202 protein-coding genes, 2 tRNA genes, 4 pseudogenes and 1 riboswitch (2 of these 209 running past the window's edge) are annotated in these 230,686 nt (G+C 61.1%); of the genes and pseudogenes, 119 read left to right on the top strand and 89 right to left on the bottom strand.

The features are described from left to right. A protein-coding gene (locus tag DCY11_RS04510) for a cell wall hydrolase (protein ID WP_108681405.1) crosses the window boundary here: on the top strand, positions 1-412 show its 3' portion. The gene continues 734 nt to the left of window position 1, outside the view; 412 of the gene's 1,146 nt are visible here — the last part of the coding sequence; its start codon lies off the left edge, out of view; the stop codon is at positions 410-412. On the opposite strand, the gene nadC is transcribed toward DCY11_RS04510, so the two are convergent. From nadC to nadA, 3 genes are read right to left on the bottom strand one after another with little or no spacing between them, the layout of a single operon-like run. After that, positions 363-1,226, bottom strand: coding sequence for a carboxylating nicotinate-nucleotide diphosphorylase (gene nadC / locus DCY11_RS04505; RefSeq protein WP_108681403.1), 864 nt, complete (start codon positions 1,224-1,226; stop codon positions 363-365). The two genes, DCY11_RS04510 and nadC, sit on opposite strands and share 50 nt — an antisense overlap. Positions 1,227-1,270: 44 nt before the next feature. Continuing rightward, positions 1,271-2,893, bottom strand: a complete 1,623-nt coding sequence (locus tag DCY11_RS04500) for an L-aspartate oxidase (RefSeq protein ID WP_108681401.1) — start codon at positions 2,891-2,893, stop codon at positions 1,271-1,273. A 33-nt stretch (positions 2,894-2,926) separates the two neighbouring features. Further along, positions 2,927-3,994, bottom strand: a complete 1,068-nt coding sequence (gene nadA / locus DCY11_RS04495) for a quinolinate synthase NadA (protein ID WP_108681399.1) — start codon at positions 3,992-3,994, stop codon at positions 2,927-2,929. Positions 3,995-4,379: 385 nt separating this feature from the next. Between nadA and DCY11_RS04490 the strand changes: the two genes are divergently transcribed. Further along, positions 4,380-5,873, top strand: coding sequence for a L,D-transpeptidase family protein (locus tag DCY11_RS04490; RefSeq protein WP_159079798.1), 1,494 nt, complete (start codon positions 4,380-4,382; stop codon positions 5,871-5,873). On the opposite strand, the gene DCY11_RS04485 is transcribed toward DCY11_RS04490, so the two are convergent. The 8 genes from DCY11_RS04485 to DCY11_RS04450 all read right to left on the bottom strand — a co-directional run bounded on the left by DCY11_RS04485 (position 5,870) and on the right by DCY11_RS04450 (position 13,092). Further along, entirely contained in the window at positions 5,870-7,261 is a 1,392-nt protein-coding gene (locus DCY11_RS04485; RefSeq protein WP_108681395.1) for an APC family permease, read from the bottom strand. The two genes, DCY11_RS04490 and DCY11_RS04485, sit on opposite strands and share 4 nt — an antisense overlap. A 118-nt stretch (positions 7,262-7,379) precedes the next feature. After that, a complete protein-coding gene (locus DCY11_RS04480) occupies positions 7,380-8,141 on the bottom strand; it encodes an ABC transporter permease (RefSeq protein ID WP_108681394.1) in 762 nt (253 codons plus the stop codon). Further along, complete coding sequence (locus DCY11_RS04475; RefSeq protein ID WP_108681392.1) at positions 8,138-9,064, bottom strand: ABC transporter ATP-binding protein; 927 nt, start codon at positions 9,062-9,064, stop codon at positions 8,138-8,140. The genes DCY11_RS04480 and DCY11_RS04475 overlap by 4 nt, the downstream gene beginning before the upstream one ends. 85 nt (positions 9,065-9,149) lie before the next feature. Continuing rightward, positions 9,150-9,554, bottom strand: a complete 405-nt coding sequence (locus tag DCY11_RS04470) for a hypothetical protein (protein ID WP_108681390.1) — start codon at positions 9,552-9,554, stop codon at positions 9,150-9,152. Beyond that, positions 9,551-10,732, bottom strand: coding sequence for a PQQ-dependent sugar dehydrogenase (locus DCY11_RS04465; RefSeq protein WP_108681388.1), 1,182 nt, complete (start codon positions 10,730-10,732; stop codon positions 9,551-9,553). The genes DCY11_RS04470 and DCY11_RS04465 overlap by 4 nt, the downstream gene beginning before the upstream one ends. A gap of 97 nt (positions 10,733-10,829) precedes the next feature. After that, positions 10,830-11,855, bottom strand: coding sequence for an NAD regulator (locus DCY11_RS04460; RefSeq protein WP_371515032.1), 1,026 nt, complete (start codon positions 11,853-11,855; stop codon positions 10,830-10,832). 3 nt (positions 11,856-11,858) lie between these two features. Next, positions 11,859-12,434 carry a tyrosine phosphatase family protein gene (locus DCY11_RS04455; protein ID WP_245409444.1) on the bottom strand — a complete coding sequence of 192 codons (576 nt, stop codon included), beginning with the start codon at positions 12,432-12,434 and terminating at the stop codon, positions 11,859-11,861. Positions 12,435-12,477: 43 nt separating this feature from the next. Next, a complete protein-coding gene (locus tag DCY11_RS04450; RefSeq protein WP_371515031.1) occupies positions 12,478-13,092 on the bottom strand; it encodes an HD domain-containing protein in 615 nt (204 codons plus the stop codon). Between the two features lie 192 nt (positions 13,093-13,284). Here DCY11_RS04450 and DCY11_RS04445 point away from each other — a divergent pair, with 192 nt between their 5' ends. Beyond that, positions 13,285-13,524 carry a DUF2188 domain-containing protein gene (locus tag DCY11_RS04445; protein ID WP_045365262.1) on the top strand — a complete coding sequence of 80 codons (240 nt, stop codon included), beginning with the start codon at positions 13,285-13,287 and terminating at the stop codon, positions 13,522-13,524. A gap of 13 nt (positions 13,525-13,537) precedes the next feature. On the opposite strand, the gene DCY11_RS04440 is transcribed toward DCY11_RS04445, so the two are convergent. Beyond that, on the bottom strand, positions 13,538-14,119 hold the full coding sequence (locus DCY11_RS04440; RefSeq protein WP_108681384.1) for a DNA-3-methyladenine glycosylase I: 582 nt from the start codon (positions 14,117-14,119) through the stop codon (positions 13,538-13,540). Continuing rightward, positions 14,116-15,000 (bottom strand): folate-binding protein YgfZ, encoded by an 885-nt coding sequence (locus DCY11_RS04435; protein WP_108681382.1) that lies wholly within the window; start codon positions 14,998-15,000, stop codon positions 14,116-14,118. Before DCY11_RS04435 ends, DCY11_RS04440 begins: the two co-directional genes overlap by 4 nt. 76 nt (positions 15,001-15,076) lie before the next feature. Here DCY11_RS04435 and DCY11_RS04430 point away from each other — a divergent pair, with 76 nt between their 5' ends. Next, on the top strand, positions 15,077-16,420 hold the full coding sequence (locus tag DCY11_RS04430; RefSeq protein ID WP_108681380.1) for a dihydroorotase: 1,344 nt from the start codon (positions 15,077-15,079) through the stop codon (positions 16,418-16,420). A gap of 15 nt (positions 16,421-16,435) precedes the next feature. Here DCY11_RS04430 and DCY11_RS04425 read toward each other — a convergent pair whose 3' ends face one another. Beyond that, the gene (locus DCY11_RS04425; protein WP_108681378.1) at positions 16,436-17,035 is read right to left on the bottom strand and encodes a hypothetical protein; all 600 of its coding nucleotides are present in this window, start codon (positions 17,033-17,035) and stop codon (positions 16,436-16,438) included. 150 nt (positions 17,036-17,185) lie between these two features. Between DCY11_RS04425 and DCY11_RS04420 the strand changes: the two genes are divergently transcribed. Further along, entirely contained in the window at positions 17,186-17,833 is a 648-nt protein-coding gene (locus DCY11_RS04420) for a LysE family translocator (RefSeq protein ID WP_141702012.1), read from the top strand. 11 nt (positions 17,834-17,844) lie between these two features. On the opposite strand, the gene DCY11_RS04415 is transcribed toward DCY11_RS04420, so the two are convergent. From DCY11_RS04415 to DCY11_RS04405, 3 genes are all read right to left on the bottom strand, one after another. Continuing rightward, a complete protein-coding gene (locus DCY11_RS04415) occupies positions 17,845-18,105 on the bottom strand; it encodes a hypothetical protein (protein WP_108681376.1) in 261 nt (86 codons plus the stop codon). Between the two features lie 89 nt (positions 18,106-18,194). After that, positions 18,195-18,761, bottom strand: coding sequence for a TIGR02301 family protein (locus DCY11_RS04410; RefSeq protein ID WP_245409443.1), 567 nt, complete (start codon positions 18,759-18,761; stop codon positions 18,195-18,197). 97 nt (positions 18,762-18,858) lie between these two features. Then, a complete protein-coding gene (locus DCY11_RS04405) occupies positions 18,859-19,425 on the bottom strand; it encodes a hypothetical protein (RefSeq protein ID WP_108681372.1) in 567 nt (188 codons plus the stop codon). 109 nt (positions 19,426-19,534) lie between these two features. On the opposite strand from DCY11_RS04405, the gene DCY11_RS04400 reads away from it, so the two are divergent. After that, complete coding sequence (locus tag DCY11_RS04400) at positions 19,535-20,233, top strand: SOS response-associated peptidase (protein WP_159079797.1); 699 nt, start codon at positions 19,535-19,537, stop codon at positions 20,231-20,233. Positions 20,234-20,260: 27 nt separating this feature from the next. Then, on the top strand, positions 20,261-21,145 hold the full coding sequence (locus tag DCY11_RS04395; RefSeq protein ID WP_108681370.1) for a polyphosphate kinase 2 family protein: 885 nt from the start codon (positions 20,261-20,263) through the stop codon (positions 21,143-21,145). A gap of 3 nt (positions 21,146-21,148) precedes the next feature. On the opposite strand, the gene DCY11_RS04390 is transcribed toward DCY11_RS04395, so the two are convergent. From DCY11_RS04390 to DCY11_RS04380, 3 genes are read right to left on the bottom strand one after another with little or no spacing between them, the layout of a single operon-like run. Further along, on the bottom strand, positions 21,149-21,868 hold the full coding sequence (locus tag DCY11_RS04390) for an O-methyltransferase (protein ID WP_245409442.1): 720 nt from the start codon (positions 21,866-21,868) through the stop codon (positions 21,149-21,151). Beyond that, on the bottom strand, positions 21,865-23,316 hold the full coding sequence (locus DCY11_RS04385) for an FAD-binding oxidoreductase (RefSeq protein WP_108681369.1): 1,452 nt from the start codon (positions 23,314-23,316) through the stop codon (positions 21,865-21,867). Before DCY11_RS04385 ends, DCY11_RS04390 begins: the two co-directional genes overlap by 4 nt. Before the next feature lie 9 nt (positions 23,317-23,325). Beyond that, the gene (locus DCY11_RS04380) at positions 23,326-24,276 is read right to left on the bottom strand and encodes an L-threonylcarbamoyladenylate synthase (protein WP_108681368.1); all 951 of its coding nucleotides are present in this window, start codon (positions 24,274-24,276) and stop codon (positions 23,326-23,328) included. Positions 24,277-24,401: 125 nt separating this feature from the next. Here DCY11_RS04380 and DCY11_RS04375 point away from each other — a divergent pair, with 125 nt between their 5' ends. From DCY11_RS04375 to dxs, 3 genes and pseudogenes are all read left to right on the top strand, one after another. Beyond that, positions 24,402-25,328 carry a histone deacetylase family protein gene (locus tag DCY11_RS04375; protein WP_108683664.1) on the top strand — a complete coding sequence of 309 codons (927 nt, stop codon included), beginning with the start codon at positions 24,402-24,404 and terminating at the stop codon, positions 25,326-25,328. A 31-nt stretch (positions 25,329-25,359) separates the two neighbouring features. After that, a complete protein-coding gene (locus DCY11_RS04370) occupies positions 25,360-25,617 on the top strand; it encodes an exodeoxyribonuclease VII small subunit (RefSeq protein WP_069444264.1) in 258 nt (85 codons plus the stop codon). 150 nt (positions 25,618-25,767) lie between these two features. Then, positions 25,768-27,710 (top strand): annotated as a pseudogene (gene dxs, locus DCY11_RS04365) (1-deoxy-D-xylulose-5-phosphate synthase). A 14-nt stretch (positions 27,711-27,724) separates the two neighbouring features. On the opposite strand, the gene DCY11_RS04360 reads toward dxs, so the two are convergent. The 3 genes from DCY11_RS04360 to DCY11_RS04350 all read right to left on the bottom strand — a co-directional run bounded on the left by DCY11_RS04360 (position 27,725) and on the right by DCY11_RS04350 (position 29,239). Next, entirely contained in the window at positions 27,725-28,213 is a 489-nt protein-coding gene (locus DCY11_RS04360) for a hypothetical protein (RefSeq protein ID WP_159079796.1), read from the bottom strand. Between the two features lie 113 nt (positions 28,214-28,326). After that, positions 28,327-28,755 carry an SET domain-containing protein gene (locus tag DCY11_RS04355; RefSeq protein ID WP_108681366.1) on the bottom strand — a complete coding sequence of 143 codons (429 nt, stop codon included), beginning with the start codon at positions 28,753-28,755 and terminating at the stop codon, positions 28,327-28,329. Positions 28,756-28,765: 10 nt separating this feature from the next. Beyond that, positions 28,766-29,239, bottom strand: a complete 474-nt coding sequence (locus tag DCY11_RS04350; protein ID WP_245409441.1) for an SET domain-containing protein — start codon at positions 29,237-29,239, stop codon at positions 28,766-28,768. Between the two features lie 257 nt (positions 29,240-29,496). On the opposite strand from DCY11_RS04350, the gene DCY11_RS04345 reads away from it, so the two are divergent. Both DCY11_RS04345 and DCY11_RS04340 read left to right on the top strand, forming a co-directional pair. Further along, on the top strand, positions 29,497-30,192 hold the full coding sequence (locus tag DCY11_RS04345; protein ID WP_108683662.1) for a TlyA family RNA methyltransferase: 696 nt from the start codon (positions 29,497-29,499) through the stop codon (positions 30,190-30,192). Further along, positions 30,182-31,408, top strand: a complete 1,227-nt coding sequence (locus tag DCY11_RS04340; protein ID WP_108681365.1) for a class I SAM-dependent RNA methyltransferase — start codon at positions 30,182-30,184, stop codon at positions 31,406-31,408. Before DCY11_RS04345 ends, DCY11_RS04340 begins: the two co-directional genes overlap by 11 nt. 18 nt (positions 31,409-31,426) lie before the next feature. Here DCY11_RS04340 and DCY11_RS04335 read toward each other — a convergent pair whose 3' ends face one another. Both DCY11_RS04335 and aroC read right to left on the bottom strand, forming a co-directional pair. Beyond that, a complete protein-coding gene (locus DCY11_RS04335) occupies positions 31,427-32,134 on the bottom strand; it encodes an NAD-dependent deacylase (RefSeq protein ID WP_108681364.1) in 708 nt (235 codons plus the stop codon). Further along, entirely contained in the window at positions 32,107-33,252 is a 1,146-nt protein-coding gene (gene aroC / locus DCY11_RS04330; protein WP_108683661.1) for a chorismate synthase, read from the bottom strand. The genes DCY11_RS04335 and aroC overlap by 28 nt, the downstream gene beginning before the upstream one ends. Positions 33,253-33,454: 202 nt before the next feature. On the opposite strand from aroC, the gene DCY11_RS15855 reads away from it, so the two are divergent. After that, a complete protein-coding gene (locus DCY11_RS15855) occupies positions 33,455-33,898 on the top strand; it encodes a hypothetical protein (RefSeq protein ID WP_245409440.1) in 444 nt (147 codons plus the stop codon). A 42-nt stretch (positions 33,899-33,940) separates the two neighbouring features. Here DCY11_RS15855 and fabI read toward each other — a convergent pair whose 3' ends face one another. The 3 genes from fabI to DCY11_RS04310 form a co-directional block, all read right to left on the bottom strand. Further along, a complete protein-coding gene (gene fabI / locus DCY11_RS04320) occupies positions 33,941-34,759 on the bottom strand; it encodes an enoyl-ACP reductase FabI (RefSeq protein ID WP_108681363.1) in 819 nt (272 codons plus the stop codon). Positions 34,760-34,876: 117 nt separating this feature from the next. Next, the gene (locus DCY11_RS04315; protein ID WP_108681362.1) at positions 34,877-35,065 is read right to left on the bottom strand and encodes a hypothetical protein; all 189 of its coding nucleotides are present in this window, start codon (positions 35,063-35,065) and stop codon (positions 34,877-34,879) included. 8 nt (positions 35,066-35,073) lie between these two features. After that, entirely contained in the window at positions 35,074-35,520 is a 447-nt protein-coding gene (locus tag DCY11_RS04310; protein WP_108681361.1) for an RT0821/Lpp0805 family surface protein, read from the bottom strand. Between the two features lie 158 nt (positions 35,521-35,678). Between DCY11_RS04310 and pdxH the strand changes: the two genes are divergently transcribed. Further along, positions 35,679-36,287: a pyridoxamine 5'-phosphate oxidase gene (gene pdxH, locus DCY11_RS04305; protein WP_108681360.1), complete on the top strand. Its 609-nt coding sequence runs from the start codon at positions 35,679-35,681 to the stop codon at positions 36,285-36,287. 50 nt (positions 36,288-36,337) lie between these two features. Continuing rightward, positions 36,338-37,255, top strand: coding sequence for a DUF1499 domain-containing protein (locus tag DCY11_RS04300; protein WP_108681359.1), 918 nt, complete (start codon positions 36,338-36,340; stop codon positions 37,253-37,255). Here DCY11_RS04300 and DCY11_RS04295 read toward each other — a convergent pair. Together DCY11_RS04295 and DCY11_RS04290 are read right to left on the bottom strand one after the other, a co-directional pair. Beyond that, positions 37,203-38,138 carry an MBL fold metallo-hydrolase gene (locus tag DCY11_RS04295; RefSeq protein ID WP_108681358.1) on the bottom strand — a complete coding sequence of 312 codons (936 nt, stop codon included), beginning with the start codon at positions 38,136-38,138 and terminating at the stop codon, positions 37,203-37,205. The genes DCY11_RS04300 and DCY11_RS04295 overlap by 53 nt on opposite strands. 234 nt (positions 38,139-38,372) lie before the next feature. Then, positions 38,373-40,460 (bottom strand): TonB-dependent receptor, encoded by a 2,088-nt coding sequence (locus DCY11_RS04290; RefSeq protein ID WP_159079794.1) that lies wholly within the window; start codon positions 40,458-40,460, stop codon positions 38,373-38,375. Here DCY11_RS04290 and DCY11_RS15430 point away from each other — a divergent pair. Then, entirely contained in the window at positions 40,459-40,860 is a 402-nt protein-coding gene (locus DCY11_RS15430; protein WP_159079793.1) for a hypothetical protein, read from the top strand. The genes DCY11_RS04290 and DCY11_RS15430 overlap by 2 nt on opposite strands. A gap of 72 nt (positions 40,861-40,932) precedes the next feature. On the opposite strand, the gene DCY11_RS16120 is transcribed toward DCY11_RS15430, so the two are convergent. Further along, positions 40,933-41,307, bottom strand: a complete 375-nt coding sequence (locus DCY11_RS16120; protein WP_371515030.1) for a DUF2946 family protein — start codon at positions 41,305-41,307, stop codon at positions 40,933-40,935. A 344-nt stretch (positions 41,308-41,651) separates the two neighbouring features. On the opposite strand from DCY11_RS16120, the gene DCY11_RS04280 reads away from it, so the two are divergent. From DCY11_RS04280 to DCY11_RS04240, 9 genes are all read left to right on the top strand, one after another. Next, the gene (locus tag DCY11_RS04280) at positions 41,652-42,458 is read left to right on the top strand and encodes a hypothetical protein (RefSeq protein WP_208430506.1); all 807 of its coding nucleotides are present in this window, start codon (positions 41,652-41,654) and stop codon (positions 42,456-42,458) included. A 45-nt stretch (positions 42,459-42,503) separates the two neighbouring features. Then, on the top strand, positions 42,504-44,438 hold the full coding sequence (locus tag DCY11_RS04275) for a DUF3604 domain-containing protein (RefSeq protein WP_108681355.1): 1,935 nt from the start codon (positions 42,504-42,506) through the stop codon (positions 44,436-44,438). Positions 44,439-44,453: 15 nt separating this feature from the next. Next, the gene (locus DCY11_RS04270) at positions 44,454-46,394 is read left to right on the top strand and encodes a DUF3604 domain-containing protein (protein ID WP_108681354.1); all 1,941 of its coding nucleotides are present in this window, start codon (positions 44,454-44,456) and stop codon (positions 46,392-46,394) included. A 4-nt stretch (positions 46,395-46,398) separates the two neighbouring features. Further along, positions 46,399-47,013 (top strand): hypothetical protein, encoded by a 615-nt coding sequence (locus DCY11_RS04265; RefSeq protein ID WP_108681353.1) that lies wholly within the window; start codon positions 46,399-46,401, stop codon positions 47,011-47,013. Between the two features lie 4 nt (positions 47,014-47,017). Then, positions 47,018-47,941, top strand: coding sequence for a peptidyl-prolyl cis-trans isomerase (locus tag DCY11_RS04260; protein ID WP_159079792.1), 924 nt, complete (start codon positions 47,018-47,020; stop codon positions 47,939-47,941). Then, on the top strand, positions 47,938-48,924 hold the full coding sequence (locus DCY11_RS04255; RefSeq protein WP_108681351.1) for a HupE/UreJ family protein: 987 nt from the start codon (positions 47,938-47,940) through the stop codon (positions 48,922-48,924). The genes DCY11_RS04260 and DCY11_RS04255 overlap by 4 nt, the downstream gene beginning before the upstream one ends. Before the next feature lie 125 nt (positions 48,925-49,049). Continuing rightward, positions 49,050-50,720: a DUF3300 domain-containing protein gene (locus DCY11_RS04250; RefSeq protein WP_108681350.1), complete on the top strand. Its 1,671-nt coding sequence runs from the start codon at positions 49,050-49,052 to the stop codon at positions 50,718-50,720. 56 nt (positions 50,721-50,776) lie between these two features. Continuing rightward, a complete protein-coding gene (locus tag DCY11_RS04245; RefSeq protein ID WP_108683658.1) occupies positions 50,777-51,697 on the top strand; it encodes a DUF2950 domain-containing protein in 921 nt (306 codons plus the stop codon). Positions 51,698-52,042: 345 nt separating this feature from the next. Continuing rightward, positions 52,043-52,225, top strand: a complete 183-nt coding sequence (locus DCY11_RS04240; RefSeq protein WP_108681349.1) for a hypothetical protein — start codon at positions 52,043-52,045, stop codon at positions 52,223-52,225. Here the strand turns inward: DCY11_RS04240 and DCY11_RS16115 are convergent. Next, positions 52,222-52,734: a recombinase family protein gene (locus DCY11_RS16115; RefSeq protein WP_159079791.1), complete on the bottom strand. Its 513-nt coding sequence runs from the start codon at positions 52,732-52,734 to the stop codon at positions 52,222-52,224. The two genes, DCY11_RS04240 and DCY11_RS16115, sit on opposite strands and share 4 nt — an antisense overlap. 603 nt (positions 52,735-53,337) lie before the next feature. On the opposite strand from DCY11_RS16115, the gene DCY11_RS04230 reads away from it, so the two are divergent. Continuing rightward, positions 53,338-55,740 carry a hypothetical protein gene (locus DCY11_RS04230; protein WP_159079790.1) on the top strand — a complete coding sequence of 801 codons (2,403 nt, stop codon included), beginning with the start codon at positions 53,338-53,340 and terminating at the stop codon, positions 55,738-55,740. A 200-nt stretch (positions 55,741-55,940) separates the two neighbouring features. Then, complete coding sequence (locus tag DCY11_RS04225; RefSeq protein ID WP_159079789.1) at positions 55,941-56,681, top strand: hypothetical protein; 741 nt, start codon at positions 55,941-55,943, stop codon at positions 56,679-56,681. A gap of 164 nt (positions 56,682-56,845) precedes the next feature. Here the strand turns inward: DCY11_RS04225 and DCY11_RS04220 are convergent. Further along, a tRNA-Pro gene (locus DCY11_RS04220) sits at positions 56,846-56,922 on the bottom strand. Positions 56,923-57,149: 227 nt separating this feature from the next. Here DCY11_RS04220 and DCY11_RS04215 point away from each other — a divergent pair. After that, positions 57,150-57,223: transfer RNA gene (locus tag DCY11_RS04215), tRNA-Gln, on the top strand. Between the two features lie 116 nt (positions 57,224-57,339). On the opposite strand, the gene DCY11_RS04210 is transcribed toward DCY11_RS04215, so the two are convergent. The 9 genes from DCY11_RS04210 to DCY11_RS04170 form a co-directional block, all read right to left on the bottom strand. Next, complete coding sequence (locus tag DCY11_RS04210; RefSeq protein WP_108681345.1) at positions 57,340-57,999, bottom strand: ImmA/IrrE family metallo-endopeptidase; 660 nt, start codon at positions 57,997-57,999, stop codon at positions 57,340-57,342. 35 nt (positions 58,000-58,034) lie between these two features. Beyond that, a complete protein-coding gene (locus DCY11_RS04205) occupies positions 58,035-58,373 on the bottom strand; it encodes a helix-turn-helix domain-containing protein (RefSeq protein WP_045365598.1) in 339 nt (112 codons plus the stop codon). 65 nt (positions 58,374-58,438) lie between these two features. Further along, positions 58,439-60,235, bottom strand: a complete 1,797-nt coding sequence (locus tag DCY11_RS04200) for a recombinase family protein (RefSeq protein WP_045365601.1) — start codon at positions 60,233-60,235, stop codon at positions 58,439-58,441. Then, a complete protein-coding gene (locus tag DCY11_RS04195) occupies positions 60,228-60,734 on the bottom strand; it encodes a DUF2924 domain-containing protein (protein WP_082025507.1) in 507 nt (168 codons plus the stop codon). The genes DCY11_RS04200 and DCY11_RS04195 overlap by 8 nt, the downstream gene beginning before the upstream one ends. Positions 60,735-60,737: 3 nt before the next feature. Then, positions 60,738-61,364, bottom strand: a complete 627-nt coding sequence (locus tag DCY11_RS15850) for a DUF3489 domain-containing protein (protein ID WP_045369583.1) — start codon at positions 61,362-61,364, stop codon at positions 60,738-60,740. Between the two features lie 208 nt (positions 61,365-61,572). Next, the gene (gene terL / locus DCY11_RS04185; RefSeq protein ID WP_045365606.1) at positions 61,573-62,985 is read right to left on the bottom strand and encodes a phage terminase large subunit; all 1,413 of its coding nucleotides are present in this window, start codon (positions 62,983-62,985) and stop codon (positions 61,573-61,575) included. Between the two features lie 4 nt (positions 62,986-62,989). Beyond that, on the bottom strand, positions 62,990-63,412 hold the full coding sequence (locus DCY11_RS04180; RefSeq protein WP_045365608.1) for a DUF5681 domain-containing protein: 423 nt from the start codon (positions 63,410-63,412) through the stop codon (positions 62,990-62,992). Then, positions 63,409-64,752, bottom strand: a complete 1,344-nt coding sequence (locus tag DCY11_RS04175; protein WP_244462691.1) for a DNA methyltransferase — start codon at positions 64,750-64,752, stop codon at positions 63,409-63,411. The genes DCY11_RS04180 and DCY11_RS04175 overlap by 4 nt, the downstream gene beginning before the upstream one ends. A 162-nt stretch (positions 64,753-64,914) precedes the next feature. After that, positions 64,915-65,553, bottom strand: coding sequence for a hypothetical protein (locus DCY11_RS04170; protein ID WP_108681344.1), 639 nt, complete (start codon positions 65,551-65,553; stop codon positions 64,915-64,917). A gap of 136 nt (positions 65,554-65,689) precedes the next feature. Between DCY11_RS04170 and mddA the strand changes: the two genes are divergently transcribed. The 3 genes from mddA (at position 65,690) to DCY11_RS04155 (ending at position 69,024) form a co-directional block, all read left to right on the top strand. Continuing rightward, on the top strand, positions 65,690-66,415 hold the full coding sequence (gene mddA, locus DCY11_RS04165) for a methanethiol S-methyltransferase (protein ID WP_045365614.1): 726 nt from the start codon (positions 65,690-65,692) through the stop codon (positions 66,413-66,415). A 193-nt stretch (positions 66,416-66,608) separates the two neighbouring features. After that, a complete protein-coding gene (locus DCY11_RS04160; protein ID WP_045365617.1) occupies positions 66,609-67,376 on the top strand; it encodes a hypothetical protein in 768 nt (255 codons plus the stop codon). A gap of 388 nt (positions 67,377-67,764) precedes the next feature. Next, on the top strand, positions 67,765-69,024 hold the full coding sequence (locus DCY11_RS04155) for a hypothetical protein (RefSeq protein WP_045365620.1): 1,260 nt from the start codon (positions 67,765-67,767) through the stop codon (positions 69,022-69,024). A 236-nt stretch (positions 69,025-69,260) separates the two neighbouring features. On the opposite strand, the gene DCY11_RS04150 is transcribed toward DCY11_RS04155, so the two are convergent. After that, positions 69,261-69,464, bottom strand: a complete 204-nt coding sequence (locus tag DCY11_RS04150; RefSeq protein ID WP_159079788.1) for an SHOCT domain-containing protein — start codon at positions 69,462-69,464, stop codon at positions 69,261-69,263. Positions 69,465-69,952: 488 nt separating this feature from the next. Here DCY11_RS04150 and DCY11_RS04140 point away from each other — a divergent pair, with 488 nt between their 5' ends. The 5 genes from DCY11_RS04140 (at position 69,953) to DCY11_RS04120 (ending at position 73,214) form a co-directional block, all read left to right on the top strand. Further along, the gene (locus tag DCY11_RS04140) at positions 69,953-70,876 is read left to right on the top strand and encodes a cation diffusion facilitator family transporter (protein WP_045365629.1); all 924 of its coding nucleotides are present in this window, start codon (positions 69,953-69,955) and stop codon (positions 70,874-70,876) included. A 2-nt stretch (positions 70,877-70,878) separates the two neighbouring features. Continuing rightward, complete coding sequence (locus DCY11_RS04135) at positions 70,879-71,514, top strand: ion channel (protein ID WP_082025508.1); 636 nt, start codon at positions 70,879-70,881, stop codon at positions 71,512-71,514. Further along, positions 71,447-72,115, top strand: a complete 669-nt coding sequence (locus DCY11_RS04130; RefSeq protein ID WP_159079787.1) for a CBS domain-containing protein — start codon at positions 71,447-71,449, stop codon at positions 72,113-72,115. The genes DCY11_RS04135 and DCY11_RS04130 overlap by 68 nt, the downstream gene beginning before the upstream one ends. A gap of 139 nt (positions 72,116-72,254) precedes the next feature. Next, positions 72,255-72,707, top strand: coding sequence for a DUF305 domain-containing protein (locus DCY11_RS04125; protein ID WP_197539063.1), 453 nt, complete (start codon positions 72,255-72,257; stop codon positions 72,705-72,707). Positions 72,708-72,710: 3 nt separating this feature from the next. Next, a complete protein-coding gene (locus DCY11_RS04120) occupies positions 72,711-73,214 on the top strand; it encodes a DUF6692 family protein (RefSeq protein ID WP_052464168.1) in 504 nt (167 codons plus the stop codon). Positions 73,215-73,254: 40 nt separating this feature from the next. Here DCY11_RS04120 and DCY11_RS04115 read toward each other — a convergent pair whose 3' ends face one another. Further along, on the bottom strand, positions 73,255-76,389 hold the full coding sequence (locus tag DCY11_RS04115; RefSeq protein WP_045365635.1) for an efflux RND transporter permease subunit: 3,135 nt from the start codon (positions 76,387-76,389) through the stop codon (positions 73,255-73,257). A 13-nt stretch (positions 76,390-76,402) separates the two neighbouring features. Beyond that, positions 76,403-77,434 carry an efflux RND transporter periplasmic adaptor subunit gene (locus tag DCY11_RS04110; protein WP_052464169.1) on the bottom strand — a complete coding sequence of 344 codons (1,032 nt, stop codon included), beginning with the start codon at positions 77,432-77,434 and terminating at the stop codon, positions 76,403-76,405. On the opposite strand from DCY11_RS04110, the gene DCY11_RS16080 reads away from it, so the two are divergent. Then, complete coding sequence (locus DCY11_RS16080) at positions 77,420-77,827, top strand: hypothetical protein (protein WP_156137408.1); 408 nt, start codon at positions 77,420-77,422, stop codon at positions 77,825-77,827. The two genes, DCY11_RS04110 and DCY11_RS16080, sit on opposite strands and share 15 nt — an antisense overlap. 86 nt (positions 77,828-77,913) lie before the next feature. On the opposite strand, the gene DCY11_RS04105 is transcribed toward DCY11_RS16080, so the two are convergent. The 5 genes from DCY11_RS04105 to DCY11_RS04085 form a co-directional block, all read right to left on the bottom strand. Further along, positions 77,914-78,708 (bottom strand): tetratricopeptide repeat protein, encoded by a 795-nt coding sequence (locus DCY11_RS04105; RefSeq protein WP_045365641.1) that lies wholly within the window; start codon positions 78,706-78,708, stop codon positions 77,914-77,916. Between the two features lie 670 nt (positions 78,709-79,378). Then, positions 79,379-80,647 carry an efflux RND transporter periplasmic adaptor subunit gene (locus tag DCY11_RS04100; protein ID WP_082025511.1) on the bottom strand — a complete coding sequence of 423 codons (1,269 nt, stop codon included), beginning with the start codon at positions 80,645-80,647 and terminating at the stop codon, positions 79,379-79,381. Between the two features lie 113 nt (positions 80,648-80,760). Further along, positions 80,761-81,120 carry a hypothetical protein gene (locus DCY11_RS15420; protein WP_159079786.1) on the bottom strand — a complete coding sequence of 120 codons (360 nt, stop codon included), beginning with the start codon at positions 81,118-81,120 and terminating at the stop codon, positions 80,761-80,763. 187 nt (positions 81,121-81,307) lie between these two features. Further along, positions 81,308-81,748 carry a DUF411 domain-containing protein gene (locus tag DCY11_RS04090; RefSeq protein ID WP_045365647.1) on the bottom strand — a complete coding sequence of 147 codons (441 nt, stop codon included), beginning with the start codon at positions 81,746-81,748 and terminating at the stop codon, positions 81,308-81,310. 1,179 nt (positions 81,749-82,927) lie between these two features. Beyond that, positions 82,928-83,248: a MerR family DNA-binding protein gene (locus DCY11_RS04085; protein WP_244462692.1), complete on the bottom strand. Its 321-nt coding sequence runs from the start codon at positions 83,246-83,248 to the stop codon at positions 82,928-82,930. 434 nt (positions 83,249-83,682) lie between these two features. Continuing rightward, positions 83,683-83,885: riboswitch (cobalamin riboswitch) on the top strand. 104 nt (positions 83,886-83,989) lie between these two features. On the opposite strand from DCY11_RS04085, the gene DCY11_RS16030 reads away from it, so the two are divergent. The 8 genes from DCY11_RS16030 to DCY11_RS04035 all read left to right on the top strand — a co-directional run bounded on the left by DCY11_RS16030 (position 83,990) and on the right by DCY11_RS04035 (position 95,907). Continuing rightward, positions 83,990-84,664 carry a carbohydrate porin gene (locus DCY11_RS16030; RefSeq protein ID WP_159079785.1) on the top strand — a complete coding sequence of 225 codons (675 nt, stop codon included), beginning with the start codon at positions 83,990-83,992 and terminating at the stop codon, positions 84,662-84,664. Then, positions 84,648-85,385: a carbohydrate porin gene (locus tag DCY11_RS04075; protein WP_159079784.1), complete on the top strand. Its 738-nt coding sequence runs from the start codon at positions 84,648-84,650 to the stop codon at positions 85,383-85,385. Before DCY11_RS16030 ends, DCY11_RS04075 begins: the two co-directional genes overlap by 17 nt. A gap of 517 nt (positions 85,386-85,902) precedes the next feature. Next, positions 85,903-88,359, top strand: a complete 2,457-nt coding sequence (locus DCY11_RS04060; protein ID WP_082025513.1) for a TonB-dependent siderophore receptor — start codon at positions 85,903-85,905, stop codon at positions 88,357-88,359. A gap of 646 nt (positions 88,360-89,005) precedes the next feature. Next, complete coding sequence (locus tag DCY11_RS04055; protein ID WP_159079783.1) at positions 89,006-90,385, top strand: TolC family protein; 1,380 nt, start codon at positions 89,006-89,008, stop codon at positions 90,383-90,385. Further along, positions 90,375-91,763 (top strand): efflux RND transporter periplasmic adaptor subunit, encoded by a 1,389-nt coding sequence (locus tag DCY11_RS04050; RefSeq protein ID WP_052464175.1) that lies wholly within the window; start codon positions 90,375-90,377, stop codon positions 91,761-91,763. Before DCY11_RS04055 ends, DCY11_RS04050 begins: the two co-directional genes overlap by 11 nt. A 7-nt stretch (positions 91,764-91,770) precedes the next feature. Next, positions 91,771-94,905, top strand: coding sequence for an efflux RND transporter permease subunit (locus DCY11_RS04045; RefSeq protein ID WP_045365656.1), 3,135 nt, complete (start codon positions 91,771-91,773; stop codon positions 94,903-94,905). A gap of 278 nt (positions 94,906-95,183) precedes the next feature. Continuing rightward, positions 95,184-95,729, top strand: a complete 546-nt coding sequence (locus DCY11_RS04040; protein ID WP_159079782.1) for an efflux RND transporter periplasmic adaptor subunit — start codon at positions 95,184-95,186, stop codon at positions 95,727-95,729. Continuing rightward, entirely contained in the window at positions 95,668-95,907 is a 240-nt protein-coding gene (locus tag DCY11_RS04035; protein WP_052464177.1) for a hypothetical protein, read from the top strand. Before DCY11_RS04040 ends, DCY11_RS04035 begins: the two co-directional genes overlap by 62 nt. 118 nt (positions 95,908-96,025) lie before the next feature. On the opposite strand, the gene DCY11_RS04030 is transcribed toward DCY11_RS04035, so the two are convergent. Further along, positions 96,026-96,652 carry a cation transporter gene (locus DCY11_RS04030; protein WP_045369599.1) on the bottom strand — a complete coding sequence of 209 codons (627 nt, stop codon included), beginning with the start codon at positions 96,650-96,652 and terminating at the stop codon, positions 96,026-96,028. Positions 96,653-97,684: 1,032 nt separating this feature from the next. Here DCY11_RS04030 and DCY11_RS04025 point away from each other — a divergent pair. Genes DCY11_RS04025 through DCY11_RS04005 form a run of 6 tightly spaced genes read left to right on the top strand, consistent with a single transcriptional unit; the run spans position 97,685 to position 107,686 of the window. Then, a complete protein-coding gene (locus DCY11_RS04025; RefSeq protein WP_256385635.1) occupies positions 97,685-99,934 on the top strand; it encodes a TerB N-terminal domain-containing protein in 2,250 nt (749 codons plus the stop codon). After that, positions 99,931-101,250, top strand: a complete 1,320-nt coding sequence (locus tag DCY11_RS04020; protein WP_108681341.1) for an ATP-binding protein — start codon at positions 99,931-99,933, stop codon at positions 101,248-101,250. The genes DCY11_RS04025 and DCY11_RS04020 overlap by 4 nt, the downstream gene beginning before the upstream one ends. Next, positions 101,222-103,471: a DEAD/DEAH box helicase gene (locus DCY11_RS04015; RefSeq protein WP_108681340.1), complete on the top strand. Its 2,250-nt coding sequence runs from the start codon at positions 101,222-101,224 to the stop codon at positions 103,469-103,471. Before DCY11_RS04020 ends, DCY11_RS04015 begins: the two co-directional genes overlap by 29 nt. Further along, the gene (locus tag DCY11_RS15835) at positions 103,468-103,683 is read left to right on the top strand and encodes a metallophosphoesterase (protein ID WP_245409439.1); all 216 of its coding nucleotides are present in this window, start codon (positions 103,468-103,470) and stop codon (positions 103,681-103,683) included. The genes DCY11_RS04015 and DCY11_RS15835 overlap by 4 nt, the downstream gene beginning before the upstream one ends. 26 nt (positions 103,684-103,709) lie before the next feature. Then, complete coding sequence (locus DCY11_RS04010; RefSeq protein ID WP_245409438.1) at positions 103,710-104,615, top strand: exonuclease SbcCD subunit D C-terminal domain-containing protein; 906 nt, start codon at positions 103,710-103,712, stop codon at positions 104,613-104,615. After that, complete coding sequence (locus DCY11_RS04005) at positions 104,612-107,686, top strand: AAA family ATPase (RefSeq protein ID WP_108681339.1); 3,075 nt, start codon at positions 104,612-104,614, stop codon at positions 107,684-107,686. The genes DCY11_RS04010 and DCY11_RS04005 overlap by 4 nt, the downstream gene beginning before the upstream one ends. A gap of 209 nt (positions 107,687-107,895) precedes the next feature. On the opposite strand, the gene DCY11_RS04000 is transcribed toward DCY11_RS04005, so the two are convergent. From DCY11_RS04000 to DCY11_RS03990, 3 genes are read right to left on the bottom strand one after another with little or no spacing between them, the layout of a single operon-like run. Then, positions 107,896-109,659, bottom strand: a complete 1,764-nt coding sequence (locus DCY11_RS04000) for a recombinase family protein (RefSeq protein ID WP_108681338.1) — start codon at positions 109,657-109,659, stop codon at positions 107,896-107,898. Continuing rightward, the gene (locus DCY11_RS03995) at positions 109,652-110,158 is read right to left on the bottom strand and encodes a DUF2924 domain-containing protein (RefSeq protein ID WP_108681337.1); all 507 of its coding nucleotides are present in this window, start codon (positions 110,156-110,158) and stop codon (positions 109,652-109,654) included. Before DCY11_RS03995 ends, DCY11_RS04000 begins: the two co-directional genes overlap by 8 nt. 4 nt (positions 110,159-110,162) lie before the next feature. Further along, positions 110,163-110,783: a DUF3489 domain-containing protein gene (locus tag DCY11_RS03990; RefSeq protein WP_045365350.1), complete on the bottom strand. Its 621-nt coding sequence runs from the start codon at positions 110,781-110,783 to the stop codon at positions 110,163-110,165. 510 nt (positions 110,784-111,293) lie between these two features. On the opposite strand from DCY11_RS03990, the gene DCY11_RS03985 reads away from it, so the two are divergent. From DCY11_RS03985 to DCY11_RS16110, 11 genes are all read left to right on the top strand, one after another. Continuing rightward, positions 111,294-112,619 (top strand): site-specific DNA-methyltransferase, encoded by a 1,326-nt coding sequence (locus DCY11_RS03985; protein WP_371515041.1) that lies wholly within the window; start codon positions 111,294-111,296, stop codon positions 112,617-112,619. Then, positions 112,603-113,091 (top strand): DUF5681 domain-containing protein, encoded by a 489-nt coding sequence (locus DCY11_RS03980; RefSeq protein ID WP_108681336.1) that lies wholly within the window; start codon positions 112,603-112,605, stop codon positions 113,089-113,091. Before DCY11_RS03985 ends, DCY11_RS03980 begins: the two co-directional genes overlap by 17 nt. Further along, positions 113,084-114,526, top strand: a complete 1,443-nt coding sequence (gene terL / locus DCY11_RS03975; RefSeq protein ID WP_108681335.1) for a phage terminase large subunit — start codon at positions 113,084-113,086, stop codon at positions 114,524-114,526. The genes DCY11_RS03980 and terL (DCY11_RS03975) overlap by 8 nt, the downstream gene beginning before the upstream one ends. Positions 114,527-114,970: 444 nt before the next feature. Beyond that, entirely contained in the window at positions 114,971-118,723 is a 3,753-nt protein-coding gene (locus DCY11_RS03970) for a nitrate reductase subunit alpha (RefSeq protein WP_108681334.1), read from the top strand. Next, positions 118,720-120,240: a nitrate reductase subunit beta gene (narH, locus tag DCY11_RS03965; RefSeq protein WP_108681333.1), complete on the top strand. Its 1,521-nt coding sequence runs from the start codon at positions 118,720-118,722 to the stop codon at positions 120,238-120,240. The genes DCY11_RS03970 and narH overlap by 4 nt, the downstream gene beginning before the upstream one ends. Then, positions 120,240-120,950, top strand: coding sequence for a nitrate reductase molybdenum cofactor assembly chaperone (gene narJ, locus DCY11_RS03960; RefSeq protein ID WP_045365364.1), 711 nt, complete (start codon positions 120,240-120,242; stop codon positions 120,948-120,950). The genes narH and narJ overlap by 1 nt, the downstream gene beginning before the upstream one ends. Next, positions 120,947-121,693, top strand: a complete 747-nt coding sequence (gene narI, locus DCY11_RS03955) for a respiratory nitrate reductase subunit gamma (protein ID WP_045365366.1) — start codon at positions 120,947-120,949, stop codon at positions 121,691-121,693. Before narJ ends, narI begins: the two co-directional genes overlap by 4 nt. 5 nt (positions 121,694-121,698) lie before the next feature. After that, positions 121,699-122,532, top strand: a complete 834-nt coding sequence (locus tag DCY11_RS03950) for a peptidylprolyl isomerase (protein WP_045365368.1) — start codon at positions 121,699-121,701, stop codon at positions 122,530-122,532. Between the two features lie 120 nt (positions 122,533-122,652). After that, a complete protein-coding gene (locus DCY11_RS03945; RefSeq protein WP_045365371.1) occupies positions 122,653-123,360 on the top strand; it encodes a Crp/Fnr family transcriptional regulator in 708 nt (235 codons plus the stop codon). Between the two features lie 109 nt (positions 123,361-123,469). Continuing rightward, positions 123,470-124,657: an NnrS family protein gene (locus DCY11_RS03940; RefSeq protein WP_052464153.1), complete on the top strand. Its 1,188-nt coding sequence runs from the start codon at positions 123,470-123,472 to the stop codon at positions 124,655-124,657. A 117-nt stretch (positions 124,658-124,774) separates the two neighbouring features. Next, on the top strand, positions 124,775-125,047 hold the full coding sequence (locus DCY11_RS16110) for a DUF6455 family protein (protein WP_045365375.1): 273 nt from the start codon (positions 124,775-124,777) through the stop codon (positions 125,045-125,047). A gap of 18 nt (positions 125,048-125,065) precedes the next feature. Here DCY11_RS16110 and DCY11_RS03930 read toward each other — a convergent pair whose 3' ends face one another. From DCY11_RS03930 to DCY11_RS03920, 3 genes are all read right to left on the bottom strand, one after another. Then, positions 125,066-126,211 carry a hypothetical protein gene (locus DCY11_RS03930; protein WP_208430505.1) on the bottom strand — a complete coding sequence of 382 codons (1,146 nt, stop codon included), beginning with the start codon at positions 126,209-126,211 and terminating at the stop codon, positions 125,066-125,068. Positions 126,212-126,375: 164 nt separating this feature from the next. After that, positions 126,376-129,159 carry an MFS transporter gene (locus tag DCY11_RS03925; RefSeq protein WP_108681332.1) on the bottom strand — a complete coding sequence of 928 codons (2,784 nt, stop codon included), beginning with the start codon at positions 129,157-129,159 and terminating at the stop codon, positions 126,376-126,378. 533 nt (positions 129,160-129,692) lie between these two features. Beyond that, positions 129,693-131,144 (bottom strand): PLP-dependent aminotransferase family protein, encoded by a 1,452-nt coding sequence (locus DCY11_RS03920; protein ID WP_108681331.1) that lies wholly within the window; start codon positions 131,142-131,144, stop codon positions 129,693-129,695. A 270-nt stretch (positions 131,145-131,414) separates the two neighbouring features. Here DCY11_RS03920 and DCY11_RS03915 point away from each other — a divergent pair, with 270 nt between their 5' ends. The 3 genes and pseudogenes from DCY11_RS03915 to DCY11_RS03905 all read left to right on the top strand — a co-directional run bounded on the left by DCY11_RS03915 (position 131,415) and on the right by DCY11_RS03905 (position 135,166). Next, positions 131,415-133,298, top strand: coding sequence for a PQQ-dependent dehydrogenase, methanol/ethanol family (locus DCY11_RS03915; protein WP_245409436.1), 1,884 nt, complete (start codon positions 131,415-131,417; stop codon positions 133,296-133,298). 413 nt (positions 133,299-133,711) lie between these two features. After that, positions 133,712-134,290 (top strand): annotated as a pseudogene (locus DCY11_RS03910) (VWA domain-containing protein); the annotation flags it as partial. Between the two features lie 51 nt (positions 134,291-134,341). Next, positions 134,342-135,166: a 2OG-Fe dioxygenase family protein gene (locus tag DCY11_RS03905; protein ID WP_244462687.1), complete on the top strand. Its 825-nt coding sequence runs from the start codon at positions 134,342-134,344 to the stop codon at positions 135,164-135,166. Positions 135,167-135,266: 100 nt separating this feature from the next. Here DCY11_RS03905 and DCY11_RS03900 read toward each other — a convergent pair whose 3' ends face one another. After that, a complete protein-coding gene (locus tag DCY11_RS03900; protein ID WP_108681329.1) occupies positions 135,267-135,776 on the bottom strand; it encodes a cytochrome P460 family protein in 510 nt (169 codons plus the stop codon). A gap of 150 nt (positions 135,777-135,926) precedes the next feature. Between DCY11_RS03900 and DCY11_RS03895 the strand changes: the two genes are divergently transcribed. Together DCY11_RS03895 and DCY11_RS03890 are read left to right on the top strand one after the other, a co-directional pair. Next, the gene (locus DCY11_RS03895; protein WP_045365387.1) at positions 135,927-136,376 is read left to right on the top strand and encodes an Rrf2 family transcriptional regulator; all 450 of its coding nucleotides are present in this window, start codon (positions 135,927-135,929) and stop codon (positions 136,374-136,376) included. Between the two features lie 139 nt (positions 136,377-136,515). Continuing rightward, positions 136,516-136,935 (top strand): PAS domain S-box protein, encoded by a 420-nt coding sequence (locus DCY11_RS03890; RefSeq protein WP_244462688.1) that lies wholly within the window; start codon positions 136,516-136,518, stop codon positions 136,933-136,935. A gap of 353 nt (positions 136,936-137,288) precedes the next feature. Here DCY11_RS03890 and DCY11_RS03885 read toward each other — a convergent pair whose 3' ends face one another. Next, positions 137,289-138,134, bottom strand: coding sequence for a LysR family transcriptional regulator (locus DCY11_RS03885; RefSeq protein ID WP_045365397.1), 846 nt, complete (start codon positions 138,132-138,134; stop codon positions 137,289-137,291). A gap of 172 nt (positions 138,135-138,306) precedes the next feature. On the opposite strand from DCY11_RS03885, the gene DCY11_RS03880 reads away from it, so the two are divergent. The 6 genes from DCY11_RS03880 (at position 138,307) to DCY11_RS03855 (ending at position 145,260) form a co-directional block, all read left to right on the top strand. Further along, the gene (locus DCY11_RS03880) at positions 138,307-138,912 is read left to right on the top strand and encodes a 5-formyltetrahydrofolate cyclo-ligase (RefSeq protein WP_045365400.1); all 606 of its coding nucleotides are present in this window, start codon (positions 138,307-138,309) and stop codon (positions 138,910-138,912) included. Positions 138,913-139,083: 171 nt separating this feature from the next. Next, on the top strand, positions 139,084-140,919 hold the full coding sequence (locus DCY11_RS03875) for an assimilatory sulfite reductase (NADPH) flavoprotein subunit (protein WP_108681328.1): 1,836 nt from the start codon (positions 139,084-139,086) through the stop codon (positions 140,917-140,919). Further along, a complete protein-coding gene (locus DCY11_RS03870) occupies positions 140,909-142,678 on the top strand; it encodes an NADPH-dependent assimilatory sulfite reductase hemoprotein subunit (protein WP_045365404.1) in 1,770 nt (589 codons plus the stop codon). Before DCY11_RS03875 ends, DCY11_RS03870 begins: the two co-directional genes overlap by 11 nt. Further along, entirely contained in the window at positions 142,678-143,310 is a 633-nt protein-coding gene (locus tag DCY11_RS03865; RefSeq protein WP_108681327.1) for a peroxiredoxin, read from the top strand. Before DCY11_RS03870 ends, DCY11_RS03865 begins: the two co-directional genes overlap by 1 nt. Positions 143,311-143,328: 18 nt before the next feature. Beyond that, a complete protein-coding gene (gene metB / locus DCY11_RS03860; protein WP_045365408.1) occupies positions 143,329-144,504 on the top strand; it encodes a cystathionine gamma-synthase in 1,176 nt (391 codons plus the stop codon). Between the two features lie 21 nt (positions 144,505-144,525). Next, positions 144,526-145,260, top strand: a complete 735-nt coding sequence (locus tag DCY11_RS03855; RefSeq protein WP_108681326.1) for a hypothetical protein — start codon at positions 144,526-144,528, stop codon at positions 145,258-145,260. Positions 145,261-145,481: 221 nt separating this feature from the next. Here the strand turns inward: DCY11_RS03855 and DCY11_RS16105 are convergent, their stop codons facing one another. The 5 genes and pseudogenes from DCY11_RS16105 to DCY11_RS03830 all read right to left on the bottom strand — a co-directional run bounded on the left by DCY11_RS16105 (position 145,482) and on the right by DCY11_RS03830 (position 148,963). Further along, positions 145,482-145,769, bottom strand: a complete 288-nt coding sequence (locus DCY11_RS16105) for an NnrS family protein (RefSeq protein ID WP_082025494.1) — start codon at positions 145,767-145,769, stop codon at positions 145,482-145,484. A 253-nt stretch (positions 145,770-146,022) separates the two neighbouring features. Then, the gene (locus DCY11_RS03845; protein ID WP_045369558.1) at positions 146,023-146,391 is read right to left on the bottom strand and encodes a DUF488 domain-containing protein; all 369 of its coding nucleotides are present in this window, start codon (positions 146,389-146,391) and stop codon (positions 146,023-146,025) included. Between the two features lie 23 nt (positions 146,392-146,414). Next, positions 146,415-148,016 carry a cytochrome c oxidase subunit I gene (gene ctaD / locus DCY11_RS03840; protein WP_045365414.1) on the bottom strand — a complete coding sequence of 534 codons (1,602 nt, stop codon included), beginning with the start codon at positions 148,014-148,016 and terminating at the stop codon, positions 146,415-146,417. Positions 148,017-148,205: 189 nt separating this feature from the next. After that, positions 148,206-148,541, bottom strand: a pseudogene (gene fdxA, locus DCY11_RS03835) (ferredoxin FdxA); the annotation flags it as partial. After that, on the bottom strand, positions 148,538-148,963 hold the full coding sequence (locus DCY11_RS03830) for a group III truncated hemoglobin (protein ID WP_108681325.1): 426 nt from the start codon (positions 148,961-148,963) through the stop codon (positions 148,538-148,540). The pseudogene fdxA and the gene DCY11_RS03830, both read right to left, overlap by 4 nt. Positions 148,964-149,067: 104 nt before the next feature. On the opposite strand from DCY11_RS03830, the gene DCY11_RS03825 reads away from it, so the two are divergent. Then, positions 149,068-149,523 (top strand): Rrf2 family transcriptional regulator, encoded by a 456-nt coding sequence (locus DCY11_RS03825; RefSeq protein ID WP_069444309.1) that lies wholly within the window; start codon positions 149,068-149,070, stop codon positions 149,521-149,523. A 521-nt stretch (positions 149,524-150,044) separates the two neighbouring features. Continuing rightward, positions 150,045-150,980 carry a hypothetical protein gene (locus DCY11_RS03815; RefSeq protein ID WP_156137403.1) on the top strand — a complete coding sequence of 312 codons (936 nt, stop codon included), beginning with the start codon at positions 150,045-150,047 and terminating at the stop codon, positions 150,978-150,980. Between the two features lie 554 nt (positions 150,981-151,534). On the opposite strand, the gene DCY11_RS03810 is transcribed toward DCY11_RS03815, so the two are convergent. Beyond that, complete coding sequence (locus DCY11_RS03810) at positions 151,535-152,032, bottom strand: hypothetical protein (protein ID WP_156137404.1); 498 nt, start codon at positions 152,030-152,032, stop codon at positions 151,535-151,537. A gap of 187 nt (positions 152,033-152,219) precedes the next feature. Here DCY11_RS03810 and DCY11_RS03805 point away from each other — a divergent pair, with 187 nt between their 5' ends. Beyond that, positions 152,220-152,807: a hypothetical protein gene (locus DCY11_RS03805; RefSeq protein ID WP_159079779.1), complete on the top strand. Its 588-nt coding sequence runs from the start codon at positions 152,220-152,222 to the stop codon at positions 152,805-152,807. Here the strand turns inward: DCY11_RS03805 and DCY11_RS03800 are convergent. Together DCY11_RS03800 and DCY11_RS03790 are read right to left on the bottom strand one after the other, a co-directional pair. Next, the gene (locus DCY11_RS03800; RefSeq protein ID WP_159079778.1) at positions 152,775-153,548 is read right to left on the bottom strand and encodes a hypothetical protein; all 774 of its coding nucleotides are present in this window, start codon (positions 153,546-153,548) and stop codon (positions 152,775-152,777) included. The two genes, DCY11_RS03805 and DCY11_RS03800, sit on opposite strands and share 33 nt — an antisense overlap. Before the next feature lie 602 nt (positions 153,549-154,150). Then, complete coding sequence (locus DCY11_RS03790) at positions 154,151-154,453, bottom strand: hypothetical protein (RefSeq protein ID WP_045365440.1); 303 nt, start codon at positions 154,451-154,453, stop codon at positions 154,151-154,153. 330 nt (positions 154,454-154,783) lie between these two features. Here DCY11_RS03790 and DCY11_RS03785 point away from each other — a divergent pair, with 330 nt between their 5' ends. Further along, entirely contained in the window at positions 154,784-155,407 is a 624-nt protein-coding gene (locus DCY11_RS03785) for a response regulator transcription factor (protein WP_045365443.1), read from the top strand. Here DCY11_RS03785 and DCY11_RS03780 read toward each other — a convergent pair. Further along, positions 155,323-157,197, bottom strand: coding sequence for a hybrid sensor histidine kinase/response regulator (locus DCY11_RS03780; RefSeq protein ID WP_108681321.1), 1,875 nt, complete (start codon positions 157,195-157,197; stop codon positions 155,323-155,325). The two genes, DCY11_RS03785 and DCY11_RS03780, sit on opposite strands and share 85 nt — an antisense overlap. A 666-nt stretch (positions 157,198-157,863) precedes the next feature. Here DCY11_RS03780 and DCY11_RS03775 point away from each other — a divergent pair. From DCY11_RS03775 to DCY11_RS03750, 5 genes are all read left to right on the top strand, one after another. After that, on the top strand, positions 157,864-158,259 hold the full coding sequence (locus tag DCY11_RS03775) for a hypothetical protein (RefSeq protein WP_045365446.1): 396 nt from the start codon (positions 157,864-157,866) through the stop codon (positions 158,257-158,259). A 543-nt stretch (positions 158,260-158,802) separates the two neighbouring features. Continuing rightward, positions 158,803-159,285: a (2Fe-2S)-binding protein gene (locus tag DCY11_RS03765; protein WP_045365452.1), complete on the top strand. Its 483-nt coding sequence runs from the start codon at positions 158,803-158,805 to the stop codon at positions 159,283-159,285. A 2-nt stretch (positions 159,286-159,287) separates the two neighbouring features. After that, the gene (locus DCY11_RS03760; protein ID WP_045365455.1) at positions 159,288-161,471 is read left to right on the top strand and encodes a xanthine dehydrogenase family protein molybdopterin-binding subunit; all 2,184 of its coding nucleotides are present in this window, start codon (positions 159,288-159,290) and stop codon (positions 161,469-161,471) included. A 95-nt stretch (positions 161,472-161,566) separates the two neighbouring features. Then, positions 161,567-162,580: an XdhC family protein gene (locus tag DCY11_RS03755; RefSeq protein WP_108681319.1), complete on the top strand. Its 1,014-nt coding sequence runs from the start codon at positions 161,567-161,569 to the stop codon at positions 162,578-162,580. Further along, on the top strand, positions 162,580-163,200 hold the full coding sequence (locus DCY11_RS03750) for an NTP transferase domain-containing protein (RefSeq protein ID WP_045365461.1): 621 nt from the start codon (positions 162,580-162,582) through the stop codon (positions 163,198-163,200). Before DCY11_RS03755 ends, DCY11_RS03750 begins: the two co-directional genes overlap by 1 nt. 812 nt (positions 163,201-164,012) lie before the next feature. Here the strand turns inward: DCY11_RS03750 and DCY11_RS15415 are convergent. Further along, positions 164,013-164,321: a hypothetical protein gene (locus tag DCY11_RS15415; protein ID WP_159079777.1), complete on the bottom strand. Its 309-nt coding sequence runs from the start codon at positions 164,319-164,321 to the stop codon at positions 164,013-164,015. A gap of 45 nt (positions 164,322-164,366) precedes the next feature. Here DCY11_RS15415 and DCY11_RS15410 point away from each other — a divergent pair, with 45 nt between their 5' ends. After that, positions 164,367-164,573, top strand: a complete 207-nt coding sequence (locus DCY11_RS15410) for a hypothetical protein (RefSeq protein WP_159079776.1) — start codon at positions 164,367-164,369, stop codon at positions 164,571-164,573. Positions 164,574-165,305: 732 nt separating this feature from the next. Here DCY11_RS15410 and DCY11_RS03730 read toward each other — a convergent pair. Beyond that, positions 165,306-166,199 (bottom strand): LysR family transcriptional regulator, encoded by an 894-nt coding sequence (locus DCY11_RS03730; RefSeq protein ID WP_108681316.1) that lies wholly within the window; start codon positions 166,197-166,199, stop codon positions 165,306-165,308. A gap of 135 nt (positions 166,200-166,334) precedes the next feature. Between DCY11_RS03730 and DCY11_RS03725 the strand changes: the two genes are divergently transcribed. The 3 genes from DCY11_RS03725 (at position 166,335) to DCY11_RS03715 (ending at position 169,953) form a co-directional block, all read left to right on the top strand. After that, positions 166,335-167,210 carry an SMP-30/gluconolactonase/LRE family protein gene (locus DCY11_RS03725; RefSeq protein WP_108681315.1) on the top strand — a complete coding sequence of 292 codons (876 nt, stop codon included), beginning with the start codon at positions 166,335-166,337 and terminating at the stop codon, positions 167,208-167,210. Between the two features lie 194 nt (positions 167,211-167,404). Beyond that, positions 167,405-168,964, top strand: coding sequence for a PQQ-dependent sugar dehydrogenase (locus DCY11_RS03720; RefSeq protein ID WP_371515029.1), 1,560 nt, complete (start codon positions 167,405-167,407; stop codon positions 168,962-168,964). 305 nt (positions 168,965-169,269) lie between these two features. Continuing rightward, entirely contained in the window at positions 169,270-169,953 is a 684-nt protein-coding gene (locus tag DCY11_RS03715) for a cytochrome c (RefSeq protein WP_108681313.1), read from the top strand. A gap of 46 nt (positions 169,954-169,999) precedes the next feature. On the opposite strand, the gene DCY11_RS03710 is transcribed toward DCY11_RS03715, so the two are convergent. The 3 genes from DCY11_RS03710 to DCY11_RS03700 all read right to left on the bottom strand — a co-directional run bounded on the left by DCY11_RS03710 (position 170,000) and on the right by DCY11_RS03700 (position 173,359). Continuing rightward, complete coding sequence (locus DCY11_RS03710; RefSeq protein ID WP_159079774.1) at positions 170,000-170,398, bottom strand: hypothetical protein; 399 nt, start codon at positions 170,396-170,398, stop codon at positions 170,000-170,002. Positions 170,399-170,555: 157 nt separating this feature from the next. After that, entirely contained in the window at positions 170,556-170,954 is a 399-nt protein-coding gene (locus DCY11_RS03705; RefSeq protein ID WP_108681311.1) for a hypothetical protein, read from the bottom strand. After that, positions 170,951-173,359: an RND family transporter gene (locus DCY11_RS03700; RefSeq protein ID WP_159079773.1), complete on the bottom strand. Its 2,409-nt coding sequence runs from the start codon at positions 173,357-173,359 to the stop codon at positions 170,951-170,953. The genes DCY11_RS03705 and DCY11_RS03700 overlap by 4 nt, the downstream gene beginning before the upstream one ends. A gap of 430 nt (positions 173,360-173,789) precedes the next feature. On the opposite strand from DCY11_RS03700, the gene DCY11_RS03695 reads away from it, so the two are divergent. Then, on the top strand, positions 173,790-175,709 hold the full coding sequence (locus tag DCY11_RS03695; protein WP_108681309.1) for a patatin-like phospholipase family protein: 1,920 nt from the start codon (positions 173,790-173,792) through the stop codon (positions 175,707-175,709). Then, positions 175,694-176,464 carry a hypothetical protein gene (locus DCY11_RS03690; RefSeq protein ID WP_108681308.1) on the top strand — a complete coding sequence of 257 codons (771 nt, stop codon included), beginning with the start codon at positions 175,694-175,696 and terminating at the stop codon, positions 176,462-176,464. Before DCY11_RS03695 ends, DCY11_RS03690 begins: the two co-directional genes overlap by 16 nt. Here DCY11_RS03690 and DCY11_RS03685 read toward each other — a convergent pair. From DCY11_RS03685 to DCY11_RS03645, 10 genes are all read right to left on the bottom strand, one after another. Further along, positions 176,452-177,954, bottom strand: coding sequence for a carboxypeptidase M32 (locus DCY11_RS03685; RefSeq protein ID WP_371515028.1), 1,503 nt, complete (start codon positions 177,952-177,954; stop codon positions 176,452-176,454). The two genes, DCY11_RS03690 and DCY11_RS03685, sit on opposite strands and share 13 nt — an antisense overlap. A 554-nt stretch (positions 177,955-178,508) precedes the next feature. Then, complete coding sequence (locus DCY11_RS03680; RefSeq protein ID WP_108681306.1) at positions 178,509-179,561, bottom strand: efflux RND transporter periplasmic adaptor subunit; 1,053 nt, start codon at positions 179,559-179,561, stop codon at positions 178,509-178,511. Continuing rightward, complete coding sequence (locus DCY11_RS03675; protein WP_208430504.1) at positions 179,558-182,944, bottom strand: efflux RND transporter permease subunit; 3,387 nt, start codon at positions 182,942-182,944, stop codon at positions 179,558-179,560. The genes DCY11_RS03680 and DCY11_RS03675 overlap by 4 nt, the downstream gene beginning before the upstream one ends. Positions 182,945-183,776: 832 nt before the next feature. Then, positions 183,777-184,103 (bottom strand): hypothetical protein, encoded by a 327-nt coding sequence (locus tag DCY11_RS03670; protein ID WP_245409435.1) that lies wholly within the window; start codon positions 184,101-184,103, stop codon positions 183,777-183,779. Beyond that, on the bottom strand, positions 184,087-184,776 hold the full coding sequence (locus tag DCY11_RS03665; protein ID WP_108681304.1) for a hypothetical protein: 690 nt from the start codon (positions 184,774-184,776) through the stop codon (positions 184,087-184,089). Before DCY11_RS03665 ends, DCY11_RS03670 begins: the two co-directional genes overlap by 17 nt. A gap of 6 nt (positions 184,777-184,782) precedes the next feature. After that, complete coding sequence (locus tag DCY11_RS03660; RefSeq protein ID WP_108681303.1) at positions 184,783-185,214, bottom strand: universal stress protein; 432 nt, start codon at positions 185,212-185,214, stop codon at positions 184,783-184,785. A gap of 9 nt (positions 185,215-185,223) precedes the next feature. Beyond that, positions 185,224-186,618, bottom strand: a complete 1,395-nt coding sequence (locus tag DCY11_RS03655; RefSeq protein WP_108681302.1) for an APC family permease — start codon at positions 186,616-186,618, stop codon at positions 185,224-185,226. Between the two features lie 26 nt (positions 186,619-186,644). After that, positions 186,645-186,815 (bottom strand): hypothetical protein, encoded by a 171-nt coding sequence (locus DCY11_RS15655; RefSeq protein ID WP_162273589.1) that lies wholly within the window; start codon positions 186,813-186,815, stop codon positions 186,645-186,647. Positions 186,816-186,824: 9 nt separating this feature from the next. After that, a complete protein-coding gene (locus tag DCY11_RS03650; RefSeq protein ID WP_108681301.1) occupies positions 186,825-187,211 on the bottom strand; it encodes a hypothetical protein in 387 nt (128 codons plus the stop codon). Positions 187,212-187,224: 13 nt separating this feature from the next. Further along, the gene (locus DCY11_RS03645) at positions 187,225-187,542 is read right to left on the bottom strand and encodes a hypothetical protein (RefSeq protein ID WP_108683653.1); all 318 of its coding nucleotides are present in this window, start codon (positions 187,540-187,542) and stop codon (positions 187,225-187,227) included. A gap of 259 nt (positions 187,543-187,801) precedes the next feature. On the opposite strand from DCY11_RS03645, the gene DCY11_RS03640 reads away from it, so the two are divergent. Then, positions 187,802-188,479 (top strand): response regulator transcription factor, encoded by a 678-nt coding sequence (locus tag DCY11_RS03640; protein WP_108681300.1) that lies wholly within the window; start codon positions 187,802-187,804, stop codon positions 188,477-188,479. Positions 188,480-188,486: 7 nt separating this feature from the next. Here the strand turns inward: DCY11_RS03640 and DCY11_RS03635 are convergent, their stop codons facing one another. Continuing rightward, positions 188,487-190,001 (bottom strand): ATP-binding protein, encoded by a 1,515-nt coding sequence (locus DCY11_RS03635; protein ID WP_108681299.1) that lies wholly within the window; start codon positions 189,999-190,001, stop codon positions 188,487-188,489. A 222-nt stretch (positions 190,002-190,223) separates the two neighbouring features. Between DCY11_RS03635 and DCY11_RS03630 the strand changes: the two genes are divergently transcribed. The 9 genes from DCY11_RS03630 (at position 190,224) to DCY11_RS03590 (ending at position 202,797) form a co-directional block, all read left to right on the top strand. Further along, positions 190,224-191,825, top strand: coding sequence for an APC family permease (locus DCY11_RS03630; protein WP_108681298.1), 1,602 nt, complete (start codon positions 190,224-190,226; stop codon positions 191,823-191,825). 453 nt (positions 191,826-192,278) lie between these two features. Beyond that, positions 192,279-193,178 (top strand): DUF1028 domain-containing protein, encoded by a 900-nt coding sequence (locus tag DCY11_RS03625; protein ID WP_108681297.1) that lies wholly within the window; start codon positions 192,279-192,281, stop codon positions 193,176-193,178. A 138-nt stretch (positions 193,179-193,316) separates the two neighbouring features. Then, positions 193,317-195,428, top strand: coding sequence for an adenylate/guanylate cyclase domain-containing protein (locus DCY11_RS03620; protein WP_159079772.1), 2,112 nt, complete (start codon positions 193,317-193,319; stop codon positions 195,426-195,428). Between the two features lie 786 nt (positions 195,429-196,214). After that, complete coding sequence (locus DCY11_RS03615) at positions 196,215-196,997, top strand: transporter (protein WP_245409434.1); 783 nt, start codon at positions 196,215-196,217, stop codon at positions 196,995-196,997. A 711-nt stretch (positions 196,998-197,708) separates the two neighbouring features. Further along, positions 197,709-198,302, top strand: coding sequence for a peroxiredoxin (locus DCY11_RS03610; RefSeq protein WP_245409496.1), 594 nt, complete (start codon positions 197,709-197,711; stop codon positions 198,300-198,302). A 5-nt stretch (positions 198,303-198,307) separates the two neighbouring features. Continuing rightward, entirely contained in the window at positions 198,308-198,679 is a 372-nt protein-coding gene (locus tag DCY11_RS03605; RefSeq protein ID WP_108681293.1) for a helix-turn-helix transcriptional regulator, read from the top strand. A 900-nt stretch (positions 198,680-199,579) separates the two neighbouring features. Further along, a complete protein-coding gene (locus tag DCY11_RS03600; RefSeq protein ID WP_108681292.1) occupies positions 199,580-200,905 on the top strand; it encodes a selenium-binding protein SBP56-related protein in 1,326 nt (441 codons plus the stop codon). Positions 200,906-201,050: 145 nt separating this feature from the next. Continuing rightward, a complete protein-coding gene (locus tag DCY11_RS03595; protein WP_159079771.1) occupies positions 201,051-201,638 on the top strand; it encodes an SCO family protein in 588 nt (195 codons plus the stop codon). A 130-nt stretch (positions 201,639-201,768) separates the two neighbouring features. Continuing rightward, entirely contained in the window at positions 201,769-202,797 is a 1,029-nt protein-coding gene (locus tag DCY11_RS03590; protein ID WP_245409495.1) for a cytochrome-c peroxidase, read from the top strand. A gap of 6 nt (positions 202,798-202,803) precedes the next feature. On the opposite strand, the gene gcvH is transcribed toward DCY11_RS03590, so the two are convergent. Further along, a complete protein-coding gene (gcvH, locus tag DCY11_RS03585; protein ID WP_108681289.1) occupies positions 202,804-203,187 on the bottom strand; it encodes a glycine cleavage system protein GcvH in 384 nt (127 codons plus the stop codon). 37 nt (positions 203,188-203,224) lie between these two features. Further along, positions 203,225-204,604, bottom strand: coding sequence for a dihydrolipoyl dehydrogenase (lpdA, locus tag DCY11_RS03580; protein ID WP_108681288.1), 1,380 nt, complete (start codon positions 204,602-204,604; stop codon positions 203,225-203,227). Between the two features lie 577 nt (positions 204,605-205,181). Here lpdA and DCY11_RS03570 point away from each other — a divergent pair. The 3 genes and pseudogenes from DCY11_RS03570 to DCY11_RS03560 all read left to right on the top strand — a co-directional run bounded on the left by DCY11_RS03570 (position 205,182) and on the right by DCY11_RS03560 (position 209,638). Beyond that, positions 205,182-206,064: pseudogene (locus DCY11_RS03570) on the top strand (MBL fold metallo-hydrolase). A 14-nt stretch (positions 206,065-206,078) separates the two neighbouring features. After that, positions 206,079-207,761 (top strand): bifunctional protein tyrosine phosphatase family protein/NAD(P)/FAD-dependent oxidoreductase, encoded by a 1,683-nt coding sequence (locus tag DCY11_RS03565; RefSeq protein ID WP_108681286.1) that lies wholly within the window; start codon positions 206,079-206,081, stop codon positions 207,759-207,761. A 119-nt stretch (positions 207,762-207,880) separates the two neighbouring features. Further along, a complete protein-coding gene (locus DCY11_RS03560) occupies positions 207,881-209,638 on the top strand; it encodes a SulP family inorganic anion transporter (protein WP_208430503.1) in 1,758 nt (585 codons plus the stop codon). A gap of 46 nt (positions 209,639-209,684) precedes the next feature. On the opposite strand, the gene DCY11_RS03555 is transcribed toward DCY11_RS03560, so the two are convergent. Both DCY11_RS03555 and DCY11_RS03550 read right to left on the bottom strand, forming a co-directional pair. Beyond that, positions 209,685-210,122 carry a DsrE family protein gene (locus DCY11_RS03555; RefSeq protein WP_108681285.1) on the bottom strand — a complete coding sequence of 146 codons (438 nt, stop codon included), beginning with the start codon at positions 210,120-210,122 and terminating at the stop codon, positions 209,685-209,687. A gap of 205 nt (positions 210,123-210,327) precedes the next feature. Beyond that, a complete protein-coding gene (locus DCY11_RS03550; RefSeq protein ID WP_108683651.1) occupies positions 210,328-210,873 on the bottom strand; it encodes an OsmC family protein in 546 nt (181 codons plus the stop codon). Positions 210,874-211,398: 525 nt separating this feature from the next. On the opposite strand from DCY11_RS03550, the gene DCY11_RS03545 reads away from it, so the two are divergent. From DCY11_RS03545 to DCY11_RS03500, 10 genes are all read left to right on the top strand, one after another. Further along, on the top strand, positions 211,399-211,638 hold the full coding sequence (locus tag DCY11_RS03545; protein ID WP_159079770.1) for a hypothetical protein: 240 nt from the start codon (positions 211,399-211,401) through the stop codon (positions 211,636-211,638). A gap of 77 nt (positions 211,639-211,715) precedes the next feature. Beyond that, the gene (locus DCY11_RS03540) at positions 211,716-214,166 is read left to right on the top strand and encodes a PAS domain-containing protein (RefSeq protein ID WP_108681283.1); all 2,451 of its coding nucleotides are present in this window, start codon (positions 211,716-211,718) and stop codon (positions 214,164-214,166) included. 9 nt (positions 214,167-214,175) lie between these two features. Continuing rightward, positions 214,176-214,745, top strand: a complete 570-nt coding sequence (locus tag DCY11_RS03535; RefSeq protein WP_108681282.1) for a SiaB family protein kinase — start codon at positions 214,176-214,178, stop codon at positions 214,743-214,745. Continuing rightward, on the top strand, positions 214,742-215,146 hold the full coding sequence (locus DCY11_RS03530) for a DUF1987 domain-containing protein (protein WP_208430502.1): 405 nt from the start codon (positions 214,742-214,744) through the stop codon (positions 215,144-215,146). Before DCY11_RS03535 ends, DCY11_RS03530 begins: the two co-directional genes overlap by 4 nt. After that, entirely contained in the window at positions 215,146-216,189 is a 1,044-nt protein-coding gene (locus DCY11_RS03525) for an adenylate/guanylate cyclase domain-containing protein (protein ID WP_108681280.1), read from the top strand. The genes DCY11_RS03530 and DCY11_RS03525 overlap by 1 nt, the downstream gene beginning before the upstream one ends. A gap of 108 nt (positions 216,190-216,297) precedes the next feature. After that, entirely contained in the window at positions 216,298-216,963 is a 666-nt protein-coding gene (locus DCY11_RS03520) for a Crp/Fnr family transcriptional regulator (protein ID WP_108681279.1), read from the top strand. 100 nt (positions 216,964-217,063) lie between these two features. Then, the gene (locus tag DCY11_RS03515; protein ID WP_108681278.1) at positions 217,064-217,273 is read left to right on the top strand and encodes a DUF2892 domain-containing protein; all 210 of its coding nucleotides are present in this window, start codon (positions 217,064-217,066) and stop codon (positions 217,271-217,273) included. Positions 217,274-217,400: 127 nt separating this feature from the next. After that, the gene (locus DCY11_RS03510) at positions 217,401-218,264 is read left to right on the top strand and encodes an MBL fold metallo-hydrolase (RefSeq protein ID WP_208430527.1); all 864 of its coding nucleotides are present in this window, start codon (positions 217,401-217,403) and stop codon (positions 218,262-218,264) included. A 19-nt stretch (positions 218,265-218,283) separates the two neighbouring features. Beyond that, entirely contained in the window at positions 218,284-219,963 is a 1,680-nt protein-coding gene (locus tag DCY11_RS03505) for a bifunctional protein tyrosine phosphatase family protein/NAD(P)/FAD-dependent oxidoreductase (RefSeq protein WP_108681276.1), read from the top strand. Positions 219,964-219,973: 10 nt separating this feature from the next. Beyond that, positions 219,974-221,731, top strand: coding sequence for a SulP family inorganic anion transporter (locus DCY11_RS03500; RefSeq protein ID WP_208430501.1), 1,758 nt, complete (start codon positions 219,974-219,976; stop codon positions 221,729-221,731). A gap of 9 nt (positions 221,732-221,740) precedes the next feature. On the opposite strand, the gene DCY11_RS03495 is transcribed toward DCY11_RS03500, so the two are convergent. Then, positions 221,741-223,744, bottom strand: a complete 2,004-nt coding sequence (locus DCY11_RS03495; RefSeq protein WP_159079769.1) for a sensor histidine kinase — start codon at positions 223,742-223,744, stop codon at positions 221,741-221,743. 87 nt (positions 223,745-223,831) lie between these two features. Here DCY11_RS03495 and DCY11_RS03490 point away from each other — a divergent pair, with 87 nt between their 5' ends. The 8 genes from DCY11_RS03490 to nifA form a co-directional block, all read left to right on the top strand. Beyond that, entirely contained in the window at positions 223,832-224,485 is a 654-nt protein-coding gene (locus tag DCY11_RS03490) for a response regulator transcription factor (RefSeq protein WP_069444340.1), read from the top strand. A 270-nt stretch (positions 224,486-224,755) separates the two neighbouring features. After that, complete coding sequence (locus tag DCY11_RS03485; RefSeq protein WP_245409433.1) at positions 224,756-226,015, top strand: nitrate/nitrite transporter; 1,260 nt, start codon at positions 224,756-224,758, stop codon at positions 226,013-226,015. A gap of 112 nt (positions 226,016-226,127) precedes the next feature. Further along, complete coding sequence (locus DCY11_RS03480; RefSeq protein ID WP_108681274.1) at positions 226,128-226,418, top strand: hypothetical protein; 291 nt, start codon at positions 226,128-226,130, stop codon at positions 226,416-226,418. Between the two features lie 293 nt (positions 226,419-226,711). After that, positions 226,712-227,038 (top strand): DUF6156 family protein, encoded by a 327-nt coding sequence (locus DCY11_RS03475; RefSeq protein WP_108681273.1) that lies wholly within the window; start codon positions 226,712-226,714, stop codon positions 227,036-227,038. Further along, entirely contained in the window at positions 227,035-227,199 is a 165-nt protein-coding gene (locus DCY11_RS15650; RefSeq protein ID WP_174202131.1) for a hypothetical protein, read from the top strand. The genes DCY11_RS03475 and DCY11_RS15650 overlap by 4 nt, the downstream gene beginning before the upstream one ends. A gap of 194 nt (positions 227,200-227,393) precedes the next feature. Continuing rightward, positions 227,394-227,765, top strand: a complete 372-nt coding sequence (locus DCY11_RS03470; RefSeq protein WP_245409432.1) for a group II truncated hemoglobin — start codon at positions 227,394-227,396, stop codon at positions 227,763-227,765. A gap of 12 nt (positions 227,766-227,777) precedes the next feature. Then, on the top strand, positions 227,778-228,647 hold the full coding sequence (modD, locus tag DCY11_RS03465) for a ModD protein (protein WP_108681272.1): 870 nt from the start codon (positions 227,778-227,780) through the stop codon (positions 228,645-228,647). A gap of 377 nt (positions 228,648-229,024) precedes the next feature. Further along, a protein-coding gene (gene nifA, locus DCY11_RS03460; RefSeq protein ID WP_371515027.1) for a nif-specific transcriptional activator NifA crosses the window boundary here: on the top strand, positions 229,025-230,686 show its 5' portion. 33 nt of this gene lie beyond the right edge of the window; the window shows 1,662 of its 1,695 coding nt (coding positions 1-1,662); the start codon lies at positions 229,025-229,027; its stop codon lies beyond the right edge, outside the window.

Below are 230,686 nucleotides of genomic sequence, written 5' to 3'. Positions count from 1 at the left end.
CTTTACCTGTGACGGCAATTCCGACAATCCGCGTGACAAGGCCCTTTGGGCGCGCGCGCAAGAGCTCTCCAAGAGCTTCATGGCGGGCGAGCATTGGCTGCCCGAAGTCGGCTACTCGACCTTCTACCATGCGGACTATGTGCGGCCGCGCTGGTCGTACCGCATGAACAAGATCGATAAGATCGGTCGGCACATCTTCTACAAGAAGCGCGGCGAGCAGCCCTATCTGGTCGAGGCCTCCCTTACCGACGAATCGGGGACAGAAGGCGACGCCGAGGGTAGCGACGACTTGCCGACGACGTCCCTTGCCTGGGCCGTGCAAGCCGTAACCGGGTCCGTCGATGCCGTTACTGGAACGAGCGCTACCGCTCCCACTCAAGTGATGAGTCTAGGTTACGGGGCGAGTGAGTAAGGGCTCCGACTGAGATCAGGTCGACGCCCGTCCGCGCGATTTCCGCGACACTCTCCAACGTCACGCCGCCCGACGCTTCGGTCACCACCTGACCGTCTGCAATTGTCACGGCCTCTTTGAGGGTCGCCGGATCCATATTGTCCAGCAAGACTGCGTCGATCGGGTGGGCGAGCGCCTCGCGCAGCTGGTCGAGCGTATCCACTTCCACTTCGATCTTGACCATGTGACCGCCGCGCGCGCGCAAGTGTGAGAGCGCCGCGCCGATCCCGCCGGCCGCGGCGATGTGGTTGTCCTTGACCAGCACCGCGTCATAGAGGCCAAAACGGTGGTTCACGCCGCCGCCGCAGCGCACCGCGTATTTCTCCAGCCCCCGCAAACCGGGCGTCGTCTTGCGGGTATCGGCGATCCGCGCGCCGGTGCCGTCGACCGCCGCGACATAGGCGGCCGTCAGCGTCGCGATTCCGCAGAGGCGCCCGAGGAAGTTCAGCGCCGTGCGCTCCCCGGTCAGCAGCGCGCGCGTCAATCCTTCCACCCGGCCGATGGCCGTGCCTGCTTCGGCCGTGCCGCCGTCCTCAACCAGCCGCTCGAAATTCACATCCGCATCGAGCGCACGGAATGCGGCCTCCGCGAGATCGAGGCCCGCAATGCAGGCCGGTTCACGGACGACAATCGAGGCGGCACCGCGCGCATCGGCGGGAATAATGGGATCCGTGGTGATGTCGCCCACGAGGCCAAGGTCCTCTTCGAGAGCCGTGCGCACGGCCGTTTCCACGAGGCGCCGTGGCAGCGGGGTGAGCAGTTCCGGGGTATTCATGAGACGCCCTTCAAGGTGCGATGTCCGCTCACGCGAAGCAGGGACTACGCCTGGCTGACGACGCGCAGACGCGGCGGACTGGCGATGCCGGCGGCCTCGCGGGCAAACTCGTCAGCCTGATCCAGGGTCAGGAAGCTACGTCTGGCCTGAGCCTCTTCGGGCGCAGGATAGTCGCTGCGGAAATTCGCCCCGCGGCTTTCGGTCCGGGCAAAGGCAGCCGTGGCCACGAACTTGGCCGTCGTCAGCATGTTCGCAAGCTGCGGATCGCCTTCGTTCTCGCGCTCGAGAGCGATGATTGTCCCGAGGGCCTCCGACAGCCCGTCAGCATCGCGGACAACGCCCACATTGGCCGACATGGTCTCGCGGAGCGTCCGCTCCGCCTGGCTGTTGCGGTAGATCCCGCCGCTGGCGCGCGCGACCGCGTGCAGATCCTGAGGCGGCAGCGGGGGCAGGCCAGCGGTGATGTCCTCTGCGACACGGGCGCCGAATACGACGGCTTCGAGAAGCGAGTTCGAGGCAAGACGGTTCGCGCCGTGCGCGCCCGTCGAGGTTACCTCGCCGCAGGCCCACAAGCCGTCGACGGTGCTGCGTCCTTGTACGTCGACCAGAACGCCACCCATGTGATAATGCGCCGCCGGCGCCACCGGGATGGGCTCCTGCGCCGGGTCGATCCCAGCCGAACGGCAGGTCGACGCGACCGTGGGAAACTTCTCTGCGATACCGGGGCCGATCGGACGGCAATCGAGAAACGCGCCGCGCCCGCTCACGACCTCGCGATGGACGGCGCGCGCGACCACGTCGCGCGGGCCGAGCTCGGCATCCTGGTGAACGGCGCGCATGAAGCGCTCGCCCTTGCGGTTAATGAGCAGTGCCCCCGCGCCCCGAAGCGCTTCGGTGGCGAGCGGCGCCGGATCGCGGCCGATATCGATCGCGGTGGGATGGAATTGCACGAATTCAGCGTCGGCGATCACTGCGCCGGCGCGCGCGGCGATGGCGACACCTTCGCCACGCGCCTCGACCGGATTGGTGGTGACCGAGTAAAGGTGACCGGCGCCGCCGGTCGCGAGCACCACCGCCCGCGCGGGCAGGACAAAGGTGTCCGTTTGAGATTCCTCTGTGGTAGGCGCAAGGACGATGCCCCGGACGCGTCCCTTGTGGACGACCAAATCGCGCGCGGCCACGCCCTCGAGCACGGTGATCGACGGCGTCTTGCGCACCGCGGCGATGATGGCGCTCATGATGGAACGGCCGGCCGTGTCGCCTTTGACATGCAGAATGCGGTTGGTGCGGTGAGCGGCTTCGTGGCCGAAGGTCAGCTTGCCTTCGAGGTCCTTGTCGAAGGGCACGCCGTAACGCAGCAAATCCTCGATCCGGGCCCGGGCCTCTCGTGCCATCAGAAGCGCCACGGCTTCATCCACGATCCCGGCCCCGGCGCGCACGGTATCGGCCGCATGGTCCTCGGGCGTGTCGCCTTCGGACAGCGCCGCCGCGATACCGGCTTGCGCCCAAACGCTGGACGCACCTTCGCCGATCGGCGCGGGCGAGATGACGGTGACGTTCAGCGGCGCAAGCTTGAGGGCCGTAAAGAGACCCGCAAGGCCGGCGCCGACAACTACCACGCTGTCAGCGGCGTTTCTCGGCACAAAGGATGGACTGCCGTTCGTCATCGCTGTCCTTTCGACGTCGTACTGACGCACACGCTAGTGGTTGAGATTGATCATCCGCTCGACGGCGGCGCGGGCGGGCTCCACCACGGCCGGATCGACGGTCACCTCTTCCTTCATGAAGATGAGGCTATCGAGGATCTTCGGCAGCGTGATGCGCTTCATATGCGGGCAGAGGTTACAGGGCCGCACGAACTGGGTGTTCGGCGCTTCGACCGCGACGTTGTCGCTCATTGAGCACTCGGTCACGAGCAGCACCTTGGAAGGCTGATTATCCTCGACCCATTTGATCATGCCGGAGGTCGAACCCGTGAAGTCGGACTCGTTGATCACCTCGGGCGGACACTCGGGGTGCGCGATAATCTTCACGCCCGGATCACTCTCCCGATAGACGCGAAGCTCCTCGGCGGTGAAGCGCTCATGCACTTCGCAGTGACCCTTCCAGGTGATGATCTCGACATCCGTCTGGGTTTGAACCCATTTGGCGAGAAATTCGTCGGGGATCATGATTACCCGTTTCGCGCCGAGAGACTCAACCACGCGCACGGCATTCGACGACGTGCAGCAAATGTCGGACTCGGCTTTCACATCGGCTGACGTGTTCACGTACGTGACCACGGGAACACCGGGATAGGCCTCGCGCAACGCGCGGACATCCTCACCCGTGATCGATTCCGCCAGCGAACAGCCGGCGCGGCTATCGGGGATCAGAACTTTCTTGTCGGGATTGAGCAGCTTCGACGTCTCCGCCATGAAGTGTACGCCGCACTGGACGATCACCTCGGCGTCGGCCTTCGCGGCCTCGCGCGCAAGCTGCAAGGAGTCGCCGACCACGTCGGCCACGCAATTGTAGATCTCCGGCGTCATATAGTTATGCGCCAGGACAACCGCGTTGCGGACCTGCTTCAGATCGTTGATGGCCTTCACGTAAGGCGCGAATTGGGGCCATTCGACAGGCGGAATCACGCGCGCGACACGCTCATACAGATGCGCGGTCTCGCGGGCCACTTCGGGCGTATACGTGAGATCGGGAACGAGCTCGGAAGGCAGCACGGCCTGTGCCTTGGCCTCCCAGGCCTCACTCCCAATTTGAACGGATTCCATCTCTATCGGCCTCCTGATGATATACTCAATATGAGTATATATAGGGTGTAAAAAGGTCCGGCTCAAGGCCGGCGCGTTTCCTCGACCGCGCACATCAGCGCTATTCTCATACTGAGTATAGCATTTTATCCTTATTCTTCAAGGCGTCGCTGCTTTGCACAATTTTCATGGGGCCTATCAAGACGTTACTCCGAGACCCCGAAAAACCGGTTCGGGCGAGGGTTGGGCGGGTAGACCAGTTGTGGTTGGCAGATAGGGGCATCCCGGATTACCCTGAAGGCGGTAAGCGGGGACTTGTAGGATGCGTGGGCATGCTTCATTCGCGATCCTTAAACGGCTGGGGCCATGCGCCCTCGCGCTCCCACTCGGCCTCCTGACAGTTTCCTTGCCGCAATCCTCTCGCGCGGACGACACCGTCATTCTCGAAATACCCGATCATCCGGGCACCGGCACGGTTGACGTGCAGGTCGAGGAAGAAGACGCCGAGCCGCCGGCGGAAGAATTGATGATCGCGGATGCGATCAAGGTGCAGCTCAACAAGCCCAGCTTGGAAAAAGGACAGCATGCGGACGATGTTGCGGCGCTCACCGAATTCTATCGGACGCGAACCGGCCCGGCATTGTGGCTGACGACCGTTGGATTCTCGGAGCGCGGCGCGGCGCTGCTGGAGTTCATCGGAAAAGCGGATAGCTGGGGGCTCGACCCAACCGCTTTCCCCGTGCCGCCGAAAGACTACAAGCCGGGGACGGCGGAGGACCAGGCAGCCACGGAATTGGCGATCAGCCTCGCTGCATTGAAATATGCGCGCGCGGCCCGTGGTGGTCTCGCCGAACCGAAGAGCATCAATGCTATTTATAGCCACGAGCCCATCATTCGCCCGCCGGCCGAGGTGCTGAAGGCACTCTCGACCGCCTCTGCACCGGATGAGGTACTTGTGGAGCTTCATCCGAAACACGAGCAGTTCGTCCGGCTGCGCAAAGCGCTCGCCAATGCCAAGTCCGAGAACGAGGACCTGCTTCTGCGGCGGAACATGGATCGCTGGCGCTGGATGCCAGAAGACCTCGGCGCGACCTACGTTTGGCTGAACATTCCCGAGTTCATGGTGTACGCCGTCGAAGACGGCAAGACGGTCGAGTCCGAAAAGGCCATCGTCGGCGCCACGGGATCGCCGACCCCGGTGCTTTCGGCGGCTATGACGGAGATCGTGTTCAATCCGGAACGTATCGTGCCATCCGCCGTGATCCGCCGGGACGTGCTGCCCAAGCTGCGTGGCAGCGGGTCGTTCTTCGGCGGCACCGCCAACACGGCCGTTCTGGATCAATACGGCATCACGGTGAAGAAGGGCGGCAAGACCGTCGACCCCAAGACGATTGACTGGAGGAAGACCAACCTGTCCGGTCTCACCTTCGTGCAGAAGCCCGGCCGGACGAACATCATGGGCAACGTGCAGTTCCTCTTTCCGAACGACCGGAAGGTCTTCATGCGGGCCACGACGTTTGGCGGCAAGTTCGCCCGTGACAACCGCGCCGATGGCGCCAAGGACCCCCGTGTCGACAACGCGGAAGACCTTGCCGCGCGTATCTTGGCGGCCAGCAATGACACCAGCAGCGCGACCGTCCGTCAGCAAATCGCAAGCGGCAGGACGAGCCGGGTCAGCCTCAAGAAGCCGATCCCGGTGCACATGACCTATTTCACGGCCGTGGTCGGTGATGACGGCACGGTAAAGACGTTCGGGGACGTCTACGAACTGGACAATCTTCCGGCGGCAGCCCCGGCCGAAGACGCCTCGTCGGCTCCAGCGGCGGGTGCGCCGTCCACCGAGGCGCCCGAGTCCGCGCGCAAGCCGATCAACGGCAGCCTTGCGACCACGAGCCCTTAAGCGCTTTTGGTAGATGCTTCCGCGTCGGCCGCGTCCTCGCCAATTTCGCTGATGGCGTCAGGATCGAGCCACCGCATCAGCAGGTAAATCAGGAAAGAGGCGAGCAGGAGCCCGCCGGCGATGGCCGGCGCTTCCCAATCGCCGCTCGACACGCGCACGACGATCAACCCGAGGCACACGAGGAACCCCAGCGCCGGGATGATGCGCGGGATTTCGAAGCGGCCCGGCGGCTCGCCTTTGCGCCCCTTTAAGATGAACAGCGAACCGTTCACCACCGCGAACACGGTGAGCAGCAGCAGCACCGTGGCGGCGGCAAGCTCGGCGATCGTGCCCACAAGGGCCAAGGGGACCAGGATCAAGAACAAGACCAGGATGGCGATATGGGGTGTGCGGCGCTGGCGGTGCACCTTGCCCAGGTGATCGGGCAAGAGGTTCTGCCGCGCCATGCCGTAGAGCAGGCGTGAGGACGTGACGAAATTCACCAACCCTGTGTTGGCGACGGCGAAGATGGTGATGGCCGTAAACAGGATGGGTGGAACAATCGGCGCCGCGCGCGCCATGACCTCGGTGATGGGGCCGGGCGCCGCGGCCAGCTCGTCCCAGGGCACCACCGACACGGCCGTGATCGCCACGGCAATGTAAACGACAGCGGCGATCACCATGGCCGATATCAGCCCGAATGGGATCGTCTTCTCCGGCTCGCGCACTTCTTCGGCGACGTTGTACATGTCCTCGAAGCCGATAAAGGCGAAGAAGGCCAGCACGGCGCCTTGAATGACGATGAGGAACGTCAAGTCGCCATCCGCCACGGGCGGCGTTTCGAAATAGTCGACCGAGCCCCAATAGGGCAGTCCCACCGCCACCACGAGAAGCAGGCCGGCGACCGACACCACGGTGCACAGCACGTTCACCCACATGGCTTCCTGGATGCCGCGGAAGATGATCGCGGTCGTCCCGAACAGATAGCACAGGGCGATGGCGGCGACGGGCAGGCCGTTCAGGCCGAAAAGCTCAAGGAAGTTCGCGCCGAACACCCGGGATTGTGTGGCGATCGACGTCAGTCCCGAACAGACCAGCGCCAGTCCGACCATGAAGCTCAGAAGCGGAAAGCCGTAAGCCCGTTGCGCCACGTAGACGGCGCCCGCCGCGCGCGGGTAGCGTGAGCCTAGCGAAGCATAGGACAGGGCCGTCAGCAGGGCAGCGATGAGTGCGACGACGAAGGCGAGCCAAACGGCGTTGCCGACTTCGCCCGCGGCCTTGCCGATCAGGCCGTAGATGCCTGCGCCCAGCATGCTGCCGAGCCCATAAAGTGCCATCTGAACCGGTCCGATCGACCGATTCAGTGTCGGGTCACCGTCTTGGTCCGTTTCGGGCTGAAGGTCCGCCATGGTTCGTTCAGTACCATGGCCACGACCCATCGCCTATGGCGGCGGGTGCGCTGGGTTGCGTGATGCGTCGCGCTCCACAGGATTCACCGGTAGACGGCCAGGAGCACATGTTGCCCGGCTAGCTCTTGAGACGGTAGCCGGTCTTGAACACCCACCAGACCGCAGCGAGGCACAGGGCCAGGAACAGGCCGATCATGGCAAGGCTCACCTCAACGCGGACATCCGAAGTGCTGTAGAAACTCCAGCGGAATGCGCTGACGAGATAGACGACCGGGTTGAGCAGCGAGATTTTCTGCCAAACCGGGGGCAGCACGTCGAGCGAGTAAAAGGTTCCGCCAAGAAACGTCAGTGGCGTGATCACAAGGAGTGGAACGAGCTGAAGCTGCTCGAAACCTTCGGCCCAAAGCCCGATCACGAAGCCCAGTAGGCTGAAGGTGATAGCGGTCAGCACGAGGAAGAACACCATCCATGCGGGATGGTCGATCCTGATATCGACGAACAGGGTTGCCGTCGCGAGAATGATGAGCCCGAGAATGATAGATTTCGTCGCGGCCGCCCCCACATAGCCGGAGACGATCTCGACCGGCGACAATGGCGCCGACAGCTGCTCGTAGATCGTCCCCGTGAAGCGCGGGAAATAGATGCCGAAGGAGGCGTTGGCCACGCTCTGGGTCAGCAGGTTCAGCATGATGAGGCCCGGCACGATGAACGCGCCATAGGGAACACCGTCGATCTCGCTGATGCGGCTGCCGATCGCCGCGCCGAACACCACGAAGTAGAGCGAGGTGGCGATAACGGGCGAGACCAGGCTCTGCAGCAGCGTGCGGACCCAGCGCGCCATTTCGAATTTGTAGATCGCGACGATGGCGGGAAGGTTCATTGGTCGCGCCTCACCAGGTCGACGAAGATTTCTTCGAGCGAGCTCTGCGACGTGTCGAGATCCTTGAAGCGGATGCCGGCGTCGGAGAGGTCCGTCAGCAGATGGGTGATACCGGTGCGCTCGCCCTGGCTGTCATAGGTGTAGATCAGTTCGTGCCCGTCCTTCGCGAGCACGAGTTGATGCTGTTTCAGCGCGGCGGGAACAGTGTCGATTGCCTCGTGCAGCTGGAGCGTCAGTTGCTTCTGGCCGAGCTTGTGCATCAGCTCATTCTTGTTCTCGACGAGAACGAGTTCGCCTTTGTTGATCACGCCGATCCTGTCGGCCATGTCCTCGGCCTCCTGGATGTAGTGCGTCGTCAGGATGATGGTCACACCCGAGTCCCGCAGCTGCTTGACGAGCGCCCACATCTCGTTGCGCAGTTCCACATCCACGCCGGCCGTCGGCTCGTCCAGGAACAGGATTTGCGGTTCATGGGAGAGCGCCTTTGCGATCAGGACTCGGCGCTTCATGCCGCCCGAGAGCGTGATCAGCCTCGAATCCTTCTTGTCCCAGAGAGTGAGATCCTTGAGCACCTTTTCGATGTGGGCGGGATTCGGCCATTTTCCGAACAGACCGCGGCTGTGGGATACCGTGGCCCAGACGGTTTCGAACATGTCGGCCGTGAGTTCCTGCGGAACCAGGCCGATCATGGACCGCGTGGCGCGATAGTCCGTGATGATGTCGTGTCCGTCGACCGCGACCGTGCCGGCACTCGGGGTGACGATGCCGCAGATGATGCTGATGAGCGTGGTCTTGCCCGCCCCATTCGGTCCAAGCAGCGCGAATATCTCGCCCTTCTCGATCTCGAGATCGATGCTCTTGAGCGCGTGAAAGCCCGACTTGTAGGTCTTCGACAGGCCTTGAATAGAGATGATCTGCGACATGGTTGGAGGCAGGTGTGCGTTGAGGGTGGGAGCGTGCAGAGCGAAACTGCGTGCTGTGGTGTCTAGGGCTGGGCGTCGGGCCGACTCACCCGGAATCGGCTTCCAACCTATAGCGTTCGATGACGCTCGGCTGGATCACATTTGCATGAAGAGCCAAGAGGATAAGCTTTGCGTCGGAACTCGTATCATCGTCGAGCGCCAGGTCAATCCGCTTCTCGACTGACTGCGTGAGATGCACGCCGTTGGCGGTGGCGAAGGGCTCGTCCCCCACCATGCAGTAGGCGAGGAGTTCGGCCGCCGCCCGGCTGTCCTTGTCCGACAGGCTCATGCCATCCGTCTTCGCCATCAGGATGCGCAGGGCGGCGAGTTTGACGGCTTCGGGCACCAGCTTCGGATGCAGGTCGAGCGCGCGCAAATCCGCATCGAATGTCCGCAATGCCGGCGAACGGCCAAAAAGACCCATAAAGCCGATCGAAAGAGGCGGGATCATTGATCCTCTGTCGTAAGGCGCAGGATCTTCCCGTCATCTTCGTCGGTGAGAGCATAGACGGCGCCATCAGGCCCTTGCACCACGTTGCGAATGCGGATGCCGAGCGGAATCCGTTCCTCGCCGGTGACCTTGTCGCCATCGATGCTGAGCCGGACGATGCTCTCGGAGGACAGCCCGCCGACCAGCAGATCGCCTGCCCAGGCGGCAATGGCTTCCGAGGTCCAACCGGGAACGGGCTCGGCCGTATAGAACGTCGCGCCGGACGGCGAGATCACGGGCGTCCACTGGCGGACGGCATCGGCGAATTCCGGCCGCGTCGGCGGATTGGGAATGTCCTTCCCGTCGTAATGCGTACCCCAGCTGACCAGCGGCCAGCCGTAATTCTCGCCCGGAGCGGGGCGGTTCAACTCGTCGCCCCCTTTGGGACCAAACTCCAGTGTCCAAAGCTTGCCCGTCTGCGGGTCGATCGACGCGCTCTCCACGTTGCGGTGACCGAGGGACCAGATCTCGGGCTGTGCGTCCTTCTGCCCGATGAAGGGATTGTCCTGCGGCACCGACCCATCCGGGTTGATCCGGACGACTTTTCCAAGGTGGCTGGAAAGATCCTGCGCGGGTTCGAACTTGAAGCGGTCGCCGAGCGTGATGAAGAGCGTGCCGTCGGGAGCGAACGCCAGGCGGCCCCCGAAATGATTGGGGCCCTTCACCTTCGGAGTCTGCTGAAAAATCACCTTGAGGTCCGTCAGCCCGCCGTCTTCGAGCCGGCCTCGGGCAACGGTCGTGCCGACTCCATCGTCTCCAGCTTCCGCATAGGACAGATAAATGAGCTTGTTGGTCATAAACGTGGGATCGAGCGCCACGTCGAGCAGGCCGCCCTGGCCCTGGGCCACGACCTCGGGCACGCCGGACAGGGGTTCGGACAGGGTCCCGTCAGCATCGACCAAACGCAGCGTTCCCGGCCGTTCGGTCACCAGCATGCGGCCGTCCGGCAAGAATGCCATGCCCCAGGGGTGTTTCAGCCCCTCCGCCACGGTCTCGACCCTGATCGGGCCGGCTTCAGTGTCGATTGTATGCTGCTGGGCAGCGGCAGGTCCCAAGTCGAGGGCCAGGACGGCGATCAGTCCGGCAAGGGCGTAGTGCGCAGCGGTCTTGCGGAGGCCTGTGAGGCGAGGCGGTGTCATCGGTGGCCAATACTCGAAAAAGGGGCTCGGAACGTCTCGTTTGCAATGTCGCTGTTCCAGGCCCCCCGTTCAAGGGGGCCAAGGTGCGGCCTCAGGGCTAGCTCCGGCCCGCGCTCACGCGCAGCCCGGGAGCGGGACGCTCCAGGACGACCTCGCGGCGAAAGCGGTAAAGCTTGGCCGGGCGTCCGCCCGTCTCGGTCGAGACATTCCCGGTCGGCTCGACGAGCCCGCCTTTTTCGACGAGCCGCCGGAAGTTCTGCTTGTGCAGCAGCCTGCCGGAGATCGACTCCACCGTTTTTTGCAGGTCGTAAAGGGTAAACTCCGGCGGGAGCAGTTCGAACACCACAGGCCGGTATTTCAGCTTGCCGCGGACGCGGCCCATGGCGGTTGCGAGAATGCGCCTGTGGTCGAGCGCCATGGAGCGGCCGAGTTCGGGCAGATCGCCCCAGCGGTTCGCCGCCGATCGGCCGTCACGCCGGGCTTCCTCCACGAGGCCCGCTTCGTAGAGCAGCTCGTAGCGTTCCAGAACCTTCTCTTCGTCCCAGCCGCCGCCGATGCCGAAGCCGATCTTGAGGCGCTCGGGACGGCGCAAGGGCCGGTCCGGCTCGCCGGGGGAAGGGGGCCGTTCGGCCCAGGCCTTCAGGCGCGGTTCGATCTCCTCGGTGAGTATTTGAGGCTTCCCCTCGCGCCAATCTTCCCACGGGAAATAGGTGTACCAGGGAGACCAGTGCGCGCCGCGCATGTCTGCGGACGTTCCGCGGGTTAGGGCCAGATACCCGACCGAAAGCGTGTGGGCACCGCCCGGCTCCGCATGCCGGCCGCGGTCGCCGAATGTGTAGAGCTGTTCGACGTAGCCGAGCTCGATGCCCGTCTGCCACTCGACCCATTCACGCAGCCCGATTTCAAGCGTGCGATGGGCGCGCGGCGCAAAAGGACCGAAGGGAAGGGCGTCCCGGCGATCCGCGCCCGCTATGCCCGGCCGCACCACCAGAATATGCGGCTGCTGGTCCTGGACCATGACGATCGCCGCGTTGAGGCCGAGTTCGATCTGCGGATTGGTCGCGGACGGGTTGCCGTCCGAATGGGTCTCGGCAGCCGCGTTATGGCGCCGCCCGCTCGCCATGGGCTAGACCGCGTGTCTGGCGGGTAGTGAAAACACTTTGCCTTCTTCGGCCAATAGGCCGCGCCCGATATGTTCCACTGCGGCGTTCATGCGGCCGCCGCGGCTAAGAACCTCGTCGGCGATCGCGACGATCCGCCGGTTGGGATAGGCGGTAGGGGAGGCGCGGCGCAGGGCGCGCGCCAGGGAATGCTCATCCGCATGCGGATTGAGAGCGCAGAGAACGACGAAGGCGCCGGCGGTGGAGCGGCTGATGCCGGCCCAGCAGTGAATGAGCAGCGGCGCCTTTTGATCCCAGTCGCCGGCAAACTCGATGAGCTTGGCGACATGGTCCTCGCTCGGGACCACGAGGCCATCGCGCGGTTCGGCGATATCGTTCATGGCCAGGCGCAAATGCCGCTCGTGGACGATGGTTTCGGGCGTGTCGATCAGGGTCTCCCCATTGATCAGCGTCACCAAATGGCTCACGCGCGCTGTCGCGACGGTCGCCTGAACATGGCTCAAGGGGCACACAAGGACGGTATCCGGGGACATCGTCTCCGGCTCCACCTGGTGATCACTGTCGAACGTCAGAGTATCCATGAGCCTCTCTACTGTAGCGATTCGCCTACCGTCTGTACGCTATTCATCTGGCAAGCTCGTGAAACCGTTTCAAGAACCTCTCCTCACCTTCTGACGCCGGAACTGGGCGCAACCCGGTCAGAGTCGTGACAAGACCAGGGCTTAGGCCCTTTGGCTGGCCGAAAAATTTCCGGGCTTCGGCCTGGGAGAAGCCCGCAAGTCCAACCGCCTCGTAATAGGCGGCGATCCTATCGGCGCGCTTGATGAGCTGGCCGGCCTCGTCGGGAAGCTCGGTCGGAAGCCCGAAACGGACATGGATCGCCGTGAGGAGCCGCGATTCGAAGACGCGGTAGTCCAGCGACAAGGCCGCCTTGAAGGGGCTGATCAGGTCGCCGATGACATATTCGGGTGCATCGTGAAGCAGCGCGGCGAGCTGATGCGCGGCGGGCTCAGACGGTGAGAGGTCCCGCACGATCGCCTCCACGAGAAGGCTGTGCTCGGCCACCGAGAACGTGTGGTCGCCCCGGGTCTGGCCGTTCCAGCGCGCGACGCGCGCGAGCCCATGCGCGATGTCCTCGATCTCGATGTCGAGCGGAGAGGGATCGAGAAGATCCAGCCGCCGTCCGCTCAGCATGCGCTGCCAAGCGCGGGGCAGTGGAGTGTTGGACGCGGCGTTCAATGCTCTCTCTTCGTTGTTCGGCGCGAACTGATCGCAACGCGGCGCACAAGTCAAACAGGTCCTGCCGAACGATCGCCGCTACTGGACGAGGGCCGACCAAAAAAGACATGGACGATGCAACGCATGGATGCCAATCATAACGGCCTCGCGAATATTTAGAGGAACGACCAAGCACGATTGGGAGAACGCGACATGGCGAAGTTGCCGAGATTCTCGCTCAGCTACAACGACAAGAACAAGAAGTGGGAGCTGAAGCGTGAGGGTTCTGGAGAAGTCGTAAAACGATTCAAGACCAAGGCCGACGCGACCAAGGGCGGCGTGTTGGAGCGGGCCGTCAAGAAGATGGGCTCGGTACGGATCAGAAAACGCGACGGCAAGATTCAAGAAGAGCGTACCTACCCGCGCAGCATGGACCCGCGCGGACGCGGCTAGTCCTCAGGGCAATTTAAAGGGCGGCGCATTCCTTGTGCCGGTGGCAACTCGTCAAGTGATCGTTGACGAGCCCGGTCGCTTGCATGAACGCATAGACGATGGTGGGGCCGCAGAACTTGAAGCCCCGCGCTTTCAGTTCCTTCGACATCGCGCGCGACAAGGGCGTTTCGGCGGGGACGTCGCGCATTGACTTGAAGCGGTTGATTACCGGCTTTCCGTCCACGAAGTCCCAGAGGAAGGCCGAGAAGCCGGGGCCGTTCTCCATCATGTCGAGCCAGACTTGCGCGGACTTGATGGCGCCTTCGATCTTGAGGCGGTTGCGGACAATGCCCGCGTCGCTCATCAGCGCTTCCACCTTCTTGGTGTTGTAGCGCGCGATCTTTTCCGGCGCGAAGCCGTCGAAGGCTTCCCGGAAGGCGTCGCGCTTGCGCAAGATCGTGATCCAGGCGAGGCCCGCCTGGAACCCATCGAGGATCAGTTTCTCGTAGAGCGCCCGGTCATCGTACTCGGGCACGCCCCATTCCTCGTCGTGATAGGCCACGTAGAGCGGATCGGTCCCGGGCCAAGGACAGCGGGAGGGAACGCCGGTGCTCATGCGCTCTCGGCCACCGGCAACTCGAATGTCGCGAAAGCGGGAAGGCGGACGGTGATCGTCGTGCTTCCGGCCTGCGGGGTCGTGCCCTTCGCCTTGGCCGAAGCCAGCCGGTCGAGCCGGAGCAAGGCGAGCCCATGGGATCCGTGCGCGGAACCGATGGTGCCCAATTGCACCGCGCCGGCCACCACCTCGGCGCCCGGCTCCAAGGGAGCATCGCCGTCGACGGGGACCACGCGTTTTCGCGCGGTGCTGCGATGCTGCATGCGGGAGACGACCTCCTGGCCCACATAGCAGCCCTTCTTGAAGTCGACGCCTTCCAGCTGATCGTAGAGAGCCTCGTGCGGAAAGGTATCGCCATAGGCGTAATCCGGGCCGCCTTCGGGAACGCCGAGCGCGATGCGGTGGGCGTGGTAGTCGGCTTCGCTCGCGGGCGAGCAGGCCGCTTCGTCCAGGGCAACGCCGTCGGGCAGAAGGAGACGCAGGCCAAGCTCCGGCAGCCGGGGGTCTGCGAAGGCGAGGGCGCCATCGGGCAGGGTGGGCGTGCCGCCCCAGGCCGCCGCGACGGTCCAGGCAGGCTCTGCTTCGACCGTGACGGCCGAGCGCAACTTGTAGAATGACAGGCGTTTCGCGAGGGCTTCGAGACTTTCCGTGGGCGCCTCGAGCAGAAAACCTTCCCCGTCCGGCACAACGAAGAAATCGAACAGGATTTTTCCTTGCGGCGACAAGAACCCCGCGAAGATGGCGCCGCCGTCATCGGTCTTGTTCAAGTCGTTGGTGACCAAGCCCTGCAGGAATGTCTTGGCGTCGGCGCCGGAAACGCGCAACACCCCGCGATCGGTCAGGGAGGTTGTGTGGCAGATTTCTTGTTCGCGATGACTCATGGGGTGCCCTTCTGCTACCAAAGCGATGACTATCTAGGTGCCGGGCGGTTGCCCCACAAGGAGAAGCCGAAACGCAATGGCTGAGACGTTCGACATCCTTTTCAAGGGCGGAACAGTAGTAAACCACACTGGCGAAGCGCCTGTCGATATCGGTGTGCGCGATGGGCGAATTCGCGCGATCGGCGAGATCGACGCAAGTCGCGCGGACCAGACGGTCGACGCGCATGGCCTCCATATTCTGCCGGGCGTCATCGATACCCAGGTCCATTTCCGCGAGCCGGGCATGGAGCACAAGGAGGATCTGGAAACGGGAAGCCGCGCCGCGGTTCTGGGCGGTGTCACGGCTGTTTTCGAGATGCCGAACACGAGCCCACCCACCACGAGCGCCGAGGCTCTGGCAGCAAAGGTCGCCGCGGGCACCAATCGCATGTGTTGCGACTTTGCGTTTTTCGTCGGTGCGACGCGCGAGAACGCCGCCGATCTCGCGGAACTCGAGCGGCTTCCGGGCGCGGCCGGCATCAAGATCTTCGCGGGTTCCTCCACGGGCGACCTTCTGGTCGAGGACGACGAAACCCTCACACAGGTGTTCTCCACCATTCGCCGCCGCTGTTCGATTCATTCGGAGCTCGAGTCCCGCTTGCGGGAAAGGCTCCCGATCCGCCGCGTGGGCGACCCGACCAGTCATTACGAGTGGCGGGACGAAGTGGCTGCCCTCGAGTCGACGCAGCGACTTATTCGGCTGGCCCAGGCGACGGGCGCGCGAATCCATATCCTGCACGTGTCGACAGGCGCCGAGATGGAGCTGTTGTCGCACCACAAGGACGTGGCGACGGTGGAGGTCACGCCGCAACATCTGACGCTCGCCGGCCCGGAGGACTATGAGCGCCTCGGGACCAAGGTTCAGCAGAACCCGCCGATCCGGGACCGGGCACATCAGGACCTGTTGTGGTGGGGACTGGAGCAGGGCGTCGTCGATATCCTGGGATCGGACCACGCCCCGCATACGCTCGAAGAGAAGGCGGCCACCTATCCCGCGACACCGTCCGGCATGCCCGGCGTGCAGACGCTGGTGCCGATCATGCTCGATCACGTCAACGCAGGCCGCCTCAGCCTTGCCCGCTTTGTCGACCTCACCAGTGCCGGGGCGCAGCGCCTGTTCGGAACCACGTGCAAGGGCCGCATCGCCGTCGGGTACGATGCCGACTTCACGGTCGTTGATTTGAAGGCCGAACGCGTCATCGAGGATGCGTGGATCGGCAGCAAGGCCGGCTGGACGCCCTTCGCGGGCCGAAAGGTGCAAGGCTGGCCGATCGGCACCGTGATCCGGGGGCATCTGGCCATGTGGGAAGGCGAACTCGGCGCGGCACGCGGTCAGGCCGTGCGCTTCGACGAGGGATTCCCGCAAGGCGGGACGAACTAGCGTCAGGCGGCGCGCTTATTTCATGAAGTAGTGCCAAATGCCGTTCGGCGCGACCCCGAGGCGGTAGCCGGTGTACTTGCCCGACGCCATCATGGCTTTGGCCTGCTTGGGTGGGACCAGCCGGTAGAGCTCCACCTGTTCCTTCGGCGTGAGCGTGGTGAGATCGATCTCGGCGAAATACGGCCAGACATACATTCCGGTATCGCCTTTGCCCGTCAGGACGAAGCCGGTGCTCAGCATGTCCAGCATGTTTGCGAGAACATCGCGCCCGGTCCCGTCCACGGACTGCGCCTTCCAATAGGCGATCGGGTCGTCGACATGCTTGGCCGCGACCATCGGCTTCAATTCGTTCGATTCGAGCACGGCCCGCATCTCCTCGATGTCGCCGGTCTCGGCCGCAAGGACGATCATTTTGAGGATGCGCCGGACCAGTTTCGGGGTGGCGGTGGTGTCGTACAGCACCTCGGGTCCGGTGCGGGCCTGGGCCGCTTCGGCCTCGGGGTCGGGCAGTTTGTCGCTCGCGGCCACCGTGTTCCCCGAGCCGTAGACAAGCAACGCGCCGCCCGTTACCAATGCCGCGAGGGCGACCATGACCACGTTTTTCCGCACGTTCATGCCAGACTCCATACAATTGGGGTCAATCTCGCAGAACCGCGGTCAGTTGCAAGTTCGGGTCGCTGAGAATCAGGTGCGGGATCGTGGCGATCGAGCCCGATCGATAGTCAGCGAATAGGTCCTTGGACTTTGGAAGCAGGCGCGCAAATTGTGCTGTCCGCCATCCAGCTCGTGCTTGCCGGGCTGGGAATAGGCTTGTTGATGGCGGCGCCGATCGGGCCCGTGAATGTCCTTGTGATCCAGCGGGCCGTGGCCAACGGCTTTTGGGGTGGTCTCGCAGCAGGCATCGGCGCTGTTCTTGGCGATGGCCTCCTCGCGGCTGCGGGCGCGTTCAGTATCGCGGCGATCTCGGATGTGATCCTCGCCTACGGCGATACGATTCAATTGATCGGTGGCGTGCTTCTCGTGGCGTTCGGCGTCGCGCTCCTTGTGACGCGGCCGGTGATGACAACCCCGCCCCACGAGCGCTCCCACATCCTCGAGCACATGGGCATCATCCCCCAGACGTTCATCCTGACCGTCACAAATCCCGGCGCGGTGTTGGGCATGGCGGCCATGATCGGCGGTCTGGGATCGCTCATCGGCGGCCTCAACACCAATCTGGAGGCGCTGATTCTCGTCGCGGCGGTGATGGGCGGCAGCTTGTTGTGGTGGCTCGGCCTGTCCGAACTGATCGCCACGATCCGCCACAAGCTGACGGACAACCGCTTGAAACTGATAAATCGGATCGCCGGTCTTGTTCTGCTCGGTTTCGGGGTCGCTCTGATCGTCGAGATCGGCGTCCGGTATTTCCGCTAGAGCGTGGCGGGCTATTGCGCCGTGCGCCGCAAGGTGAACTCGCCGTGGTGAATGCGGCGCGGGAGCCGGGACGTCATCTCGGCGACGGCGTTCTCGCCGTAGACGTCGATCAGATCCGTTAGAGCAGCGAACAGAGCCGCATTGGCCAGCATCTCGGGCTCGATGCCATCATGGAGCGCGTCCTCCCAAGCATCGAGGATATAGCGCAGAGCCGCTTGCTTGTGGACCTCTCCGTCTTCTCCGTGCTGTTCGATGCCGAATTCAGTGCTCAAGCGCGGGACTCCCTCGAAAGGCGAAACCATTTCGCCCGACACACTTACAACGCGTGCCGCCCGTCCTTTCGAGGAGAGTAAACTAACGGTTAATTTCTGGCCGCGTTCGGGCCGTCGTCAGACTGCGTGGCCTGAACCCGCGGCTGAGAAGCGCTCGCAAACACGGATGTCTGCGACAACGCAGTCGCGAGTTCGGCGCCTTCCGTCGAGAAACGGCTCGCGGCCCGCGTGGCCGACTCGGTGCAGGTCCGGTAGGTTCGGCGGTAGCCCCGGTAGCCGTCGTTGAACTTGTTGACCAGCTTGGCGCGGCGGACGGCGGTCGTCCCTTCGTTCCGCAGGATCTCGTTCATCTGATCGCGCCAGAGTTGTCCCTCGCCGGCGCCGCAGAGTTCGCGCAGGTAGTGAACCGCGCCGAGAATTTCTGCCAAACGCATCAGATTTTCGTCATAGGGCCGATCGTCGGGCGGCGGCGGGGCCAGCACTTCTTCCGCCGGCGGCGTCACTTTCGGGAGGTCGTAACCGCGGCGCGGTGCGGCACGGCGCTGCTTCTTCGGCTTTTGCTTGTCGAAGAACCAGAAAAACTGAGCATTTGCAGGCGGAACATAGGCCAGCGTGCCCGTACCGGCCCAAAAGAGCCCGCACAGAAGCAGTGCCAAAGGTTTCGCCAGCCGTCCCATAAGGTCTGACTAACGCCAATTCATGGTGAAATCTAGCCACGCCGTGCGGCGCGGCCCGCCCTGAAGGCGGCGGACCCTAGCGCTTGCGCAGCCGGAACAGCGTATCGATCGTGATCTGGCCGCGTTTCGCGCCCTGGCCGCCATCGCCGTCCGAGACATAGCCGTTGGCGATGGCATTGGCGTCGTCGATGAGAACCCGCAGGCGCGATGCCGCTCCCGAGCAGGTCATTGTGAGGTCGTTCTGGTTGTCGAGCGTCTGACCGACCGCGGCCACGACCCTCAGCGCCTCGGCCTGGAGGCGCGCGACCGCGGAATCGAACTGTTCGCGCACCTTTTCCGGCGCCCGGCGATAGGCTGCAATCGCAAGGTCCTTGTTGTCGAGCGCGGAGCGGTTGAAATGCTCCTCGTAGTCCACCGCCTGCCAGCGGTGCAGGTCCGGTCCGAACGCGGACGGGTCGACCGGGAGCGCTTCCAACAGCATCACCAGTTCGTGGAATTGATTGAGGTAGTCCGAGGCCAGAAAGGTCTGTTCGTTGATGTTCGTGCCGGGGACATGGGAGCGCAGGTGGCTGGCCATGGCGTTCTGAAATGCGGCGGCGATCGCGTCGCGGCTCACGTCTTCCTGGATTTCCGGGCGGGTCACGTTAGGCTCTCTTTTCCTTGGCAAAATCATGTGTCGCTCCTCGATCTAGAGTTGCGGCATTATGGTTTCCATCTGGTTAACAACGGTTGGGACTCATCGGCGCGTCACCATGTGCTCTCGTTACGATCTGACCACGCCACCGGAGGCCGTCCGCGCCTTTTTCGGCTATCGCGACAAGCCGAACTTTCCGCCGCGCGACAACATCCGGCCGACTGAACCGATCGCCGTCGTGCTTCTGGATGCGGAAGGCGAGCGGCGCTTTCGTTTGATGCGCTGGGGATTGCTGCCGCACTTCGTCAAGGATCCGAAGACGTTCCCGACACTGTTCAATGCCAGGTCCGAGGAGCTTCTCTCCAAGCCGTCGTTTCGCAATGCCGCGCGCCGTCGCCGTTGCTTGATCCCCGCCGACGGCTTTTACGAATGGACCGGCCCCAAGGGACAGCGCCGTCCGTACTATCTGCGGCCGGAGCCGCCGCATCTGTTCGCCTTTGCCGGGCTGTACGAAAGTTGGAGCGAACCGGAAGGCGGCGTGATCGATACGGCGACGATCCTCACCTGCGAACCGAATGCGACGGTTGCCTCGCTGCACAACCGGATGCCCGTCATTCTCGCGCCCGACTGCTACGATGCGTGGCTCGACACGAAGGATGTCAGCGCCGAGGAAGCCCTTGCCATGACGGGCCCGGCACCCGACGATCTGCTGGAGGCGATTCCCTTGCATGGAAAAGTCGGCGCAAAGCCGAAGTCTGGAACGAAGGGATCGGGAAAAGACGACAAGAAGAAGTCGTCACAGCCGCCGTTGCTTTAGGCGGTTACGCGATAAGGGGGGAAGAAAATGCTGCCAGACAAGATTCTCGATCGGTACCGCGTCACCAAGGGCGACAGTTTCAAGCTTAAGGACTACGACCCCGACGATTCGGGCAATGTCGACTTCAGCAAGAAGGACGGCGAGGAACTGCTCGAGCTCGGCGTCAAACGTTTGTCTCGACTCCAGCAGCGCCTTTACGCGGAAGGCCGCTGGGCGGTGCTTATGGTGCTGCAGGGGATCGATACGGCCGGCAAGGACGGCATCATCAAACACGTGCTCACGGGCGTGAATCCGCAAGGGGTCACGGTGCATTCCTTCAAGCAGCCGAGTCACTTGGAGTTGGCGCATGATTATCTGTGGCGCGCCTATCGCGCGTTGCCCCAGCGCGGCCATATCGGCATCTTCAATCGGTCCTACTACGAAGACGTGCTCGTCGTGCGCGTGCATCCGGATCTGCTTCAGAACCAGAACCTGCCCCCCGAACTCGTCACGAAGGACATTTGGAAAGAGCGCTATCAGGACATCAACGATTTCGAGCGGCACTTGTCGCGAAACGGAACGCTGCCGATCAAGTTCTTCCTGAACATCTCAAGGAAGGAGCAGCGGGAGCGCCTGCTCGCGCGCTTGGAGGATCCCGACAAGATCTGGAAGTTTTCAGCCGCCGACGTCGCCGAGCGCCGGCTGTGGGATAAGTACCAGAGCGTCTATGAGGACATGATCCGCAGCACGGCGACGGAGCACTCTCCCTGGTACGTGGTGCCCTGTAACAAGAAGTGGTTTGCCCGGCTTGTCGTCGCGGGGGTGCTGTCCGAACACATCAAGGCGCTCGATCCCAGCTTCCCGAAGATGTCCAGCGAGGACGCGGCGGAGATTGATGCCGCGCACAAGGAACTGTTGGACGAGGAGAAGTAGCCCTTAGTCCGAGGGGGCCTCTATCACCTGCACGATCGCGAGGCCGTCATGGCCTTTGTGTCCGACGGTTTGAAACGCGGTCGCGGTCACGTGTGGATTGGCTGCCGCACGCGCATAGAACGCACGTAAACCTTTGACGTGCTTGTTGTCGCTTTGCGCAGCGAGGATCGCACCTTCGCGCACCACATTGTCCACCACGATGAACGACCCGGGCCGGGCGAGCTTCACCGCCCAGTCGAAATAGTCCGGCGTACTCGGCTTGTCGGCGTCGATGAAGATGAGATCGAACGGCCCGGCACCTTCCGTGTGCAACGCGGCCATGGAATCGAGCGCGGGGCCGACGCGGACGGTGATCTTGTCGCCGAGGCCGGCGTTCTCGAAATTGCCTTCGGCGATTTCGGCATGGCGCGGATCCAGTTCGAGCGTCGTCACGTGGCCGTCTTCCGCAAGGCCGCGCGCGAGCCAGATCGTGCTGTAGCCGCCGAGCGTTCCCACTTCCAGGATCTTGCGTGCGTTAAGAGCCCTCGCGAGCATCATCATCAGCTTGCCTTGGAGCGGCGCGACCTGAATCGGCGGCAGACCCGCCGCGTCGCAGGCAGCTTGCGCCGCCTCGAGGACCGGGTCGGCCTCCAGGAAGTTCTCGACGATGTAGTCGTCGATCGCGAGCCACTTGTCGTCCTGGGTCATGTAGGGCGGTTTCTCGGGCGGCGCGGATTGAGTCATAGAAGTTTCCCTGGATTGAGGATGCCGTTTGGATCGAAGCTGGCCTTGATCGATTTCATCAGGTCGATCGCGACGGCGCCTTTCGCGTGGGGAAGGAGGTCGCGCTTCATGCGCCCGATCCCGTGTTCGGCACTGATCGAGCCGCCGAGATCGAGAACGATCTCGTGGACTGCAGCGTTGAGCGCCTCCCAATTCGCGAGATACACATCCTTGTCCATGCCGACGGGCTGGCTGACATTGTAGTGGATGTTGCCGTCGCCGAGGTGGCCGAAGGGAACGGGCCGTGCGCCGGGGATCATCAACTCAACGATATCGTTGGCCCGGACGATGAACTCCGGCACATGCGCGATGGGAACCGACACGTCGTGCTTGATGCTGCCGCCTTCGTATTTCTGAACTTCGCTCATGACCTCGCGCAGCTTCCACAGCTCGCCCGTCTGCCGGTCGGACGTCGTCAGGACGGCGTCTTCGATCACCCCGGTTTCGATGGCGCCGGCGAGTTGCGTCTGCACGAGGTCATGGACCGTTTCGCCGGCGAGGGGGCTCGAAACCTCGAGGAGCACGTACCAGGCGTGGGGCGCTCTGAGCGGATCATGAAGGCCCGTACCGTGCTTGATCGCGAAGTCGAGGCCGATGCGCGGCAGGATCTCGAAAGCGGTGAGCATGGGGCCGGCCGCGTCGCGCATCCGGGCCAGAAGCTCGGTTGCGCTTTCAAGGTCGCGCAAACCCGCCATACAGGTGACCCTCTCGGCGGGACGGGGAAACAGGCGCAAGACCACCGCCGTGATCACGCCGAGCGTTCCCTCCGCGCCGATGAAGAGATTCTTTAGGTCGTAGCCCGTGTTGTCTTTGCGCAAGGCTTTGAGGCCGTGCCACACGCGCCCGTCCGCGAGAACGACTTCGAGCCCAAGCGCGAGATCCCGCGCGTTTCCATAGGCAAGCACGGCCAGACCGCCGGCGTTGGTCGAAAGGACGCCGCCGATTTGGCAGCTGCCCTCGGAGGCAAGGCTCAAGGGAAACAAGCGCCCGACCGTTTCGGCCCGTTGCTGGGCATCGGCCAGCGTCAGTCCGGCTTCAACCGTCATCGTATTGCTGGCCAGATCCACGTCGCGAATATGCGTGAGACGCTCCAGCGAGAGCACGATCTGGCTCCCGCTCTCATCAGGGATCTGCGCGCCCACGAGGCCCGTATTGCCGCCTTGCGGCACGACGGCGGCCCGCGCCTCGTTGGCGCATTTCAGTACCGCCGCGACCTCGTCCGTCGAGCCGGGCTTGACGACGATTGCCGCCTTGCCGCGATACCTGTCGCGCCACTCGGTGAGGTAGGGCGCCATGTCTTTGGGATCGCGTAGGGCATGTTCTTCGCCGACAATGGTCTCAAGCGCGGTCAGCGTCTCCGCCGAAGGCGGCTGAAGCTTCGTCGTCGAGGGGCGTGCGTCAGGGCTCATGGCACAGGGCTACCGCGCCTTGGCGGCCCGCCGCAAGCGGTCGTTGATCGCTTCCCCAAGTCCTTCTTCGGGAATGGGCATCACGGCGATGGCGCGCGCCCCGCTTTCGTCGAGTGTGCGCATCGCCGCGAAGAGGCGCGTCGCGGCCTCGGTGAGGTCGCCCGCGGGGCTGAGATTGATCGTTGTATCCGCGCCGTCCGGAATATCGGGACCGAAGGCAAGCAGCGCCTCGCCGGGCGCGATGGTCGTTGCATTGAGCCGTACGGGCGTTTGCGGCGCGTAGTGGCGTTCGAGCTGACCGGGTGAGGCGATCGGCGCGTCTTGCGCCGCAAGGTCGATGGTGTGACCCAAGACCGCCTCGATCTCGGCCCGCGGCACCGCGCCGAGGCGGAGCAAAGTCGGGGTATCCCCCACCACTCTCACGACGGTCGATTCAAGGCCGCGCGCGCAAGGACCGCCATCCAGGATGATGTCCGGAACCTCGCCGAGCTCCGCCGCCACATGGCCGGCTTCCGTCGGGCTGATGCGTCCCGAACGGTTGGCGCTGGGCGCGGCAATCGGCAGGCGCGCCTTCTCGAGTAGCGCGCGCGCGACAGGGTGGGCGGGAACCCGCAACGCGACCGTGCCGAGCCCCGCCGTGACCAAATCGGCAATCCCACCTTCGGGCCGTTTCGGCGCCACGATCGTCAATGGCCCGGGCCAGAAGGCGGCGGCAAGCGCCCGTGCCTCGGTGCCGAACTCGGCCAAGCTCTCGGCCGTTTCCAGATCCGGCACATGCACGATCAGCGGGTTGAATTGAGGCCGTTCCTTCGCGGCGAAGATCTTGCCAACGGCGCTCGCCTCCCGGGCGTCGGCGCCGAGGCCATAGACGGTCTCGGTGGGGAAGGCGACGAGGCCGCCGGCGGCGAGCGCTTGAGCCGCGCTGGCGATGGTTTCGTCTGTGGCGGGAAGAACAGGCATGGTGCGTCCGATTTCTCTGGCTCCATGTCGCGTGTCCGTCCGGTGAGGTCAAGCGAGCGTGTGCGGTCGCACTGGCCCGGCGCTTCAAACGGGGTATCATGGGGGCGGGAGACACCAAGGACCGCATGACGACGCTGCTTCTCACGCACCCGGCCTGCCTTGAGCACGACACGGGCTACGGCCATCCGGAGCAGGCCGACCGCTTGCGCGCCATCGAGCGAGCCCTTAGCGCCGAGGACTTCGCGGATCTGAAGCGGGAAGAGGCCCCGCTAGCCGAGCTTTCTGCGATCGAACGCCTGCACCCCAAGGCCTATGTCACCGACGTTCGTGCCGCGATTCCCAAACAACTCCATAGCTGGCTGGACCCGGACACGGTGGTGTCGCCGGGGAGCTGGGAGGCGGCCCTGCGGGCCACGGGGGCGGTGCTCCACGGAGTGGACCAGGTGGTGGCCGGCAAGGCGGACAATGCTTTCTGTGCCGTGCGCCCGCCGGGTCACCATGCCGAGCCGTCCCGCGCCATGGGCTTCTGCCTCTTCAATTCCGTCGCCGTCGCGGCGCTGCATGCACGCGAGGCCCACGGCGCCGAGCGCGTGGCCGTGATCGACTTCGACGTCCATCATGGCAACGGCACCCAGGCCGCGTTCTGGACCGACGAGGACCTTTTCTACGGCTCGACCCATCAGATGCCCTTGTTTCCGGGGACAGGGGCCAAGGACGAGACGGGGGTCGGCAATATCTGGAATGCGCCACTCGCCCCTGGAGACGACGGCGAGGACTTCCGGGCGGCCTACTCGACGCAGATTGCCCCGGCGCTCGACGCCTTTGCCCCTGACTTCGTGCTTGTCTCGGCCGGTTTCGATGCCCATCTGAGGGACCCGTTGGCCCAACTCCGCCTGCAGGAGGAGGATTTTGCTTGGATCACGGAGCAGTTGCTGGAGGTCGCGGCGAAACATTCGGGCGGCAAACTCGTTTCTACTCTGGAGGGCGGTTACGATCTCGATGCCCTGGCCTCGTCCGCCGCTGTCCACGTCAAGACTCTGATGGGCGCTTGAGGCAGAGAAGGGAAACCGCTAATTCAAAACTATGGCTAAATCGTCCGGCACTGCTGATATCTCCACATTGAGCTTCGAAGACGCGCTGAAAGAGCTCGAGACCATCGTCGACCGCCTCGAAAAGGGCGATGTCGAACTCGAAGCGTCGATTTCGATCTACGAGCGGGGCGAGGCCCTGCGCGCTCATTGCGATAAATTGCTCCGCAGCGCCGAGGCGCGCGTGGAAAAAATCACCCTCAATCAGGACGGCACGCCAAACGGCGTCGAGCCGCTCGATGTGGAGGACTGACCGGCAAACTTGGGCAGGGCCGGTTTTGAGGTAAGGTTGTAGACGTTGCCAGCGTGAGGTCGGCCCGGTAAGCTTGCTGTAACGCATTGATACGACGAGAAATTTCAAGACTAAAACCGTCGCGGAGAAAGTCCTCCGACAGGAAAGCGAATGAGCGCCGAGAACGCCACGCCACTACTAGACCGAATTCACACGCCGAAGGATTTGCGTCAGCTCACCGATGACGAGCTCAAGCGCCTCGCGGACGAACTTCGCCAAGAGACGATCAGCGCCGTTTCGGTGACCGGCGGTCACCTGGGTGCCGGCCTTGGCGTGGTCGAACTGACGGTGGCGCTCCATCACGTCTTCGACACGCCGGACGACCGGCTGATCTGGGATGTCGGCCACCAGTGCTATCCCCATAAGATTCTCACGGGTCGCCGCGATCGCATCCGTACCTTGCGTGCGCCTGGCGGCCTGTCCGGCTTCTGCAAGCGCGCGGAGAGTGAATACGACCCGTTCGGCGCGGGCCATTCGTCGACCTCGATCTCGGCGGGACTCGGCATGGCCGTGGCCCGGGATCTGTCGGGCGGCGCGAACAATGTGGTCGCCGTGATCGGCGACGGCGCCATGAGCGCGGGCATGGCCTATGAGGCCATGAACAACGCGGGCGCGATGGACTCGCGGCTGATCGTGATTCTCAACGACAACGACATGTCGATCGCGCCGCCCGTGGGTGCCATGAGCGCGCATCTGGCGCGGATTATTTCAGGCGGCACCTATCGCCGTTTCCGCCGCTGGATGAAGGAAGCGGCGCACAAGCTGCTGCCGGGGCGCTGGCAGCGCCAGGCGGCCCGTGTGGAGGAGTTCGGCCGTGGTTTCTGGACCGGCGGGACATTGTTCGAGGAGCTCGGCTTCTACTATGTGGGGCCGATCGACGGACACAATCTCGATCATCTCCTGCCCGTGCTGCGCAATGTGAAGAAGATGCAGAACGGACCGATCCTCGTCCATGTGGTGACCCAGAAGGGCAAGGGCTATGCGCCGGCGGAGGAATCTGCCGACAAATATCACGGCGTCAGCCGCTTCAACGTCGTCACCGGCACCCAGGAGAAGGCGGCGCCGGGTGGCCCGCCCAGCTACACCAAGGTATTCGCCAACGCTCTCATCGAGGAGGCGAAGGCCGACGACAAGGTCGTCGCCATCACGGCTGCGATGCCGTCCGGAACCGGGCTCGACAAGTTCGGCGAAGCCTTTCCCGATCGCTGCTTCGACGTCGGCATTGCCGAGCAGCACGCGGTGACCTTCGCGGCGGGCCTCGCGTCCGAAGGCTACAAGCCGTTCGCCGCGATCTACTCGACCTTCCTGCAGCGCGCCTACGATCAGGTCGTGCACGACGTGGCGGTGCAGAAACTGCCCGTGCGCTTCGCGATCGACCGGGCCGGTCTCGTCGGTGCGGACGGTCCCACCCACGCGGGTTCGTTCGACACGGCGTTTCTGACCTGCCTGCCGAACATGATCGTGATGGCGGCCGGCGACGAAGCCGAGCTCATGCACATGACGGCGACCGCTGCCGCGATCGACGACAGGCCGACGGCGTTCCGCTATCCGCGCGGCGAAGGGCTTGGCGTGGATCTGCCGAGCGCGGCATACCGCTCGAGATCGGCAAGGGCCGCATCGTCCGCGAAGGTTCTGCCGTTGCGCTCCTATCGTTTGGAGCGCGGCTCGGCGAGTGCCTGGCTGCCGCCGACGAATTGTCCGGGTTCGGCCTGTCGACGACCGTGGCCGATGCCCGCTTCGCGAAGCCGCTGGACGTGGATCTCATCCGCGACCTCGCCAGGAACCACGAAGTCCTTCTCACTGTCGAGGAAGGCTCGACCGGCGGTTTCGGCGGCCATGTGCTCCACCAGCTTGCGTCGGACGGATTGCTCGACGGCACGCTAAAGGTTCGGACGCTCGTTTTGCCCGATCGCTATATCGATCAAGGCAAGCCCGCCGCGATGTACGCGGCGGCGGGCCTCGATGCGGACGGGATCGTGAAGGCGGTCTTCACCGCGCTCGGCAAGAACGATATCGGCAAAAATGCGAAGGCGGGCTCGGCGCAGCGCGCCTAATCCAGCGAACAGTATTAGTCGAGCGAACAGTTCTTGGCGAACTCCGCGACGGTCTCGGCCCGGCCCGCGTCCGACAACTCGACCGCATTCGCGCCTGACTTCATGGTGACCGGTCCCTTCTCTTCGAGAACCTTGAGAATGGGCGTCACGGCAATGTCGCCGGCCTCTCCGTAAATGATACCCGTACCGTCCTCGGCGGCCGTCTCTCCGGCCACCGGCGCCGTCTTGTCGCCGGCGCTGAATTCGATGGTGAGCGCTTCTCCCGTCTCCTCCTGCGGAAAGTCCATATGGACCGACAGGACCGCGATCCCGATGCCGTTCAGGCAGGACAGAAGAAAGGGCGCATTCTCCCGCTCGTCGAGGGGGCCGTAGCGGAGCGTGATGAAGCTGCCGTTCGTCTTTGCCTGCCAAATGTTGGCGGCATGGGCGGACGTCACCGGAAGAGCGACCGCGCCTGCGAGAAGCGCGAGGGACAGAAAAATCGGCAGGGATCTGAACGGCATGGAAGGCTCCAGCACGAGATTGGGTGGCACTGGCTTAGTCGAGCCGGGAAGATTTGGCAATGTCGTCCTCCCGGCGCGCCGATGGGTTGTCGTCCCTTTGGTGCCCTGCGATCCTAGAGCGCGGGCGGCCCGAGCGCCGGCAATTCCGGGGGGTCCGCGAACGCCACCGTCCCGAAATCCACGAAGGCAGGATCGAACTCACGATAGTTGCAGGTGATCTCGTCGCCCCGTGCGATGTCCGTCAACGCGATGCCCCGGTCGAACAGGCGGAAGTCCGTATTCGGGTTAAGGCTGTGGTTCATGTACTTGCCGTTGTCGACGTCGATCACACGGAAGCTGGGCCTGTCGAGGTGCGGATAGCCATACCGGGCGATGTGGCTCTGCATGGGCGGCGGCAGTGCACCGAGTTCGGTGTCGTCGACCAGAACGTCGAATTTCGGATTGTACTGCCAGATGATCGTGCCGCGCGGCACGAATTCATCCGCGAAGACCCCAAGCCCCTCGATTGAACTCGGAGCCACAAAGGTGCTGATGAGCAGCATGGCGTGTGTCCTAGACCAATTCGGCCTTTGCGCATTTCAGCGCATCGATCCGCCGCTGGAGATATGGAGAAAAGTGTCCCGAATAGCGCTCCCACAGCGCGGGGTTGCGCCAGTCGTTTCCGGTCACGCGGCCACGGCACGTCGCCGCGCCGCAGGCGCATGGAAACTCGTCGTAGGGCGAGCCGTCGCACATGGCATAGTCGATCGTCACCTCTTCGCCGGGGAGGATGCACCGCAACGCCACCAGGGTGATCTGGCCGCTCAGTCCCGCATTCGGGTCGCACGAATGATTGATGAAGTCGGGCGGATCGTCCGGGAGGAGAGAGACCAGGAAAAGGTCATCCTCGACCTGAACCGTATGGCTCCGGACCTCGGCCGGCAGGCCGTCGAGTTCCTCGGTGCCGACAATGCGGCCGCTCCAGATGCCGATCAGCTCGCCCATCTCGATCACGGACTTGGCGTAGACGCCGAACCCGCCGGTCACGTCTCGATTTCGAACTTCACATTTTTCAGTTAGGTAGGCCGTCTTTTCTCGGCTGAGAGAATCTTGGCTCAATCAGGTCTTGCCTCACGAAGCATCCGCGTCTCAAACCTAATGTGGCGCGGGCGAAATGCGATGCGGCTGCCGTTTCACGGGCCCAGCCGCGCGCGAGGACTCTCGTCGCGACGCAGAGCATATGAGAATGCAAATTGGCCAGCTACAGAAAAAAACGCATCGACCAGCGCTTGGTGGAGGAGGGGATGGCGCCCTCGCGCGCCCAGGCCGCTGACCTCGTCCGGCGGGGCTGTGTCCTGGTCGACGGCGCGATCGCGGCCAAGCCCGGAGCGACCGTTGCGGACGACGCGGCACTGGCGCTGGTTCCCGGCACCGACGCTCACGTCTCCCGTGGGGCGCTGAAGCTCGCGGCGGCGCTGGAGGCCTTCGGCCTGTCGCCGGAGGGGTGTGTGGCGCTCGATGTCGGGGCGTCCACGGGCGGCTTCACTGAAGTCCTGCTCGCCCGCGGCGCGGCGCGGGTCTACGCGGTCGATGTGGGCCGCGATCAACTCCATGCAAGCCTGCGAGCCGACCCGCGCGTGCTCTCTCTCGAAGCCACCGATGCGCGCACGATCGACGAGGCGCTGATTCCCGAGGCGGTCGCGGCGATCACAGCTGATGTCAGCTTCATCAGTCTCACCCAGGCGCTGCCTGCCGCGCTTCGGCGCGCCGCGCCCGGTGCCTGGCTGGCCGCGCTGGTAAAGCCGCAATTCGAGGCGGGCCGCGACGCGGTCGGGAAGGGCGGTCTAGTGCGCGACGATGCGGACCGGCAGCGTGCGATCGTGCGCGTGCAGGATTTCCTCACGGCGGAGGGCTGGCATGTGCTCGGTGTGATCCCATCGCCTATCGCCGGCGGCAGCGGCAACGTGGAGTATTTGATCGGTGCACGGAATGACCGTTGACCTGACCATCGACCGCCTTGGCGCCCAGGGCGACGGCATTGCCGAAACAGCGGACGGGCCGGTCTTCGTGCCGTTCACGCTCCCCGGCGAGCGCGTCCAGGCGGAGATGGCGCCGGACGGAAAGCACGCCGACTGTATCGACGTTCTCGATCCCAGCCCCGACCGTATCGAGCCGGTCTGCCCGCATTTCGGCCTATGTGGCGGCTGCGCCCTGCAGCACCTCGATACGCCAAGCTATCTGGCCTGGAAGAGGGAACTTGTGGTCACCGCCTTGCAGTCGCGCGGGCTCGACGTGGCGGTCGAGCCAACGCGCGCCGTCCCGCTCGGAAGCCGTCGCCGGGCCACCTTCAGTCTGGAGCGGCGGGGCAAAAATGTCGTGCTCGGCTATCGCCGCGCCCGGTCGCACGACACGATCGAGATCGACACCTGCCCGATCCTGTCGCCGAGGGTCCTCTCGGTCCTCCCGGCTCTCAAGGCGCTGTTGGCGCCATTGCTGGGCGGCGCGCATGAGGCCCGCATCGCCGTCACCGAAACCGACACGGGGCTCGACGTGGCGATTGACGGCGTGCAGCCGCCGGAGACGGCGCTCGGAAAGCTGGCAGGCGCGGCGGAAGCGCAAGGCATCGCGCGGCTGACCGCGGGCTCCGAGATCGTCATGCTTACCCCGCCGATGCTGCAGCTTGGCCGCGCGCAAGTGCGCCTGCCAGCAGGCAGCTTTCTACAAGCCTCACCTGCGGCCGAAGCGGAGATGGTTGCGCTGGTCCGCGATGGCGTCGGCAAGGCGAAACGCGTGGCGGATCTGTTTTGCGGACTGGGGACGTTCTCGTTCGCACTCGCCGAGCGTGCGACGGTCGACGGCTACGAGTCGAACGTCGAGGCGCTCGCCGCCCTTGGTGATGCCGCCCGGCATACGCCCAAACTCAAGCCGATACACGGCCACAGACGCGATCTGTTTCGCGATCCGTTGGGCTGGCAGGAGCTGAAGCCGTACGACGCGGTCGTCTTCGATCCGCCGCGCGCGGGTGCGTCCGCCCAGGCCGAGCAGTTGGCGAAGTCGAAGGTGAAGCGTCTCGTCGCCGTGTCGTGCAATCCCGGCACCTTGGCGCGAGACCTACGGCTCCTTGTGGATGGCGGCTACAAGATCATCCGCGTGGTGCCGATCGATCAGTTCCTCTATTCAAGCCACGTGGAGGTGGTCGCGCATCTGGAACGATAGGTGTTCGCGCCCGGCGGGTTACGTGTCGTCTTGCAAAAGAGTGTCGACGTAGGCTGGCACGATCTCCGTCGCCGGGCCGTAATGGGTTTCCGCGAAGAGGCTCGCGCCTTCGGACGGCTCGAGATTGAGTTCGACCGTATGCGCGCCTGCGCGATGGGCCTCGGCCACGAATCCTGCCGCTGGATAGACCGTGCCGCTGGTCCCGATGGAGACGAACAGATCGCATGCGCCGAGCGCCGCATAGATGCGCTCCATATCGCGGGGCATCTCGCCGAACCACACCACGTCCGGTCGCATATAGCCGGACTCGCCGCAGGCAGGGCAGTCGGTCGCGAGCGAGAGGTCCTCGGTCCAGGCGCGGCTCGCGCCGCAAGCCGCGCACAGGGCGCGGGCCAGTTCACCATGCATGTGGACCAGCGATGAGCTGCCGGCGTCCTCATGCAGCGGGTCGATGTTCTGCGTGACGGTCAGGACCTCGCCGCCATACTCGCGCTCGAGTTTGGCGAGAGCGAAATGCGCGGCATTGGGGCGGACATCCGCCAGCCAGCCCCGGCGCATGTTGTAGAAGTCGTGGACCTTGGTGGGATTGCGCGCGAAGCCTTCGGGCGTCGCGAGCTCTTCGACATTGTACGTGTCCCACAGCCCGTCCTTGCCGCGGAACGTGCCGAGCCCGCTCTCGGCGGAGAGCCCTGCGCCGGTCAGGATGACGATTCGGTCGGAAGCCATTCCAAATCCGCGTCGATGTCCTGGGCGGCGTCCTGGCCGGTTTGGCCCCGATGACGCAGATAGTGGTCGGCCAACACGATGGCCACCATGGCCTCGCCGATCGGCACGGCGCGAATGCCCACGCACGGATCGTGGCGCCCTTTGGTCACGACCTCGGTGTTGTTGCCCTCTTTGTCGATCGTGTTGCGCGGGGTGAGGATCGACGAGGTGGGCTTGACCGCGAAGCGCGCGACCACCGGCTGGCCCGTAGAGATGCCGCCGAGGATTCCGCCCGCGTGATTGGATAGGAAGGTCGGCCAGCCGGGCGGGCCGTTGCGTATCTCGTCGGCGTTCTCTTCGCCGGACAGAGCCGCCGCCTCAAAGCCGGACCCGATCTCCACGCCCTTCACGGCATTAATGCTCATGAGCCCCGAGCAGATGTCCTGGTCGAGCTTGGCGTAGAGCGGCGCGCCGAGACCGACAGGCACACCGTCGGCCACGATCTCGATGACGGCGCCGGTAGACGACCCGGACTTGCGCACCTCGTCGAGGAAATCGGCCCAAATCTCGGCGGCCTTAGGATCGGGACAGAAGAACGGGTTCTCGCCCACCGCGTCCCAGTTCCAATTGGCGCGATCGATCTTGTGGGGACCTACCTGAACCAGGGCGCCGCGCACACGCAATCCCGGCACGACCTTGCGCGCCACCGCGCCGGCAGCCACACGGGTCGCCGTCTCGCGCGCCGATGCACGCCCGGACCCGCGATAGTCCCGCACACCGTATTTTTCGGCATAGGTGTAGTCCGCGTGGCCGGGACGGAACTTGTCCTTGATGTCCCCGTAGTCCTTCGAGCGGGCATCGACATTCTTGATCTGGAGCGCGATGGGCGTGCCCGTCGTGACCTGCTCGCCGTCGTCGTTCGTGAACACGCCGGAGAGGATCTCGACCGTGTCGGGTTCTTTCCGCTGGGTCGTGTATTTCGATTGGCCCGGCCGGCGCTTGTCCAGATAGGCCTGGATCTCGCCTTCCGTGATCGGAATGCCGGGCGGGCATCCGTCGACCACGCAGCCGATCGCGGGCCCGTGGCTCTCGCCCCAGGTCGTGATGCGGAAAAGATGGCCGAAACTGTTATGCGACATGGCCTTTCTGTACTCGCTTCTCGCCGAAGCGTCCATCGGGCAACGTCGTTCAGGTCACGAAATTGACGCGCACGGGTCACGGCGCGAGCCTGTTTTCGTCTTAATTTTCCTTAGCTTGCACGTCGCGCGGTTTCTCGCGCCGGCCAGTTCGATCCTTCGCTGGCCGCACCCTCCCAAGACACAATAGTAAAAGGAGTCGCCGATGCGTGCGGTGCATGCACGTCTGTTGACGTTGACTGTCGTCTTTCTGTCGAGCGCGATGACGCTCTCGCCTGCCTCTTCCATGCCGTTGAACTTCTCGATGACTGCGTCCGGCAGCGCCCCCTCCAAATCAATCGTGAAGCGGGCCAATGCGGCCACGGCGGCCCGGCACGGCGTGGGACCACGCCCCGCGCGCTGGTGCGGCTGGTACATGCGCACCCAGCTCGGGGGCGGCCCCGAATACAATCTCGCGCGCAATTGGGCCAAACGCGGCCGGCCGCTGAACGGTCCACGCGTCGGCGCCGTGGTCGTGTGGTCGCATCATGTGGGCCTGATCACGGGCAAGACCAAAGACGGCCAATGGATCGTCCGGTCCGGCAATGACGGGGGCCGCGTGCGCGAACGTCCGCGCTCAGTCGCCGGCGCCGTCTTCCGAAAGATTTAGGTGGGCAAAATCTGAATGGGGAAGGGCGGGATACGTCCCGCCCTATTCCTTCGCCACCGAAATGTCCGGGGCGTCCTCATTCTTCATGCCGACCACGTGGTAGCCCGCATCGATGTGCAGGACTTCACCTGTGACGCCGGCGGAAAGTTCGGACAGAAGGTACAGGCCGCCGCCGCCCACGTCCTCGATGGTGACGGTCCGGCGCAGCGGCGAGTTGTACTCGTTCCACTTCAGAATATAGCGGAAGTCGGAAATGCCCGACGCAGCCAGCGTCTTGATCGGCCCGGCCGAGATCGCGTTCACGCGGATATTGTTCTTGCCGAGATCGGCGGCGAGATACTGCACGCTCGTTTCCAGCGCAGCCTTCGCAACGCCCATCACGTTGTAATGGGGCATGACCTTCTCGGCGCCGTAATAGGTGAGAGTGACGATCGAGCCGCCATTTTTCATCAGCGGTTCGGCCCGCTTCGCCATGGCCGTCAGCGAGAAGCAGGAGATATTCATCGTCTTGGCGAAGTTTTCTTCGGTCGTGTCGACGTAGCGGCCGTCGAGCTGATCCTTGTCCGAAAAGGCGACGGCGTGGACGATGAAGTCGAGGCTGCCCCATTCCTTCTCGACAGCCGCGAAGACGGCGTCCATCGAGGCCGTGTCGGTGACGTCGCAGGGGAGAACCAGCTTCGCGCCAACCTCGGCGGCGAGCGGCTCGACGCGCTTCTTCAAGGCATCGCCCTGGTAGGTCAGCGCGACTTCGGCACCCTGGCCGGCGACTGCCTTGGTGATGCCCCAAGCGATCGAGCGATTGTTGGCGACACCGAAAACGATGCCACGCTTGCCCGCCATGAGATTTCCGCCGTCCGCCATAAGCCCTCCTTCAGACTAATCTGGGGGCCTCTTATACACCGGGCTGGCCTCGCCGAAAGGGCTTTCGCCGATTCGGCAGGACCAGCCCGGTGCTGACGGGCGGGGGGGGGCGAAGTCTTAGGTGTGGTCGCGCCTTACCGGCACGAGCGGGGAAAGCGTCTCTCCGGCATCCGCGGGAACGTCGCGGTCCCGCACGACGATTGCGGACCGCAGCGGGGTGAAGCGAGCGCCCGCTTTTGGTTTTTCCGTGACCGCTTCGGCGCGAAGCGGCGTGGTGGTTTCGGTAACGACGTAACTCTCGGACATAAAACCCTCTATCCGGCGATGGCCCAGTGACCGTCTGGCGACCGGCAGGCAACGCCTTCGATCTCGTTTTCCTTGCCGCTGCGGCTCAACGAATAGAGAACCGTGCGGCACAAGCGGCCGTGCTCGTCCCGGAACACGGAGAGGGGCTTGATCCGGCCCGCGAGTTTGGTGGCTTGCCGCCGCCATACGAGGGTCGCCCCGTCGCCAAGCTCCGTCAGGGCCATTTGCAGGGCCCGAAGCGCGACTTCCCTATCTGAACGATCAAGAGTGGTTTTAAGTTCCGTGAGCGGGCTGTTCGGCTCCGTCACGGTTTTCGGCGTCACGGTCTTGAAGACCGGCACCACGACATGTGCCCCGCGATCCTCTGCCTTGAGAGGAATGAGGGCGGGGAGCAATACACACAACACGAGAGCCCCCGCCCCCTTGATAGGGGCGTTCCAATGGAACGTACGCATAACAAACCGTCCCCAAATACTGACGCGGATACTGAAATCCCCCCGCGCCCACTATCAACACGACCGATCCTGGCCTATCAGGGTGAGGAAAACGTAAATGCCCGTATCGTGCTGGGAAGTTTTTCGGCGGCGCGGCCGGGCGGAGTGACTGGCAAAATATGATGGACAATCAAGACTTCACGGTCGCAAACGACCCTTTCGCCCTGTTCCAGACCTGGCTCACGGAGGCAGAAAAAACCGAACCTGCCGATCCGGAGGCGATGGCAGTGGCCACGGCAGACGCGGACGGGCTTCCGAATGTTCGGATGATTCTCTTGAAGGGCGCCGACGAGCGCGGCTTCGTGTTCTACACGAACTGCGGCAGCGCCAAGGGCGGCGAACTTGCCGTCAACCCGAAGGCAGCGCTGCTTTTCTACTGGAAGAGCCTCGGCCGGCAGATCCGCGTGCGCGGGCCCGTCGAGCCTACGACAGAGGCCGAAGCGGACGCCTATTTCGCGACCCGTCATCCGCAGAGCCGTGTCGGCGCCTGGGCATCTCAGCAATCGCGACCCCTGGAGAGCCGCGCGGCGTTGGAAGAAGCGGTGGCGCGCTATACGGACGAATTTGACGGACGCGAGGTGACGCGGCCAGAGTATTGGCGCGGCTACCGAGTGCGCCCGGTGGAGATCGAGTTCTGGCAGAACGGGGAGTACCGGCTGCACGACCGGATCGTGTTCCGCCGGGACACGCTGGACGGCGCCTGGACAAAAACGCGCCTCAATCCGTGAGCCGAATTGTGTTATCGCAGCAAGCCGGATGCGCATGAGGACGACATAACGTGACCGCGGAAGACACAATCGAACGCTTTGCCACCGCGCGCTACGTGGTGAAGGAAGCGCACGAGGCCCGCTGGGCGCGCCGGATCGCCGTGTTCTTCCTGCAGCTCCTGATTCTCACGGCCATTCTGCATCGCTTTTTCGAACTGAGCACGCCGGCGGCCATCAATCTGATCGCCGTGTGCATCGTTGGCCTCGGGCTGGCGGTTTTGATCGCGGTCGTCTCATTGATCCGCATCTGGTTTGGCGGACAGACCGGTGCGACCAACGACTTCGCGGCGATCATCGTCGGCCTGATCGGACTGGCGCTGCCGGCCTATTTCCTGTCGCAGGCGTTTCTCCTGCCGGAACTTACCGACATCCAGACATCGCCGGAGGATCCGCTGCAGTACACGGTGCTTCTGGAACAGCGGCCGCGCGACGCCAACCCCCTTGGGAACCCATCGGCCGAGCAGGTGCAGCTTCAGGCGGAGGCGTACGAGGATATCGGTCCGATCATCGTGGACCGGCCCGCGGGCGCCGTCTTTACCGTCGTGAACGAAGCGGTGAAGCAGCTCGGCTGGACCGTCGTCGTCAACGAGGCGCCGGGGGAGAGCGGCGTCGGCCGCATCGAGGCGACCGACACGTCGCTGATCATGGGCTTCACCGACGATCTGGTGGTGCGGGTCAAGGGCGACGACACGTCGGCGGTCGTCGATATCCGCTCCGCCTCGCGCTACGGCCGCAGCGACCTCGGCGCCAACGCGGAGCGCATCAGGGCCTTCGAGGACGAGGTCAACACCGCGCTGGAGAAGGGCGAGACGACGGTTCTCGAACAGACCGCGGCAGAGCCCGAGGAAGAGCCCGTCGCGGCGCCGGCGAAACAGGTCAAGAAGAAGAAGCGTCGGAGCCGGAAGCGGCGCGTATATAGAAGGCGCTAAGCCCTTCGGTCGCGCCCTCGGCCGTGACGATGCCACGCTCCTTCAAGAATTCCAGATGCGCCAGAACCGACAGCGCGGCGGCAACCTTCAGGTTCGCATCGAGCCCGCCATACAGCCGCGCCACGATGCGGGGGATCGTGTTCACGCCCTCATCGACGCAGGCGAGGATCGTCTGCTCACGCCACAGCCTGTGAGTCATGTACGCCCGCACGACCCGGCGCGGGGTTTCGATGCGTCCGCCGTGCCCCGGGAAGAAGACCTTGTCGTGCCGTTGCGCTAGGCGCTGAAGCGACCCGAGGAAGTCCGCCATGCTGCCTTCGGGCGGCGCGATGACCGTCGTGTTCCACCCCATCACATGATCGCCGGTAAAGACGGTGCGCTCACCGATCAGGGCGAAGCACAAATGGTCGGGCGCGTGTCCGGGCATATGCAGCACGTCCAGGGCGAAGCCGCGGCCCTTGATCGTGTCGCCGTCCGCGACGGGCGTGTCCGGTTTGAAGGCGGCGTCGACGAAGCCGTCGCCAAGTCCCGGCGCGACCGCACCGCGCGTGGTCCCGGTCGGGCCGTAAGCGACGATCTCGCCACCGAGCCGCTGCTGCAACGGCAGGGCGCCATCGCAGTGGTCCCGGTGACTGTGTGTAATGAGGATGTGGCTGACGCGCTGGCCGCGTGTGGCGCGCGCGATGGCGTCGAGATGGGCCTCGTCCGTGGGGCCTGGATCAATGACCGCGACCTCGTCGGTGCCGACGAGATAGGTGTTCGTGCCGAGAAACGTGTAGGGGCCGGGATTGTTGGCCACAATGCGCCGAACGCCCGGGGCGACGTCTTCGGCCACGCCATAGTCGACATCGGCGTTTCGATTGAATGCGAGCTCGGCTGACATGAATTGGGTACTGATTGATGTTTCGGTGCGAACCAGCGGGGGCAACCGCAGGGGAGCCGGAAGATAGCAGAACGGCCAACGGGCCGCGCCCCCTTATGGGGCGGCCAAGCTCACACCGGTTCTTGCGCAAAATATGACTGAATTCCGGCGCTTTGCCGCAGTCTGGCCGTGATGAGAAGCGCCCGCGGCGGGTGTCCGACGCGGGCGCCTTCGAGGCTTCTCTCGGACTCTTGCCTAGAACTTCATGTTGGCCGCGACGTAGAACGACCGGCCCTGGCCCGGGAGCGCGATGCCCCACGGAACGCCATCGGCCGACATGGTTGCCCCCTGTCCGAGATAGAGCCCGCCGAGCGGCAGGTCGTAGAACTCGTCAAAGAGGTTCTCGACGCCGACATCGACACGGAAGTTGTTCCACGCGTAGGAGCTACGGATGTTCCAGAGCGTATAGGCTCCGGTCTCCACCTCGTTGTGGACCTGCGAGACTTTCGTTTTTGCCCCGACCATTTCCGCTTCGATCGTGTTGGTCCAGCGGCCGAGTGTCTGCTCGAGCGCCACCGTCCCGTTGATCGGCATGATGTGGTAGAGGTCGTCGTCGGTCACGGTGTTCACGCCGTCGACATAGGCGGCAAGTCCACGCACCGTGAACGAGCCGAACGGCGTGTTCTCCGCCAGGAGCATGTGTCCGGAGACATTGACGCCGTACATGTGCGCATCCTGGTTGACGAACTGAAGGTAGACGAAGCCCTCCGTCGCCGTCAGGCTGTCGATGACCGCCTGCGAGGCGCCGCAGACAGACGTCGGACAGCGGCGTACGTCGATGTAGTTCGAGATGTACGTGTAGTACGGCGTAACGGCCAGGCGGTTCTTGCCGTTGGCATCGTGCCAGTCGGCGGTGGCGCTGAACGTATGCGCATCCTCCGGGTCGAGGTCGAGATTGCCGATATAGTAGTTGCCGTCACCGAACCACCCGATCATTTCCATGGCCATCGTGACGTTCGACCAAGAGTAACGCTCGTAGAGATTGGGCGAGCGGCTCTTCTTCGAATAGCCGAACGAATAGGTCTTGGTTTCGTCCGGCGTATAGATGGCCTCCGCCGTCACGTCCCAGTTCTGGTCGGTGCGTTCGCGGTCGGCGTCGTTGAACGTGGTCGCAGGGAACAGGGGCGCGGCGTTGTACATGGCGTTGTAGCCTTGCACTCGGCCGGTATCCGTCTGAACCGTGTCGCTGCGCACGCCGAGCTCGGTGGTCCATTGCGGGTTCCACCGCGCTTCCCACTCGGCAAAGACGTCGTAGCGGTCACGCCGTCCGTCGTTGATGCTGTAGAACGTGTCCGGTGCCATCATGGCCATCGTCATGGGCGGAAGGTTACGCGGTGAGGCTGGCCACTTATCGCTGTAGTCGAAGTTCTGATACTCGGCGCCGATACGCAGCGTGTCCCGCTCGTTCATCTCGATGCTGGCTTTGAGCTTGACGCCGGTGTCCTGCGCTTCGGTGTTCATCGGCATGCCCGGCGCAACGATCCCCGTCATCATGTTCTGATAGTAGAACTGTTTGTCGTCGCCGAAGTTCATCTCGTGGCGAACGTCCTGGTGATAGACCTGCGCCTCGAACACACCCCAGTCATAGTCGCCGGTATAGCGAAGGTTGCCGATGATGCTTTCGTTCTCGGTCATGTCCATCCGCTGGTTCGGGTAGTTCTGGTACGGGATGTTCTGGATGCCGAGATCGAATTGCAGCAGGTGGTTCTCATTGCGCGCAGCGACGGCAATGTTGTGGTTCTGCGCCTCGTAAGCGGTCGAACCGACTTCATCGGCCGCGAGCCAGGGCGCTTTGACTGGATGCTTCGGTACCGACATGAAGGCGGGACCGGCGTCTTTGAAGTTGCCGCCGGCCGAGTAGTTGCCGGACTTCTCGTAGGATCCGGTATAGCTGATCGCCAAATTCTGTACGGCTGCGCTGGCCGCGGCATTACCGCCGAAGGCGTCGCCATTGCTGCGGTAATAGGCGCCGACCTCGGCGTTTGTGATCACCCCTTGTCCAGGCGCGGCGAAGACGGGCGGGGCCCGCTCCACCAGGATGGCGCCGCCGATGCTGTCGCCGCCGACGCTGACGGGCACCACGTTGGAGTACACGTCGATGCTGCCGATCTGGGACGGCGAGATGTAGGAGAGCGGCGGGTTCATCTGATTGGCGCACGCCGCGATCAGGCTCATACCGTCGATCTGCGAGTTCAGCCGGTCCGCGGCCAGCCCGTTCAGCACGGGGAGGCCCGAGACGCCTCCTGCGCTGTAGATGTCACCGCCTGGCAGGCGGCTCATCATGGAGGCGGTGTCGCTGGTCACCGGCCAAGCGGTCGAGACGCTCGGCACGCTGGACGAGATGGCGGCGGGACGGCTGATCGCCGTCGCCTCCTCAAAGCTCGGGCGTGACGGCGCGGCCATCACGGGCACGGCCGGGGCGCGCGACGGAGTACGCGTTGGCGTGGACGCAGGCTTGCGCGCCGTCGCGGTCCCCCGGGTAGACGCCGGCGCGGGCCGGTTGGATGTCGACGTAGGGCGTGCCGGCGTGGCCGGCGCCTCGGGCGCTTGGATCACTTCCACCGTGGGGAGAGAGTCAGGTTCCCCGGTGCCCGATGTTTCAGATGTGGTCGTTTCCTGCGCGAGAGCAGGTGCTGCGGTGCAGCCGATTAGGTACGCGCATAGGAGCGCGGCACGGCAATGAGCCGACATGATGATGTCTCCATTCAAACAAGGTGGGTCGCGCCGGCGCACCGGCACGAAGAAACACGCGATGTCAGATGGAGAGTTGAGGAGGGCCGCGGCTTTGCGGCGTCAGCGCAGCGCGTCGCAGACGGAAAGCGTCTTGAACCGGTGCGACACGTTCGGCCACGCGAGGTGGCACGACGAAAGCGACCGCGACGGTGGGCGCGGCGGCCATGAAGCTGGCGTAGCCGTGACAGAACGGACAGTTCTTGTCTTTGTTGGTTTGGTCCGTGGGTTCCCCGCCGCCGCGATGGCAGAACGGGACAACGCCTAGTTCCGCTTGGACCAGGACGGTGAGAGTCTGCGAAACGAGGTGGCCAGGGATGAGGCTGGCATAAACAAGTACGCCCAGAAGCCCTAAAGCTCCGGCGACGCGACGCCAGTTCCCTTTTCTAAATCCCCCCATAGTTCGTTAAGATTGCAGTGTTGCTTAAGTCTGCAACAATGAGACGTTTTGACACAGGGCGTTGTTTTCTCTGACCTAAGTCGGTTCTTGGCAGCCTGCCTGCCACGTATCGACCGTGCCGTTACATAACGATCTCAGGACTCGTGCCAAGTCGCTCGGGCTCCCCCACCGCCGCTAAAGGTAGGCCTGGGCTGGGGTCAGTAACCACCACGTCCCGCCAGTGCCCGCCCGGTCTTGGGACCAACATGCTGCATTTCATCAGCCTGTTCGTGTGCACCTACGCCGGAGTATGGTAGAGTCAAAGGGTTCCCACGGGAGCCAAGTCTAAGAACGTGGAGGCGTCGATGGTGGGGTTCCGTAGCTATGCGGCCATTGCCGCAAGCGTCGTTTTGCTGTCCTTGCCCGCAGCTGCTCAAGATGGCGGCAACCTCGCGCAGCAAGCTCAGAACCCCATCGCCAACCTGATCTCGGTCCCGTTCCAGAACAACACGAATTTCAATGTCGGGCCGTACGACTACGACCAGAACATCCTGAACATCCAGCCGGTGATCCCGTTTGAGCTGAACGAGGACTGGAATCTGGTGACGCGCTGGATCTTGCCGGTGGTGTATCAGCCGGCGGTCTATCAAGGCGACGAAAGCGATTTCGGTCTCGGCAACTTCAATCCGAGCTTCTTCTTCGTCAATCAGGTCAGCCCGACGCTCATGGTCGGCGCCGGTCCAACGTTCCTGCTGCCGACGGCCACGGATAGCAGCCTCGGGCCTGAGAAGTGGGGCGCGGGGCCGACGGCGGCCATCGTTTGGACACCGGGCAAATGGGTGGTCGGCGCGCTCGTCAACAACATCTGGTCGTTCGCCGGCGACTCGAGCGATCCGGACGTGAACGCGTTCCTGTTCCAGTACTTCGTGAACTACAATTTGAAGCACGGCTGGTATCTCACCTCCGCGCCGATCATGACCGCCAATTGGGAGGCGTCAGCGGACAATCAGTGGACGGTGCCGCTCGGCGGCGGCATGGGCCGCGTGTTCAACATCGGCTCCCAGCCCGTGAACATGTCGCTCCAGGCCTACGACAACGTCATCACGCCGGAAGGCGGTCCCGACTGGCAGGCCCGCTTCCAGGTGCAACTGCTGTTTCCCACGGGAGGATAAACGGACCCCCAAAAAATAATCGACCGTACATCTGAGGAGGAGATCATGAAGTCAAATGCATCATTGATCACATCCGGGCTCGCACTGTTCGCAGGATGCTTGTTTGCCGGGGCGACTCTCGCCGAGCCGGAATCGGTCACGCGGGAGGTCATTCAACTCCCGACGAAGGAAGGCGTGGCAGAGATCACGCCGCCTCAATTCTCTCCCTATGCGGGCCGCAACTTTCCCACCAAGGTCTATTGGGGTGACACCCATCTGCACACGGCTGTCTCGGTCGATGCCGGAACCATGAATCGCATCGGCCAGGAGGACGCCTTTCGCTTTGCGCGGGGCGAGGAGGTCACCACGACCCACGGGCTGCGCGCGAAGCTTTCCCGTCCGCTCGACTTCCTCGTGATTGCCGATCACGCGGAGATGTACGGGCTGATGCCGCAATTGCTGAGCGGTGATCAGGAGATCCTGTCCACCGAGATCGGAAAACGGTGGTACGACGCCCTCACGGCGGGTGACAATCAGAAGAAGTTCGACACCGCAATGGAGATTGTTGGGTCGCTATCGGTCGACGAGCCGCCGATCAAGAGCGACGCTGCCGTGAAGAACGCCTGGCAGAACTACACGGCACTGGCCGATAAATACAACGAGCCCGGACGGTTCACCGCGTTGATCGGCTACGAATGGACGGCGATCGGCGGCGACAACCTCCACCGCAACGTGATCTTCCGCGGCGATGCCAGCGCCGCAAACCGCTCCGTCCCGTTCTCGCAGTATGACAGCAAGAATCCGGAAATGCTCTGGAAGCATCTTGCCGCGCTGGAAGAGAAAACGGGAGCGGAGGTGCTCGCCATCCCGCACAACGGCAATCTATCGAACGGCCGCATGTTCACCGTGAAGACCTTCGACGGCAAGCCCCTCACCAAGGAACTCGCGGCCATGCGGGCGCAGTACGAGCCTTTGGTCGAGGTCACGCAGATCAAGGGCGACGGCGAAACGCATCCGTTCCTGTCACCGAACGACGAGTTTGCGGACTACGAAACTTGGGACAAGTCCAACCTCAACGGCACCGAGGCGAAGACCAAGGACATGCTGCAATGGGAGTATGCCCGCGAAGCTCTGAAGACCGGTCTGAAGCTCGAGGATAAGCTCGGCGTCAATCCCTACAAGTTCGGCATGGTCGGCTCCACCGACTCCCACACTTCGTTTGCCGCGGTCGAGGAGGAGAACTTTTTCGGCAAGCATTCCGGCGTCGAGCCCGAGCCCCATCGCTGGGAGCACATCGTGATCGAAGCACCCGATCCCGAGTTCACGATCAAGGGCTGGCAGCAGGCGGCGGGCGGCTATGCCGGCGTCTGGGCGACCGAGAACACGCGCGAGGCGATCTTCGACGCGATGAAGCGGAAGGAGACCTACGCGACCACGGGTCCGCGCATGACCGTCCGGTTCTTCGGCGGCTGGGATTTCGACGAGGCGGACGCCAAGACGCGGCTTCCCGCGGCCGCGGGTTATTCCAAGGGCGTGCCCATGGGCGGCGATCTCAGCGCCGCGCCGCAAGGCAAGGCGCCAACTTTCTTGGTTGCGGCGGCGAAGGATCCCTATAGCGGCAATCTCGACCGCATCCAGATCGTCAAGGGCTGGCTGAACGCGGACGGCGAGGCCGAGGAGAAAGTCTACGACGTCGTGTGGAGCGACGACCGCGAGCCGGGTCCTGACGGCAAGCTGCCGCCCGTCGGCAACACGGTGGATGTGAAGAACGCCACCTGGAGCAATTCCATCGGCGAGCCGGAGATGATCACGGTGTGGACCGACCCGGACTTCGATCCGGACAGAAGCGCCTTCTACTACGCACGCGTCATCGAGATCCCGACGCCGCGCTGGACGGCTTACGAAGCCAAGCGCTTCAACGTCGACATGACCGACGACGTGCCGATGACAACCCAGGAGCGGGCATATACCTCGCCCATCTGGTATGCGCCGCAAGGATAGAGGAAGGAAATTACGATGGCTGTTCGCTTCGCATTGCTTCCAGTTGCTGCAACTGTGGCAACCGTTCTTGTTCTTCCGGCCGCAGCTCAAGAGCCACGAAGCGTGACGACGGACGGTGGAACGATCGACGCTGCCAGCGTCGAGCGATTCTTCAATCAGCCGGGCTACTCGCCGTATGCGGGGCGGAGTTTTCCGAGCCGGCCTCTTTGGGGTGAGATTCATCTGCATACGTCGTGGTCGCCGGATGCGATCGCCGCGGGCACGCGGGTGGGTCCGGACGAGGCGCTGCAATACGCAAAAGGCGGAGAGATCACCTCCAGCACCGGGCAGAAAGTGAGGCTGTCCCGCCCTTATGATTTCATGATGGTCGCGGACCACTCGGATGCGCTCGGCGTCATGAGCGGCGTTCTCGAGGGCGATCCCTCCTTGATGACCGATCCGAAACTAAAGGAGTGGCACAAGGGCATGAATGCCGGCGGCGAGGCGGCCACCGCCGTCGTGATGGAAATGATCACGCTCCAGGGCCAGGGCAAAGTGCCGAAGCCGATGACCGATCCCGATGTCCAGCTCGACTATTGGCATAAGATGACCGACATCGTGGAGGGACATAACGATCCCGGTCGTTTCACCGCGCTCATCGGCTACGAGTGGACCTCGAACTACGGCGGCGGCAACAATCTGCACCGCAACGTCGTCTACCGAGACGGCAAGGCCAAGGCCGATCTGGTCAGGCCGCTGACCACCTTCGACACCGACATCCCGAACGAGCTCTGGGATTGGATGGCGGCCTACGAAGAGAAGACCGGTGGCCGTGTGCTGGCCGTTCCGCATAACGGCAATCTCTCGAACGGGCTGATGTTTGCGACCGAGACGCCGGACGGCAAGCCGATCGACGCGAAGTGGGCCGAAGAGCGCGCACGCTGGGAGCCCCTTTACGAAGTGACGCAAAGCAAGGGCACGTCGGAGCAGCACCCGAAGCTCGCGCCGTCCGACGAATTCGCCAACTTCGAGATCTGGGACAAGTACAACCTTGCCGGCGTCCCCAAGAAGCCTGGCGATATCGAATACGAATATGCGCGCCAAGCGCTGAAGCGCGGCCTGAAACTCGAGGACGAGTTGGGCACCAATCCCTTCAAGTTCGGTCTCCTCGGGTCGACCGACGACCATACCGGTGTCTCCTCGGCCGAGGAGAACAACTTCTTCGGCAAGTTTCCGGCGAGCGAGCCCGGTCCTGAGCGGTCCAACGGCAATGCCTTCGACTTCGACGGCAATACGGTGAAGGACTGGCAGCTCGGCGCCTCGGGCCTCACCGCTGTCTGGGCGCCCGAGAACACGCGGTCCTCCATCTGGGATGCGATGAAGCGCAAGGAGGTCTACGGCACCACCGGCTCGCGGATATTCGTGCGGTTCTTCGGTGGTTGGGAATTCGACAAGGACGACGCGGAGCGCCGCGATCCGGGCACGGTCGGGTACGGCAAAGGCGTACCCATGGGCGGCGACCTGCCTCCGGCGCCTGACGGCAGCGGCGCGCCCACCTTCCTCGTCGCGGCCCTGAAGGACCCGATATCCGGCAATCTCGATCGGATCCAGATCGTCAAGGGCTGGGTCGATGCGAATGGCGAGATGCAGGAGAAGATCTATGACGTCGTCTGGTCCGGGGACCGCGAACCCGGAGAAGACGGCAAGGTGCCGCTGATCGGCAGCACGGTCGATGTCGAGAAGGCGACCTGGACCAATACGATTGGCGCGCCGGAGCTCATCACTGTGTGGCAGGATCCGGACTTCGATCCGTCGCTCAAGGCCTTCTACTATGCCCGCGTCATTGAAATCCCGACGCCGCGTTGGACCGCCTTCGACGCCGCCTATTTCAAGGACGCGAAATTCGACGCCGATACGCCGATGACGGTCACCGAGCGCGCCTACACCTCGCCCATCTGGTACACGCCGAAAGGGTAGCGGGATGAACCGCCGTCGTGCGCACCACAAGGCTGTCATCGGTGTAGCGCTCATGCTCGCGGCAGGCATCTTGTGCGCCGGTGGCACCGCCTTGGCGTGCGGCTACCATAGCCCCAGCGACATCGCGCGCGGCGTGATGAATCTTGTGTATCCGAAGTCGCTCTATGTGCGAACCGCTGTATGGCAGGCGCAGAGCAGCGGCTTGCTCCCTCCGAGACCGAGGCGTGCCGCCAAGGACATGTTTGCCTACCAGCGCACGACGTTGGGCTTGGAAGAGTTGGGGCGCTCTCTTGGCCCGGCGCCCGATCCCGGCTTTGCATTCACGATTATCCTGCTCGACTCGATGCTGTGGACCCGCTACGCGGCGGAGGACGGCGGCTTCGGCGTTTCGGTTCATGCCACAGGTCCCGAGCAGGGGGATGTGGTTCTCGTGACCGAGCGCGCGGTCGTCCGTGCGTTGAACGCAGGTTCCATCAGTTTCGACGTGGCGGAGGCCGAAGGTCTCATTCGCCTCTACGGTCCCGAAAAACGGCAGGAGGCTTTGCGAGATGTAATGCGCGGCGAGCCACGGGATGCGCAGTCTGACTTGCCTGATCGCGCAACGGAGGCGTCAGGCTAGCACGATGCGTCTTCTTTCAAGGCTTGTACGCGAGCCGCTCTTCCATTTCGTACTGATCGGTGCGGCTGTGTTCGCAGCCTACGCTTTCTTTGCAGATGGCGACGAGACCGAGACCCGCGACCGCATCGTCGTGACCGAGGGGCGTGTCCTGCAGCTCGCGCAGGTCTTTGCGAAGACCTGGCAACGGCCGCCGACGCCCGAGGAAATACGGGGGCTCCTGGACGCCTACATCAAGGAAGAGGTCTATTACCGCGAAGCCGTCAAGCGCGGTCTCGATCGGGACGACACACTCATTCGCCGCCGCATGCAGCAGAAGATGGAGTTCTTGTCCGAGCCCAGCGAAGAGGCGCTGGCCGCAGACGATGTGGCGCTGCAGGCCTATCTCGATGACCACAAAGACGCCTATCGCGTGGAGCCCAAACTTGCGTTTGAACAGGTCTTCATCAATCCAAAGCTGTCTGGCGGCGATGCGGATGCACGCGCCGCGAAGATGCTTCAGGCTGTGAAGGCAGGCGCTGATCCCGGCGACCTCGGCGATCCCACGCTGCTGCCGAGGTCGGTGCCGCTTTCCCCGTTGCGCGCGGTGCAACGCGACTTTGGTGATGACTTCGCGAGTGACGTGTTGCGCGCTCCCGAGGGCGAATGGACAGGACCGATCGCCTCGCCGTTCGGCCTACATCTCGTGCAGGTCACCAAGCGCGAGGGGGGATACGATCCAGAACTCGACGAGGTGCGGGATGCGGTGCGCCGTGATTGGCGTAATCTGAAACGCAAGGAGTACCAGGCGGATGCTTACGACAGGCTGCGCGCCAAGTACGAGGTCGTTCTGCCGGAGCTGAAGTCTCCCCAGCCTGAGGCGCCGCTTGAGCCTGAGAGGCCGCCGCAGCCCGAGAAATCTTCTCGGCTGGAGAAGGGCGAGGCGGAATGATCCGGCTCCTCGCAGTGGCATTGCTGCTCGCCGTACTTCACGTCGCCGCGGATGCCCATGAATTGCGGCCCGGCTTCCTGGAGATCCGGCAGACGGGCGCGGCCACCTACGACATCAGGTTCAAAGTGCCGGCGCGCGGCGATATGCGGCTCGGCCTTCACGTGAGGTTGCCAGCCGAATGTGCGGAGATGGCGCCGACGCGAAGCGAACGGTCCGGCGCGGCGCTGGTGGAGCACTCGGCGGTGCGGTGCCCGGATGGGCTCGCGGATCGCGAGGTATCGATTGACGGGCTCTCTGGCACGTTCACGGACGTGGTCGTGCGCGTGGAGTCCGAGGACGGCGCCGTACAAGCCGCGCGCCTGACGCCGGACAGTCCATCCTTCACCGTGGAGGCAGCGCCCACCTGGGTTGAGACGGCCCGAACCTATTTCGTGCTGGGCGTGGAGCACATTCTCTTGGGGATCGATCATCTTCTGTTCGTCCTCGCGCTTCTTCTGCTCGTTCGCGACGTATGGATGCTGGTCAAGGTCATCACCGCTTTCACCGTGGCGCACAGCATCACGCTCGCCGTTGCGGCCCTCGGCTGGGCTCAGATTCCGCAGGCGCCTGTGGAGGCGGTCATCGCGCTCAGCATCATGTTCGTGGCGGCGGAGGTGGTGCGCCAGACCGGGCCGGAGAGCGATCTCACCAAGCGAATGCCGTGGCTGGTCGCCTTTGCATTCGGGCTCTTGCATGGTTTGGGCTTTGGCGGCGCGCTGAAGGAGATCGGCCTGCCGCAATCCGATGTCCCGCTCGCGCTACTCACCTTCAATCTCGGCGTGGAGGCGGGGCAGCTCTTGTTCGTGTTTACGGTGGTCGGTGCCAGCACCCTTGTCCGCCGGGCCCTCTCTCTCGATCGCGCCTGGCTCCGGACGGCGGTCGGCTACGGAATCGGTTCGTTGGCGGCCGTCTGGTTTGTTCAGCGCGTCGCACTCTTCCTGTAGAGAGTGTGCAACCAGTTGGAGCCGCGCCGTGTTTTGGTCATAAACGGTGCGGCTACTGGCCCGCACGCTTTGTCCCGGTGCTTCGGTGTCTGGTCAGAACCGGGAAAAAGGTGAGGACAACGACCATGGGTGAGAAGATGCGGTTTCTGGTGGTCTCAACGGCGTTCACCTCCGCGCTCTGGGTGTACGGAACGGCCCTTGCGCAGGACTCAGACTCGGTTGTGGAGGCTGTCTCGCCGCCGCCGCAGACTGAAGCGCCCGCCGATGCCGGAACGGCCGTAGCGCAGGACTCGGATTCAGTCGTAGAGGCTGTCTCCCCGCCGCCTGAGGCGGAGGCGTCCGACGATGCCGGCGCCGCGCCGTCGAACGGGGCGCAAGACACGCAGCTCAGTCAGGCCGAACTCGAGCAGCTCGTGGCCCCCATCGCGCTCTATCCCGATCCGCTCCTCGCCAATGTTTTGATCGCCTCGACCTATCCGCTGGAAATCGTGCAGGCGGAACGCTGGTATCAGAAGAATAAAGACCTCAAGGGCGACGCCTTGCAGAAGGCGGTGGCCGGGCAGGATTGGGACGACAGCATCAAGGACCTCGTTTCGGTGCCCGACGCCCTCGAGATGTTGAACAAGGATCTCGACTGGACGCAGAAGCTCGGCGATGCGGTTCTCGCGCAGCAGTCGGATGTCATGAACGCGGTTCAGGCCCTGCGGGCGCGCGCGAAGGAGAATGGGACGCTCGAGTCCAACCCGCAGCAGACCGTGACCGTCACGCAGACCGTCGTGCAGAACAACACTGGGTCGTCCAGCGGTGGCGCGGCGTCAACGCAAGCCGCGGCGCCCCAGGAAGTGATCGCCATCCAGCCGACCAACCCCGAGAAGATCTATGTGCCGTATTACGAGCCGTCGGTGGCCTACGGAGCGTGGCCCTATCCCAGCTATCAGCCTTATTACTTCCCGCCGCCGCCGGGCTACGCCTTCGGCAGCGCGCTCGCCACAGGGCTCGTGTGGAGCGCCGGATTTGCCATCGGCAATGCGATCTGGGGCAACGACATCAATTGGGGCCGCAACGACATCAACGTGAACGTCAATCGCAACATCAGCGGCAACACGATCAACCGGAACAACGTCAACGTTCAGAAGTGGGAACACAATTCCGAGCACCGGCGCGGGGTCCAGTACAACAACACCGATGTTCGGAACAAATTCGCGAACAGCGGCAACCGGAACAACATCGGCGACAACGCGGGCAATCGGCGCCCTGGCGGTGCAGACGGCCGTCCCGGCCCCGGCAACCGTCCGGGGAACGGCGGCGGTCGCCCGACGGTCGGCGATCTCGAATCGGATTTGAAAAAGCCGGGCGGCGGCTCAGCCCGCCCAGGTGGCGGCAATGGGCGCCCCGGCAATCTTGCGGGTGACAAGCGTCCCGGTGGGGCCGGCGGTGGCCGTCCTTCCGTTGGCGACATCGAGGCTGGGCTCAAGAAGCCTGGCGGTGGTGGGGGCAACCGGCCTGGAGCCGGCGGTGGTGACCGTCCCAAAGTCGGCGGCGGCGGTGGACCGAAGCCAGGTGCTGGAAACCGTCCGGGTGGCGGCGGCGCCCAAGCCAATTTGAGGGACAGGCCCGCAAGCAAGCCTGCGGCGAGGAAGCCGCAAAGCCGGCCGAGCGGCAATGCGTTCGAAAAGCGGGACGGAGCCGGTGCACGCCAAGCCGCAGCGCGCGGGCGCGCGAGCGCGGGCGGCCGGCATGTGTCGAGAGGCGGTGGCGGCGGACGCCGTGCCGGCGGCGGTGGCCGGCGCCGGTAGACGCCGGCAGGCCAAAGACTAGAAGCAATGAACCAGACTCTAGAGTGGTGGATGACATGCCCTTAGTTCGACAACTGAGCCGCGCGGTGTTCGGCGTTTCGCTTCTCGTCCTCTGCACGCAGGCGCAAGCCGCGCAGCAGTTCGACAGTGCCGATGCGGCGATCGAAGCGCTCGTGAGTGCGGCGCGCGGTGGAGACAAGGAGAAGCTGCTCGAGATTCTCGGCCCGGAGGGCCAGGATGTCGTCAGCTCCGGCGACGAGGTTGCGGACAAGAATGCGCGGGAAGGCTTCATGCAAGCCTACGACAAGGCCCACAAGCTCGAGACGGAAGGGGACGATTTCGCGGTTCTCCTCCTCGGCGAAGACGATTGGCCGTTTCCGATTCCCGTCGTGAAAACCGAGGACGGAAAATGGGAATTCGATACCGAGGGCGGCATGGAGGAGATCCTCATCCGGCGCATCGGCCGCAACGAACTCTCGGCCATCGAGGCGGCGCGCGGCTACATTAAGGCCCAGGAGGACTACCTCGCGCTCAATCCGGACGGGAAGAAGCCGCCGGCCTATGCGCAGCGCATCATGAGCTCGCCCGGTAAGAAAGACGGCCTGTACTGGCCGACGGAGGAGGGCGCCGACGAGAGCCCGCTTTCCAAGAAGTTCGCCGAAATCATCGAGGAGGGCTACACGCCCGACGGGGTCAATCCGATCCCCTATCACGGCTACTACTTCCGCATCCTCAAGAGCCAAGGTGAGGGTGCCGAAGGCGGCGCCCGCGACTATGTCGAGGACGGCCGCATGACGGGCGGCTATGCCTTGATCGCCTTTCCCGCCGAGTACAACAATTCGGGGATCATGACCTTCATCGTCAATCAGGACAGCCACGTCCTGGAGAAAGACCTCGGCGAGGACACGGTGGAGATCGCGGGCAAGATCGATACGTTCGCCCCGGACGACAGCTGGGAGCCCGCCCAGACGCCGTAGCCCGCTCAAGTCCTAAAAATTTTTCGGGAACGCCCAAGGAACAACGCTTAAGGGTTGCCGTACGTCCAGCGGCCGCTACGACTAAAGGAGCATGCGGCAGTCACAAAATTGACATATGATTGATCAGAACCAGTCGCGAAATACTGGGAATATCAGCGTGTAAGTGATCCACGTAGTGGGTTCCTGCCGTATCCCCTTTAATCCGGCTAGATGCATTTTGCGGGGAGGTTCCCGTTTTTGAGCCCCATAGCAGTGGAACTGGATGAAGTGTCTTTCGTTCTATTCGTTGGGGATCGCTAGCCTGAATGCTAATCTCAACGCATCGGTCGATTGGGGGCGTAACGAGTGATTTCTAGAGAAGAATTTGCAAGAGATATCGCTGCGGAGGCAGCAAAGGACGCAGGCGAGTCCGCAGTTTTCATGATTGAAATCGGCGATGGTGTGGACGAAATTTTGATTCAACAAGCCGAAGAAATTTTATTGGATTTGGTTGGAGAGGCGCGTCTCAAATCATTTCGCGTACGCTAGTCTCTCCCTCGGGGTTCGGGACGACTTTGTTCGATATAGCGATACAAGGTGGCTCGAGACACATTTAGTTCTCTAGCTACGTCGTCCATCACACGCCCCTCCTTCAGGAGCCTACGGGCTCGATCGACGTCTTCCTCTGAGAGCGCGCGGGGGCGGCCAACGCGACGCCCGCGGCGCTCCTCTCGATGGCGAGCTTCGACTTGTCGTTCGAATTGCCTAAGCTGCTGAAATGTTGCTCTCAAGACCGACCGATGTTGGCCGTGTGAGTCGAATCCTTCCTTCAGTGATCGAAATTGGATGTTTCGCCCATCGAGTTGCAGAATGAGCTCGACAAGACTAGCCATCGTGTTGGCTACCGAGTCGAGGCTCCAAACGACAAGCCCGTCCCCATCGTCGAGACGGTTGATGACCGCTCTCAACATGTCAGCGCCGGGACCTTCTGAGTACGAACTGTCCAGAACAATCCTCTCGCATCCGGCGTCCTCAAGGGCCGATATCTCGTCGCCCATTTCGTCGCTGGAGACAGCACTTTTTAGGTACCCAACAATCACTGGCTATAACCTGCAAAGTTTGGATTCTGTAGGCTGTATTCTAAGGTCTGACCTGATCTATACTTGACACGTCCAAAGTGTGGCCCAGAGGGCACACTGCGGCGGAAATCTCAAGCTATCCGCCTGGCCTCGCCCTGTAGCTATATCTGTCCTAATTTTCAGCGACTTCTGAGATGAAACCTTCTGGTGATGCCCTCAAGATAGCGGCATTAAGACCACTTGGGTGTAATCCGTACACGTTTCAGTAGTATTAAAAAAGTCTCAAAAGCGAGATAGGTTAACGCTATTTACTGTATCAATACAAATCTCAGAACATTATGAATCAATATTCATAAGTAGACCTCAGTCAGAACCCCCCTATTAACTGCTCTCAGCAGCAACGAGTGCAGGTTACGGGGTGTGCCGTTGCTCGATTACTACTATTCAACGGCCCGTCAAACTGGGGGATGCAACATGAGGCGGATTTCAAGGAATTTGGAGAGTCAAGGCAGCCTAGGGGCTGGCGTGACTCAGCACTCAGAAGGACTTCATAGGGGCGCACGGCGTTTCGCAGCGAAGCTGATGTTCGCTGGGTCAAGCGTGGTGCTTGCGGGACTCATCAACATCGCGGTTTTGCCGGTCGAGGCACAGGCCCAATGTGTTGCCAGCATTGAGGTCCCAGGCGGTCTCAACTGTGTTGGGAACGGTGATGATTTCTTCCCTGGGTTCAACGGTGCCGGTGACTTCTACGTTGGTGCCTTTAATGGGAGCGGCAACGGCAACTCACTCTTTGGTGACGGTCAGACCATTCAGATTGGTGATGTCGGCATCGGCCTCGCCAATGGCAGCGGCAACGCCAACAATCTTTTCGGCGACACGCTCAATCTGTCTGTTTTGAACTGGCAAGTTGGCGTGGCTAACGGTAGCGGCAACGCCAACACGCTTGGCGGGGGCGATTCACTCAATGTGGCTCTCCTGAACTCGGAGGTCGGCGTTCTCAATGGGAGCCTGAATGCCAACGCCCTGGTCACCAACCCAGACCAAGACGACTACATCGAAGTGGTGAACGTCCAGGCACTCAACGATCACGCCGGCATTCTCAATGGAAGCGTGAACGGAAACACCCTATTCGGGAACACACTCGTCGTTTCAGCGGAGAACACGACCAGGGGCGTTGGCAATCTGAGCGCCAACGCCAACCGCGTCGGTTGCTCATCTCCGCTTGCGCCATTCCAAACGGACAATGGAAACTTCTCCGGCGACCCGGGATGTGAGGAGGGTGAAACCGAGGCCATCATGATCAACAACCAGGCCTTCGGGAACCTGAATGGGACGGGCAACGCCAACTCACTCAGCACCGGGGATTCCGAGTTGCTCATGACGAACAACTCATTTTTCGGGAACGCCAACGCGCTCGGCAACGGCAATGGTGCCGCTCTGCAAGGAGATGATCCGGCGGCCTTCGCGAGCATCAACAACAACTTCGTGACCGGCAACTTGAACGCAACCGGCAACGGCAACGGTGCAGTCATTCCAACTGACAGCAACGGAGACGGCAACGTGGACGGTTTCACGGGTGGTACCGGCAGCGCCACGATTAACAACAACTTCGTGGCCGGAACCGGGAACGCACTTGGAAACGGCAATGGCTACGATGGTAACGCTGAGGTCACCTTCAACGAGACCATTGGCGAGGGCAACCTCAGCCTCAACGGTAACGGTGACGTCACTGCTGAAGGCACAGAAGGCAATGCCAATGTCAGCGGCAACTTTGTCGTTGGCGCTCTCTCAGGGAGCGGCAACGGCAATGGTCTGGCAGACGGGGGTTCCGGCAATGCCGAAATCCTCGACAACACCATTCTCGGGAACGGCTCTGGCAGCCTGAACGGCAACGGGCCCGATGGTGAGGCTCACCTCATCCACAACGTGATCATCGGCGATGCGTCCGGTAGCGGAAACGAGAACCACGTCGAAGGCAACAAGATCATCGGTGATGGCTCGGGCAGCGGGAATGGAGACAACTTCAACTACAACACGATCATCGGAAACGGGTCTGGTACAGGTGCTGGTGACAACGTGTCCAACAACACGGTGATCGGCGATTGGTCCGGCAGGGGATATGGCTCCGGCTCGACCAAAAACATTGTTGTGGGTGATGAATCCGGAAACAACGTGGGAAGCAGCCAGAATGTCGTGACCGGAAACAGATCCGGCAATAACGTCAGCGGCAACCGTAACCTCACATACGGTAATCGCGCGGGCAACAACGTCACCGGCTTCGACAACATTGCAATTGGTACCAATGCGGGGAACGGCGTCTCGGCCGACAACACGATTGCTATGGGCACCAACGCAAAGGCGAAGGGACCCTCCGGTGTCGCTATTGGCTACAACGCCTACTCGGCGGGTCCGAATGCTACGGCATTGGGTGCCGGTGCTGCAGCGACTCAAAGGCACAGCACAGCCCTTGGCGCCGGTGCAAGGGCCACGAAGAGGAACCAGTTTGTCATGGGTACCAAGAATGACACCTACAAGACACCTGGCATCACCTCGGGTAAGAGCAAGGCGCGGCAATCGGGTCCCTTGGAGGTCGTCACCTCTGATGGCAAGGGCAACTTGGCAACCGATGGCGGCCAGATCTTCGGCCAGATCGATCAGGCCTTCCGGGACATCAGAAACAACCGGCAGGAAATCGACGGCAACCGTTCGGGTGTGGCTCTTGCGCTCTCAATGGAGAACCCAGATCTGACGGGGAACGAGACCTTCGGTACGGCCATGAACTGGGGTACCTTTGAGGGTGCCAATGCCCTCAGCTGGTCCTTCATTGGCGTCGTCGGCAACGATGTCATCTCCGAAGGTGACCGCTTGGCCCTCTCTGGCGGCTTCGGCGTAGGCTTCCAGGATGGAAGCGGCGACGATGTCTGGGGCGGCCGCGTCGGTGCGCAGTGGACTTGGGGCAATAACAACCCCAGCGTCTATCGGTAGACGAAAAGAAGGGAGGGCCGGCCTACTAGGTTGGCCTTTCCTCCCCCTGCTTTGCCATCGGGAGATGCGCTGAGGAGGCAACAATGAAATCCCGGCAGATGCCCATACGAGTGGGCGAACTGCGGGAAAGCCGCGTCCCTGGATAACTGGCTCCCTCAGCATACACGTTGAGGGGCCACTTTTTGTTGAGGCCGTTCCAATTGCGTAAGAACTGGCTTATCGCGACCGCCCTATGGCTGCTTCTGTGCAGTGTCCCGCTAGGCTCGGCGGTCGCTCAGGAGAAAAATGGGCCGGAGGGAACGCCGACGGACGAGCCTCAATCAGCCTCCTCTATCGCGGTGCCATCGAACGACCAGATCGTTGCCTTGGTTTGTTCGACGCTCATTTCACTCAATCAAGCAAATCTAACGGGCAACTACAGCGTTTTTCGAGAGTTGGGTGCGCCCGGGTTTCAGGTCGTCAACAGCTCGGGGCAACTTGCTGAGACCTTCGCTGAACTCCGGGATCGGAATTTTGATCTATCGCCGATAATCCGTATGCATCCTAAGCTGGTTCAAGCGCCCGCGATCGAACCGAACGGTATGTTGCGTGTAACGGGATTCTTTGCGACGCAGCCGGAGCGTTTGAACTTCGACCTAATTTTTCAGACCGTGAATGATCGTTGGCGGCTATTCGGTCTTGGCGTCAACACCTCGCCAGTCGAAGACGCAGGCCCCGAGCCGCAGATGTCCAAAGCGCCAATTGCAGAAGCGACGGAAAATCAAAGCGCCGTCGCGGCAGTAGCCACAGGCGGAGGCGTCAAGAAGCCAGTGTCTGGCGAGAAGCGAGAGCAGCCTTCTGCTGCTAATGGTTCCGAGCGATTGAAGATTGAGACGGAGGGCGCTGCCTCTGCCTCGCGCGAAGACAAGAACTCGTTCAATCCATTCGCTTGGTTCAGGTGAGGCGTGACTCAGGTGCCTGGGAGTGCTTGGCGTCGACGACTAGCACGTTCGCAAATGAGTGTAGTAGGCAATTGATCTGAATAGAAGATTCAGTCGGCGCAGGAAGTTGTGCACAGAGGCCGGTGCCCATTTCTGGCAGAAGTCACTTCTATTGAGGAAATCAATGGTCGGAGTGGCAGGATTTGAACCTGCGACCCCCTCGTCCCGAACGAGGTGCGCTACCAGGCTGCGCTACACTCCGCCACGACCAGAGATTTGGCTGGAAGAGGACCGTATATAGACGGCGGCGGGCCCGCCCGCAACAAAGAGGTGCGCGGTTTCGCGCAAAGTTTTTTGGCGGCGAATAGGCCGATCCATTGCCGAACGGCCCCGATGCTGGTACGACGGCAGCCCGCTCCGCCCGAAGCCGGGCCGCCGGTTGAGTCGCTTGGCTCGCGCGGTGATGGAGCGGCTTCCGAACAAGCGTGATGGGGCGTGGCCAAGCGGTAAGGCAACGGGTTTTGGTCTCGTGATCCCAGGTTCGAATCCTGGCGCCCCAGCCACCTAGTCGCGTGGTTTCCGGCTCTCTGTTGACCACCGCTAAACAGCCCCGAAGAAGTGCGGAAATGCGCCACTAGTCCGCGATGGTTCTGCCTAGTGAGAGCAGAGAGACGCGCACCTACGCGGAAGGTGGGGACCTTCTGGCGGTTTTTCTCAGTGGGCCGATTTTGGGGGTCACACTTTGCGGAGCGAGGATGGTGAGCACCATCAGCCTAGCATCATGATGTGTGTCGAGCTTCGGGCCGTACAGGTGGTGTGATTCGAGGTAGTCACCGGCAAGCCGGCGCACCCGGCTTGCCGGCATCAGGATGGCACCGCAGACATATCCGGCCTGCCATTCCATCCAGTCATACTGCGCTGCGCCGAGAATTTTGTCGCGCTTGCATATCTGCCGGTTCGCATCCGGATTGCGCCGGAGCAGATCGGCGCCCGGCGGCTGCGTGTCCCACAGATAGGCATGGAAGTGGACGTGCCCATATTCGTGGGCAAGCGTCGTACGCAGCCGGTTCTGGTAGCGCTCGTCCGCAGCGAGCACTTTCGATATCTTTACGCTGGGCTTGGCTCCGGGATGAAATTCCGTGACGCCCTCCACGTCGGTGCCGTACTTCGACAGGTCCGCAAAGAGGTCAAGATCTTCCGCCTCACGCTCGATCACCTGCGTGAGGTCGTTGGTCGAAAGTGGGAACTCGGCTTTGCCGTACTTGCCGGCCAGAAACTTGCTGACCACGTTCTCGCACTCACGGTCCAGCTCTTTCGGCTCATAGTGCGGCCGCTCCAAAAAACGCCCTGTACTATCCCGCACGTACCTGACCACTAGCGACGGCCTCCACGCGCGGGCCCTGTCTTGCGAAAGGCTGTCATCGCCGCAGCGACTTCGTTTGCGGTCATTTTCTTTCGACGCACGTCCTCCGGGAACCGGCCGGCCAGATAGTAAAGCCAGTCCACCTCCAGTCCGAGGGCAACGGCAAACTGCTTCACCATGCGATCCGATGACGGGCTTCGCCGGTCATGTTCAATATCATTCAGGTACTGCACGGATATTGATTCTCCGTTTTCACGCTTGATACGCGATGCTACGTCCTTCAGGCCCAATTCCTTTTCCTTGCGTGCGGTGCTGATAGCGCGCCCAAAAGTTGTTTCACGCTCGCTCATAGACCCTCCCTGGTACAAAGCGATTACGCGGATCAGCGTAAATTCAGGCGGAGTTCTAGTCAAGGTCAGTCCGAATTGTCCGGCGAACCGATTTGCGGTCTCGCTCCATTGTCAGCGGTAACCTGATTACTCCATAGAAGCGGGATCCGGAGCCCAGTCCGGGCTAGACGCTTCGCCGTCATTTCTGTCGGCTGTCGTCCTTCCAATATCGTCTTTGTGATCTCCGGCGAGAGAAAAGCCAAACAGATCACTCGGGTCACATAGGCCCTATCGAGCCGCTCCGCACGCGCAATGGCGCCGATTCCGTCTGCTTCTCCTCGAACGATCTGACCGAACCAATCATGCGCTCGCGCGAGCGCCTTTTCGAGGTTTGGATCGGGCTCGGCGGCAGCGGCCTGCTGGTTTAGGACGACCAGCTTTGCTTCGACGCCCCGCCGCCTAAACCTCACCGGCGCCTCAATCTTAATCGATCCACGGCCCTTCACCACAGATGTGGCGACAACTTCCTGATTGAGTAACCGCGCGGCAATAGCCTTGCGTGCCATCTCAATCGCTACCTTGTCTTGCGCGACCGTGACGCGCCGCACGAGAGCAGCAACGACCTCCGCTTGGCTGGCGGCGGACCTCGCCACGCACGCATCAGCCAATCGTCCTGCTTGCGCGAGCGCGGCCGACACCTGATCTGGCGATCTCTTCTTGGAGGGCAGGGCACCGAGCACCTTGCCGCGGTCTCTGAGAAAGGCGGCCAGTTGACTGAGTACCAACTGCTCGATCTCATGCGCGGGAAGGCGCCAGCCTTTGGCCCGCAACCCAGCTTCGCTTCTGTTGCCCTGACGGTCGACTTCCTGTTTTTCGGCCTTGGGCGCCACCAGTGACCGCTCAACATAATACCGGTACCGCCGCCCGTGGTTGACCGCATGGGACGGCGTGAAGGGAACGCCTTCCGCCGTGAAGAGGAGACCGGCGAGCAGGCTGGGGTGCTTGGAGCTGGTGCGGCCGCGCTGGCGACCGGCGTTGACCTTTAGCTTTGCCTGGACCTTCTCCCAGGTCTCGGCACCGATGATCGCCTCATGCTCCCCGTCGTAGCTGGTCTGGCGGTGGGGAATCCGGCCGATATAGATGGGACTCGAGAGGATGCGATAGAGGTGGCCGCGGCTGAAGGCGCTGCCGCCCGTTCGGCGTCCATCGGTCAAGCCACGTATCTTGGTCTTGAGACCGAGGCGCCGGGTTTCCTCTAGAAGGTTTCGGACGCTGCCGAGTTCGAGATAGAGCGCAAACAGCCGCCTGACCGTCTTGGCCTCCTCGGCATTGATCTTGAGCTTCCGGTCGACGGCGTCATAGCCAAGCGGCACGGCGCCGCCCATCCACATACCCTTCTTCTTTGAGGCCGCGATCTTGTCGCGGATGCGCTCGCTCGTCACCTCGCGCTCGAACTGGGCGAATGAGAGAAGCACGTTGAGGGTGAGCCGACCCATGGAGGTCGTGGTGTTGAAGGCTTGCGTCACCGAGACGAATGAGACGCTATGTGTGTCGAACGCTTCAACGATCTTCGCGAAATCAAACAATGACCGCGTCAGCCGGTCGATCTTGTAGACCACGACGATGTCGACCTTGCCGGCGGCGATGTCGTCGAGAAGGCGTTTGAGGGCAGGGCGGTCCATGGTCCCACCGGAATACCCACCATCGTCATAGTGGGCGGTGAGGGCGTGCCAACCTTCATGGCGTTGACTGGCGATGAAAGCCTCGCAGGCCTCTCGTTGCGCATGGAGTGAGTTGAACTCCTGATCGAGACCTTCGTCGGATGACTTGCGGGTATAGATGGCGCAGCGGGTGCGCTTCGCACGCGCGTTGGTTTTAGTCATCGGCCGGCGCCTCCTTGGTGCGGCGCTTCAGACCGAAGAAGGCCCAACCATTCCAGTTTGTGCCGGTGATGGCGCGGGCGATGGCGCTGAGGCTTGGGTAGGTCTCGCCGCGCCAGGCGAAGTCCTTGTCGAGCACGAGCACCTCGTGCGTCTCTCCGTGCCATTCGCGGAAGAGCTTCGAGCCTTTGCTCAACCTGCGCCGTTGCGGTCTAGATGACTTGCCGTTCGTCTGACCGGCCTTCTTGAGGAGCCGCCGCGTCTCGGAGTCGAGACCGCCGTAGACTTCGGCCTGGAGCCCGTAGGCCACGGCGCGGACCAGGAACGCTCGGCTGGCGTGGTGTGGCACGTGGGGGCTCCACAGCCGTCGCCATTCCGCCTCGAGCTCGGCCCGCGGGCAGTCGGGCAGGGCATTCACCCGTGCGACAAGATCCGCCTCGGCTTGAGCGGAAACTCGCCCGCGCCGCTGTGGGCGCGGGTGAGGGGACTGAGGCCGTGACATGACCTAGGCCTTGGCTGACTTCGTTGGGGCGATGCGGTAGCGGCGCACGCCGTTCTTGCCGACTTCGGAGACAAGCGGCAGCTTGAGCTTCTTCTTGACGAGGCCGGAGAAGAAGCCGCGCACCGAATGCGGCTGCCAGTCGGTCTCGGCAACGATGTCGTCGATGGTAGCGCCCGACGTCCGGCGCAGCATCTTGAGCACAGTCTCCTGCTTGCTTTGCGACGGCGCGGCGCGCTTCTTGGATTTAGGAGCTGAAGCGGTCCGCACCTTGCTGCGCGATCTTGCGTCCGTCTTGCGCTTGCGCGGCATACTCGCTGCCGCCTGCGAGGGTTTTATCTCCTCCGTCTCGTCGATACCGAGGGCGAGCAGCCCGGCCTTGGTAATGAACAGTCCAAGAGGACGGCCCTCTTTGTCACGGCGCCATTCAGGTGCGCCGGTGTTGGCTTGCCTTTCCTCGGCCAGCTTTCGCTTGCACAAGATGTCGACCATGACTCTGTTTTGAGCGGCGCCCTTCGAAGCCAACCTTTCGGGCAACGGGAGAAGTGATCCGTCAGGGCGTTGAGCCGCGGCGCTGAGGATCACGAGCTGCGCGTCGCTGAGCTTGGCGGTTGCGTTTTGGGCTTTTGACATAATTGCCTCCATCGTGGCGCGCCGGCCCGATGCCGGCGCTTTCCACCGCCCACAGCCCGGCCAGGAGGCCAGGGGAGGCGCTGACGGAGGCTTCTGCCCGTCGCTGCGTTGGTAGCATGCACGCTCGCTTCGCCGCTGAAGTCCAGTCGAAAAAAGGGGGCGGCGCCTAGGCGCCGCCCCGACCCTTCTGAAGGGTGAATGCGCAGACTCAGTCGCTCATGGCCGCCATCAAGGCCGAGGTGTAGTCGCTCACTTTGCAGGCGAGCGCCTGGCTGAGGGAGTCGACCTGGTCGTCATGCTTTCCCCTCGGGAACGCGAGCAGCTCGGCTAGTAGATCAGCCATGAAGGGCGCATTTCGTGGGAAGAAGACGTGACCCGCCTCGAACTTTGCAAGCTGGATGAAGAACCTCATCTGCTTGTTGTGCTCGACCTTCACGGCCTCGATGCGAAACCTCCCCTTCGAACGGAGGACCTGCGCGAGCGCGATTCCAACAGACGCATCTTCGACCAACACTTTTGTCGGCTTGAAGCGTTCCGCATGTGCGAGGGCAACCTGCTGAAGGCGAGGAAAATCGAAGCGTCCGCGAAGGACGTCGAGGAGATAGTAGTCTTCGCCGTCGACCAAGATCGTCGTGCAAACAGAGTAGTCATTCTGCTCGCCGTCCTTAGCGGCAGTGTCCCAACTCTGAATGACCTTTGTTCTCGGCTTCCGTGCAGGCGCCACATCGTAATGGCGGATCCATTCGCGCTTGAGCATGGCGCCGCCTTCCGGGATCGGTGCCTGCTGATACTGCGCGCCGAAGTCGTAGGTCCCGAGGTCATTCTGGAGGACACGTAGCATCTGGATCGACTCGTGCTCCGGATGCAGTGCCGTCCCGGCACGCCGATAATGGAACTCGTCGTCGCCGATCGGCACCTGCTCGTCGACCTCGGCGATCGCCGGCAGGCTCAGGACTTCCCAATGACCGGACCCGCCCATGAGATGACCGGAAAGGTCGTCCATGTGAACACGCTGCGTCACGACGATAATGGCGCCCGTCTCCTTATTATCGAGGCGCGACATGAGCGTGTTGGTGAACCACTGGTTCAGGCCGTCGCGCCGGGTCTTAGATAGGGCATCCACCGGCTTTTGTGGGTCATCGAGGATGATCATATTGCCGCCGAGCCCGGTGAGGACACCGCCGACAGACGTGGCCTTGCGGAACCCCTTCAAGGTCGTCGCGGCCTCGTCGTCGAGACTGCGGCTCAGCCGCATCTGCGGAAACGCGCGGGCATACCAAGACGACTCGACGATCGACCGGAAATCCCGGGCATGCTTCAAGGACAGCTCGCTGCCATAGCTGATCGAGAAGATACGCTGACGCGGGTCATGCCCGAGGACAAACGCCGGAAATGCCACCGACACCGTGATCGACTTCAGGTGCCGTGGCGGCATATTGATGATGAGACGATTGATCTCGCCGCGGCGGATGCGCTCGAGCTGATAGGCGATGGCCCGGATATGCCAGTTCGGCAGAAATGGCATGCCCGGGTTCAGCGTGAGCACGCTGTACTTCAAGAAACTCTCGAAATCACTCCGCAAGGCGAAGTCGAACAAATCGCGTTCGCAGATCCCATGCATGGGATTACTCCTTTACAGGTTGGACTTTGGGGGGAAAGCGTTTGGCGAACTCTTCCAGGATCGACTGTTCGTCGTGGCCGAGCGGTTCGCCGTGCTCGGTCTCGTCGCCTTCAATCAGGCGATAGCGATTCAGGAGAAATGCCATCGCCTTGAGGTCGCCCTTCAGGGCTGCCTCGAGGCATCGAAGCAACAGAGCTTCCAGCCTCGAGATCTTGCGCGCTCGACCACCTTCGCGAACCTCCATGCGCTGATGCATGATTTCGCGAAGGATGGTGGCTTCATTCTTCGCCCCCTTCGGTCGTCCCTTGGGATTGCCACTAAGGCCGGGCTTGAACTGGTGCTTCTTGGGCGGTTTGCCGTACCCAACCTCGTAACCACCGCCAGCAGCCTTGGTTTGCGCCTTCTTGGAGTGCTTGGGCTTGGTCATGACCGTCGTCCTCCTTTTGGAGGCTGAGGAGCCTCGCTCGCACCGGCGGCAAGGGCGTCGAAAGTCTGGCCGGTGCCCTCGAGGATCGCGTCGCGCTTGGTGAGCTTCTGCCACCGCCGGATCGCGACGTCGGCGTAGAGAGGGTCGATCTCTAGGCAAAAAGCCCGCCGGCCGGTCTGCTCGGCGGCGATGATCGTCGTCCCGGAGCCGGCGAAGGCGTCGAGGACGATCGACCCGCGGCGCGAACAGTCCCGCATCGCATCGGCGATCATGGCGACCGGCTTCACGGTCGGATGCATCGCCAGCTCGTCCATGCGGCCAGCCCGAAACGTGTTCACGCCGGCGTAGCGCCACACATTCGAGCGGTTGCGACCTCCGCTCCCGAGCCCGAAATTGTTCATGTGCGGTGCCTGGCCGTGCTTGAAGACAAAGACGAGCTCATGCTCGCTTCGGTAAAAGCTGCCCATCCCCGGGGTGCTTTTGACCCAGACGCACATATTTTTGAGCTCATCGAACACCTCGGCGCCGGCGTTCGTGAGGTCGGAGACATGCCGCCAATCCATAAAGACGTAATGGATCGCGCCATCGATCGAGTGATCGGCGCAAAGCCCAAGTGTGTCCTTGAGAAACCCCTCGAACTGGGCCGAGGTCATTTCGCCGGAGGCGCAGGCAAATTCACGGCGCTTGATACGGCCGCGGCCACCGACATTGCCCTGGATCTGGACGTTGTAAGGGGGATCGTGGATGCCCATCTCCGCGACCTCGCCCGTCATGAGCTGCGCGAAGGCGGCGTCATCCCGCGCGTCGCCGATCAGAAGCCGATGTCGGCCGAGTATGAAGAGGGCTCCAGGCCAAGACACGGCCGGTCCCTCTAGAGGCTCAAGCGCTTCATCGGCCGGATCGATCGGATTCTCGGCGAGAGTGTCAAACACGGCATCGATCTCGGCCGGTTCGAAACCGGTGATCGACAAATCAAGGCCAAATGCCGGCAGCGCCAACTCGAGCTCCCCGAGCTCAAGCGAGAGGATCTCGATATCCCAAGCGCTCTTGGTCGCCAGCTGATTGTCGGCGAGCGCGTAAGCCCGAAGTTCTGTCTCCGAAAGGTGCGAGACCCGGATTACTGGGATCCGCTTCAGACCAAGCTTCTTTGCTGCGCGCCACACCACATGGCCCGCCACGATCCGGCTCTGCTCGTCGACCACGACGGGCTTGATCACACCGAAATGCAGCACCGAATTCGCGACGGCTTCTTCTTGCGCCTTGTTATGAGCGCGCGCGTTGCGCTTGGCTGCCTTGAGGGAAGCCGGCGGCAGCATCTCCACCACCCACGGCAGCTTCACCGCAAGTGCGCTATCAGAAACCGCATTCTGGGTTTCAATTGTGCGAGACTGTATCAAGCGTTTTGACATGATCACCTCAATGCAAGCGGTGGAGGAGAGGCGGGAGCGCCAAAGCAGGCCAGCAACTGCACGGCCTATCGCGTTGCGATTTAGAAGTAGAGATCACGCGTTGCCCCTCCCGCGCTTGCTCGGCATCGTTTTCGCCAACGCAGTTTGGAAGTCGTGGGCCAGCCTCGTCAGTTCCATAACAGTTATTGATCGACCGGGTTCACGGGGAAACTGCGGCGTCTTTGCATCCACGACCGCAACCTCTGGAACGTCATTTGTTTTGGCTCCTAGAGGGCGCCCCATACTCGAAACGACCTGAAAGTAAACTGGACGAGTCGATGAGACGGCGAGATCGCCTGGTTTGGCCTTCGCCAAAATCTCTTCCCAGTCAAACAACTCCTGCGGATTCCAGCTCAAAATTTCGAAGTGCTTCGGCTCGAGATGAGGGCGTACCTGACGAAGGATCTTGACGACTGTACGCTGCGTCCATCGATGTAAGAGCTCGACGCCCAGACGCATGGCGAAAGCCTCATAAGCCGAAAACAGAATCTCAACACCACTTCCGGGGGCATCGCTTGAAAAGAATGCATAATTCGCTTGCTCCGGATCGCTGGATCGCGCTTTGCGCTTGAGTTGCCGATCGGTATCCAGCAGCCGCTTCACGGCCGTTTTCAATGTCTTAGAGGGAGTAGATCCCTCGCCGAGCATCATCGAAATTGCTTCCAGAACTTGATTGCGCTTGAAGCTAGCCATTGAAGTAACGATCCGGGTTTCATTCATTCATATAGATCGGGAGTTTCGTCGGCACAAGGTGCAGTCTAAGCTTTGCGAGTACTTGGAAAGGAGATTAGAAGCGGGCCAGTGGCTACCCGGCCCGAGGGAGGCGACAATGGCTGCACTTCTCTACGGTGCGTTCTGTTACATCCTCTTTCTGCTGACGTTCCTCTACGCTATTGGCTTCGTCGGCAACATCTTCGTTCCCAAGACCATCGACAGCGGCGAGCCGGGTCCAGTTATCGAGGCCCTGGTGATCAACGTCGTCTTGCTCGGCCTCTTCGCTGTTCAGCACAGCGTTATGGCGCGTGCGGGCTTCAAGCGCTGGTGGACGCGCATCGTGCCGCCCGCAATCGAGCGCAGCACCTACGTGCTAGCGACGAGCCTGATCTTGATCCTCATTTATTGGCAATGGCGTCCGATGCCAGAGGTGGTCTGGAACGTGACCAACCCAGTCGGCGCAAGCATACTCGTCGCGCTCTTCTGGCTCGGCTGGGCCATCGTGCTGGTCAGTACGTTCCTAATCAATCACTTCGATTTATTTGGCCTGCAGCAGGTCTACGCGCATTGGCGCGGTACTAAGTCCGAGCCGCCCGGCTTCGCCACGCCGTTGCTCTACCGCTATGTACGCCATCCGATCTATTTCGGGTTCCTGCTCGCCTTTTGGGCCACACCGGTGATGACGGTCGGCCATTTACTGTTCGCCATAGCGACGACAGGCTACATCTTCATCGGCATCTGGCTCGAGGAACGCGACCTCGTAAACTTTCACGGTGACGCCTACGCGCAATACCGCCGACGTGTCTCCATGATCGTGCCGATGCCCCCTCGAAAAAGCTGACCAGGAGGTCCGCTAATGGGATGAAGCGGACCACCTAGGTGGCCAGCCCAAAGGCAGCTTTCGACCCAAAGTGGTCGGAGCCAGTCTGGCCCCTTCAGGAATGAATCACTGATGAATTCCACTTGATCTGAATTTCTTTCACTGGTTGCATCTGGCTAATTTCCCTTCAGTGCCGGCAATAAGGGAGAGGCCCATGAGCGGGGATGTGGGGCGCGGCGCCTGTTTGCGCCGTATCGGCTGTTTTTGCTTCGTTTTTGCAGGGGTTCTGATCGCGGCTCAGGCCGCGCAGGCACAGTTCTATGTCCGCTCACCGGACGTGGAGAAGGGCGAGCTCAAACTGGAAGAGCATGGCGCGATCTATTCGGGTCCGGGTGAGGACGAACGCCGCCGCCAGTCTCACGAATTGGAAGTGAAATACGGTTTCACCGATCGGCTAGAGGGCATCGCTGAGCTAACCGGCCGCGAGAACATCGGCGACAGCCTTAAGTGGCAGAGGTTCGAGCTCGGCGGACAGTACGAGCTGATGGAGCGCCACGGCGATGGCTGGGGCCTCGCTTTTCGTTCTCTATACGAGTGGGCGCTACAGGACGGCGATCCCGGCGAGATTCTGTTTGGCCCACTCGCCAAGTACGTTCACGGCCAGGATTCGGCCACGGTGAATGCGTTCTTCATCGGCCAGGTCGGCGATCACCGCGAAATCGACAGCCTGGAGCTCAAATTAAACTGGCGGCTGAAGCACGAGTTCAACGAGACGTGGGGACTGGGCGTCGAAGGCTACAGCGAGATCGAGGACCTCTCACACACCGGGACCTGGGACGAGCAGAAGCATAGGGTAGGGCCGGTCGCTTATTTGGAACTGGAAGGCATGCCTAAGTGGGAGTTCGCTGCAGGCACGCTCTTCGGCGTGTCCGATGCGACGTCAGATATCACCCTAAAGTTCGACATTGAAGCCGAATTCTAGGACAGTGGGTTGTGGAACAGACTAGGCTAAGTCCTGTTTTTGCGGCACTTTGGAGCGTAAAGAGCAGCTCGGGCCTTGCTCGACTTCTGAAGGCCCTTGCTGCTCCCTCCGAGTGTCGAGCGTCGAGCGTTACAGCCGTCTGTGATTGCGCTCCTTTTTCTTTCTGGGATCGTTCGGCTCTCCTGGATTCCAATCCTCGATGAACACGATCGCCGCTGCAGCCACATACGAGCGTCTGATGCACAACTCAGTGCTACGAGGGATCCAAGGCTAAAGCATGTAAGCTTAGGCGAAGCGGTCACTTGGGCCTTCCCGCGATCCGGCAATCCGAGATGATTTCCATTAGACTGTTTGCCCGCTGTCACCCAAGGAATCCAAAAAGGGTATAATGAACAGCACTCCGACATCTGAAGCCGTTCGGCTGAATCACGGTTGCGCTTGCATTACTCTGGATCGTGAGGCTCTCGGCCGCGCGCTCGACGCAGAGGCCGAAGAGTCTGGGTTCAGCCAGCGGCTCATGACTGCGCAGCCCCACGCCTTTTCCGATGTCCCTGTTTTCCTCTCAGGCGACGAGTTCGCAAAAATGGAGCAGGTGGTAGAGGCGATTGAGCAGGTGAGTGGCCTAGAACGGTACAGGCAAGCGGTTTTAGCGTGGGCTCCTGACATCGCTCGCCGAGATTTCGGTCCAGCCGGAGCGCTAATGGGCTACGATTTCCATCTCGGCGAAGACGGCCCAAGCCTTATCGAGATCAACACCAACGCTGGAGGCGCGTTTTTAAATGCGGCGCTGGGCCGAGCGCAGATGGCGTGTTGTGGAAACGCTATTGAATATTCGGGGGAGCATTACAGCTTCGAAGATCTTGCCTTCAACATGTTCCTGGCGGAATGGGGCCGACAGGGCAGAACGGGGAAGCCGAGAACTATCGCGATTGTCGACGACGTTCCCGAACAACAGTTTCTTTTCCCCGAGTTTACTCTGGCGCGCGAAGCGCTAAAGCAGAGGGGGATTCCCAGTGTCATTGCTGATGCGCGGCGTCTTCACTACGGAGGCAAGAGGCTCACCTTTGAAGGAGAAGAGATTGATCTTGTCTACAATCGTCTTACAGACTTCGCGTTGGAGTGGCCTGAGCATCAAGCGCTGAGGCAGGCATATGAAGATGGCGCGGTTACGCTCACTCCAAATCCTCATAACCACGCCCTCTTGGCCGACAAGCGCAATATGTCCGTGCTTTCGGATTCAGATAGGTTGGAGAGCTGGGGAGGCGCTGGGGAAAGGCTTGCTCGGTTGCAGGCTGTGCCGCCCACGGTTCTGGTGACGTCTGAAAATGCTTCCGACCTCTGGGAGCGACGCAAGACATTGTTCTTTAAGCCTAGCAGCGGCCACGGCAGTAAGGCCGTCTATCGCGGTGACAAGCTTACGAAGCGAGTCTGGTCAGAGATCCTAAAGGATCAATACGTGGCGCAGCATCTAGTTCGGCCGAGTGAGCGCCTTGTCATGGTCGATAGAGCACCTGAAGTGCGCAAGATCGATGTGAGACTTTACACGTACCAATCGCGTACGCTGATCGGTGCTGCGCGAGTTTACCAAGGGCAGACTACAAACCTCTCCACTCCTGGAGGAGGATTCGCACCTTTGTTTATTGTTTAGCGGCCAAGATGTCAGCCTTGGCTTCTAGCGGGCTTAGCTGCCCACTCATCGTTGCACCGACACGTTACGACTTTCAGCCCCGCGGAAATCTGCTAGAGTAGAAGTGCCTTCAATGCCCCCAAGGCTGGAAGGCATCAACTGGAGGGCGCCTTTGCTTTAGCAAGGCGCCCTTGCTTCATCAATGTTCTGACTCAAAGCGAACATGGGCAGCCTTCGGCGGCAGCTCGCCCGGTGCTTCAATCGATAATGTCGCGCTTCTGAAGGCATTCCTCGCGGTTGATCTCTCCGCGAGCATAGCGTTCTTCCAGCACCTTAATGGTCGGAGAACGCTGATCTAGCGATCCTTGATTATCAGCAAGTGGTCGAGAGCGGACGAACCACACCGCGACCGCAATGATTACAGCAAGGACTATAAGCCAGAATATGAATCCGAAGCCCATGTCACTGCCATCCATCATCTAGCCGTGGTCATAACCCCAGACTCATTGATCGGTATCAATCAAGAGTTACAGGCGCAGGGTGGTCATATTGGGAATTCCGCTCTTGACCCCAAGTGGACATATATTTACGGCGACCGTTTTCGGTCGAGAACCCTTGGGCCGGTCGCCAAATACGCGTCGACCGCGTTTCGGCTAGAAGGGCGCTTGTTGGCGCCGTGTGTCTAGAGCAAGATCTCCGTCGCGGTGACGAAAGGAGGCAGACTCTCAGTGAGTTCAAGCACGCGTCCCAGGTTCTCGACTACTCTGCAGCGATGCTTGCGCCGGTCTGGCGCATATCTACTTCTCTCAGCTGCCTCTCACGAATCGCGATGTAATCACGTGTGAAGGGAACGGCGTCTAGACGTTTAGCAAGTTGGATCTGGAAGACCATTAGTCCGCCGTGCCTAAACCCACATGTTGCCGACGTATCGGGAATATTGGAGATAACCATGTTTGATCACTCCGCGCATGTGCCCGAAAGGACTGCCGCAAACGAGCGAGCGCTCAAAATTTCGGGTTGGCTTACGGGCGTATACTTCCTGATTGAATTGGGCATAGGGCTGTACACGGGCTCCGTGGCAGTCACCTCCGACGCTTTTCACACGTTCTCTGCCGTCGGCGGTGTGGTGCTGGCCTTCGTAGCCATGAGGATAGCGCGCCGGCCAGTTAGCCTCGATCGGACCTTCGGGAGCTTCCGCGCTGAGATAATCGGTGCCCTATTGAATGGTGTCTTCCTCGCCGGCATGGCTGTGCTGGTGCTCGTCATGGGAGCGATGCGGCTAAGGCATCCAATTGAGCTCCCAACGACACCACTGTTGGTAGCTGCCGGCGGTGGTCTGCTGACAGAGATAATATCGATACGGCTACTCTACAGCGGTCAAAAGGGCGACCTCAATCTTAGGGGCGCGTTCTGGCACGTTATGCAAACCTTCATTGGGAGCATATTGATCCTCATTACCGCTGCCGTGATCTACGTCACCGGGTTCGTCGCCATTGATCCCATTCTGGGCATGGCCTTCGGCCTCGTGTTGCTGGCTGCATCATGGGGCATCATGCGCGATGCGTTGTCGATTCTAATGGAGGGAGCGCCGAGGTCTATTGACCTCAACGAAGTAGCTGTCGCCCTCGGCACGCTCCCGGATGTCCAAACCATCCATCATATGCATGCATGGAGTCTTTCATCCGATAAGAACGTATTCTCAGCGCATATCGGAACCGACAAGTTCGACCAAGCAGACACACTTTTAGAACAGGCGCATCGCGTGTTGCGTGATCAATTTGGCTTCTACTTCTCGACCTTGCAGGTCGAGACGAAGTGTCTGGATGAGGACCATGCAAGGGAGGTAGATATCTCAACCCTTCTAAGAAGATAACCATGCGGGCAGCAACTGGCGTTGGCGCCTTCGCACATGCACAAGGTGGAACAAAGGATCTAACGTTGTCGGGAGGAGGGTGCGATGTTATTGCGGCAATTTTGGCATTATCGCTCGTGGTGGCGACGTTCCTATTGCATTTCTTCGTTCTGCGTTGGCTCTCTGGGAGTATGGCTCGCATTCCAATGACGGCAGGGGTTCGCATCATGGTCATCGTCTTGGTGGCGCTCGCGGCGCATCTTGGCGAGATAAGTTTGTATGCAGGTGCTTATGCACTCGGTGATAGGGTGCTGACCGTAGGTAGCTTGGGCGGCGTAAGGATCGCCGAGCCGCTCGACTATTTCTATTTCTCTATCGTGAGTTACACGTCCCTCGGTATCGGCGATGCATTTCCCAACGACCATCTCCGCTTCATCACTGGTGTCGAAGCCCTGAACGGGCTGTTGCTGATCACCTGGTCCGCTACCTCGCCATGGGACGCCTATGGCCATGGCAGCCTTGCGCTGAGTCCAGTGGTCAAGGGGATCTGTAAGCAACAAAAGGATGAATCACATGCATGCGAGAGACATCATGACGCCAGACGTTGTCACAGTAGATCCGGAAACGGATTTGGCGTCCATTGCAAAGATCCTGATTAGACACCGAATCAGCGCGGTGATCGTTGCGGATGAGCATGATCACGTTTTGGGTATCGTAAGTGAAAGTGATCTTATGCGGAGCGCAAAACGGGATCCTGGGCGTGGTTGGTGGCTTTCTCTCGTTGCAGATCGAGGGGCGAAATTCGTGCACAGAGAGGGGGTCCGCGCAAAGGACATCATGACCCAAGACGTAATCTGTACGACCAAAGACGCGTCTCTGTCAGAGATCGCCCGTCTCCTCGAGTCTAACCACGTAAAACGCGTACCCGTTCTCGAAGGGGGGCAAATTGCGGGCGTCGTTAGCCGGGCAGATGTACTGCAAGGTCTGGCGGCCCTCCGTGGTCGGGAGGAAGAGCCGACGATCGAAGATCTGAACATTCGTATGGGAATCGTGGAGTTGGTGAAGCGGCGGGGGGGCGTGTCAATGCAATCGGTGAATGTAGTTGTACTCAGTGCGGAGGTGTTTCTTTGGGGAATTGTGGAGGACGATGAGGATAGGGTCGCTGTCGGTGATGCGGCCGAGGCGCTTGTAGGAAGCGGTAAAGTGCACAATTTTCTGAGTACGCTTCCCGAAGTGGCGCGGGGACTGCGTAAAATTTGAGGCGTGGCACCCGCAACTGAAATGTAGAGCAATCCAAGTGGAGATGGCGCAACTTTGTGGCATCTCGTGCGTTATGGACCCGTCAACTACGTGAGCACCCCCCCCCCCCCCCCCCCCCCCCATCCGGAGAAATTTGGACATGAGCTACCTACGTTTCGGCGCGATGATCGCCACATCGACGATTATCATGTTTGTCCTGATGTATTTAAACACCTTTGCCTTTGAGCACATATTTTTTAGCGAAACGCGCACCTATATGGCGCTTCTTATGGGAGCGACGATGGCGGTAATCATGCTCGGCTTCATGCTGAGCATGTACGAGAACAAGAGCCTCAATGCAGCGATCTTCGTCGGGGCCGCAATTGCTTTTGTACTTTCTCTCTACCTAGTCCGAAGCCAGGTTACCGTTGATGAGGTGTCTTATATGAGGGCCATGATCCCACATCATTCAATTGCGATCATGACCAGCGAACGCGCGGATCTTAGAGATCCTCGAGCTCGCAAGCTGGCTGACGAAATCATCGAGGCGCAAAGGCGGGAGATCGCCGAAATGCGCTATCTCATTCGTGAACTTGAGAAAAAGGATGACTAAGCCATGATCACACGAGCGTTTCTCACGGGAATGACTGTGGTCGTCCTAGCGCTCTCTGGGTGCGCGGAAAATGAGCACCCCGGGAATGACCGAGGTGCCGATAGGGCCAAAGATAAGCCAGTTGCCGATGTCGTGTCGGCGGAAGAGGCCGTGCGGCTCGCCGATGTTTCCTCGACATATCCGCAGACAATGCCTGAAGAGGAGTACGCTAAAGTGGTAAGCGGACCAACCTGCCGCTTTAGCTATACCCGAGTGGGTGATCCCGTTCTAGTGGTAGAGACTAGTGGTGCGGACACCAGCCAATCACCGGCCGTTATGAAGCTCCACGGAAAGCTTTTTAAGCTGCAAGCCAAACGCAGCACCGGCACTACTCGAGCAAACGGCGAAGGAATTGCGGCCGCGGTGACGCCAGATGGAGAGGGCGAGGAACTGCGCAACGCCGAGCTGCGGTTTCGGATACAAGGCGCTGGGGAGATCGGCTACTGGGGCTATTACGCGTGCAGTTGAGGGCGGCAAAGCTAAGTCCTAACTCACGCGTCTCCCGAGTCTATTCAGTCGGCGCGCTGGTCTTTTGCTCAACTACTGTCGCTGCCAGCGGCTTGGGCACAAACCACTTGTAGACGGCGGGAATCACCAAGAGCGTCAGCACCGTGGAACTCACGAGCCCACCGACCACCACCGTGGCAAGCGGAGCCTGCACCTCGCTTCCGGCGCCTGTGGCGTAGAGTAGGGGGATTAGTCCGAGCGCCGTCGTCAGCGCGGTCATCAGCACCGGCCGCAAGCGCATGCAGGCCCCTTGCACGCTCGCCTCGTCCACGGACTTCCCTTCGGCCACGAGCCAGTTAAGATAGGTGACGAGCACCATGCCGTTCTCCAGCGCGATGCCGAACAGGGCGATGAAGCCGACGGACGCGGGCACGGAGAGGTTGAGATCGGCGAGCCACAGCGCCACCACGCCGCCGACCAGCGCCAGCGGGATGTTGAGCATGATCAGCAGCGAGGCGCGCAGCGAGCCGAAGTTCATGAACAGCAGCAGGAACACGAGCCCCAGCGTGATCGGCACCACGATGGCGAGCCGGCGGTTCGCTTCTTGCTGGAGCTCGAACTGGCCGCCCCACTCCACGAGATAGCCGGACGGCAGGTCGACGGTCTCGGCGATGCGCGCCTGGCCTTCCGCGACGAACGAGCCGATGTCACGGCCGCGCACGTTGGTTTGGACGGTGATGAAGCGCTGGGTGTTCTCCCGCGTGATCTGCCGCGGACCGACGATCTCCGTCACCTCGGCCACTTGGCGCAAGGGGATCAGCAATCCGGGCGGCGTGCGGATGACGAGCTCGCGGATAGCCTCGGGCGTGGTGCGCGCGCCTTCGTCGTAGCGCACGAGGATGTCGAAGCGCCGCACGCCCTCGAAGACCTGTCCGGCCGTCTCGCCGCCGATGGCCGTGCGCACCGCCGATTGAACGTCCTCGATATTGAGGCCGTAGCGGGAGATCTGCCCGCGATCGACGCGGATCTGCAGTTGCGGCGTGCCGGTGACCTGGTCTTTCTGCACGTCCGCGGCGCCCGGAATGTCCCGCACGACCCGCTCGATCTCGCCGGCCTTCGTGAGCAGCACGTCCTGGTCCTCGCCGAACAGCTTGATGGCGAGCTCGGCCTTGGTGCCGGTGAGGAGCTCGTCGACGGCGGCGGCGATCGGCTGCGTGAAGTTGAACTTCGCACCGGGGAAGTCCTCGAAGGCTTCGCTCATCGCCGCGAACAGTTCCTCGGGCGTGCGGTCGCTCGGCCACTCCTCTTGCGGCTTGAGCCCGACGAAGGCTTCCGCGTTGTTCACGGGGTCCGCATGCGCGCCGACCTCGCCGCGCCCGACCCGCGACACCACCCGCTCCACCTCGGGGAACCGGTCCAGCAATTGCTGCTCGAAGCGCGTGACCGTCTCGCGTGCCTCCTCGAGCGCGATGGAAGGCGCCATGGTCACGCGGACCAGGAGATCGCCCTCGTTCAGCCGCGGGACGAACTCGGAGCCGAGCCGCGGAAAAATGACGAGCCCCACCGCGAGAATGCCGACGGCAAGCGCGATGGCGAGCACGCGGGCACGCACGAACAGTTCGATCAGCGGCTGGTAAGCGCCGATCATGCCGTTCACCAGCCGGTCCGCGAGCCGCACCTTGCCGCGCGCCTCGGGGTCCGGGCGCTTCATCAGCATCTCGGACAGGACGGGCGCCACGAAGATGGCGAAGACGAGCGAGCCCAGCATCGCGAGCGAGACGGTGAAGGCGAGCGGCCGGAAGGTCTTGCCTTCATAGCCCTGCAGCGTGAACAGCGGCAGAAAGACCACGATGATGATCACGATGGCGAAGGCAATCGGGCGCACCACCTCTGCGCAAGCCCGCGCCACGATCTGGTGCTTGGAGAGCGCCGTATGCTTCTCCTTGAGATAGCGGTCGACGTTCTCGACGATGACGATGGCGCCATCGACCATGATGCCGATGGCGATGGCGATGCCGCCGAGCGACATCAGGTTGGCCGACAAGTCCGTGACCCGCATGAGGATGAAGGCGACGCAGATGGAGAAGGGGATGGCGAAGGCGACGACCAGGCTCGGTCTCAACCCGCCCATGAAGGCGAGGAGCACGAGAACCACGAGGATGACGCCTTGCGCCAAGGCCCCGTTCACCGTCTCGACGCTGCGCAGCACGAGCTTGGACTGGTCGTAATAGGGCACGACGCGCACGCCTTCGGGGAGCGCCTCGTTGATCTTCTCCAGACGCGCCTTCACGTCGGCGATGACCTTCGACGTGTTCGTGCCGATCAGCTTGAGAACGAGCCCGGCGACGATCTCGCCGTCGCCGTCCTTGGTCGCCAGGCCCTGGCGGACCTCGCCGCCGATCTTCACGGCGCCCACGTCGCGGACCTTCACTGGCACCCCGTCGACCACTTTCAGGATCGTGTCCTCGATATCGGCGATGCCGCCCGCGAGGCCGATCGAGCGCACGAGATACTGCTCGGAATTCTTGACGATGTACTGCGCGCCGGCGTTGCCGTTATTGGCCTTCACCGCGTCGACCACGTCGCCGATGCCGAGCCGGTAGCGGAGCAGGGCCTGCGGATCGACCTGAACCTGGAACTGCTTGACCTCGCCTCCCAGCGACAAGACCTCGGTGACGCCCGGGACGGTCTGCAGGTTGAACTTGATGATCCAGTCCTGGATCTCGCGCATCTCCTCGGGCGTGCGTCCGCCCGTGGTATCCTCGACGTAGTAGAACAGGATCTGCCCGAGGCCGGTGGTGATGGGTCCCATCTCCGGCTCGCCGAAACCGTCGGGGATCTCCTCGCGCGCCGTCTGCAAGCGTTCCCCCACGAGCTGGCGCGCGAAATAGATGTCCGTGGAGTCCTCGAAATAGACGTTCACTACGGACAGGCCGAAATTCGAGACGGAGCGGATGGTCTTCAGTCCGGGAAGACCGTTCATGGCGACTTCGATGGGATAGGTGACGTAGCGTTCGACCTCCTCGGGCGCGAGCCCCTCGGTCTCGGTGAAGACCTGCACGAGCGTCGGCGATACGTCCGGGAAGGCGTCCACGGGAAGATTGCGGTAGCTCTGGAAGCCCGCCACCAGAACGCCCACGGCGAGAATGCAGATCAGCAGGCGCTGTCGCAGGATGGCTTCGAGGAAGGTATGCATCGAACGCGCGGCGCTAGTGGTTGTGACCGTCGTCGAAGCCCGACTTGGCGAGCTGCGACTTGACGACGAAGGCGCCGTCGGTGACGACCGTGTCGCCGGTGCTGAGCCCCGCCAGCACCTCGACATAGTCGTGGTTGCGCCGCCCGAGGGTGACCGATTGCGGCTTCAGCTTCCCGTCCTTGTGTTTGACGAACACGACGTCCTGTCCTTCATGCGTTTGCAGGGCCGAGGCCGGGACGCGCACATTCGCGGGCTCTTCGACGACCGCGATGTCGGCGGTGACGAACATGCCGGGCCGGAGCCGCATCGGCGTGTTTTCGAGAACGACACGGGCATTGGCGGTGCGCGTTTCCTCGGAAACGTTGGGCGTCACGAAGGCGATGGTTCCCTCGGCCTCGAATCCTCCGTCCGTCAGGATGGTCACACTTTGCCCCGCCCGGACCTGTTCAAGATCGTGGGCGTAGATGCTGATATCGACCCAGACGGTGGAAACGTCGGCGATGACGAAGGCCTCACGATCGGTCGGCACGGACTCGCCGCGGGTCAGATGCCGGGTGACCACGGTGCCGCTGAGCGGCGCATGCATGACATATTCCGTGAGGTCCGAGGCGCCTTCCTCGGAAATCTCCTTCAGGCGATCTTCGCCAATGCCGAGAGCGAACAGCTTCTGCCGCGCGTTGCGAAGGTTGATGCGCGCTTCGGCGTATTCGGTCTTGACTTCGAGGTGGATCTTCTCCGAGACGATCCGCTTCTCGATCAGCGCTTCGGCGCGTGAGAAGTTCTCCTTGGTCAGGGCCAGCCGTTCGAGGCTCGCGAGATAGGCCGCCTTGGCGTCGGCCAGCTCCCGGCTTTCCAAGACGGCGAGCGCTTGTCCTTCGGTGACACGGTCGCCTTCCGCGGCGTTGATCGTCTGGGCGATGCCCGGCACGCGCGGCACCACATGCGCGAGCCTGTTCTCGTCATAGACGACTTCGGCAGGACGCTTGATCGTCACCGCGATGGGACCGCCCGCGACGGGAGCCGTGCGGACTTGGAACGTCTCCATTTGGTCGGGGGTCAGATCGACGCCGCCGTGGTCGTCGTGGTCGGAATGCTCTCCTTCGTGGTCGTGACCTTCGTGTCCCTCATCATCCTCGTTACCTTCGTTCTTTTCATGATTCTCGTGATCGTGGCCCTCATGGTCATCGTGATTCTCATGCCCCTCATGATCGTCGGTCGCGGAATCGTCCGGGGCCTCTCGATGGCCTTCTTTGGTCTCCTCGTCGTGGGCATGGTCATGATCGTGGTCATGATCCGCAGCGCCTGCCTCAGCGTCCTCGGCGGGGGCGCGGTCTTTGACCGATCCTGTCTCTTCGACCGGATCGCTCCCCGCTTCGTGATCGTCATGATCGTGATCCGCGTGGTCCTCGCGGGCCGCGGCAGACGAGAGGGAATATGAAGCCCAGATACCAGGGATGACAGTAACACTGGCGATAACTAGAGCAGTACCGCAAAGCCCGCGCGCTAGCTTGCTTGAGCTCCTTTTCATTGGTCGATTTCCTGGTTGCTATTGCTGCGCTGGGAAAGTCGCACAACTCCGGCCTGCGCTTCTTTTGACTCCGGTTGTAAGGCTAGGGCGCTGCGGTAGTCTCTCAGCGCGCTATCAATATCGCCTAGTTTTTCGTAGGCGGTGGCCCGTTGTATCAGAGCCAGGACCGTGGGTTTGAAATTGATGCCGCGCGTGAGGTCGTTGATCGCTGCACGATAGTTGCCGTCCGACAGCGCGATCTCACCTCTACCGTAGTAACAGAGCGGCATGTCAACACGTAGGTCGAGGCCCTTTTCGAAATCAGCCAGGGCTTTCTCAGGTTCCATTTTCCGCAGATAGCTAAGGCCCCGATTGCAATAAGCGTATCCGAGATCAGGTCTTATTTTGATTGCCTCAGTAAGGTCGACGATCGCCTCATCGTATTGGAGTGCCGCCACACGGGCCGAGCCTCTGTTGTACCACCCCTCAAAGCGCTCTGGAGCAAGTGCGATGACGCGGGAGTAGTCACTAAGGCCCGCATCAAATTCACCGAGCCTCACGTAAGTGCTACCGCGGTTGAGATAAGCCTGGGCATGCTCGGGGTCGATCCCAATCAGTTCGCTAAAGTCGGCTATTGCTTGAATGGGCTTTCCCGCCTTGAGGCACGAAAAAGCGCGAGTAGCGAGCTGATCTGCACGCCTCGTTTCTGTCAAAGACGAGTCAATAGGGGCGACGTCGCATTGTGGCGTTGCCAGTGCCGGCAACGGAGCCGTCATACCAATAAGGATCAGTGAAAGGAATCTTTTGCGCATGGTTCAATGCACCTTTGCTGCGGACAAGATATGCAGCAGGACTCGAACTGGAATTGCCGATTCTGGGCGAAAGTCGAGCACCAATAAGGTGCACGACTCACCCAAGATCCCACTGCTGTTTAAGCAGACAGCGTCTGCACGGGGGCAGCCGTTGAATCAGGCGATTGCGCGTGGTGGTTTTAGAAGAGAAAAGGCAACGTAGAGTGCATAACCAGGGGCGGCCGCGAATCCGAACCTACCACTCTTCAGCCCTTGCCGCAGGTCATTCTGAGGCACCGCATGCACGGCGGGCGCGCAGCAATGGGCGTCTAGACAGACACTGAGGCCGTGGCTCGGGCTTTCCCTTTCGGTTTCAAGCCCAGAAGGATCGCTGTGCGTGAACGAGCTAACCAGCCTGACCTCCGCGGGACTGGCGTGCTCATGAGGCACGCCAAAATCGCTCGAAACGGTGTGAACGACTGAATTCGCATGCCCGACCGCGCCTCCGAACATAAGTGCGGTGGCCAAAAAAAGCCGGACCAGTCGTAAAAAAAAGCGGCTCATCGATGAAACCAGCCTCGGCGGGCAAGGAATGTCAAGCCACATTGCCGAAAATGACAGAGAAATCTGGCAATTCGTGACGAGCCCGACCAGGAAGATGTTTCGACCGACCAACTAACGATGCGCGCGATTATTCACGTGCCCCCTGGTTGAAGGCTTCGAGCGCCGCTTTCAGCTTGCTTTCGGCGTCGATGAGGAAGGTGGCGGAGATCACGACCTCCTCGCCTTCCTCCAAGCCGTCGATCACTTCTATAAAGCCGCTGCCGATGCGCCCAATGCTGACCTCGCGCGGCTCGAACCGGTCTTCACCCTTGGCGATGAGAACGATCTTGCGCGTGCCGCTGTCGATGACGGCGTTGGAAGGCACCGCCATGACGTCGGGAGCATCGGCGTCGGGACGGAGCACCACGTCGGCATACATGCCGGGCTTCATCGACCCGTCGGGATTCGGCAGCTCGATGCGGACCGAGACGGTTCGCGTCTCCATCGTTCGCATGTGGGGATAGATGAAGGTCACTTTGCCTTCGTGCGGGTCGTTGGGGAAGGCGCGGAGCGTTACCGTGACGGGCGTGCCGACCTTGACGTCGGCGATGTCAGCCTCGGCCACTTCGGCAATGACCCAAACATGCGAGTTGTCGGCGATGCGGAACAACTCCTCGCCCGCCTCCACAAACTGGCCCTTGAGCACGTTTTTCTCGATTACGTGGCCCGAGGCGGGCGCCGGCCAATCGAGCGTTCTCACATTCTCCTTGGTCTCGATCACCTCGTCGATCCGTTCTTGCGGTACGTCGAGGTTACGCAACTTTTGAATGGCGCCTCTGACGTCCCGGTTGAAGCCGGTGCGGCCTTGCGTGCGCAACGAGACCAGGAGGTCGACTTGGGCCAGCTGAATTTGCGGACTGTAGAACCGGAACATCGGATCGCTCGTCTTTACGTGCGCCCCGGCCTTATTGACAAACAGATCCTCGATGTAGCCGTCGGAGCGAACCGTCACGACCCAAAGTGTCGATTCGTCGTGCTCGACCGTGCCAACGCCGCGTACCTCACGGGATAACGCTTTGAGGCCGACCGTCTCGGTCTTGACGCCGCTTCGTTGAATCTTGGCCAGGCTCACCTTCACGGTGTCACTGTCATCGACCTCGTCGGCGTAGACGGGGATGTAGTCCATGCCCATGGAGTCCTTCTTCGGCACCGGCGAGGTGTCCGGCAGACCCATGGGGTTGCGGTAATAGAGAATCTTCCGTTCGCCGTTCTCGCCTTCGCTCATCTCGTCGTGAGCGGCGGGCTCGGTCGCGGCATGTATCGGCATCGGCTCGTCCCGATGCGCGTACCAATAAGTGCCCGCCGCCCCGGCGACAATGCCGGCGGCCAGCAAGGCCAAACTACTTAGACGCTTCATAGCGCGCGTCTCCAAATCCGAGAGTGACGGGCCTTCGCAGTACAAAGGGCTCGCGCGTGCAGCTCGCCAGGCACGAGCTTGTGCGTGGCGGCGACACGACTTCGTTCAAGGATCTAGACGCGGGGTGGCGGGAGAGCCGGGTGGTCCAGCGTGGACCGGAAGCTCGTAACCAAGTTCGCGAGTTTCGGCGCTGCTTTGGGCGGCGTGGCAAGATCCATCGCCGCGACTTGAGCGGCGGAGAGCACGGTGCATTTAAGGAGGCACGCGCTGGATTCGCCGCAGCCGTTCTTAGGTTGCTTTTCGCAGTGTTTGGACTCGGCACAGCAATTCGTGTGCGCCGCCATATCGGACGCATCGGGCATGCCGGCCGCCACTCCAGCCGCCACGGCTGAGGGCATTGCGACGGCCGAGACCGGCAGGGCGGCCAGCGACAACGCCACGACGGCATCGACTATGATGCGCAAACTCCTCATGCTGCAGTTGGCGTAACCGCCGACCGTATGCTGGTCAAGTGAACTCGCTGTGAGCCCTTGACGCCCGCTTTTGACCCAGAACTGACGCACCGCCTCCCAGTACTCCCAAGTCGTGGTCGCGCTGATTAGCGCAAATCCCCCGGCAGGCGGTCGAGAGCTTCGTACAGGCGAGGCCACTGTTTAATAATTACTGAGTGGCGTAGATCGATGTGGTGCCGTCCTTCTTCACAGCATAAACCTTGATTGGTCCCTCCTTTGGACCTTCCATTCCGGGAACGCCGCTTGGCATGCCGGGAATGCTGAGACCAATGGTGTCCCGTGGCTTTTCAGCCAGAAACCTCTTTATGATTTCGCTGGTCAGGTGCCCCTCAAAAACGTAGCCGTTCAGCTTGATAAGATGGCAACCTTGAAAGCCCTCGGGCACACCGGCATCAAGGCTCATCTCAGCCAAGTTGTTCACTGACGTTATATCCAGCTCGAAGCCGCTTTTGCGCAGGTAGTCTGCGTGGGCCTCACAGCACGTGCACTGCTGTTGCTTGTAGAATGTCCCTTCTAAAGTCTGCGCAAAGGCTGAGTCGGTGACGAAGGCAAACACCAACGCGGCAATTATTCTCATGGCGTGTTTCATCCGGATACTCCTTACAATGCAGATGGCAAAGGCAAGCGTGCCAAGTGTAACCCCATTGAGGGGCGAGACTTCGGTCGCACTCGCCCTGTCCTTCTCAGCGAAAGAACAGGTACTTGACTAAGGCCGCAATAACGAGCACGGCGATGGTACCGATGATCAGCCACCAAATTCCCATACCCCACATCATTCCGTTATTCATCATCTCGCTCATGATTCAATCCTCCTAGGACTGCTGTAGAGGCTGCACTCTTTGATAATTCAGACTAATACACGCGGCGAAGATCCCTGACGCAACGCTGGTGGCCATCATCTTTGCCATATGCCCAAGCGTTCGATTATACCCGGCGCTTGAGCATCGGTCTTTGTGGGATCGGCCAGGCCTATCGGATAAGGCCCGGCCGACCCTTTCTATCGAAGTCTAACGGTTAGAGCTTTTCGTTTGGGTCCCTTGCTTCTGACCCGGACACTCGACCGCGGAACCACACTTTCCCAAGTTGTGATAGGCGTTGTGGTGCGCGGTGGCGACGTCCGACGATAGACTTACAGCGACAAACGCTACTCCAGTCAGGACGACTGCTAGTGATCGATACATTTTTCCACTCCTTTGGGCATCGATGGTTGTTCGACCGCCGCATGAACGACGGAACGCCCCCAAAAGGCGGGGGTCCCATGACTAGGCAGGCCCACTCCAGGGACTGCTCAGACGAAGTGGAAAAAGCGAGGAGGTGGTGTAGGAGCGCGGATCACCGCGCTTCTGAACCGCGAACCTTCAGTTGATTTGAGGGAGGTAGTTTTAGAGGCGGCTTCTTCCGTCCAGGTCAACGGCAAAGCCATGGGCGAGCAGGGACTATTGCAAACGACCGGCACAACACAAGGCTTGCTACAGCCATCGCAATGGTCGCACTCGCCAGCCCCAAGATTGGTAGCCGTGATCAAGTCGACAGCACCGACAATAGGTTGAGCGTGGCTCAAGCCCGCCACTGCGTGCGAACTTACGGTGAGGAAGATGGCGAAAGCGAGCCGACTGACGAACGTGACCATCTCATCAGAATGATCTCTCTGCCAAAAACATCAAGGGTCTCGTGATCAAATATTTGGCACTGGCATCCGACCCCAGTGTCGTCGTCGCTTGCACTTGCTTATGACACTTCAGCGCAGTTGCAGTCGGTAAGCCGCCACTTAACTTTGCCCGGCTAGAGCATCGAAGATGGGGCACGATTTTTGATCGCCGGGCTTACACGCCTCGGCCAGACTTTTTAGTGCTCTCTCCAACCGCTTTAGGTTGGCGATTTTGCCCTGCACCTGATCCACGTGCCGAAGAGTCAACTCCCTTGCAGCGCAATCCTGATTTCGCCCTGAGAGACTGATCAATGTGCAAATGTCGTCCAACGAAAAGCCGAGTTCACGGCTGCGACGAATGAAGGTCAGGCGTCGAGTATGATGCCGGTCGTACATGCGAAGCCCACCCCGAGTGCGGGGCGGAGCATCAAGCAGCCCCACGCGTTCGTAGTATCTAATCGTCTCGATGTTAATGGTCGAACGAAAAAAGGTAGAACTGGGGAGCGATTGCCTTCTTATTGGACACAACGTTGCACGCTGTCGTAAAGGTCATACTCCACCGTGAAGGATGTCATCATCACCCACTAGCCGATCATCACCACTTTGACCGTTCAGCGTTTCGTGTGAGCCGGCCCGAGTGGCTGGTTGCCATTCCTGAACGACCAATAAGCGAGAAGGCGCTTTGCTACCGGAGAGCCAGCCTGATCTATGTACGGCAGTCACATACGAATGCCGTACATCAACGCCCCGCTAGCCCCAACTGGCGGGGCGTCCTTTTGCATGCATTAGCCTGCGCTGAGCAACGGCCTGGCAGTGCCTCGGGACCATCCGCCTGCCAAGCAGGAACTGGCGAATTGACGAAGTTGGAATCTACTGATAATCATTTGCAAGACGGTTCCTCTATGAGGATGAAAAGGGAATGTGGAGAAGTTGGCATAATGCCAGCTAAGTCCGCAGCTGCCCCCGCAACTGTGAGCGGCAAGCCGAGCGCCAACATGTCACTGGGGGAAACCCGGGAAGACGGCGTCTAGGCAGCGACCCGCGAGCCAGGAGACCTGCCGTCACAGGTGCCTGATCGGCGTCGTGCGAGCGGGGTGCTCGCAGGCGAAGAAGGGAAGCGCTAGTTCGCGTTCCATCCGTGAAGGCTTCGCGCCGCAGGCGCACATGGATGGAAATCCTATCGTGAAGTCGATCACGGCCATTTGTCTCGTCACAACTTTATTCGCAAGTCCGTTTCTTATCGCTAACGGTTCATGGGCCGATCAGCAGCATCATCCACATGTCCGTCTTCCAGACGGGATAGGTGAGCTGCCGCCGGGGATCCCGGAGCCCTCGATTGCAACGAGTCTGCCAGGATATGGAGATCCTCGAAGTGTACGCAATGTCCTTGCCCGGCAGGGAGTTTCTTACGGCATCGACTACACCAGCGACGTGCTAGGCAACGTCTCAGGAGGAATGGAGCAAAGCGTACATTACGCAGGACTTCTCGAGGGATACCTCGATGCCGATCTTGAGAACCTCACCGGTGCACGAGGGTTGAGTTTCCATATAGATTTCTATCAAATTCACGGCACCAGCATCACTGCTGAAAACATCGGCAGCATCGTCAGCGTTAGCAACATAGAGGCATTCCCTTCCACGCGTCTGCATGAGCTTTGGCTTGAACAGGCTTTCTATGACGGGCACGCCTCTATCCGTCTCGGCCAGCTGGGTGCCGACAGTGAATTTCTCATTTCGGAGGTGGCTGCGAGATTCATCGCCTCTACCTTTGGCTGGACGACTCTCAGCTCCGACAACCTTCCTTTTTGGCGGTCCCATCTATCCGTTTGCATCACCAGGGGTGCGCGTCGCTGTTGAAGTTCAGGACCTATTCCAACTGAAATTTGGGATTTATGATAGTGATCCAGCCGGTCCCTGCGCCGAGGAACGTGATCCCGGGCAGTGTAACGCGCACGGCTTCGATTTTCGCCTTAACGATCCCCCCTTGTTGCTCTTCGAGGCCGACTATTCCTACGGCAACGGCAGCTGCCCGTCCGGCACGGTCAAACTTGGCGGCTGGTACGATTTTGGCGAGTTCGATGATCCAATACACCCGCTCGCGCAGGGGCTTTCTGCGTCTCGCCATGAAGGAAACCAAGCCGTCTATGTGGTAGTCGATCAGGTGCTCTATCAACCAGAAGGCCAATGCGGCACAGGAGGTGTATCGGCCTTCGCCCGAGCGATCCTTAGCCCGGCTGACCGCAATCAGGTCGACACTTATGCTGATGTTGGCATTGTCTTCGACGGATGGGTGCCCGGGCGCCCTCATGACGGCATCGCTCTAGGCGTCGCGTATTCCGGTATTTCGAACGAAGCCTCCGATCTCGACCGCAAGGCGGGGCTGCATATCATTCGCGATTATGAACTAATCCTCGAGTTGAACTACATTGCAGAGATCGTATCTGGCTGGGCGATACAGCCAGTGGTGCAATACATCCATAATCCCGGAGGCTCGGTGCCCAATCTATTCAACGATACACCCAACCAAAAAGTCGAGAATGCGTTGGTCGTTGGGATGAGGAGCATCATCAATTACTGATCCCAGGAATAGCGTGACGAGTAGAAACTCATGTGAAATCGGGCGGCGATTCAAAATCGCGAAACAGGCTAGAAAAGAGCGCGTCAATGCGGAGAACATGTTCGGCACCGGGTATTAGATCTCCTTGCACAACAACATCTCTTTCGGGGGCGCCGACGTCGGCCTTTGTGACGATGAAGGCCGGGTGGTAGGGCGCCAGGATAAAAAAAAGGGTGACGTGATCCTGCACCAAGGCAAAGTCTGAGCTTATAGCGCGAATTGCCGTCCTCGAGAGACCAACCCAACCAGATGTAGGCACAGGGTAACTAAACCTTCGTGTGCGTGACGCCAGAAATCGGTTGAGGTCCTCTACTGCCTGGTCACTATCCTAAAAATGAATTTTGTTCATATATTAAGTTGAAAACCCTTCATTATGCGCAGCACTCGAACCCTAATATCGTTGCCTGTGGATTTGAGGGGAGCAGTTTCGCGTGAGATGAGGCGCGCCCCAAGGTCGATCAGAGCCGGGGGGCAGTAAATGGAACTCCGTGTCACGGCGGCGCATTCCGCGTCGCGTTCGTCCAGGAAACTCAGCGAAGTTAGAGAGCGGCTGCTCGCCTTGGCGGCCTCTGCGGCGCTCATTGCCCTATCGGGTGAAATAGTTCATGCACAGGAGACCGGGAAAACAACCGGAGAGGGCGGCCTAGAATCGGGCGTGACCGGCAACGGCGCCCCCGCCGCCACGGGCGGCAGCCCCGATCCTGGAGCCGACACCCAGGTCCCTCCGGTGATCGTCGAGCAGGATCCCGACATTGAGGCCGCGCCCGCCGTGGTCGAGGCGGAGCCCGACCCTGAGCCGAGGCCGCGGCCCCGCCCCGCGCCGCGCACCACCGCGAGCGCTCCCGTGAGCGCGCCCGCCGCCACGGCCGACGGCGGCTACGCCTCCCAGGACGCGATCGAGGAGGCGATCTTCGATCTCCCCGTGGACGGCAGCACGCTGAACCGCGGCTCGTCGGGCGTCGACGGCTATTACGCCGCGGGCACCTCGTCCGCGACCAAGACGAATACGCTGATCATGAACATCCCGGGCTCGGTCTCGATCATCCCCGAGGAGCTCGCCGAGGATCAGGCCGCCAACACGCTCGGCCAGGCGCTGCTCTACGTTCCGGGCATCGCCGTGCAGCAGGGCGAGGGGCATCGCGATCAGCTGACCTTCCGCGGCCAGGAAACCACCGCGGACTTTTTCGTCGACGGCGTGCGCGACGACATCGAGACGTTCCGCGATCTCTACAACGTCCAGACCATCGAGGTGCTCAAAGGCCCGAACGCCATGATCTTCGGCCGCGGCGGCGGCGGTGGCGTGATCAACCGCGTCACCAAGCGCGCCGACGGCGTTCCGATCTACGAGGGCACGGTGCAGGTCGGCAGCTGGGGCCGCGCGCGCGGGACGGCAGACGTCGGCCAGGCGATCTCGCCCAACGCCGCGTTCCGCCTGAATGCCATGTACGAGGACTCGGAGACGTTCCGGGAATTCTCGTGGCTCGAGCGCTACGGCATCAATCCGACCATGGGCTTCAAGCTCGGCGAGCGGACCACGCTGCATTTCAGCTACGAGTACAAGACCCACGACCAGAACATCGACCGCGGCGGTCCGTCGATCGACGGCAGGCCGTTTCAGGCTCCCCTCGAGACGTATTTCGGCCAGCCCTTCGCGAGCTTGACCACGTTCGACGGGCACGTGGCCACGGCGACGCTCGAGCACGAGACCACGGGCGGCCTGCAGATCCGCAACCACACCTTCTTCGCGGACTACGACAAGCTCTACCAGAACATTTTCGCATCTTCGGCGGTGAACGCGCCGGGGCCGGGTCTGGTGGAGCTCGACGGCTATCAAAATATCGAAGCCCGCCAGAACTTCGTCAATCAGACGGACTTCTCCTATTCGTTCGCGCACGGGCAGCACCTCCGCCACACGCTGGTGGGCGGCCTGGAGTTCGGCGTGCAAAAGAACGATGCGTTCCGCAATCTGCCGGTCTTCGTGGCGCCGGGTTCCGGCATCTTCACCCTCGACGTGCCGGTGGCCGATCCGACGGTCTTCACCAGGACCCTGTACAACCGGCCGAACCGGCGCCGTTTCACCGACCTCGATACGTCGAGCGCCTTCATCCAGGATCAGTTCGAGATCACGCGCTATTTCGAGCTGATCGGCGGCATCCGCTTCGACCGCTTCGACGTCAGCTTCGAGGATACGCTGAACGGCTTCCAGACCTCGCGCGTCGACGACGAGTGGTCGCCCCGCGTCGGCGGCGTCGTCAAGCCGTGGGAGAGCCTGCATTTCTATGCGAGCTACGCCAAGTCGTTCCTGCCGGCGAATGGCGACAATTTCGGCGAACTCAGCGTCACGGCGTCGGATCTGGAGCCGGAGACGTTCGAGAACTACGAGACGGGCTTCAAGTGGACGATCATGCCGCGCCTGCTGTTGCAGGGCGCGATCTACCGCCTGGACCGCGACAACCAGGCGGTGACCATCGGTCCCGACACCTTCGCGCGCGGCCTGACCCGGACGCGGGGCAAGGAGATCGAGATCAGCGGCTACGTCACCGACAAGTGGCAGGTGTTCGGCGGCTATGCCCACACGGACTCCGAGATCCTCTTCGCCGGCGACGATCTCTCCCTGGTCGGCAACTCGGTGGAGTCCGTCCCGGTCGACACCTTCTCGATGTGGAACAAGTACCAGCTCACCAAGAAATGGGGCGTGGGCCTCGGCGTCATCTACCAGGCGGGCTGGTTCGCCGAGGCGAACAACGCGGTTAAGGTGCCGAGCTACACGCGGTTCGACAGTGCCGTCTATTACGACATCAACGAGCACTGGTCCGCGCAGCTCAATGTCGAGAACATGTTCGACACCGAGTACTGGATCTCCTCGCACAACAACAACAACATCTCCTACGGGGCGCCGACCTCGGCCTTCGTGACCATGAAGGCGAAGTGGTAGGATCTAGAAACCGCTAGAGGTCCACTCTGACCCGTCCGCTCGCTGTGATCAGGAGGGCCGTGGACGCCCCCGCCCATCCTTCGCTGTCGCAGTGGTGAAGTCTTGATTCGGCCTTGAATTCCCTCTAACTTTCGTAGGTTAGTTAGGGGCCTACTTCGTCTATAAATCTCATGCATAGAGCACGCAAGTTCGCCATTTTCGCGTTGGTGGCACTCCTTCTTCCGGCTTCAGCCGTGGGAGCGTCGCTAGTCTGGTGTGTGGGCCTCAACGGGCACAACGCTATCGAAAGCGCGGCGTCCAGCCATCATCATGAGACGTCCAGGTTTTCTTCTCAGGTGCGTGAGCTTTGCGTGGAAGGCGGACGCTGCCTAAATTATGATGTATTGCAGCTCGCTGAAGTTCCAAAGAAATTGGCTTCGCTTGCATCGCCATCGAAGAATCCGACTGCCTCAGCGATCATTTCGCATAATTATTTTGATGGCTCCGAATCTCCCTTGGAAGTGGTCCGCACTTGGACTGGTGTTGTCGCCAGCCAACTCGCCCATCTCCGCACCGTTGTGCTGCTGATCTAACTCTCTCCGATTACAGGCACTGACTTCGCGTGCATCAAGCGCGCAGTCATCTATCGCCGTGTATGGGGGGGGAAATGATCGCAACAAAAATACGACGGTTTATCATCTTGATTCTGACGCTTTCGCTGTCCGCCTGCTACAAGCAGCCGGTTTCCTATCTCGATGGCGGGCCATCCACCTTGGCGGATGGAAGCCGCCTAAACGCCGAGACGGACGTCTCAGCGGTCACGCCAGCCGATAAGACTGTCGTTCGCTACGCGAACGCATCGCGCTATCCGGACTCGCAGGCAACTTATACTGGCACGGTCACGCTGAGCGATGCGGTTCGGCGCGCTCTCCGTTACAGCCCGGCCTTGGAGGCTGCGTCGATCGAGGTTGATGCCAAGCGCGCGGAAACTGTTCAGGCGGGCCTTAGACCAAACCCTGTCATCACGGGAGATGTACAGAATGTCGGACAGGATGTTCAGGAATCTACTTTGGAGCTCTCTCAGGTCATTCTTCTTGGCGGAAAGCGGCTAAAGCGTATCAGGGCCGCCGAGCTCGATGTCGGGGTCGCGGAATGGGATTACGAAGCTGTGCGTCTGCGGACAGCGAGCAACACTGCGGAGGACTTTGTCGACGTTCTGGGAAGCCAACGACGGATTCAGATCCTTGGCGAGCTCGAGGGCGTGGCCAGACAGCTCAAGAAAGCGGTGAACGAACGGGTGGATGCCGGAACGATAAGTGCGGTTGACCTAAAGAGAACCGAGATCGAAGTCATTCGTGCGCAGTCCCAGCTAAGTCAAGAAAAATCGCTCCTTGGCGTTCTACGCCGCCGGCTCGCGAACAACTGGGGTGCGCGCAGCGCAGACTTTGAGTACGTCAAGGGTGACTTGGCGACGGGCACTCGTCTGCCGTCGGCAGACCAACTCAGCGCTTTTTTGTCTTCGAATCCTGACGTTGCACGCTGGACGACCGAGATGATGCAGCGGGAGGCCGTTCTTAGGTTAGAGAAGTCCAAACGGATACCCGACCTGACTGTCGGCGCTGGCGCGCGGAACGTAAGGGACGCTGACGAAACGGGAGCCCTAGTTGGCCTCTCGATTCCGCTACCGGTATTTGATCGCAATCAGGGCAATATCGCTGCCGCACAAACCCGCGTTTTCAAGGCGCGACGCGAGACAATGGCCGCAAGAATCGATGTGAATTCCCAGATGCTGGAGGCCTACGGCGACCTTGTGGTTGCCTCCCGAAAGCTTGAGGCCCTGCAGAAACAGATCCTGCCTACCGCTCAAGAAGTCTACGCAGACACGAACAAGGGCTATGCCGCCGGAGAGTTCGATCTCTTGAGCGTTTTGGATTCTCAGCGAACCCTGTTTGCGACACGCCTGGAGATCGTGAATGCGCAGGCGGACTTCCAAAAGGCAAAGGTGAGAATCGAAGCTTTGATTGGACGCAGCCTCTATGACTTCTGAGAAGAATGGGAATCAACGACGCCCGCTGAACCGGCTGCTCATTGGGACGGCAATTCTTGTCGTCTTGATGGTTATGGCCGCCGTTGCTGTTTGGCTTCCATACTCGAGAGCAACGATTAATTCCCTCGTGACCACCGGTGTCGAGCGTGCAGAGACCAGCATCAACGGTGCTGGAACGGGCCCCGACCGATCGGATCCGCCCCATGCTGAGAATAGTGACGAACAATCAAAAACCGAGACCGAGAAAGACCAAGTTGCAGCAATCGGTGGCCCGGCGGACGACGGCGAATCATCGTCAGGGCAGCACGAGTCTGAAGGGGAAGGGGCGCCGGACCTCGGTGTCGAAAATCTCAAGCGCCTCGGTATCAAAGTCGCTGTCGCTGACGACAGCCCAATGGTGATGGATATCGAGCGTCCCGCAGAAGTGAAATTCGACAACGATCGGGTGGTTCACGTCGTGCCCCGCGTTGCTGGCGTGGTTAGCAGTGTGTCGGTGTCAGAAGGTGAGGTTGTCGAGGAGGACGAGGTCCTCGCGGTCGTTCATAGTCGAGAGCTCGCGGAAATGAAATCAGCGTATCTCGCTGATCTGGAGCGGCGAGACTTGGCATGGGAGAATTTCGACCGAGCGAAGCGGCTTTGGGAGAAAAAGATCTCTTCCGAGAAGGACTATCTGGCACAGAAGACCGCATTGGCTGAGGCGGACATTGCTTTGACCGCCTCGCAGCAGAAGCTTCGCGCGCTTGGTCTATCACAAAGCTACCTCGACAAGCTTAAGGATGGCGCGGTTGAAGACCTTGCGAAATATGAGATACGCGCGCCGATTACCGGAACTGTCATTAAGAAGCACATCAGCCTCGGTGAGGCTGTGTCCGTCGACAGTGACGCATTTATGGTAGCCGACACGTCGACCGTCTGGGTGGACATAACAGTCTATCCCGAGGACCTACGAGAGGTTGGCGCCGGACAAATTGTCCAAATTCAACTTGACGAGAACGACGTCGTTGAAGGGCAGATAGCCTTCGTCACGGCCGATGTACAAGAGGAGACGCGCACCGCCGTCGCGCGGGTCATCAGGGACAATGCAGGAGGCCGATTGAAGCCAGGCATGTTCGTCAAGGCGTGGATTGAACTGAGCCAAGAGACCGGCGGCGTTCGCGTTCCCAAGACTGCAGTGCAAAACTTCAACAACAACACCGTGGTCTTTGTCCAGGAGGGGGAAAGCTTCGAGCCGAGACCCGTCAAGCCTGGCCGCGAAAACTCGAAATACGTCCAAGTTCTATCGGGGCTTACTAAAGGAGAGAGCTACGTTGAAGAGGGGGCGTTCACGCTGAAAGCACTCATCCAGAAGGCACAAATGGGCGAAGGCCACGGTCACTGAGGATGCCATGCTGAACAGGCTCGTCGAGATTTCACTTCAGTACAAATTCCTCGTGATCATTGCGTTTCTTGTCGTGGGCTTTCTCGGCTGGCGGGCGGTGACCAACGTGCCAATCGATGCCTTTCCTGACGTGACGCCAGTCCAGGTGAACATCTACACAGAATCGCCGGGCCTTGCAGCCGAGGACGTAGAGCAACTCCTCACATTTCCCGTTGAATCGGCCATGGCTGGTCTGCCCAACGTCGACGAAATCCGCTCGGTAAGCTTATTTGGCCTATCTTACGTAGCCGTCTATTTCGCGGACGACGTAGACATTTATTTCGCGCGTCGCCTTGTAATGGAGAGGTTGGCTGAAGTGGGCGACCGGATCCCTGAAGGGTATGGCACGCCGGAAATGGGACCGAACGCTTCTGGCCTCGGTCAAGTCTATTGGTACACGCTGGAACGTACCGATGAGAAACTTGCCGAGGACATTTCCGACATGGATTTGCGCACCCTTCAAGATTGGTCAGTTCGATTGATCTTGAGAACCGCTCCCGGCGTCGATGACGTGATGTCCTGGGGCGGTCAGGAGCGGCAATATCAGGTCCAGATCGATCCCCTTAAGCTCATCAAATACAAGCTCGGCTATAGAGATATCATCGAGGCGATTGAGGCGAACAATCGGCAGGTTGGCGGCCAGTACATCGATCAAGGGCCAGAGCAGTTCCTAGTGCGAGGGCTGGGTCTCGTCGCGAATGAGAACAACATCGGCGATATCGTTCTGAAAGTTCACGATGGATCTGCTGTATACCTCCGCGACGTGGCCAAAATCACTCAGGCTCCCGCCTTGCGTTTCGGCGCCGTGACCCGCGACGGTAAAGAGGTGGTTCTTGGAATGTCTTTGGCGCGTATTGGAGAAAACGCCAAAGACGTAGTCGATGCAGTGAAGGGCAAGCTCTCCGTAGCGGAGCAGGCTCTGCCAGAAGGCATCGTTCTGAAGCCCATATATGACCGTACAGAGTTGGTGGAAAAAGCCGTAGGCACCGCGGAACGCGCCCTGATTGAAGGGTCGATCCTCGTTGCCATTGTGCTTTTTTTGTTTCTCGGCGAGTTGCGGTCGGCTTTCGTCGTTATCGCCGCGCTGCCGCTCGCAATGCTTATCGCGTTTATTTTTATGGAGCAGGCAGGACTCTCCGCCAATCTCATGTCTCTAGCCGGCCTCGCCATCGGTATCGGCATGATGGTCGACGGCGCCGTCGTGATGGTCGAAAACTCGTTCCGCATCATGGCGGAACGGAAGTCAGCCGGCGAGGAGGTGAACCGAACGGCAGCGGTTCTCACCGCCGCACGCGAAGTTGCTAACCCAATTGCATTCGCCATTCTGATTATTATCGTTGTCTTTCTGCCTCTCTTTAGCTTGCAAGGCCTGGAAGGCAAGCTGTTTAAGCCGATGGCTTTCAATATCAGCTTCGCCATGGCGGGCTCGCTTCTTCTGACGCTTACAATTATTCCCGTCTTGGCGGCGATCATTCTCAAACCCAAGGAGGAGCGCGACACCCTTATCGTTCGCTGGATCAAGCGGGGGTATCTGCCCCTTCTCGCGTGGTCATTGGCCAACAAGGGAAAAGTGGTTGTTGCTGCTGGGCTACTGCTGGTGCTCAGCCTGGCGCTCTTCCCCCTTTTAGGCAAAGAATTTATGCCGCAGCTACAGGAGGGCTCAATCATGTGGCGGGTGACCTCCATCCCTTCAACGTCTCTCGACGAATCGATCGAGATCTCGAAAAGAATCGAAGCTGCGCTAGCTGAATTCCCTGAGGTCGAAACGACGATCGCGATGATTGGACGGGCCGAGAAGGGTGAGACAGCCGACGTCAACTATATGGAAGTCTATACGGCGCTGAGGCCGCAAGACGAATGGCCATCCCGTCTGTCAATTGAAGATCTCGCCACTGCCATGCGTAAGACGCTGGAAGAAACAGTTCCGACGGCGGTGATCGCCTTTACGCAGCCAATCCAGATGCGTGTTGAAGAGCTGATTTCAGGTGTGCGGGCGACGCTCGCTGCCAAACTCTACGGCCAAGATCTCGCCGAACTTGACCGGTTGAGCCAAGATATCAAAGGGGTTATCGCTGGAGTGCCGGGCGTAGCGGATCTGTCACTTGAGGCAAACCTGGGCAAGCCCCAAATTCGCATTCAGGTCGACCGCGAAGAACTCGCACGTTATGGATTGAATGCAGATGACGTGTTGACGATCGTGCGCACTGGTATCGGCAACCAGCCGGTGTCCACTCTAATAGAAGGGGTGAAGCGCTTCGACATCACTGCACGGCTCCAGGACACATCGAAGCAGTCAGTCGAAGCAATCAAGAATATCCCCTTACGTACGCCTGACGGCGCTATCGTTCTGCTGTCACGGGTGGCCGACGTGTCTGTAGCCGAAGGCTATTCCTTCATCCGCCGGGAACAGCTTCAGCGTTATGCAGTCATCCAAATGGATGTTCGCGGGCGCGACGTGGACAGTTTTGTGCAGGATGCCAATAAAGCGATCGAGCAGAAGGTCAATTTACCTCCTGGATATTGGATCGAATGGGGCGGTGCATTCGAGAACCAGCAGCGCGCCCTTGCGCGCCTCTCCATCATCGTCCCGCTGACGATCTTCTTTATCTTCGTTCTGCTTCAAACCGCCTTCAATTCCGTTCGTCAGGCAGTGCTGATCATTGCCAACGTACCGTTTGCGACAATTGGTGGGCTCATTTTTCTATGGGTCTCGGGTCAATACTTGTCCGTACCGTCCGCGATTGGATTTATCGCCGTTTTCGGCGTGGCTATGCTTAACGGTATCGTGCTCACCTCATTCATCAATGAGTTGCGCGAAAAAGGATTTAAGATCTCAGATGCCGTGCGGCGCGGTGCCGAGCTTAGGCTTCGTCCGGTACTAATGACGGCAAGCGTCGCGATTCTCGGTCTTATACCGATGCTCTTGTCGTCGGGTGTAGGTGCTGAAACGCAGCGACCGCTCGCGACTGTCGTGGTTGGCGGCTTGATCACCTCGACCCTCCTCACACTCGTTCTGCTCCCCGTAATCTACGAGTGGGTTGAAATCAGAGTCGAAGAGCGCCGCAGCTCAGCCGAGCAAAGGCTTAGAGCGCATGAAGCCTAGGATGAAGGAGATTAAGGCGTTCCTGCACCGCAGCCGAGTCGCGGACATCGTACATGCCCTAAGAGCGGCTGAATTCCGAAACATCTCCCTAGTCGACGTCAAACCCGCATGCGGACCAAACCCCCGAATACAAGTGCGGTGGCTAGAAAAATCCCGGTAATTTTGGTACCGGAGAGGCCGCTAGGAGTGACTGCAGTTGTTCGCCCTGAGGGGAGGCGGGTAGGCCGCCCTGTTGTCGACGTGGCGCGCAGCTGGCCCAAGTCGATCTCCTGGTTTCTTTGCGTACGCAAGGCCGCACTAGCGACGTCGACGGAGCTATTCAAAAGTTGCGGAACCTCAACGTGCCGCAAGAGCGGATCGACGAGGTGATCAAGACCAAGGAGAATCTGAGAACGCTCGACTGGCCGGCGTCCGCCTCGGGTCACGTGATCGAAAAGAACGTGATCAAGGGCCAGTTTGTGGAGAAGGGCGATGAGTTGTTCCGCATCGCCGACAACTCTCATGTTTGGGTGATCGCCGAGGTCGCCGAGGCCGACATCGCCGATATCACGGTCGGCACGCCCCTCACGGTGACACTCCGTGCGTTTCCCAGCGACCCGCACGAAGGCAAGGTGACCTTCATCTATCCCCACATGCGAACGATGGAGACGCGAACCGTCTCGGTCCGCATCGAGCTGCCGAATCCCGACGGGTCGATGAAGCCCGGCATGTATGCCGACGTGGTGCTCCGTCCCAACGCCAATGCTCCCGACGTCATGGCGGGTGCCTGCCAACGCCGTCATCGACAGCGGCACGCGCAAGATCGTTCTCGTCGCCAAGGGTAAAGACCGGTTCGAGCCGCGCGAGGTCAGCATTGGGCGCATCGGCAGCGGCTTTATAGAAGTGATCGACAGCTTGGAGGAAGGCGAGGAGGTCGTGACCTCCGCCACCTTCCTCATCGACGCCGAAAGCAAGCTTAAAGCGGAATTGAAGGCGGTTAACGACGCGGCAACGCTGCAATGATTTTTGAAGAAGCGGAATTGGGTCTACTAGTCAAATAGCTTCGGCGAAGCTCGCGAGCCGACCCGAGCGATAAACGCCTTGCTCCAAAGAAGATGGCACGCCTCATTGTAGCAGAAGGTCAGGTGGTCGCTTCGACACTACGCAGCTCGCCCACCGCCTGCCGGAGGATTTGAACCGCGGAGCTGACGAATACGCCTGCCATCAATGCCGCAACAAATAGATCCGGCCACTTTGTGCCCGTGATCCAAACACCCAGCGCCGCGACCATCACCGCCACGTTGCCAATGGCATCATTGCGCGAGCAGAGCCAAACCGACCTGACGTTGGCGTCGCCATCCTTGTAGGGAATGAGGAGGAGAACGCTCGTGGCATTAGCGGCAAGTGCTAGAAAGCCGACGAGACCCATTACTTCTGCCTGGGGAGTGCCGATTACCAGGACATGGTACGCCGTTGCACCAAGGACCCACACTCCCATAAGCGTGAGACTTACGCCTTTGACGAACGCGGCCCAGGCGCGAATCCGCAGAGCGGAGCCGATCACCGCGAGGGTCATGCCGTAGGTCAGCGTGTCGCCCAGGAAGTCGAGCGCATCAGCCTGGAGCGCTCGCGAACCTGCCAACGCACCTGCACCCATCTCTACAAAGAACATAACGGCGTTGATGCCGATGACCGCCCAGAGACGACGCTTATAGGCAGGATCAAGACCCTCGAAACGTACCTCATTTCCGCAGCAACTTGCACTCATGCCCGCAACATAGTGAAGCGGGCGCCACAAACCAAGGTCGTGAGCGGCGGTGTGGCCGTTCTGGATAGGCACCGGCCTGGTTGTTAAGGATGTCTGCTCTGGGTCAAAAGCAGTCAGCGGCGAGCTGCTTCGTAACGTCCATTACCCAGCGGTTGTGAAAATTCATTAAGAGGCGAGGGCGATCCCTGTTGCTGAGGGAACGTTCCCTGTTCGCAGCCAATATTTCCCTGTTCTGCTTAGTAGGGAATTCCACCCGCAATCGCTTGTATAGGCTGGTGCCCTCGTCGCCTGACGACTTGAATCCGACTAGATTCCCTGTATTTTCCCGGGTATCAGGGAATTTGACGGCAGAGACGCGTTCGCTGCAGCCTCCCAGCACAGCCACCTAGTCGCGGGCTCTTCGGCTCTCTCCAGACACTCACCAAACAGCGCCGAAGAAGCGCGGAATTGCGCCACTCCTCGGCGGCGGTTCTGCCTGAAGAGCGCAGAGAGACATAAGTCTCGGTGCTAGAAGGGGCACTTCCCGCGCTTTTTCTCTACAGGCCGATTTCGGGGGTCACACTTTGCGAGGACCTGATGGTCTCACCGTCAGCCTAGCATCATGATGTGTGTCGAACTTCGAATCCGATGCTCTCAGCCACCAAGTCGCGGGCTCTTCGGCTCTCTCCAGACACTCACCAAACAGCGCCGAAGAAGCGCGGAATTGCGCCACTAGTCGGCGGCGGTTCTGCGGAAAGGGTGTAGGGAGACGCAAGCCTTTGCGCGAGCAGGGGTGTTTCTCGCGCTTTTTCTCAACTGGCCACTCTTGGGGTCACACTTGGCGGGACAGTTCGTAAACTACGCAATCTGCTCGTCGACCAAGGCCATTTGCTCCATCTTCTGCGTGCTGTTCAACCTCACACCTGCTGACGCGTCCGCCGAGCATGATCACGGTAACCACGTCACTCGCGTATATTTCCTGACTGCAATCTTACGTATACATTAGCCGCTCGGGAGGGGTATCAGTTGTTCTGGTTGCTCGTCATCGGCGGTGTGGTCTTGTGGCTTGTCTATCGTGGTTCCAAAGGCCCGAAAGCAAGGCTTGGCGCCGCGCACCAAAGAGTCCTCGCCGGCCACGATGCGTCCTCGTCATTAGAGACATCGTGGGGAGCGTCGCCTCAGGCCGGGCGCGTCTCGCGAAGGACGTCGGCTCCGGCCCGCTGGGTCTCCGTTGGACAGACTGCCAATGTTGCAGGCTTCACGATTACTTCTGGAATGTTCTACCTCGGCGGACTACTCCCGGACCAATTCGAAGGGAACTGCGGAAACTGTGTCGTAGACCCGGCCTGCAAGGTCGCTTCGTCGGGAGAGGACCGACTGGGAAGTTCGATGTCCTACTGGCCTTCCTATCAGAGGATGACGCCGGTCGCGCGGAGAACCTATCTTGGCTGGCTGGCGGCCGGGCGTGACGATCCATCCATCGGCATCGGATATGTCTTTCTGTTCTTCTATGGCATCGAACGCCGCTTGCTTGTGGATGGAGCGCATTCGGAAGCGCCGGACCTAATTCGCGAAGTCCGTCGACTCCTCGAGATCTACGGCACGAACAATTCGTTCAAAGGCTACGCGACGAGGTTTCTCGATGCAGCCCGGCTCGTCTCCTCTGCGGACATAGAGCGGCCGCAACTGTCGCCAGATCTTCGTTCCGGCTACGAGATGCCCATGCAAGTCCGTGCGTATCTCGGCCGCAAGCTCGCAGCCCGTGAAAGCCTTGATCATGGCGAAGCGCTTTTGTGGTTGCTGTCGCTTCCGGACACGAATCTGCGGACGCCGGCACGGCGTTGCTTCACCAAATTGCTAGCCCTCTGGCGGCATCGGTTTGCCGAACGGTATCCGAATGGTTTGAAGGTCAGGCCGCCCAAGTCACGGCTGAAACTGGATTATCGCGCGGCGAGTGGCGGCTTCGGTTCCCAGACAGAGATATGTGACGAATCAGGGCCGCTTCCCGACATCGCAGCAATCTCGGCACCTCTCGACAGTCTGCGGGACATCCTGAATGCCTGCAGTGATGAACTCGCCGCCTATAGCAGGCTGCTCGGAAGATCGCCTGAGGCGCGGGGAACCATGGAAGCAGCCCTCCTGCTTCCAACAGAGCTGTTCTCGTCGACATTGGGCACGGCTGTTGCCCAAAGACTGGAACAACTCTTCGCCGGTCGTGACGCGGTGAGTTTGAAGGTCTCGGATCTGGCATCTGCGCTGTCCTTGAAGATTGAAGCAACTGGGAACGTTCCCGCTGGACTTTGCAACAAGATTGGCGCGCTGCTCGACAGGCTCGACATAGCATTCGAGCCAGACCGCCGGTACGGTTCCAGGAACATGCAGGGCGACGGCCGCATGCTGCTGTTCAAAGCGAGGAACGGAGCCAGCATCGATGGCGATGCCCCTGATTTTGTCGCTGCTCGAACCATGATCGACATCTCCAGTCTAGCTGTTGCCGCCGACGGTCGGGTTGCGCCTGAAGAGTTCGAGTCGATCGTGGGCGAGGTACGAGCGCTAAGCAGCATTGGTGAGATCGAAAAGGTCCGGCTCACGGCATACGCAAGCACGTTCCTCGAGGACATGCCTGCTCAGCAGGCCGCGATCCAGAAGTTGAAGGCGCTATCGCCGGCTGCAAGACAAGCTGCAGTCGATTCGGCAACCGCTGCGGTCTTGGCGGACGGCCATGCCAGCCCAGCGGAAGTCAAATTCCTGGAACGGGTCTACAAGACTCTCGGGTTCCCTAAGGAGAACCTCTACGCGGCCCTGCACCGGGGAGCAATCGCGCTGGACGAGCCCGTTCCCGTGTCCGGTGAACATCGGACCCCAGGTGTCCCGATTCCCGGCGATCCGCGGGATTTGCGAACCGCTTCCACTGGGGTCCAGATCGATCTTGCTCGCCTTGAGCGCATTAGGTCCGAAACCTTGGCCGTCTCCAAACTGCTGACGGGCATCTTCGTAGAAGAAGAGTTCGCGCCACCGCCACCACCGGCCGAAACGTCCACACCGACCGCCGCTTCACGCTTCTCAGGGCTCGATGCTGCCCACGCTGCCCTTTTGGAGCACCTCCTCTCCGCTCCTGGTTTGGCGCGGGAACGTTTCGACGATCTGGCGCGGAACCTGAGACTGCTACCGGACGGTGCCATCGAACTGATCAACGATTGGGGCTTCGATCTCTTCGGAGAACCAATCATTGACGACGACGTAGAGCTTTCAATCGCGCACCACATCGAGATCGAACTGAAGGGCATGGAGGCCACTATATGACTGGAACATCACGGATTCGGCCTCGCGAGCGTGACGTAATCCTGCAGGCTCTTGCCGCCGGTGTGGTTCCGCGGGTTGGACTTCAACATGTCCAGGTCGGCCGCGCCGCCGAGGTAGAGGCCTTGGTGCGCGACGTCGAGCGCGTTGTCGCCGGCGGGGCAACGATTAGGTTCGTGATCGGCGAATACGGTGCAGGGAAGACCTTCTTCCTAAATCTTGTTCGACTGATCGCGCTGGAGCGGAAGTGCATTACGCTACATGCTGACCTCGCTCCTGACCGGCGTCTGCACGCCTCCGCCGGGCAGGCACGCGGCCTATATGCGGAAGCCGTTAGAAACATGGCCACGCGCACGAGACCCAATGGCGGTGCGTTGCCAAGCGTCGTCGAGCGTTTCGTGACGGACTGTGTCAACGAGGCGAGCAACAATGCGAGACCTGTCGAGAGGGTCGTTGACGATAGGCTCGCGCATCTACAAGAGTACATTGGCGGCTATGACTATGCGACAGTTCTCAAGGCATATTGGCGCGGCAGCGAAGAGGGCGACGAGAACCTGAAGGACGCCGCCCTTCGTTGGCTTCGGGGTGAATACTCAACCAAGACGGAGGCGCGACAAGCACTCGGCGTGCGCAACATTATCGGTGACAACGATGTCTACGACGCATTGAAGTTGCTTGCCGCCTTCGTGAGGTTGGCGGGCTATGCCGGCCTCTTCATCGTCTTCGACGAGATGGTCAATCTTTACAAGCTTCAAAGCAGTCAAGCACGCAACCAGAACTTCGAACAAATCCTTCGGATCCTGAATGACGTCTTGCAGGGCAATGTCGGGGGAATTGGATTCGCTTTCGGCGGCACGCCCGAGTTTCTTATGGACACCCGGCGGGGCCTCTATAGCTATGCGGCGCTGCAATCGCGTCTCGCGGAGAACAGCTTCGCAAGAGATGGACTCGTCGACCTTTCCGGACCCATCGTGAGGCTGCAGAACCTCACGCCGGAGGACTTGCTGATCCTTCTTGCCAAGATCCGCGCCATTTTTGCCCTGGGAGACCCTTCAAACTATCTCGTGCCGGATGACGCGCTGCCGATGTTCATGCAGCACTGCAATCGGCATGTCGGGGAGGCCTATTTCCGGACGCCGCGCAACACAATCAAGGCCTTCGTCCAGTTCTTGGCGGTTCTCGAACAAAATCCAGAAACCAAGTGGCAGAACCTGATCGGTGACATGGAAGTCGCGCTCGATGCCGAGGCCGCAATGGACCTCGAATTGGGAGACGAAGGCGGCGGTAGCAATGACGACCTCTCCTCTATCCGACTCTGAGTCGGCCTCGAGCTTCGATAGGCTCCATGCAGAGATTCGCCGCTGGATCTGGGAGCAGCAGTGGGCGGAGCTTCGCGATGTCCAAAACCGAACCATTTCAGCGGTGCTTGACGAGAATGCGGACATTCTCATTGCGGCTTCGACCGCGGCAGGAAAGACGGAAGCCGCCTTCCTGCCGATCCTGACGCAGGTCGCCGATCGCATGGAGCGGGGTTTCTCGGTCCTTTACGTGAGCCCCCTCAAGGCTCTCATCAACGATCAGTTTCGGCGTCTCGATCAACTTTGTGAGCGCCTTGGAGTGGAGGTGGTGCGTTGGCACGGCGATGCCCCGCAGGCTGCAAAGCAACGGGCCCGCAGGAACCCCAGAGGGCTAATTCTGATCACGCCTGAATCGATTGAGGCCATGTTAATCCGGCGGCCGAACGACGCGAAGGCCATGTTGGGGTCTTTGTCGTACATCGTTGTCGATGAGCTGCATGCATTCCTCAATGGCCCACGGGGACTACATTTATCCAGCTTGCTTCGGCGCATCGATGCGTTGTCAAGCAATCGCGCGCGGCGGCTCGGTCTGTCGGCAACAATTGGTGACCTCGAACGGGCCGCGGCCTGGCTCAATCCGAACGACCCAAGTCTAGTGTCTATAGTGGAGGCAGCCGGCGATTCCCCGGAGCTACGTCTCCAGATCAGGGCATACACGGACCCGGCGGACGCTGACGATGTGGATGGTATCGAAGATGAGGCAAAGCCTGTCGCCCTTGATCGGATTGCGGATCATCTTTTTGCGACGCTTCGCGGCTCAAACAATCTTGCCTTTGCGGGTTCAAGGCGCCGGGTCGAGGCGGTAGCTGACCGTCTGCGCACTCGATCAGATTTAGCTCATGTTCCCAATGAGTTCTTTCCGCATCATGGCAGCCTGTCGAAGGAGCTGCGTGAGGAGCTGGAACTTCGGTTGAAGCAAGGAGAACTTCCAACCACGGCCGTGGCCACAACGACGCTCGAACTCGGCATCGATATCGGTTCCGTCACCTCGATCGCCCAGGTGGGTGCGCCGCGTTCCATGTCGTCACTTCGTCAGCGACTCGGGAGGAGCGGCCGCAGAAGCGGTGTGCCGGCCATCTTGCGCATCTATGCGAGGGAACAGCTCTTGTCGAAGGATGCAGACCCGATAGATCGCCTAAGGTTGGATGTCGTGCGCTCAGTTGCCGCGGTCCGGTTGCTCGTCGAGAGATTTGTAGAAGCACCGTGCGCCGACGCGGCCGTCGCTACGGTTGTGCTCCACCAGACATTGTCATTGATAACGCAGTTGGGAGGATCCCGCGCGGAGGCCCTCTACGATGCGATCTGTGGCATAGGGCCGATGTCCGTTATGACAAAGCGGGACTACGCGGAGCTGTTGCGCGGCATGGCTTCGCCTGAGCACCGACTGTTGGAACAGGCCCCGGACGGCACGATCATGCTTGGCGAGACTGGCGAGCGGCTTGTGGCATCGCGGGACTTTTACGCCATTTTTTCAACCGACCAGGAGTGGCGGCTCGTGTTCGGTGCCCGTTCCCTGGGGACGATCCCAATCTCCAATGCGGTTGGCATTGGTGTGATCGTAACGTTCGCGGGGCAGCGCTGGAGAATTGTCGATGTGGACGATCGGAGCAAGGTGCTTGAGGTCCAGCGTCACCGCGCGGGCCGGATACCGAGGTTTGAGAGCCTGTTCATCGAGCCAGTCCATGACCGATTGTCGGCCACCATGCGTACCGTATTGGCTTCGCACGATCTTCCCCCCTATCTCGATAAGGATGCGACGGCGCTGCTTGGGGAAGGGCGTGGTGCGTACGCCGAACTGAAGCTCGCTTCAAAGAGCCTGATTGCAAGCGGCAGGGACACGCACGTGCTCACTTGGCGCGGCACCGAGATGAACAGTGTTCTGGGGGTTGCCTTTCTCGCCGCAGGGCTGGACTGCTCGATCTTGGACGTTGGCGTAACAGTGGTGGATACCCATCCGGAGATCGTGTGCGAGATATTGCGCCAGCTTGCGGCGAAGCCGCCGGACATCTCGGATATTGTAGAGTTTGTGGAAAATCTTCAAACGGAGAAGTTTGACGAGATGGTGCCAGAGCCCGTCCTCCGGCGAATGTGGGTGGAGGGGCATAGGCGGGCTGCGGACGGGCTCGCCGAACTAGCGGCAGGTTTGGCCGGTTCCGGCGCGGCGAGAGGGCCCCAGTCGTGAGAGTTCTTCACACTGCCGATCTGCATCTCGGCCGCCAGTTCAACGGCATCTCGCTGGAAGAGGATCACGCTGTGGTTCTCGATCAGATCATTGGCACGATAGTGGAATGTGAGGTGGACGTCCTTGTGATCGCTGGCGATATTTTTGATCGCGCCGCGCCGCGCCGCCTGCGACGGCGGTCCGTCAGTTCAATGCATTCCTGTCGCGAGTAGCCTCGGAGACCAGGGCTGCGGTCGCCATGATTGCCGGCAACCACGATTCTGGCGATCGCATCGCGTCGATGTCTATCATGACGGACACACGTAGAGCGCTTATCCGCGGGGATGTGAGTGCGGACGAGAGGCCATTGGTCCTGGCTGATAAGTACGGCCCCGTCGCCTTTTCTGGTCTTCCATTCGCATATGAGTACACAGCCCGGGAGTGTTTCGCCGATGAAACGCTGCAATCCCCGGAGGACGTTCTTGCCGCCCAGGTTGCCGCTGCTCGCCGCAATGTCCCGGAAGGGGCTCGTTGGGTAATCATCGGCCACGCTTTTGTCTCCGGTGCGCAGAGCAGCGATAGCGAGAGGCCACTCGTCCGAGTAGGTGGAATTGAGACGGTCGGGCCGGAGATCTTCGACGGCGCACACTATGTCGCCCTGGGGCATCTGCATCGTCCCCAATTGGTGGGCGTGCCGCACATCTGTTATTCCGGATCGCCTCTCGCCTTCGGCTTCGATGAGGCGGGCACTGCCAAGTCCATGAGTCTAGTCGAAATCGATGGGGCCGGCGCCGTCGATGTCAAGACGATTCCATTCGAGCCGCTTCGGGGTATCCGGACCCTCAGAGGGAAGCATGCTGAGCTTGTAGCCGCGGAACCCTCTACGGATTTTATCAAGGCCGTCCTTACGGACGACGTGCCGGTGATTGACGGGATGAAGCGCCTGCGCGCGGTCTTTCCAAACGCGTGCGATTTGACTTACGAGCGCGACCAACGCGCCCCTGAGGTGAAGTCGCTCGATGGACGGCAGACGAAAATGGCCAATCCATTAGACGTCATGGGAGACTTCTTGGAACTAGTGAGGGGAGAGCGCTTCAATGAGGATGAATTGAAGGTCATTGCGACTGCGCTCCATGACGTGCGGACAGGAGAGGACGTCGAATGAGACCGGTGAGGCTGACCTTGCAGGCGTTCGGCCCATACCCGGGCAAGGAAGTCATCGACTTCCGCGACGCGGTCGAGGCTGGGCTGTTTGGTATCTACGGTCAAACCGGTTCGGGGAAATCCACGGTCTTCAGCGCAATGACATTCGCGCTATTTGGAGAGCCGGCGAAGCCCGAGCAGGAGACGCCGTCGTTAAGGTCCGATCACGCCGACGCGGATATGCAGACAGAGGTCGAGCTTGTGTTCGACATGGGCGGCCATCGCTATGTCGTTGCGCGTCGCCCGGAGCAAATGCGCCCGAAGCAACGTGGAGTTGGCGAGACGCGGCATCCCCACGAGGCATTCCTGTTTGACGCGACAGGAATTGCGGTTGACGAGATCGGAGGTGAGAGCCGCGGCAAGATCTTGGCTGAGAAGAAGGTTCGCGATGTTGATAAGGCGATCATCGAAATGCTGGGCTATGGGCCCGAGCAGTTCCGCCAGATCGTACTTCTGCCGCAGGGGAAGTTCGAGGCGTTTCTCGCGGCGAAGACGAAGGAACGGCTCGCAATCCTGCGGGACCTATTCGATGTTTCTGCCTATCGAGCCCTGTCGGCCAAGCTGAAGTCGGATGCAGACACTGCCGAGCGCCACGTTCAGGACCAGCGCAGAGTCTGCAGCGGCCGTCTTGGTGCGGAGGGCTTCGAGAGCCTCGATGCGCTGAACGATGGAATCGATGCCGCCGGCGTGCACTGCTCTGAGACTGCAAAAGTGGAAGAAGGCGCAAGGGCCGGTCTCCTCGCGGCTCAGACTGCGCTGGGAGCAGCCGAGAAGCTGGAGGAGCAATTCAAGAGCCTCGATCTGGCACGCGAGACGCTCGCTGTTCTTGAAGCGGGCCAAGAGGCAATGGATGCGCTTGCCAAACGAATTGTCCAGGCCGAACGCGCCAGGACCCTGCTCGATGTGGAAAGCAACGTGAGCGAGGCGGATGCCGACGCCAAGAATGCGCGGCATGCACGGAACGAATCCCAGCGTCTCGCGGAGATGGCGTCTGCGAAGGCCAAGGAGGCTGTGACCGCGCTTGAGGTCGAAACACAGCGTGCGGGCGAAATGGACGAAATGCGCCAGAATCTCGAGGCGTTGGACCGTCACAAGGAGGTGCTCGAAAAGTCCACGGGACTGGTGGAGGCGGTTGATCGAGCGCGCGAGGCCAAGCGCCAGGCTGGTGAGAGTCTCGAAAGCGCTGAAAGAAGACTGGCGGGCCTCGATAAGCAGCATCAGACGAATGTCGATGCCATCAAAGCGGCGCGCCAAGCAGAGGTCCATCTCCGGGACTCTGTGGCGCGGCTTGAGGGCCTGAAGCGATTGCTCTCCGCGGCTACGAACTTCGAAAAAGCGGAAGTCAGCGTGCAAGTGGCTCATGACGAGCTTCAAGTGCTGACATCGACGCATGCAAATGCCGCCCGAGCCGCGCATGAGGCCAAGTCCGAGTACGCGGAGGCGGAACGGGCACTCTCCGAGGCCCAGGCGCTGCACTTGGCCGCCAAGCTCGAGCCTGGAGAGCCCTGTCCTGTTTGCGGCTCGATTGAACATCCGGCACCGGCTACCGGAGCCGCCGAGCATGCCGGGTTGGATCAAGCGTTTCGGGACACGAAAGCTGCATTCGAGTTGGCGGACGCAGCAGTTCACGAAGCGTTTGCAAGTCTCGAAGCGGGACGGGTGATCCTTGCGGAGCGGCAAGGCATACTCGCGGCGTTTGATCCTCCCCGTGAAAGTGCCGCGGTGCTCACGGAGCAGATTGAGACGGAACAGCTTTTACTAGAAGATGCCGGCCCCCCACGCGACATCGCTGCAATGGAAGCCGACGGTGAGCGACTTGCCGAACAGATTCGAGAGGCCACGCAAGTACGCGAGGAATGCCGCGATACACTCGGCAAGCTCCAAGCGAGCGCTGCCGCGGAGCAAGCGCGCCTCGATCAGATGCTATCGGCGGTTCCACAAGATTTGCGGGACCCGGCAGCTCTCGCCGCTACCAGGCAGAAGGTCGCCGGAGGCCTAGCAGAGCGGCAAGCTGCGCGAGACGCTGCAGAGGCCATGGCGAGGGAAACGCGCGATGCCGATCTTTCCACCGCGAAGGATTTGCAGGCAGCTGCAGGCAAGCTCACGGAATCTCAAGCGCGCCACCGCAAGGCAGAAGAAGCATTCGCAGCGCGCCTTGCACAAGCCGGTGTGACAGAGGACGAGTTCCGGGCCCTCAAGCCCGCTATTGCGACGGTCGAAGAGGATCGCACAACGGTGAATGAGCATCTTCGGAAGCTTGAGAATGCGAATGAGGAGATGCACAAGACCTCGGAGGCAATTCAGGATCGAGAGCGTCCTGATCTATCGGTACTGCAAGCGGCGAAGCTGGATGCCGATCAGAAGCTGACCGAAGCCGTGGACTTGCGTTCCGGGGCGCAGCAACGATTGGCCCACCTCTCAAAGCTCAAAGGCGATTTGGAGGAGACCCTGCGCGAGCTCGACGCGTTGGAAGCCTCCTCGGGTCCCCTTCGAGCCCTCGCCGCGCTTGCGAACGGCGAGAACCCGCAACGGCTCGACCTTGAAACGTTTGCCATCGGCGCGATGTTCGACCGGGTTTTGGAGGCGGCTAATCTGCGGCTCGGTCCCATGACGGGAGACCGCTACAGGTTGATGCGGAATGAGGAAAGTGCTGGCCGCGGGCGGCGCGGCCTTGAGATCGAAGTTTTCGATATCTTCACGGGCAAGGCGCGCCCAACCAGCACGTTGTCGGGCGGAGAGACGTTTATCGCCGCTCTCGCTCTCGCGCTCGGGCTCGCCGACGTCGTCGAAAGTGCGAGCGGGAAGGTCCGGCTGGATACAATTTTCATTGATGAGGGCTTCGGCAGTCTAGACACCGAGAACGGTTCAGGCACGCTCGATCAGGTCCTGCAAGTGCTTGCCAAGCTCGTCAGTCAGAACCGCGCGGTGGGCCTCATCTCGCATGTCTCCCTTGTGCAGGAAGCCATTCCAAATGGCTTCTATGTTTGGAAGGAAGTCACGGGAAGCCACGTAGAGGCCAGGGGGGTGAATTGAGAAGGTGCCCGTGAGATGGCGCGGCACTGCTGATCCGTAGCAGGTCGCATTATGACTAGGCCAGAGCTAGCCTTGCCAAATCTGGGTTGCGACGTGACGTGCTCCTACACCATTGCCGGTGCGGCCAGCTGTCGTGCAAAGATCAAGCGAGCAATTACTCTCTTGGCCGCCTCAGTAGGATTACGGGGCGCGAACATTGGGTTTAGAACCTAGGTGGACAACAACGGCAATTGGTCCATCCAAAAAAGTGGAATGCTGGCGGTTGATCTGATGAGCCGCTTTGCTGTCAGCTCCGCCGGCTGCCGCCCCTCCAGTAGTGCCGTGGTCATTTCTGGCGCCAGAAAAGCCAAACAGATGATGCGGGTCACATAGGTCCGATCGAGGCGTTCAGCGCATGCGACAGCGCCGATCCCGTCCGCCTCGCCTCGAACGATCTGGCCAAACCATTCATGTGCCCGCGCGAGTGCCCTGACCAAGTTGGCATCAGGCACAGAATTGGCGTGCCCTTGATCTGAGACAACCAACTTGGCCTCGACGCCCCGCCGCCGAAGCCTCACCTGAACCTCAAGCGTGATCGTGCCACGGCATTTCGCTAGTGACGCGTGGGCGATTTCCTGATCGAGCAACCGCGCCGTTAGCATGTTCCGTGCAATTTCAATCGTCACCGTGTCCTGCGCCACCACGATGCGTCGCACGAGATTGGCAATGACTTCTGCTTTTCCTGAAGGAGCGCCAGCCTCACACGCATAAGTCAGTTTCGATGCGCGCGCGAGCACAGCAGTAACCACGTCCGGCGACTTCTTCATTGAAGCCAAGGCATCAAGCACCGCGACGCGGTCTTTCAGAAATGCGGAGAGTTGGTCGAGCACAAGCTTCTCGATCTCATGCGCGGGAAGGCGCCAGCCTTTTGATACGAGCCCGGTCTCGTTTTCCTCATTCGCGGCGCTAGCCTTCTTGGCGGCCGCGGCCCGAGGTGCCAGGAGCGACCGCTCGACATAGTACCGGTACCGCCGCCCGTGGTTGACCGCATGGGAGGGCGTGAACGGCACGCCTTCTGCCGTGAATAGGAGACCTGCGAGCAGGCTCGGGTGCTTCGAACTGGTCCGACCGCGCTTTCGACCGGCGTTGGCAGCGAGGAGAGCCTGAACTTTGTCCCAGGTCTCAGCATCGACGATTGCGTCGTGTTCTCCGTCGTAGCTGGTTTGGCGATGCGGAATGCGGCCGAGATAGATCGGGCTCGAGAGGATGCGATACAGATGCCCGCGGCTGAAGTCAGTGCCCCCTAGCCGGCGTCCATCGGCTAGGGTGCGGACCTTGGTCCTGAGGTTGAGACGGTGGGTCTTCTCTTGGAGCTTTCGGACGCTACCCAGCTCGAGGTAGAGCGCAAACAGATGCCTGACTGTCTTGGCCTCATCGGCATTGATCTTGAGCTTCCGATCGATGGCGTCGTAGCCGAGCGGCACGGCGCCACCCATCCACATGCCCTTCTTCTTGGAGGCCGCAATCTTGTCGCGGATACGTTCGCTCGTGACCTCGCGCTCGAACTGGGCGAAGGAGAGCAAAACGTTGAGGGTGAGCCGACCCATGGATGTCGTGGTGTTGAAGGCCTGCGTCACCGAGACGAATGACACGCCCTTGGCGTCGAAGGCCTCTACAATCTTCGCGAAGTCGAACAGAGATCGTGTCAGGCGGTCGATCTTATAGACGACGACGGTATCCACTTTACCTGCAGCGATATCTGCAAGAAGGCGCTTGAGCGCGGGGCGGCCCATGGTCCCGCCGGAATACCCGCCATCGTCATAGTGGGCGGAAAGAGCATGCCACCCTTCATGGCGCTGGCTGGCAATGTAGGACTCGCAAGCCTCCCGTTGAGCATGGAGTGAGTTGAACTCCTGCTCGAGCCCCTCATCGGAGGACTTGCGGGTGTAGATGGCGCAACGGATGCGCTTGGACCGCTTGTTGATCTCACCCATCTGCAGGCGTCTCCGTGCTGCGGCGCTTGAGCCCAAAGAAGGCCCAGCCGTTCCAGTTGGTGCCGGTGATCGCACGAGCGACAGCGGTGAGGCTTGGATAGGTTCGGCCACGCCAGGCAAAGCCCTTCTCGAGAACGAGCACTTCGTGCGTCTCGCCGTGCCATTCACGAAAGAGCTTCGTGCCTTTGCTCAAGCGGCGCGGCTGCGGTCGTGACGGTTTGCCTTTCGCCTGGCCGGCCTTCTTGAGGAGCCGCAGCGTCTCGGCATCGAGTCCTCCATAGACTTCCGCCTGGATCCCGTAGGCTACCGCGCGGACGAGGAAGGCGCGGCTTGCATGGCGCGGCACTGTGGGACTCCACAGGCGACGCCATTCAGCTTCGAGTTCAGCCCTCGGGGAGCGCGGCAGGGCGCGAACCCGAGTGGCGAGATCCGCCTCGACCTGAGCCGTTACCGGCCCGCGCCGTTTTCGGCGCGACCGAGCGTATGTGTTTCCCGACATGGTTCTAAGCCTTATGGGATTCCGCCGTGGCCATCCGATAGCGCCGCACGCCCTTCTTGCCGACCTCGGAGACGAGCGGCAGCTTGAGCTTCTTCTTGACGACTCCTGAGAAGAAACCGCGCACTGAATGCGGCTGCCAGCCAGTCTCGGCGACGATGTCATCGATGGTGGCGCCCGACTTCCGGCGTAGCATTGTGATCACGAGAGCCTGTTTGCTTTGTGGAGACGCAGAGCGCTTCTTGGGCGCTGCCGATGGCGCCTTCTTCACGTTGCGACGCGGGCATGCGGCCTCTGCTTTGCCTTTGTCAGGGGCGACCGCCGTTGCGCGTTGGTCCTTCTCGGTCTCATCAATTCCGAGTGCCACAAGCCCAGCTGTCGTGAGGAAAAGGCCGTAGGCACTGCTGTCTTCGTCGCGTCGCCATTCAAGGGCGCCGTCGGCAATACGGCGCTCTTCGATCAGACCTCGTTTGAGCAGGGTCGTGATGGCTTTGGCGCGTGCGGGGCCTTGCAGGCTCAGGCCTTGGGGAAGGGGCAACAGCGCATGATCGCTGCGTTGGGCCGCGGCGCTCAAGATCACGAGCTGCGTGTCGTTGAGCTTTGGAGTTTGTGTTTTGGGTTTGGGCATGGGTTGCCTCCATCATGGCGCACCGGCCCGATGCCGGCGCTTCCACTGCCCACAGCCCAGCCCGCAGGCCGGGGGAGGACAATAACGGAGGCGAGGTGCTCGCTGCCTGCATGCACGCTCTCTTTAGAAGGGAAGTCCAGCAAAATCCGGCACTGACGTCCGTAGAGTGAGACCCCTTGACTTGAACGAGGGCAACATCATTCTAGTTGGCAGGCCGAATCGGTACGAATGGGCGGAGCCCAGTCGGCAGTGGAAGCAATGTTTCACTGCACTCCGAGCCGGTCTTTGGCTGGGTGGGCAGAGCCTGCCACGGACAAGGCAGAGCCAGAGTCCACGAACTCATGGTCGCCAGAGGCGATCGGTAAGGTCACTGAGATCGCAGAGCGCTCAGTTGCCACGAGCCAAGGCCTGAATCCTTCAGAACTGAATTTTTGAACCCTGCTTGGGGTGACGTCACTCGTGCGTCTTCGCCCAAGCGTGATGGAGGACGTCATGCCGACAATCCAATCCGTGCCCTTGAGCACGTTCAAGCTCAATCCGCGCAATGCGCGAACCCACTCGAAGAAGCAAATCCGACAGATTGCGAAGAGCATCACGGCATTCGGCTTCGTCGTGCCACTCCTTATTGACGAAGACGGGCTGATCATCACCGGCCATGGGCGCCTGGAGGCTGCCAGGATGCTCGGTCTTCAGGAGGCGCCGGCCATCGTTCTGGACGGTTTGAGTGAGGCTAAGAAACGCGCGCTTCTCATCGCCGATAATAAGATTGCAGAAAATGCGGGGTGGGATCGCGAACGGCTAGCCGCCGAGATCCCTGAACTCACCGATCTCCTGATCGAGGAGAACCTGGATATCTCTATTACTGCCTTTGAGGCGGTCGAGATCGACCAAATCGTCGCTGACTTTGAGACGGACAGCAGGGATCCAGCAGACAGGTTGGAGTCTGCGTGGGAGGCCGAACCCATCGTCAGCAAACCAGGAGACCTGTGGCAGCTGGGCGCTCATCGTCTTCTGTGTGGAGACGCACGGGATATCGGCTCAATCGGCCTTCTCATGGGCAAGGAACGCGCCGCTATGGCGTTCCTGGATCCACCCTACAACGTCCGAGTAAAAGACATCGTAGGGCGGGGACGGACCAAGCATGACGAGTTCGCGATGGCGTCCGGAGAGATGTCTCGTCCCGAGTTTATCGAGTTTCTCCAAGAAACCCTCAGCGTTGCTTCCGCCGTTTCCCGGGACGGGGCCGTCCACTTCGTGTGCATGGATTGGCGACATGTAGAGGAATTGGTCTGCGCTGGCCGGGGCGTGTATGGCGCCATGCTGAATCTTGTTGTCTGGGCAAAGTCCAATGCGGGGCAGGGAAGCTTCTATCGTAGCCAGCACGAACTCATCGGCGTGTTCCGCGTCGGTGCTGAACCACACCGCAACAATGTTCAACTCGGCCGGCACGGGCGTTCGCGCTCGAATGTCTGGCACTACGCCGGCGCGAACAGCTTTCGGTCCGGCCGCATGGACGATCTTGCAGCACACCCGACAGTCAAGCCGATCGCGATGGTGGTCGATGCGCTGAAGGACTGCACTCGCCGCGGGGATACCGTGCTGGATACCTTCTGTGGTGCCGGTACGACGGTCATGGCCGCGGAACGCGTCGGGCGGCGCGCCTTTGCGATCGAGCTCGCACCCAAATATGTCGATGTCGCCGTTCGTCGATGGCAGGCGTTCACACGGCGCGATGCGACTCTCCACGGCACAGGCCAGACCTTCGAGGAAGTCGCAAGCGAGCGTCAGCGGCTGCACGAAGCGGCCAGCGAGGGGGCGAATGATGGGGAAGCGTAAGAACAGAAGTCGTGGAACCCGGGATTCCGCCTCTTACGAAGTCGGATACCAGAAGCCGCCGAAGCACGCGCAGTTCAAGCCGGGTCAGTCGGGCAATCCGAAGGGACGCCCAAAAGGGCACAGAAACTTCAAGACCATCCTCAAGGACGTGCTCGCAGAGAAAGTACACGTTCGTGAGGGAGATCGTACGCGGCGTGTATCGAAACAGGAGGCTCTCATCCGCATGACGCTCACCAACGCGCTCATGAACGACAACAAGGCCTTTGCGTCAGTCCTTCAGCTCTTGAGATTGGCTGGTTTCATGGATGACGTAGCGGAGCCGACAGAAACGGAGAATGTCGGGCAGGACGACGCCCTGATCGTCGAGGAGTTCCTAAGACGTCACGGCGCGCTGGCGATGCAGAACAGCCAGCAAGAAGACGATTCCGGTTCCAGCCAAGCCACAGTCCATCTGGAGTCAGAGAATGAGTGAAGCACGAACCAGCCTTCTGAAAGGCCTTCGTCCATGTGACCTGGACGCCATTTTTCGCAAAGATCTCTATTCATTCGTTCAGAGGGCTTTCCCCATTGTCTCGGCGGGCGATAGGTTTCAGCCGAACTGGCATATTGAGGCAATCGCCGATGCGTTGACGCGCGTGCTAGACGGGGAGATCAAGCGCTTGATCATCACCGTCCCGCCCCGCAGCCTGAAGTCGATCTGCGCATCTGTAGCCTTTCCGGCGTTCGTTCTCGGTCACGATCCAACGCGCCGCATCATCTGCGTCAGCTATTCCGAGGGCCTTGCCCGAAAGCATGCGAATGACTTTCGAGCTTTGGTCCGCTCGCCCTTCTACCTGAACCTCTTCAGATCAACGCGCGTCAGTGCGGCCAAGGATACCGAGCTCGAGGTCATGACGACCGCGAGAGGCTTCCGCTACGCCACATCGGTGGGAGGAACGCTAACCGGCCGCGGAGGCAATCTGCTCATCATCGACGACCCTATGAAGCCACAGGATGCCCACTCCGAGAACGCGAGGGAGAACCTCAAGCAGTGGTACGCCAACACCCTCGTCCCGCGCCTCGACAGCAAAGCCGATGATGCCATTATCGTGGTGATGCAGCGCCTGCATGTGGACGACCTCGTTGGCCATCTCCTCGAACAAGACGGCTGGACCGAGCTGAGGCTTCCTGCCATTGCAGAGACGGACGATGAAGTGCGGATCGGGGAGGACAGAGTCTACCGACGCAGGGTGGGCGAGTTACTGCACCCTACTCGCGACTCCGAGAAGGTCTTGGCCGACCTAAAGCACACGATGGGTTCCTTGGACTTTGCCGCGCAGTACCAGCAGCAACCCGTGGCCCCAAGTGGAAACCTCATCAAGTGGTCGTGGTTTCCACTCTATGACAGTCCTCCTGCTTGGCAATCAGGCGATAAGCTGATTGTCAGTTGGGACACGGCGATGAGTGCGGGGGAGTTGGCGGACTACTCTGCCTGCATCGTGCTGCAGACACGAGGCGAGACGGTGTGGATCCTCGATGTCTTGCGAGAGCGGCTCGACTATCCTGATCTGCGGCGTCGAGTTATCGAGATGCATCGCCGTTGGCAGCTGCCGCGTTCGTATTCCCTGGTCATTGAGGAGAAGGGATCGGGGATGAGCCTAATCCAAGACCTGAAAAGGGAGGGCATTCACGCCATCGGCGTCAAGCCGACTCAGGACAAGGTGCTACGCATGTCAGCGCACACGGCGCGGATCGAGGCCGGCTCCGTATACCTGCCGCGGCAAGCGGGGTGGCTTGACGACTTCCGACACGAGCTCATGGCATTTCCTGCGAGCAAACATAAGGATCAGGTCGATGCCCTCACGCAAGCATTGGACCGAGCATTCACCGCCAAAGGCAGAATTCGGTGCACCACGGTGAGGTGCTAACAGAGATCGGGCTTCGACGGCTTCGGAAACCAGTCCTGCCATGAGCAGGCGATCCGTGAGTCCCATCCACAGGTGTCTCCCTGTGGGATTGGGCCAGCATCGAGCCCTAGGTCGGCAATGTCGGCTCAGTGGTACTAACCAGACGCCGAAAATTCGGATCCCGATGTCTGCTCCTGACCTGAAGCGGACATTTCGCGTGGGTTCTTGTGGTGGCTCTTGTTACGTCTCGTACTGGAATCGCCGGAGTCAGTTCATCGGTTTCCAACTTGATGGCCATCAACGTTCCACGCGGCTCAAACAGTCAGACTTAGATCGCTCGACGGGGAATTCAGCCCTGCGGAGCACCTCCTGGTGGCGTCAGGGCAAGGCATGGCCACGATTGACTTGCGTAGTCGACATACGTGCAACAACCGGTTCGGCGGCCGCTGAACGGGGAGGAAACGCATGAGCTATTTTCTCGATCGTCTCACCTTCTTCGATCGGGTCGTCGACGACTTCTCCGACGGCTACGGCGTCGTCACGCGCGAAGACAGACGTTGGGAGGATGGCTATCGCAAACGCTGGCAGCACGACAAGATCATTCGCTCTACACACGGGGCCAACTGCACCGGTTCCTGTTCCTGGAAGATCTACGTCAAAGGCGGCATTGTTACGTGGGAGACGCAACAGACCGACTATCCACGCACGCGGCCCGAGTTCCCAAATCACGAGCCGCGCGGATGCTCCCGGGGCGCGAGCTACTCCTGGTACCTGTACTCCGGCAACCGCGTGAAATATCCGCTCGTGCGCTCGCGTTTGCTCAAGGCGTGGCGCGAGGCGCGTCGCGCGCGTCCACCCGTCGCCGCCTGGGCCTCGATCGTTGAAGACCCCGCGAAGCGGGATTCATACGTCAGGAAACGCGGTCTTGGCGGCTTTGTCCGCGCCGATTGGGATGAGGTCAACGAAATCATCGCCGCCGCTAACGCGTATACGGCGAAAACCTATGGGCCCGACCGCGTGGTCGGCTTCTCTCCCATCCCGGCCATGTCCATGGTGAGCTATGCGGCGGGCTCGCGCTACCTGTCGCTGCTGGGCGGCGTGTGCATGTCGTTCTACGACTGGTATTGCGACTTGCCGCCGGCATCGCCGCAGACCTGGGGCGAGCAGACCGACGTGCCCGAAAGCGCCGACTGGTACAATTCCGGCTTTCTCATCTTGTGGGGCTCCAACGTACCGCAGACGAGGACACCGGACGCTCACTTCTACACCGAGGCCCGCTATCGCGGTGCCAAGAGCGTCGTCGTATCGCCGGACTATTCCGAGGCCTCGAAGTTCGCCGATCTCTGGCTGTCCGTGAAGCAGGGAACGGACGCGGCGCTGGCCATGGCCATGGGCCACGTCATTCTCAAGGAGTTCCACGTCGATCGGCAGGCGGAATATTTCAGCGACTACGTCCGCAAATATACCGACATGCCCATGCTTGTCCGGCTGGTGAAACAGGATGGCAGGCTTGTGCCGGAGCGGTTCCTGCGGGCGAGCGATTTCGACAAAGCGCTCGGCGAAACCAACAATCCGGAGTGGAAAACCGTCGCGATCGATGAGGCATCAGGGGACGTCGTGGTCCCGCTCGGCTCGGTCGGCTTCCGTTGGGGCGAACAAGGCAAGTGGAACCTCGAGGAGAAGAAGTCGGACGAGTCGAACGTCAAGCTTCGCCTGACACTCTCGGATCACACGGACGAGATGGCGGACGTCGCCTTCCCGTATTTCGGCAATATCGAGCACGAACATTTCACCTCGAGCGACCACGATAGCGTGTTGGAGCGGAAGGTTCCGGTGACGCGCGTCGCGCTCGCCGACGGCGAGGCGCTGGTCGCGACGGTCTACGATCTGTTCCTTGCTAACTACGGTGTCGACCGTGGCTTCGGCGGCGGGAACGTCGCCAAGAGTTTCGACGACGATATGCCGTACACTCCGGCCTGGGCCGAAAAGATCACCGGCATATCGCGTGACAAGATCGTCGCGGTGGCGCGCGAATTCGCACTGAACGCCGAGAAGACGCATGGCCGCTCCATGATCATCATCGGCGCGGCGATGAACCATTGGTATCACATGGACATGAACTACCGCGGCGTCATCAACATGCTGGTGATGTGCGGTTGTGTCGGTCAGTCCGGCGGAGGCTGGTCGCACTATGTGGGTCAGGAGAAGCTCCGCCCCCAGACGGGCTGGCTGCCGCTTGCCTTCGCGCTAGATTGGGCGCGCCCGCCGCGGCAGCAGAACTCGACATCGTTCTGGTACGCCCACACTGATCAATGGCGCTACGAGACGCTGGACGTGAAAGAGATTTTGTCTCCCACGGCGCCGGCCGGGCCCTGGGACGGCGCGCTGATAGACTACAATGTCCGGGCCGAACGCATGGGGTGGCTGCCGTCCGCGCCGCAGCTTGAGGAAAACCCTCTGGGGATCGCCGCGAAGGCCAAGGCCTCCGGCATGGAGCCGAAAGAGTATGTCGCGTCGGCTCTGAAGTCCGGCGACCTGGCGCTGTCCTGCCATGATCCGGACAACCCGAAGAACTGGCCACGCAATCTTTTCGTCTGGCGCTCGAACCTGCTCGGCTCGTCCGGCAAAGGCCACGAGTACTTTCTAAAGCACTTGCTCGGCACGTCGCACGGCGTCATGGGCAAGGATCTTGGCCAAGACGGCAAGCAGAAACCGGAGGACGTCGTCTGGCACGACACGGCGCCGGAAGGAAAGCTCGATCTCCTCGTAACTCTCGACTTCCGCATGTCGACGACGTGTATGTACTCGGACATCGTGCTGCCGACCGCGACTTGGTACGAGAAGAACGACCTCAATACCTCCGACATGCATCCCTTTATCCATCCGCTGACCTCGGCCGTGGATCCGGTCTGGGGCGCGCGCAGCGACTGGGAAATCTACAAGGGCATCGCCAAGGCCTTTTCCGAGGTTGCCCCCGAGGTTCTCGGCAAAGAGACCGATGTCGTGCTGACGCCCATCCTGCACGACACGCCCTCCGAGATCGCCCAGGCGGTCGACGTCAAGGATTGGAAGCGCGGAGAGGTCGAACCGATCCCCGGCAAGACCATGCCGCAAGTCGCCGTGATCGAGCGCGACTATCCCAACCTCTATCGGCAGTTCACGTCGCTCGGGCCCCTGATGACCAAACTCGGCAATGGCGGCAAGGGCATCGCTTGGAACACGGAGCACGAGGTCGACTTCCTTAAAAGACTCAACGGTTCCGTTGAGAACGGACCGACGGAGGGGCTGCCGCGGATCGACACAGATATCGATGCCGCCGAGGTGATTTTGACCTTGGCTCCGGAGACAAACGGAGAGGTGGCGGTCAAGGCCTGGGAGGCCTTGAGCAAGGCAACAGGCCGCGAACACGCTCACCTCGCCACGCACAAGGAAGACGAAAAAATTCGCTTCCGGGACTGCGTGGCGCAGCCGCGCAAGATCATATCTTCGCCGACGTGGTCGGGTCTTGAGTCGGAGATCGTTTGCTACAACGCGGGCTACACCAATGTCCATGAGCTGATCCCGTGGCGGACACTCACCGGCCGCCAGCAGCTCTATCAGGACCACCTTTGGATGAGGGCCTTCGGCGAGGGCTTCTGCGTCTACCGTCCGCCAATCGACACGAAGACGGTGAAACCGGTTGTCGATCGCAAACCGAACGGCAACAAAACCGTCGTGCTGAACTTCATTACGCCCCACCAGAAATGGGGCATCCACTCCACGTATACAGACAATCTCCTGATGCTGACGCTTTCGCGCGGCGGTCCAATCGTATGGATCAGCGAGGTCGATGCCGCCAAAGCGGGCATTGTCGACAACGATTGGATCGAGGCCTTCAACACGAACGGCGCGCTCGTCGCTCGCGCCGTCGTTTCCCAGCGCGTCAAGGAAGGCATGTGCATGATGTATCACGCGCAGGAGAAGATCGTGAACGTTCCGGGTTCCGAGCAGACCGGTCAGCGCGGCGGCATCCACAACTCGGTGACGCGCACCGTGGTGAAGCCGACACACATGATCGGCGGTTATGCCCAGCAATCCTACGGTTTCAATTACTACGGCACCGTCGGGTCTAACCGCGACGAGTTCGTCATTATACGCAAGATGGCTGATGTCGACTGGCTGGAGCGTCCGGCCGCGGACCAGGCTTCCGACAGCGCTAACCTGGAGGCCGCAGAATGAAGATCCGTGCTCAAATCGCGATGGTGCTGAATCTCGACAAGTGCATCGGGTGTCACACGTGTTCGGTCACGTGCAAGAACGTGTGGACCAGCCGCGAAGGCATGGAATACGCCTGGTTCAACAACGTCGAGACCAAGCCGGGCATTGGCTACCCCAAGGAGTGGGAGAACCAGGACCGCTGGAACGGAGGCTGGCGGCGCAAACGCAACGGCCAGATCGAGCCCCGCATCGGCTCGAAGTGGCGCGTGCTCGCGAACATCTTCGCCAATCCAGACCTGCCGGAGATCGACGACTATTACGAGCCGTTTACCTTCGACTACGAGCACCTGCAAAAGGCGCCTGAAATGCAGGCCATGCCGACCGCGCGCCCCCGGTCTCTCGTTAGCGGCGAGCGGATGGAGAAGATCAAGTGGGGCCCGAACTGGGAGGAGATCCTCGGCGGCGAGTTCGAGCAGCGCTCGGCCGATGTCAATTTCGAGGGCGTGCAGAAGGAGATCTACGGGCAGTTCGAGAACACCTTCATGATGTACCTGCCCAGGCTGTGCGAGCATTGCCTCAACCCGGCCTGCGTCGCCGCGTGCCCGTCCGGCGCAATCTATAAGCGCGAGGAGGACGGCATCGTCCTCATCGATCAGGACAAGTGCCGCGGCTGGCGCATGTGCGTGTCGGGCTGTCCGTACAAGAAGATCTACTACAACTGGTCGAGCGGTAAGTCGGAGAAATGCATCTTCTGCTACCCGCGCATCGAGGCCGGGCTCACCACCGTCTGTTCCGAGACCTGCGTCGGCCGCATCCGCTATCTCGGCGTCGTGCTCTACGACGCGGATCGCATCGAAGAAGCCGCCAGCGCCGCCGACGAGCAGGATCTGTACGAAGCGCAGCTCTCGATCTTTCTGGATCCCAACGATCCCGAGGTCATCGCGCAAGCGCAGGCCGACGGCGTGCCGCATAATTGGCTCGAAGCCGCAGTCCACTCACCGGTGTGGAAGATGGCGATGGATTGGAAAGTGGCTTTCCCGCTCCATCCGGAATACCGCACGCTGCCGATGGTTTGGTACGTGCCACCGCTGTCGCCGATCAACGCGGCGGTGGAGGCGGGCAAGATCGGACATGACGGCGAGATGCCCGATGTCCGCAGTCTACGGATTCCGCTCAAATATCTCGCCAATCTGCTGACGGCCGGAAAAGAGGAGCCAGTGGCGACGGCGCTTGAGCGCATGCTCGCCATGCGCGCCTATATGCGGGCGAAGACCGTGGATGGCGTGATCGACGAGAGCATTCCCCGCCGGGTCGGTCTCGAGACGGACGCGATGGACGACATGTACCAGACGATGGCGATCGCGAACTACGAGGATCGCTTCGTCATTCCCACGGCTCATCGCGAGCTTACCGAGGACGCCTACGATATTCGCGGCGGTTGCGGGTTTTCCTTCGGCAATGGTTGCTCGGGCGGAACGTCGGAGCCCAACCTGTTCGGCACGCCGAAGAAGCACAAGACTCCCCTGGAGGTTGGCTAATGACGAAAACCCTCAAGGTCTTGTCGGCCCTGCTTGGCTATCCCGAAGCGGCCCTTGTCGATGCGGCGCCCGAACTGAGAATGGCTCTCGACGAAGAGAACCTTCTGCCGCCCGAGAGCCGGCCTTTGCTTGACGCACTGATCGAGGAGATGGCGACAGGCGACCTCTACGACCTGCAGGAGCGCTACGTCGAACTGTTCGATCGTACGCGGTCCTTGTCGTTACACCTTTTCGAGCATGTCCATGGTGAAAGTCGCGACCGCGGCCAAGCGATGATCGACCTCAAGGCCCAGTACGAACAGAGTGGGCTGACGCTCAGCGCGAGTGAGCTTCCGGACTACCTGCCGGCATTTCTCGAATTTCTGTCGACGCTGCCATTGCCTGACGCCCTGCAGATGCTGGGGCAGACAACGCATATTCTGAACGCGCTTGCCGAGCGTCTGCATAAACGGGACGCGCCGTACGAGGCCGTGTTCCGGGCGCTGGCGGCGCTCGCCACGCCGGCCCCCGAAACGGCGGATATAGAAGTGGTGCCCGAAGGTCCCGACGCCGATCCGAACGATTTCGCCGCGCTCGATGCTCAGTGGGAGGAGGAGGCGGTGACCTTTGGCCCCGACGCCGGACCGAGTTGCAAGGACCGTCTCGTGGCGCAAATCCGCGCCGGCCGGCGCCCGGTTGCCGACATGCCGATGAAGGGAGAAGCGCCGTGAACGCCACCATCAATCAGCTTCTCTTTGGGTGGTACCCGTATCTTTGCATTACAATCTTTCTGATTGGCAGCCTGGTGCGCTTCGACCGCGAGCAATACACATGGCGGTCGGGATCGAGCCAGCTCCTGCGGCGCAAGCAGCTCGCCTGGGGCTCGAACCTTTTTCATGTTGGTATTCTCGTCATCTTCCTCGGCCACTTGGTTGGCCTGCTGACGCCCATAGCCGTGTTCGACTTTCTCGGCATCTCTCACGGCTTCAAGCAGATGATGGCCATCGTGGTGGGCGGTATCTCGGGCATCGCCTGCTTTATCGGGCTGACGCTGCTTGTGCACCGGCGCCTGTTTGACGCACGCATCCGCAACACCTCTTCCTTTGGCGATATAGCAATTCTCTTGTTGCTCTACGTTCAGCTGATCTTAGGTTTGGCCACCATTTCGATCTCGCTGGAGCATTTGGATGGCGGGGAGATGCTGAAGTTCATGACCTGGGCACAAGGGATCATGACGCTGCAGCCTGACGTGGCGGCGCTGGTCGCCGACGTCAATCCCATCTTCAAGCTGCATCTGTTTCTCGGCATGACAATCTTCCTGGTCTTTCCATTCACGCGCCTCGTCCATATCTGGAGCGCGCCGGTCTGGTATCTTGGGCGGCGCGGCTATCAGGTGGTTCGCACCCGTGAGCAGGGCAGGCGACACGGGATGTCACCGCCCCGCCCCGGCGATCGACCCATGCCGGCGGAGTGAGTACAGTGACGTGCGCCGCCCATACGCTCCCGGAGCGCAGTCCCGTCAGTGTCAATGGCGTGGAGATTCCGCACGACGCCATCGCCCGCGAAGCGCAGCACCATCCGGCGTTCAAACCGATCGAGGCGTGGCAGGCGGCAGCGCATGCGCTCGTAGTCCGCGAACTGTTGCTCCAGGAGGCGCGCCGCCTCGGCATTGCGGCGACGCCCCGCACGGACACGAGCGGACGCCGCGAGGCCGAGGAAGAGGCCCTTGTCCGAGAGTTGATCGAGAGCGAGGTCGCGACACCGGAACCGGACGAAACAAGCTGCAGGCGCTACTACGAGCACAACAGGCGCCGCTTTCACTCGGAACCGATCTACGAGGCCGCGCACATTCTATTTCCAGCACGAGAGGACAGCGCGGAAGACTTCGCGGCGGCCCTACGCGCGGCCAACCTCGTCCTTGAAGAGTTGCAGGCCCAGCCTGCCCGGTTCGGCGACTTGGCGCGGGCTCACTCGGCCTGCCCGTCGGCGGCCCAAGGCGGAAATCTCGGTCAAATAACAGCCGGTCAGACCACAACGGAATTCGAGGAGGCCCTCGTTGAGTTGGCCCCTGGCGCGATCAGCCAGAAGCCCGTGAAGACCCGTTACGGGGTCCACATTATCCGCCTGGATCGCCGGATCGAAGGACAGGAACTGCCGTTCGAACTGGTCTCCGACCGAATCGCGGACTATCTCCGGGAGAGCGTCGTCCGTCGAGCGGCTGCCCAATTTATCGCCCGCCTAGTTTCGAAGGCGGAGATCGCGGGTGTCATTCTCGCCGGTGCCGAAGCCCATCAGGTCAGCACGAGCGGGTAAGAGTCTGCCGGAGCCGCTGCCTGGGCCGGTTTGCCGCTGGCCCTGGGACGGTAGACGTTTGACCTTTCGGCACGGCGGTCGCTACCCTATGGGGCCACCTAGCAGAAAGGCCCCGGCGGGATGACGAAATTGGACCGTAGCCTGATCCAGGCCTTGCCGGTTTTTGCCGAAATGGATGTGGGCGAGCTGGACGATGTTATCGCCCGTGCCAAGGCGCAGCGCATCCCGAAAGGAACGGCGGTGTTCCGGCAGGGCGAGCCGACCAAGTCCTTCTTCGTGTTGCTGCACGGCCGGCTCAAAGTGGTGAAGGTCACCCCCAGCGGACAACAGGTCCTCATCCGCTTCGTCAATCCCGGCGACATCTACGGCATTGCCAAGGCGCTGAGCCGGGAGGATTACCCGGCGACGGCGACGGCTGTCATCGACAGCGTCACCCTCGTCTGGCCGAGCGATATTTGGGACGAGTTCATGACGTCTCATCCGTCCATGTCGTTGAACGTCATGCGGATGATGGGGGACCGGCTCCAGGAAGCCCATACCAGGGTCAAGGAACTGTCGACCGAGGAGGTGGAACGGCGTGTGGCCCACACATTGTTGCGGCTCATCGCCCAGTCCGGCCGTAGCACGGAGGAGGGCGTCATGATTGATTTCCCCATCACCCAACAGGATCTTGCCCAGGCGTCCGGAACGACGTTCCACAGCGTCAGCCGGATTCTCAGCGGGTGGGAAAGCGAGGGCCTTGTCACGATCGGGCGCCGAAAAGTCGTTGTCAGCGATGTCGAAGGCCTGTCGCACTTGGCCGAGCAGGCCCCTAGCGGCAAAGAGTAGGTGGCGAATCCTTGCACCTGAAACCGAGCTTGCGTTGAAGCAAGTTTGGCGACCCGCTCCGCCGCTACTATCCGTCCGTTTGAACCGGGAGGATGGAGTCCCACGGACGATGCAGCGGAGACTCGAGCGGGATAGCGCTTTCGCGCTTTTTACCTATGGTTTCCGGCCATTCTTCCTGGGGTCGGCGTTTTGGGCGGTCGTCGCCGTGGCTCTGTGGATCGGCGCGCTTGCCGGACTGTGGACCTTGGGCCAGGGCTACGGTGCTCTGGCATGGCACGCCCATGAGATGATCTTTGGCTATACGGGTGCGGTCGTTGCGGGATTTCTCCTGACAGCTGTCCCCAATTGGACAGGCCGTCTCCCGGTCGCGGGCTGGCGGTTGGCTCTGATATTCACGCTGTGGGGCGTGGCGCGCCTAGCGTTCCTTGTAACTGGGACCATCGGCCCGCTCCCGGCCGTCGTGCTCGATAGCTTGTTCTTGCCGTGTCTCTTGGTGTTGATGGCGCGTGAGGTTGTTGTCGGGCGCAATTGGCGTAATCTCAAGCCGCTCATCCTTGTCACGTTTCTCGCGGCGGCAGATATAGCGTTTCACGCAGAGGTCTTGACCTCAGGAAGCGCCAACTATGGGAGCCGGGTCGGGATTGCGGCCCTCATCGGACTGATCATGCTGATCGGCGGGCGCGTCGTTCCCAGCTTTACGCACACCTGGTTGATGCGAAACAAAGCCAAGCGCCTCCCGGTCTCGTTCGACCGTTTCGATGTGGTGACACTGCTCGCTTCGGCTGCCGCCCTCATCTCGTGGATTGTCGTTCCGCGAGCCGCCGGGACCGGCGTCTTGTTCCTGGGGGCCGCGCTCCTGCATTGTGTACGCCTATGGCGTTGGACCGGCCTGCAGACTTGGCGCGAGCCGCTCGTCTTTGTTCTCCACCTCGGCTACGCGTTCGTTCCGCTCGGTTTTTTTCTAGGGGCGATCGCGGTGCTCGTCCCGAACAGCTTTGCCGGCACTGAACCGCTTCACGCATGGACCGTGGGCGCCATCGGACTGATGACCCTTGCCATCATGACTCGTGCATCACGTGGTCACACTGGACGGCCTCTTAGCGCTTCGGCCCTCACGATCCTCATGTATAGCGCCGTCGTGGCGGCGGCGCTGCTGCGCATCGGCGCCGGGCTCGTTCCGGAAGTCCACGGGCCGTTGGTGACGGCTGCGGGTATAGCCTGGATCGCCGCCTTCATGCTCTTTGTTCTCGAATATGGGCCAATGCTGCTCGGGCGGCGTGTGGAGCATGCCGGCTAGGCGGGAAGCCAACAACTTTCGGCCGCGAGTTTGTCGCGGAGCAACGACCCGAAGCGGCGGAGCTGCTTTTAAGGGACCGCGCTCAATAGCCGCGTATGCGGAACAAGGAGGTGCGTGATGCCAAACTCGAGGTTGTTGTGGGCCACCAAGGAGGAGCTAAGTCAACGGTACGCCTTGATGGATCAGATGATGGAGGCGCAAGGGGTCGATGTCCTTGCGGCGATACGCGTGGATGGCGGGCTTGCCTTTATCGAGGCACGCGCCAAGTGCCGCTACTGTCAGCATGCTGGGGTATGCCGCCGCTGGCTGCTCGGTGACGGGGGAAGAAGGGCCGCGGATTTCTGTCCCAATGTCGCGTTCTTCCGGTCTTGCCCTAGACTCGACAGCTGAGGGCGCGCGTGCTCGGCACTAGTACTGATATCCAAGTCCGAAGATGACCTTCTGAGTGTCGACGAAGTAGTCGTCCGCTTGGTAGTTGGCATATTTGGCTTGCGCATAGAAACCGTCGCGCAAGGGCAGGTAGGAGTAGAAGTCGAACTCCGAGCCGTAGTCCAGGTTCTGCACCGCGGAGCGGAACTCGTGGTATTGGGCCAGGAGCAGCAGCCCGCCAAAATAGCTGAACGGGCCGCCGATGTTCGTCGGCACCTTGTACTTCGCCTGCGCGTAGAAGTCCTGCAGGCCCGTGGGCGGGATGACCAGGAAGACGTCGGCGAAGCCGTTGAAGACATGTCCCGTGGCAAGGGGCGTCTGAAACGCAGCGACGCCATTGTCGCTGCCCAGCAGCTCATAGACGAGCGTGCCGGTGAACCCGGCTTTGCTTAGACCCTGCTCGACGCGCACATAGTCCGCATCGTAGTCGACCGGGGCATCCCCGTAGCTGATCTGGTGCGCATACTCGAAGCGATAGTGGTAGTCGATGCCTCCGGTCAGCCCCTGCTTACCCTTGAGAAAACCGCCGAAGCTTGCGTTGGAAAGCGGGTCGAGGTCGTAGAGATCCGTCAAATACGTGTAGGCCGTGAGCTTGCCGATTGAGAGCTCGTCGCTCTCGGCATGGATCAGATGCACGTTCGAATTGATGTTTCCGGCCGGCGAACGGTCGCTGAAGATGCGGTTGACATTGCCGATATAGGCGTAGAGCAGCTCCACCCCGGGGAGCGCCGTGATGGTCGCCTTGGCACCATCGAAGGTCTGGTCGTTCTGACGCCAAGCCACCGAGCCGACATAGCGGAGATTGTCGAGGTTCTCCAAATAGCGGCCGCCGAGCAGCACCACGCCCGGAATGTTGTACGACTCTAGATAAGCCTGATCGACTTCCGCGGACTCGACGTCCGCCACGACCGGATACTGGGTGCGGCCGTTGATCGTGTTGTTGAAATCGTTGGGTCCAAGCTCGAGCACGAACTCTCCCTCGACGCCCGCCCGGAAACCATGGAAGAAGCCGGACTCGATGCCGGTCTTGTTGCGGATTGTCGAGGCGCGCGCGTTCTTTGGCTTGTTGCCCTGGTCCACATACTCGTAACGATACCGGGTGTCGGTCCAGAACCTAGCGTTCAAAAAGCCCTCGTGCGGCGGCTGGTAGCGCGTCGGCGCCCCTTGTTGCGGATTGTAGGTTGCCTCCTGGGCAAACGCCGTAGCGCCGAACGCGACGACGGATGCAAGTAGTACGCATGGTCCGGCCACGAAATACCGTACTCTCGGCCGATGATCCGAGGGCGCCTTCACCTGCTGACGCCCGCCGGCACGGGAACGACCTCGGCGGGCTTCCCGGCTTCTGCCGTCTTGCGCCTCGTGCCCGAGTCCGACGGGCCGCCGCGTTCGATGTCGTGGAGCAGGCCGCCGCGGCGGGTGTAGAACCACCACGTGACCGCGATACACGTCGCGTAGAAGCCCAAGAAGCCCCACAGCGCGAGTTCGGGTCCGCCGGTCGCCGCAATCGAGCTACCGTAGGCTTTGGGGATGAAGAAGGCGCCGTAGGCCGCAACGGCCGAGGTAAAGCCGATGATCGCCGCGGATTCCTTGTCGGCGTGGCGTGTCTGTTCGGCCGCGGACAAGCCGGGCATCAAGCGGCCGACTTCCTTGCGCATGATCGCCGGGATCATTTGGAAGGTCGAAGCGTTGCCGACGCCTGTCGCGAAGAACAAGAGCAAGAACATCGCGAAGAAGCCCCAGAATGCATTAGGCTGATCCTTGATACCTAGGAAGAAGAGGACACCAGCGACCGCGGCGATCATGACCGTGAACACCCAGATGGTGACGCGCCCGCCGCCCCAACGGTCGGCGATCCATCCCGTCGCGGCGCGCGACAGAGCGCCGACCAGAGGTCCCAGGAAGACCAAGGGCAGCGAGTTCACTTCTGGGAACTGGGTCTTGGCGAGAAGGGGAAAGCCCGCCGAGTAGCCGATGAATGAGCCGAACGTGCCCGTATACAGCCAGCACATGATCCAGTTGTGCTTCCGCTGGAAGATCACCGCCTGCTCGCTGAACGACGCTTTCGCCGAAGCGATATCGTTCATGCCGATCCAGGCAGCGACCGTGGTGACGAGCAGGAACGGTACCCAGATGAATCCGGCATTCTGCAACCACAGCCGTGTGCCTTCCGACGTGGTCTGCGGCTCGCCCCCCACCACGCCGAAGACGCCGGCGGTAATCACCAGGGGCACGACGAACTGAACGACGCTCACGCCGAGATTGCCGAGACCGGCGTTGAGCGCCAGCGCGTTGCCCTTCTCCTTTTTGGGGAAGAAGAAACTGATATTGGCCATGGACGAAGCAAAGTTACCGCCGCCGAAGCCGCACAACAGTGCGAGGATAAGGAACAGCAAATAGGGCGTATCGGGATTCTGCACGGCGTAGCCGATGCCGAAGGCAGGTATGAGCAGTGAGGCGGTTGTCAACGCCGTCCACAGTCGGCCGCCGAAAATGGGCACCATGAACGAATAGAAAATGCGGAACGTCGCGCCGGAGAGGCCTGGCAATGCCGCCAGCCAGAACAGCTGATCGGTGGAATAGGTGAAGCCGATCGCCGGGAGTTTAGCCACGACCACGCTCCACACCATCCAGACCGCGAAAGCCAGCAGGAGCGCCGGCACGGAGATCCATAGATTGCGCCGCGCGATACGGCGCCCTGTGGTCTCCCAGAACGTCTCGTCTTCAGGGCGCCAGTCTTCGATCAGCCCATGGTGCGGGCCATGTTCCTCGTGGCTGTGCGCGTGCTCGAGCTCGGCGAGGGGCGGCAACTTGGCCAGCACGTCGCCGGCGGCGCGCTGCTCCATGTGGCGAATGGAGAAGTGCATCCAGGCGAGCGAGACGGCGACGATCAGGAACAGCAGCATGAAGCAGCTCGTCCAAATACTGGTCAGATCGGCCATGATACCGAAGGCCAGCGGCAGCACGAAACCTCCGAGGCCGCCGATCATGCCGACCAATCCGCCGACCGAACCGACATTATTGCCGTAATAGACGGGGATGTATTTGTAGACCGCGGCCTTGCCGAGCGACATGAAGAAGCCCAGAACGAAAATCGTGACCACAAACGGAATCAGATTCATCTGCGTCGAGAAGGAGATCGGTCCCTTAATGCCGTGGATTACATAGTCCGTTTGCGGGTAGGACAGCATCAACAGGCAAACCAGCGAGACCCCAAAGGTCCAGTACATGACCGTCCGCGCCCCGTAGCGGTCGGATAGATGCCCGCCATAGGCACGGAAGAGGCTTGCAGGGATCGAGTATAATGCCGCGAGCATGCCCGCGGTTTCGATGTCGAGCTTGTAAACGCCGATCATGTAGCGGGGCAGCCACAATGCGAGTGCCACGAACCCGCCGAACACGAAGAAGTAGTACAGCGAGAACCGCCAGACCTGCTGATGCCGCAGCGGCTCCAATTGGGCCAGCAGCGAGCGCGGCTTCTCATTGCGGGCGCGTCTGGCCTTGATCTCTGGGTCGTCGTCGGTGGCGAGCCAGAAGACGATCGCGGTGATGGCCAAGACGGACGCCCAAGCCACGGCGACCATCTGCCAGCCGAAGGCGACGAGCACGAACGGGGCTACGAACTTCGTGACCGCCGCGCCGACATTGCCGGCGCCGAAGATGCCGAGCGCCGTTCCTTGTTTCTCCGGCGGGAACCACTTGGACACATAGGCGATGCCGACGGCGAATGAGCCGCCTGCAAGCCCGACGCCGAGAGCCGCGACGAGCATCCACGGATAGGTGGTGGCCAAGGAGAGGAGGAAGGTGGCAGCAGCGGCCGACAACATGGTCAGGACATAGACGACACGGCCGCCATACTGGTCCGTCCAGATGCCGAGCAATATGCGGCTGAGCGAGCCGGTCAGGATAGGCGTCCCGACAAGCAAGCCGAATTCGGTCTCGTTCAGACCGAGATTTTCTTGGATGCGTACACCGATGATGGCAAAAATCGTCCACACGGCGAAGCACACCGTGAAGGCAACCGTCGAAAGCCAAAGAGCCCGGTTTGCCCCAGGCGTCGAACGCGTCGTGGTCATCTCGGCACTCCCTGCGAACTGCTCGGGAGTACCCGGTTTTGACACACGATGGACACGAAAGCCCCTGTGCCGCAGTCGGCTGTCCCGATGCGTGTCGTTTTCTCGGATCCCCTGTCTGGCTCGCGGCGCCCCATAACGGCGTGGTGCGCCCTAACTCACCCTACATTGGCGTCCAAGGGTGGTCGGCCGTCCCGACGGGCGGCTGGGGGGAAGGCCGCAAACCGCAAGGACACGCCATGTTCTCGCTGTTATCGCCAGCCCGGCCCGGCGGAACGTTGACGCAGCGCAAGCTGGCCGACGATCGGGTTGGACAATGCTCGTGTGGGTGATGCGGCAGGGAAGGCCGGGCAGTGCGGTCCCGCAATCGCCGATAAGGGACCTATGGATTTCTAGCATCCTGGATCGTTGCGCTTGCCAGCAGAGTTGCGACATGGGGCGTGTGGCCAGGCTTGCTGCAACCGACAGCGTAAGGCGAAAGGCTGCGACGAACATTTTAGTGCATCGAGGTCGATTAAAAAGTCGACGGCACGGCTTCAGACGCGCTTGGAGCGACCTGGATTTGCCTTCACGAGCAGCTTAATCGCTTCTGAAATCTCATCTTCGCTGAGGGTTGCAAACCCGAGTCGGAAGGCCTCGGGCGCCTCGGCCGGCTTCGGGGTGAAATGAGCTCCCGGAAGAACAGAAAGACCAAGGTCGGCGGCGTTCCGAGCCCAGGTTTCAGCGTGGAAGCCTGGGTTAAGCCTCAACCAAATCGCAAGCCCGCCCGCCGGAAGGACAAACTCGGCACATTTTGAGAAGTGTCTCTTCAGCAACCCATACAAGTAATCTCGGCGCGCGTGATAGACGCGGCGCGCTTTTCGAGCATGCCGTCGGAGCGTACCGTCCGAAATTAACTCGCTGAGCGCGAGTTCTAGAAAGACATCTCCTTGCCTGTCGATGGCCTCACGCCTATCGCTCATACCTTTGAGAATTCCAGGCGGCGCCACCGCGTAACCGATCCGAATGCCGGGCGCGAGAATCTTCGATAGCGATCCTACGTAGACCACAGATGCATCACGCTCAGCGTGAGCCGCCAGGGGTAACACAGGGTGTCCGTCAAAGCGGTATTCATGATCGTAGTCGTCCTCGATTATGGTCAAGCGATACCGCCGGGCTAGTTGTAAGAGACGCAGTCGCCGCGCCGCGCCGAGAGTGGTTGTCGTGGGGTATTGGTGATGCGGAGTTACGTACACTGCCTTGAGGCTAGGCTCTCGGGCAGCGAGCTGCTCTAGTCTATCAACGTTGATGCCGCCATCGTCCACCGGAACCGCCACTACGCTTGCACCTGCCGCACGAATTGCGGCCCAGGCGAGCGGGTAGCCCGGCGATTCAACGGCAATCTTCGATCCGGGCTCAGCGACAGCTGCAGCAGCGAGGTACAAAGCCATCTGGCTCCCCCGCGCAATCAGTACGTCATCGTAGTGGAGTGTTAGACCGCGTTCGTTTGTCAAGTAGTGGGCAAGCGATGTCCGGAGCGCCTCGTTACCGCGCGGGTCACCATACGCACCGTCAAGGAACACCGGTGACTTCAAGGTTCTGCGAAATGCTCTGCCTAGTGCAGTAGTGGGGGCAATCCGGGGATCGGGCAAACCATCCGAAAGGCTCAGGCCTCGGCTATATTGCTTGGTAGCGTTGGGATGACCTGTGGCAGTGGTGTCTGCCAGAGAGCGCTCGCGACCGAAGTCGGGCAAATCGTGCGCAACGAACGTGCCGCGAGAGGGCTCCGTTACAAGCCAACCCTGCATGGTGAGCTCGTGATAAGCGGCATCGACCGTGTTGCGGTTGAGCAGCAGACTCTTCGACAGCGCGCGGGTTCCGGGTAGGGGATCACCGGGCTTAAGCCGCCCCCTCTCGATTTCAGCAATGATTGCACGAGAGAGTGCAAGAAAAATGGGTTCGCGTCCCTCTTGCTTCACCTCGATTGCTAGTGTCGCGCCTTTGCCCACTTGGTGCCGCCCCTTCCATCTGACTGACCGTCGCCGCACTAGTTGCCGGCTGAGGCATCTCTTGTGGCAGGCGAAGTCCAAGCCCGAGAATCAGCTGAAGAACCGGCCTAGACAGTATATCGAATCCGGACCTGCAGGATAGGCCGGTTAAGAGATATCAAGAAGAGCCTGATGCCAAATGTTCCCGGCCAAGCTGGGGCACTCAGGCAATTCAACTGGAGTGGCTTTCGGTTCCGTGAACCGAATCGCTAGGGAGGAAAATCTATGAGAATGAGTTTCGGTGTGCTTGCCGGCACCGTCGTCGCATTGACGATGGGCATGTCTGGTCAGGCCTTTTCAATGAACTCCGACGAGGAGCAGCTGAAGCGTATGGCTGATCCCGACCAGTGGCCTGCCCCTGGTCGTGACTTTGAGCTGACGCGCCACAGCACGCTCTCAGACATTACGACCGATAACGTCAACAAGCTCCAGATGTCTTGGGCCCAGGGCACGAACGCCCTTCGTGGTCACGAGGGTCAGCCGCTTGTGATCAAGGACGTTGGTGGCAAGACCATGCTGTTCATGATTTCGGGTTGCCCGTCCATGGCCAATTGTAACGTGGTCCAGGGTCTGGATCTTTCGGATCCCGACAATCCGAAGCAGGTTTGGTCCTACGTGAAGAAGACCGACCGTGACGAGTCGGCTGTGCCGCGCGCTTGCTGCGACACCGTCAACCGTGGCGGCTCCTATGCCGATGGCAAGTTCGTTTATGGCACTCTCGATGGTTTCGTGATTGCCCTGGACGGCCAGACCGGTAAGGAAGTTTGGGTCGTCAAGTACGCCTATCCCGAGAAGGGTGAGACCATCACGCCGGCTCCGTTGATCGCCGACAACAAGGTTATTATGGGCTTTGGTGGTAATGAGTTCGCCGCTCGTGGCCGCGTTGCCGCCTTCAATCTGGCGGACGGTTCCGAGGCTTGGGTGTGCCACAGCACGGGTTCCGACAAGGACGTGTGCCTGACGCCTGAAACCAACAAGGCCAACCCCCATTTTGGCCAGGCTGGTGAGGATCTTGGTATCAAGACCTTCCCCGGTGAGGACTACAAGATTGGTGGTGGTGCTGCTTGGGGCTATGTCTCCTATGACCCCGAGCTGAAGCTGGTCTACTACTCGACCGGTAACCCCGGCCTGTGGAGCCCGTCCTATCGTTGCCCCGATAAGACCCATGAGGAGTGCAACACTGGTGCGTTCGACAACAAGTGGTCGATGACGATCTTCGCTCGCAAGGCCGACAACGGCGACGCTGTCTGGGCCTATCAGATGACTCCGTTTGACCAGTGGGACTATGACGGCATCAACGAGAACATTCTTACCGACATGGACATCGACGGTAAGAAGGTGAAGGCTCTCACCCACTTCGATCGTAACGGCTTTGCTTATGTGCTCGACCGTACCGACGGTACCCTTCTGCGCGCCACGAAGTACGTGACGACGGACTGGGCCGAGAAGGTCGACATGAAGACTGGCCGTCCGATCAAGGTGCGTGACCATTCGCCGCTCGAAGTTGGCCGCAACGTCTCGACTTGCCCGTCCGCGATGGGTGGTAAGGATCACCAGCCTGGTTCGGTTGATCCGAAGGAGCCGAACATCTTCTACATGCCCACCAACAACTGGTGCATGGAGCTGGAGCCCCAGGAGCGCACGCACACGAACCAGGGCACGGTCTACGTGTTCGCGAACGTGTACATGTATCCTGAGAAGCAGGGCACGACCGGCAAGATCAAGAAGTACGACGTCCTGACGGGTAAGACGCTCTGGGAGATCCCGGATCCGTATCCGAACTGGGCCGGTACGATGGTCACTGACGGTGGTCTGATGTTCTACGGTTCGCTGGGCGGTGACTTCCGCGCTGTCGACCGTAAGTCCGGCAAGGTTCTTTGGAGCCGCAAGCTGGGCTCGGGCATCATCGCCAATCCCATCACCTACAAGGTTGGCGGTAAGCAGTATGTCGGCGTGTACTCCGGCATTGGCGGCTGGATCGGTCTTCCGGTCACCGCTGGTCTGGACCTGAACGATAAGTTCGGCGCCATCGGTGCCACGGCTATGACTAAGGCTGCTGGCCTGAATCATATCCCGCAGGGCGGTACGCTGAACGTCTTCCGTCTCTACGAGTAGAGTCTCCACCAGTCGTGCTCGATGTTCACGAGGCGTCGAGCACAACTGGCTCCCTAGCGCCCGGTGCCGGAAGGCATCCGGGCGCTAGTTGGTGCCTGGAGCGTTGGCACTGATAAGATTGGTACCAATTGCCAACGAGCTAGCCAACAGGTTGTACGACTGAGAGGTGCCACTCGGTGAGAATCAGCAGTATGCATCATGAAGCAGCTGGCCTGCAGAGGAACGGGGCTGCTTCACTCTACCGATCAGTGTCAGCCTTTGCCTTGGTCATGCTGATTTCGATCCTGTCCCAAACGACTACAGTGTGTGCACAGGACGAGCGCCATGTTCCGTGCACAGAGGACGTGGTCCTTGTGTTCGATGCCTCTGGTTCCATGTCGGGTAATGGCTGAGGATACGGCAGCGAAAGTGCTCACACGGTTAGCCGCATAGATCGGGTGAGGTCTGCGCTCGAAAAAGTCTTGCCGAATGTCACCCGTTTCCGCCGCGTGGGCCTAGTGACCTACGGGCCAACACGGACTTCGGGGCTGCCAAACCAGTGCAACAACATAGAGGCGAGCTTGGCGCCAACCGCAGATGCCGACGAACAAATTTTGACAATTGTTAGGGGCCTGGTGCCCGCTGGTGGCACACCATTGACGCGAGCCGTCGAGGAAGCCGCTTACCTGCTCGATTATCGCAACAATCCCGGCGTCATCGTCGTGCTAACGGATGGGGAAGATACGTGCGGTGGGTCCCCCTGCGACGTGGGCAAGGCACTCCACGCTGATGCTGAGCAGCTGACGGTTCATGTCATTAGTTTGCGCGTGAGGGGATTGTCTTGGACGGGAGAGGCAAGCATCGTCCAGACGCGGTGTTTGGCTGAACAAAATGCCGGTCTGTATCTCTCTCCGGAGAGTACTGAGGAGCTGGTTGAAGCGCTTGAGAAGACATTGAGCTGCCTCAATGTAAGTAGTGTCAGCAGCCGCAACGGGTTCACCGCCAATCACTAAGCGGGCTTGTCGTGCAAAGCCCGAGAGCGGAGATGCGGATAGAGACTTCAAGTGGGAGCCGTCGAGGTTGGAAACGTGATTGACCGCAATTGTTCAGAACGCAGTGCGATAGCCGATGGAGCGATATCTGAAGAACACTCATCGGCCGCGAATGGAAAGAGGGAGATAATCGCGCAGGAACTTGCGCGAGACGGAGTTTCATTCCGAACCGGCAATGAGATGCGCTCGATATTGGGCACCGAGATCCTGAATGCGTGGTCGGCATTCGCCGCAAGCTGGGATGACCTCGGCATGGATTCATACATGGCTGACGGTGGCCGCTATAGGCGTCGGCGGTTTGCCGTATTCACCGCCAAGGATGGGTTTGTCCAACGCGCCACCCACCAGCCGCACTACCAAAGTCGCGACTACAACCCCGTGAATGGCGGCTTAGAACGCTGGTTCCTGCCGATGGAAACCGCCACGGTTGAGAACCACTTTGCACGGAGACTACTTGGCTGCTGCACCATGCTTTTTGACTTATATGCCGGGCAGGAAGATTTGAGCTCCCGCTGGCATATCGAAATGCATCAGTTTCGCATTGAGGCGACTGCAACCGAGACAGGATCGCCAACGCCGGAGGGGGCCCATCGTGACGGTGTCGATTTCGTAAGCGTCATGCTGATCGACCGGATCAACGTCTCCAGCGGCGTAACGCAGATCTACGATCCGTCTGGCAAACCATTGGGAGAGTTTACCTTGACCAATCCGCTTGACACAGTGTTTCTGGACGACCGTCGTGTCTTTCATGGTGTTACCCCGATCAGGCCGCTGGACCCGACAATGAAGACCTTCCGCGATGTCTTGGTGCTGACGTACCGTCGGATTTGCAACTAGTCTCCCACCATCCGACCGCGGAGTCGATTTTGTCTTGGCCGCCCGTTCCGCCTCTTGTCTAACACCACCGACACCGCTCATTGCGTATTCACGTCAGCCGCTACTGAGCCAAATGCTCTAGCGAAAAGAGGTGCTGGGTCTTCGCCAGCGGTGCATGGCATGAACGGCAGGTGTTTAGATCTTTGTTGAGACGTTCGCCATCGGAAGCGAATATCGCAAAGTCCCAATCATCGTTTTGCAGCTCCTCGGGAAATTTTTCGCCCCATCCCTCGCCTTTCTCCATCACTGCAACGGCGGCCAACTTGTCACGCACTCGGCGCCCGAGAGAGCTGGTCATGACATTACCGTCATCGTCCTTCTTGGCCTTATATACCTCGCCCACAATGACCGACCCAACGGGGAGCTCACGCCCTTGTTTCGCGGCCTCAATCGCCACATCGTTCGCAAACAGGCGAATGATTTGATCGGGGTTCTGCACCCGATCGAGACTCAGATAGTTCTCGAACTGCGTTTTGTAGTCCCTAGGAAACGAAATTCGCTCTTCATCGGCGCTTGCCATGCCTGCTGCTAGCACAAGTCCGAGCGCGAACGCGTAGCCCTTGCGTGTCATGAATACCTCCCCATCTCGATCGCCCCGCAGTTGCTCTGCGGTAATAATAGGTATCTATCATACTTATTTTAGTGCTAAGCATTCAAGGACGTTCTGGAGGGTCAGACTTCGCATTCTGACGAGGAACTTTTCCTATGAATGGAGCGGCCAATGAGACTTACCCGACATTCTGACTATTCTCTGCGTGTGCTGATGTACCTGGCAGCGTTTCCCGACCGACTGGCGACGGCTGAGCAGATCGCAGCTGCGTACGATATCTCGCACCATCACATCATGAAGGTCGTTCAACGGCTCGCGCGGCTGGGTCTTATCGAGACGCTACGGGGACGTAACGGCGGTATTCGGCTGGCTCAGCCGCCCGAGAAAATCACCATCGGTGAGGTTGTTCGAGCGACGGAGGAGGACTTCGATCTTGTGGAGTGCTTCAGAACGAAGACCGCGTGCTGCATCACGCCGGTTTGCCGTCTACAAACTGCGCTGCGTGATGCGCTGGGAGCGTATCTGGGAGTTCTCGATGAGTGGACGCTGGACGAGTTGACGATCAGTTCGAGCGGTCTTGCAGATTCTCTCCGGCAGCACCTTGCCGTCAGTCCAGGTTGATCTCAATGCATGTCCTGCGCAGCGGATTGATGGCTGCGGCATTGGCCGACAACGCCTGTTGAGTGCGTTCCGTCTCGGCGCCGTACAAGGGCAGGGGCGAGCTGTCAAATACTGAGGGGAACTAGTCATTTTTCAGCTAGTGGACATCGCAGAGAGGTTACTCTCGGAGACATCCGAGGCCATTCTGTATGCAGATCAAGATGGCGTTATCCGGCTGTGGAACGGTGGCTGCGAGCGCATGTTCGGATTCGCAGAGCGGGAAGCTGTTGGTCGGCCGCTCGACATCATAATCCCCACCAACCTGCGGGCACGTCATCGGCAAGGCTACTCAAACACAGTGCGGACCGGCGTCACGCGCTACGCTGCGGGAGCATTGCTGTCCGTGCCTGCCATAAGGAAGGACGGGGCGCGTATTTCGATTGAGTTCTCTATTACCCCATTTCGGAGTGCTGAGGGAAAGATTGTTGGTATGGCAGCTATCATCCGTGACGTTTCTGAGCGGTTTGCCGAGATCAAGAGACTCAAAAGGCAGCTTGTCAACTCAACAGCACCTGATTGAACGAAGGGCGCAAAACGCATGGAGCGCGGGTTCTGGAATATCTTGGTGCCAGCGGACGGGCCGTAGGTCGAGCCCGATAGTGCCCGGAGTCGCCTTGATCGCAGTGTGGTCACTAGTTTGAACGGAGAGGGACACTGGTTGGTAGGCACTCATGTGCTGGAACGGATTGTCACCAAGATGTGGTGGTTAGTCTTCTAGGTCCGATCGAAGGTCTCGCTCTGCAGCGCTACGTCTTAGGCCGCCCGGGCCTAGTCATCGAACTTCACTTTCGATGCTGCGGGCACCGAATCGCCAGTTGAAGTAAGTGAAGTGTTGGCTTGGCGCCACAACTGGGCCCGGCCCGCCGAGAGCCGCTACCCCGCGACGACACTCCTCAGTCCTTGAAGGGCGATCTGCAGCAGTTCGCCCTCGGTTTGCGCCGAACAGACAGCGTAGACTGGATAGGAGATGCTGGGCGCTCCGGGAACAAGGTGGAGCTTTCCGGATTCGAGATGCGGCGTCACAAGCCGCTGGCGGAAATATCCGCAGCCTCCTCCCTCGAGAATGTAGTTCAACCCAAGAAGACCGACGCCTCCGATGACCAGCCCGGGATTGCCGATTTCAGGGAAGGCCATGGCATGGTGGCTCGCGAACTCTGCGCCCCAGTCGACATAGACATAGTTCTCGGGCGGAAAAGCCGTCATGTCTGGATCTGTCGTTACGAGAACGAGTTTTTCTTCCAGGAGGAGTTCGACACGAACACCCGGTCGGTTTTGCGGTGCGTACAAGATGGCGAGATCGAGTACGCCATTGGTGACCTGTTCCATTAGCGACTCCGGCAGACCCACCTGTACGCGAAGCGCAATTTCCGGTGCCGTTTTGCGCATCCAGTGCAGCCACTCCAGCATCCATGGGTGCCACAAGATCAACTCTCCGCCAACGGCGAGTACGGCGCGGTGTCCCGGCGGAACCGCGACCTGATGACGAGCACGCTCCCACAGTTGAACGAAGGTGGGCGCATAACGCAGAAACTGCTCGCCGGCGGGCGTGAGTGAGGCTCCGCTCTTATTGCGGACGAAGAGTGTCCTCCCGAGCTTCTCTTCGAGTGAGCGGATGCGAGCGCTGACTGTTGTCTGGCTGACGTTAAGCTGCTCGGCGGCGCGGATGAAGCTTTGAGTCCTCACAATCGTAAGGAACGTTCTCGCCAGTTCGATGTCCATTGTCGAAGGGAACTCCTATTGAGCAAAATTTCTGCAGCAAAGCACCGATTATATTCGTTTGTCTTGCGGAAAAAAGTATTGTCATTAAGTGGTTCGACAATGGGAGGCCGGTGCCGACCGGTTCAAAATGATGTTCCACAGCCGACTGTCCTCGTCCCCGTGCTACTCAGATGTGATCGGAGACAATGTTGTTCCGGCTCATGCGCCGGAGGACCTACAGCGTTGGCGGAGGATTCACCGCGACCGGCTGATTGGCGAGCGGCTGGATGTTAGCCTAGCTGTTCGGGACCTCTATGCGCGGCAGATAACCGAGAAGCTCAATCAGTTTTTCCCCAATCTCGCGAAACTGCTCGTGAGCGGCTATTGGCCTTGCAACGGCGAGCCGGACCTCCGACCATGGCTGAGTTCCGTTAGGCTGAGATGCGGTCACGTCGCTCTTCCGGTGATCGCCAAAAAGCACGCGCCTTTACAGTTTCGACTTTGGTGGCCTGGCGCTCCGATGGAACGCGGCATTTGGAACATTCCTCATCCAGAAAAATGTATCGAGGTTAACCCCGATATCGTCGTCGTGCCGCTTGTCGGGTTCGATAACGCAGGCTACCGGCTTGGCTACGGTGGCGGCTATTTCGATCGCACCCTCGCTGCGGCCCCAAACAGGCCGCGCATTGTCGGCGTGGGGTACGAGCAATCCCGCCTTGAGACCATCCACCCTCAGTCACACGACATTCCTATGGACTTCATCGTTACGGAATGTCGGGTCCGCGAATTCAATCGGTAAGTGCAGCCAGGATGACCTCTGCACAAAAAGCAATATTTTTGCTTTGAAGTACGAATTAAATTCGCTTGCCGGAGGCTAATTGCTGGCGCCAAGCTGCGCAAGACATTCCCGGCGCGGCACACGAGTGGCCCGCAGTCGCATCCGCTTGCGAACCGACTTTAGACAGACGAGATGACCGTTTTCGATTTTCATGGCCCAGGCCTCACAGAGGAGCAATGGCGGCACATAAGTGAACTTGCCGGGACACTGAGTACCGAGCAGGCACTGTGGCTTAGTGGATATTTCGCCGGTCTTGATCATCGAAAGAGAGAGCTTTTGCCAACGACCGATGTGCGTCCGCACGATGGGCGTGTCCACGAACTGGCCACCGGAAGTCTTGAGACGCAAACTATCACAATCCTGTTCGGGAGCGAGACTGGCAACAGCGCAGACGTGGCATCGGCGTTACAACAGTCGGTCGGCAGTGAAGGTCTCGAAGCAGTCGTAGCGGATATGGCGGACTACAAGCCCCGACAGCTGAGAAGCGAGAGTGATCTGTTAATAATCACAAGCACGCACGGGGAGGGGGAGCCTCCTGCGACAGCCATGGACTTCTTCGAGTTCCTTGAGAGCGCAAGAGCACCGCATTTGGATGACCTGCGATACGCCGTGCTGGCGCTAGGTGACTCCACGTACGATCAATACTGCGAGGCCGGCAAACGGCTCGACAGAAGGTTGACCGAGCTCGGTGCGATACGCCTGGTCGAGCGCGTCGACTGCGACGTCGATTACGAAGACTCAGCTTCCGAATGGATAGGGGCTGTTACACAGGAACTCAAAAGGTCACTTGACAGAACGTCAACAGGTCACCACGCGCCGGATATTGCGCTGCAACCCAAGATCACGAAGCGCATCGTTGACCAACGTCACCCCTTCCGAGCAAGCGTCATCGACAACATCGTTCTGAGCGGCCGCGGGTCGACCAAAGAGACCCGTCACATCGAAGTGTCGATAGAAGGATCCGGTCTCAAGTTTGAACCCGGCGACGCCCTGGGGGTCATTCCGTCGAACGACCCAAGTCTGGTGAGCGCACTTCTGGATGCGCTCGGTCTGTCCTCGGATGAGGAAGTGTCTATTGGGGATAGAACGGTCGGTCTGGGCCAGGCGCTGACCGATGAGTATGAAATCACCGTTGGATCCACGCGCTTCATCAACCAATGGGCAGAGTTGACCGGGGCCGACGATCTTGTCGCGCTACGCGGCAAGGAACAGGCGGACGCTAGAAGCGAGTTTCTGTTCCACAACCATATCATCGATGTTGTTCGTCGTTATCCGATGCCTGGCGTTCGTCCGAGTGCTTTTATTGCGGGGCTGCGCAATATGCGGCCCCGGCTTTACTCAGTTGCGTCTTCTTTATCTCTTGTACCTGATGAGGTTCACCTCACCGTTGGAGCCGTTCGATTCGAGCTCAATGGAGAGCCGCGTTCCGGCGTTGCTACGGGCTACCTTGCAGACCGGGTTGCTCCGACAGGCACGGTACCAGTCTACATCCAGCCAAATCCACGGTTTCGTCTGCCGGCCGACGACGTTCCAATCCTCATGATCGGAGCGGGGACGGGCGTGGCTCCCTATCGCGCATTCCTGCAGGAACGCGAGGCGCGCGGCGCGTCCGGCCGGTCGTGGCTGGTGTTCGGCGACCGCAACTTCCATACGGACTTCCTCTATCAGACCGAATGGCAGCAATGGCTGAAGGACGGAATGCTCACGCGGATGCAGGTGGCCTTTTCGCGCGACGGGCGCACGAAGTCCTATGTCCAGCATCGCCTGAAGGAAAACGCGAAGGACATCTACGCATGGCTGGAGGAGGGCGCCTCGCTATACGTTTGCGGCGGGCGCGAACTCGCACCAGCCATCCACGCGACGCTGATCGATGCCTTGAAGCAGGAAGGTAAGCTCAGCGACGTATCCGCGGCCGAATATCTCGGCACGATGCAGTCCACAGGCCGGTATCAAGTCGATGTCTATTGAAAGTCCTGCCGCGCCGGCGACCGACCGGAGTCGCGATGTCTCGCAGTCCTTGGACAGGCTCCATCCCGACGAGACGCTGAAGGCGAACAGCGATCAGCTGCGCGGCGGCATCGTCGACGGCCTGGCTGACCCCATCACCCGCGCCGTCTCTCCGGACGATCAGAAGCTCATGAAGTTTCATGGGCTCTATCTCCAGGACGATCGGGACGTGAGAGATGAAAGACGCAGGCAGAAGTTGGAGCCCGCCTATGGCTTCATGGCCCGTGTGCGATTGCCGGGTGGCGTGTGCAGCCCATCACAATGGCTCAAGCTCGATACGCTGGCCCGCGACTACGGAGGCGGGAGTCTCCGCCTTACGACACGGCAGACCTTTCAGTTTCACGGTGTGCTGAAGCACAACCTTCGCGCAACTCTTCAAGGCTTGCGCGACGTCCTCCTCGATACCAAGGCCGCATGCGGAGACGATTGCCGCGGCGTTATGTGCTCGGTCAATCCGCATCTGTCCTCGCTGCACGCTGAGGTCTATGCGCTCGCGAAGCGCGCGAGCGATCATGCGGTGCCGAAGACCGGCGCGTACAAGGAGATCTGGTACGAGGAGGAGCGCGTGGCTGTCGCGGGACCAGAAGAGCCCCTCTACGGCCGTACCTACATGCCCCGCAAATTCAAGATCGGATTTGTGGTCCCGCCCATCAACGACATCGACGTCTACGCGCAGGACCTCGGCTTCATCGCCATCATCGAGCGGACGAAGCTCATCGGATTCAACATCGCGATCGGCGGAGGCATGGGGCGCATCGACCGCAACCCGAACTCATACCCGCGCCTGGCGGACGTAATCGGATTCGTATCGGTAGACGATCTGCTGGCCACGATCGACGCCGTCATGGAAGTCCAGCGCGATTACGGAGATCGAGCGGACCGCGCCCGCGCCCGGTTCAAATATACGATCGACGACAAGGGCCTTGAATGGGTCAAGGCCGAGATCGAAGTGCGGCTCGGATTCGAATTGGCGCCCGCGAAAGCGTTCGACTTCGCCTCGAACGGCGACACGCTCGGCTGGCAACAGGGCGAGGACGGCCTCCAGCATTTCACCCTATTCATCGAGAATGGTCGGATACGGAATGGTCCCGAGCGCCGGTTGCTCGATGGGATACAGGCTATCGCGCATATGAACGCGGGCGAGTTTCGCGTCACGCCCAACCAGAACCTCATGATCTCCAACCTCACCGAGCAGGAGCGAAGCCAAATCGAAGGCCTGCTCGGCGTCCACGGTCTTTCCGAACTCAATCGAGGAAGCGGTCTGAGGCTGAACGCGATGGCCTGTGTGGCCTTGCCCACTTGCGGCCTCGCCATGGCGGAGTCCGAGCGCTACCTGCCCAGCCTCATCACCAAGATCGAGGAGATGCTGAAACGCCATAGCCTCTACGACGAGCCGATCACAATGCGCATGACCGGATGCCCGAACGGATGCGCCCGGCCGTATATCTGCGACATCGGTCTCACGGGGCGTGCGCCCGGGAAATACAATCTCTATCTCGGCGGTGGCTTTCACGGTCAGAGGCTGAACCAGCTGGTCCTCGAGAATGTCGGTGAGGCGGCGATCCTCGACAAGCTCGGCGGTGTCCTCGCGGACTTCGCGCGCGACCGGAAGCGGGGCGAGCATCTCGGCGATTTTGCCCTCCGCGCCGGATACCTCGGCCCCACCCAAGACAACAGTCCGCAAGCGCGGTCCAAGAAAAAGTCTAAAGGAGCACGTTGATGTCTCTGCAACTCGGCCAGATTGCGCCGGACTTCGAGCAGGAAAGCACTGAAGGTCCGATCCACTTCCATGCGTGGTTGGGCAAGTCGTGGGGCCTGCTTTTCAGCCATCCCAAAAACTTCACGCCGGTCTGCACCACGGAGTTGGCCGAAGTCGCACGGCTGAAGCCGGAATGGGAGAAGCGCAACGTCAAGACGCTCGGGCTCTCAGTCGATCCGCTGGAGAGCCACGCCGAATGGGCGAAGGATATCGCCGAGACCCAGGGGCATGCCCTCAATTTTCCGTTGCTCGCGGACGCCGACAAGCGCGTGGCGACCCTCTACGACATGATCCATCCGGATTCTGATCCGACGGTCACGGTCAGAGCCGTCTTCCTGATCGATCCCACGAAGCGCATCCGTCTGATCCTGATCTATCCCCCGGCTGCGGGCCGAAACTTCGCTGAGATCGTGCGCGCTATCGACAGCGTGCAGACCGGCGACAGGGCCAAAGTCGCGACGCCCGTCAACTGGCAACCGGGCGAACCCGTCATCATCTCGCCGGCACTTACGAACCAGCAGGCCAAGGAACACTTCCCGCAAGGCTGGCGCGAACTAAAGCCCTATTTGCGCATGGTGGATTTGCCCGACTGACAATATGGACGGTGACACATGTCGAAGAGTCTGAATCCTGAAACGATTGCTGCCGGTAACGGAATCGCGTTGGACGAATCCTTTGGGGCAGTCACGCCCCCGATCTATCTGTCGAGCACGTTCGTGTTTCCGGGGTTTGCGCAGAGCGGCCCCTACGACTACTCGCGTACCGCCAATCCTAGCCGCGCACTTCTTGCGGATACGATCGCGCGACTTGAGGGCGGCGCGGGAGCAGTCGTAACGTCGTCGGGCATGTCGGCCGTCGACTTGCTCCTGTCCACACTGGAGCCCGACACGCTCATCGTTGCCCCGCATGATTGCTACGGCGGAACCTATCGGCTTCTGGCCGCGCGGCGGGACCGGGGCCATTTCTCGGTCGTGTTTGTCGACCAAGGAGACGACGCCGCGTTGGAAGCGGCCTTCGAGCAGTATCCCGCGCTGGTCTTGATCGAAACGCCTAGCAACCCGCTGATGCGTGTCGTCGACATCGCGCAGATCGCAGAACGTGCCAAGTCGTTCGGAGCGAAGACCGCTGTCGACAACACATTCCTGTCGCCTGCGCTTCAGCGGCCCATCTCGCTCGGCGCGGACTTCGTGATTCATTCCACGACAAAATACCTCAACGGTCATTCCGATGTCGTGGGCGGCGCCATCGTTGCCGCGGATGCCGCGGATGTGGAGACATTCGCGACTTGGGCCAACATTACCGGCATCACGGGCGCGCCTTTCGATTCCTATCTGACCCTTCGCGGATTGCGGACGCTTTTTCCACGGATGGAGCGGCAGCAGGAGAATGCGGAACGTATCGCGCGGTTCTTGGACGCCCATCCTCAAGTTGCAGCGGTGCACTATCCCGGTCTTCCGTCGCATCCGGGCCATGCCATTGCTGGCCGCCAACAAGCCGGGTTCGGCGCCATGCTGAGTTTCGAACTCGATGGTGGCGTGGGAGCCGTGCGCCGCTTCGTGGAATCTCTGAGCGTTTTCACATTGGCCGAATCTCTCGGTGGGATAGAGAGTCTCGTCGCGCATCCGGCGACCATGACGCATGTAGGGATGGGCGAAACTGCAAGGGCCGCGGCGGGAATCACTGACAGACTTCTCCGGCTTTCGATCGGTCTCGAAGCGGCAGATGATCTTCTTGCGGATCTGGAACAGGCGTTTGACGTGGCGCGGGAGAGGGTGGCGGCTCTCTAACACCGGCCCGGGAGGAGCAGCGTGGTACGGCCTCGGCAATTCCGCGCGCGATTTGAACTGACCTGGCGCCAGCGCCTCTCCAGTGCGGCGCGCGCAGTCACCACGTCTCTTGTCGTCGCGCTGGCCATCGTGCTGCTCTTTGCGGAACTGCAGCCCGAACTCGGCACGACGCTCAAGGTTCTTGCTGTTTGCGCGGCACTGTCACTCGTCGCCGGAAGGGTGCGGCTTCCGATCCTTGGTCGCCTTCTCGGGCTGTGGCAGCTCGCTCTGGACATCGACGGAGACTACCTCGTCGAGGTGCGCTCCAATGCGGTCCGGGCGCGGCGATCATCCGCCGACGCGGAAGCCCGCCTCTACAGTAAGATCGGAACAGCTCGAATCGACACATGCGTCTCGGGCGTGCGCATGCAGCTGATGTCGCGAAAGGGGCGCAAATGCTCCGAGGCGGTCGTCTGCACACTTCGGCAGGACAAGACATCGAACCGGCCTGTCCTATTCTACGTGTTTGACAGCCTTGTTTTGGACACCACGGCTGTTTGCCGAAGACATCTCGGTACGGCATGCCTGACCATCCCACCAGGGCACCGGCCTGCGGTGCTCGAAGGCACCTATTGGACGGACCGGGATTGGGAAGAGGGGCGGAATACGGCAGGCCGAATCCGGTTTCATCGAGTGTCGGTCGGCACCGGATCCTCCAGGCCGCGCGTGCCCATTCTGAGCCACGGACGCTCACGGTCTCCGCAAGAGGGTGAATAGGCTTTGGCTTGGTGATATGGGGCAGGCCGATGTATGAGAGTGCGCCTCAGGTCGGGGTCAGGTAGAAGTGCGCGACATGGGCAATAAGGGTTCGCACGCCGGTGCGGCTAGCCAGGACGCGGTGGCTAAGTGCCCATCGTCAGCGGAGTCACTCTTAGCGATCGCGCGGGACATTGCGCGCGACGGATTTTCATTTCGCACGACGAAGCAAATGCGCTCCGTCATGACGTCGCGAGGGCTGGGCGGATGGCCGGCGCGTGCCGCCAAATTCTGGCTGCGACGATCTCGCGTACGACCAGCGCAAAAAGGATCGCCCAAAACGAGAGATCTAGGACGACAGCCTGCAGGTTGCCGACAATGGCCGATGTCGCCACGGCGATTCGGCCCACCAACCATGCTGTAACCAAAACGACGAGCGGCGTACCTCTCACTGGCGTGCGTCCTGTCCAGTTCGGTATAGCAGTCAACACGAAGCCACCTAGGGCTGCGGCGGCAGCGCCGAACAACATCTCATGCGCATGTCAGCGGGTCGGCGCGAAGGATGTCGTCAGTGTTGCGTCTCCGCGAAGGATCGAGAGCCAGATCGCAACGGCAATCGCTGCCCCGAGACCTGCACCGAAGAAAAGCGGCCTGAATCCCTGACTGAAAATTGTGTCAAACACTCCACGGTGTTGGGCACCGTTCATCACGGAAGCTCTCGTCAAAGCACGAGTACGCATAAGCAGTAGACCGGCAGGGAACGCGTGATGCTTCGGAACCAGCTTACACGCGGGATCGGAGATACCGTTCGAGCGCCACAGCCTGATTGTGATCGACATCCCTTGCACCGAAGACCAAGGTCACCGGCCATTTGCGGCATGCGGTCACGAGTTCTGCAACTACTTCCGGACGCGCATCGAGTTCGCGATGATAGCGCGCGCAGAACGCATCCCAGCGCGCGGCATCGTGGCCAAACCATTTTCTCAGCGCCGCACTTGGGGCCAGTTCCTTCGCCCAGCGATGCAGGTGGAGCTGCTCCTTGGTGAGGCCGCGCGGCCAGACCCGGTCAACAAGGATCCGCTGCCCATCGCTCTCCGCCGGCGATTCGTAGGCTCGTTTGACCTTGATCGTGAACGGTCGAGCGGCGCGCAATGCGCTCTCCTTTTGATCCAACGTTATCGGATACGCGGCAGCGTCTGGAAGGTGTGGAACGGAGCCGGCGACGGCACGGTCCATTCCAAGGTCGTGGCACCGACGCCCCACGGATTGGCCGGTGCTCGGCGGCGTGCCCAGAACGTGTTTGCGACGCTCACGAAGAAGACGAGAAAGCCGGCGAAGGCCATGAAGGCGCCAATCGACGCCACGAAGTTCCATCCGGCGAACGTGTCCGGATAATCGGCGATGCGCCGGGGCATGCCGGCAAGGCCGAGGAAATGCATCGGGAAGAACGCGATGTTCGCGCCGAGGAACATCAGCCAGAAGTGTAGCTTCCCCAGGGCTTCGGAATACATGTACCCCGTCATCTTGGGACACCAGTAATACCAGCCGGCAAAGATCGCGAAGACAGCGCCGACCGACAAGACGTAGTGGAAATGCGCGACCACATAATAGGTGTCGTGAAGCGAACGATCGAGACCCGCATTGGCCAACACGACGCCCGTCACACCCCCGATCGTAAACAAGAAGATGAAACCAAGGGCCCAGAGCAACGGCGTACGCAAGGTTATCGATCCACCCCACATGGTCGCGACCCAAGAGAAGATCTTGATGCCGGTGGGCACGGCGATGACCATCGAAGCAAAGGCGAAATAGGCTTGCGTGTCTGGGCCTAGACCGGATGTGAACATATGGTGCGCCCAGACGACAAATCCGACAGTCCCAATGGCGACCAACGCATAGACCATGCCGAGATAGCCGAAGATGGGTTTCCGTGAGAACGTCGAAACGACGTGGCTGACGATCCCGAAGCCACCGAGGATCATGATGTAGACCTCCGGGTGACCGAAGAACCAGAACAGGTGTTGGTACAGCAGAGGATCGCCGCCATGGGACGAGTCGAAGAAGGCGGAGCCGAAATTGCGATCGGTCAGAAGCATCGTGATTCCGCCAGCCAAGACCGGAACCGACAACAATAGCAGGAACGACGTCACCAGGATTGACCAGACATAGAGCGGCATCTTGTGGAAAGTCATGCCTGGTGCGCGCATGTTGAAGATGGTCGTAATGAAGTTGATCGCCCCGAGGATGGAGGAGATTCCCGCTAGGTGAATCGAGAGGATTACGAAGTCCATCGCAATTCCTGGACTTCCCTTCGTGGATAGTGGCGCGTACGCAGTCCACCCCGTTCCCGCCCCTTCAGTTCCGGGTGCGCCGGGCACGAAGAGCGATGCCAACAGGAGCGTGAACGCGGCCGGGAGAAGCCAGAACGAAATATTGTTCATGCGCGGGAACGCCATGTCGGGTGCGCCCAGCATCAACGGAACCATCCAGTTGCCGAAGCCACCGATCATCGCTGGCATGATGGCGAAGAAGATCATGATCAGTCCATGGCCCGTCACAATGACGTTGAATGCGTCCGGATTGACGAAGATCTGCAGACCTGGATACATGAGCTCTGCGCGCATCGCCATCGACATGAGGCCACCAATCGTACCGCCGACGACCGCGAGGATTAGATACATCGTGCCGATGTCTTTGTGGTTCGTCGAGAAGGCCCAACGTCTCCAGCCATGCGGCCGATCGTCATGTGCGGTACGTTGAGCTTCGGTTTGTGCCATCGACCACTTCCTTCTTCACACTTTATACTATCTATCGTTCGGAGGGAGATTGCGGGTGGACGCATTGGCCCGCAACCTCCCCTTCCAACGCTCCCACAAGACGCTGCGGGAGAGCGCTGTTTACGGATGCCCTCGACGTTCATTAGGATTCGTTCGTAGTTCCTGTTCTATCGCCTCGTGGTCAGCATGGTCGCCCAGACCCGGGTTAGGCGAAAAAAACGGCTCGAGCTTATTGGGAACGCCGTCGAAGGCGGCGGCGTCGACGGGCGGCTCGCGCTTCACGGCGATGTTCGGCCACAGTTCCGCGTACTTCGCGTTCAGATCGAGCCAGCTTTCGAGATTCGCGCCCGTGTCGGGGAAGATGGCTTCGGCAGGACACTCTGGCTCGCAGACTCCACAATCGATGCATTCGTCAGGATGAATGACGAGCATGTTTTCGCCTTCGTAGAAGCAATCGACCGGGCACACCTCCACGCAGTCCATGTATTTACACCTGATGCAGTTGTCCGTGACGACATAGGTCATGGCATACTCCGCGGCAGAGATCCGCCACGCTCCTGAGCGAGCGCTCCTCTCAGCCTCTCGGCGATACGCGTCGCCTTCATGCTGAACGCTGCGGCCAACGGCTCGTCGAACAGCTCACTGCAGGTCTCATCGAAGAGCGCGATCCAACGCGTTAGCAACCTCCGATCCATGCCGTCGAAGCGCAGATGCGCCCCGACGAGCGTCTCGTACGTGTCGCCTTGGGGCGAAATCGCGGCAGCCCAGAAGGCGCGCATTCTGGCCAGGTGGCCGGCCCAATCGCCGACGATCGCACTGTCGATGACGTATTCGAGTTGAGGGTCTCTGCGCACCTTCGCGTAGAACCCGTCCACGAGGCGGGCAACCTCCTCCGCTGTTACGCGGGGTTTCCGAGCGTCGCCGCCAATGCCTCCGGCCTTATCCATTTGACCCAGATCCGTTCAAAGATGTATTTTGTATGCATGTTACTCGAGCGATGCTTAAAAGCAATACGTTAAATGCATCTTTATGGACTGGATAAGGAGACCACATGCGCCTGACCGTCTACACGGACTACGCGTTACGGCTCTTGATGTACTTGGCGCTCAAGGGCGATGGCTTGACGACCATCGAAGAGGTTGCCGACAGCTATGGCGTGTCGAAGAACCACCTTATGAAAGTCACCCATCAGCTGGGCGTCGGCGGTTACATCGAAACGGTCCGCGGGCGTCATGGGGGTTTGCGGCTCGCAAAGGCCAGCACAGAAATCGGACTTGGCGACGTCGTTCGCTACACCGAGCCCGACTTTGCGATCGTCATGTGCCTCGAGCCTGTCGACGCGGGTTGTGCGATTTCGCCAGGCTGCGTCCTGCGGCGGGCTTTGGAACGCGCGCGGAGAGCGTTCCTAGATGTTTTGGATGAGTACACCCTGAGCGACCTTGTGAAACCAGCATCGGCGCTCCGAGCGATGCTGGCTATCCCACTTGACGCGGATATTGGCGGCTAGCGGAGTTGAACAGTTAGCCCACGAAACGGCAGACGAACACGATTTTTGATGGTTTGCAGTGACCAATCTCCTCTCGATTTGAGAGGACCAGCCTGCTCTACGCGTCCCGTGACGTCTTGTTCCGACGCAACCAGAACTCAGCAAAATTCTGGCCACGTCGGCTTGGTGCCATGTGTGGACGGCTCCCTGTAGCGCGTGCCGCTGAGCATCAGCGCCCAGGCAATGCGGGCGATCTTGTTGGCCAAGGCAATCGCGGCAACCTTGACTGGCCGGCGCGCCATCAGTTCGGCGAGCCAGACCCGCCCCCGCGACTCGCTCCTCCCGCTGACGCTCTGCAATCACGACATGAGACTGTCTCCATAGCCCATCTGTACTAGTTGCTTGAGGTCGTTGGAGACAGCACTATGACGCCGGTTGAACGCTGGTTGGGTTCACCGTCCTTGGGATGCTTCGAGCCCAACCTGCCGTTGCCTTTCACGGCCGTAGAAGATGGAGTGTCTGACTCTGCAATGAGGTTTTCGATGAGTTCACTGACAGTGCGTATGTTCGCCAAGCTTGGCGCAATAGCCGCCGCTACAGCAGTCAGCCTCCATCCGTTGCCTGCGCAGGCCTCTGAGTCGGTCTACGATTGCCGGTTCGATCCGGGGGCTTCGCCGCTCACATGGGTAACGATCCGGCATGACGATATCGCCAGACAGACTGGCGTCTCCGCCTCTCATTTTGTCGCGGGCGACGTGGCGGTCGGTCTTGCGACCAAGGACCTTGGACGAGAGATCGAATTCCGGCACGAGGTGCGCAATGCCGGACAGTTGGTCAACATTTCGAGTTACCGGATCGACACCGTTAGCGGCAGGGCGACAGGCAACGTCGAACTCTACGGTGAGGACGGCAACTTCATTCGCGGTGGACCGATCCCGGTTGAGGGGCACTGCAAGATCTCCACATCGCAGGTTGCCACTTCGAAACAGATTGCGCGAGCCGCCTCGAATGAGGTTTGCCACGAGGACAACAGCCCTACGCAGTTCGTCGACAGTCAGCGCTATTGCGCCAGTTCGATTCTGCCCCAGCAGGGCGGAAAGACCTATGGACCGAAGAATCTCTTCTGGGGTCCCGAGGGAGCGGCCTGGTGTGAGGGCGTTGCGGGGAACGGCGAAGGTGAATCGATCCGGATCGAGACGGCACCCGCTGTCAGCGTCTACGCCGTCGTCATCCGTAACGGCTATCAGAGATCCGCGTCGACCTTCTCGAATAATGGCCGGGTAGAGGTCGTCGAGATCGAGGCGGCGGGCCGCAAGGAGAGATACACCCTCCGCGACGACCCAGGCAGTCAGCGGCTCGCCCTAAGCCAGCCCGCAAAGGCCGCCACGATTACGGTGCGCATCGTGTCGGTCTATCCTGGCGCCCGTTACGCCGACACCTGTCTATCCGGCCTGTTACTCGACCTAGAAGGATTCTAGATGCTCTACAGAATCTGTGTTGAAGCTGCTGCTCAATGCTGCCAATCTTGTTTCGGTAACCAAGTGGGGAAGAGACTATGACTCCAAAGCTTGCAATCACTTTGTCGGTTCTAATGATGACTGTTGGACTGTCGGTTGGACCCGCCAGTGCCGATGATATCCGGCTTGCCGCAGCCTCGAATCAGGCTCGGATCTTGGACCTCGATGCTTTGAAGAAGGCAGATGCGGTTCCGATGTCGAAGATCCCTGATGGGATACAGATGGCTGCATGTAAGGACTCTGGTCATTCATGCAACTCGAATTCTGATTGCTGCAATAATAAGTGCGTCGAGCCGCCAGGAATTTGCGAATAAGCTTGATCCGTTCAGATCGAGATCTGATGCCCGCCGTTTCCAGAATGGCGGGCATTTGGTTTTTTGGGGGGCATTGCGAAGTCCTTGCCCGCTGGTCCGCCACTAGCGGACATTGTCCAACTTGTTCGTCTTCGATGTCCGGCGAACCGGTCTCAACTCTATGAGTATGCCACCCGCGTGATGCGGGACCGTGACCTGTGGCTATTCGCTGCGCAGCTCAAGAGATATGCCCACACCGGACGGAACATCCACGCCTTCGCCAGTGACGCTGAGATAGACGGACCCTTCACTCAGCGCCGCCTTCCAGCCCGCGGGCTTTCCGTTGTACCGCCACTGCGTAACGTTGCCGCCGAAAACATTGTTGAACATCTCCAGCGCAACAGCCTCGGCACGATCGTAGACCGCAGTCTTGGACTGAATCGTGCATCCGGGATTGGCGTGCTCCCGCTTTCCCGCAGCGAGGTTGGCAGTCAGCCCCTGCGAGGCATGGCGGCCTTCGAATTCGTTGTCGCCAAAGGCCGTCAACTCGAACCCCATCTGACGCAAGCGCGGCTCTGCTCCGTCAAAAAAGGGCAGGGTGTCGAGGCACACATACTCGAAAATGGACGTTAGATCGTCCGTTGCTTCGTCCAAGGCGCTGACCGGCGTCGGAGAAAAAAGCAACAGGCAAGACATGCCCCCGATACAGAGTCTTTTCATTTCATATCACCCATCAGATTCGGTCTGGTCCCGATGATAGAGCGTGCAAGTCTGCAAGGCGATTAGCACAGACGCCTTAGTTGCGCGGCAGACGGAATATAGTGGCATCATTCGGGTAACATCGTCGGCCGCCGAATCGACACCCCAAGCCCAAGTCGATAGGCAAGGCCGGCCTCTGTGCGGAATTGTGCCCTGGCAGCATCGGGACGGGATAGTGATGCAAACAGCAACCAGCTCTAAAGATCCAAGAGACTGGAAGATTTCCCTGTCGCCCAATCCGCTGGAGCAGGCAATCCTCCTCGCTGTGGTATGGGCGTTTGCCGGCGGCTTGCTTTACGGCCTGTCGCTTCTGGAAGGTGGCCTTGGCCCACTTTGGTACGTGATTGTCCTGCCCTTCCCGCTTATCGTCAGCTTCTATTCGCTGCGCGGCCTGACCGGGCATAACGGGCAATTGGAGCTTCAGCCCGACGGATTCTGGCGGACGACGACGAACGGCAGAAAGCTCTTCCTGCCTTGGGATAGGGTGGAGAAGTTCTACGTCGGGGTTTTCGGCGATCCCGGTGTGAGCGACAGCGGTGTTCCCGTACTCGGATTCGCCTTTGTCGACGGCAGCGGCGAGCGCAGGGTCGAGCACCTCTCCGGAAATCTTCCGCTTTCGGCCGAAAAGCTGGCGGGGATCCTGGAGTTTGCCCGTCAGGAGGCCGCCAAGGGATGGCCTAATCCGCCGGAGAGTTTGAAGGACCTAATCAGCCGAGTTGCAGTCCCGGGCTCTTGAAAGATCGCAGCGCCTGGACTTCGGCAGCGCCAGCTTGCGCGGCAGCGGCACGATGTCGAAGCGGCCCCGCGCCTCGTCGAGTTGCAGCACTACCTCTTTCATGAGCAGAGCATGGACGTCGCGGCAGAAATCCGCGCCGCCCGCGTCGCCCCGATCGCGTTCCATCGCAACGCCGAAAACGGTCTCGGGCCAGCACTTGCTCCGGTTGGTCGCCGTGAGATGAACAACGATATGCTCGCGGTCCGGCCTCAGTTCGTAGAACAGCCCCCAGGTGGTGTCCTCAAAGGATTTCTTCAGCTCGCTCGAACGAAAGACCGGCGCCTTGTCTAAGAAGTAGGAGACATCTAGCGGCTCCATCGGCGGATCGATGACCTCCCACGCTCCGCCCGGACGCTGGGCGTAAAACTCGACATAACTGTGGGCAAACATCACCTCCCCTTCGAAGGAGCCAACCATCGTAGCGGCGATGGCTCCGCCATCGGGAAGCGGCCAGAGTTTGAACGCATTGACTGCCCAGCCGCCGTCCTCTTCCAGATAGGCGAGGAAGCGTCCCTGCTCGTCGATTTGCGTCTTCAAAGGCCGGCCGGCGCTGTTCGTTATCGTCTGGCCATCCCGCGTATCGGCGAGGGGAAAGAAGACGGTGTCGCCGATCGCAGCATAAAGATCGTAGATCGTTTCGCCGGCGTTGGCGCCTTGAACCAGTCCCAGCAAGAGCACTGTCGAAAATACGAGTCGCCTCATGAGACGTTGGCACTCCGCTTGTCCCGGATCGCTTCATGGATGACCCAATAGACCGCCCCATAAACTACGCCGGGCAGGGTGAAGAGAGGGCCTATCGTGGCGAACTCGTGTAGCGCCGAAGTCCCCCATGCCCCCCAGCCGGTCATAACAGTACCGAAAAGTGTCGCGAACCACGGCGCCGCGCCTCCGGACAAGGCGCAACGCGTGAGGCCGCGGTACCCTCCGAGGATTAGGTGACCGACGAAGGCGCCTGCGAAGGCGGATGCCGCAAATACGAAGACCGTGTACCAGGATTGATCGCCCAGGCCGATATACGCACCGAGGAGTCCCGCCCACGGCCAAGCGAAAGCGGCGAACCAGAATGCGGATGTCCACCTGTAAGACATGGGTCCGGCGGCATGCTTCGCCGGAAGCAGATTGTTCGATCCCATCGGCATTCTTCTAAACGGCCGTTGCTCGACCCTTCGGAAACTGCGTCTCGTGAGAGCCGTGCCACATCGTCGGCGGCACGGCAATCACTCTAAGCTGCGGCCGAAATTGCTGCATGCAGCGCATTCATGAACGATCCTTCGAGGCCTGGCCCGAATAATCAGCTCGCACCGTCAATAGGTGCTGCAGATGACCTTCCCTTGGCCGGTCACTCTATAGACGTTCCGTTCCTGGGTCTTCCTAACCCAATGGGCGTGGTTCGTCTTCGAGCTGACGAAAAAGCTCCGGCCGCACAGGCGAACCGGAACCGTAAAATGTGCCGTCGGACGATCAAACATCGTGATGGTTCCTGTTTGGCCAAGATCGGTCAGCACGATCTCCGCTCCATATTGTTGTTGCGCATGGGCGGATCCTGCGACGCCGGCGCTCATGGCGAGCGCGGCGACTGCAACAGCTATTCTCTTTCCGGCGGTCATCCGTTTCTCCTTTTTGGCTTCCCGGCATGGGCCAAAAGCTATGAACGGCCTCTCTCTGAAGCAACTAGCACAGACGCACTATCGGCGCGGCGACGCCGACAGGGACGTGCCGATAGCGTCCGCCACAGCATGATTGCGCGCTGGGTTCGGTCAAGAAGGCCGTCCGCTCCATGCCTGCTGGCATTGGACCGTGCCTGGCTATCGGACGGGCTCCGGAAACACGTAGGGACACGTGAATAGCACGTCCGTGCTACTGCCAATCTGCCAGCCGTCCCGCTACAATTCCGATCCAAGTTGGAATGTCACAAGAACGGGCAGGAACCGCAATCCATGGGCGAGCGCATCATCATTGCTGACGACCATCCCATTTTTAGAGATGGTATGCGCCGCATCCTGCAAAGAGCGGTTCCGGATGCGGCGATCTGCGAGGTTGGAACAGCAGATGAATTGCTGCGCGTCGCTGCAGAAGGAGAACCGGCGGGTATGCTCGTGCTCGATCTCGTCTTTCCTGGCTTCGAGGGGCCGGACAGTATCCACGCGCTGCGCCGGCTCTATCCCACGACATCGCTGCTCGTTGTGTCGATGACCGATGACGCGGCGATGGTCGAGGAAGTCATGCGGGCCGGTGCCGACGGGTTTATTGCCAAGGGCGTTTCATCGAGCGAGATGGCTTCAGGCATTGCTGCGTTACTTGCAGGCGATGTGGTGGTGAAGACAGAGGCGGCTCTGGGTGAAAGCGATCTCGTTCCCTCCGACCGGCTCTCGCGTCTGTCGCCACGCCAACGTGAAGTCCTGCGCCTTCTGGCGCTTGGGCGGTCTAACAAGCAGATCGCCCGCGACCTCGGCATTTCGCATTTTACGGTGCGAGTTCATGTTTCGGCGCTGCTACGTGCGCTCGGCGTGACGAGTCGCACGGCTGCTGCCGGCATGGCCTCCGAGCTGGGAGTTGTTTGATTGAGGTTGGTCCGGCCCGCTGCGCCCGAAAGTAGAACCGACCGCAGTTGCGTGGGACGGACGGGCTTGGCAAGGATGGCGACCTCTTCCGCTTTGCACGGCTCGACAAGGTGATCGGTACGCCCACCGGTGATGAGGGCGGCCGGTATCCAGCACGACGAACGCGCCCTCATGTTACGGATATGGGAGAGTCCAATTTCGCCATCGGCCAGTTCCTGGTCGAACAGCAAGAAATCGAACTCGTCGGGATCGGTCGCAAGAGTCACACGATCCGTCGCCCGCACTGCGCAACCCCATCGCGTCAGCAACTGGACGGTACTGTCGCGCACGGCCCTGTCGTCGTCGACGACAAGGACCCGCAGCCCTGCCAGCAAGTGCACATGGCCCGCGGGACTTTGCCGGCGTGGACGTGATGCAGGCTGGGCTTCGCCAAGTCCGTCGATGCAGAACGTCGATCCCTCTGTGAGTTTCGAGGCGACTGTGACCCGCAGACCGAGCATTTCGGCGAGCCGGTGCACGATCGACAGACCAAGGCCAAGACCGTCCGCCTCTGCGGTATCGGGTGCTTTGATCTGGACGAACTCCTTGAATATCCGTTGCTGATCCTCGCTGGCGATCCCGGGCCCGGTATCTGCAACGACGATTGAAAGCGCACCGTTGCGCCGCCGCACGCCCACGAGAAGCTGCGCTCCGGGCGCATACTTGATCGCGTTGGAGACGAGGTTTTGCACCATGGTATGAAGCAGGGCCGGATCGCTGCGCACCCAATATCGCGAGGGCCGAAATCGGATGGTGACATTCCGCGCCAGCGCGGGCTCACTAGCCTGCCGTATCACCTCACCCATCAGCTCGCCTAGCGACACCGGACCGATCTCCGGTTTGACGCGCCCGACATCGAGTGCCGAAAGGTCGAGAAGCGAACGGCACAATCGGGTCAGAGACTCCAGCGATCGATCGATGTTGTGCAGAACCTCGCGTCCCTCCCGCCCTAGACGCACGCCATGGAGATACTCCACGAAGAGCCCGATGGCATGGATGGGTTGACGCAGGTCGTGGCTTGCCTGCGCGAGGAAGCGCGATTTCTCCTCATGCGCTTCGGCAAGCCCGGCACTGGTGCGCAGAAGCACCTCGTTGCGCGCTGCCAGCGCATCGGCCAGCATGACGTTCTGTTCGACGGCACCATTCATGCGGGTGGCAAGAACCGTGAGGGTCACGCCAAACAGCACCATCATTCCCGCGGTCGCCAGCGGCCCGTAAGAGACGCCGTTGACGAGCCACGCGAGCGCCAGCAGCGGAACCGACGTCCAGATCGAAAGCAGGCAACTACGCATTAGGATGTGCTGCGAGCTGACGGCGCCCAGTGCCGTTCCGCCCAGCACAAGCGTGTAGAAGGTTAGCATCTCGGTTGAGGCTGACATCGCGCACAAGACAGCGCCAATGCCCCACACGAGTCCGATAGCGGCTGTCAGCACCGAATGAGCAGCGCCGTACACCTCGGGCGATGTCGCTTCCTTGCGATGGCGATAGGCGAGTGCAACGGTCGCCAATGCCAGGGACAGGAGCGCCATAGAAACCATCCACACGGGAACCCAGGCGCCGAGGCCGGCCTGGAGCAACACGACGCCGGCGAGCATCGTGACACAGAAATGAATGATCCAGCTCACCGTGGCGATGGAGAAGAGATAGTTGAGGCGCCAGTTTTCGTCGTGCTCCGCCGTAGGGCGACGGTCCACGTCCAGGACGCCGAGCCAGCGACCGAGACGGCTACCGCTCCCCTGTTCGTCGACCATCTTCCGCGCCCGTGTCGTTGCACCCCAATCCGTCTACCATAGTAACTCGGGTTTCGAACCGCGGCATTTCCAATGCATCGCGGAATTCGGGATTGAATGGATTGCGCCGCGGCTCGGGGAGCGTTTGGGGCACGCGCAATGGAGGCGCGAAGCGGCCCTTGCTACGGGTGCTGCCGATAGTGCGGACCGCGGGGAGCCACAGGGCGTTTTGCAGGACCGTACTACATTCCATGGATCGCGATCAGCCAACGGGCATTTTCTCTTCGAACAGGAGTTGGGGCTCCCACGCCTCTATTAGTGCATCTGTCCGAATATCCAGAAACGCCTGCCTATGGCAATGTCGAGGTGGAAGTAACGGGAGACTCGCATGGATGGCATTCGCAAACAGGCAATCATTCTGGCAGCTGCGCTCGCCACGGTTCCGGCTGGTCCAATGGGAATGCAGGCGTGGGGCAAGTCATGGGCCGTTGACGCGCCGCACGGCGAATGCGCAATGCGTGTTGGGGGCGATCCGATGACTGACGTGACCATGTCTCCAAGCTACGGCTCGCCGCCGAAGGGAAAGCCCGCAGCACATGACCGTCGTGCCGGGTCCCGATCAGGTGCAAACCCGGTGACCGCACGATGACGAACGCCGTTCAGCCTCGGTGGCGCGTCGGGAGTCCGATGGTCCAAACTGCAGTGGCTGCCGGGCACGCTGTGATTTTCTGGGTCTTTGTCAAGCTCCTCACCTTGGTTGTGGCGGATGCCGGCACCCTCAGCCATTCGGGCGTCATGCTGATTTCCGGCCTGGCCGCATGGCTACTATGCGTCCGAGACGTCCATCGCGCCCGGCTTTGGCAATTCGTCCTAGCCGGATATCTGGCTGTGGCACTTGATATCGTTATTGCTCTGACGATCGAGAGCACGGCGATGTTGGGCAGATTCGACATGGCATTGGCCACGACGTCGATCGCCGCCTTGTTGCCGTGGGTTTTGGTCCCGTGGGGGACCCTGATGGCCGCTGTTTCGACCATCTATGGCATTCTGCTGCGCCGGCGAAGCTGGGACGGAGCGGGTTAGCCGTCACACCGCCCAACAAAGCCGTGGCTTCGCGGCTCCGCAAGTGTAACGGCGCCATGGTGGGCGCCGTTGCCTGCGCCGTGCAGAACCGCTCCGTCGACTCATACTTCCGACCAAAGGTGCCTGCGGGCATGGAGGCCACCTGGATCGAGACGATGCCCGGCAAGGCGTGGTTGGTTTACTTCCGCTTGTATGGCCCCACAGAGGGTTTCTATGACAAGAGTTGGAGTCTCCCTGACATCGAGCCTATCGAATAAGCGGCCCTATGGCTGATTGCCGATGTCCGCTCGTGGCACTTTGCGGACCTGCCCAGGCCAAAGTCGCTCTGTGACGTCGAAGGCCGATCCTCGAACGGTAGATCTGGTGCAGGGATTGTAGATCCGGTGCAGGGATTGCTGTCACGTGGGGGCACAGCGCTGCTACACAACATTTGCGCTTGAAAGCGCCAATATCCGACGCCATAGTGGGGGACGCGAACGAGTTCGCAGTAGGCTGGGCGCCAAAGCGGCAAACGATTTTAGCCGCGTAAGAATGGGTGAGGCAATGACCTTCAAAATCAAGGTCAACGAGGTAGAGCACGAGGTCGACGTAGACGGCGATATCCCGCTGCTCTGGGTTCTACGCGACGTGCTGGGCATGACAGGCACGAAATTCGGGTGCGGCAAGGCGCTATGCGGCGCGTGCACCGTGCATGTGAACGGTACGCCGATGCGTTCCTGCGTCATGCCTGTCGAGTATATTGGCGAGTCTGCAGTTACCACCATCGAAGCCATCGGCGACACGCCGATCGGCGAGAGCCTTCAGCAGGCGTGGCTCGATCTGGAGGTCGTCCAGTGCGGCTACTGCCAGTCAGGGCAGATCATGTCGGCGGCAGCGCTGCTCGCGGCAAATTCGGAGCCGACCGACAGCGATATCGACGGCGCCATGGCCGGCAATATCTGTCGCTGCGGGACGTATCTCCGCATCCGCGAAGCAATCAAGCAAGCCGCTGAGACTTCACCTACGTCCTCGTCCCAGGGAGACTGACCATGTCGTTGCGTCTGACGGACAAGCCGCAAACGCCGAGCGCGGGAGGCCTCTCCAGGCGAGGCTTCTTGCGCGCAAGTGTCGCCGCCGGCGGCGGCTTGCTTCTCACATTCGGCCTTCCGATACGCGCCGCAAGGGCCCGGGACGCTTCAGCGGCAAACTTCGCGCCGGACGGCTTCATTCGCATCGGCCACGACGGGCGTGTCGCTTTCATCATTCCGCAGGTCGAGATGGGGCAAGGGACGTTCACCTCCTGCCCGATGCTCATCGCCGAAGAGCTCGAGGTCGACCTCACTCAAGTTTATACAGAGCAGGCTCCTCCCGACGGCGCGCTCTACACAAACGGCCTCGTCGGCTTTCAGGTAACGGGCGGCTCCACCTCGATGCGCGCGTTCTACGAGCCCTTGCGCAATGCCGGCGCCACGGCCAGGGAGATGCTCATCGCGGCGGCTGCCGCCACATGGAATGTCGACCCGTCCAGTTGCCGCGCTGAGAAGGGCAGCGTGATCCACGGGGCCACTGGGCGCAGCCTTGGCTACGGTGCGTTGGCCGAAAAGGCCGCGACCATGCCTGTCCCTGAGAAGGTGACACTCAAAGACCCGAGTGCCTTCAAGTTGATCGGGACCGCCGCCAAGCGGCTCGACACGCCGGGAAAGGTCAACGGAACGACCGTTTACGGTATCGACGCAAAAGCTCCCGACATGAAGTTTGCGACCCTGGCGATCTGTCCGGTATTCGGCGGCAAGGTCAAAAGCGTGGACGGTGCCAAGGCACTCGAGAACAATGGCGTCCTGCAGGTCGTGCAGACAGAAGACGCCGTGGCTGTCGTCGCCACCAATACGGGTGCGGCGAAGAAGGGATTGGCGGCGGTCGAGATCGTGTGGGACGACGGTCCCAACGCCACGCTTTCGACGGCCGATATCGTCGCCGATATGGAAAAGGCGTCCGAGGCGGACGGTGTGCTTGTCCGCCACGAAGGTGATGTGCCAAACGCCTTGGAAGGCGCGGCACAGACTTTAGACGAGATCTACGAGGTGCCGTTCCTCGCGCACACCGCGATGGAGCCGCTTAATTGTACTGTCCACGTGCGGAAGGACGCCTGCGAGATCTGGGTCGGAACACAGGTCATCGGCCGCGCCCAAGCGATCGCAGCTGAGTTGACGGGCCTCCCGCTCGAGAAGGTCGTCGTACACAACCACATGCTAGGGGGTGGCTTCGGCCGCCGTCTTGAAGTCGACTCGATCGCCATAGCCGTGGAAATCGCCAAGCAGGTCGACGGTCCCGTCAAGGTCATCTGGAGCCGCGAAGAAGATGTCCAGCACGACATGTACCGGCCGTATTTTTACGACCGCCTGCACGCGGGGCTCGATGCCGATGGCATGCCGATTGCCTGGAGCCACCGGATATGCGGCTCTTCGGTCATCGCTCGTTGGGCTTCTCCCGCGTTCAAGGATGGCTACGACTTCGACACGGTCGATGGCGCGCTCGAGATGCCTTATGAGATCCCGAACGTCCGGCTCCAGTATGTGCGGCATGAGCCTCCTGGGATTCCGACGGCGTTCTGGCGGAGTGTCGGCCCCTCCCACAATATCTTCGTGGTCGAGAGTTTCGTCGACGAGTGCGCCGCCGCGGCCAAGAAAGATCCCTTGGAGTATCGTCGCGCATTGCTCACCAAAGAACCGCGTGCGCTCGCCGTGCTCGATCTCGCCGTGGAGAAATCGGGTTGGGGCCAGCCTCTGCCGGAACGGTCAGGCCGAGGCATTGCCGTTCAGAACGTGTTCGGCTGCTACATGGCGCAGGTCGCCGAAGTGGAGGTCTCCGATTCCGGCGACGTGACAGTCAAGCGCGTCACTTGCGCCGTGGATTGCGGGCTTCCCATCAATCCCAACACGATCGAAGCGCAGGTGCAGAGCGCAATCGTCTATGGACTCAGTGCGGCGCTGTTCGACGAGATCACCCTCGAGAATGGCCGAGTCGAGCAGAGCAACTTCCACGACTACCGGGCTCCGCACATCAACGACATGCCGGCGATCGATTTCCACATCATCAAGAACACCGAGGCGCCGGGCGGCATTGGTGAGCCTGGAACCTCGGCGGTCGTCCCTGCCGTGTTCAACGCGGTCTACGCGGCAACGGGCGTGAGGCTGCGCAAGCCGCCGCTTAGCGCAGAGTCACTGAAGGCTTAGAGGGCTCCGGCGATGCGCATGCTTCTGGCAGCATTTAGAGCCGGCCGCGAGCCCTTGCGCCGACCGCCCTGTTCGGTAGAAGCAAGACGAGTCCGATGAACACGTTGGAGCCGCAACGACCGATCGAGTCCACGCCCATTCAGACCGCGCGCGATTGGCTTGAAACGCATGACTCGGTCGCGCTGGCGACGGTCGTTTCCGCTTGGGGCTCCGCCCCCGTGCCGGTCGGTGGCCAACTGGTCGTTGCGCCCGGCGGCGATTTCGCCGGGTCTGTCTCGGGCGGATGCGTGGAGATCGATGTCATCACCGAGGCGCAGGACGTCATCGCGACGGGGGCGCCTAAACTTCTGGACTTTGGTATCGCGGACGACGTCGCCTGGCGCGCGGGGCTCTCTTGCGGCGGCACGATCAAAGTCTTCATCGAGCCGCTCCGCGTTTCGGATAGGGACTTTCTGGATAGCGTGCTCATGGCGCACCGGTCGCGCCGGCTGATGGCTGTCGTGACGAACCTCGCGACCGGAGCCCGCCGTCTCATCGATCCCCAATTGGCAGAGGATCCCGAGCTCATCGCGCGGATTTCGGCAGGCGACAGCGGGATCGTCGAGCTGTCTCAAGGCAAGGCCTTTCTCCAGATTCTAATGCCTCCGCTCCGGCTCGTTCTGGCCGGCGGGACACACGTCACCCAGGTCCTTGCCAGTTTGGCGACCCGTGTCGGTTATGACGTCGTCATCGTCGATCCGCGTCCCGCATTCGCAGGCGCCGCACGCTTTGGCGGCGTGAGCGTCTTGGAGGACTGGCCCGAGCCAGCCGTCGTCTCGACGCTGTTGGACACACGGACGGCGGTAGTCGCTCTGACCCACGCCGCGCATCTCGACGATGCGGCGCTTACCGCGGCGCTTCGCTCCGATTGCTTCTATGTGGGGGCGCTCGGGTCGCGGAAGACCCACGCGAAGCGCCTCGAGCGGCTACGAGGCTCGGGCTTCGGGGAAGACGACCTCACCCGAATTCACGCCCCAGTCGGGCTCGCCATCGGCGCCAAGGGGCCAGCGGAGATCGCCGTTTCGATCTTGGCCGAGATCATCGAAGTCGATCACGGCGGCACGCGGTGATGAGCAGGCTTGGCGCCATACTGCTCGCTGCCGGTGCATCGGAGCGGTTCGGGCCCCGCAACAAGCTTCTCGCCAATATCGATGGACGGCCGATGGTGCGGGTCACGGCCGATACGCTGCTCGGTGCCGACTGCGTAGACAAGGTGATCGTCGTCACCGGACACGACGCATCCGCCATCGAAGACGCCCTCAAGGGACTGACGGTCCGTTTCGTCTTCAACTCGGCCTGGAGGAATGGTTTGGGCGGATCGGTTGCGTCCGGTGTCGCGGCGGTTTCCCGGGAGCTGGACGGCGTTGCCATCGTGCCCGGCGACATGCCGTTCCTCAACTCCGCCGTGATCGATACGCTCGGTGCGGAATTCCTGAAGCGCGATGGAGCGGCGATTGTGTTTCCGGCGACGCTTGCGGGCCGGCAACGGAACCCCGTGCTTTGGCCACGCCGGTACTTTGGCCTCTTGGAGGGCCTTGCAGGGCCGCAAGGGGGAAAGGGTCTGTTGGGTGACCTGGCCGGCTCCTGGAGTGCCGTTCCCATGAGCGACGAGAGGGTGTTTCGCGATGTCGATACCCGTGATGGGTTGCGGGCAGTATCAAAGGTCGTAGTACCGAGCGAACGCGCCTAACGCTTAAAGCGCCCTTTCTCCATGTCCCCCGCAGGTCAGAAGCGGACATGATAAGCGCGGCTGCAAGTAACGTAAGCTGACCGCCTCAGAGTTCTCTGAACCGCTTGCCTGCTCTCGAAGGGAACGTCGCTGTTTCCGCTCCGGAATTCCCTGTTTTGTCTGAAAAATTCCCTGATGCGCTGCTTAGGGAATTTTGCCATTTCGTGTTGATGTAAAACGGGAAACTCGGCTTCAGCAGGGCAGGGTGAGGCAAAAACAGCCGAAATTCCCTATTCTTTCCCGCATATCAGGGAAATGCGAAGCAGAGACGCGTTCGCCGCGGACTGCCAGCACAGCCACCTAGTCGTGGGCTCTTCCGCTCTCTCCAGACACTCACCAAACAGCGCGGAAGTAGCGCAGAATTGCGCCACTAGTCGGCGGCGGTTCTGCCTGGAGAGCGCAGAGAGACGTAAGTCTCTGTGCCAGAAGGGGTACTTCCCGCGCTTTTTCTCTACAGGCCGATTTCGGGGGTCACACTTTGCGAGGTCGTGATCGTTCATGATCAGCCAGTCGCGCTATGCCTGCGGCTGTTGAATACGGCGTGATGGACGCGATTCTTGGCTTTGTGGTCCTTAGTCCAGCCTATCCGCGGACACTTTGCCGACCGCTGTCAGCACACCACTCGACATGCGAATGACTTTCGAGCATTGGTCCGCTCGCCCTTCTACCTGAACCTCTTCAGATCAACGCGCGTCAGTGCGGCCAAGGATACCGAGCTCGAGGCCATGACGACCGCGAGAGGCTTCTGTTACGCCACGTCGGTGGGAGGAACTCTAACCGGCCGCGGAGGCAACCTGCTCATCATCGATGACCCTATGAAACCGCAGGATGCGCACTCCGAGAACGCGAGAGAAAACCTCAAGCAGTGGTAGGCCAACACCCTCGTCCCGCGCCTCGACAGCAAGGCAGACGATGCCATCATCGTGGTGATGCAGCGCCTGCATGTGGACGACCTCGTCGGCCATCTGCTCGAACAAGACGGCTGGACCGAGCTGAGGCTTCCTGCCATTGCAGAGACGGACGAGGAAGTTCGGATCGGGGAGGACAGAGTCTACCGACGCAGGGTGGGCGAGTTGCTGCACCCCACTCGTGACTCCGAGAAAGTCTTGGCCGATCTAAAGCGCTCAATGGGTTCCTTGGACTTTGCCGCGCAGTATCAGCAGCAACCAGTGGCCCCAAGTGGAAACCTCATCAAGTGGTCATGGTTTCCGCTCTATGACGATCCTCCTGCCTGGCAATCAGGTGACAAGCTGATCGTCAGTTGGGACACGGCGATGAGCGCAAGCGAATTGGCTGACTACTCCGCTTGCGTTGTGCTGCAGGCACGAGGTTAGACGGTGTGGGTCCTCGACGTCTTGCGAGACCGGCTAGATTATCCCGATCTACGGCGTCGAGTTATCGAGATGCATCGCCGTTGGCAGCTGCAGCGTTCGTATTCCCTGGTGATCGAGGAGAAAGGGTCTGGGATGAGCCCACCAAATGTTGAAGGCTGACCAAAGCCAACGTCGTCTAGCAGGATAACCACGACGTTTGGCGCGTCTTGCGGTGCCGTGGGAACTTTTGGCCAGTCCTCCTCGCTCTCCTTATAGGTCTCGCCAACCTTTCCTTCGAACGGCGGGAGCGACATCGGCAGCTCACTACGGTCAGACTTTTCGTCTGACGGAGCCGGTTCCTCAGCGAAGACGCACTGGGAGCCACCCAAGACCAACCAAATTGCGAGCGCTGCAATGGCAAATTGGGATCGCATCGACGCACTTCCAACGATTAGACTTCGACAACTTCGGCCTAAGACGCGAGAGCGGACTCGGTTGTTGAACTCTATCATCAAGACTGAGGAGCTTATGCCCCCAAAGAGGTGACGGAAGGACGGTCTAACTGTCCGCTTTGGGTCTGAATCAGATTTAGAGTCTGGCAAAGGGCATGCCCGCTCCGTGCCAAGAGTGGCCGACAGAATTGCAGTCGAGCAGGCCTGGTTACTGTCGATCGCGTTTATCCGGTCAGTCGGCATCAGTTTCCGATCAAGCATCCAGACGGGCTCTAGCCGTGTTGACGGCCGGTCTTCCTGCTCAGCCCCGGTGGCGCAGCGCATCGACCAGCAATGCAAAGGCGGAGGTGGGTTGCCTTCGACTTGGATAATAGAGGCGGTATCCGGGCCAAGGAGGGCACCAATTTTCGAGCACCCGTGTTAGCCGTCCGTCGGCAAGATGGGGCCGAGCTACATCCTCCGGCAGATAGGCCAGGCCGAAACCAGCAAGGGCGGCATCGAGGGCAGGGAAGATGCTGTCGAAGACAAGTTGCCCCTCGACGCGCACGTTGATCTCGTGGCCGTCCTTTTCGAATTCCCAGGCGTAAAGACCGCCCTGAGCGAGGAGGCGCAGATTGATGCAGAGATGATCGACTAGATCATGTGGCGTCATTGGCCGCCCATGCCGCGCGAAATAAGACTTCGCGCCAACCACCGCGGATCGGAGATCAGGTCCAATGCGTACGGCAATCATGTCCTTTTCCACCTGTTCGCCGAAGCGAACGCCTGCGTCAAACCGATGGGCGACGATGTCGGTCAGTGCGTTGTCGACGGCGATCTCGACCTGGATATCCGGATAGCTCGGCAAGAAAGCCGAAAGCTTCGGCCATAGGAGCCAGCGGACGGCGTGATCGCTTGCGGTAATGCGAATAGTTCCTGCGGGTTTCTCACGAAGCTCGCTCAGAGCTTCCAGTTCAGCCTCGATCTCATCGAACCTCGGCCCGGCGGATCGTAGCAGACGTTCCCCTGCTTCCGTCGGCGCAACACTTCGTGTCGTGCGGGTCAGGAGCCGAACGCCAAGCCGTTCCTCGAAGGCACGAATTGTATGGCTCAAAGCCGATTGGGAGATCCCCAGCTTCGCCGCCGCTTTGGTGAAGCTGCGCTCTCGTGCCACGGCAATGAAGGCTGGGAGATCGGCGACGTTCTGGCGGCTCATTTATGAATTCCATTCATAGGACTATGCAGATTATACGGCCTAATGCACGCCCGGGGCAGGGCCTAACTTAGTTCTGAGGCAGCGCACGGCCGCTCGTGCCGCGCCTCGCGAAATTGACCAATCAAGGAGCGCTGAATGTCGAGAATCACGAGCCTTCTGCTCGCGACTACGTTGGTGGCCGTCGCGAGCATTCCAAGCCTCGGCTTGGCTACAGAATTGAAGGAAGTCTGGCGCGCGGAAGGCTTGCGTCAGCCCGAATCCGTCCTGTTCGATCCCGAGCGAAACGTGCTCTACGTGTCGAATGTGGACGGCGGGCCAACCGACAAGGACGGCAAGGGCTACATCGCGAAACTGACGCCGGATGGAAAAGTCGAGACGGCAGAATGGGTGACGGGGCTGAATGCCCCGAAGGGCTTGGGGCTTTATGGTGACCGGCTCTATGTTGCGGATGTCGATCGGCTTGTCGTCATTGACATCGGTACAGGAGAGATCTCTAAAGTCTACGAGGCACCGGACGCCAAGTTCCTGAACGACATCGCCGTGGACAAGGACGGACGCGTGTTCATCTCGGACACGCTCACCAACACGATCTACGCACTCGATGGCGACGCATTCGGAGTGTGGCTCCGTAGCGCCGAACTCGCTGCCCCGAACGGTCTATACCCCGACGACGGCAGATTGATCGTAGCGTCCTGGGGCAAAGGCGAGATGATGTCGGCAAAGCCCGACCATCTCAGGACCGTCGACCTGGACAGCAAAGAGATCGCAAATCTCGGCGACGGCACCCCGATCGGCAATCTCGATGGGCTCGCGCCGGATGGCGCCGGAGACTTTCTTGTCACTGACTGGGTGGCTGGCGCTCTCTTCCGGGTCCAGCCCTCTGGAAAGGCCGAGAGACTGCTCGACCTAAACCAGGGAACCGCCGATCTCTTCTACCGAAGCGACGAGAAGCTCGTGATGATCCCGTTCATGAACGATGGTGTTCTGGTCGCGTACCGCTTGGAGCCGTGAAGATGACAACGAATGCCAAACGATACCAACGAAGCCTGGGTGGCATAGCGCTGGGTTTCGCGCTCCTCGTATCAGGGTCAACTATTGCTCACGCTGAGGATGAGAGCTGTTCTGAGCCCGCAGGCATAAGCTTACCCGCAGGATTCTGCGCGACGATCTTCGCGGACGAGCTCGGTCATGTCCGTCAGCTTGCCGTGACCCCTGAAGGCGTTGTTTACGCGAATACCTGGAGCGGTGCCTACTACCCGAAGGATCCGCCTCCAAAGGGGGGATTTCTGGTCGCGCTGAAGGACACGAAGGGCAGCGGCAGGGCCGACGTGATTGAACGGTTCGGTCCGCCCTCTTCGGCCGGGGTCAAGGGCGGTACGGGAATCTGGCTCTACGAGGACGGGCTGTATGCGGAGAGCGACGACAGCATCGTCCGCTATGAACTGCAAGACGGCGACATCAAGCCCTCGAGCGATCCGGAGACGATCTTGAGCGGCATGCCGCTGACCGGGGATCACCCGATGCATCCCTTCTCGATTGACGATGACGGAAATCTGTTTGTCACAAGCGCCTCGCAAACCAATGTTTGCGAGGTGAGCAACCGCATGCCGCATTCGCCCGGGAACGATCCCTGTGCGGAGCTTGAGACGCGCGGTGGGATCTGGCGCTACGATGCCAACAAGACAGGACAGATTTTCTCCTCGAAGGAGCGTTACGCTACCGGTATCCGCAATGCCGAGGGGTACGACTTCGACTCGGCCGGACGTCTCTACACGACCCAGCATGGCCGGGATCAGCTCCACGAGAATTGGCCTGAGCTCTACTCGCAGCAACAGGGCTTCGAGCTTCCCGCCGAGCAGGTCATGATCGTAAAGGACGGGGCCAACTACGGGTGGCCGTTTTGCTACTACGATCCAGAGCAGAAGAAGCTGGTGCTCGCGCCCGAATATGGCGGTGATGGGGGCAAGAAGGTAGGCCAATGCAGTGAGTATGAGCCGCCGGTCGCCGTCTTCCCAGCGCATTGGGCGCCCAATGACCTCAAGATCTACAAAGGCTCACAGTTTCCGAAGGCGTATGACGGGGGCGCATTCATTGCGTTCCACGGCTCCTGGAACCGGGCGCCTGGTCCCCAAGCCGGATACAACGTTGTTTTCCAGCCTCTCGCCGATGGCAAGCCTTCCGGCGACTACGTGGTGTTCGCGGACGGCTTTGCCGGCGCGAGCAAGGAGCCGGGCGGGGCTGCGCATCGGCCGTCGGGGCTCGCGATCGGGCCGGATGGCGCTCTCTATATCGGCGATGACAAGGGGGGCCGCATCTGGCGCGTGACCTACAACGGGGATTCCAACGCCCCAATTCAGGCCGCACGGGAGCCGACCGTGGAGGCCGCGGCCTCCTCCGGCGAAGCTTTCGAGGCGGACGGTGGGCAGGACGGGGCCGCCGATCTTCCGGTGCCCCCCGGAGCGACGCCCGAACAAGTCGCGCTCGGTATGGAGATCTTTCACGGCAAGGCCGCGGGAGCGACCTGCGCGGGGTGTCATGGCGCCAATGGCATCGGGACCCCGGTCGGACCCAACCTGACGGACGGGACCTGGCTTTGGGGCGACGGAAGCGTTCAGGCCATCACCGAAACCATCAGGCACGGCGTGCCGAAGCCGAAGCAACATCCCGGCGCAATGCCTCCTTTTGGCGGAGTTCCTCTGTCAGATGACGATCTCGCCGCGGTTGCGACCTATGTCTGGGCGATAGGACACGCTGAGCACGAGTAGTTAAGTTCGACAGGTAGGGCGGGCCCATGGATGAGAGTTCGATACGGCGCATAGCTGGCCCGTTGGGTTGCGCTTTGGGTCAGAAGCCGAAGTTGTAGAGAGGGGCCGAGAGGTCCGCTTTACCCCTCAAAGCAGGCATGTCGGCTACAGAGATCGAGGTCTGCTTCGTGCCAGAAGCGGACCACGATCGTCCGAGCCAAGTCCGGATACACAGTCCTATGATAGAGAAAAGTTCTCCGCCTGGCCTGATCCGACGCGCTGACGGCAGTTGATCAGCGATAAGGTTTGGTGTGGCGAGGGTTGCTATGTCGTCGCGCAGCAAACCCCTTGGCGAAAGGACAACACCCATGCTGCGGACTGTTGCCGCTCTCATCCTTTCGGGCCTTGCCGGTCTGCTTTCGCCCGCTTCATACGCGGAGGATGCGCCGCCAGCTTCGGATAGTGCCTCGTCCGAAGCTGACGCAACACCGCAGGCCCAGCCGGATACACGGCCGCTCGGTTTCGACGCGGATCTGCAACATCTGGATACCGACCAGCGGCAAAGAATGCTGCGGTTCTCGACGTTTTCAAATGGCAAGGTCCCAGAAGAATACACAAACGCCGACAACAAGGTGGGCTACACGGTGCGCGGCATCGTGGAAGGCGCAAAGCTCTACGCGGCCCATTGCCGGCAGTGTCACGGCAGGCTGGGCCTTGGAAATGGAAATCTCTCCCAGGCGCTGAGACCCTCGCCGGCCATGCTGGCCTATTTGGTGGGGCAACCTTTCGCCGTGGATCAGTACCTCCTGTGGAGCATCGCAGAAGGTGGCAAGCCGTTCGGCACCGCCATGCCGGCCTTCAAAGACCAACTGACGCGGGAAGAAATTTTCATGACCGTGGCATACCTGCGCGCCGGTCTACCGGATCTCGAGGACGACCCCTCTCCTACAGGCGGCTCGGACGTAATCGACAAGGATGAGCCAGACCCGCGCACTCACGACGTCGACTAACCGGCACCCCTGGGGCCGCGGGACGGAGGGATCGCGATCTTGCAGACTATTCTTGGTACGGAAAGATTTGGACCGGGGCGCCGAATTCCTTCGCCCAGGTGACATACGGGACATCCGTAGCGCAAACCACGGTCTGCCTGACCTTCCACTGCCCCTTGTTTTTTGCGAGCAACCCGTGGACCAAGAGCCCGCACGCATCGTTTGCGACCGCATCTGCGTAGGAGGAAACGCTCCAATCGATCGGTTTGCCGTTCGGCCTCTGAGGCGTGGCTTCGACAAAGGCCCAGCCGCGGCACACGCTGACCGTCTCGATCCGGAACCTGACGGCTTGACCGAGCTCTCGCGCGATGGGCTTTCGCAGCGCATTCAAAATCGCCTTGCGCTCGGCGCTGGATGCCGCAGGGGTATGAGGGCAGCCTGCCGCACTGGCACTTCCAGCGAACATCGCGAACTGCAACGATGCCAACATCCCGACGGCTATAACGATCGCGCGGCTGGTTCTCATGGGGATCAGTGTCGTTATCCAAATTGGGCGACGCATTGACTCTGCTCAAACCGCGGGGAGCAGGCTGTTTTTCCGTCGCAACGTCCATCGCCTGGGGTCACTGCTTGCGCAGACTGACGCTGCCGGTGCCCCGGGCGCTCCGAAATGTAACGGTCTGGGTGGCGCCATTGAGAACGACGCGCACCCGACCTGAGACGTCGTAGCTCTGGTTGTAGAAGTCACCCACATAGGTTGAGGCGGTCGCCTTCAGAACCTTGCCGGTCTGCTGGATTTTTCGCGAGCGCGTGGCGCAAGTCGCCGTGACGCCGAAGACTTTTTCGCTTTCTTGCTTGTACTGGACACGGCAGCGAACGGTCTCCCTCTCACCGTCCTTGGGGTTGACCTCGCCGCTGCCGCTCCAAACGCCGTCCAGGGAACTCGAGGCGGATGCCGTTGCACCAAGCGTGCTCAGAGCAGCGGCGGAACCGACGACCAGCAAGAGCCAGACTTGCTTCATCCTTTGACCTTCCATGCGTGCAGTTCCTCGTCAGGTTGGCCCCGGTCAAAATCCGTTGTCTCCACAGGCTCAGGTCGGAGCGGCCAGTTCTTCCAGCGAGACGCGACGAGGATAAGGGCGGGAAGAATGACCAAGTCTCCGAGCAAGGCGAATATCAGCGTGGACATGCAGATCAAACCGAATTGCCGCGTCGGCGGCACGACGCTGAGCTGGGTCACGGAGATCCCGGCAAGCAGCGCGACCGTGGTCAGGATCAGAACCGTACCGATAATACGCATCGTATCTTCGACCGCAATCGAGGCGTCGCCCGAGCGCTGCACCTCGATTTCATACCTGTTCAACACATGGATCGTGTCATCCACGGCAAGTCCGAACGCGACCGTAAGACCAACGATCGTCGCATAGTCGAGACCACCTTGGAGCAACATCAGCCACGTCCCAGTGGCGAATAGAGCGAAGAGATTTGGGATGACGCTTAGGCCGGCGAACAGGATCGACCGAAACGCCATGCCGATCAGAGCGATCACGATTATCACGGCGCCCAACATCGAGAGGCTCAGCTGAGATATGATCGCTGTGGAACGAGTGGCGCCGACGCTCGCAAGGCCCGTCAGCGTTATCGTGAACCCCGGATGACGCACGCGCACCCCGTCGAGTTCCGAATCGAGCTCGCTCGAGAGTTTCAGAATGTCATTGGCTTCAAGGTCGTTGATGTAGCCGGAGACCAAAGCTGCGTGGCGGTCGGCGTTGACGAATCGCGAGATGACTTCCGGCGGCGCAGCTTCGTTTAGGCGTTCGATCGCAGCGGACGGGGACAATCCGCCGGACTCGGCCCAAACCTGTAGGTCATAGAGCGAGTTGACCTTGCTGATGCCCGGGTGACCCTGCAGCGTCTCATGGATGTCCTGGATGGCCGATCGAACCTCATCCGACTGGTAGTCCAATTGCTCCGGCCACTGCACAAGAGCGCTCAACGGGAAAAGGCCGCCCAGCCTGTCCTCGATACGATCCAGAACCGGCACTGCGGTGCCTTGATCGGGAAGCATGTCGCTGAGACGAAAACGCGGCTCCAACTGCAGATACGCCCAGGCAAACACCATCGTCAGAACGAGCCCGGAAACGGCGATGATGTTCGGCTTCTTCGCAACGCTCGTTGAGAGCCTCACCGACAAGTTTTCCAGGAGCTGCGCGCCTTTCCGGGCGCGACCACCGCTCAGATATTTGGACTTACCCTCCTTGAGAAACACCATTGCCAGCATGGGCATCACCGCCATGACGATGGCAAGGGCGAGCAAGACCGACAGGGCCGCCATGATCCCAAACGAGCGGATGAGCTCAGAGTTGCTCAGTGCCATGGACAGCAGCGCTATCGACGTTGTTATCGAGGTCAATGCGCAAGCCGGGCCTACCTCCGCCAAGGATTGGCGGATAGCGCTCACTTTGGGCGCGCCGGCGTCGAGGTTGCGGCAGATGGCATACAGAAAGTGCATGCCGTTATTCAGCGCCACCACGAGCACAAGCGGCATTACGGCATTCATCAGGGGATCGATGCGCGTGCCGGTCCAGCCGAACAGTCCAAGGCACCACAGGACCGCCAAGAGCGCCGGCGCGATGGCGATCATGACGAGCTGCCAGCGGCGAAAGAAGATCGCGAGAATCAAGGCACCGACCACGAGGCCGATAGCGTTGAACACCAGAATATCGCGGCGGGTGCTCTCGATCACCTCCGCCTTCATGACAGGCATGCCCGACAGCCCCAGGCGAAGGTCGCTTCCGGCAGCGCTCTGAGCGATGGCGCTATCGAGTTCGCGAACGATGTTGGGAAGACCGCGGCTCGAGACCTGTTCGCGATTGAGAGCCACCACGAACAGCGCAAGGCGGCGCCCGTCGACGGATTTCGAAATAAGACGGCCACTTGCCAGCGGGTGCCCATCGAGCAGCGTTCCCAGGTCGGCAAGTTGATCGTCGTCGCTCAAGTCGTCGGGTATGATCGGAGCCGGCAAGCGATCCGACGCCAGCGGCTCACGTAGTGCGAAGATCGAGACGATGGTATCGACCGAATCCAGGAGCAGCAGATCGAACGCGATGTCCTGCATCTGGCCTAGATGCTCTGAGCTGAGAAGGTCACGCCCATCAACCGCCAGATAGACGTCGAGATCGCTCGCGGGGAAGCGTTCTCGCAACGCCTCGAACGCCTGGTAATCTGGTGTGGAGGACTGGAGAAATCGGTCTAGCGCATCGTCGGCTTCCACCCGAAATAGACCCGCGCCCACTATCAAGGTCAGCAACACGAGGATTGCGAGCGCCCGTCTCGGGTAGCGCAACGTCACCTCGCCAAGCAGCACGAATGGCTTCGTGTAGCGGTAGAGACGGATCTGAGGTGGCAAACCGTTGGTGCTCGTCATGGGGGTCCTAGCTACCGGCATTCCCGTCCGGCCGTGCTCTATTGTCGTCCCAAAGGGGTCTCGGCACTTCGTGCGCCTCGCGGCCGGTCGGCGACCGGAGCCGAGCTACCAAAGCAGAGCGTTTAATCCCATGCCTTGCCGCATTGGCCCGCGTCAAGCATGCCGATGGGACAAGGAGAGCAGAGCAATGGCGGGGCAGCCGCAAGCTCCGCTGCTTACTCCTCTTGCCTGAGCAACCGTTGGTGGTCGAGCTCCAGGCATCGCTTCACGCTGCACGTCAACTCTCTGATTTAGGTCAAATACGCCGAGCCCGTGCCCGAAGATGATGCAAGATCATCTGACCTCGGTCTTTCGTTGACCGGCGGTCGACCGAAATTGACGTTCTGTACCGGCGAACCAATTTCGGATTGGCTGGGAGGTAAATGCGAACATGGCGGACGACAAGCCGCCGGAACAACAAGAACCGGCATTGAATATCGGCCTCGCTCTTTCCGGTGGCGGCTTCCGCGCCACCTTGTTTCACCTTGGGCTGGTCCGCTTCTTGCGCGACGCCGGCCTGCTGGCCGACGTTACCCAGCTGGCGAGCGTGTCCGGCGGCAGTATCATCGCCGCGCACCTCATCTATCGCTGGAGTGAATATACGTCGGAGAACGATGCGGACTTCGAGAAAGCAGCCGCGGAACTGATCGCGTTCACCCAGCAGGACGTGCGGGGGAAGATTGTACGACGGCTGCCGCTGCTACTGGCTGCGAGCCTCATTCCAAAGGTCAAGCTCGGCCGGACGGACTTGTTGGAGCAGTTCTACGACAAGTTCTACGACTACACGACTCTGCATGGCTTGCGCGTGCGCAACCCGAAAGCGCCTGCACTCCATATCCTGACAACTAATCTTTCCAGCGGCCAACTGTGCTCATTCACCGCCGACGGCTTCTGCATCGATACACCTCAAGGTACCGAACTGTACGAGACGTATGCGATCAGCACCGCTCTGGCCGTCGCCGCCTCATCCTCTTATCCGCTGTTCTTTCCTCCGATTGAACTGACGGCGGAGCGCCTTCAAGTCGACATGGCCGCGTTTCAGTCGCCGTTCTCCTATGTGACCGACGGCGGCATCTTCGACAACCTCGGAGCGCGGAAGCTTGCGCTGCTGGACCACGAGATCGACTTCGACCATGTCGTCATCAGCGATGCCGGTGCAACCTTCGACCCCAACTACACCAAGCGCTTTCGCTCTTTGCTGAATGCGGCGTCCCGCTCTGCCGATATCCTCATGAAGCGTGTCGGCGAGCTGGAGTACGAACGCGTTCGGGAACAGAACATCTTCTCAGAGGCCCTCCTGAAAGACGAGAAACGCCTCAGCCGGTTTCGCTTCGCGCAGTTGTCGACGGAAGTTCATCCCCACGAAGATGAGCAGGCTCTGCACCTCAATGTCCAGAGGGCAGCGAAAAGCATACGAACCGATCTCGACAAGTTCACGGACATGGAAGTTAGGACGCTGGTCGCCCACGGCTATTGCGTCGCCCGGTATGTTTTGAAGGATTTGTGGACGAAGACGAAACCCGAGCTCGCCGACAAGCCACTTTGGATTCCGGAATGTGTGGCCGAAAAATCCCGGCTGCTTGAGAAAAACATTGGCGGTGAGCACAAAAAGGCCGTTGCCACAGCGAAGAGACTTCTCGACTCAAATCGTGTGCACCCGCACTTTTTTTCGTTGAGAGACCCTTGGGGCGTTCTCAACCTGACCCTTGCCATCGCCTTTGTCTACCTGCTCGGGTCCGTGTTCCTGAACACGTTCGATTACTTTCTCGCATGGCCCGATTCCTATCGGATGAGCATCGTCTACGACGACTACCTGCCGCAGTGGGAGGAGAACATGCTCAGTCCAGAGCAGCGCACCGCTGTCGACCGATTCCAAGAGACGGGAGAAATGCCGATCCAGGCGAGTCTCGTGAAGGCCGTTGAGGACTTCAAGCGTCAGGAGAATGTCGTCGGAAAAGTAGGATACGGACGGGCGTCCCTGCGCGTTCGGGATGATTTCGTGCACGGAACCGCGTTCTTCCGGTTCCCGGGCGAGTTCCGCCGCGTCGTGTTTCTCATGAGTGGCGACTCCAGATATGTCGGAAACGAGCAGAAGATCGACGTTACCTTCAAGCAATTCGATCGAGGACAGAACGGCAATCATAAGAAACATCCAACCGCACGCTTCGAAGTCGAGCTCACCCAGACCGAAGACGGCTATGTGGGGGATTTCTTTCATCCCAATTCGCATGAAGTGAAACTCGGCGAGATGTCACTGACGAAGAGCTGGTCGTCGATCGGATATTTGTTGAAGATATGGCTGTCACTGTAAGCTTCTTCGACGACACATCGGTGCCTGAGTTCGATGAGTATCGGGAGATCAAGCACGACGTCTTCGTGATCGAACAGGGCTGGCAGCTACCGCTCGAGCCTTGTTCCCGCCGCGTTGCGCCCGACCCCTTTGACCCCCACTCGATGTTTGTAATTGCGCGTGCAGATGGCAGGGCGATCGGCATCGCGCGGGCCACGATGATTGGGGAGTCTTTTCCTCACGCGAACTTTTTCACGGAGCTCATGAAGCGTCCCGAGCTCGAGGGCGTCCGAGCCGCGGTGGCGACCGTCAACGCGGTTGCCGTGCTCCCGCCCTTCCGCGGACGGTCGGTGCCCATCAAGGGAAGCGCAAGCAGCATGACAGCCGCCAAGGCCCTGATGGTCGAGCTGACGAGGCGGCTGGAGCGCGACGGCGCGGAAATTGTGCTGCTGACTACCTCGCCCGGAATTGCAGCAGTATTCTTTGACCACCTCGGCTTCTATCTCCTCGGCCCTCCTTTCAGGAGTGATGGCCGAACGCTTATCAATATGGGATTGGGCGTTCACGATGCCGATCGCTTTGAGGAGATCGGGAGCCCGCTTGGGGATGAGGCGTTTGCGCGGGGCGCAACGGAAGCCGAGTACCGATGCATCGAATATTTTCGAGAACAGGCGGCAGCCGTTCTGGGGGCGAGAAGCATGGAAAAGTTCTGCCGCCGGGAGCTATCTGGAACGGTCGATGCCGCCGGAGCAGCGGAACAGGCTCAACCGAGATAGCGCCGTTCCAAATGGTCTTTGAAGTAGCGGATGTTAAGCGGCTCGCCGGTGATCTCCGTTAGGAGTTCGCGTGCTGTTTTGAGCTGTCCGCGAGAATGAATTTCTTTCCGAAGCCAGCTGACCACGGGGGCGAAGTCTCCGGTCCGTATACTTGTTTCGATATCTGGGAGGCATCTCGTGGCGGCTGCGAACCATTGCGCCGCCACTAGCGCACCGAGCGTATAGGTCGGGAAATAGCCGAAGAGCCCGGAGAACCAGTGGACATCCTGCATACAGCCGTCCTTGAAATTGCCGTCGGTCGATAGGCCGAGATACCGGCTCATGCCGTCGTTCCAGGCATCGGGTATGTCCGCGACGGAGAGATCGCCCGCAATCAAGGCGCGCTCCAGCTCGAACCTGAGAATAACGTGGAGCGGATAGGTAAGCTCGTCCGCCTCAACGCGGATATAATCGCGGCGTACGCAGATGGCGTGCGCATGGAGGTTGTCCGCGGTCCATGCGTCATCGTCTTGCCCCCCGCCCAGGTGATGACGGATATGCGGCGCCGCGAACTCCATGAAAGAGCTGCTCCGGGAGATTTGCATTTCAACGAATAGCGACTGGCTCTCGTGCACGGCGGCGCCGAGGCAGTTGCCCACGGGCTGCTGCCGCCAATCGGCAGGAAGGCCCTGTTGATAGAGCGCGTGCCCGGTCTCGTGCAGCACCGCCATGAAAGACTCCAAGAAGTCGGTATCGCTGTAGCGGGTGGTGATGCGCGTGTCGTCGGGGACGCCACCACAGAACGGATGGTGACTGATATCCAGGCGCCCGCGCGCGAAGTCGAAGCCGAGCCTTCGCATCATTTCTTCGCCGAGCCGGTTCTGGCCATCTTGCGGGAATGGGCCCGGCAGTGGCAACGGGCTTCTCTGCCGGGCCAGAACCCGGTCCACGAGGCCGGGCAAAAACCCCTTAAGGTCGTCGAACAAGGGGACCACATCGTCTGCGCGGGTCCCCTCTTCGTAGCCGTCGAGCAGCGCGTCGTACGGGTCGAGCGCCAGCGCCTCCCCGAGTGCGGCGGCTTCCTCCCGGGCCAGCGCGAGCACCTCCGCGAGTGGTTCGGCAACGGCTTTCCAATCGTTCTCCGCGCGGGCAACACGCCAGATCTGCTGACAGCGCGCGGCGGCGACTTGCGAGGCCCTCACAATGTCTTCGGGGACAGCAACCGCACGCGTGTGCATGCGCCGCATCGCGCGCAGATTAGCCTGCTGCCATTGGCTGAGCGGATCGCTGCCGGCTTCGGCGGCGTTGAGGAGGTTTCCAACAGCGTCAGTGGTCAGCGCTCGATGCGCGATGGCTGCTAGCGCCGCCAGCGCTTCGCCGCGTTCGGTGCCGCCGCCCGGAGGCATTATCACCGCCTCGTCCCAGCTCAGCATTGCCTGGGCGTGCTCAATCTGATGAAGCTCTGCAAAATGCATCTCAAGCTTCGCGTAGGGACTCGTACTATCAGACACGGCCAGGACTCTCGAACTTGGCTCCGGCACCAAACGAAGGTCAGCTTACCGCGAGCCTTGCATTGGCGCATCCGGTAGATCGTCTCGGGACAAAGTGCCGCCAACAGAAGACCGTAGAACCGTTCTCCAGGGACATCCCTTGGGGCGTAAACGGGAGCACCGGGCCGCTTTCGGCGTTGGACACCGGGCTCTGTCGATTAAAGCGGTTGAGTTGACCAGGAACGTCTGCTCTGGGTCAAAAGCTGACCTAGAGGCAGAGCAAACGGCACGTCCGTTCCGTGCCAGAAGTGGTCATTAGCGCTGGAAGGTGCGCAACAACAATGCACCCAAAAAATAAGCCCCGCGCCGGGGGCTGGCGACGGGACTGGAGTAACCCTGGGAGACTGTCTCAGTAATCTGAGTAACCATGATGATAGGCCCAATGTGGGCCCAACTCAAGGCCCCGGCCGCTCCGGGCCATTAGCGGATATGTCGAAACCGGCCTTTGGTTGCACCGTTCTCCTCACGAAGCAGACTAAGCTGTGCTGGGGCAGCCCCAGCTCATTGCGCTTGGCTCACCTCATCACGCGCTCTCCCTCCTTGAGGCCACTGAGAATCTCTATGCGGGCATCATTGGTAGGTTGTCCCGTCGTGACCATACGCTGGGCCATCTGGCCATCGCGCACCACGGTCACGAGCTCAAGCTGGCCGATACGCTTCACCGCATCTGCGGGCACGAGAAGCCGAGCGCGTTCACCCGCAGGAACCGCTATCCGCGCGAACATGCCAGCAAGAGCCCGTGCATCGCTTGGCAGACGAACCTTCACAAGGAGCGTGCGTGCGCCAGGCTCGGCGTAGGGGACGATCTCATCAATTTGACCTGACAACGTGTCCTGGAGTGCTGGTATGTCGACGCGCAAGACATCGCCGGTCTTCAAGCCTAAAGCCAGAGATTCACGTACCGGCGCCTCGACCCGCAGCGCCAATGGGTCGTACAGCCGCAACAGCGGTTGGCCAGGTGTGATTGTATCGCCAGGCTCTGCCAGTCTATCGACCACTCGGCCTGCGACAGGCGCCAGTATCTCAGTGAAGGACAAAGCCGTCTGCGCCTCACTGAGATCCTGCTTCAGGCGATCCACCTGAGCCTCGGCAACCCGCAGATTGGACACCGCTTGGTCAAACCGTTGTTGCGTGGAAACCCCACGCTCCAGCAGCTGCTCCGTGCGCGCAAGCTCTTGGCGGGCGAGATCACGTTCGGCTTCTCCCGCCTTGAGCGCTTCTTGAGCCTGCTTGACGCGGGCCAAGAGATCGCGCGCGTCAAGAGTTGCCAAGAGATCACCCTCTGCGACTTCGTCGCCCGCCACGACATTCATGTCCTCGATCCGTGCGAGGATGCGTGCCGCAACTGTCGTCCGCCGCGCCGATTCAACGGCGCCGCTCGCCCACTCGACCGCAGGCGCAGCCACGCGCTCCACGACAGCCGTCTCGGCATTGCTTGGGGCGTCGCCGCGCGCAGCCTCGGTTTCTCCAGGCGGGCTCTTCTCCTCGAACCACCCGGACAGCCACGCGACGGCGAGCAGAATTCCAACGAGGATGAGGAGTCCTGGAACCACTTTGCGAAGGGTCATTGGGCTACCTCTTCGTTTCCGCCGGCAGGCAGGCCGTGATTGGGTTGGTCGCGATACACCAGAAAATATGTGACGGGCACGACGAGAAGCGTAAAGGCGGTCGAAACCAGCAAACCGAAGATCAACGCCCAGGCAAGTCCGGAGAAGACTGGATCAAGCGTGATGGGTACCGCAGCCAACATCGCCGTTCCCGCCGTAAGCAAGATGGCTCTCGTCCGCACCGCCCCGGCTTGTAGCAGGGCTTCCCGCAAATTCGTCCCGCGCGCCAAGGCAATGTGGAGAAACTCGATCAAGAGGATCGCATTACGAACCGCGATGCCTGAAACCGCGATCATTCCGATCATCGCCGTCGCCGTAAAGAAGGTGGGGTTCAGGTAACCGCCGATTGGGGCGCCGCTCAGCGCATTCAACAGCCAAAAACCGGGCATGATGCCGATCAGCGTCAACGGGATAGAAATCATCAGGATCAGTGGCATCGCGTAGCTCGCAGTCTGATAGACGAGAATGAGGTAGATGCCGATCAGCGCCACACCGAAGGCGATACCGAGATCCCGGAAAACGTCGACGGTAATCTTCAGCTCGCCTTCTCCGACCCACTGCACGTCGACACCGGGCGGCAGAGCCCAGGGAAGGCCGCCGCCATTGACGAGATACGTACGGTTCGAAACCGGGCGCGGGTCTGGGCTCGAGTTTGCCGCCGGCGCGCTTCCCAGATCGGAGACTACATCGGCAACGATTGCCGCCGGCGCGCGGCCAACAGATTCGGCGTAGACGAACGCGACGGGTTTCAGGTCCTTGTGGTAGATCGCCTTCTCGCTCGAAAGTGACTGGAAAGCACCCAACTCACCGAGCCGAACGATGGGAACTGGCGCATCACGCACACCGCCGCGTTCGCGGATCTTGGCAATGCCGGCCTGGCCCTTGACCGCCATGCCTCGCAGTGGTGCAAGCCCCGACCGTGTATCGCGCGGCAACCGCAGACGGATATTCAAGGGGTTCGCCTCGCCCGGATCATGCATCCGGGCAGCATCGTACCCCGAGAGCGCCATCGAGACGGTCTTGGCGACATCCTCCGTCGCCACACCCGACAACGCTGCCTTCTCCTGATCCACCACGAACAGATAACGTTCAGAATCGTCCTCCACCGTCGAGTCCACGTCGGAAACACCCGGCTCGGCGCGCAGCCGTGCTTCCACAGCGCGGGCACCCTCCCGCACGTTTGCGTAAGGTGTTCCCGGGGCGCCATAGACCTCCGCCGTGATCGTGGCCAATACGGGCGGGCCGGGCGGTACTTCGATGATCTTGATACGCGCGCCTTCGGCGTTGGCGACGCTCTCCAGCTCCTTGCGCAGCCTCAACGTAATCTCATGGGACTGCATCTCTCGGTCACGCTTGCCGGCGAGGTTGACGCGAATGTCCGCCACGTGCGGGGCATCACGCAGATAGTAGTGCCGAACCAAGCCGTTGAAGTCCATCGGCGAGGCCAGCCCGGAATAAAGCGAGACGTCCGTGACCTCGGGCGCGCGCCGCAGCACTTCGGCCAAGCGCCGAGCAATGGCGTCGGTCCGCTCCAGAGTCGTGCCCTCCGGAGGATCGATCAGGACCTGGAATTCGTTCTTGTTGTCGAAGGGCAGCATTTTGAGCGGGACAGCCCGCGTGGCGGCGAGAAACGCTGCCCCTACGAACAGGACTAGCGTTACAGCTAGGAGCGTCCACGTCTTTCCACGGCTGTCGAGTAATGGGCCGAGCGTTGCAGCATAGGCACGATAGAGCTTCGGGGGAATCTCCGCGCCTTCCTCGACGTTGCCCTCATCCGTAGTACTTTTCAGAACCTTGTACGCGAGCCAGGGCGTTATGGTGATGGCGACCAGCATCGACATGAGCATGGCGACGGGGACGTTCAGCGCCATCGGCCGCATATAGGGCCCCATCATTCCGGTGATCAGCATCATCGGCAGGAAAGAGACGATGACGGCAAGCGTGGCCATCACGATTGGCGGAAGGACCTCGTTCACCGCAGTGCGGACGGCGTCCAGCGCGGATTGCCTCCTCATGGCAAGGTGCCGGTGGATGTTCTCAACCCCCACAATGGAGTCGTCCACAACCAGGCCAAGCGACAGGATCAATGCGAACAACGTGACGCGATTGATGGTGTAGCCCGCCCAAAAGTTGATGATCAGAGTCAGGGCAAACGTGATCGGCACCGCGGCCGCGACTACCAATCCCGCACGCCATCCCAGACTGTAGGCGATCAGCCCGACCACGATGATAATGGCAACGACGAGGGCCTCGAGCAGTTCATTGACCTTGTCATTCGCGGTTTCACCGTAGTCGCGCGTAATGCGAAAGTGTACGCCTTCAGGAAGATGCGTCTCTGCAAGTTCGGCCAAGCGATCCCGTATTCGCTCCGACACCCAGACCGCGTTTGAGCCCTTCTGCTTGGCGATGGCGATATGCACGGCGGGGAAGAAGTCATTCTTCGTGCCGCCGCCGGTTTCGGCCGGACCCAAACCGATCCAGCTATAGCTTGTCCGCTCTTCCGGCCCGTCCACGACGCGGGCAACGTCCTTCAGAAACACAGGCGTCCCGTCGACGACGTTGACGACCGTATTCTTCAACTGCTCTGCGTTGTTGAAGAGCCTTCCCGCCTCAACCGTGAAGCTTTGGTCGAGATGATCGAAGCTGCCTGCCGGCTGCCGTACATTGGAGACACCGAGAGCGTAGGCAACATCGAGTGGCGAGGTGCGGCGCGCGGACAATGAATCGGGCTGGAGTTCGACCCTGACGACACGCGGCCGGCCTCCGACTATTTCGGTCCGATTGGTATCTTGGATCGCCTGGAGCTCGATCTCCAACTCTTCGGCAATGCGCCGGAGCGCGTAGTCGTCGACTTGATCGGGCCGTTCGCTCCACAAGGTCGCGATGACGATTGGCACGTCGTCGATCTCAAGTGGCTTGACGACCCAGCTGGTGACGTCCGCTGGGATCGAATCCGTGTTGGAGTAGATCTTGTTGTAGATCTTGACGAGGCTGGCCTCCCGATTCTCCCCCACGAAGAAGCGCACCGTGACGATGGCCTGACCGGGATAAGAGGCGGAGTAAACATGCTCAACACCGTCGATCTGCATGAGAAGCTGCTCGAGTGGCGTCGCAATTTGCCGCTCGATTTCTTCCACCGGTAGCCCCGGGGCCGAGACGACGACGTCGGCCAAGGGCACGACGATCTGCGGTTCTTCCTCGCGCGGCGTCAAAAAAATGGCGGCGGCGCCGGCAATGAGCGCCACAACGATCAAGAACGGCGCCAGACTGGTCCGCAGAAAGAGATCAACGACGCGCGCGAAGAATGATGGAGACTCGTCTCGTTTCGGTTCGGGAGATTGCACGTCCATTTCGAAAAAGCAGCGCTCTCCAAAGCACGGGCCCAGCCCAGTCCGGCCGTTCCCTAATTCTGTTCAAGCGACCTAGCCTACCCTGCGACAGGGAAGCAATGCCATGCCAAGGATCGCCTCGGGGTTCACCGCTAACATGGGCTCGAGCTAGCGTGTCTGCTTTGGGTCAAAAGTGGAGTCGGCATGACTCCTGAAAGGCCCGCTCTGTCGTCACTCGCACGTCTTCGTCAAAAGGCGGGGCAATCCCTGTTGCTTCAAGGAAAGTTCGCTGCTTGCTCAGAGAATTTACCTGTTCCGCGCTTAAGGAATATCACCCGCAGTTCGGTCAGGTTGCTGGTATTGAGCATCACCCAGCAGCCCCAGCTCGAGGGCATTCCCTGTATTTTCCCGGTTATCAGGGAACTAAAGAGCAGAGACCCTTTCACTGCGGACTGCCAGCACAGCCACCCAGTCGTGGTATTTCCCGCTCTCTCCGGACTCTCACGGCTGGCCCCGCAGTCCGAACCGATCTATGCATCGGCCGCCTTTCCTGCCAGCAAACATCGGTCGATGGTCACGAGGCGTTGAGCGCAACTGGCTCTCTAGCGCCCGGTGCCAGATGGCATCCGGGAGCGAGTTGGTGCCTGGACAGTCGGCAATTAGCTGAGTTCCACACTGTGTGAGTGCACAAGACGCGCGCCGCATTCCGTGTGCCGGGGACGCGGCATTTCTGTTCGAAGCTTCGCGGTCCATTTTGGATAGCGGCGGGGGTTACGGCAGCGAAAATGCTCGCACGGTCAGCCACATCGATCGGGTGAGATCTGTGCTCGGAAAACGCTTCCGAACGTCACGCCAAGGTTGATACGCCTTGCCGGGACCTGTCGAATTCTTCCTGGCGCAACCTTGCCCACTTGTACGCGTCGGTGATGGACAGCGCATAGATAAACAGTCCGCCGGCAAATCGGCCCATGAGAGACTGATCGGGCGTGGTGAGCTGCACCGTGATATAGCCGAACAGAAGCATGAAAAACACGAACACCAGACCGCGGCTCGGCATGCCGGCCGCGACGTGCCCCGCACCGGGCAAAACGATGGCAAGAGCTAGGACGATATAGGGGTTCACGGGCCGGCGGTCAGAACCGACTCGCGCGAGAATTTCAGGCGGCGGCTTCACGAAGCATCTCCTTGGTTGCACCGGTCTCCAACGCATGCCGCACCGCGATGCAGCGCCGCACGAGATCGACAAAGCGCTCACGATCGAATTGAACGACCTCGAAGCGCGCTTGACGCAGCAAGAGGTAGTCCCCCCGTTGCGCCTCGTCGGCTTGCCAAACGATCCGCACGCCCTTCGGCGTGATCAGAAGCTCCTTCCCCTTGGCCTCGTCGAGGATGTCCAAATGGGGCTGGATCGCCTCCGGCGGCGGGATCTTGTCAGGGTCGTCGGAACGGATCACGGCACGTTCTGGCCAACTCGCCGGCGTATCGAGCCGCTCGGACAACGTGTCGAAAGGCGAGAAGAATTCGGCCCCCGACGGGCGCATCATAATGTCGACAGCACTGCCCGTCGCGACAGGCGCCTGCAGTGTAACCCGCAGCCACAGTGACGGCAGCTTGCGCAGCGCCATGCCGTCGACGACCACATCCGCCCGAATGGGCTCGCCCTCATACGTGCCGGTGATCGTAGGATATCCGAACACGTCGAGGGCGAGCTTGGGGTCGTCGAGGACGGTCTGGCAGTCGTTGAAGAACGCGGCCCTCCGTGCTCGGACCGTTTTCTGATCTTCGCGGTGGCGGTAGGCAAGATATGCCAGCCCCACCACCGCTGTTATGACTGCCAGGACCGTCATGGACGCCTACCGTACGATCGTCACGGGACAATGGGCCCGTGCTGTCACGGCATAGGCCGTCGAGCCCAAGATCATGCGGGACAGGCCCGTATGACCGTGAGATCCCATGACGATGAGATCAGAGCCATGCTGTTCGGCATAAGCCGCGATCGCTTCCGGGACGTTGCGGCTGCTTGCCGTCGCACATGACACGCCGTCCAAGCCCGCCGCTTTGGCCTGCTTGGCGGCGCGCTCGAACTCGGCCCGCGTGATGGCATCGCTGGCCGCCAGGACCTGAGAGTCCCAGAACGGCGAGTTCGCCATATCCTCTTTGGAGACCAGCTCGACCGCAAGGATCGTGAGCGGGACCCCGAGTTCCTTGGCCAAATCAATCGCAAAATCGATTGCTTTGGCCGAGATGGCCGATCCGTCGGCGGCGCATAGGATGTTCTTGATCATGAGTGCCTCCTAGTATCCGCGCGGCCGCGACCACGGCATGGTGAACTGATCGCCCCTCCGGACATACTTGTACCGGTGGAAGACGAACCACAGCGACGCGACGATGTAGAAGCACATCATGGCGAGGAGCTGTGTGCCGTAGCCGAGGAAGGTGGCGAAGTACGTGGTGACGCACAGCAGCAGGAGCACGATCGCCGGCAGTGGATGGAACGGATGCACATAGCCCCGGCGGATGGTGCCGAGCGGCCACTTCTTCCGGAACATCCACATATTGATCGGCATGAACGTGTAGCCGAGCAGCCCCGACAGGATCGAGAAGGTGATGACCTGGTCGAGGAGTCCCGTGAAGGCAAAGCTCACCGCAATCGGGATCAAGAACAGGATCGCCCGGTACGGCGTACGGTAACGCGGATGCACCGCACCGAACCAAAGCGGCATGTAACGATCGCGCCCCATGGAGAACCAGGAGCGAGAGGCATCGTTGATGCAGCCATTGGCCGAGGCGATGGCCGCGAAGAGCGTACCAATGAAGAGGAACACCTGAAGTGCAGGCACGCCGGTGACACGGGCAGCATCATAAAGTGGGGTCGCAGCCTGGCCGAGAAACTCCCAGGGGAGAAGGCCCGTAGCCACGTACCACGTCATGGTCGCTGCAATGAGGAGCGTAATGATGCCGCTCATCGTTCCATAAGGAAGCGAGCGTGCCGGTGACCGCACCTCTTCCGCGGCTTGGCACGTGCCTTCGATCCCAAGGTAGTACCAGATGCCGAACTGGAAGGCCGCGATTACACCGATCCAGCCATACGGCAAATCGGTCAGCAGCTCGCGATGTTGCAGCATTTCTCCGGGGTTCCAGGGCTGAACGCCGAGGAACAGAACGACGATGGAGATAAAAGCGGCGGCGGTGATGACGAAGTTGACCGTCAACGTCATCAGCACACCGCGGTAATTCAACCACGCGAGTGCCGCGATCGTCAGAACCACGAACGGTCGCGGATCGAGGGCATCATGGCCCATTTCACCGGCAACCGCAGTGAGCAGGTCACCCACGACAAGTGCGTCGGCAGCCTCGAGCATGGTGTAGGCCATGACGAGGTACAGTCCGACATTGAAGGCCATGAGCGGCCCCATGATGTGCTTGGCTTGAGCGTATTGCCCGCCCGCGGCGGCGACCGTGGAGGTCACCTCCGAGTCGATCATCGCGACGCAAGTGTAGAGCAAGCCGATGACCCAGCAGGCGATGAGGGAGCCCATGGCGCCGCCCTTGCCCACCGAGAAGTTCCAACCCATGAACTCGCCCACAAGCACAATACCAACGCCCAGGGCCCAAACGTGGGCAGGCCCAAGAACGCGTAAGAGTGAAATTCGCTGCCGGTCCTGACCGGCCGTATCAGTAGATGACATGACGCCGTCCCCCTTGATCAGTGACGCTAGGTCAGTTCGTGCTTTTCGCTTTCGCCCTCGAGCTCACCCTCGCGAGAGGACGTCAACAGCTCCTCGCTGAAGTCTCGATTGACTTGGAGTGCGTCGAAAAGCATCCACAAAAGGAGCAATCCGGAGATGCCCCAGGCGGCGTATTCAAGGATGTTCCACAGATCCATCGACCCCTCCTATTTCTTGTCGCCGAAACGCTCGGCTATGACTTCGCGATATTCCTTGTCCGAGAAGCGGACCAGGAACACGAAGTATCCGAGGATCACCACTGCGGTGATCAGGAGCGCCCAGGGGTTGATCGTGTAGTCGAAACGCGTGGTAATCATCTCGGTGGCCGTCTCCGGCGTGAATCCGAGCTTCTCCCACTGCGTCGCCATCGTCGGGTTTTGACCCAGCGCTTCCCAGGTCGGTTCGTCGACGGTCTTGGTGACGGTGCCTCCGCCGGTCAGGCCCAGAACGAGCGGCGCAAAGAGCACCGCGTAGACCAGCACCAGCAGAAAGACGGAGTCGAAGATTTGTCCGGCCTTGCCTTGCTCGGGCGGCCGATACGCTTTTCTGCTCATTGTCGTATCCCCCTTAAGCCCGTTGCGCGGCCGTGCGCGATTGCCCGGCGCGGGCTTCGCGTGCCGCGTCGAGATGTTTGATGTCGAGGCCGTAGATGAAGTCCTTGTCCTCCTTGTAGTGGCGAATCATCGCCCCAATGGAGGCCGTGTTGAACACGAGGACGGCTCCAGCAGCGCAGCTTAGGACCAGACGAATTGTCGGATCCGGCACGGCCTGCCAAACCATGTAGAGCACGAACAGAACGGTGCACCAGAGCACGGCCACGAAGGTCCATGCTCCCATCCGATCCATTGCGTACATCGCTTCTATACGCTCAGTTAGGCTTCTCATTTTATTCCTCCCATTGCCCCTAGGCGGCATTTCGTCTCAGTCCTGCTTTTCCGCAGGGGAAATTTTTTTTACTGAACGATCAGCTTCGTGCGATACTCAGACACTGTCGACGGCGCAAGGGAGGGATACCTCCCCCTAAAGAGGGAGGCGCTGCCCCAAGAAGAGGGTTGGTGTGTCTCCGACGTACGAGGGAACCTTGAAAACCAGTATTACGACGCCCAACGATCAAGTTGTCTTGCGCACCGGGAACAAGAGACCCATGCACCTACTCATCGCCGATGATCACAGGCTGTTTCGCTCCGGCTTCAAACTGCTCGTAGGGCAGTTGTTTCCGGTCGCCGAGCTATTCGATGCCGGGGATGCGAATGAGGCTTGGGACGTCCTCAACACCGACGAGGAGTTCGACTTGGTCTTCCTCGATCTGGCGATGCCGGGAATGAACGGGACCGCGGGCGTACGGCGCTTCGTCGAGCGGCGCCCCGCCGTTCCCGTCGTCATTCTGTCCGCCCATACCGCGCCTGAGGAAATCGCGGAATGCATGGGGCTCGGCGTGCGCGGCTATATCCCGAAATCGTCGAGCGAAAGCGTGTTGCGCAACGCGGTCGATTTGGTGCTCGCGGGTGAGATTTACGTACCGCGTCACGCGATCGACCAGATTCTCTCCGAGGGAGGCGGCGGCACGGCCGGAGATTTGGAGAACCTCCCGGAAGACAATCCCCTCCGTCAGCTCACGCCCCGTCAGCGCAGCACCCTTGCGTTGATGATCGAGGGCCTGTCGAACAAGGAAATCGCCCGCAGCCTCGGCCTGCTCGAGAGCACCGTGAAAGCGCATGTGAAGGTGATCTTGCGTAAACTCTCGGCTCACAACCGGACGCAAGCGGCTCTAATTGCCGCGGATCTTGGCTGGCCGCGCCGCATTCCGACCCGGCCCTCGTGAGCTTGCCTCACGCGGCGGAGGATACTTTGCCGAGCAACTGATTGATCGTCCGCACCAAGCTTGCGCCATCCACCGGCTTATGGATGAGCCGGCAGCCGCTGGCCTCGGCCTCGGCGATGCGTCCGGGATCGGTATCGCCGGTCACAAGAATACCCGGAATGGTGCGGTTGACCTTGAAGCGCACCGCCGCGATCGCGTCCGAACCTCTGGCGCCGGCCTGCAAACGGTAATCGGCGATGGCCAGCTCTGGCGGGACTTGCGAAGCCGCGACCCGATTGACGAGGCCGTCGATCGTATTGGCCGCAATGACCTGTCCTCCGCATGCGCGAAGCAGCGTCTCCAAGGCGTTCAATTGATGGGGCTCGTCATCGATGACGGCGATGGTGCATCCGGTCAAATCCAGCTGCCCGTCTTCGCGTATCACCTTGAAGGCCTGATTTCCTTGCGCGATGGGGAGTGTGATGGAGAACACGGAACCTTTTCCAGGTTCCGACTGCAACGCAATCGGGGCGCCCATGAGAGCGGCCTTGCGGCGTACGATGGCAAGGCCGAGGCCGGCCCCGCGCCGCCGGTCCCGCGCCGGATTGTCGAGCTGATAGAACTCCTCGAAGATCTTGTCCTGATACTCCGGGGCAATGCCGATGCCGCTGTCCCAGACCTCCACGATGGCGGCGTCACCGCGCACCTTGCACCCGACCAGAACCCGGCCCCGCTCGGTGTACCGCAACGCGTTGGCCAGCAGATTCTGCAGGATACGGGCTAGAATTGCGTGGTCCGCGCGCACGAAGATGCTTCTTGGAACGAAACGGAGGTCCAACCGCCGGTCTTGCGCCTCGCGCTGAAAGCTTTTCTCGAGCATCTCGAAAAGGTCGGCGATGGCGACGTCCGAAAATTCGGGAACGACCACGCCGGCGTCCAGACGCGAAATATCGACGAGGTCTTCTAGCAATTCGTTCCCAGCGTCGAGACAGGTCCGGATGTCCGCTAGGATTTCCTGGCTCGTCTCGTCCGCCTCCCGGCGGGCCAAGGCCGAGACATACATGCTGACCGCCTGAAGGGGCTGGCGCAGGTCGTGGCTCGCGGCGGCGAGAAAGCGGCTCTTCGCCCGGTCCGCCTTCTCGGCATCGACTTTCGCGAGGCGGAGCGCGTCCTCTGCGCTCTTGCGCCATGAGATATCGCGAATGCTGGTCCGCACTCCGAGCCGTTCCCCATCGGGCCCGATCATGGGCTGCCAGGACACGGCCGCCCACCCCACCTGACCGTCCCGACGCTGGATGCGAAACTCGACGTCATTGCCGCTCGTCCCTTCGAGGGCGGACTTGAGAAGGGCCCGCACGGCATCGCGGTCGTCGGGGTGCACGATCTCCAAGGGATAGTCCGGCATCGTTAGGCACGCGTCGACGGAGTACCCGGTCATGCGCTCGACGGCCGGATTGACCCAGCGGACTTGGCCGTCGGGCAGAAACCAAGTTTCCCAGTCGTATGTGTAGTTGGCGACAATCTCAAAGAGATCGGTGCTCAAATGTACCTCCCTGACGCTCCCGCTACCCCGACCGGGGGAGGCCTCCCCCGTCCGGGTTCCGGTAACTCCACTTGCGCCAATTGCCGCCAGCGGGAGCACCGCGCAATGTGCAACGTGTAACCACCCTAATAGGGACTTTAGCGCTGTCAGGGGGCACACAGCTTCCCGGCAGCGCTTCTTTTTTTGCAAGGAGAACTGAAGCTCAATTTGGGGGGCAGCTCAATGGCTTCAATCGCAGCCGCAGCAAAAGAGGGTGTCGGCGGATCCAATCTTCATCGCGTCATCGGCTGGAAGGACGCGTTCTGGGTCGCGAGCGGTGTTCCAGCGCTCGTACTGTTCTCGATCGGCGGCATCGCCGCCACGGTTGGCACTCCTTCTGTCCTCGTTTGGACTCTTTCGGTCCTCTTCGGCTTTATTCAGGCTTTCACCTACGCTGAAATTGCCGGGCTGTTCCCGAACAAATCGGGTGGTGCTTCTGTCTACGGCGCGGCAGCCTGGGTTCGCTACAGCCGGCTCATCGCGCCATTGTCGGTGTGGTGCAACTGGCTCGCCTGGACACCCGTTCTTGCCATCGGTTGCGGCATTGCGGCGGGCTACATTCTGACGGCTCTCTTTCCGCCGGAAGCAGCTATCAGAACCTGGGAAATCCAACTCGTAGACCTATCCTTCTTCAAAGAGGATCTCAGTCTACGGCTCAACTCCACCTTCTTTATCGGCGCGCTCCTGATGCTGATCTCGTTTGGCATTCAGCACCGTGGCATCCTCTCTACCGCCAAGGTGCAGACCATCGTCGGCGCATCCGTACTCATACCGCTTCTGATTATCGGGATCGTCCCTCTGGTTACGGGCGACGTATCGATGCAGGCGTTTCAGCCATTTGCGCCGGGCACGGATGTCGCGACAGCTGCTTGGGACAAGGCCGGTATCGCTCTGTTCTGCGGCGGCCTTTTCATCGCCGCATGGTCGGCATACGCCTTCGAGACGGCGATTTGCTACACGAGTGAGTTCAAAAACCCCGCAACGGATACCTACAAGGCAATCCTCTATTCGGGTCTGCTGTGTATCGCCGTTTACGTCCTAGTGCCGCTGTCCTTTCAGGGAGCGCTTGGTCTTGCAGGCGTGATCGCGCCTGGCATCGTCGACGGTTCCGGCGTGGCGCAAGCCATGGCTGCGATGGTCGGCGGTGGCGCATTCATCACCAATCTGCTCGTGGTAATGCTCCTGCTGGCCCTGATGCTGGCGATCACCACCGCAATGGCCGGCAGCTCGCGGACTCTCTATCAGGGCTCCGTCGACGGCTGGCTGCCGCGCTATCTCAGCCGGGTCAACAAGAACGGCGCGCCGACCAACGGCATGGCAACCGACCTTGGCTTCAACCTGATCCTGCTCTTGATGTCGGACTACCTGTTCGTGCTCGCAGTCTCGAACGTCTGCTACATCGTGTTCAACTTCCTCAACCTCAACGCGGGCTGGATCCATCGTATCGACAACGCTCACGTGAAACGGCCTTGGCGTGCGCCGACTGTGCTCCTCGCCGCGGGCGTGCTTCTGGCGTTCGTCAATGCCTTCCTGCTTGGCGCCGGCGCGGACGTCTGGGGTTCGGGTACGCTGATCGCTGGTGCTATTGCCATTGGGCTGGTTATTCCGGTCTTCATCTACCGGCACTACATCCAGGATCGAGGTGTGTTCCCGCCTGAAATGCTGGCGGACCTTTCCGTTGATGGAAAGACCATCAGCGATCCGAAAGCGGGTTTGCTGCCTTATGTGGCGCTCGCGGGTGGCGTTCTCTCGGCTACGATCGCCTACATCATTTTCTGGACGTGAGGCCTGCGCGCTCGGACGTGTCCGCTCCATGCCAATAGCTGACCTCAAGAGGTAGCCTCGGACCCGGTACCGACACCACGCGTGACTAGACGAGACTCGTGAATAGACGAGGCCCGTTTCGCGCGAACCGCTTTAGCGAGCCCGCGATCATTGAGACCATCGCTCTTGAGGTGGCGTCTCAAGGATCGCTCGCTAGTGCCGAGCCGTGCTGCAGTGCCGTCTACTCAGATGCGCCCGTCCTCCATGGGCTTTTGGTGCACAAGTGAGCCGTTGAAGGGCAATGACAGCGCCGCAAACGCTATAGTGTAGGCCCTGAGCATTTGTCTCCACTCGGTTTTTGCTAGTGTCAGCCGGCCAATCGGCAAACATGTGCTTTGTCACGACCCCGAAGGGCGGTGTCCATTTGGTGTCGGTGCCGGGCCTAAGATCTGACTGCCGGAAGGGCAGGATTCGATGACCTATTCGATACTCGCTCGTGACCCGAAAACGGGAGAGATGGGCGTCGCGACCCAATCTCAGGCCTTTGCCGTCGGCCACAGCGTGCCATGGACCATGCCTGGCTTCGGGGTCATCGCGACCCAGTCGATGGGCGAACCGGCCTACGGCGACTTAGGTCTCGATGCGCTCCGGGCGGGGCTCACCGCCAGTGAGGCGCTCACCGCGATTAGCAGCATCGATGCCCACCCGGAACGGCGGCAGGTCGCGATGATCGACGGCGACGGCCGAATGGCCGCCTACACCGGGAGCGCCTGCATCGCCGAAGCTGGCCACGCATTTGGTGACACCTGCATCGCCGTGGCGAACATGATGCGGACCAACGGTGTATGGGACGCCATGGTCGAGGCGTTCGAGCGCGGCTCCGGCACACTCGCAACGCGGCTGATGGCGGCGCTGCACGCGGCCGAGAAGGCCGGTGGCGATTTTCGCGGACAGCGCTCGGCGGCCATCAAAGTGGTCAGGGCGACGCGCAGCGGACGACCCTGGCGCGACAGCGTGGTGGATCTGCGGGTCGACGACCATGAGACGCCCGTCGATCGCCTCGACGCTCTCGTCGAAAGGAGTGCGCGGTATAACCGGATGGTCTCGGCCTTCGAGCGGGCACTCGACGGGCAGGCTTCGCAGGCTCTTGCAGACGTGGTCGACATGCCGGTCGCGAAGACGAAGAGCGACGCTGACCTGCAGATGTGGCGCGCGGCAATTCTCACCCTTGCTGGACGGGAGGAAGAGGCTTCGTCCGCGTTGGCAACCCTCAACGAGTACGCACCGGAATTCGTCGACGTCTTCCGGCACCTTGAGACGACCGGCCTCGTAGACGAGCCGGCGGCTTGGAAGCGCGTCTTGCCCGGCAAATGAAACACGGATGGAGCAGGCTCTCTGCTGGCAACTTCTTAGACGTCGGCTGGGCCGCATGGTTTCGTCGGCTGCGCCAGCCACCGAACGAATGACATGACCGCTACCAGATCGATCACCACACGTAGCGCGCTACTGCTGATGCTGCTGGCGCTCGTCTTCCTGATCGCGGCTTCGATTCTAATCGTCGTGGACCTTGGTGCGCGACGAACCATCCGCGACCTGTCGCAGCGCTACATCGACCAGTCTGCCGACCAGGTGCAGTCTGAGATGAGCCACTTTTTTGGCTCCATCGAAGAATTCCTGAATGTATCGAGAACCTGGTGGGAGTCCGGTCTCCTCGACTACAACGGTCGCGACGACCTCCAACGCCTGAACTCATTGTACATGCCGCTCCTGGATCGGCACCGCCAGATCACGTCGATGATGCTCGTTCGGGATGATGGTCTTGAGTACCTCTTGTTCCGCGATCTGCGGGGTGGCGATGATTACGAATGGTACAATCGGCTTGTATGGGCGGACAAAGGCCCTGCAGCCGGCTATGTGGTGACATGGACGGGCGATCTGCAACTCTACTCGGAAGAGCCGCTGCCGGATGACGCACTGGACTACGACCCTCGACGTCGGCCTTTCTATATTGGAGCGGAGCTCGAGAGCACCCATTGGACTTCGCCCTACTACTTCTTCATCACCAAAGACGCCGGTCTGACGGTCTCCCAGAAGTGGCGTGATCAAGCCTCGGGACAAACAAGACTGGTCGCGTTCGATCTCCTACTCAGGGATCTGTCCGAATTCACGTCTGGTCTCCATCCCAGTCCGAACGGAACAGCTTTCGTACTCCACAGCGATGGCTCCTTGATTGGTCTTCCGGCAGATGCGCGCTGGACCGATTCAGCTGAAATTCGCGACGTCCTGCGGAAGGCGTCTGGCCAAGCCGACTCCGACCGGGTCGCCACCCTTCTGACGGCGGAGGAACTGGATCTGGATGTTATCCGGGATGCAGTCTCGACCTGGCGTAGCAGCGGGCGCCGTCCGCAGGAGGTGTTCAGTTTTGAAAGTGATGGCGATGCGTGGTGGGGAGGATTCCGGCAGTTCCGGTTGCAGGACCAGCTGCTGTGGATAGGCGTAGCGGTTCCCGAGCATGATTTCTTGGGCGAGGCCCAGCGTCAACGGCACTGGGTTCTCGCGGTTTCGGCGGCTGCTGTGGTGTTGGCACTGTTGTTGGCCGGTATCGCCGCCCGCTATTTTAGCCGCCCCCTGGAGGCTCTTGCGGAACAGAGCGTAAAGATCCGCGACTTGAACCTGGCGGACGCCCCTCAGATCAAGTCCGGCGTTCGCGAAATCGATCAGCTGGCGGAAGCGCAGTCTCAGATGCTGACCGGTATTCGATCGTTCTCGCGCTATGTCTCTGTCGCTCTTGTCCGCGACCTGGTCCGTAGAGGCGAGGTCGCAATGATCGGAGGAAAGAGAACCAGCCTCACCGTGCTCTTCACAGACATAAGGGACTTCACAAGCATTGCTGAGAGCATGGGCCCCGAAGATCTTACACACCACATGTCGGCCTATTTCCAACTCATGATCTCAGCGCTACAGAGCGAGCGCGGCACCGTCGACAAGATCGTAGGCGACGGCATCGTCGCTTTTTGGGGAGCGCCGGATCCGCTTGAAGATCACGCAGCCCATGCGGTTTCCGCAGTCCTGAAATGCGAGCGTTTGCTTCGGGATCAGAATTCTCGATGGCAGGATAGCGATCGACCGGCCCTAACCACGCATTTCGGTCTCTGCACGGGGGAAGCCGTGGTCGGCAATGTGGGGGCGCCGGAGCGGCTCAGCTACACAGCGCTCGGGGACACGGTCAATACGGCAAGCCGGCTTGAAGCACTCAATGTCCGCTATGGAACGAGAGCGCTCGCCACGGAGTCCGTCGTCTCCGCGTCCGGCTCCACGTTCGCCTGGCGACGGATCGACCGTGTGAGAATGAAGGGCAAGGCTGTAGCCGTCGACATCTACGAACCGCTTGGTGAAACGGCGCAGGTCTCGGAGGCAGTCCGCGAGCGGGCCAAGGCGTATGAGGCTGCCTTGCACCTCTCCACCGAACGCCGCTTCGCGGAGGCAGTGGACCTTCTCGAGTCAGTGTTGACCGCCGATCCGCATGATGGCCCCTCGCTCCGACTGCGCGAGCTGTGTCGCGAGTGGATCGACAAGCCGCCGCCCGAAGATTGGGATGGTGTGACGCTCTATGCTGAAAAATGAGCTGCACTCAGGGGCTGTCGGAGCACTGCTTCCTGGTCAGGCCGCTTGAATCACGGCCATGGCGCAATCGCATAACCGCCCTGGGTCAAAAACGGATCCATAGTCAGACTTTTCCGCGCTTGCACGCCCCTGACGCCTCCGTCGCGCGAGCGCCGTAGCAGCGCCTAGCGACAGACTCCTTCGCGTGGGATGGACGGCATTAGGAGAGGACGCTGACCGCCAGATTGCGTGGCGCGCAACCCCAAGGGCCTGTCAGACACAGCGGCGTGGAGCCTGAAACGAAGGCCAGACCGCATGAGACAGTCTGTCAAGCACCAACCTATTTGCAGCCTTAGAAGAACAATAATTTATTAATCTATAGAGGGTGCCGGGATACGAGCCCGCACGCCTTCCGGCAGCGTCATAAGCCCTGTTAAGCGGCGCTAGACAATGCAACATACTGATAAACAGAGATAAAATAGATGTGGCATCTTTGCCACTGGGTGCGACGATTTTGCCTAACCCGGCGGCAAAACCGGGCCGGAGCGCTGGACATATCATATAAGATAAAAGAATATGAATAATCATTAATCAAAGATTCGAATGGGACGCTCGGCCTCATTCGGGAAAATGTTTCGACAAGGGGGAACGTCAATGTCGGAGAAGCGTGCCAAGAGGATCCGCTCGAGGAGGGTCTCATTTTCAATCGTCCTGGCGGGGGTGCTTGCTCTTGTTGCTGGCATGCCGGCGTCAGCACTCGCTGACCCAGTGAGCCCTCCAGGCTGGACCTCAAACATTCCGCTGGGCATGCCACTGCCGCAGGGAGTGTATTTCATCAACGAGGCCTACTACATGGAACGGTCCGGGGACATGATACCGGGCGTCGATGAAGTGGATGCCGTCGTGAACATTCCGGTCCTCGCTTGGTCGACGCCGTACGAGGTCCTCGGCGGCCGTTTCGAGGCGATCGTGTTCACGCCGCAATTGGGCGTCGGCGTCAATCCCGGTGCCACCAACGGGTCGTCTCTTTGGGCGCGCGACTTCTACAATCCGGCAGGCCTCTTCGGCGTGGCTTGGGATCTCGGCGGGGGCTGGAGCGTCTCCAATTTCGTCGGCGGCTTTACCCCCGTCGACACGTTCATCGGCAATTATCTCGGGGGCAACTTCTGGACCTTTGCCGATCTGTTGGGCGTGGCCTACGCGACCAATGGCTGGGTCTTCAGCGCGAACTTCATTTATCTCTATAGCGGAGAGGACCTCGACACGGGGATTCGCACGCAGCCCTCGACGTTGGACGTCGACTTCGCTGCCGTGAAGCACGTGAACAACTGGCAGTTCGGGTTGATCGGAAGCGCGTCCACGGACATCAGTGAGGCCGCCCGGAACAATTGGGGGGACGACGAATACAGTCAGTTCTCCCTCGGCGGGCTGGTTGGCTACACCTTCGGTTCGGTTACGACGGAAGTCTTTGCCACGCGCAGCCTTGCGGCAAACAACCAGACCTTCGGCGGCAAAGATACGCGCATTTCGGCGCGCGTCACGGTTCCGTTGTTCAATCCTCCGGCTCCGGCGGCAGCTGGCATGAAGTGATCGAATCGCGCCTGCTGACGCTTAACTGACGGCGTTTCGGCCCGGGGTCATGAATTCCCGGTGCCGGAACGCCGTTTCTTTTTGTGCCTCGCCCGCCATGGGCACGACCGTGACCCAACCGCTTCGGCTCCAATTGGGAATACATTCGGAGGCACCCGAGCAGCCTTACTTTCAAAAAACCGCAATTCACCAAGAACATTGAGAGTCAGGTGGTCATTTGGCAACTGGCTATCTCTGCGGGTATAAAAGTAAGCTTAGAAAGACTTCGAAGTTACGCAAAGCAAGAATTGCTCTTCGGAACATATACTTTGCAAATCCCAAATATGCGCCATGAGGTGCGGCCCCACTATACATTGCGCGTGATCGCCTAAGCTTTCCTGCGTTCCAGTGCGGCGGGATGACAGTTGACTAGGGGCCCTCCGTAAGCGAAGCATTCTTCGCACCACACTCCCATCACGCGGAATCGAGTGAAGCTTATTTGCTGATGGGCCTGGGGGCAGGGGGCTTTAAGATGGGTCAATGCCTCGCGAACGAGGCGCCAGCAAAATTGCTGCGACAAGAATTGGCAACGTCCGGAACACTGGGCTGTTCTCTAGGAGCACACTTGTGAACGACAATAATAACGAATGTGGGAGCGAGTGGGCCCGCGCAACTGCAGCCGGCCCTCCGCTGCTTCTAGACCCCGCGCCGGACTTCAGCGCTCGCACGACGATGGGCGAGCGGTCATTGTCGTCATATCGCGGAAAATGGCTGCTTCTGTTTTCTCATCCCGCCGACTTCACGCCTGTCTGCGCGAGCGAGTTTATCGCGTTCGCGAAAGCCGCGGACCGGTTTCGGGCGCTGGATTGTGAGTTGCTCGCGCTGTCGGTCGACAGCCTGTTCTCTCATTTGGCGTGGATTCACAGCATCCAGCGGCAGTTCGGCGTGAAGATCACCTTTCCGATCATCGAGGATCCTTCGATGATGGTCGCCAGAGCATACGGCATGATCGCACCGCAAGCGCGGGACAGCGCGCTCGTGCGGGCCGCGTTCCTGATCGATCGGGCCGGCATCATTCGCGCCATCATCTGGTATCCGATGACGACCGGACGGAATGTCGAGGAACTGTTGCGCCTTCTGACCGCGCTCCAAGTCACCGATGAGCACGGTGTTTCGACGCCTGAGGGCTGGCAACCGGGACAGGATGTCCTCCTCCCGGTCCCGATCAACCTCGATACAATCGAAGAAGATCAAGAGTTGGGTTCAGACTGGTACTTCAGGCTGTCGCCGCCGCCCGATACTGGCGGATCAAAAAGGAACAAGTGACAAGAATGGCCAAGGAAATCGACGCCACTGCTGCCGCCGCCTGGCTGAAAGCTGTGAGCAATCCCGCGCGCCTGCGGATCGTGTTCTGCCTCCTGAAAGGCGAGACATCCGTCGCGGAGCTCGAGCGACAGCTCAAGATTCGGCAGCCCAATCTGTCCCAGCACCTGGCGGAACTGCGCAATGCCAAGATCGCGGTGGCACGTCGGGAGTTCAAATCCGCCTACTACAGCTTGGCAAGCGATGAGGCCCGCCGGTTTGCCAGCGGGCTGATGGAGATTTTCGGCGGCAGCTCCGCTCGGCCGATCGTTTCCGAGCCTCGACGCGAATCCAATGTGTCCAATCAGGCGGCCGTGTTCGTACGGCTCCACGCAAGCTAAGCTTTGACGAGGCTTGCAGCTCCTTTCAAGCAGGTCCGTTCAAGAGGGGTCTCGCGACCCGACCGTTCCAAACGCTAGTGGCTGATGCCCGTCGCGATGGCGCGGGTCTCTAGGGCCCGCCGAGAGCGCCCCACAGTCCTTCCCGAAGTCACCAGCATGATGGCCGCGAGCCCGGACTGAGACTCGCGGCCATGTGGGTTCTGGAGAAGATAGGTTGCCCTTTCGAGCAACTATAGTTTTCATATATCGAAATTATTAAGTCAAGACATTAACGGCTAGATTGACATCCGATCGGGGTGGCGGGTCGGCGCCCTCGATAGTCTGCCGCCCCGCAAGCCAGCCGGCAGTCAATCAGGCGATCGCTGGCGAGGGCGCTTCCGGCCCCGTTGTTCGTCTGCCTGCCGTGGCCCTGGATCTCAGTCCGCGATGGATCGCCGGCTGCGGTTCGTCTTGTTTGAAGCCATTCTCGCAACAAGACACAAAGCAGCACGAGTCCCCGGAATCAATTGGTTTTCAGCCATTTCTATAGCTTTGAGCGCGGCGTTCCCGCAGCCTTGGCCCTGCGCTGCTGTGCCGTCTCCCGACGTAATGGCCTAGCCGGCGATTTCGGTTCGCGTGGTTCGCGACAATCGATAATGCGGCCCTGCGGGGACTGCATCGTTCTCCAGCCTTGCGGAGAATATGAAGCCCGTTCGCCTCCGCGGAAGAATCGCCCCGAACGCAATCGGAACACCAATTTCCAGAGGGCTCGATTGATCTTCGGTCAATTGACTTTAAACATTTGTATAGCGTAAAGTGTAATGTGTGCGCCGTCGAGTGCACTTGAACAACGGAATCCGCCGCGGCAACCTTCGAATGCAGGGTCGCGGTGAAATTATCCACCAACGGAGGAACCCCAAAATGACAAGGCATCGCTTGACGGCCATCTTCATGGCGTCAATCGTTTCGTTTGCCCCGCTCTCGCTCAGCCACGTTGCCAAGGCTGACGAGACGTGCAACTCGCCCTACACGAATGCTCTCATCAAAGGGCAGGAAAAGTACCTGCAAGTTTGGACGCTGGGCATCGAGGGCATGGGCGACGAGAGCGACAAGCTCGTCACGATTGATGTCGACCCCGAGTCCAAGACCTATGGCAAGGTCGTGAACACCCTGTCGGTCGGCGGCCGCGGCGAGGCCCATCACGTCGGCTTTTCCGATGATCGCAAATACATGTGGTCCGGTCGCCTCGACGACAACAAGATCTTTATCTTTGACGTCGGCACCGACCCTGCCAATCCGAAACTCGTCAAAACGATCGACGATTTCACAGACCAAACGGGTTATGTGGGGCCGCACACTTTTTATGCCCTCCCTGGCCGCATGCTGATTCAGGCGCTCTCCAACGTGGACGACCATGGCGGCGAGACCGGCTTGGCCGTTTACAACAACAAGGGCGAGTTCATCTCGAAGCACCCCATGCCGACGACCGATGGTGGCGACGGCTATGGCTACGACATCGGCATCAACCCGTCGAAGAACGTGCTGCTGACATCGAGTTTCACCGGGTGGAACAACTACATGATGGACTTCGGCAAGATGCTCAAAGACGAAGAAGCCATGAAGAACTTCGGAAAGTCGATGGTCATTTGGAATCTGAAGTCCATGAAGCCGGAGAAGATCTTTGAGGTCCCCGGTGCGCCGCTCGAGATTCGCTGGTCCTTGAAGGAAGGGGACGATTGGGCGCTGACGGCTACCGCTTTGACGTCGAAGCTGTGGCTGATCAAGCGCGACGACAATGGCGAGTGGCAGGCGAAGCCTGTCGCCGATGTCGGCGATCCCTCCAAGATTCCGCTTCCTGTCGACATCTCGATCTCGGCCGACGCCAAGCAGCTCTGGGTCAACACGTTCCTCGATGGGACGACGCGTCTTTTCGATATCACCGATCCCGAGAAGCCCGTGCAGATCTATGAGAAGAAGATGGGCAATCAGGTGAACATGGTTTCCCAGAGCTGGGACGGTAAGCGCGTCTATTTCACCACCTCTCTCTTGGCCAACTGGGACAAGAAGGGCGAGGAGAACGATCAGTTCCTCAAGGCCTTCGAATGGGACGGCAAGGAGCTCGTGCAGAAGTTCGAGGTCGACTTCATCGAGGAGAAGCTCGGGCGCGCTCACCACATGAAGTTCACCGGCGGACCGCTTTCTCCGACCGGCTATCCCACGGGTGTTACCGACCCCGCGTCGATGTAGTCGCCATACCGACATGCATCGATCCCTAGGATATGTACGAACGGGCATTTGCTTGCCCCTCGTTCGCCAAGTCCTAGCGCTGATCCTGCTTCCTGCCGTTCTGTTCGGAGCGGCAGGAAGTGCCCTTTCAAAGGACAACGCAGGCTTGATCCCTTATCCGGAGCCCGGCACCTACGAGCTCGGGAAGATTCAGGAGGTACCTTTCAGCGTGGTCATCGACGGCTCGGGCTATCCCAAGCTCCTGTCGAGCTATACGACCGGCAAGATCACGCTCATGACGTTCTTCTACGCGCTGTGTACGGACCCGACCGGCTGTCCGCTGCTTTGGAACGCCTTCTTCGAAGTTCGCGACAAGATCGCGGAAGACCCCGAGCTTCGCGACGAGGTTCAACTCGTCTTCTACAGCTTCGATCCAAAGCACGACGTGCCGCAGACGTTGCAGCTCTTCGAGGACCTTGAGAACAAGGGCAACGCGCCGGTACCCTGGTACTTCGTCACGTCGTGGACGGACTATTTTTTGAAGTCGACACTCGAGGACTTTGGACAGCCCATCTACGCTGACAAGGACTCGCGTGGCCGTATCATCATCAACCACTCCTTGAAGGTGTTCTTGATTGATCCAGATGGCTGGGTCCGGGAGATCTACGCATCCAACTTTCTGGATCCTGGTGTTATCCTCAATGATATCAAGACCCTTGTGATGGAAGAACGCGGGCAAAGCATTGGTCAATAGATTCTCAGCGGCAGCCGCCACGCTCGTGGCGGCTGCATTCGTCCTATCGGCCGGCTTTGCGGACGATACTGCGAAGCGGTCAGACGCCGGTTCTGGCAACGTCCCTCCTTTGGGGTTGCCGCCATTGCCTGTGCCGCCGGCGGATCCGGTCGTGGTGGAGTTGGGGCACAAGCTGTTTTTCGATCGCCGTCTTTCGATCAACAACACCATGTCCTGCGGCATGTGCCACATCGAGGCCCAGGCGTTCACGTCGAACCAGCTCGGCTCCTCCGTGGGCATGGAAGGCAGGAGCCTCAAACGGAACGCGCCGTCGCTCTTCAATGTCGCCTACGAGACGAGCTTGTTCCGAGACGGTCGCGAGACGCATCTCGAGACACAGGCCTGGGCCCCCATCCTCGATCACCACGAGATAGCCGCCCCGTCCATTGGCTGGGTGCTGGACCGGATCGAGTCCTTGCCGAACTACAAGGGATCTTTCGAGGAGGCCTTTCCAGGCCGGGGAATCAGCATGAACACGGTTGGCGAAGCCTTGGCTGCCTATGAGCGGTCTCTGCTTCTCGGCAATTCACGCTTCGATCGCTGGCGTTACGGCGGTGAGGACGACGCATTGACGGCCGAGGAACAGCGCGGCTTCGCGCTGTTCACGGGTAAGGCGGGCTGCTCCGGGTGTCACACGATCAGTTCGGAGTCGGCTCTGCTGTCAGACGGAAAATTCCACGACACGGGTTTGGGCTATACGCGGACAATGGATCGCGGTAAGCGCCATGATCGCCACTACAAGATTCAATTGGCGCCAGGCACGTACACGTCGCGGAGCGAACAGCAGCTCAGCGCGATCAGTAATCCCATCCCGAACGATCTGGGGCGCTATGAGGTCACGCGAGACCCGGCCGATCGTTGGACCTTCAAGACGCCGACCTTGAGGAATGTCGCGATCACCGGACCCTATATGCACGATGGCTCGTTCGGCACCCTCATGGAAGTCGTCGAGTACTATGACAGAGGCGGGGACTACAGTCCTAACAAGAGCGGACTGGTCCAGCCTCTCAACCTCGACGACGGTGATAAGCAGGCTCTCGTCGCGTTCCTCAAGTCCTTGACGGGCGAACGTCCGGCCAACGAGGCGAGCGCGGACGTTGCCGATAAGTACAAGTACTAACGAGGATCAGTCGTCACGCAGCGCTGCGTACTGCTCGTCGGACAGCAGCGCCGACAATTGCGACGGGTCCGTCAATTTGATGCGCAAAATCCAACCCCCGCCTTGAGGGTCCTCGTTGATCAGCGCGATCTCTTCCTGGAGCTGCTCGTTCGTCTCGATCACGGTGCCGCACACGGGAGCGATGAGGTCTGAAACGACCTTCATCGATTCCACCACGCCGAACGGCACGCCTTGCACGATTTCGGACCCGATGTCCGGGAAATCGACAAAGACGATGTCGCCGAGTTGGCCCTTGGCGTAGTTGCTGATGCCGACCAGCATGTGGTGGTCGTCAATCTTGCGGACCCACAGGTGCTCGCTGTGGAAAAGGTAGTTCTGCTGCTGTTCCATTGGTTTCGTCTCCCCGCAAAGGCACCGTTTGCCCTGCCTATTGAACTTTGTGTAGCGCCAGGCCGAAGACGTCTTCGGCTGCTTCGACAACGCTTTCCGAGAGGGTAGGGTGCGCATGCACGGCACGTGCAAGTTCCCGGACACTCATGCCCTGCTGAATCGCGACGACGGCTTCATGCACGATGTCCGTGGCGTGCGCGCCCATGACGTGAGCGCCGAGGACTTCACCCGTCGATGCGTCGGCTACGATCTTCGCCATCCCGGCAATCTTGCCCATCGCCTGGGCCTTGCCGAGGCCGCGCATGTCGAACGTGCCGCAGCGGACTTCAATTCCTCGCCGGCCGGCCTCCTGCTCGGAGAGTCCGACGCAGCCAATTTCGGGGGAGGTGAAGATCGCCCACGGGATCTTGCTCTCGTCGATGGCCGCAGGGGCATGGTCGAGAATGTGTTCCACGGCCACCTTGCCTTGCGCGGACGCTGCGTGGGCCAGCATGACGCGCCCGGTGACGTCGCCGGCGGCGTAGACCGTCGGGCAACTGGTCCGCATGAAATCGTCGACGATGATCTCGCCGCGCCGCCCGCTCTCCACGCCGGCCGCCTCGAGATGCAACGTCTCGCTGTTCGGAATGCGGCCGACGCAGACGAGCGCACGTTCCGCGGTAATTTCGGGCTTGTCCTTCTGGCTAACCGCCACGCCGTCGTCACGGCATTCGATACTTTCGACAGGAGCGCCGCCGACGAATTTGATGCCCTTCTTGCGCATCTCCCGAAGTAGCACCGCCGAGATATCGGTATCCAGAGCAGGGGCCGGCAGCCGCTCCATCCCGACGACAGTGACCTTCACGCCGAGCGACGCGAAAATGAAGGCAAACTCGCACGCGATGATCCCTTCGCCGATGATGGCCAGCGAAGTCGGAAGGTCGGACCAATGCAGCAGATCATCGCTCGTGACGACCGTATGCCCGTCGAACGGGAAGGCTTTGGGACGTGCCGGCTTCGAACCGGTGCAGATCAGCACGTAGTCGCCCTTGACTTGACCGCCGCCAGCTAGGGTCACGGTATGGCCGTCGGCCAACCAGCCTTCGTCGTTGATGACCTCGATCTTGCGATTGTTGAGGAGACCCTCGATTCCGCCGGCCATCGTGTTGATGACGCGATGTACGTTGGCCAGCGCCCCCGGCCAGCTGACGTCGATGTCACCGTTGATGGTGATCCCGCATTTCGAGGCGTCTTTAAGCTGGTCGAGCAGCGAACACGAAGAGACCAATGTCTTGGTGGGGATGCATCCCCTGTGGAGACAGGTGCCTCCAAGTCCGCTTGCATCCACCAGTGTCACACGTGCGCCGAGCTGGCTCGCATGCAGTGCCGATACATACCCGGCGGGTCCGCCGCCAAGGACGATAACATGCGTAGGCATGGCGTTGCTCCCTAGATTTGTTTGTTTGTGTCGTTATTTCACGCCGCCAAAGCATTCCGGCTTGCCCGCCTGTACAACGAGAGCTCTCGATCGCAGTCGCGTCGACGAGTCCGTCCCCCAACGGAATCAAGCGTCGCCATGTTTGCGCGCAGTTTCCAATCAATTAAACAAATAGACAAGCAAGAATTCGGTGTCAAACGATGGGTTGGCGCGCAACTTGGAATTCTCTAATAGCCTGAAGTCACTTATTTAGCAGGCCATAGGGGCGTTTGTTGACCAATCTCGAGGGTCAGCGTATGTCCTATTGAATATGATTTATCGAATATGATATGTGTGAATCCGATCTCGAAGCCGAGGCTCGAAAGCGAATGCTTGTGGGCAATTTCGGGGCCAATCTTCCTCTCGTGCCTGGCGGCGTGGAGCCCACGAACCTGGCAGGCCGACAACAAGACTGGATTGGAGGAACTCGCCGTTCAAACGCTGTCCCGGCCATCTTGGAAACGTGCCGGGAGATCATGGTCGCCGCGTTCGGGATCGTGATGGCGCTCGAGTTTCTCCCCTCTAAAGGACTACCCTCATGACGAACTATCCGATCGATATGACCGTCCACCCGGAAGTCGAATCCTTCTTCGACGAGCCGACCAACACCATCAGCTACATCGTCAAGGACCCGACCTCCAACTCCTGTGCCGTCGTGGACAGCGTGATGGACCTCGACTACGCGGCTGGCCGCATCACCCATGATAGCGCCGACGAGATCATCGCCCGCATCAAGGAGCGTGGTCTCAAGCTCGAATGGATCATCGAGACGCACGCCCATGCCGACCATCTGTCGGCGGCCCCGTACATCCAACAGGAACTCGGCGGCAAGATCGGTATCGGCTCGAAGATCATGGTCGTGCAGGAGACCTTCGGGAAGGTCTTCAACGAAGGCACCGAGTTCCAGCGCGACGGCAGCCAGTTCGACGCCCTGTTCGAGGACGGCGCCACTTACACCATCGGCAACATGCAGGCGTTCGCCATGTACACGCCCGGTCACACGCCGGCCTGCATGGTCCATGTGATCGGCGATGCCGCCTTCGTGGGCGACACGTTGTTCATGCCGATGGCGGTTCCGCGCGCGCCGACTTCCCCGGCGGCGATGCCGGCACGCTGTACGACTCGATCATGAAGGTGCTGAGCCTGCCGGACGAGATGCGCCTCTTCATGTGCCACGACTATGCGCCGGGCGGACGCGAATACGCCTGGGAAACCACCGTTGCGGACGAGCGCGCGAACAACATCCATGTCGGCAACGGGAAGACGAAGGAAGACTTCATCAAATTCCGCACCGAGCGCGATGCGACGCTGAGCATGCCGAAACTGATCATCCCTCGCTGCAAGTGAACATGCGCGGCGGCGAGGTGCCAAAAAACGAGGACGGACGGCCGATGCTGAAAGTCCCGGTCAACGAACTTTAAGCGGGGAGAGAGTCATGGAGTTGAAACGCGTATCCGAGGCGCTGTCGGTCAGCAGCCAGATTTCACCGGCCGACATCACCGAGCTGAAGGCGCAAGGCTTCCGCTCGATCGTCTGCAACCGGCCCGACGGCGAGGGCGCGGATCAGCCGACCTTCGAGGAGATCCACGAGGCGGCCGACGCGGTCGGACTCGAGACACGTTATCTACCGGTGAAACCCGGACTCATTCAGGACGAGGACGCGTTCGCGTTCGGCGCTGCGTTGCGCGAACTTCCGGGGCCTGTCTTCGCCTATTGCCGGACGGGGACGCGCTCGATGACGCTGTGGTCGCTGAGCCAGTCCAAGGCGCTACCCATGGCGGACATCCTGGCGACGGCCAAGGCGGCCGGCTACGACATGAACGGTGTTGCCCGGCGCATCGCCAATGGCGGCAAGACGCCGACCGATACCGGCGACGCCAAATACGACATCGTCATTGTCGGCGGTGGGGCGGGCGGCATCGCCGTCGCCTCCAGCTTGCGTGCACGCAAGCCTAGTCTTGATATCGCGATCATCGATCCGGCGGAGATCCATTACTACCAGCCGGGCTGGACCATGGTGGGCGGCGGTGTGTTCCAAGCACAGGATACGGCCAAGACCATGGGCTCGCTCATTCCGAGTGGCGTCCATTGGATCAAGGCCGGTGTGGCTGCCTTTGAGCCGGAGAACGACGCGGTCATTCTGGATGGCTGCCGGGTGGTCAAATACGACCGCCTCGTCGTCTGTCCCGGTCTCAAGCTCGATTGGGGCGCCGTCGAAGGTCTCGAGGAGACGCTCGGCCGCAATGGCGTCACCTCGAACTATCGCTACGACCTTGCGCCGTATACGTGGGAGCTGGTCCAGCGCATGAACAAGGGCCGGGCGATCTTCACGCAGCCCCCCATGCCGATCAAATGTGCCGGCGCACCGCAAAAGGCCATGTATCTGTCGGCCGACGCTTGGTACCGCCGTGGCGTCCTCAAGGACATCGACATCCAGTTCAACAACGCCGGCGGTGTGCTGTTCGGCGTGAAGGACTACGTGCCGGCGCTCATGAAATACGTCGAGAAGTACGGCGCGCACCTGAACTTCTTCCACAACCTCATTGCTATCGACGGCTCGGCCAAGACGGCAACTTTCAAAGTGTCGAAGCCGGACACGGACCCCACCACGGTCACCATGGACTTCGACATGATCCATGTCTGTCCCCCGCAGACGGCGCCGGACTTTATCCGTGTGTCGCCGCTGGCCGATGCCGCCGGCTGGGTCGATGTGGACCAGACCACGCTGCGCCACAAGGCCTACGACAACATCTGGAGCCTGGGCGACGTCATGAACGCACCCAACGCGAAGACGGCCGCCGCGGCCCGCAAACAAGCCCCGACAGTCGCCGAGAACATCGTCGCCGATATCGCCGGCCGGTCCGCGGTTGCGCAATATGACGGCTACGGCTCGTGCCCGCTCACGGTCGAGCGCGGCAAGATCGTGCTCGCCGAGTTCGGCTATGGCGGCGCGCTGAAGCCGAGCTTCCCGAAGTTCTTCATCGACGGCATGAAGCCTTCACGGGCCGCTTGGATCCTCAAAGAGAAGATGCTGCCGCCGATCTATTGGTGGGCCATGCTCAAGGGCAAGGAGTGGTTGGCCAAGCCGGAGCGGCTCACGGTGGCACCGGCCGAGTAGTCCTTCCACGAGTGATCGCTCCGAGCGACTCCCGGATCGCTGTTCCAACCCTGCCGGCGCCTTCTCGCGGATAAGCGGGAAGCGCGTTCGGCGCGCAAACCTGTTGTTTCGAGGCGAAGATGATCGCTCGGCTGCGCAAGTTCATTCCCGTCCTCGAATGGGGCCGCACCTACGACGGGGCCGCGTTCTCGAACGACCTGGTCGCGGCGGTGATCGTGACGATCATGCTGATCCCGCAGTCGCTCGCCTATGCGCTGCTTGCGGGGCTGCCGCCGGAGGCCGGTATCTACGCCTCCATCGTCCCGATCATTCTCTATGCGATCTTCGGCACGTCTCGTGCCCTGGCCGTCGGTCCGGTCGCCGTGGTGTCGCTGCTGACGGCATCGGCCGTCGGCCAGGTGGCCGAACAAGGGACGGCCGGTTACGTGGTTGCGGCGTTGACGCTGGCACTGCTGTCGGGCGGCTTCCTGCTGATGCTCGGCGTGCTGCGGCTCGGGTTCCTTGCGAACTTCCTCAGCCATCCGGTGATTGCCGGGTTCATCACGGCCTCGGGCATCCTGATCGCCTGCAGTCAGCTGAAGCACATCCTCGGTGTCGACGCGGGCGGTCATACGCTGCCCGAGATGATCGGTTCCCTCGTGGCTCATCTCGGCGAGACCAACGTCATTACGCTCGCCATCGGGGCAGGGGCTATCGGGTTCCTGTTCTGGGTGCGCACCGGTCTCAAGCCGTTCTTGCGGAAGATCGGTCTCGGTCCGAAGCTTGCCGATCTCATCACCAAGGCGGGACCCATCGCGGCTGTCGTGGTGACGACGCTGGTGGCCTGGTACTTCAGCCTGAACGGGCGCGGCCTATCGATCGTCGGCGAAGTGCCCCAGAGCCTGCCGCCGCTGACCATGCCGGGGCTCTCTCCCGACCTGCTCGCCGATCTTGCGGTGCCAGCGATCCTCGTTTCGATCATCGGCTTCGTGGAGTCCATCTCGGTGGCTCAGACATTCGCCGCCAAGAAGCGCCAGCACATCGATCCCGATCAGGAACTGATCGGTTTGGGCGCGGCCAATCTCGGCGCGGCCTTCACGGGCGGCTATCCGGTGACCGGCGGCTTCTCGCGCTCGGTCGTCAATTTCGACGCCGGCGCCGAGACACCCGCGGCCGGCGCCTATACGGCTGTGGGCTTGGCCATCGCCGCCGTGGCCCTGACACCGCTCATCTACTTCCTGCCGAAGGCGACGCTGGCCGCGACCATCATCGTCGCTGTGCTGAGTCTCATCGATCTGTCGATCCTCAAGAAGACCTGGGGCTACTCGAAGTCCGACTTCTCCGCCGTCGCCGCCACCATCCTGCTGACGCTGTTGCTCGGCGTCGAGATCGGCGTCGCCACCGGCGTTGCCATCTCGGTGCTGATGCATCTGTACAAGACATCGCGTCCGCACGTCGCCGAGATCGGCCTCGTGCCGGGCACCCATCACTTCCGCAACATCAACCGGCACACGGTCGAGACCGATCCGGGTCTCCTGATGCTCCGGGTCGACGAGAGCCTGTACTTCGCCAACGCCCGCTTCCTCGAGAACCTGATCCTCGCGCGCGTGACCGAGGGCTGCGGCATCCGCAATGTCGTTCTGATGTTCTCGGCGGTGAACGCGGTTGATTACTCGGCCCTCGAGAGCCTCGAGGCCATCAACGAGCGCCTGACCGACATGGGCGTCGGCTTCCATCTGTCGGAAGTGAAAGGCCCGGTGATGGACCGGCTCGAAGCCTCCCATCTCCTGCAGCATCTGAACGGCCGCGTGTTCCTGTCCCAATACGACGCGTGGATGGCCGTCTTGGGATGGCCATCCGAAAGGCCCAAACCCGTCTTGGCCGCCCAAACATTCTGAGGCTTGGACGGCCAATTTCTTGGGTAATTAAGTCTGTCTGACAAGCCTACCAGGTGAGGGTCTTGGTCCCGTCCATGAAAAGCTGCTTGGTCACCGTCTTCGGGTCGCCTTCCTTCACGCCATCGACAAGGTTCTCGTCCTTGAGGCCGTAGTACTTCATGCAGTGGGGACAGGCGAGCAGCACCGCGCCGCCGCTGGTGAGATCAGCAATCTGCTTCTGCTGCTCGGGGTACGTATCGGTGTGTCCCTTCGAGGCCACGAGCACGCCGCGATTGTTGAAGAACACCGTCACGGGGTGACCCTCGTCCTGAATGGTCTTGGCGAAGCTCAGAGCCATGGTCGCGGCGTGCGCATCGTCGGAAACCAGGCTGACGAAGAGCGGATCTTTGTCTCCTGATATGGCGGGTTGCGCAGTGGCGACCATCGCCAACACGGCGAGGGCAAAGGCGACGATCATGTTCGATTTCGACGCGAAGTATTTCATCAGTCATGTCTCCTGTGATTCACGAATTTGGGGGAACGTTGGTGCAAGGATCGCGGCCGCGCATTGACCGACCGCATATTGAAGCTTGTTCTTTGTCCGGCAGGTGGGGCGGTCTTCTGTTCGTCCGGCCTCACGCTCGCCTGGCATCGGGCGGCCCAAGGTGGGACGGCGGGCCTGGTCGAAGCGGCCCGCCGCTGTAGGCGTGCTAGGCCGCAGCCTCTGCCGTCGTCTCCAGGCGCTTCCCGTTCAACTTCACCTCACCGGTGATCTCCACCGGACGCTGCATCATGTCGAGCAGCGGGCAATGGCTCTCGGCCATGGCGATCACCTTCTGGATGCTCTCCGGGTCGGCCGAGCTCTTGATCTGGGTGTCGTACACAATCTTCTCGTAGCCGGCCGGGACCGACTCATCCATGGACAGGAGGCCTCTGACATCGAGGTATCCTTTGACGTCGATTTTGACCTCGTCGAGCTTGACCCCCATCACGGCCGCATAGGCGGAATACATGATTTCCTGACAAGTCCCCAAGGCGACCAGAACGAGTTCCACGGGGTTGACGCCCGTGTCCGATCCACCGAGATCCGGCGGCTCATCGATGGTCAGCGGGGCGAAGTCGCGAACCTGCGCCGTGCATTTGACGTCTTCCACCAGAGCGGTACTCGCCCTGAACACGAGGCGCGCTTGGGCGGGGTTCTCCTGAACGGCTTGAATCTTGGCTAATAGAGCTTGCTTCACGCTCTCCTGGGACACAGCAATTTCCTCCAATACATCTTTGTTGTTGGCTCACCGCGCTCTCGGTTCGAAAGCCGCGAGGCACGCGAGGAGGTTCGGAGCCAAAGCCGCCACAGACCGTGGCGGTCCAGTTATGCCCCCAAGACCCCATTCACACATATCATATTAGATAAGTCATATTCAATACTGAGCGGGTGGCGCCCGCGGTATATCAGACGAAGCTAATTTACGAGGCAAAGAAGCCACTTATCTTGTCACAGGGAGGCAGCCTGCCGCCCAGAGAAGACGCAGAAACAGGCTCCTTGAATTGCGTATTTATGCAACTGACGGGAATCTGCGCGGGAAGAGGCGAGTCTCCATGCCATGCCTGGTGGCCAGAGCGTCTTCGCAAATGGATCGCCGCGTTCCCGGCCGCACCGGCGCATTTCTATGTCTCGGCGACTCGGATAGACTTGAATATCTGCCAAGCCACTGTGCTAGCTTCAGTTTTGCTGCTTGCTAGCCTCTAAAGACGGCCCGGCCAATAAACAAGGAGGAGACGCGGTGAGTTCGAATGCGAACGCCATCATGCAGTACTCGTTCCTGTACGTGTTCGCCAACGACGGCACGATCGACGCTCAGGAACTGGCCATGCTCAAGAGACTCGCGCTTGAGGATGGGACCGTGGACGACCAGGAGCGGGACATTCTCAGCCGCATATTCGCCCGCGTGACCGCGCAGTCCGTAGCGCCGGACGTGTGGGATGAGATCTGCCGGTTCAAGGCAAAGTATCGGATAGCCTAAAGCCTGTGGCCGACGGCACAATCTGCAACCCGGGCGAGAGTGGCGACAACCCTGCCGCGATCTGATAGAGCCTAGCCATGACGCCGAAAAAGAGTGCCGCTCGCGCTGCCGCCGCGCTGGAATCCTTGCTGATTCCTGGCACGGACCCCGCTGAGGTGACCGCGGCGATCGAGAAGGCTTTGCGTGAATCAGGAGACGGCGCGAGCGCGGATGCTTCGGCGCGAACGGCGCGCCTGCTCTCCGCCTCGCCCGCGGTGCTTTACTCCTTCAAGGCGCGCGACGACTTCGCGCCCACCTTCGTCAGCGACAATATCGAAGGCCTGTTCGGCTACGCGCCGGGAGACTATCTCGGCAATCCCGGCTTCTGGCGCGAGCGTGTTCATCCCGACGACCTCGAGCGCCTCGATGCCGATCTGGAGACTCTCTTCGAGACGGGTGACCTGACCGTCGAATACCGCTTCCGTCACAAGGACGGCACCTATCGCTGGGTGAACGACGAACAGCACATGATCTACGACGCACAAGGAGCGCCGAGCGAAGTGGTCGGCTCCTGGAGCGACATCAGCGCGCGCAAGAGCGCCGAGGCGCGGGAAGACGCCACCCAAGCCCGGCTGTCGACACTTCTCGAAGCGGCACCGGCCGTGATCTACAGCTTCAAGGCGCGCGGCGATTACGCGCCCACCTTCGTCAGCGAGAACATCAAGCGGCTCTTGGGCTACTGCCCGGAGAAATACATGGAGCATGCGGACTTTTGGCGCTCCCACGTGCATCCGGACGACCTCGCAGGCGTCGAAGCCGAAGAGGCGTTGATTTTCGACAAGGGGCGCCACGCCACCGAGTACCGGTTCCGCAAGCGCAACGGCAAGTATATCTGGGTCAGCGACGAGCAGTATCTCCTGCGCGACGAGCATGGCGAGCCCGTCGAGATCGTCGGCTCCTGGAGCAACATCTCCGCACGCAAGACGGCCGAAGAGGCCGAGAACGCAGCGCGCGCCCGTTTCGACCTGATGCTCCACAGCGCTCCGGCCGTAGTCTACAGCTTCAGCGCGACAGGAAGCTTCACGCCTACGTTTGTCAGCGGCAACATCAAGCGCGTCCTGGGATACGAGCCCGACGACTACCTGAAGCAGGCCGACTTCTGGCGCTCCCACGTGCATCCCGAGGACCTCGCGGCGGTCGAAGCCGGTCAATCGGAACTGTTCGAACTGGGGCGCCGCGTCTCGGAATATCGCTTCCGCAAGGCGGACGGCACCTATTGCTGGGTCAGCGACGAGCAGACCCTCGTCAAGGACCGGAACGGTGATCCGCTCGAGGTGATCGGCACCTGGTCCGAAGTGACCGAGCGCAAGACGGCCGAGCAAGCCGCGCTTCACGAACGCGAGCAACGGCTGACCGACGCCATCGAGACGATCTCGGAAGGATTCTCTCTTTACGACTCAGAGGACCGTCTGGTTCTCGGCAATCAGAAATATGGCGAGCTGTTCGACGCCGGCGACGGGCCGCCTGGGCCAGGGAACTCCTTCGAGACGATCCTGCGGAAGGCCGTCGCCCACGGTCTGATCGAGGATGCCAAGGGGCGCGAAGAAGGCTGGCTTCGCCAGCGCCTCGACGAGCACAGATATCCCGGCGAGCCCATTCTTCAGCGCCGGTCGGACGGTCGTTGGCTGCAGATCAGCGAGCGCCGCACAGAAACCGGCGGCACGGTCGCCGTCTACAGCGATCTCACCGAGATCAAGGAGAGCGAGCGGCGGGCGGCGGCGGCGAACCAGCTGATCCTACAAAGCCTGCACTATGCCAGCCGCATCCAGTCCGCGGTGCTTCCCGCGCGGCGCGAGATCGAAGCCATTGCGGCGGACCACTTCCTAATTTGGGAGCCGCGGGACATTGTCGGCGGTGACTTCTTCTGGTTTCAGCCCGTTGAAGACGGCCATGCGATCATGGTCGGCGATTGCACGGGCCACGGCGTCCCTGGCGCCTTCATGACCCTGATCGCCTGGGGTCTGCTCGACCGCATACTGCGCGATGCGCCCGGCGGCCCAAGCGCAGTGCTCTCCGGTCTGCATCAGGGCGTGCAAAGCTTGCTTGGCCAGGACGAACAGCACGGCGAAACCGACGACGGACTGGAAGCCGGAGTCTGTTTCATCGACCTGAGCAAACGGCAGATAACATTTGCCGGTGCGCGCTTCTCGCTGTGGCGGTCGAATAGCGAAGGCGTTATCGAGATCAAAGGCGACCGCGAGGGCCTCGGCTACCGGCGTTATCGTCCGGAGACGAGATTCAAGAACACCACGTTTGGCTACGATTCAGGCGACGCGTTCTACCTTACGACCGATGGGCTCATCGAACAGATCGGGGGGCCGCGCGGTCGCGCCTTCGGCAAGCAACGTTTTAAGGACCTCTTGCATAAGCTCCGCGATGCGCCAATGAATGAGCAGGAAGAGACACTGCGCGACGCCTTCGAGAAGTTTCAGGGCGATCAGAGGCGGCGCGATGATCTGACGGTTTTGGGTTTCATCCCCCGTGCCTAGGAGGCCTCAATGCTAGCCGGCCAGTTGATGGACTTGCGGTCGATGCTGCATCGCCAAGGCGTGATCTTCGCCTATAGCGGCTATGTGACGGAGCCGGTGCTGTCCGGGGTGGGGGAGGCGCTCAAGCAGAAGCTGACCATCGATGACGCCGACACCAAGACCCTGCGCAGCGTGTTCGCCGTCTTCGTCGAGCAGATGCAAAACATTATCCGCTATTCCGCCGAAAAGGCGCGTCAGGAAATGCCACCCGCGGACGAACAGGGCGCGCTCATGGAGATGCGGTACGGCATCCTCACCATCGGGCGCGAGGGCAATGACTACGTGGTCTGCGCCGGTAATCTCGTGCGCAAAGGGGACGTCGAGCGGCTTGCGGAGCGGCTTGAAAAAGTGAGGAACATGAGCAAGGACGACTTGAAGATTCTCTACAAAGAACAGCTTAGAGCCGACCCCGAACAAGGCAGCAAGGGGGCCGGGCTCGGCCTCACGGAAATCGCGCGTCGCGCCTCGAAGCCGATCGAGTACGACTTCGCCGATGTCGATGGCGACCACGTCTTCTTTGCCTTGAGAGCGACGATTTGAGGTCCGAATTGATGCGCGATCCGTTGAACATTGAGCAGACCTCCCGCACGCCGGCCGTGGTCTTCGACTATCCGAACAATCACCTGAAGCTGTCGGGCGAATCCTACCCAGAGGACGTGACCGAGTTTTACCGGCCGGTCTTCAACGCGCTCGACGAGTATCTCGGTTCGCTGGGTGAGGGGCGTTGCCGTTTCGACTTCGAACTCATCTATTTGAACAGCTCGAGCGCCAAGGCCGTGATGATGCTGATGGACAAGCTCGAGGACGCCGCTAAGAACGGCGCCGACGTGGACGTCTACTGGTTCTACGACAACGACGACGACACGATGCAAGAGCTGGGCGAGGAATTCGGCGAGGAGCTCGAGAGCGCCGCGTTCCATCTCGAAAAGATGGCGGGCTGATGCCGTCGGACGATCTCTTTGCCGCCGAAGGGAAGGTCATCGTCGAGGCACAGAAGCTCCTCGACGACGGCCGCTTCGCCGACATTGGCGACCGCACGCTCTACGAAGGCCTGCTCAAGGACTATCAGAAGCTGTTGCGCACGACGCGCCGGCTGATGCGCCTCAGCGACCGCAATGAGGAACAGCTCAACGCGCTGAGCAAGGAGCAGAAAGAGGCCAACACGGTCATTGCCAAGCACAACAAGGAGCTGGATGCGCTGGCGACCAAGCTGTCGAAATATTTGTCGCCCCAGATCTACCACTCGATCTTCACCGGCGCGCAGAACGTCGAAATCGCCTCTAGCCGCAAGAAGCTGACGATCTTCTTTTCCGACATCATGAACTTCACCGAGACGACCGACAGGTTGGAGTCCGAGGACCTCACCAACCTACTCAATCGCTACCTCACGGAGATGACCAATATCGCGCTCGAATACGGTGCGACCATCGACAAATATATCGGCGACGCCATCATGGTGTTCTTCGGCGACCCCCAGTCCAAGGGCGTGAAGGAGGATGCGGTCGCCTGTGTCCGCATGGCCCTGGCGATGCTCAGGCGCTTGAGTGAGCTCCATACGGAATGGCTGGAGCTCGGCGCCACGGAGCCGTTTCACCTGCGCATGGGCATCAATACCGGCTACGTCACCGTGGGCAATTTCGGCGGTGACGAGCGCATGGACTACACCATCATCGGCAGCTGCGTGAATGCCACCGCGCGCCTCGAGTTCCATGCAGACACCGACAGCATTCTGATCGGTCACGAGACCTACTCACTCGTCAAAGACGAGGTGGACGTGGAGGAGCGCGAGCCAATCAAGGTCAAGGGATTCGCCGAACCGGTCCGCTGCTACAAGGTGCTCGGGCTTTACGAGGATCTGGAGCGCGAAGGATCCGTTATCCGGGAGGAGCAGGACGGCTTCAAGGTGCTGCTAGACCTGAAGAAGCGCGAGCGGGCCGAGGCCATCGAGGCGCTGCAGGCCATCATCGAGCGGCTCAAGCCGTAGCGCGGTCGAACCGCTCGCGTCGGGGCCGAATGTCTATTAAAACCACGGCTGTGCCTGCCGCGGGCACGGTGCCGAGCTGGGCAAGCGAGTTGGAAGAAAGCATTCTCGATGAAAGACGCCAACTGGATCGAGCGTTTCGAGGGATTGAGCCGTCTCCCGGAGCGGATCAAGGACGCCCTGGTGAGCCGCAGTCAGGTGGTGTCGGTTCCGGGCGGGACCAAGATCTTCGGCCCGGGGCTCGAGCCCGACAATTTGCTTCTCCTGATCGAAGGAACAGTGAAGGTCTCACAGACCTCCGAAAGCGGGCGCGAAATCGTGCTCTACCGGGTCGAGGCGGGGCAAAGCTGTGTCCTGACCACCGCCTGCCTGCTCGCCCATGAGGCCTATTCGGCCGAGGGCGTGGCGGAGACCGCCGTGACCGCCGTGGCGATCCCACGAGCGGTGTTCGACGAGCTGGCCGCCAGCTCCCCGCAGTTCCGCGCTTTCGTTTTTGCGGCCTATGCGCGTCGTATCACGGACCTGTTTCGTGTCATCGACGAGGTCGCCTTTGGCAAGATCGACGTGCGCCTGGCGGACCGGCTTATCGGGCTTGCGGGAGGCTCCGGCGAGCTCGAGGTGACGCACCAGCAGCTTGCGACCGAGCTCGGCACGGCCCGTGAGGTGGTTTCCCGCCAGCTCAGCGAGTTCCAGAAGCGCGGCTGGATCCGCCTCTCACGAGGCCATGTGTCGTTGAGCGACACCCCGGCCCTGGAGCGGCTGGCCGCCTCCGCTTGAGGCCCTTACGAGCCGTCGCGGGCCTGTGTGACTACGTCACCGACAGGCTCCACAGGACCCGGTATTTTCATGGGGAACTCAACCCTGAAAGGGCTCCGCCATGACCGCAAATGTCGGCACAATCGACCGGATTTTCCGCGCAGTACTCGGCCTCGTTTTGCTGTGGTTCGCGTTTTTCAGCGGATTGCCGCTCGCTGAGACTTCGGTCTGGAAATATGGCGCGGCCATTGTCGGGGTGGTGATGCTGATCGTGGCCGTCGTTCGCGTCTGCCCCATCTACAGCATCTTTGGCCTGAAGACGTGTGCCTGAAGACTTGAATGGCCCGCTGTGGCCGGGCGTCCCGGCGGCGCGCTGAGCGCGCGGGGCCCCGCCAGCCGGCCAGGTTCAGGTACCCAATTTGGAAAGGACTATTCTCGTGACGAACTATCCGATCGACATGACCGTCCACCCGGAAGTCGAATCCTTCTTCGACGAGCCGACCAACACCATCAGCTACATCGTCAAGGACCCGACCTCCAACTCCTGTGCCGTCGTGGACAGCGTGATGGACCTCGACTATGCGGCGGGCCGCATCACCCATGACAGTGCCGACGAGATCATCGCCCGCATCAAGGAGCGCGGTCTCAAGCTCGAATGGATCATCGAGACCCATGCCCATGCCGACCATCTGTCGGCCGCGCCGTACATCCAGCAGGAGCTCGGCGGCAAGCTCGGCATCGGCTCGAAGATCCTGGTCGTGCAGGAGACCTTCGGCAAATTCTTCAATGAAGGCACGGAATTCCAGCGCGACGGCAGCCAGTTCGACGCCCTGTTCGAGGACGGCGACACCTACACCATCGGCAACATGCAGGCGTTCGCCATGTACACGCCCGGTCATACGCCGGCCTGCATGGTCCATGTGATCGGCGATGCCGCCTTCGTGGGCGACACGTTGTTCATGCCCGATGGCGGTTCCGCGCGCGCCGACTTCCCCGGCGGCGATGCCGGCACCCTCTACGACTCGATCATGAAGGTGCTGAGCCTGCCGGACGAGATGCGCCTCTTCATGTGCCACGACTATGCGCCGGGCGGACGCGAGTACGCCTGGGAGACCACGGTCGCCGAGGAGAAGAAGAACAACATCCATGTCGGTAACGGAAAGACGAAGGAAGACTTCATCAAGTTCCGCACCGAGCGCGACGCGACGCTCGGCATGCCGCGACTGATCATCCCCTCGCTGCAGGTGAACATACGCGGCGGCGAGGTGCCGAAGGACAAAGACGGCCGGCCGATGCTGAAGGTCCCGGTCAACGGCCTCTAAGCTAAGCGGAGACGCGCTGATGGAACTGAAACGCATCTCGGACGCGCTGTCGGTCAGCAGCCAGATTTCACCGGCCGACATCGCCGAGCTCAAGGCGCAAGGCTTCCGCTCGATCGTCTGCAACCGCCCCGACGGCGAGGGCGCGGATCAGCCGACCTTCGAGGAGATCCACGAGGCGGCCGACGCGGTCGGACTCGAGGCCCGTTATCTGCCCGTCAAGTCCGGGCTCGTGCAGGACGAGGATGCCGTCGCGTTCGGCACCGCGCTGCGCGAGCTCCCGGGGCCCGTCTTCGCCTACTGCCGGACGGGTACGCGCTCGGTGACGCTGTGGTCGCTGAGCCAGTCCAAGGCGCTTCCCATGTCGGACATCTTGGCGGCGGCCAAGGCGGCAGGCTACGACATGAACGGCGTCGCGCGGCGCATCGCCAATGGCGGCAAGACGCCGACCGACACCGGCGATGCCAAGTTCGACATCGTCATCGTTGGCGGCGGGGCCGGCGGCATTGCCGTTGCTTCCAGTCTGCACGCGCGTAGTCCCGATCTCGATATCGCGATCATCGATCCCGCCGAGATCCATTATTACCAGCCGGGCTGGACCATGGTCGGCGGCGGTGTGTTCCAAGCACAGGACACGGCCAAGACCATGGGCTCGCTCATTCCCAGCGGCGTCCACTGGATAAAGGCCGCGGTTGCCGCGTTCGAGCCGGAGAACGACGCGGTCATTCTGGATGGCTGCCGGGTGGTCAAATACGACCGCCTCGTCGTCTGTCCCGGTCTCAAGCTCGATTGGGGCGCCGTCGAAGGTCTCGAGGAGACGCTCGGCCGCAATGGCGTCACCTCGAACTATCGCTACGACCTTGCGCCGTATACGTGGGAGCTGGTCCAGCGCATGAACAAGGGCCGGGCGATCTTCACGCAGCCCCCCATGCCGATCAAATGTGCCGGCGCACCGCAAAAGGCCATGTATCTGTCGGCCGACGCTTGGTACCGCCGTGGCGTCCTCAAGGACATCGACATCCAGTTCAACAACGCCGGCGGTGTGCTGTTCGGCGTGAAGGACTACGTGCCGGCGCTCATGAAATACGTCGAGAAGTACGGCGCGCACCTGAACTTCTTCCACAACCTCATTGCTATCGACGGCTCGGCCAAGACGGCAACTTTCAAAGTGTCGAAGCCGGACACGGACCCCACCACGGTCACCATGGACTTCGACATGATCCATGTCTGTCCCCCGCAGACGGCGCCGGACTTTATCCGTGTGTCGCCGCTGGCCGATGCCGCCGGCTGGGTCGATGTGGACCAGACCACGCTGCGCCACAAGGCCTACGACAACATCTGGAGCCTGGGCGACGTCATGAACGCACCCAACGCGAAGACGGCCGCCGCGGCCCGCAAACAAGCCCCGACAGTCGCCGAGAACATCGTCGCCGATATCGCCGGCCGGTCCGCGGTGGCACAATATGACGGCTACGGCTCGTGCCCGCTCACAGTCGAGCGCGGCAAGATCGTGCTGGCCGAGTTCGGCTATGGCGGTGCGCTGAAGCCGAGCTTCCCGAAATTCTTCATCGACGGGACGAAACCCTCCCGCGCCGCCTGGATTTTGAAGGAGAAGATGCTGCCGCCGATCTACTGGTGGGCCATGCTCAAGGGCAAGGAGTGGATGGCCAAGCCCGAGCGCCTCTCGGTAGCTGCGAAGTGATCCTCCACAAATGATCGCTCGGCTGCGCAAATTCATTCCCGTCCTCGATTGGGGGCGTACGTACAACGCCACCACGTTCTCGAACGACCTGGTCGCGGCGGTGATCGTGACGATCATGCTGATCCCGCAGTCGCTCGCGTACGCGCTGCTGGCGGGGCTGCCGCCGGAAGCCGGTATCTACGCCTCCATCGTGCCGATCATCCTCTATGCGATCTTCGGTACGTCCCGCGCCCTGGCCGTCGGCCCCGTGGCCGTGGTGTCCCTGCTGACCGCATCGGCCGTCGGCCAGGTGGCCGAACAAGGCACGGCCGGCTATGTGGTCGCGGCGTTGACGCTGGCGCTGCTGTCGGGTGGCTTTCTCCTAATGCTCGGCGTGCTGCGGCTCGGGTTCCTCGCGAACTTCCTCAGCCATCCCGTGATTGCCGGGTTCATCACCGCTTCGGGCATCCTGATCGCCTGCAGTCAGCTGAAGCACATCCTGGGTGTCGACGCGGGCGGCCATACGCTGCCCGAGATGATCGGTTCGCTCGTGACGCATTTCGGCGAGACCAATGTCATTACGCTCGCCATCGGGGCAGGGGCTATCGGGTTCCTGTTCTGGGTGCGCAAGGGGCTGAAGCCGTTCCTGCGATCAATCGGTCTCGGTCCGAAGCTCGCCGATCTCATCACCAAGGCAGGACCCATCGCGGCCGTCGTGGTGACGACGCTGGTGGCCTGGTACTTCAGCCTTAACGGACGCGGCCTATCGATCGTCGGCGAAGTGCCCCAGAGCCTGCCGCCGCTGACCATGCCGGGGCTCTCTCCCGACCTGCTCGCCGATCTTGCGGTGCCGGCGATCCTCGTCTCGATCATCGGCTTCGTAGAGTCCATCTCGGTGGCCCAGACATTCGCCGCCAAGAAGCGCCAGCACATCGACCCCGATCAGGAACTGATCGGCTTGGGCGCCGCCAATCTCGGGGCGGCCTTCACGGGCGGTTATCCGGTGACGGGCGGTTTCTCGCGTTCGGTCGTCAATTTCGACGCCGGCGCCGAGACGCCGGCGGCCGGCGCCTACACGGCCGTCGGCTTGGCAATCGCCGCCGTCGCGCTGACGCCGCTGATCTACTTCCTGCCGAAGGCGACCCTCGCCGCAACCATCATCGTGGCCGTGCTGAGCCTCATCGATCTGTCGATCCTCAAGAAGACCTGGGGCTACTCGAAGTCCGACTTCTCCGCCGTTGCCGCCACCATCCTGCTGACGCTGTTGCTCGGTGTGGAGATCGGCGTCGCCGCCGGCGTTGCCATCTCGGTGCTCATGCATCTCTACAAGACATCGCGACCCCACGTGGCCGAGATCGGCCTCGTGCCGGGCACGCATCACTTCCGCAACATCAACCGCCACACGGTCGAGACCGATCCGGGGCTCCTGATGCTCCGTGTCGACGAGAGCCTGTACTTCGCCAACGCCCGCTTCCTGGAGAACCTGATCCTGGCGCGCGTGACCGAGGGTTGCGGCATCCGCAATGTCGTTCTGATGTTCTCGGCGGTGAACGCCGTCGATTACTCGGCGCTGGAGAGCCTCGAGGCCATCAATGAGCGCCTGACCGACATGGGTGTCGGCTTCCATCTGTCGGAAGTGAAAGGCCCGGTGATGGACCGGCTCGAAGCCTCCCATCTCCTGCAGCATCTGAACGGGCGCGTGTTCCTGTCCCAATACGACGCCTGGATGGCCGTCTCCGGCCGCCCGGATGAACCGGTTCCTCGTGCCATGGCCGCCGAAGCCTGCTGATCTTGCCGTTCAGGTCCCCGCGTCCTCGGTCCTGCTGCGCGGTACGGACACGGAGAAGACCGAGCCGCGGCCCGGGGTCGAGGTCACGTCGAAGGTAAAGCCGTGTTCGCGCGCGAGCCGTGAGACGACGGCAAGGCCGAGCCCCGTGCCGCCGCTCTCGCCTTTCTCGTAAGGCTTGAGCACGCGGCCGACTTCTTCCTGTGTCATGCCGGGGCCCGTGTCGCGCACCTCGATGCGGACGCGGTCCCGCGCCGGCCGGCAGCCGAGCAGGATGCGGCCCCGCTCGGTGTACTTCACCGCGTTGGAAACGAGATTGCTGATGATCCGCATGAGCCCGATGGGATCAGCGGTCACGTGGAGGCTGCTGGGGACCGCGCGGAAGCCCAAGCCTTTCTCGTGTGCCTCGGCCTCGAACATGCGCGCCACGTTGTCGAGGACGATAGCGACCGGAAAGTCCTCCGCCGCAGGCTTATCTTGGGCACTCGCGGCAAAGCGCGCGTGAGGATCGTCCATTTCGCCATGGTCGTCCCCCGTTGCCGAGGGGCGGGTCTGTTGCAAGTTCCGGTCGATCAGCTGGTCGAGATAGGACAGGCTGCCGGCGATCTTCTCACGGTCAGGCCCGGCAAGGTCCTCCATCTGCCGCAACGCCATGCGCAAGGAGGCGAGGGGCTGCTGAATATCGTGTGCCGTGGTCGCGAGCTGATCGCGCCGCCGCTCGGCCAACTGCACCGCGCGCGCATGTTTCTGCTTGGCCTCCTGCAAAGCCTCGACCGCCGCCAGTTTCTCCTTGGTCTCGACAATCTCGCGGCGCATGGCCTCGTCGCGCTCGCGTCGTATGCCGAGAAGATTCACGAAGATGGCGAGGGCGAAGGCGATCCCTTCCAGGCCGAGCGCATAGCGCGCGCCGTGCCCGATCAAGTCCTGCGAAAACTGGCCGGGCAACGCATAGCTGACCAGGCCGACCAAGATCGGGGCAACGACGATGAGAGCGCCGACCAGAAAGAAGCGCCCGCCCGCTTGGCCGCACCGGACTGCGGCGATGCCGGCCGCCACATAGAGAGATGTGCAATAGACGGCAAGCGCGAGGGCAACGAATTTGAACCAGGACGCTTCGAACAGCCAGAAGGACGAGACGAACATCAGGCCGGACGCAACGAGGCCGCCAAGGAAGAGCGTGTTCAGCGTGGGGTGGTTCTTCGGCGCATCTATGAACGAGCGGGCAAACTGCAGGCCGCTGGCCGCCCATATGGCGCCGATCGGAATGACCGCCATGGTGTTCCAGCCCGGCCACGACGGCCACAGGAACTGGAAGCCGTATCCGTCCGTCTGGAAGAGGTAGAGAGCCGCCGCACATATATATAGACCGTAGTACAGCGCGGCCCGCGACCGCAGGGCGGTCAGGTAGATGACGCTGACAAGGGTCATGCCCAGCAGCAGGCCCAAGACCAGGAAATTGTGCATGTCCTCCTGGTCGACCTGCGCGAAGAAATAGTCCGGGCTCTCGACATAGAGGACCTGTTGTGTCGCGGCCTTGGAGGCATAGGCGATCAGCAGCCCGGCACGCTCGTGCGCGGCAAGCCGGAAGGTCGCGACGTAGTTGCGATAGGCAAGCTCGCGCGCCGCAAAGGGCTCGTCGAGCTTGTGCGACAAGATCTCGACCGGATCGCCGAAGCCGTCGTTGGTTTTGGGAACGAGGTATACCGACAGCGCATCGGAAAGGGGATTGCTCAGGACCAGCTTCCACGTGCCGGCCGCCTCGGTGGGGTTCTCCACCTCGGCCCACAGCCAGAACCGGGCCTTGGTGAACCCGAAATCCACGATGGATGTCTCGATGGGCTTGAACTTGTCCGTCGGGACGCGTTCGAGGGCTTGCTCGGGGCTCAGCGCGTGCTCGCCGTCGACGAGGTAGCGCACGTGCGGTGCCAAGTCGGCATGAAAGTCCGTGCGCTGTAGCTGCAAGGGCGCGTCGGCATCGGCCCAGGCTTGAGCCGCCCCCAGAAGCGCTGCTAACAAGATGAGGCAGGCCCGCCAGGGGCAATGGCGGTATAGTCGCGGGCGCCGCGTGCTTGCGGCTTGCCGGTGCGCTGGGGGAATATCGGAATGGCTCATGACGGTTTACCGAAAGTCAGCGCGACCGCGATCGTTGCGGACGACCACAAATTGCTGCGCGACGGCATCAAGCAGATCCTTCAATCCGTGGACGGCATTTCGATTGTCGCCGAGGCGCAGGACGGCCTCGAGGCGATCAGCCTGGTGCGCCAGCACAAGCCCGGTCTCCTGACCTTGGACATGGCCATGCCGTACGCGCAAGGCCTCGAAATCTACGAAGAAGCGCGGCGCTGGAGCCCCGACACGCGCATCATCGTCTTTACGGGGCTGACCTCGCTCGGTCTTCTCAGCGAGTTGGTTACCGCCGGCGTCGACGGGCTCTTCGCCAAGCGCGGCGATCCCGACGAGCTGCGGGACAGCGTCCCCGTGATCCTGAGCGGCGCGAAGGTGATCGCGCCCGAGATCGTGGCTCTTCTGGAAGAGGGGACGCCGGCGAGCAGCTTGACGGCGCGCGAGCGACAGATTCTTAGCCTCGTCGCGACCGGCCTTTCGAACAAGGAGATTGCGAGCCGCCTGGGCGTCAGTCTCAAAACCGTCGACAATCATCGCACCAACCTTATGCGCAAGCTCGATGTGCATTCCATCGCGGAGCTCTTGAGCTACGCGCTGCGCGAGGGGCTTCTCGAAGGGTCGGATCAGCTGTGAGTCGGCCATTGCGGGGAACGTTTCCATGCTTCGGTCTCGTGGTCCATTCCTGGACGGGCTTGGAACGCTGTCTGTAAGCGGATCACAGGCCCGGTTGAGAACAGGCTAGAGCGAGGCTGGACCCGGCGCGATAGGGTGGATCCCCTATAAGAAGTGGTTGGAGCCGCGTGGCGCCGCCATCGGCGTGGCGCTTTTGCTGGCGCGCAGCTAGAACGAACACGGCATGTTGGCCAATCGGAGTGATCGACACGTGATGCAGGACTGCCGGCAATGCAGATGAGAAGCGCGCGGCGAGCCTTGTCGATCGCAGCGCTGGTCATTGCCGGCGAATCCGTCTTTCTCCTGCCCTTTGTGTTCGCGCGTGTCTTCCGGCCGACGCTCCTCGAAGTTTTCGATCTGACTAACCTCGAACTGGGTACGGCCTATGCCGTCTACGGCGTCGTCGCCATGGCTGCGTATTTCTTTGGCGGCCCACTCGCGGATAAGTTTCCCGCGCGCATTCTGCTGGCGGTCGCTTTAGTGTCGACGGCCGCAGGCGGTCTAGTGATGATGGCGGTGCCGTCATTGTCCACGCTGGTGATGCTCTACGCCTATTGGGGAGTCACGACCGTCGCGTTGTTCTGGGCGCCGTTGATCCGCGCGACGCGCCAATGGGGCGGCGAGGACGAGCAGGGCCGCGCCTTTGGGTTTTTGGACGGCGGCCGTGGGTTGCTGGCGGCATCGGTGGGCTCCGTCATGGTGATGCTCTTCGCAGGGCTTCTGCCGGCCGACAGCGAGGCGGCGACCCTTGCGGAAAAGACCGAAGCCTTGCGCCGGATCATCCTGGTTCTGTCGGGCACGACGTTCGCGGCCGCAGTTCTGGTCATGCTCTCGCTTCCCCATAGGGACCCATCGGAGACCGCCGCGGAAGAGCCCTTGTCTTTGAAGGGCGTGGCGCGCGTGGCGGCCATGCCGACGGTCTGGCTGCAGGCCGCGATCATCCTGTGCGCCTATGTCGGCTTCAAAGTGATCGACGACTTTTCGCTCTACGCGAACCAAGTCGTCGGGCTCGACGAGGTGGATGCCGCGCGCGCGGGCGTGTTTTCGCTGTGGATACGCCCGTTCGCTGCCGTGGGAGCCGGGCTTCTGGCAGACAGGATCGGCGCCTCCACCATGACCGTGACCTCTTTCATGCTGCTGGCATTTGGTAGCCTCATTTTGGCAAGCGGGCTGATTGGGTCCGGGATGGTCTGGATCTTCCTTCTCACGGTCGTTTGCAGCAGCCTGGGCATCTTCGCCTTGCGCGGGCTCTATTTCGCAATCATGCGCGAGGGAAAGGTTCCGCGCGCTTATACGGGCGCGGCCGTCGGCCTTGTTTCAGTTATCGGCTACACGCCCGATGTGTTCATGGGACCCCTCATGGGCTATCTGCTCGATCAGTCGCCTGGCGCGGCCGGACATCAGCATGTTTTCTGGGTCGTCACGGGCTTTGCGCTGCTCGGGCTGGTCGCCAGTTGGTGCTTTGCACGCGTCACCTCCAGAACGCGCTAGCTGGGACAGATGTATGGCCGCCGTCCGAACCCGGCGGCTGCGGTGATCCGAACGCCTCCCGGTTCCGTATCTCGCAAGTCCCCTGTTCCACTCTGATCGTGCAGAGCAAACCATGTTGCGTGCCTATTGCCTGATCATCCTATTCGTTGCATTCGCCCCCATGCCGGTCCACGCGAAGACGCTCACGGCGCGGGAAGTTCTCGACGAGATGCTCAACAGGACCATCGTGACCCGGCAGTTCGGGATGAACGTCACCATGCGTTATCGCCCAGGCGGCGTCGTATCCGCCAAGGCCTTGATCGGGTCGGTGGATGGCATTTGGCGTGTCAAAGGAAACAAAATCTGTTCGACCTTCCCGAGTGGGCCTGCCAAAGCACGAGCTGCGTCAGCTTCATGCGCGTAGGCCCCAAACAATATGTGAGCTCCGAGGGCGTCCGCTTCCGCGTGATCGACTGATCGTGCCGCACACCGGTATAGCGAGGACGCGGTTCCAATTTTTCTCAAACCACCCCTGGCGTGTTCCCTAGGCAGGGAACTTGCATCGATGCGGATTGACCACGGTCAATGCAGGCGCGCGCATATGCTGCTGTCTGCAAGGTCTTGGAATTGGGCGCGCATGCCGCGGCGCCGGGCGGACACGTGTCGGGTTTCCGACACGATGCTGGCCCATAGGTGAGAAGGGAGTGCGAGGGAGGGATGTCGTTGGAAGCGTCTCAAGACGGCGACTGGCACTACTTCGCCACATATAGCGGTGTCCGCTTGCCCTTGCGCCTCGTCACGCCGATCGAGCCGGAGGCGTTGTCGAACCGGAACACGTTCATACGCGCGCGGTTCGATGCGGCGGGACGGTTGCTCGAATGCCAGAAACTCGTCTATGGCGAGGTCGAGCTGACGCACCGCTATGAGTACGACGCGAACGGCACCTTGCTGCAGGCGGAAGTCACAATGCTGGATGAGGACACACGCATCTTGCGTTTCGATGGCGCCGCCTCCCTGGAAAGCGCCGGGGAGGATACGCCATGACCGTCGAACAGTTGCTGAAGGCGCTGGCGGATATGCCCAAGACCGCCGTCGTGCTTGTCGAAGAAGACGGTGGACTGGCGAAGGTCGGTGGGATTGAGCGGCTTGAGGGAACCGGCGGCATGCCCGACGAAGTTCTTCTCATCCCGGATATGAGCGAGTGAACTAAAAGGGACAATATCGAGTGAGGCATCAAAGACGTCATCGAGCGGGGCAATCGTCATATCGAGCTGGACCGTCAACACATCGAGCTGGGCAATCGACACATCAATGCCAGGCAAGTTCGGCCCAGTTTCAACAAGAGGTCCCCAAGCCGTCGCCGCGGACGCTGTTTGAGCGCATCGGTGGAGCGGACGGCGTGCACCGGCTCGTCGAGACCTTTTACGGGCGCATGGACACGCTTCCCGAAGCGCGGGGCATCCGCGCCATGCATGCGCCGGATCTTTCTGAGACCAAGGAGGTTCTGCGGCGCTATTTCGGCGAGTGGATGGGCGGGCCGAAGCTCTACTCGGCGGAACGGGGGCACCCGCGGCTTCGCAGCCGCCATATCCGCTTTCGCATTGGGGAGGCGGAGCGCGATGCCTGGCTCTTATGCATGCGCCAGGCGCTCGAGGAGACCGTCGCCGAACCCGCTTTGCGCGAAGAGCTGTATGACGCCATGGCGAAGCTCGCCAACTGGATGCGAAACGATTCCGGAAACCCGCACGATGCGCAGCATCATGGGCGCTGATAGATATTGCTCATGACCGATTTTCCGCCGCCTCCCATTCTGGCACCCGAGGACCATTGGGCGTTGCTCTCGGACGATGCGCCTTACGGAGATCTCACGACGGAAAGCCTTGGCATTGGTGGCGGCAACGGTTCGATCCGTTTTGCCGCGCGGCAAGCGATGACGGTTGCCGGTCTCGAGGATGCGACGGCTGTGCTGTCTCTCGCGGGCGTTTCTGTGACGCCGCATGCGCGTTCGGGCGACCGCTTGGCGTCCGGCGACACGCTCCTCGAAGGGGAGGGGCCTGCGTCCGCCCTGCACAGGGGCTGGAAGGTCAGCCAGACTTTCCTTGAGATTTGGTCCGGTGTCGCCACAGCCGCACGTGCCTTGACCGATGCGGCTCAAGCCGCTCGCGCGGACGCCGTCGTCGCCTGCACGCGCAAGAATGTTCCGGGCACGAAAGCCATGGCGGCCGCGGCCGTCCGCGCCGGCGGGGCCGTGATGCACCGGCTGGGTCTGTCCGAGACGCTCCTGGTCTTTCCCGAACATCGTGCGTTCCTGCCGGACAGCGACCTCGCGTCTCTCGCGCGACGGCTGAAGTCCATCGCACCCGAGAAGAAATGCATCATCGAGGTTCTGTCCGTCGCGGAGGGGATCGATGCGGCCAAAGCCGGTTTCGACGTCATCCAGACCGAGAAGTTCCGTCCCCAGGAGGTGGCCGAGCTCGCGCAAGCCCTCTCGTCGATCACACCAAAGCCGGTGCTTGCGGCCGCCGGCGGCATTACACCCGAGAACGCCGGAAATTATGTGCAGTCCGGAGCAGACGTGCTGGTCAGCTCTTGGCCGTACACGGCACGTCCCGCGGACATCGCCGTGAGTCTCGGGCCGCCGCCTCATGAATGAGGTGCAGGTACCGCATTGCATGCGGCGAATTGCTGCATGTGCGAAATATCCTGCGCAAACAATAGGCGGTCCGGACTGCTCACTACGCCCAATTTCATGACCTACGTCAGGACTTGGGGTGCAAATCGAGCGGATGCGCGTGGTCGCGGCCACGGTGACCCGGGTTGCTAAGCAAAGCGATCAATTCTTCAGCACCACCGGCCAGAAGGTTAGGCACGACAAGCCGCCGTTGCTGACACAAGATGAGATCAATTCCAAACATCTAGTGACGGGGATGACGGCACGGGACCCCGAGATGGCGAGTGCAAGTCCTCCGTCGGAAGTGAGAAATCACCATGACGAGCCACGCGGTCAACATTGAGCCTCAAACGGCTTCGATGAGTGACATCGCACTCATCGGAATTTACGAAATCTCGAAAATCCTCAACAAGCCGACCCGGCTTGAGACGACACTTTCCAATGTCGTCAGCCTCCTATCGTCGTTCATGCAGATGCGCCACGGCGTGATCTCGCTCCTGTCCGACGACGATATTCCGGACATCACGGTCGGCGCCGGCTGGAACGAAGGATCGGATGAGCGCTATCGCGCCCGGCTACCCGAACGGGCGATCGGACAGATCGTCACCACGTCGATCCCGCTCGTGGTCGAGAACATCTCCTCCAATCCGCTTTTCATTCGGCGCGACATCGAACTGCTCGGCGCCGGCGACGGGACGAAGGTCTCCTTCATCGGCGTTCCCATCCGTGTCGATACGCGTGTCGTCGGGACGCTGACGATCGATCGTCCTTGGGACAGCACGGCAGTCCATCACCTGGATTCCGATGTCCGGTTCCTGACGATGGTCGCCAATCTCATCGGACAGACCGTGCAGCTGCAACGCGTGATCTTCCGCGACCGCGAGCGTCTCATCGCCGAAAGCCATCGGCTGCAGAAGGAGCTCCTGGAGCTCAAGCCGGCAAAGAGCAAATCGACGAAGAAAGTGCCGATCGAAGGCATCGTTGGCGACAGCGCGGTGATCCGATCGCTGCTCGACAAGGTCGCGATCGTTGCGAAGTCCCATTCAACCGTCTTGTTGCGCGGTGAATCGGGAACCGGCAAGGAACTCATCGCCAAAGCCATCCACGAGTCGTCGCCGCGTTCCAAGGGGCCGTTCGTCAAGATGAACTGTGCCGCGCTTCCCGAGTCCGTTTTGGAGTCGGAGCTGTTCGGTCACGAGAAGGGGGCCTTTACCGGCGCCATTAACGCGCGCAAGGGACGCTTCGAGCTTGCGGACAAAGGCACGCTCTTCCTCGATGAAATCGGTGAAATCTCCCCGGCGTTTCAGGCCAAGCTGCTCCGTGTGTTGCAGGAGCAGGAGTTCGAGCGCGTCGGCGGCAACCAGACGCTGAAGGTCAATGTGCGGGTCATCGCGGCCACGAATAAGAATCTCGAGGAAGCGGTCGTGCGCAAGGAGTTCCGCGCCGACCTCTACTACCGCATCAGCGTGGTTCCCCTGATGCTGCCGCCTTTGCGCCAGCGCAAGACCGACATTCCGCTTCTCGCGGAGGAGTTTCTGTCCCGGTTCAACAAGGAGAACGAGCGCGACCTGTCCTTCGGCTCCGGCGCACTCGACGTCCTGACGGCGTGCTACTTCCCGGGCAATGTGCGCGAGTTGGAAAACTGCGTGCGCAGGACGGCCACCCTGACGCAGGGTGAACGGATCTCGGCGGACGACTTCGCCTGTCGCCATAACGAATGCCTGTCCGCCACGCTGTGGGCGACCTCGGAGGAAGACTCAGGCCGTGCCAAGCCGGAGATCCCGCTGCCGGTCGCACCGGCGGCCGCGCAGCCGGCCCCGGCCTACGCCGCGCCGGCCCGCGAACTAGCCTATGCGGAAGAATCTGCGTCCGGTACCTCGCTGCCACCGGAGCCATCGGGATCGGACGAGCCGATGTCCGAGCGCGAGCGCTACGTCGATGCGATGGAGCGTTCCGGCTGGGTCCAGGCCAAGGCTGCACGCCTTCTTGGCCTCACGCCAAGGCAGGTCGGCTACGCGCTG

Source organism: Methyloceanibacter sp. wino2 (assembly GCF_003071365.1).
GTDB lineage: Bacteria > Pseudomonadota > Alphaproteobacteria > Rhizobiales > Methyloligellaceae > Methyloceanibacter.
Note: the sequence above shows the minus strand (reverse complement) of the source record. Positions and strands in the feature narration are given on the sequence as shown.

What these genes read in the sequence shown, in the direction of transcription:
- nadC (WP_108681403.1), bottom strand. Translation starts at nt 1,226, where the DNA reads ATGAATACCCCGGAACTGCTCACCCCGCTGCCACGGCGCCTCGTGGAA.
- DCY11_RS04500 (WP_108681401.1), bottom strand. Translation starts at nt 2,893, where the DNA reads ATGACGAACGGCAGTCCATCCTTTGTGCCGAGAAACGCCGCTGACAGC.
- nadA (WP_108681399.1), bottom strand. Translation starts at nt 3,994, where the DNA reads ATGGAATCCGTTCAAATTGGGAGTGAGGCCTGGGAGGCCAAGGCACAG.
- DCY11_RS04485 (WP_108681395.1), bottom strand. Translation starts at nt 7,261, where the DNA reads ATGGCGGACCTTCAGCCCGAAACGGACCAAGACGGTGACCCGACACTG.
- DCY11_RS04480 (WP_108681394.1), bottom strand. Translation starts at nt 8,141, where the DNA reads ATGAACCTTCCCGCCATCGTCGCGATCTACAAATTCGAAATGGCGCGC.
- DCY11_RS04475 (WP_108681392.1), bottom strand. Translation starts at nt 9,064, where the DNA reads ATGTCGCAGATCATCTCTATTCAAGGCCTGTCGAAGACCTACAAGTCG.
- DCY11_RS04470 (WP_108681390.1), bottom strand. Translation starts at nt 9,554, where the DNA reads ATGATCCCGCCTCTTTCGATCGGCTTTATGGGTCTTTTTGGCCGTTCG.
- DCY11_RS04465 (WP_108681388.1), bottom strand. Translation starts at nt 10,732, where the DNA reads ATGACACCGCCTCGCCTCACAGGCCTCCGCAAGACCGCTGCGCACTAC.
- DCY11_RS04460 (WP_371515032.1), bottom strand. Translation starts at nt 11,855, where the DNA reads ATGGCGAGCGGGCGGCGCCATAACGCGGCTGCCGAGACCCATTCGGAC.
- DCY11_RS04455 (WP_245409444.1), bottom strand. Translation starts at nt 12,434, where the DNA reads ATGGATACTCTGACGTTCGACAGTGATCACCAGGTGGAGCCGGAGACG.
- DCY11_RS04445 (WP_045365262.1), top strand. Translation starts at nt 13,285, where the DNA reads ATGGCGAAGTTGCCGAGATTCTCGCTCAGCTACAACGACAAGAACAAG.
- DCY11_RS04440 (WP_108681384.1), bottom strand. Translation starts at nt 14,119, where the DNA reads ATGAGCACCGGCGTTCCCTCCCGCTGTCCTTGGCCCGGGACCGATCCG.
- DCY11_RS04435 (WP_108681382.1), bottom strand. Translation starts at nt 15,000, where the DNA reads ATGAGTCATCGCGAACAAGAAATCTGCCACACAACCTCCCTGACCGAT.
- DCY11_RS04430 (WP_108681380.1), top strand. Translation starts at nt 15,077, where the DNA reads ATGGCTGAGACGTTCGACATCCTTTTCAAGGGCGGAACAGTAGTAAAC.
- DCY11_RS04425 (WP_108681378.1), bottom strand. Translation starts at nt 17,035, where the DNA reads ATGAACGTGCGGAAAAACGTGGTCATGGTCGCCCTCGCGGCATTGGTA.
- DCY11_RS04400 (WP_159079797.1), top strand. Translation starts at nt 19,535, where the DNA reads ATGTGCTCTCGTTACGATCTGACCACGCCACCGGAGGCCGTCCGCGCC.
- DCY11_RS04395 (WP_108681370.1), top strand. Translation starts at nt 20,261, where the DNA reads ATGCTGCCAGACAAGATTCTCGATCGGTACCGCGTCACCAAGGGCGAC.
- DCY11_RS04390 (WP_245409442.1), bottom strand. Translation starts at nt 21,868, where the DNA reads ATGACTCAATCCGCGCCGCCCGAGAAACCGCCCTACATGACCCAGGAC.
- DCY11_RS04385 (WP_108681369.1), bottom strand. Translation starts at nt 23,316, where the DNA reads ATGAGCCCTGACGCACGCCCCTCGACGACGAAGCTTCAGCCGCCTTCG.
- DCY11_RS04380 (WP_108681368.1), bottom strand. Translation starts at nt 24,276, where the DNA reads ATGCCTGTTCTTCCCGCCACAGACGAAACCATCGCCAGCGCGGCTCAA.
- DCY11_RS04375 (WP_108683664.1), top strand. Translation starts at nt 24,402, where the DNA reads ATGACGACGCTGCTTCTCACGCACCCGGCCTGCCTTGAGCACGACACG.
- DCY11_RS04370 (WP_069444264.1), top strand. Translation starts at nt 25,360, where the DNA reads ATGGCTAAATCGTCCGGCACTGCTGATATCTCCACATTGAGCTTCGAA.
- DCY11_RS04360 (WP_159079796.1), bottom strand. Translation starts at nt 28,213, where the DNA reads ATGCCGTTCAGATCCCTGCCGATTTTTCTGTCCCTCGCGCTTCTCGCA.
- DCY11_RS04355 (WP_108681366.1), bottom strand. Translation starts at nt 28,755, where the DNA reads ATGCTGCTCATCAGCACCTTTGTGGCTCCGAGTTCAATCGAGGGGCTT.
- DCY11_RS04345 (WP_108683662.1), top strand. Translation starts at nt 29,497, where the DNA reads ATGGCGCCCTCGCGCGCCCAGGCCGCTGACCTCGTCCGGCGGGGCTGT.
- DCY11_RS04340 (WP_108681365.1), top strand. Translation starts at nt 30,182, where the DNA reads ATGACCGTTGACCTGACCATCGACCGCCTTGGCGCCCAGGGCGACGGC.
- DCY11_RS04335 (WP_108681364.1), bottom strand. Translation starts at nt 32,134, where the DNA reads ATGGCTTCCGACCGAATCGTCATCCTGACCGGCGCAGGGCTCTCCGCC.
- aroC (WP_108683661.1), bottom strand. Translation starts at nt 33,252, where the DNA reads ATGTCGCATAACAGTTTCGGCCATCTTTTCCGCATCACGACCTGGGGC.
- DCY11_RS15855 (WP_245409440.1), top strand. Translation starts at nt 33,455, where the DNA reads ATGCGTGCGGTGCATGCACGTCTGTTGACGTTGACTGTCGTCTTTCTG.
- fabI (WP_108681363.1), bottom strand. Translation starts at nt 34,759, where the DNA reads ATGGCGGACGGCGGAAATCTCATGGCGGGCAAGCGTGGCATCGTTTTC.
- DCY11_RS04315 (WP_108681362.1), bottom strand. Translation starts at nt 35,065, where the DNA reads ATGTCCGAGAGTTACGTCGTTACCGAAACCACCACGCCGCTTCGCGCC.
- DCY11_RS04310 (WP_108681361.1), bottom strand. Translation starts at nt 35,520, where the DNA reads ATGCGTACGTTCCATTGGAACGCCCCTATCAAGGGGGCGGGGGCTCTC.
- pdxH (WP_108681360.1), top strand. Translation starts at nt 35,679, where the DNA reads ATGATGGACAATCAAGACTTCACGGTCGCAAACGACCCTTTCGCCCTG.
- DCY11_RS04295 (WP_108681358.1), bottom strand. Translation starts at nt 38,138, where the DNA reads ATGTCAGCCGAGCTCGCATTCAATCGAAACGCCGATGTCGACTATGGC.
- DCY11_RS15430 (WP_159079793.1), top strand. Translation starts at nt 40,459, where the DNA reads ATGGAGGCGGTGTCGCTGGTCACCGGCCAAGCGGTCGAGACGCTCGGC.
- DCY11_RS04290 (WP_159079794.1), bottom strand. Translation starts at nt 40,460, where the DNA reads ATGATGAGCCGCCTGCCAGGCGGTGACATCTACAGCGCAGGAGGCGTC.
- DCY11_RS16120 (WP_371515030.1), bottom strand. Translation starts at nt 41,307, where the DNA reads ATGGGGGGATTTAGAAAAGGGAACTGGCGTCGCGTCGCCGGAGCTTTA.
- DCY11_RS04280 (WP_208430506.1), top strand. Translation starts at nt 41,652, where the DNA reads ATGGTGGGGTTCCGTAGCTATGCGGCCATTGCCGCAAGCGTCGTTTTG.
- DCY11_RS04275 (WP_108681355.1), top strand. Translation starts at nt 42,504, where the DNA reads ATGAAGTCAAATGCATCATTGATCACATCCGGGCTCGCACTGTTCGCA.
- DCY11_RS04270 (WP_108681354.1), top strand. Translation starts at nt 44,454, where the DNA reads ATGGCTGTTCGCTTCGCATTGCTTCCAGTTGCTGCAACTGTGGCAACC.
- DCY11_RS04265 (WP_108681353.1), top strand. Translation starts at nt 46,399, where the DNA reads ATGAACCGCCGTCGTGCGCACCACAAGGCTGTCATCGGTGTAGCGCTC.
- DCY11_RS04260 (WP_159079792.1), top strand. Translation starts at nt 47,018, where the DNA reads ATGCGTCTTCTTTCAAGGCTTGTACGCGAGCCGCTCTTCCATTTCGTA.
- DCY11_RS04255 (WP_108681351.1), top strand. Translation starts at nt 47,938, where the DNA reads ATGATCCGGCTCCTCGCAGTGGCATTGCTGCTCGCCGTACTTCACGTC.
- DCY11_RS04250 (WP_108681350.1), top strand. Translation starts at nt 49,050, where the DNA reads ATGGGTGAGAAGATGCGGTTTCTGGTGGTCTCAACGGCGTTCACCTCC.
- DCY11_RS04245 (WP_108683658.1), top strand. Translation starts at nt 50,777, where the DNA reads ATGCCCTTAGTTCGACAACTGAGCCGCGCGGTGTTCGGCGTTTCGCTT.
- DCY11_RS16115 (WP_159079791.1), bottom strand. Translation starts at nt 52,734, where the DNA reads ATGGGCGACGAGATATCGGCCCTTGAGGACGCCGGATGCGAGAGGATT.
- DCY11_RS04230 (WP_159079790.1), top strand. Translation starts at nt 53,338, where the DNA reads ATGTTCGCTGGGTCAAGCGTGGTGCTTGCGGGACTCATCAACATCGCG.
- DCY11_RS04205 (WP_045365598.1), bottom strand. Translation starts at nt 58,373, where the DNA reads ATGAGCGAGCGTGAAACAACTTTTGGGCGCGCTATCAGCACCGCACGC.
- DCY11_RS04200 (WP_045365601.1), bottom strand. Translation starts at nt 60,235, where the DNA reads ATGACTAAAACCAACGCGCGTGCGAAGCGCACCCGCTGCGCCATCTAT.
- DCY11_RS04195 (WP_082025507.1), bottom strand. Translation starts at nt 60,734, where the DNA reads ATGTCACGGCCTCAGTCCCCTCACCCGCGCCCACAGCGGCGCGGGCGA.
- DCY11_RS15850 (WP_045369583.1), bottom strand. Translation starts at nt 61,364, where the DNA reads ATGTCAAAAGCCCAAAACGCAACCGCCAAGCTCAGCGACGCGCAGCTC.
- terL (WP_045365606.1), bottom strand. Translation starts at nt 62,985, where the DNA reads ATGCATGGGATCTGCGAACGCGATTTGTTCGACTTCGCCTTGCGGAGT.
- DCY11_RS04180 (WP_045365608.1), bottom strand. Translation starts at nt 63,412, where the DNA reads ATGACCAAGCCCAAGCACTCCAAGAAGGCGCAAACCAAGGCTGCTGGC.
- DCY11_RS04170 (WP_108681344.1), bottom strand. Translation starts at nt 65,553, where the DNA reads ATGGCTAGCTTCAAGCGCAATCAAGTTCTGGAAGCAATTTCGATGATG.
- mddA (WP_045365614.1), top strand. Translation starts at nt 65,690, where the DNA reads ATGGCTGCACTTCTCTACGGTGCGTTCTGTTACATCCTCTTTCTGCTG.
- DCY11_RS04160 (WP_045365617.1), top strand. Translation starts at nt 66,609, where the DNA reads ATGAGCGGGGATGTGGGGCGCGGCGCCTGTTTGCGCCGTATCGGCTGT.
- DCY11_RS04155 (WP_045365620.1), top strand. Translation starts at nt 67,765, where the DNA reads ATGAACAGCACTCCGACATCTGAAGCCGTTCGGCTGAATCACGGTTGC.
- DCY11_RS04150 (WP_159079788.1), bottom strand. Translation starts at nt 69,464, where the DNA reads ATGGGCTTCGGATTCATATTCTGGCTTATAGTCCTTGCTGTAATCATT.
- DCY11_RS04140 (WP_045365629.1), top strand. Translation starts at nt 69,953, where the DNA reads ATGTTTGATCACTCCGCGCATGTGCCCGAAAGGACTGCCGCAAACGAG.
- DCY11_RS04135 (WP_082025508.1), top strand. Translation starts at nt 70,879, where the DNA reads ATGCGGGCAGCAACTGGCGTTGGCGCCTTCGCACATGCACAAGGTGGA.
- DCY11_RS04130 (WP_159079787.1), top strand. Translation starts at nt 71,447, where the DNA reads ATGACGCCAGACGTTGTCACAGTAGATCCGGAAACGGATTTGGCGTCC.
- DCY11_RS04125 (WP_197539063.1), top strand. Translation starts at nt 72,255, where the DNA reads ATGAGCTACCTACGTTTCGGCGCGATGATCGCCACATCGACGATTATC.
- DCY11_RS04120 (WP_052464168.1), top strand. Translation starts at nt 72,711, where the DNA reads ATGATCACACGAGCGTTTCTCACGGGAATGACTGTGGTCGTCCTAGCG.
- DCY11_RS04115 (WP_045365635.1), bottom strand. Translation starts at nt 76,389, where the DNA reads ATGCATACCTTCCTCGAAGCCATCCTGCGACAGCGCCTGCTGATCTGC.
- DCY11_RS04110 (WP_052464169.1), bottom strand. Translation starts at nt 77,434, where the DNA reads ATGGAGACGTTCCAAGTCCGCACGGCTCCCGTCGCGGGCGGTCCCATC.
- DCY11_RS04105 (WP_045365641.1), bottom strand. Translation starts at nt 78,708, where the DNA reads ATGCGCAAAAGATTCCTTTCACTGATCCTTATTGGTATGACGGCTCCG.
- DCY11_RS04100 (WP_082025511.1), bottom strand. Translation starts at nt 80,647, where the DNA reads ATGAAGCGTCTAAGTAGTTTGGCCTTGCTGGCCGCCGGCATTGTCGCC.
- DCY11_RS15420 (WP_159079786.1), bottom strand. Translation starts at nt 81,120, where the DNA reads ATGAGGAGTTTGCGCATCATAGTCGATGCCGTCGTGGCGTTGTCGCTG.
- DCY11_RS04090 (WP_045365647.1), bottom strand. Translation starts at nt 81,748, where the DNA reads ATGAAACACGCCATGAGAATAATTGCCGCGTTGGTGTTTGCCTTCGTC.
- DCY11_RS04060 (WP_082025513.1), top strand. Translation starts at nt 85,903, where the DNA reads ATGGAACTCCGTGTCACGGCGGCGCATTCCGCGTCGCGTTCGTCCAGG.
- DCY11_RS04055 (WP_159079783.1), top strand. Translation starts at nt 89,006, where the DNA reads ATGATCGCAACAAAAATACGACGGTTTATCATCTTGATTCTGACGCTT.
- DCY11_RS04050 (WP_052464175.1), top strand. Translation starts at nt 90,375, where the DNA reads ATGACTTCTGAGAAGAATGGGAATCAACGACGCCCGCTGAACCGGCTG.
- DCY11_RS04045 (WP_045365656.1), top strand. Translation starts at nt 91,771, where the DNA reads ATGCTGAACAGGCTCGTCGAGATTTCACTTCAGTACAAATTCCTCGTG.
- DCY11_RS04030 (WP_045369599.1), bottom strand. Translation starts at nt 96,652, where the DNA reads ATGAGTGCAAGTTGCTGCGGAAATGAGGTACGTTTCGAGGGTCTTGAT.
- DCY11_RS04020 (WP_108681341.1), top strand. Translation starts at nt 99,931, where the DNA reads ATGACTGGAACATCACGGATTCGGCCTCGCGAGCGTGACGTAATCCTG.
- DCY11_RS04015 (WP_108681340.1), top strand. Translation starts at nt 101,222, where the DNA reads ATGACGACCTCTCCTCTATCCGACTCTGAGTCGGCCTCGAGCTTCGAT.
- DCY11_RS04010 (WP_245409438.1), top strand. Translation starts at nt 103,710, where the DNA reads ATGATTGCCGGCAACCACGATTCTGGCGATCGCATCGCGTCGATGTCT.
- DCY11_RS04005 (WP_108681339.1), top strand. Translation starts at nt 104,612, where the DNA reads ATGAGACCGGTGAGGCTGACCTTGCAGGCGTTCGGCCCATACCCGGGC.
- DCY11_RS04000 (WP_108681338.1), bottom strand. Translation starts at nt 109,659, where the DNA reads ATGGGTGAGATCAACAAGCGGTCCAAGCGCATCCGTTGCGCCATCTAC.
- DCY11_RS03995 (WP_108681337.1), bottom strand. Translation starts at nt 110,158, where the DNA reads ATGTCGGGAAACACATACGCTCGGTCGCGCCGAAAACGGCGCGGGCCG.
- DCY11_RS03990 (WP_045365350.1), bottom strand. Translation starts at nt 110,783, where the DNA reads ATGCCCAAACCCAAAACACAAACTCCAAAGCTCAACGACACGCAGCTC.
- DCY11_RS03980 (WP_108681336.1), top strand. Translation starts at nt 112,603, where the DNA reads ATGATGGGGAAGCGTAAGAACAGAAGTCGTGGAACCCGGGATTCCGCC.
- terL (WP_108681335.1), top strand. Translation starts at nt 113,084, where the DNA reads ATGAGTGAAGCACGAACCAGCCTTCTGAAAGGCCTTCGTCCATGTGAC.
- DCY11_RS03970 (WP_108681334.1), top strand. Translation starts at nt 114,971, where the DNA reads ATGAGCTATTTTCTCGATCGTCTCACCTTCTTCGATCGGGTCGTCGAC.
- narH (WP_108681333.1), top strand. Translation starts at nt 118,720, where the DNA reads ATGAAGATCCGTGCTCAAATCGCGATGGTGCTGAATCTCGACAAGTGC.
- narJ (WP_045365364.1), top strand. Translation starts at nt 120,240, where the DNA reads ATGACGAAAACCCTCAAGGTCTTGTCGGCCCTGCTTGGCTATCCCGAA.
- DCY11_RS03945 (WP_045365371.1), top strand. Translation starts at nt 122,653, where the DNA reads ATGACGAAATTGGACCGTAGCCTGATCCAGGCCTTGCCGGTTTTTGCC.
- DCY11_RS03940 (WP_052464153.1), top strand. Translation starts at nt 123,470, where the DNA reads ATGCAGCGGAGACTCGAGCGGGATAGCGCTTTCGCGCTTTTTACCTAT.
- DCY11_RS16110 (WP_045365375.1), top strand. Translation starts at nt 124,775, where the DNA reads ATGCCAAACTCGAGGTTGTTGTGGGCCACCAAGGAGGAGCTAAGTCAA.
- DCY11_RS03925 (WP_108681332.1), bottom strand. Translation starts at nt 129,159, where the DNA reads ATGACCACGACGCGTTCGACGCCTGGGGCAAACCGGGCTCTTTGGCTT.
- DCY11_RS03915 (WP_245409436.1), top strand. Translation starts at nt 131,415, where the DNA reads ATGAGTTTCGGTGTGCTTGCCGGCACCGTCGTCGCATTGACGATGGGC.
- DCY11_RS03900 (WP_108681329.1), bottom strand. Translation starts at nt 135,776, where the DNA reads ATGACACGCAAGGGCTACGCGTTCGCGCTCGGACTTGTGCTAGCAGCA.
- DCY11_RS03895 (WP_045365387.1), top strand. Translation starts at nt 135,927, where the DNA reads ATGAGACTTACCCGACATTCTGACTATTCTCTGCGTGTGCTGATGTAC.
- DCY11_RS03885 (WP_045365397.1), bottom strand. Translation starts at nt 138,134, where the DNA reads ATGGACATCGAACTGGCGAGAACGTTCCTTACGATTGTGAGGACTCAA.
- DCY11_RS03875 (WP_108681328.1), top strand. Translation starts at nt 139,084, where the DNA reads ATGACCGTTTTCGATTTTCATGGCCCAGGCCTCACAGAGGAGCAATGG.
- DCY11_RS03870 (WP_045365404.1), top strand. Translation starts at nt 140,909, where the DNA reads ATGTCTATTGAAAGTCCTGCCGCGCCGGCGACCGACCGGAGTCGCGAT.
- DCY11_RS03865 (WP_108681327.1), top strand. Translation starts at nt 142,678, where the DNA reads ATGTCTCTGCAACTCGGCCAGATTGCGCCGGACTTCGAGCAGGAAAGC.
- metB (WP_045365408.1), top strand. Translation starts at nt 143,329, where the DNA reads ATGTCGAAGAGTCTGAATCCTGAAACGATTGCTGCCGGTAACGGAATC.
- DCY11_RS16105 (WP_082025494.1), bottom strand. Translation starts at nt 145,769, where the DNA reads ATGTTGTTCGGCGCTGCCGCCGCAGCCCTAGGTGGCTTCGTGTTGACT.
- ctaD (WP_045365414.1), bottom strand. Translation starts at nt 148,016, where the DNA reads ATGGCACAAACCGAAGCTCAACGTACCGCACATGACGATCGGCCGCAT.
- DCY11_RS03830 (WP_108681325.1), bottom strand. Translation starts at nt 148,963, where the DNA reads ATGGATAAGGCCGGAGGCATTGGCGGCGACGCTCGGAAACCCCGCGTA.
- DCY11_RS03825 (WP_069444309.1), top strand. Translation starts at nt 149,068, where the DNA reads ATGCGCCTGACCGTCTACACGGACTACGCGTTACGGCTCTTGATGTAC.
- DCY11_RS03815 (WP_156137403.1), top strand. Translation starts at nt 150,045, where the DNA reads ATGAGTTCACTGACAGTGCGTATGTTCGCCAAGCTTGGCGCAATAGCC.
- DCY11_RS03810 (WP_156137404.1), bottom strand. Translation starts at nt 152,032, where the DNA reads ATGAAAAGACTCTGTATCGGGGGCATGTCTTGCCTGTTGCTTTTTTCT.
- DCY11_RS03800 (WP_159079778.1), bottom strand. Translation starts at nt 153,548, where the DNA reads ATGAGGCGACTCGTATTTTCGACAGTGCTCTTGCTGGGACTGGTTCAA.
- DCY11_RS03790 (WP_045365440.1), bottom strand. Translation starts at nt 154,453, where the DNA reads ATGACCGCCGGAAAGAGAATAGCTGTTGCAGTCGCCGCGCTCGCCATG.
- DCY11_RS03785 (WP_045365443.1), top strand. Translation starts at nt 154,784, where the DNA reads ATGGGCGAGCGCATCATCATTGCTGACGACCATCCCATTTTTAGAGAT.
- DCY11_RS03780 (WP_108681321.1), bottom strand. Translation starts at nt 157,197, where the DNA reads ATGGTCGACGAACAGGGGAGCGGTAGCCGTCTCGGTCGCTGGCTCGGC.
- DCY11_RS03775 (WP_045365446.1), top strand. Translation starts at nt 157,864, where the DNA reads ATGGTCCAAACTGCAGTGGCTGCCGGGCACGCTGTGATTTTCTGGGTC.
- DCY11_RS03765 (WP_045365452.1), top strand. Translation starts at nt 158,803, where the DNA reads ATGACCTTCAAAATCAAGGTCAACGAGGTAGAGCACGAGGTCGACGTA.
- DCY11_RS03760 (WP_045365455.1), top strand. Translation starts at nt 159,288, where the DNA reads ATGTCGTTGCGTCTGACGGACAAGCCGCAAACGCCGAGCGCGGGAGGC.
- DCY11_RS03755 (WP_108681319.1), top strand. Translation starts at nt 161,567, where the DNA reads ATGAACACGTTGGAGCCGCAACGACCGATCGAGTCCACGCCCATTCAG.
- DCY11_RS03750 (WP_045365461.1), top strand. Translation starts at nt 162,580, where the DNA reads ATGAGCAGGCTTGGCGCCATACTGCTCGCTGCCGGTGCATCGGAGCGG.
- DCY11_RS15410 (WP_159079776.1), top strand. Translation starts at nt 164,367, where the DNA reads ATGGGTTCCTTGGACTTTGCCGCGCAGTATCAGCAGCAACCAGTGGCC.
- DCY11_RS03730 (WP_108681316.1), bottom strand. Translation starts at nt 166,199, where the DNA reads ATGAGCCGCCAGAACGTCGCCGATCTCCCAGCCTTCATTGCCGTGGCA.
- DCY11_RS03725 (WP_108681315.1), top strand. Translation starts at nt 166,335, where the DNA reads ATGTCGAGAATCACGAGCCTTCTGCTCGCGACTACGTTGGTGGCCGTC.
- DCY11_RS03715 (WP_108681313.1), top strand. Translation starts at nt 169,270, where the DNA reads ATGTCGTCGCGCAGCAAACCCCTTGGCGAAAGGACAACACCCATGCTG.
- DCY11_RS03710 (WP_159079774.1), bottom strand. Translation starts at nt 170,398, where the DNA reads ATGTTCGCTGGAAGTGCCAGTGCGGCAGGCTGCCCTCATACCCCTGCG.
- DCY11_RS03705 (WP_108681311.1), bottom strand. Translation starts at nt 170,954, where the DNA reads ATGAAGCAAGTCTGGCTCTTGCTGGTCGTCGGTTCCGCCGCTGCTCTG.
- DCY11_RS03700 (WP_159079773.1), bottom strand. Translation starts at nt 173,359, where the DNA reads ATGACGAGCACCAACGGTTTGCCACCTCAGATCCGTCTCTACCGCTAC.
- DCY11_RS03695 (WP_108681309.1), top strand. Translation starts at nt 173,790, where the DNA reads ATGGCGGACGACAAGCCGCCGGAACAACAAGAACCGGCATTGAATATC.
- DCY11_RS03690 (WP_108681308.1), top strand. Translation starts at nt 175,694, where the DNA reads ATGGCTGTCACTGTAAGCTTCTTCGACGACACATCGGTGCCTGAGTTC.
- DCY11_RS03680 (WP_108681306.1), bottom strand. Translation starts at nt 179,561, where the DNA reads ATGACCCTTCGCAAAGTGGTTCCAGGACTCCTCATCCTCGTTGGAATT.
- DCY11_RS03665 (WP_108681304.1), bottom strand. Translation starts at nt 184,776, where the DNA reads ATGACGGTCCTGGCAGTCATAACAGCGGTGGTGGGGCTGGCATATCTT.
- DCY11_RS03660 (WP_108681303.1), bottom strand. Translation starts at nt 185,214, where the DNA reads ATGATCAAGAACATCCTATGCGCCGCCGACGGATCGGCCATCTCGGCC.
- DCY11_RS03655 (WP_108681302.1), bottom strand. Translation starts at nt 186,618, where the DNA reads ATGTCATCTACTGATACGGCCGGTCAGGACCGGCAGCGAATTTCACTC.
- DCY11_RS15655 (WP_162273589.1), bottom strand. Translation starts at nt 186,815, where the DNA reads ATGGATCTGTGGAACATCCTTGAATACGCCGCCTGGGGCATCTCCGGA.
- DCY11_RS03650 (WP_108681301.1), bottom strand. Translation starts at nt 187,211, where the DNA reads ATGAGCAGAAAAGCGTATCGGCCGCCCGAGCAAGGCAAGGCCGGACAA.
- DCY11_RS03645 (WP_108683653.1), bottom strand. Translation starts at nt 187,542, where the DNA reads ATGAGAAGCCTAACTGAGCGTATAGAAGCGATGTACGCAATGGATCGG.
- DCY11_RS03640 (WP_108681300.1), top strand. Translation starts at nt 187,802, where the DNA reads ATGCACCTACTCATCGCCGATGATCACAGGCTGTTTCGCTCCGGCTTC.
- DCY11_RS03630 (WP_108681298.1), top strand. Translation starts at nt 190,224, where the DNA reads ATGGCTTCAATCGCAGCCGCAGCAAAAGAGGGTGTCGGCGGATCCAAT.
- DCY11_RS03625 (WP_108681297.1), top strand. Translation starts at nt 192,279, where the DNA reads ATGACCTATTCGATACTCGCTCGTGACCCGAAAACGGGAGAGATGGGC.
- DCY11_RS03620 (WP_159079772.1), top strand. Translation starts at nt 193,317, where the DNA reads ATGCTGCTGGCGCTCGTCTTCCTGATCGCGGCTTCGATTCTAATCGTC.
- DCY11_RS03615 (WP_245409434.1), top strand. Translation starts at nt 196,215, where the DNA reads ATGCCACTGCCGCAGGGAGTGTATTTCATCAACGAGGCCTACTACATG.
- DCY11_RS03610 (WP_245409496.1), top strand. Translation starts at nt 197,709, where the DNA reads ATGGGCGAGCGGTCATTGTCGTCATATCGCGGAAAATGGCTGCTTCTG.
- DCY11_RS03605 (WP_108681293.1), top strand. Translation starts at nt 198,308, where the DNA reads ATGGCCAAGGAAATCGACGCCACTGCTGCCGCCGCCTGGCTGAAAGCT.
- DCY11_RS03600 (WP_108681292.1), top strand. Translation starts at nt 199,580, where the DNA reads ATGACAAGGCATCGCTTGACGGCCATCTTCATGGCGTCAATCGTTTCG.
- gcvH (WP_108681289.1), bottom strand. Translation starts at nt 203,187, where the DNA reads ATGGAACAGCAGCAGAACTACCTTTTCCACAGCGAGCACCTGTGGGTC.
- lpdA (WP_108681288.1), bottom strand. Translation starts at nt 204,604, where the DNA reads ATGCCTACGCATGTTATCGTCCTTGGCGGCGGACCCGCCGGGTATGTA.
- DCY11_RS03565 (WP_108681286.1), top strand. Translation starts at nt 206,079, where the DNA reads ATGGAGTTGAAACGCGTATCCGAGGCGCTGTCGGTCAGCAGCCAGATT.
- DCY11_RS03560 (WP_208430503.1), top strand. Translation starts at nt 207,881, where the DNA reads ATGATCGCTCGGCTGCGCAAGTTCATTCCCGTCCTCGAATGGGGCCGC.
- DCY11_RS03555 (WP_108681285.1), bottom strand. Translation starts at nt 210,122, where the DNA reads ATGAAATACTTCGCGTCGAAATCGAACATGATCGTCGCCTTTGCCCTC.
- DCY11_RS03540 (WP_108681283.1), top strand. Translation starts at nt 211,716, where the DNA reads ATGACGCCGAAAAAGAGTGCCGCTCGCGCTGCCGCCGCGCTGGAATCC.
- DCY11_RS03535 (WP_108681282.1), top strand. Translation starts at nt 214,176, where the DNA reads ATGCTAGCCGGCCAGTTGATGGACTTGCGGTCGATGCTGCATCGCCAA.
- DCY11_RS03525 (WP_108681280.1), top strand. Translation starts at nt 215,146, where the DNA reads ATGCCGTCGGACGATCTCTTTGCCGCCGAAGGGAAGGTCATCGTCGAG.
- DCY11_RS03520 (WP_108681279.1), top strand. Translation starts at nt 216,298, where the DNA reads ATGAAAGACGCCAACTGGATCGAGCGTTTCGAGGGATTGAGCCGTCTC.
- DCY11_RS03515 (WP_108681278.1), top strand. Translation starts at nt 217,064, where the DNA reads ATGACCGCAAATGTCGGCACAATCGACCGGATTTTCCGCGCAGTACTC.
- DCY11_RS03510 (WP_208430527.1), top strand. Translation starts at nt 217,401, where the DNA reads ATGACCGTCCACCCGGAAGTCGAATCCTTCTTCGACGAGCCGACCAAC.
- DCY11_RS03505 (WP_108681276.1), top strand. Translation starts at nt 218,284, where the DNA reads ATGGAACTGAAACGCATCTCGGACGCGCTGTCGGTCAGCAGCCAGATT.
- DCY11_RS03500 (WP_208430501.1), top strand. Translation starts at nt 219,974, where the DNA reads ATGATCGCTCGGCTGCGCAAATTCATTCCCGTCCTCGATTGGGGGCGT.
- DCY11_RS03490 (WP_069444340.1), top strand. Translation starts at nt 223,832, where the DNA reads ATGGCTCATGACGGTTTACCGAAAGTCAGCGCGACCGCGATCGTTGCG.
- DCY11_RS03485 (WP_245409433.1), top strand. Translation starts at nt 224,756, where the DNA reads ATGCAGATGAGAAGCGCGCGGCGAGCCTTGTCGATCGCAGCGCTGGTC.
- DCY11_RS03480 (WP_108681274.1), top strand. Translation starts at nt 226,128, where the DNA reads ATGTTGCGTGCCTATTGCCTGATCATCCTATTCGTTGCATTCGCCCCC.
- DCY11_RS03475 (WP_108681273.1), top strand. Translation starts at nt 226,712, where the DNA reads ATGTCGTTGGAAGCGTCTCAAGACGGCGACTGGCACTACTTCGCCACA.
- DCY11_RS15650 (WP_174202131.1), top strand. Translation starts at nt 227,035, where the DNA reads ATGACCGTCGAACAGTTGCTGAAGGCGCTGGCGGATATGCCCAAGACC.
- modD (WP_108681272.1), top strand. Translation starts at nt 227,778, where the DNA reads ATGACCGATTTTCCGCCGCCTCCCATTCTGGCACCCGAGGACCATTGG.